This window comes from Bdellovibrio bacteriovorus HD100 (genome assembly GCF_000196175.1).
In the GTDB taxonomy this organism is placed as follows: Bacteria; Bdellovibrionota; Bdellovibrionia; order Bdellovibrionales; family Bdellovibrionaceae; genus Bdellovibrio; species Bdellovibrio bacteriovorus.
The window spans coordinates 398716-627528 of sequence record NC_005363.1; the positions used below are offsets into that span (position 1 = coordinate 398716).

Consider the following 228813-nt stretch of genomic DNA (forward strand, 5'->3'; position numbering starts at 1 on the left):
GTCTTTGGCGCGACCGCGTTTGGCTTCGGTGGGAAGATGTCCGGTGCCGCCATGTTTATCAAACCAGGAGCGACGGATGGACAGAGAGTTGGATACAAAAACGTGAGGGAAGTGTTCCAGTTCCTTCTTGTTGGCGCGACCGTATTCGAATGTGGAAAGAACATTGAACTTCTTAGAGGATTCAATGTGCTCCAGTTTCTGGAAGCCCAGCTCCATCAGATATTTGAATTTCTGGCGGCCCGGTTGTTTGGAGGTGAAGATCAGATCCAGATTTCCGGACAGGAAATTGGCTTCCAGTTCATTCAGGTCAAAGATATCCAGGGTGATCTTTTTAACGCCGACCTCTTCAAAACAAAGACGGGACGTGTTCAGGGCAAAATCGGAAAGCCCTTCCAGGGTGCCGATGTGCAGTTCACCCACCATCTGGTTGTTGCTGATACCCTGAAGTTCGGTTTCAAGACGACGGATGGATTTTTCAAAGATTTCGGAAAGCTGGAAGGCCACGGCGGTCCATCCGGACTTTCTTTTCGCCGAGCGATCCAGCAGGACGATTTTCAGTTCGTCCTCGATCTTGGCGATGATACGGGAAAGCTGGGGCTGGCTCAGTCCCACGTGCAGGGCGGCAGCAGAAAGATTCTTAAAGTTGACTGCTTTGGCCAGGACACTGAGTTCATAGTACAACTGTTGCATCTTATCTCCGTATCAGGGTTTTCTAATGTAATTGAGAAACGCAAACATGCCCAGGAAGCCTGCGATGATATAGCCGATAAAGCTGATCGTCGGCATTCCGGCAATGTGGCTGACCGTTTCGTGAACGTATACGAAAGACGCGCTCATAATCAAAGCGGCGATAATCACACCCAGGAAAAGCAAATTGGAAGAGCTTTCCACCGAGCGTTTCAGTTCCTTGATTTCCGTGACATTCAATTTAAAAGCATGGTCCGGACTATTCACCTTGCGCAGGAAGAAGTTCAGCTGGCGAGGCAGGGCGTTCAGGAAGGTTTTTGATTCCCGCGCCATTTGCGACATGTCGTTCAGGATTCTTTCAGGCCCGAAGTGAGTCTTGGCCAGATCGCCGGCAAACTCCAAAGAGTACTGCAGAAAATCAAAGTCCTTGTGGATCTTGCGGCCCATGCCTTCGATGGAAACAATCGATTTAAAGAACAGCATCAGATCCGTCGGCACCTGAATATGGTGGCGGGCGGCGATACCGGAAGAGCGCATCAGCACTTTTCCCAGGTTCACATTTTTCAGTGTCAGCCCAAAATACGGTGCAATCAGTTCGCGCAGGTCCTTGGCGAAAATATCAATATTCACCCGGTCCGTGAACGGCGCCAGATCGACGTATTCATAGGCCAGGCGTTCATAGTCTTCACGTGACAGCGCCAAAAGCATATTGGCAATCGAGGCTTGCGTGCGTGTGTTCAGGCGTCCCACAACACCAAAATCAATCAAACCGATTCTGTTTTCAGGAAGGACAAAGAAGTTTCCGGCATGCAGGTCCCCGTGAAAAAGACCGTCTTGAAAGACCATCTTCAGATAGGCTTTGAGCCCCCTGCGAATGACCTCCTCGGGATCGATGCCCGGTTGCTGTAAAGAAGCTTCCTGGCTCAGCGGAACGCCCGGCAGGGCTTCCATAACCAGAACCCTTTCTGTCGTCAGATCCAGATAGACTTTGGGGATTTTGACATTCTCATCTTCTGAGAAGTTTTCCTGGAAGCGGCGGATATTGTTGGCTTCAACAACAAAGTTTGTTTCAAGTTCCAGGGTGCGGAAGTACTCATCCACGATGCCCACGGGATTATAGGTGCGGGTTTCGGGGATATAAGTGACCAGCAGTTCAGCCAGCAGATAAAGCACATTCAGGTCATCATTGATGGTCTGAATGATTCCCGGCCGCTGAACCTTGATGACGACGCTTTCGCCGGTACTGAGGCGCGCGCGGTGAACCTGGGCAATGCTGGCAGAGCCCAGGGGTTCTTGTTCAATGGATTCAAATTTTTGGTAAAGGGAGTTCCCGAACTCCTCGCGCAGAACGGTTTCAACCGTTTCGAAGGACAGGGGCTGCACACGGTCATGCAGCTTTTCAAATTCAGTGACATATTCATCCGGAACCAGATCCGGACGGGTGGCAAGCAGTTGTCCCAGTTTTACGAACGTGGGACCCAGTTCCTCAAAGCTCATTCTCATCCGCTCTGGCGTCGAAAGTTGTTCGACGTCAGAGCTCGCGTTCAAACGCTGGATGATGAATTTACCGAGCTTTACCTTTTCCGCGACCTGGTGAAACCCGTGCTTTGCGAACACCCCCACGATCGTTCTCAGTCTTGCCGCGTTTTTTAGAGTCTTTCCGATCTGGCGTCCGGTGTTTAAGGCTGTCACTATTCTTCTCCGAATTGTCGTCATTATCCCGGAGTTTAGACTGTTCGGCAAACATCAATTTTTTACTGAGCTTTGGTTTGTCTGCAGCGTCTCCGTTGACTTGCTCACGGTATCTCTCTGGACCAAGGATCATTTCGAGCAGGGACTTGTCTGGACCCCGCTTTTCCTCGTTGTCCAGCTGGCGTGGCTTCAGATTGTACTGCTTTTCCACCTTGCGCAGCTTCTCTGAGCTGCCTTCCGGGGCATCTTTGCGAACGTCGCCAAAGAACTTGGACTTTCCAGGCTTCTGCTTGAAACGATCCGGGCCTTCCTCGCGGAAGTTCTTTTTCCCGAACTCTTTCTTTTTGCCGAAGTCCTTGTTGCCAGCTTTTTTGTCAGCACGCTTTTCGCCGCGTTCAAACTCACGGTCCTGATGTTTTTTCTTGCCGTGACTGATGTGATCTTTAGGTCGCTTATCACCATGCAGACGTTTTAGAACCGCGGATGCGGATCTTTCTGCCGGGGTTCTGGCGTCGTCGTGTTCTTCTTTTTCAAGGCCTGCCAGAGCAAAGTTGATCTGCCCCTGCTCCGGATCGGCAGCCACGACTTGAATTCGGATGCTGTCCCCGATGGAATAGGCAAAACCGGAACGTTTCGCCACCAGGCGCAGGTTTTCTTCGTCAAATTCAAAGCGGTCCCCACCCAGATCATCCAGGCGTACCAGACCGTCAATGTCGTATTCACGAAGCAGCACAAACACGCCGAATTTCGCCACTGAACTGATCATTCCATCGAATTCCTGGCCAATGAATTTCTGCATGAAGCGGGCTTTTTTGATGGACTGAACCTGGCGTTCCGCCTTGGTGGAGCGTTGTTCTGCGGCGGAAAGAATGGTTCCAGCTGTGGCCAGATCATCTTCGCTCATCAGGCGATAGCGGGAATTGGGCATCACTTGAGTCTTAAGCAGGCGATGCACGATCAGATCAGGATAACGGCGGATCGGGGATGTGAAGTGAGTGTAAAACTCAAAACCCAAACCAAAATGGCCGACGTTATTCATGTTGTATTTCGCCTGACTCATGGATCGCAACGTCAGGATATTCAGGATCTGGGCTTCCGGGCGACCTTCAAATTCTTCCAGCGCCTTGGTCAGGCGCTTTTGCAGTTTGCCGCTGCCCAGTTTGGTTTTACCACCGAAATTTGCCAGGTATTTTTCCAAAGTACGAATCGCCATTTCATTCGGCGGTTCGTGAATGCGGTACAAGGCTGGAATTTCGCGGCTGGACAGGAACTTGGCTACGGCGACGTTCGCCGCCAGCATCATTTCCTCAATCAGGCGGTGGGCAAACAGGCGCTCAGAGCGCTGAATGTCCACAGGAACTCCGGCGCCGTCGATAACCAGTTCGGTTTCGGGGATTTCCAGATCCAGAGATCCTTCTTTGAAGCGTTTCGCCATAAGGATCTTCGCAAGGTCGGAAAGACGCAGGATGTGGTCTTTGACGTGTTTGTGTTTTTCAACTTCGTTCCCGTCAATGATTTCCTGGGCTTCACCATAGGTGACGCGCGCTTTGCTTTCCATCACGGCTTCATAGAAGTCGGATTTGACCAGCTCACCGGTGAAATCAAACAGCATCTCAGCCACCAGGCACAGGCGTGGCACGTGTGGATTCAGGGAGCAAAGGCCGTTACTCAGAACTTCAGGCAGCATCGGCACCACAAAGTTCGGCATGTACACCGAGGTTCCGCGTTCATAGGCGTCTTTGTCGATGGCGGTGCCGATTTTGACGTAGTGGCTGACATCGGCGATGGCCACATAAAGCAGGAAGCCCTCATTCAGGGTTTCCACATAGACGGCATCGTCAAAGTCTTTGGCAGTGGCGCCGTCAATGGTGATCAGGGCTTTGTCGCGCAGATCGCGGCGGCCTTTGAAGTCTTTTTCATCAGGGACTTCGCTGAAGTGTTCGGCCTCTTCCAAGGTGGCTTTTGAAAACTCCAGAGGGATATGATTGGCGCGAATCACACGTTTCAGGTCAGTCAGGGGATCCATGGCGTCACCGATGATTTCGATGACTTTGCCGGTGAACGGTTTGCCGTCGTCGGGATAGCTGGTGATCTCGGCAGCAACCAGTTCCTTGTCCTTGGCTTGCATGGAGTCTTCGATCTTGATTTTCAGATCCTGACCCCAGCCTTTGCCTTCGTCGCGGATAAGACCGGTGCGTTCGTTCATTTTGAAGAAGCGACCGACGACGGTTTTGGTTCCACGACTTAGAACATGATCAAGTTCGCCACGGAATCTTTCGCCCCCTTTTTCGGGGGTGACTTCCACGGCGACCTTATCATTGGTCATGATGCCTTCCATGGAGTGGCGGGGGATATAGACGTCGGGGTGTTCTTTGTCGTCAGGGATGAAAAATCCAAATCCGTCGGGATGTCTTTTGATGGTGCCAGTGAGGATTTTTTTCTTTTGCATTACAGGCTGTATTTCCTTTTATTTGAGATTAGCACAAGTTGCGCAGGCTTAAAGTAGAATCTTTTTTGCTGACTTGTGATCGAACAGTGAATGGAACTTAGAGATTGGATCAAGATTCTCAGAGGAATCTTTTCTAAGAGATGTGGCTTTAAGATAGCGGAATTGCCGGGAAAATGCAACTGCGGACTATTGTGAGTGCTTTCGGTAGCTTAGATTAAGACGGGGAGCTGAAGTCCCCGTCGAAAAGTGCGGATACTAGAAGTGCGCCAGTGCGCCCAGGGTCACAACGCTGGCCTTGTCGGTGGCGGCGCCATCACCATCCACGAAGGCATCTTCGTTGGACATGTCCTGACGGTACTCCACATACAGATTGAAGTTGTCATTCAGGACGAATTTGTCTGACACACTGATAGAGTTCACAGTGTCAGCCGCTCCGTAGCCGATCTCATTGGCGCCACGGACCATTTCATAGCGCAGACCCAGGTTGTTGCGACCTAGACCATAAGTCAGTAGAACCGTTGTGGCGTCAGACCAGTGCAAACGGTCGCCATCTGGTTTCGTCGTCAATGAATCATAGATCAAGGCTGCCAGGAAGTTTTCAGTGATCTGATAAGAGGCCCACACACTGGAAGAGGATCTTTCAGTCTTTACGCCTGCAGGATCATCGGTGCCCAGATAGTAACCCGCAAACCAGGTCAGACCTGCGCCCTTTCCTGTTGCAGACAGTTCTGTTGTTTTGGTTGGAGCATAGTCTTCACCGAAGGCGCCGTAGGCGGCTTGGTTATAAGTGGACAAAGTGGCTGTCAGCCAGTCGCCGGCAACGTACTTTGCACGCAGACCTTCACCGTAGCCAGGCACGATGCTTTGGTAAGCGATCGTTGTGCTGTAGAAAGCGTTTTCATACTTCATCAATGATTCATATCCCATGGTGGTCAGGAAGCGACCGAAACCAATATAAAGATTGGGCATGGCTTTGTAGAAGATTTCTGCCTGGTCCAGCATACCAAAGTTCGCTGTTTTATTGTCTGTAAGTGAAGATTGATAAGCCGTCGGCGCATAGTTCAGGCGGGTCACGAAATACACCTGTTCGGTTTCCTTACTGATCAGCACCTGTGCGTTGCGCAGGCGGTACGCCTCATTTGTAACGCCATCTGTATTTTGCATGGCTGTGTCTTTAGTGGATAGGAAGCTGTAATCGAAAGCGACCTCTCCGGTCACTGTCAGGCCAGAGATTTCTGCGGCGTGTGCGTTGAAACTGCCAAGCACCAGCAAAGTGGAAAGTAGCATTGGGATTTTCACATGAACTCCTTATATATAAGTTCAAAATTTGGTTAGGTTTGCGAAAAATCTTATGACCGAGGTCTGGTTGTGTAACGTAAAATATTTGTAAACCTAGACCTTCATCCAGCGTTTGACACCCAAATGGAGCTTTTGCGTCAATTGTCGTTTTCATTTTTTATTTTGGACCAATAAACAGCAGACAATTCACAACTATGCATCTTTCGCGAGGAAAAATTCGCAGTTTTACTTTTTGAGCGAAAGCCGCTACTGGCGCGAGTTTCACTGGAATAAAAACTTTATAAAACAGGATTTTTAGGCACTGGGGTTCGGTAACAAAGTCCTGTGGAGTTGAAGTCACAGTCCTGATGCGTCTTTCGACTTTTTAGGTGGGTTGAAAACGTATCGAAAATTTTTGTTGTTGATCTTGGACCTGGTCCTCATTAGCATTTTTTGTGTAAACGATTAAAGCTTTTAATGGATTTAAAAGTTCATAAGATTGCAACGAAACGAAAGGATGCAACAATGAAAAAGATTTTGGTAGTAGCAGCTTTGACTATGGCAGCAGCTCCAGCAGCAATGGCTTCTAAAGCACGTGTAGAGGCTTTGGCTAACTCACGTCACGTTTTGGATTTCCAAACTGCGTTCGACAGACCTTACCAATTCATGGCGCTTTCTGAACAAGCGACTATCGAATGGGGTAACACTGGTGATGCAAATCCACACGCTGAAGGTGGTTTCGTAAAACGTCACGGTGACGACTCTGCATTCGGTGCTTACTTCGGTCGTCGTTCTGCTGACTTCTCTGAAGCAGTTCAGACTGTTCGTGATGCCAATCCAGCTTTCGCTGATCTTATGTTCGAACAAAACGGTTTGAACTTGTTCTACGCTTCCAAAATGGGCGAATGGACTTGGGGTGTGACTGCGAAATACTCTAACGGTAAAAACGAAGATCCAACTGTAGGAACTAAAGCTACTTCTGCTGGTGTTGCAGTTGCGGCTTCCAACGGAACTTGGGACTTCGAATTGGTTCAAGGTTTCACAGGTAAATCTGAATTGGACAACGGTACTGTTACAGCTGAAGTTGAGTCTAAAGGTTTGACTAACGTAACTGTTGGTTACCACATGTCTCCAGAAATGGAAGTTTACGGTAACGTAAAAATGTCTAAAGTTGAAGCAGACCTAAACGGTACTCCAATTGAAGTTGAAACTACTTCTTACAAAGTGGGTATGGTTAATACTCTTGCTAAGTCTGAAGAAGGCAACTTCTTCTACGGTGTAGAAGTAGCTTCTACTAAAGTAAAAGACGACTCTGAGTCCCTGTTGCTTCCAGTTTACATGGGCGTAGAGCACAATGCGGCTTCTTGGTTGGTTCTTCGTGCATCCGTTGCTCAAAACGTGATCTTGAACGAAACTAAAGACGATGCAACTGGCAACAAAACTGACGAAGATTCCACTAGAATGGCTGCTGGCGCGGGTATCAAATTCGGTAAATCCGTTATTGATGCTTCCTTCGCGGGTTCCACTACTGGTGTTATCAACGCCAACAACTTGTTCTCTCAAGTTGCTTACACTTACACTTTCTAAGACCTAGTCTTAAAGTTTAAGAACTCAAAGCCCAGGTAACCCCTGGGCTTTTTGTTTTTGGGGAATCGAAGTTTCCGTCTTTTTCGCTCCCATAGCCCGTTCGGCCGATATCTTTCTGTTCTGTATTCTGAAAAACTCAAGAAAAACTCAAATAGATGAGTGATGTAAACTCTTATAATGTCTGCTGACTAAGTTGATGTTAGTTTACTTTTTGACATAGCTTTAACATTAAAGCGTAGAACAGATTTCTTTAGTGGTAATATTGAACGTTGGAAGGAGCCATGGAGAAAAAGATACTTCTTGTTGATGACAACAAGGATTTCGCCCTGCTTTTTCAGGCTAAATTCAGTCATTTGGGAAAGATTGAGTGTGCTTCCACCTTTGCGGAAGCGATGAGATTGATTCATGATCAGTCGTGGGATCTGTTTTTCCTGGATCACACTTTGGATGAACACACTTGTTTTGAATTGATTCCCGCGATTCGCGAGCGCAGTCCGCGCGCCTTTATCATGATTGTTTCGGGAAATGCCGACAAAGAGATGGCCATTCGTGCAGTGAACAGTGGTGTCAGTGGTTTTCTTGAAAAGCCGATCAATGAATCAGACCTTCAAAATCGTCTTGCTGCCATTGGTTGGTATGAAGCTCACATTTCGTTGGACGACAAGAACCGCAGTATCTATGTGTCTGGCAACAGTCATTCCCTCACCAAAGTGGAATACATGATCCTCAGAATTCTGATGGATAAAAAGAATCAATTGGTCACGCGTATCGAGCTTGAAGAAAACATCTGGGGCGGGCGTCACATTGTGAAGAACTCTCTGGACACTCATCTGTACAATTTAAAGCGCAAGGTGCCCGAACTGAAAGGGCGACTGTCCTCGATTCACGGGACCGGATATTTGCTGAAAATCTAATAAGAGCCCCACTCCGAAAAGAGTGGGTTTTTTGTTTTTAAGGGGCCCAAAAAAGGGAAAACCCAAGCCCTGGGGGGAAGGCTTGGGTTTGGGGGAACTTAAATTAAATCAGCTAATTACTGGATGCCAGAGTTTGTAGCAGTCTTAACAACTTTCACAGTCGGAGAAAATTTAGACTGGGAAGCGGTGTGAGCGTGGCGGCCCATGTTTGCTTTGTCTGTACATTTGGTAGCACCGAAAGAAGCTGTCGCTGACATTGTGATGATTGCTGCTGTGATGATTTTAGTGAATGTCATTTTGAACTCCTTTGTAACAAGCGGTATACATACACCTATTGCTATGATCGTGCCATGGTGGGTGTTTAAAGATGAGAATCCTTCGACCTGCTGTCAGGCACTTAGCACGTGCGATTCTCAGTGTGAGACCGGCCTGACACTTTCGGCCCAAGAGCGCGCGCGCCTGTTAGAAAAGTGACGGAGAGTACCCGAGTGCAACCGCTGTATAAATCCATCTATCTCATTTTGATCGCCATGCTTTCCATTCAGTTTGGCGCCTCGGTTGCTAAAGGTCTTTTCCCGGTGGCGGGCCCGGCGGGCACAACGGCCCTGAGGGTGTTCATTTCCGCGCTGATATTGGTTCTGGTGATGCGCCCGTGGCGGGAAAAATTCACAGCCTCCGGTCTTCGGCGAATTGCCGCCTATGGTATTTCGCTGGGGCTGATGAATCTGCTGTTCTATTTCGCTCTTGAGCGCATTCCCCTGGGAATCGCGGTGGCCTTGGAGTTCACCGGGCCTTTAACCGTGGCGTTGCTTTCCTCCAAACGAGTTTTGGATCTGGTGTGGGCGGTGCTTGCCGGGTTGGGAATATACCTGATTCTGCCTTTGTCTGAAGTCAGTCAGGCATTGGATATGGTCGGCGTATTGTTGGCATTGGGCGCGGGCTTCTTTTGGGCACTTTACATCGTGTTTGGCAAGGCGACGGGGAAAGAAAACTCCTCTTCAGCCACTTCTGCCGTCGGAATGTGTTTTGCTGCGGCTGTGGCTTTCCCGGTGGGCCTCTACACGAACTTTGAACAAGTGGTGGATCCTTCGCTTTGGATGATGGGTTTTTTGATTGCGATTCTTTCAAGCGCACTGCCGTACTCACTTGAAATGAAAGCCATGCAAAACATGCCGGCAAAGACTTTTGGAATTCTGATGAGCTTAGAACCCGCTTTTGCAACGTTGATCGGCATCTTGTTCTTAAGTGAATCCCTGATGCCATCCCAGTGGGTGGCCATCGGCTGCATTATGGCGGCCTCGGCAGGAAGCACGATCACCGCCCGCTAAAAAAAAAGCCCCGGGGTTTTTCCGGGGCTTCTGTGCATTAAATGATTCTTTTGTTTCGCTATTAGTATCTTAGCTCGGGGTGAACACGCAGACCCTGAATCTGGTTTCTTTCATCCATTTCGTTCAAAGAATGCCATCTTTCATCCAGATCGCCGGAAAGTTTCTGCAACATTCTGGAGTTGTGTTTGTTCATGTCGCGCAGCTTTTTGGCTTCGGTGACTGTTTTCTGCACTTCTTTGTTCAGTTGTGACTGACTTGCATCTTTCAATCTTTCGATTTTGGAGATCTTTACGGTGACTTCGCTGATGAGCTGTCGTTCTTTGATGTCTTCTTCTGCCGCGTAGGTTTTAGTGAGCTGATTCAGATTGTCGAATTCCACGGCATCAAGCTTTCCATCAGTATTCAGAGCGCATTCTTCGCAGCCGTTGGCAGCTTCTGTTGCGTCAATTTTTCCCAACTGGATTTCGCGGTAGATTTCATCCTGTTCGTATTCTTCCGCCATCGCTTTAACAGAACCCAGAACCATAATGATAGCCATCGCCAATACAATCTTCTTTTTCATGCTCTCTCTCCTTAATAAAAGTTTTTCTCCAACTTTGAAGAGTGCGAGCTTTATGCCCCGGTCAAAAAGAGCCTGGAAGAACTGGGCGTCTAAGGATATGACAGGGGCCTTGTAACGGCATACAGGCCCCGAGGTCAGTTTCAGAATGAGACAATAAGAAAAGCCCGCTTTTGGCGGGCTTTTCGGGGAGCTTAGTTCTGGTAGTTTCTTTGAATATCAAAGTCTCTTTCATCATACTGACGGACATCCTTATTCGGATCGCCAAAGACTTTTCGCATGCTGTATTCAGCCGCTTTGTAAGCCACCGTTCCAGCGACGGCAGTTCCCACTGCAGCCGGTGTCAGGGCTACGGGACCGATATCGCGTCCGCCCACTTTGGGTGGATCGGCGGGCAGCACGGGCACCGTGCCGGGACGAATATCAAAGTATTCTTCCTGAATATAACGGTCTTTCGGGCCGTTACCAACATAGCGATCCCAAACATACTCGACAACGGAAGCGGCGGCGCCTGCTGCGGCGGCTGCCACAAAGGCATTGGCGTTAATTCCTTTCGGATCCATCTCAGAATACTTGTCCAGTGAAACTAGGACAGGTCTTCCCAAAATCTCTTCCAGCTTGCGGTCGCCCAGTTCCTGCCGGAGTTCTTTCAGACGCTCTTTCACGACGATGGGTGGAACAAAGCCGCCAGCGGGGCGGGTGACCGGACTGCACAGTTGCGCGTGCGCTGTTGAAGAGACAAGGACCAAGCCCGCCAGTGCCCCTGTGATAAACTTTTTCATTTTTTCCTCCTTAGTAAAGGTATTGTTCAAATGCTTCGGCCCTGTCGGACCAGTGTTTTATAAATTTATAGTTGTCAGTCAGAATCACGATCTTCAGGTCCGATTCCGGTATCACTGCGACCAGCGAGTAAAATCCCGGAGTCGCCCCATTGTGCCAGTAAGCCTGATAAGACTGGTTTTCCGAGCGCACCCATCCCAGTGAATAGTGCTTGTCCTTGTTCAACTTCGGCAGTGTTTGCCGCTGCTGCCCTAGCCACCGCATAAGATCCAGAGCTGACGACTTGATGCCTCCGGCACCCGCGGATTTATACAGAGTACTTTCCTTGTTCAGCTCCCATTGAATTGAACTTCCCGGGACCAGTGCATATGCCGGAAGTCTGTCCCCTTTTTGAATCGCTGCAGTTGTGGAGTCAGGGACATGCTCTTGCAGGATTTGGGAAAAGTTTTTCTGCTCAATGACTTCCAGAACCCGGGACAAAACCAGATACCCAAAGTTGGAATATACGAACTTTTCTCCGGGTGCCGATTTCAGGTCTTCGTCGTCCAGAACCAGTGTGTCGATGTCCTGCAAGTTCCAGTCAGCACTCATGGAGCGTTTTAAAAAGCTTATGAGGCTCAGATCCCGGCCAAAGCCGGATTTGTGATCCAATAGCTGCTGCAGAGTGATCTTGCGCAAGTCTCCAGTGCAGAAGTTTTTCAGCCAGTGGCAGACCGGGCTGTCGAGTTTTAAACCCCGCTGCGACTTGTGAAAGTAAATCAAACCCACAAAGGACTTCGAGATGCTGGCGACGGGAAAAACTTTGTTCAGGTCGCCGTCGGCATATAGAACCTCGGAGCCTTTTTGGATCAGAATGCTTCCGTGAATCAGATTGTCTTTCTTGAGCTCCTGCCAAGTGCTCTGCAGGCGGGTGGCTAATTCGTTTTCTTTCACTTTCTGGATGTCGGGGCTGCACGAAAAGAACTGCAGGCCCACCCAGGAATAGATCAGTATGGTGAAAGTATGGCTTAGAACTTTTTTGATTTTCATGCTCGTACCCTTTTCAGCAGGGAACCAAACAGTCCCTTTTCGCCATCTTCATAGAAAAAGAAGTAGCTTACGCACATGGCGAGTCCGAACATAAACAGACCCATCACCAAAGAAATCGAAAGATGCAAGGCCGTCCCCATCAATACGATGTAGGGTCTCCAGGTGCGCTGCCAGATCAGATAAGGCAGCGAGATTTGGAACAGAACAGTTCCCAACGTCATCGCCGCCAGCAGCAGGGGATAGTTGGAAAGGGTGCTAAAGATTCCGTGGTTGCCGTATTCGCTGACCCCCATGGTGTAGTAAAGGGCGACCCCTTTGTTCCACAAAGGTCCCATGACCTTCAAAAGACCTGCGGTGGCGTAGACCAGTGTCACCTGGATTTTGATCATCAGCGCAGCAAGGTTCGTCAGGGTGATTGAAAAGGCGGATTGTGTTTTCTTTGTGTTGATGAAGATCAGATAAAAGGTCACCAGATGCATCAGATTGTTGCCGCCGTCCAAAGTCACATAGGCTTTGTTGTCCAGATTCATCATCAGGAAGTAAACCACTGCCGCCGAGGCACGTGGCGCCTTTTCAAAGAATGCCAGCGACGTCGCGACCAGAGTCAACGCCAGAAAAACGGGATAAGCATCGGCGAACGGTCCCCAGTGCAGAAGGTTCAGGGATTTTTCCAACAGATTCAGACTGTCGAAATCCTTGGCCGGAATGTAAGCACTGCTGGAATAGAAGTAGGCGGCTTTTGTTGCAAGGATGGTGTAGTTGATAAAGGCCCAGGCATACACCAGACGGCGGGCAAAGCGCAGAGCCTGCAGAGATTTCACTTCCAGATGCAGTTTTAGATAGAATTCCTTAAGTTGCTGAATCAGTTCCATGCGAAGGACTCCTGTTTGATGCCGAAGGTGAAGGTTTCAGTGCGGACTTCCATGTTGGTGAAGCGCTTGGAATAGTCTTGAGTGAACACACGCTGAATGCGCACTTCGGCTGCGGCTTGTTCGCCGCACTGGTCTTGCAAATATCTTTGCAGGATGTGCAGTTCATCCATGGCCGCGTCTGTTTTTTTCAGAATCTTGCTGTTAAAAATCTCGCGGGCCAGGTGTTGCAGAACGTAGGTTTGTTTTCCTGTGGCTGTCACCGGCAGGGATTTGTGGGCTTCAAGCATGTCGTTCAAGGGAAACTTCCACGCTTGAAGGCTGTGGCAGCGATAGGATAGCTGCAGACTGGAGGTCGCCGGTTCTGGTGCAAACAAGTGCCAGTTCTGAGTGAAGAAAGTTCCCATGTAATTGTCGACGAAGCTCATATATTGAGGTGTCGCGGGATTGTTGGGCGCCAGATAAAGGGCATGAATTCCCAGGTGAGCAACCAGGGTGCTCACCAGAGTCAGTTTTAATATATGTAGAAGTGGCGTGTTCATTTGTACTCCTGCGGATGCCATAAGTCGGATAGCACCGGACGTGCCGCGGCCATCTGCAATAGGTTCCTGCTGGGGGCGGATTTCGCTGGTGACTATCTTAAAATCGAGATTCGGTCCGAGAACGTGGAAGAAGGCCAGTGGCGTCCGGCAGGGCCGGCGGCAGGCCAGTTTGAGTGGGTTGGTCAACGGTTGTAGAATGGGCGCTAGGAGGTGACTATGGCTACACAACAAACTTCCGCTTCGCCGCAGAAGCCGAATCCTTCGACCGTCTTTGCAAAGGTCAGCGGAACTCTTAAGTCGCTGAATTTTAGTTCTGCCGATGAGGTTCGTGAGTTTCCCAATGGCCGTCTGGAGCTGGTTCGCTTCGGGGAAGCTGTTGTCGGACGGGCGATCTTGCAGCCAGGCTGGCGCTGGTCCAAATCAGTGAAAGAGATCGCGCAAACGGACAGCTGCGAAGCTCCGCATTTTCAATACCATGTTTCAGGAATACTCAGAATCAAGATGGATGATGGAACGGAAATAGACTGTAAACCCGGAGATGTGTCTTTGGTTCCACCAGGACATGATGCCTGGGTGGTGGGTGATGAGCCTGTCGTGATCGTGGACTTCCAGGGAATGGTGGACTACGCGATTCAAGCCCACAAACATTAAAGGAAAATGTCCACCGCCGCAAAAGCAGTGGACATTTTTTTGAATTACTTCTTGGCTTCGGCTTTCGGAACTTCGATATAATCCGGAGCCACGAAATCAACCGTGAACGGGTACTTGTAGGACTTGTAGGCGCCAATCTTTGGTTTGCCGGCAGAAGCATAAGCTTCATCCCACAAAGCGGCCAACAAAACCGCGCCACGAGCCATTTCAGTCACGATCATCGGCTTCATTTTCTTAAACGCCACAGACGCGGGTTGACGTTCCGCTGCAGTTTTAAGTTCCATGCCTTTTTCTTTCACCAGAGTGGACTTTTTGATGACTGGATCCATTTTCAGGATCTTTGGAATCTCTTTGTTGGAGATCACGCTCAGCACTTTCATTTTCTCAATGGCGGTTTTCGGTTTTAGGAATTCCGGATTTTTCATTCCGCGTGCGGCTTTTAGCACCAGATAATCTAGGTCGCCATCGAACTGGCCGACAACCTGATCTTCAAAGTAAGCATGGATGCCACCGTGACCGGCGGCATAACCGTCATAGTCCGCCGTGGTGTGGAATGGCTGGCAGTTGTCGCCAACAAAGTGACCCATCAGACCCATGGACACGACCATATCATAGGCCAGCTTGTTATAAGGAAGCTCGTTGTCCTGTTCTTCTTTGAAGCTCGTCGGAGCTTTGGCTTTCGCGAAGTCCTCTTTCAGGCCGGCGATGTGGCGCATGAACTGGTCGGCTCTCCACCAAGAAGATCCGAATTCCTGGGGGATGGACTTGATCGTGGAACCGTCATTTTTGAATTTGTTTGGTTTGCCGGTGAAGTCAGTCATCAGTTGTTTGTAATCAACTGTGATATCTTTTACATCCAGGCCAATAACTTCGATGTCGATGAAGTGGGTGGAGTTACCCAGCTTTGCAGCGTCGCCACCCAGGCTTTTCCAGTAAAAGTCCGGCATGTTGCACAGGTGTCCCATCATCTGGGGTTTGTGTTGCATGTATTCTTTCAGGCCCGGTTCTTTCACCAGGAAGGTGGCAACACGGCAGATGGTGTCGTGACCACGGCCACCCCAGGCAAATGCCTGAGAAGATCCAAGAAGAAGCAATGCCAACAGAATATTTCTCATAGAGACCTCTTAAATTATTGGTGACCCAGTGCCTTTGGAGCCCGGCTTTTGCCGATAAAGCCCGCAAGAGCAATGACAGTCACGATGTAAGGTAAAATCTGAACAAACTGAACTGGAATTTCCACGCCGCCGATTTGCACACCCTGCAGACGGATCTGCACGGCATCAGCAAAGGCGAACAACAAGCAGGCCGCAAAGGCCGGAACCGGCTTCCATTTACCGAAGATCAGTGCCGCCAGGGCCATGAAGCCACGGCCGCCCGTCATCATCGGGGAATAAGACGAAGCCAGGAACAACGAAAGGCTTGCGCCACCCATGGCGGCGAAGGCTCCACTCAAAGTCACCGCCGACCAGCGGACTTTACGAACACTGACACCACTGGCAGTCAGTGCTTCCGGATTTTCACCAGCAAACAAAACCCACAGACCAGAACGGGTGCGGAACATCCACAAGCTGATCGCGACGACCAGCAGACCGGCCATTAATAAAGGCTCAAAGGTAAAGCGGTCTTCCACCAGTAGCGCCGGGGTCGATCCGGTGGAGCTGTAAAGAATCTTCGTCACAAACGGAATAAAGCCCATCACAAAAAGATTCACGGCCATGCCCGTGATGATCTGATCAGCTTTGAGTTCAATCACAAACAACGCATACACAGCACCGATAGCAAAACCTGCCAATAAGGCAAAGCCCCAGCCCATCCAGGCCGACGCAAAATACTGACCGGCAATCGCACCCGCGAAGGCACCGATCAGCATGAAACCCTCCAGCGCCACGTTGACGACACCCGAGCGTTCACTCATCAATCCACCCATGGAGGCAAACACCAGCGGAGTCGCCAAGCGCAGGGTGGCCAAAGTCAAAGCCAGAATCCAGGTCATTGTTTCCATCTAACCTTTCCTCCTTTTGATTTTTATCCATTCCCAATAGCCTTGTGCCACCACACCCAAAATCACCAGTGCCTGGATGATGCGGGAGAAGTCACGGGTGATCGTGGTCGTTTCAAGATCCAGATCGGAAGCGCCTTTGTGAAGCGCGCCCATCAGGAAGGCTGCCACGATAATTCCCAAAGGGTTGTTGCTAGCCAGCAAAGCTACCGCGATACCGATAAAGCCATAGTCCGGAGAAAACCCAATACGATACTGTCCGGCGCTGCCCAGAACTTCAGACAACGCGACAAAGCCTGCCATCACTCCGGCCAAGGTCATCGCCAGAATGCGCACTTTCTTTTCTGAAATTCCCGCACGGTGAGCGGCTTCGGGATTAGAGCCCACCGCCCGCAATTCAAAGCCCCATGTGGTTTTCCAGAGGAATATCCACATCAAAACAGCCAGCACAATCGCAAAGCCCAAAGAGGCATTGGCCGGGGTGTCCGGGAACAGGCGGGCAATCAGATCATAGTCCTTAAACATGTACTGAGGTGCCACCAGGGCCGTTTCAGGATTCTGGGATTCTGGATTGGGAATGATCTTCAGGGTGAACCAGCTTGCAAGGCCTGCGGCGATAAAGTTCATCATGATGGTGATGATGACTTCATGACTGCCACGCACGGCGCGCAGCCAGCCCGCAATCCAGCCCCACAGCCCGGCGGCCACAAGACCCGCGAACAGGGCAATGACTGGAGCCAGCGGGAAAGGGATCTGCGGGAACAGCACGCCAATGGCAGCAGTGGTCACCACCGCCATGGTCAGCTGACCTTCAGCGCCGATATTAAAAAGCCCGGCATGAAAGCCGATGGCCACGGAAAGACCACAGAAAATCAAAGGCGTGGTGTATGAAAGAGTCAGGCCCAGATCGTACATGGAACCAAAAGCACTGCGCACCAGAATCATAAAGACATTCCACGGGTTTTCACCCGCGAACAAAGTCAGCAGCAAAGCCAGCGTCAATCCCAGGAAGAAACCAAAGACCCGTTTCAATGTCCACCTCCCATGGCTTTCCCAAGGGAAATTTCATTGAAGGCGGAGCGGGTGAATTCGGCCACCAGATGACCTTTGTAAAGAACAACAATGCGATCAGAAAGGGCCATCAGTTCATCCAGCTCGGAAGAGATCAAAAGCACACCCGCACCTTCATCGCGGCAGCGGCGCAGTTCATTGTGAATAAATTCAATAGCCCCGATATCCACGCCACGGGTGGGTTGAGCGGCAATAATCACATCCGGCTTTTGAGTCAGGGCGCGGGCCACGACCAGTTTTTGCTGGTTTCCGCCGGACAGCTTTTCAAAAGGCAGATGTTCATCGTGAGGACGGACATCGTATTCCTTCATGATCTCGCGCGTGCGCTCAATCAAAGCGCGGGTTTTTAGCAGCAGGCCGGAATTGAACAGGCCAGAGCGCTGTTGGCCCAGCAGGAAGTTTTCGTAAACGGGACGGGAGGGCAGAACACCAAAGCGCAGACGGTCTTCGGGGAAGGCCTGAAGCTTTCCTTCGCAAAGGACCTGACCTTCCAGGGAATGCTTGTTCAGAGATTTTTGATCCAGTAAAGCGCGGATCAGAATGTCCTGGCCGTTGCCTTCAACGCCGGCCACGCCGACGACTTCGCGGGCGTGAACTTTCAAAGAGATGTTTTCAATGCGATGATTGCCCATGGCGGCCGAGAGGTTTTCAAAATTCAGCAGCACATGGTTTGGGTCCACTGAACTGGTGCGCTCTTTCGGGTTTTGCAGGCAGCGACCCACCATCAGTTCCGCCAGTTCTTCCACGGAAGTTTCGCGGGTCGCTTTGTGGGCGACCATGCGACCCGCACGGAAGATGGTCACCGCATCAGACAGTGCCATCACTTCCTTAAGCTTGTGAGTGATGATCAGAATGGTTTTTCCTTCGGCTTTCAGTTTGCGAAGGTTGGCGAAGAGCTCCTGCACTTCCTGCGGAGTCAGAACCGCAGTGGGTTCATCCAGAATCAGAATCTTGGAATCCTGGGACAGGATCTTCAAGATTTCAATGCGTTGCTGTTCGCCGACGGACAGATCCTCTACCTTGGCGTCAAGATCGACATGGAAACCATACCGAGAGGCAATGTCATTCAGACGCTGTCGTTGTTCCGTGCGCGGAAGCAGGGAAAAGGCAGAGCCTTTTTGTTGCAGCAGAATATTGTCCAAAGCCGTGAAGGGTTCTGCCAGCATGAAGTGCTGGTGAACCATGCCGATACCGGCGGCCATGGCATCAATCGGAGTTTCGAATGTGACAGGGTTTCCGTGAATCAGAATTTCACCGCCATCAGGCTGGTACATTCCGAACAGGATTTTCATGGCGGTGGACTTGCCGGCTCCGTTTTCACCTACGATGGCATGAATGGAGCCGGAGGGGATTGCAAAAGAGATGTCGGAGTTGGCGCGAACGGCGCCAAAGTATTTGCTGATCCCTTTGAATTCAACCGCCGTGGACATGTTAACAGGCACCTATTTCTTTTTGTAGTAATCAGGAACCTGGATCTGGCCAGCGATGATCTTCTTTTTGATCTCTTCGACCTTTTTCTTCATGTCCGCCGTGATCAGTTTTTCATTGTGCTTGTCCAGAGTGTAGTTCACGCCCTGATTCTTCAGGCCGTAACGAATCTCACCTGCCGTGAATTTGCCGGCTTGGGTTTCTTTGATGGTGTCATATACCGCCACATCGACGGCTTTCATCATGCTGGTCAGGATCACACCAGGCTTGATCCAGTTCTGGTTGGAATCCACACCGATGGCGAATTTCTTTTTTTCTTCTGCGGCATCAAAGACGCCGGTGTTGGAAGCGCCTGCTGCCACGAAGATCACGTCGCTGCCTTTGGCAATTTGTGCCAGGGCAAGTTCTTTGGCTTTGGCCGGATTGTTCCAGGCTTCACCTGTGACGCCCACGTAGTTTTCAGTGATATTGATTTTCGGGTTCACATATTTGGCACCTGCCACATAACCCATCGAGAATCTGCGGATTAACGGGATGTCCATGCCGCCGACAAAGCCGACTGAGTTGGACTTGGAAGCCATCGCAGCCAGGGCACCGACAAGGAAAGAACCTTCATGTTCTTCGAATAACAAAGAGCGCACATTCGGTGCTTTGACATCACTGTCGATGACAGCAAACTTAATTTTCGGGAATTGAGCTGCTACTTTTTTAACCGCTTCCTGCTGGGCAAAGCCCACACCGATGATCAGGTCAAAATTTTTGCGAGCAAAAGCACGGTGCAGATTTTCAATGGCGTTGGTGTCTGTGGCTTCAACGTATTTCAGTTCGATCTTCAAATCCTGCTCGGCTTTTTTAGCACCTTGATAAGCAGCGGAGTTGAAAGACTTGTCGTCTTTGCCGCCTTTATCGAGAACCAAGCCAACTTTAAGGGAATTTGCGTGGGAAAATGTGCCGACTGACAAGAATAACAGCATCGTAAGGAAGCTTTTTGCCATTTTAGTACTCCACTTAAACCACTCTTGCAGCGCCGTCATATGCTGAGTAAGAGCATGAAATTACGAAAAAATTCCATTTTTGGATGGGGCTGAAAGTAGGGGAGGGGCCACTGTGAGTCAAGTCATAAGTAGGTTTGTGCGTAAACAGGAGGCCGTTACAAGAGTGTTATGTCGAAATTTCAATTAGGAGGCTGTATAATACCAGTTTAGGATGACTCCAACAATTAACCCAACGAAGAAAGCTCGGAGGTAAAAGAGTATGGAATCTCAGACAATACTCAACGGCGGAGTAAACTCCCTTGGTTTTATGGGTGGTCAAAACCTAAGTATTCCAAATACTTCAAACGTTCCCTATGAAGTCATTCATCTTAAAGAAGAGGAGATGATCTTCAAAGAAGGGGAGCCGGCGAAGGGTCTATATTACGTTCAGTCGGGATGTGTTAAAGTTGTTGTAAATCGATCCCACGCGCGCGGCCGCACCACGACTAACGAATACGTGACGAAGCTTGTATCACCAGGAGAATACTTTGGCTACAAGGCACTTGTGAAAGGTGCTGTAACACAAAGTCATGCCAAAGCTGTGAAATCCACGGTTCTTTGGTTGTATCCACGCGAACTTATTCAAGTGGCGATGGCACAATCCAGCCCGCTGATTAAGTTGCTTTTGAATCAGGCCGTTAACGACCTGGAATCTTTCGAAACCATCAGTCAGCTTCACTACCTGGCATCTGTTCAGGAACGTATTGCTTATCAACTGGTGCTTTTGGCAGACAGATTCGGGGTTCAAACACCGAACGGTATTTCTTTGAATTTGAAACTGACAAGAAATGAGTTCGCTCAGCTTGCCAGCACGATCAATGAGTCCTTGTCTCGTCATTTGACAGAGTTTAAAAACGAAGGCCTTATCGACCTCAATGGTAAAGAAATCATCATTAAGAACAAAGACGGTCTGATGAGAAGATCAGGCAATTTCTAGTCGCAACGCTATCTGCAGACGAAATTGTGAAGACCCCGGGTTGAAAACTCGGGGTTTTTTTATGCCCTAATCTATGCGACCATGAGTTTTAGCAAATGGGAGGCTTTGATGTCCTGGGGTGAATACTATGAAAAGATGAAGGGCATGCCTCCGCGCCCGTTGCTAACTCGAGCTCTGGAGCTGATGCCTGAAGACCAAGTCAAAATCGCGCTGGATCTGGGATGTGGAATCGGAACAGATTCTATGCATCTGTTGCAAAAGGGGTGGCGGGTGACGGCAGTGGAAAAAGAGCCTGAAGGCGTTTCACTTCTTAAATCCCAACTCGATGTGACTGTGTCATCCAACCTGCGAATCATTCAGTCTTCTTTTGAAGCTCTGGATTCTTTGCCAGTTGTCAATTTTGTGTATGCAAGTCTAAGTCTGCCTTTTTGCCAGCAGGGAAGCTTTCCTGGATTCTGGAAAATCGTAGAGAGCTCTTTTTCTGATAATTGCTTTTTTGCCGCAAACTTTTTTGGTCCCGAAGATGACTGGGTTCGCCCTCGCGGCTGTACGGGGCACAGTGAAGCTGAAATCCGCGAGTTGCTTCACGATTTTGAAATTCTGTATCTGCACGAACGAAAAGAACTCGGACCAACAGCCACCAGTGGTGACAAGTTCTGGCACCTGTATTCGGTGATTGCCCAAAGAAAGTAGTTTACAACCAGGATTCGGGAATGAAAATCGCGCTGAGGCTGGCTTTAAATCTCTTCCACCAGCTGGTTTCCGGATCTTTGCTAAAGACATGTTCCAGCCCGCAGTCATCGGTGGTTTTCCAGATCAGATTGTTTTTTTCATTCAGCAAAACCTGATAGCTGTCCCTACGAAGATGGGCGATTAGATTCGTGCTGATCATTTCAGCCAGCTCGGGGCTGTCCACGACGACCCCCATTTCACTGTTTAAAGTGGCCGAGCGGGGATCCAGATTCATGGATCCGACAAAAACCTTTTTTCGGTCGAAAACAAAGATCTTTCCGTGCAGACCGGCGCTGGAAAAACTTGAACCGACACGATTCTTTTTGGGTGTGGTCGTGGGGCTGTTGGGTTTTAGTTCATACAGGCTGACACCTTGATCCAGCAAGTCTTTGCGATAGCCCTTGTACCCGGAAAACACCGTGGCGACATCGCTGGAGGCCAGTGAATTGGTCAGAACCAGCGATTGAACGCCTCGGTCGTTTAAATGTTTGAAGAACTTCACACCCTTCTTGCCGGGAACGAAGTATGGCGAAACCAGAATCAGCTCTTTTTCAGTCTTTTCTATCAGGGGATAAAGTTGTCGTGCGAGATTGTCGACCTGGTCTTTGGAGTCCTGGTGGAATTTCTCGGGGGGATCCATCACCACGTCGGCTTTTCCCCAGTAAAGTTTCATTGGCTCGTGGGTGAACTTTTTCACTATCGGGGTTTCTTTGAGGGCGTCGGCATACTGGGTCTTTTCGGCTTCAGTGATGGCGGCAGCGGCGTCGTCTTTCAGTTTTTGCAGGTCTTCAAGGGTGGGTTTGAATCCCTTAACTAGAACAGATATGGGATAAGCGATTTCGCTGTTCCAGTATGTATCAAAATGTCGCGACAGTTCCTGCACCACCGGGCCGATGGCCCACAGGTCGAAGTCACCAAAATTCATCTCTTCACTGGCACCGAAGTATTCATCCCCGATATTGCGCCCGCCGACAATCGCGGTCTGGTTGTCGACGACAAAGACTTTGTTGTGCATGCGTCGATTGACAGTGGAAAAGCGCATGGCATCTAGAATTTTCCAAGTGCGACCGGCGAAAGGGTTGGCCATGCGCACTTCGACGTTCGGGTGATAATCCAGAATCGCAAGGCCCTTTTCGTAGCGGCTCTGATTTAAGTCATCGAGCAGGACACGCACCCGCACACCGCGGTCGGCGGCCCGCAAGACCTCATGCAACAGCATTCGTCCGGTCAGATCATTTTCCCAGATATAGTACTGCAGATCGATGCTGCGATCAGAAACGACGACAGCCGCCATGCGCGCCACCAGGGCCTCCAGACCCGATGCCAGAGGATAGAAGCCGGACTGACCAGGATGACCTTTGATCTGAGTTTCTGTGGCTTGAGCCAACGGGGTCTTGGGATCGGGAGGCAGGGCTTCAGAGTAGGGCCGGTTTGTATTCGCAGGAAGTGAGGCACACCCTGCAGAAAGTCCAAGCAAAATGGGAATGGGCAGTATTTTTATCACAAAGAAAAACCCCGTCCCGAGCAGGATACGGGGTTTTGCGTGAAGGCTCAAACTGTAAGGACACAGCTACAGACGGAAGTTCTTGCCGTTGACCGGAGTCGGACGGCAAAGACCTGCCTCCAGTGGACGCTGGAAGACTTCGACCGCACCCGGAGGAATCATCGCGCGGCGATTGAAGATGCCGTATCCGCCCTGAGGCAAAGCCACGATCATGTCATTCAAAAGCTGACGGTTCAGACCCGGAACCAGCAAGATGGGATCAAATGCCACCATCACACGAATGGCTGCCGTGGTTTGCACGGGTACACCCCCACGAGCAACGACATCACGGATTTGTTCCGGGATTGGATTGAAGGCCACATCAACAAAACAGTTGGGACCTGTCGGACCAAAGCCCAACAAGTTCAAAGACAATCCACGCTGTTCCCAGTTGTGTTTGGAGCTGACAGCATCCAGTAAATCTTTGCGAGTCATGCGTGGTTCGCGGGATTTCAAAATTCCCAAACCTGCAGCCACAATCGCCGCGGAATTGGAACTTCCACGATATTCAGTGCCATCAGACAGCTTGATGGAAGAAGGCGCCAGAAGATCGGGTTTGTCTTTAAAGAACGAAGTCGAAGAACGGTCCGAATCACTTGCACCCACCGTGATCACCGTCGGGTTGTCAGCAGGATTCAAGATACTTTCACCACGGGAATGGGAAGGCATTACCAAACCATCACCATCAGCCGTGATACGCAATTGATCCCGGTTGGTGAAATTGTTGGATCTGTTTTTCACACGCAGGAAATAAAGCCCCGGAGAAAGTTCGGCAGAAATGATTTCACGCGGGTACTTGGAAAAGCCCGGACGACCTTCATTGCGGTTGTCCGATTGTTTCAAGGCGCTGTTCTGAATCACATTCAGCATGTCATCAGTCAGAGCTAAATCCAGATCCTTGGTGGTGCCTTCTTCAACATCATCTTTGAAGTCATTCCAGGAAAGAACAATCTTCGCCGAACATTTTTTCCCAGCCGCCGCCTGACAGCGCAAAGCCAGAGCATTGTTCTGATCCGGCAACAAAACCCAATTATCCTGAACAGTCGTCAGCGGCCCATTGTAAGTGGTCAAAGCAAAGTTACCAGCCGCATTCACCCAAATGACACCCGCACGAGTGGCACGGTTGACCTCAGCATTGATAAAGCCACCACCATCCCCATTGCCACCGTATTCCCAAACCTCAGAATAAAGAACCAGGTCATATTGACGAGCAATCACATCATCAATAGCCGCTTTGAAATTGGAATACCCAAAAGCATTATACAAAGTCAGCTCGGGCATCCACTGAGAAGCACGCAGATCATTCGTCATCATGGCCGTCAGAATCTGCGCCATCTTCAACCCATGCACGACCTTCAAATTCTCAGGATTCGCCACCGGCCCGGCAACATACCGAGTCCCCGCCGGCAAAGTACGCCCAATCTCTTTCTCATACCCAAAGAAACCTTTATCAAGAACCGCAACCTTCAACTTGCGCCCTGGATTCTGCGAAGAATAATACGGCGTAAACCCCAATGAATTTTTCAATGAATCCGTATTAGTGAATGGAGACGCAAAGGCAGAGGTCAGACCAAAAGTTAAAGCGAGAAAAACGAATGCTTTCATACATCACTCCTCAAAATACAAAAGGTATTCAACACGAGTTTGGTTGAGCCCTTAGGAGGAGATTTAAGCTGGAGTCGACCTCCGGTCAGCGGATGCGTTGGCCGCGAAGCGGACAGACCGGCGAGGGCAGGAGCCCGAGTCGACGCAAGCTTAAATCTCCTCCTAAGGGCGGCTAGCAAGAGCCGCCGTCCGGAAACTACCAGTAGTAGTTCGAGTAGTAATAGTAAGAATAGTACCCGTAGTTATACGTGTAGCATGGTGTGTACCAGTTGCCGTACCAGTAGACGTAGCTGTAGTAGTTGTAACCGCTGTAGAAGTACCAGCTGGAAGCCCCACCATCCTGATCAAGTTCGTTGCGAACGTTTGCAGATTGGTCGAAGGATCCTGTTTGTGCCAGAACCTGCGCCTGAGCGTCGCTGGTCACAGCTTGTTCAGTTGCCAGTACCGCTGTTTGGTTGTTGCGGTTATCAACACGGATCACCACAGTGCCGTTCATGGACTGATTGGTTACCGAAGACTCGTTATCAAGTTCGCCCGCAAATGCAGAGCCTGAGCCCAACACAAGAGCTGCTACCAAAATAAGGTGTTTCATCAATGCCTCCTAAATGGCTCTTAATTTGCCTCCGTTTTATGCTTTCAGGGGCTCATGTCATCTGAAAAAGCCTTGTTATTCGAAAGTCCTTGACGCAGGAAGACCGCGAGCGGTACGGGCTAGCGTATGGAACCTATTGGCTACTTGGAGTCTTGCTTTAAAGATAAATTTGGAACACCGCGACAGCCTGGACTTGTTAAGCGGGCTGAAGCACGTCTGAAAATCCGCGCGGATCTTCAGCCGGAGGAATCTTTGCAAGGGCTTGAGGGCTTCAGTCATGTATGGCTGATTTGGGTCTTCCATCAAAACAAAGTGGCGCGCTTCCATGCGAAAGTGCATCCGCCGCGTTTGGGTGGGGAAAGCATGGGGTTGTTTGCGACCCGCACTCCGCATCGTCCGAATCCGATCGGGCTGTCTTTGGTGGAACTGGTGCGCGTGGAAAAAGACGGCATCGTGGTCGCCGGAGCGGACCTGGTGGATGGCACTCCGATTTTGGATATCAAACCTTATCTGCCTGAGGTCGAAGCCATTCCCACGGCCCGCACAGGCTGGCCGGCCGAGATCGCCAAGAACCCGATCACAGTGACATTCGACGACAAGGCCGAGCAACTTTTACAAGAGTGGCAGGTAAGAAACCCTGACAAGGCTTTGCGTGAGGTGATTGAAGAAACCCTGAAGCAGGATCCGCGTCCTGTCGTTTATCGTGGTTTTGAAGAGGGAGATTCCCCTTATAGAAGCTCGCACGCAGTCCGTTTGTACGACGTGGATGTTCATTTCAAATTTGAAAGCCCCACCCAGGTGCGCGTCTTCGATATTCTTTTTATGCATAATTAGTTGCAGTTGCCTTTTAATTGCGCAGCAGGCTACTCTCCGGATGAACCAATACAAGGGAGGATTCGTGAGAACACTGGAAACTGCTTCTCATTCTGAAAACAGCACTCTTCGTAAAGTGCCAACATTGAGCCTTGCAAGTTACACCAAAGGGACTGCCGGCGAACGCTCAGAGTTCATCGGCAAACTTTTCACTGGTCTGAAAGAATATGGTTTCATCATTCTGAAAGATCACAACGTCCAAGCCGCAGATCTGCACAAAGCTTACGACATCCTTAAAAACTTCTACGCACTTCCGACAGAAGTTAAAAAATCCTATATCTCTCCAAAAGCCGGCTTCCAGCGCGGTTACACTCCATTCGGTCAGGAACATGCCAAAGATTCCCCGGTGATGGACTTGAAAGAGTTCTGGCACGTGGGCCGTGAGCTTTCTGAAGGCAACCCCTTGAAGGCTGTTTACCCTGCAAACGTATGGCCGTCTGAATTGCCGGAATTCCAGTCCCATTTCTCCAAGTTGTATGCAGCTTTGGAAGAAGCGGGCGATGTGATGCTGGAAGCGTTGACCATGCCTTTGGAAGTTGAAAAAGATTTCTTTGCCAAGATGACCAAAGATGGAAACTCCATCCTGAGACTTTTGCACTACCCACCAATTCCTGAGGGTGTGGATCCTCGTTGTGTTCGCGCGGCGGCTCACGAAGACATCAACTTCATTACAATTCTTCCAGCTGCAACCGCTTCCGGTCTGCAATTGAAAGATCGTGATGGCACTTGGTTGGATATCGACTCTGAGCCAGACACTTTGATCGTGGACGTGGGCGACATGCTGGCTCGTCTGACGAATGACGTTTTGCCAAGCACTACCCACCGTGTGATCAATCCACAGGATGGTACAAATCAAAGCCGTTATTCCATGCCGTTCTTCATGCACCCGCATCCGGAGGCAATGCTAAGCTGCTTGCCATCTTGTAAAGGGACAGGTGCGAAGTACGCTGATATTACTGGACAGGATTTCTTGATGCAGCGACTGCGCGAGATTGGTCTGTTAAAGTAAGCCCAAACTTGTCACCACAGTTGAAATGACTTCAAGAAAGGGATCCACACGGATCCCTTTCTTGCGTTTTGGGCCCTGGGGCCACTAGAACAAAGTCACCTGCGAATTTCACATGAGGGGGAATCATGCGATATTTGATGTTAGTGGTGATGGTCCTGACAGTTCTGTGGTCGGCGTATGGCCAGGCAATGCAGACGATGGAAGCCAGTCGTATGAGCTTCCGCATTCAGCCCTTGGGCGGCAAAGGCTATGACTATTCGGCGATCTGGAATCCGATTAGTGAAACAGCGATGTTGCGCATTGGACTGGTGCTGAATTCTGCGGATGCATTTTTGGTGAACAAATCCATTTCATTTGCCACGGCCAGTGCCGTTGATTTTGAAACCAGTGAGGGAATTTCTCGCCGGGGACATTGTGAAGTGGACCAGTGGTATTTGGAGTACGAGCCGGGTCTTCCCAACTATTTGATGTATGTGGGAATGAAGGGGCCGGGCTGTGCGGATATTGCAAAGGAATTTGATATTTTGCAGGTTCGCTTTAACTTTAAAGGAATTTCCCTGCCGCAGTTTGTACCCATTGACGTCGCTGTTGATATCAGTCGATAAATAAGGGATGAGCAAGAAATCAGCTTTGATTCTATCCCTTGTTGCCGCCGTATTATTGATTTTTACCTTCTGCCATTTTTATGGCGACTCACCTGATGAGGCCGCTGAAGAAACGCTTCGTGTTCAGGACGCCACTGGTGTACCTGCCGAAGCTGTTGCTCCACCAGTGAAGGCGGAGCCCCCTCCGGTGGATGTCAGCGCGGCTCCTCCTTCCACCGGTTTTCTTCCGACAGAAATGGAAGAGCCAGGAAAGTTCGCAGCCTACCAGCAAAAGTTAAAAGAGATGGCTGTATGTCTGAACATGCAGATGAATGCGCTGGATCCCAACGTCGAAATCAATTTTGAAACTTTCAATCAGGTCATCAATCCGGACCTCGGTGAAGTTGTCACGCAGTCGGAAGAATGGACAGCGACGGACATTCGCACTAAAAATGGCGAGCTTCGCCGTATTTACATCGAAAACGGGCCGAGTATCGAGGCAGAGTCCTCGCGCACCTTGAAGTATGAGGCTTTTTCTCAGGATGGCACTTCCAAGTCCCTGCCTCTTTCCAAAGAGCAGACGTCCAACCCATCCGACGCTCTGGTGGCGAGCCTGGAGGCGGATGGCGAAGTCGTCAGTCGTTCCGTCTCCCGCCGTATTTTTTATTCAAATGGGGATGATCTTTTGCTGGTTGAAAAGAACGGAAAGATTTTTTCTTTTGAACTGACCCATGACGGGGCGACGTTCCGCTGCAGTGGAGCTGACAAGTCCTCGACATTCCAGTGTCAGTGTCGCAACAATCCTTAGGGGGAATCATGGAAACAAATGAACTGCATCGAGGGCGTCTGATTGATCACTTGCAGCTGGTGGTGAAGGATTTGGATAAAACGAAAAGGTTTTATTCTGCGGTTTTTGAGACTCTGGGCATTCCGATGGGTGGTGAAGGCCCTGGATTTTTCTGGTGTGATGAGTTGTTTATTTCCTCTGCCGACAGTCCGGCCAGCGCAGGCAAGCTGACTGGCAGAACGCATCTGGCGTTTCAGGCCAAGGATCGCGACATGGTGAAAAAGTTCTACGAAGTGGCGCTGCAATCCGGCGGCCAGGATAACGGTGCGCCGGGCGAGCGTCCTTACCACCCGGGTTATTATGCGGCCTTTGTGCTGGATCCAGACGGAAACAACATCGAAGCGGTCTTCCATGGTCCGGCGAAAAAGTCGGCGGAGTCGGTGAAGATCACCTTCTAAATGACAGGCGCATGTTGAGATGCATGAAGGGCTCTTTGCTTTGGCAAAGGGCCTTTTGCTTTCTTGAGGGTGACAATGCTGGATTCTAAGATGAGTTGTCACACCCAAGGAGGTTTTCATGGAAAGAAACCGCTGGAGACAGGATGACTCCCGCCGTCGCGATCGTGACAGGGAGCCGGACTACAGTGAATTCATTGACGAGTACGAACAGCGTTTTCAAGCGCCCCCCGTGCCCGAGGAACGGCAGCGCTACCGCCGTGAAAGCCGGCCACCTGACGACTATGTCGACTATCGGGAGCGCAGTCCGCGCCCACATCCGGACTATGATGAGCGTCCGCGCCGACTGCGACGCAGAGACAATGAGGATAATCTGGATTTCGAAATGAATCGGGATTATGAGCGCGGCACCGAGATGGACTATCGCGATTATGAACCTCATCGAGAAAGATATCCCGATGAACGGGCTTATGGTCAGTCAGATTGGACGCCGCGGGATTCCTACGAAGCCGAACGCATCCGCAACGGCTATCGCAATTCCTATGAGGCGCGCCATCCTGAGCTGGATCGCCATTATGACCGGCACTTTGACTATCGCTATGGCAGTGATGATATTGATTTCGACAGCCGGGAAGAGCGGCCTTTGCGGCGCCCTCGCCGTCGCCCACGGCATCGCTCGGGTTACTGATTTTGAAATAAAAAAAGCCTCCGTGATTTGCACCACGGAGGCTTTTGATTCTTCATCTTACTGGAAGCGGGTCAAAGCATCACGCAATGAATCCAGCTGAACCTTGGACTGTGCCAGCAGGGCACGGTCCGCGGCGACAACTTCTTCATCCGCATTGGCGACAAACTTTTCATTGGAAAGCTTGCCGGAAAGCATGCCGATATCGCGAGTCAGTTTTTCAATCGACTTGTTGATACGTTTTACTTCCTCGTCGAAGTCCACCAGACCTTCCAGCGGGATGATCACTTTCACGCTGGCGTCTTTCACCACCACCGGAGCCACGGCACACTTCATCATGTCGCCTTCAGGTCCGATTTCCATGTTTTCCAGACGACCCATGGTCATCAAGGCCGTGCGGTTGTTGCCAAGGATCTTTTGCGTCTGATCGTTCGTCACACCCAGGCGCACGTTCAGTTTGACGGCCGGGCTGATGCGGTTTTCACCACGGATATTGCGGATCGCCGTGATCACTTCCTTGACGATGTCGATTTCCAAAGCGGCTTGGGCAGAACCCAGGCTTAGGAACTCTTTGTCGTTACGGGCGTTCGGGTACTGATCCACGATACACGCGGTGCCTTTGATCGGAAGCTTCTGGTAAATCTCTTCAGAGATAAACGGAGCAAACGGGTGCAGCAGGCGCATGATACGGTTCAGAACCTGAGCAATCACCAGCTGGGTGGCGGCTTTTTCTTCCGCGTTGTTGCCGTTCAGGATTGGTTTCGTGAACTCGATGTACCAGTCACAGAACTGATTCCAGATGAACTGGTACAGAGCTGTGGAGGCATCAGAGAATCTTTCCTGTTCCATGGCTTCTTCAACAGTTTTGGTCACTTCCTCAAGTTTGGTGATGATCCACTGGTCAAAGACGCTGATGTGGACTTTGTTAGGCAAAGCCTTCACGCCTTCAGTCGGAGCCTTGAAGTCAGACAGGTTGGAAAGCGCGAAACGAGCCGCGTTCCAGACTTTATTCATGAAGTTACGGTAGCCCTCAAGACGCTGTTCGCTGAACTTGAAGTCTTTCCCCGAGTACAAGTGCGCCGCAAAGGTGAAGCGCAAGGCATCGGCACCGTGTTTTTCAATCATTTCAACCGGGTCAATGGAGTTGCCCAAAGACTTGGACATCTTGCGACCTTGAGAGTCGCGCACCAGGCCGTGGATGTAAACCGTGCGGAATGGAACGTCTCTTTGGAACTCAAGACCCATCATGATCATACGAGCCACCCAGAAGAAGATGATATCGTGACCAGTCACCAGATAACTGGTTGGGTAGAATGTTTTCAGGGTTTCCGTTTCATTTGGCCAGCCCATTGTGGAGAACGGCCACAAAGCGGAACTGAACCATGTGTCCAGAACGTCGTCGTCCTGGTGAAGTTTTGTGCTGCCGCACTTTTCACAGGCTGTGACATCTGTTTCAGCCACTGTTTGATGGTTGCAGTCTTCACAGTACCAAACCGGAATGCGGTGACCCCACCACAATTGGCGGGAAATACACCAGTCTTCGATGTTGTTCAGCCAATGCAGGTAAACTTTTGTCCAAGATTCCGGTTCAAAGCGGATCGTGCCGTTTTCAGCAACACGTTTTGCCGGAACGGCCAAAGCTTCCATTTTCACAAACCACTGTTCAGAAAGGTAAGGCTCCACCACCGCACCCGAGCGCGAGCAGTGACCAACAGAGTGAACGTGGGGTTCTTCTTTTTCCAGAAGGTCCTGGGCTTTCAGGTCTTCCAGGATGCGCTTGCGCGCCTCTTGAACTTTCAAGCCGGCATAAACGCCGCCGTTTTCGTTGATCTCGGCTTTTTTCGTCAGGATGTTGATGAACTCAAGATTGTGGGTTTTCCCGATCTTGTAGTCATTGAAGTCGTGCGCCGGAGTGATCTTCACCACGCCAGAACCGAATTCTTTGTCCACGTAAGTGTCAGCAATGATCTTGATCTTTCTGTTGGTCAGAGGCAGCAGAACGTTTTTGCCGATCAGGTGCTTGTAGCGTTCATCTTCTGGATGCACGCACACAGCCGAGTCACCCAGCATGGTTTCTGGACGAGTCGTCGCCACAACCAGGAAGCCGGAACCGTCTTCCAGAGGGTACTTCACGTGATACAAAGAGCCTTTGATCTGCTTGTGTTCAACTTCCAGGTCGGAGATCGCTGTTTCCAGAGGACCGGACCAGTTCACCAGGCGCTGACCACGATAGATCAGGCCTTTTTTGTGAAGGGATACGAACACTTTCCGAACGGCTTTGGAAACACCTTCGTCCAAAGTGAACACCGCGCGATCCCAGTCACAGGAATCACCAAGGCGGCGCATTTGTCCATAGATGCGGTTTCCGTACTGGTGTTTCCAGTCCCAAACTTTCTCCACGAATTTTTCGCGACCCAGATCATGACGGGTGACACCGTCTTTTTTCAATTCACGCTCGACCACGGATTGAGTGGCGATACCGGCGTGATCTGTACCCGGCAACCACATGGTGTTGTAGCCGTTCATTCTTTTCCAGCGGATCATCATGTCCTGAATCGTGTGATCCAAAGCGTGACCCATGTGCAGGAATCCCGTGACGTTCGGAGGCGGAAGGATGATGGAGAATGGAGGTTTTGTGGATTGATCCTGGGCTTTGAAGTACCCGTTCTTTTCCCACCATTCATACGTGCGCGATTCAACATCTGCGGGATTATAACGATCTGATAACTGTTCTGACATTTTCAACGACCTCTAAAGGTTTTAAGGATATGAAATTCTTAAGTTTTTAACCCCTAGAGGCTAACAAATTCAAGCACTTTGGGATAGGCCAAATCGGCAGAAGTTCAGGTGAAAATAGACGAGGGAAGGTGTGGGGATGGGGAGCGGTGCGAAATAAAAAAGGGAGGCTTTGGGCCTCCCTTGATCTAAGTCTGTATGAACAGTGCTTATTTTCCTTATTTTAGGAAGTCCGCCATCAAGCGGGCACCCAAAACTACTTCCTGGCTTGTGATGTCGTCGCCAGCTTCTGGTTCTTCCTTCACGTTTGCGTAAGCAAGGTGGTAGCGGAAGTTGGTGTCAGTGTATGGTTTGTACTCAAGAACCGCACCGTAACCGATGAATTTGTTGGTTTCTTCGCCGCCGATTTCCAGTTTCTCTTCAGAAGTCTGGAACTCAAGACGTGGAGTCCACTGTTCCCAACCAGTGTAAGCGAATTTCGCCACGATGGAAGTCACAGTGTCTTTCTCGCCAGCATCCAATTTTGCTTCAGACATCAGGTAGTCTACCGAAACCATCGCTGGTTTTGCATTCCACATCACACCTGCAGTCATGAACTGGTGTTTGTCGCCATCCGCAGGACCGTTCAGGGTGTGGTAAGAAAGGTTTGTCATCAAGGCTTTGTCTTCTGTCCAAGCGCCTCTCCAAACTGCACCCATCATCATAGTGTTTTGAGTTGCAGTTGGGCCCGCCAAAGTCTCGGATTCGTTTGTTGCCATGACGTAGACGTTGTGGCCACCGAAAGTGAAAGTCCCTTTGGCACCAGTCATATATAGAAGATCAGAAGTGCCCAGATTCGCACCACCAAGAGCTCCATCCGGTCCACGGCCTGTGTAGAACTGGGAAGTCAGGTACAAGTCTGCGCCGCTGGTTGCGCCTTCGAAGCCACCGAATTCAGTGTTGAAGCGACCTACGGACAAAGCAAACACGTCGGACATTTTGTGTGTCAGGAACGCGTATTCGACAGCGGTTTGGGCGCTATCTACAAGCTGGGTTGCTGATTTATTGAAGGCCAAGCGAACACGGAAAGAAAGATCTTCCGTCGCTTTACCCATATAATCCAAGCGGCCCGTCTTGAAATAGAACTTGGAGACGTCCGGTTGGGAAGACTCGTCGTAGGTGGTTGAGTTGTAGTCTGCACGCAGGTCCAAATTCAAAGTTCCGGCCTGAGCTGCAGAAGTCATCGTTGTTGTAGCAAGAGCTGCAATCAAAAACTTTTTCATGTTACTTCCTTGTTTAAAGTTCTAAGTTTTGATGTAGCTAGTATGGTATAAAGTCGTGCCTTCAACAACAACGCTTTAAAAAATTATGTTGGTTCTATGTCAAATTATTGTTGGCGTTCAATCAAGAGGCCCTCAAGGCCACCTTTAACATAGAAACTGTTGATGAATCCGGCTTGTTCTAACATGGCCGCAACCTTCGGGGCGGTGTTTTCGTCGCGATCCAAAACAACGACGGCAAAGTGGGGAGGAAGGTTCTTTCCCTTCACCGCCTCCAACGCCCCCTCGGGGGTGGATGGCAGACTGATGTTATCCAAGTGCATTTTGGTCACGCTCTTGTACCAGTCATTCAGATCCACGTTGTCCAAAATCAACAGAAGAAAAGGAGTGCGGGTTTGAATCAGATTGTCGAACTGGAAATAGCCGATTGAATTAAAGTCCATGATCTATCCTACGCGCCCGTGTTCCGGGATGAATTTGTAAATGATGATAACAATGGCAAGACCCAGGAAGGCCATCAGGCCCGATGCCCAGAACGGAGCGGTGATCGCCACAGTTCCGTAAAGGGCCCCGCCCAATGCAGGTCCCAGAATGCGACCCAATGAAGCCATACTTTGAGTGACTCCCATGGCGGCACCTTGTTCGTTGGCATCAGACAGCAAGCTGATGCTTCCCAACGTTGAAGGATTGGCCAGGCCATTGCCCAATGACAGTAAAGTCATCGTGATCGCCATGCCGGTGATGGAATCCGCGATAGCAATGCCAGTCAGGCCCAGAGCCAGAAGCAAAACCCCCAGACGCAGAACCTTGCGCTCGCCCCACTTTGGCAGCAGACGTCGCACCAAAAAACCTTGAGTGAAGATGATGATGACTCCGATATAGGCAAAACCGAAGCTGACCTGTTTGACGTCCCACTGGTATTTTTCACCCATGAACAGGATCAGGGTGGCCTCCATGGAAGACATTGCCAAAGATGACAGCAGGAACACTGTCATCAGAGGGCCCACGGTTTTTTTGTTCAGATACTGCCACATGATCGAGAAACGTTTTCTTTTTGCGGCAGACTCGCTTTTCTCGCTTAAGGATTCCTTCAGGAACTTCACACCAAACAAGAAGTTCGCAAAGCACAAAGCCGCCACCCAGTAGGAGGCAAACGAAGTGTCAAAGTGCGGGGCGGGATTGATGTGCTGACCCCAAACCGCCAGGCCACCACCCAAGGCCGGTCCGACAACAAAGCCCAAACCAAACGCCGCCCCAATCAGGGCCATGCCTTTGGAGCGTTCGTGTTTTGGGGTGATATCCGAAATATAAGCCGAAGCAGTGGAAAGGCTGGCGCCGAAGAAACCCGCCAGGATGCGTGCGACAAAGAGCCACTCCAAAGACCTCGCCCAGGCAAACATGATGTAAGAAAGAGTTTCACCCACCAGGCAGAACAACAGAATCGGACGACGACCCATCCGATCGCTCAGGCGGCCCCAGAATGGTGCAAATAGAAATTGCATCAGGGAATAAACCGACAGCAGCAAGCCTGTTTCAAGCGCCGTGGCGCCAAAGTTGCGACTTAGGATGGGGAGGATTGGAATAACCACACCAAAGCCCACTAAATACAGGAAAACAGTGAAAAAGATGATGGCCAGCTGTGATTTGTTTGATGTCGCAGTCATAGGGTTGTTAATATTAGGAAGTTATGAAAATGGCAAATAATCTTCCGCGTTGGGCGTGTGTCGCTCTGTCTATTTTTTCGATTTCATTGCCAGCTCTGGCTGTGGATAACTACAAGGAATTTCGCCGGGATCACTGGGATTTTGAGGTGAATGCCAACTATTTCTATTCTGAGGCCAATTATCCGGCTTCAGGGGGCGGCAGTCAGAGCCTGGTCAGTGGTAACAGCTACTCGTTAATCGACACTTCTTTTGGGACTCGCTATGTTCCGAAAAGAAACTGGTCGATTCTGGGCTGGGGAACGATCAGCAATGCGGAAAGCAAGGACTCGGTCGCCACTCGTTCCAACAGTTCGATCAGTGAAGCGGCTGTGGGCTTTGATTTCCTGATGTATTCCGACGCATTTCAGCTGATTCCGGAAGTCATCGCGGTCATGCCCTTTGAAGAGGTCAACCCTGCTTCGGATACCGTACTGAATTCAGAAGGTGTTTTTGAGGTTCGCTCCCGTTTGATTGCACAAAAAGACTTCGGAACTCTGCGCGGCTATGGCTGGCTGGGTTTCAATTATCGCGGCAGTGGCCGCTCATTCCTGATGCCTTGGGGGGTGGGGGCGCAGATGAAGCTGCAGCGACTGCGTTTGGGAGCCGAGCTTTTCGGTTATCAAAGTGTTTCTGATGACACCACGGACGTGACTGAAGCTTTGCGAACTTCTTACATCAACAGCGTCAATGCGGGTTCAATGAAATTCTATTCTGTGAAACCGAATTTGATGGACAGTCAGCTGTATGCAACCTGGCTGATCAGTCCGAAGTTGAGTGTGCAGGCCAATGGGGGCATGACGCTGACGGGCTCTAATTCGGCGGCGGGCTTCCATGTCGGTGGTTTCATCCGCTACAGCTTTGATATGAGCGAGGGTTATTCAGAGCCGGACTATGTTCCTCCGGTTGAAAACCCGGTGCCGAACTACCGCTCCAATATGTATGAAGAAAGCGATTTGAGCTCCGAAAAGAAAGTCCGCCGCTTTAAAGAGCAGACAAGCGACGGTGTGGATCAGAACCTGTTCAAGCCCCGTCCGACTGCGCCGAAAAAGCGTCCGCGGGTGGATGATGAATTGCAACAGCAGCTGGATGATACGGAATTCCAGATCGAGCTGAAATCCAACAAAAAGAAACGTCGTTAGTTTTAGGGAAGCCTCAGTGCTTCCCTTGTTTTTTCCACATCAAGACCTGCCAGCTCCACCACCTTGTGGCGTCCGGTTTCGCCTTTGATCAAATGCACATCGCGCTTGGGAATATCAAACAGATCCGAAAGAAATTCGATCAGGCATTCATTGGCTTTTCCGTCGACAGGCGGGGCGGTCAGTTTGATTTTGATTTCGCCGTTGTGAGGACCCACAACTTCGTTTTTGGAGGACTTGGGCTGAATAAAAAGGTGGAGTCGAACTCCACCTTTTGTTGCTTCAATCATGAGTGTCTTCGTGCTGATTATTCAGCAGAAAGAGGGGACACGTTTGGAGAGCGGCCGGCGCCATTTCCATTCACGATATTGTGATTTGGAAGCTGAGCTTGTGGCATGTACTTTTCACCTTGCTCCAGCAGGGACAGATGCGCTTGCGCCAGAGCTTTCAGGTTGGCTTCAAACTGCATGCGCACGCGCTTCAGTTCGGTCACTTCCTGGTACATTTTCTTCAAAGAGTCGCGGGAATCACGAGTGATGATCTCGGCCTTTTGCTGGGCATCGGCGATGATCAATTTCGCTTCACGGTCGGCATCCTGACGAAGGCGGTCTGCCATCTGAGTTGCAGTGGCGATAGTCTCTTTCAAAACCTGATCGCGCTCTTTGTATTCCATCAAAGAAAGTTCTTTTTCGCGAATGGCTTCTTTCAGGGTGTTTCTTTCCTGAATCAAGGACTCCATCTGGGCAGCGATCTGCTGAAGAAAATCCATAACTTCGTCAGCATCAAGACCCATCATCTTTTTACCAAAAGATTTGTGAGCGATATCGATAGGAGTAATTCTCATTTTGTTCCTCCTTGAACAATATGATTAAGGATAAAGGCCGAGTCTGTGCCTGGGCAAGGTTATTTGATTTCCCGGGCCATTTCTTTGTTTCTCATCGCCGCTTTCTCGAAGCTGATGCGAAGAGCGCGTTCAATCTCAAGCTCTCTCATGGACTGAAGTCCAGCCGCAGTGACGCCTTTCTTTGATGTGACACGGGCTTGCAGGTCTTCCACGCCTTCGCGGGCTTGTGCTGCCAGCAGCGAGGCGCCGACAAAAGTTTCAATGGTCATCATGCGGGCTTCTTCGACAGAAAAGCCATGCTCTTCGATCCAGTCCTGCCAGTACATCATCATCTCAAAGACAAATCCGGTTCCGCTGGAGCAGGAAACCATCAGGGCTTCAAACTGATCCTCGTCGTGAACCTGAATCACACGACCCAGAGGCTGGAAAAGGTCTTCCACGGTGCTGTCCAGGCCGCTGTCGTCATCGTCATTCAAAAGATAACCGATAACTCCACGACCGATCAGAGATGGGGTGTTGGGCATCACGCGCGCAAGGCGCGCACCTTGAACGTAACGCTCCAGCTTTTCCATGCGGATGCCGGCGGCAACACTGATGACGATCTTGTGTTCGTCAAAACTGCGGGTCACTGGCTCCAGTGCCTGCAGCAGATCCTGAGGTTTGATCGCCAGGATGATGATATCGCACGTGTCGACCAGTTCATCATTGCTGAAGACCGGATTTATTTTGAATGTTTCAGCAAGTTTGTGAAGCTTTCCTTCAGAGCGGTTGGAAGCGAAAATATTTTTGGCAGGAAAGCCTCCTTCGATGAGACCTTTGATCATGGCTTGCGCCATATTCCCTGCACCCAGAAAGCCGATTTTTTGCGATTTCAACAAGGGATTCATATTGTGATCCTACCCTTTGGCGGGACGTTCGCCAAATAAAATAGTCCCAAGGCGCACGATTGTGGCGCCTTCCTCAACCGCGACCGGATAGTCGTGACTCGTGCCCATTGACAGCTCATTCAGCGGATGAACTGTCGTGTCCGTGGTCGTTTTCAGGCGGTCGCGCAGTTGGCGCAGCTCTGCAAAGTAAGGACGTACTTCGGCCCCGGTTTCGGTTAATGGTGGCATGGTCATCAGGCCATAAATGTGAAGATGGGGCAGTTTCGTCAGTTCGGCCCACTGGTTTTCAAGTGTTTCCGCGGAAAAGCCCTCTTTGCTGGCTTCGCCTGCCAGATTCACCTGGATCAGGATGTTTTGACTGACGCCTTTTTGTTCGCACTGGCGGCTGATCACCTGAGCCAGTTCCAGAGAGTCCACCGAATGAATCAGGTGAAACTTTCCGACCACCAATTTGGCTTTGTTCTTTTGAAGGTGGCCAATCAGATGCCACTGAATATCAGAAAGGTCAGAAAGCACGCTTTGTTTTTCAAGGGCTTCCTGAACGTAATTTTCACCAAACAGGCGCTGACCCTCGACGTGCAGGGCGCGCACCTTTTCCGCCGGCTGAAGTTTAGAAACGGCCAGGATCTTCGCGGGTTTTGCTTTTTCTGTGATCTCTTTTAATGCCATGACGTGAAACCTATCATTCCGTTCGCAAAAATGTCCAATAAAAATACCATCGCTACTTTTTTTGTTGACGACCCCGGAAATGGTGGTAGAACATGGTTCATGAGACGCTCCTCCCGAAGAGCCACAGCCCGTATAGATAACCCCCGTCTGCAACTTACGAAGCAGTTCGGGGGTGCGCTTTTGAAGAGCAGTCACGCCAAAACGGCGCGGCCGCTTTCTTTGAAAAAAGCCATGCATGTTGTGTTGTCGTCAGAATCCGCCCAGGGCGAATGGGCCTTTGAAAAATCGAAGAACAAAAGAATCATCGAAACAGTTTTAAAGAGTCAGGCGCGAAAATACGGAATTTCCCTCAGGGAAATCGTCTGTTCCGGCGAAAGCCTGCATGTGTTGATTCGTCTGCGCAAACGGCGCAGCTTTGCGCCCTTTATTCGCGCGGTCAGCGGCATGCTGGCCCTGATGATCACCGGGGCTGGTAAAACACGAAAACTGAAAAAGAAGTTCTGGGATCAGCGCCCATGGACACGGGTCTTGGAAGAAGTTCGCGGCTATTCCGTCATCGCCGACCGCGAAATACTCGAACATCTAAAAAAAATAGGACTGCAATCACAGCCCTATCCTCTAAGAATCTAAAAGGTACCTGCTTACTTTTTCCGAAGCGCCGCGTTTTGTGCAGGGCTTCTGCAAAAGTAAGCAGGTACCTTTTGGGGTTAGCGGCGGTTTAGTTTGGGGAAGATGTTGCGGTCGGTGAGGGATACGAAACGGTAGCCGTCTTGTTCCAGCATCGTCATCAGACGGTCCAGGCTGTGTGCGGTGTTTTTGTGGATGTCGTGCATCAGCAGGACACCGCCTTGAGTTTGTGCCACGACGTTAGCTACGTAGCCGGCGTAATCACGGCGCAGATGCTGCGGGGCCTGGCAGGTTGCGTTTTCTTTGTCGCTGACTTGGCCGTCAGCAAAAGCCCAGTCGCAAGTGTCGATATCCCAGCCTACATTTACATAACCCAAAGAACTGACCAGTTCGTTGCTGGAGCAGGTGGAGTTTCCGTAAGGATAACGGAAGAAGCGGGGAGTTCCCACGGTGCGAAGCAGGCGGTCGGTGGTCTTGATTTCCGAGTTCATGCGCGATGAGCTCAGTTCGTGGAAGTTCGGATGGCTGTAAGAGTGATTCGCCAGCTGATGACCTTCGGCCACCATACGGCGCAGGATCGCTTCGTTACCTTTGATTTTGCTTCCCAAAATAAAGAACGTGCCCTTGGCATTGTGTGCTTTCAGGACATCCAGAATCAAAGGTGTTGTATCCGGGTTCGGCCCGTCATCGAAGGTCAGCGCAATCGTACCACGAGTGACCGAGTCAGGAACTTGAATCGCATACTTGCAGCGATTCGGTTTGAATTTGTCGAAAATGCCCCATTCGCTTTCGATGTTCAGGATTTTTTCCATCGCCCGTTTCATTCCCTGGGTCGTCTGGAGCTCAATCAGTTTTTCGTTGGAAGGAGCCTGTGGCAGAGCTTCCTCCTGGGCGTGAGCCAGGGAAGCAGTCAAAGTCAGCGCGGACAGTGCCAAAGAAATAGGGCGTTTCATCAATTAAGACCTCCGGTAGAGAGCTGAAAGGCGCACCATAACAGAGGATGCGCCGAAGGCCCCAGAGATCTTTCACTGTTCAGAATTTGGACAGTAGATTTTTCACCAGGTCGATGGGAAGTCCCACCACATTGTAGAAGGGGCCGTCGAAGCGTTCGATGAATTTTCCACCCTGTCCCTGAATGCCGTAAGCACCGGCTTTGTCCATGGGTTCGCCGGTGTCTATGTAGGTCCAGATTTCATCATCAGTCAGCTGCCGGAAGTAAATTTTTGTAGTCTCAGTCTGAGACACTTCCTTGCCCGTGCTGGACTCGACCAGGCAGACCGCCGTGATGACCTCATGATATTTACCAGACAAAAGTTTAAGAATGCGATAGGCATCCTGACGATCGGCGGGCTTACCCAGGGGGGCCCCATTGAAAATCACCTCGGTGTCGGCGCAAAGCACGATAAACGCGTCTTGCCGGCTGGACTTTAGCAGGGGCAAAGCAGCACTCGCTTTTCGTCTGGCGATATCTAAAATCTGATCGTTTACATTCAGGTTTTTGTTAGGAATTTCCGATACTTTAACTGGAACCACGTCGAATGAAAAACCCGCTTCACTAAGAAGCTGTTTTCGGCGCGGTGACTCTGAGGCCAAGATCAATGCTGGTTTCATGAGGATACTTGAACACGAAGAGGCGAAAATGGGAAGTGCAGAGTTAATGCTGATTCTGGGATTGCTGCTCGCAGGAGTTGCGGTCTTCCTTTTTGTCAGTTCCATCTTTGCAAGTAACACGGACAAGCAGCAGCTTTCATGGGCGAACAATGATGAGCCGGTGAAATCCAAAAATCCGGTGATCAATTTCTCGCGACCACTGGTGCACCAGTTCACCTTGCAGCATGCGATGAAGATTCGCAGCGAGTCCTACCGCAAAAAAGTTCGTAAATACATCAAAACCTCGGGCCTGTCTTCAGAGCTGAACGAGGATGAATTCATCGGGTTGCAGTTCCTGTGGGGGATCATGTTCCCGATCTTCCTGCTGATCATGAACTTCTCATTGCAGTTGGGTTTGTCCCCGATGGTTGTTGTGGGTATGGGTCTGATTGGTTTCTATCTGCCGCAGATTCATGCGCGCGGGGAAAAGAAGCGCCGGGAGCTTTCCGTGCGCGCGGACCTGCCGTTCTTCATCGATCTGCTGGCGCTGTCGGTGGAAGCGGGTCTGGACTTTTTCTCGGCGATTCAGAAGATCGTGGACAAAGCCAATGGCACGGACAGTGTGCTGGCAGAAGAGTTTTCAATTGTTTTGAAAGATATCAAAATCGGTTCCTCCAAAGCGCAGGCTTTGAAGGAAATGGCTGAGCGTTTGGACATGAACGAGATCACAAGTTTTGTGGCGGTTCTGGTGGATGCCGAGTCCACGGGGGCCAGTATTTCCCAGGTCCTGAAAGACCAGTCAGTGCAGATGCGTCTGGAAAGATTCGTTCGTGCTGAGAAAGCCGGTGCGCAGGCCTCCCAGACCATGTTGATCCCGCTGATGCTGTTCATTCTGCCAGCGGTATTCATCATCGTCTTCGGTCCGGTAGCGGTTTCATTCATGTATGGTGGAAAGTAAAGTGATGGCTAAGTTGATGAACACAACCAACAACAAAACTTTGATTGCGGATCTGGAAGTGGCCTCCACTTTCCTGAGTCGTGGCAAAGGTCTTTTGGGCCGCGAAAGTCTGCCGGCTGAAAAGGCGTTGTGGATTCATCACTGCAACAGCATCCACACCTTCTTTATGAAGTTTTCTATTGATTGTGTGTTCGTGGATAAAAATCTTAAGGTGCGCGCGATCCGCAGGGATGTGCGTCCCTGGAGACTGGTGCTCCCGGTGTGGGGAGCCGCTTCGGTGATAGAGATGGCATCAGGTACAGTCAGCAACGGGAATGTCAGCGTGGGAGATCAACTTTATGTGGGCGCTTAGAATCTTGTCCGGCCCGCAGGCGGGTTCAGTGCTGGAGCTGAAGATGGGGAAAAACCTCATCGGTCGGGCTCCTCAGTGTGACATAAAACTTATCAGTTCCGGTGTTTCCAAGGAACACACCGAGATTGCTGTATTCAAAGATAAAATTGTTGTGACGGATCTTCGTTCCAGCAACGGCACTTATTTGAACGGTGTCCGTGTGCAGAGTGGTGTGATGCGTTTGGGTGACAAACTGGGCATTCACGATGTGATTGCCGATGTGATCCCGGCGCAGGAATCCCGAGCACAGCGTCCGCAAGGGCAGCCAAGTCCGCAGGCGCCAATGCCTTACTATGGCGGCGGAGCCGCTCCACAAATGCCGCAACCTATGCACATGGGTATGCCACAGCAAAATATGGGTATGCCTCAGGGGATGCCGCAGCCAATGGCGGGCATGGGGATGCCGGGCGCAGGCCCAGCACCCGCACCAGCTCCGGCATTCCAGCAGGGCGGTTTCAAAGGCCTGGTGGATAAATTCAACGAATATATGGACCGCGTGGCTTTGCCCGGGGTTTACAAGCTTCCACAGTTTGTGGAAATGAAAATGGTTCTGCTGGGCTTTGTGGTGTTGTTTATCTTCTCCACAACGCTGCTTTCAATGATTCCGATGGTGCAGATCACCCGCGCCAGTATCATCAATGAAAGTAAACGCCGGGCGGCTTCCATTGCCCGTACGGTGGCGACACTGAATCAGGCAGCTCTTTTGCAAAACAGTTATTCATCCTTAAGCACCAACGCGGCGGAATCCGAAGACGGTGTGAAGCAGGTTCTGATTGTGCAGCAGTCTGATGGTATGATCCTGGCGCCGGCTTCGCGCGCGGGGACCACGCCGGATCTGCCGTTTGTTCACTCGGCCCGTCGGGAAATGCGCCCGCAGTCGGTGGAAGTGGACTCCTCCACTATCGGTGCGAGCTTCCCAATTGGTCTGTTTGACCCGAACACGGGCGAGCAGTCGGTGAAGGCGCATGCGATTGTGCTTTATGATATCGGCAGTCTGGCCTTTGATGACGGCCGGGCGATCAGTCTGTTTATGCAGACGCTGGTGATTGCCTCATTGATTGGTTTGTTGCTGTTCTACTTCATGTATAAGCTGATTGAATATCCGCTGGTGACGTTGAATGCACAACTGGACGCCGCCATGCGCGAAAAAACTGACAATACGGTGGTGGATTTCCAGTTCCCGCCATTGCAGGCTTTGATTGGTAATGTCAACAGTCTGTTGACCAGATATATCAACGGTGACACCGACAAGGGCGGTGGTGCCGCAGGATTTGTGAACAAGGACGGCGAGGCTGAAAATCTGATGCAGATGATCGGTTATCCATGTGTGGCGATTTCGAAGGAAGGCCGGATTATTTCCTGCAACCCTTCATTCCTGCAGGTGGCTCGTGCTGAAATGGCGCAGATTCAGGGGCAGATGTACAAAGCAATCCCGGATGTGGCTTTGCAGCAGAATATCGAAGGTCTGGTGGCGCGTTCCCGGGAAAATCCACGCGGCATCCACACGGATCAGCTGGAGTTCAGCGGGCACCTTTGTATTCTGAGCTGTCAGGCATTCTGCACAGGCCAGGAAGTGGATTATTATGTGATCACTGTGTCACCAACTGAAGGAGGCTCGTGATGAGCGCAGCCCCTCAGGTGAAGGATTCCATGAAGTTTGATATCGAGATCATCAAAGGACCGCATATTGGTCAGAAGCTTTCTTTTGAAAAGGCTTCTGTATCCATGGGCCGTGGTCCCGAGAATGACATTGTCCTTTCCCAGGATCCGCGCGTCAGCCGTCAGCACGCGGAAATCAAACAGCGTGGCAATGAATTTGTGCTCGTCAATCTGAGTCAGAAAAACTTTGTGATGGTCAATGGCCAGAGCATTCAATCCGAAGTTCTTACGAACGATTCGGTGATTCAGATTGGTGAGACAGAAATTCTGTTCAAAGTCGACATGCCCGTGGTGCAGGCGCCTCCGCCAACACCGGCAGCGACACCGTCTCCGCTATTGACGCCAAATCCGTTCCCGGCGCCGACTCCACCGCGTCCGCAGCAGATGCCGGTCAGCAATCCGTTCCCGCAGGCTCAGACGCCGGCTTATCAGCAGCCTCGTCCGATGCCGGCGATGCCGAATCCTTCGATGCCTCCGGCACAGCCGATGGCTTATGGTGGGTACACTCCACCTCCGAATCACGGCATGCCCAACATGGGGGCGCCGATGGGTGGACCTTCTGGTGGTGGCGGACTGCTTTCCAATCCGAAGGCCAGATTCTATGGAATCATCGCCATTGTGGGTTTGGCAGCGTGGTTCTTCCTGTCGGATTCCGGCAATAAGAACAAAAAAGACCCGAATGCATTCAGAACTTCAGCTCTGTCCATGGCGGACGTGGCCGAGGCCGAGAAACGTTCGCAGGAGCTTTTGACAATTAAAAAAGAAAAATACGACTCGGTTCAATACCGCCGGGCTCAGGAAAACTTCATCAAGGGCTTCCGCGACTTCCAGCAGGGCCAGTATGCTCGTGCGCGCGAGGCGTTCCAGGTTGTTTTGAATCTGGATCCGGACAACGAGCTGGCAAAACGGTATTTCCATCTTTCGAAGATCAAGTTTGACGAGCTGGTGAAATTCAACATGATTCAAGGCAACCGATACCGCGAAAAAAAGAACTGGAGAATGTGCCAGTCGAATTATTCCAACGTGATGACCATGCTTCAGCACCGCAAGGACGATCCTTCATTCAAGGAAGCCAAGCAGTTCTATGAAGAGTGCACGCTGAATCTGGAGGGCAGGTTCTAATGGCTCTTCTGCGTGTGCGCCTGCGTGGCAAAACAGTCTGTGAAGTGAATCTGACGGAGGACCGCTCTTATGTGGCCGGCCGTAAAGAGGACTGTGATATCGTATTGCAGCCGGAAAAAGGCATTTCCCGCGAGCATTTCAAAGTTTCTTTCAACGGCAGCTGGAATGTCGAAGTTGTCTCCCGTTATGGTGAAGTGATCCATAATGGGGAACAGGTTCAGCAGTTCCAGCTGGAGCACGGGGCGATGTTCACTGTGCCTCCATATGAATTTGACTTCCTGAACACAGTGGCGGAAGCCCCGGTGTACCAGGAAGCCCCTGCCATGAGCAGTGGCGAAAACCTGCCGGCAGTCATGGGTTCCGCTCCGGAGTCATTTGATGGCAGTGATGAAAAAACCATGATCGGGGTGGCGCCCACAGCGGCCTTCATCAAGATTGTGGATGCGCAGAATGAAACCAAAGAGATGATCCGTCTTGATGCAGGCGATGCCTGGATTGCAGGACGGGATTCCACCTGTCATATCCAGATTCGCGATCAGCGGGTCAGCCGTCGTCAGTTTGAAATCCGCCGGGCCGGATCCCAGTTTGTGATTCTGGATCTGGGCAGTGTGAACGGCACGCTCTTAAATGGAAACCCTATATCCTCCACGGACATGACTCCGATCAAGTCCGGGGATGCGATCAGTGTGCTGGAAAATTATTTGTACTTTGAGTTGCACGATGCCAGCTTCCAGAGCCGTCTGGAAATGGTGAATGTGGCGCCGCCCAGTCCGTTGGTGCCAACCAGCTATGACAACGTGCCTATGGAATACCAGCATCAGTCCCACGAAATGATGCCGTATCAGGGGGCGATGCCGCCGATGCCGTATCAACAGCCGATGCAGTATCCAGGCATGGGGGCACCGATGCCTGGGCCAATGCCGCAGGCTTCGGGCAAATTTGACTTCCAGAAGCACCGTCCGAAACTGATTGTGGGTGCGGTGGTGCTTTTGGCCGTGGCCTATCTGTTCAGCGGTGGTGACAAGACGGCTCCGCCGGCGCAGCCGGGTCAGGTGATGGCTCCGGGTTCGCCGCAGGAGTTGTTCTCGAAGCTGAAGCCTGAGCAACAGGCCTTGGTTCGTCAGCGCTATAAAGACGCGAAGAATCTGTACATGCAGGGTAAGTATCAGCTGGCCCAGGATGAGATCATAAAGATTCAGGAGATCATCCCGGACTACGAGGATATCCGCGAGATCGAGCGTCTTTCGAAAGAGGCGATCTTCATTCAGGAACAGCAGCGTCGTCAGGAAGAAATTGAAAAGGCCAAAGCCGAAGCTGAGGAGAAAATCCAGAAGCAGGTTGTGGAATGCCAGAAGAAAATAAATCCAACCATCACGGCGGCCGAGATGGAAGACTGTCTGAGTCCCGTGCTGCAGTTCAATCCAGAGCATCCGCGCATTCTTGACCTGAAATCCCAGGTCGATATGCTCAATGCCCAGCGCGAGGCCAAAGAGGCTGAAAAGGCCGCTTACCAGTCCCTGGTGGCAAAGATGCGTGGCCTGTATGGCTGGGCTGAAGGGGTGCATAAAAAAGGCAAACCTCTGGATGCCATTGCAGCTTACGAAAAAGTACTGGAGTCAAAGCTTCCGGATCCAAGCGGTTATAAAGGTCAGGCCAAACGCAACATCGCTTCGATTCGTCAGATGATGAATTCCAAAACGGCGAGTTTGCAAGCCGAGGCGGAAAAGAACTATCAGGCCCAGAATCTGAAAGGGGCGATTCAGGCCTTGCGTAAAGCGCGCAGTCTGGATCCAACCAATGATGAGCTTCCGGATCGTATCGAGCGTTACACCAGCGAGCTGCGCAAGCAGATGATGACGCTTTATCAGGAAGGCATCCTGGAGGAAAGTTTTGGTAACGTCGATGGGGGCGAATCCAAAGCCGGCGCCAAGGACAAGTGGAAGAAGATCCTGGAGCTGGATATCCCGGACGGTGAGTACTACAAGAAGGCCTACATCAAGTTGAAAAAATACGGAGCATTGTAAAGTGAAACTGCAGGAGCGCTCGTACAGCACCAAGATTCTTCGTCCCAAGCCGCTGATTCATCGCGAGGATGACGGCAGTCTGATCGTTGTTGCCACGTCTTGGGGGCAGCCTGAGCATGCCCAGCGGGCACTGGATGAAGTGGTGAAGTATGTCAGCGCTGCCAAGGCGGACGTGGAAGTGACGTCACCTTTTGAGTTTCTGACGTGTCTTTCGGATGAAGTGAACTATGTGCGCACCGGCATTCTGATTGCCAATGACCTGCTTTACCGCGGTGAAAACCGCGCAGAGTATTTTTCCGGCGTGGAGCTGATGGCGATCTTCAAACGCGGCCCCCAAGTGGCGTGGGCGCACGTGGGTTGTCCCAGTTTGTTTATTCAAAGAAGAAATCAAAGGCTGCAGCCGTTGTCCATCGGACAGGATCTGTCCAGTGAGCTGCCAAGACCGCAGGCTTTGCCTCCATTACCATCCCAGCTTTTGGGGTTGGATCCGACCTGCTATATTCAGTGCGGGCACACCTACGTGAGCGAAGGTGATCGCCTGGTGCTGCTGGCCAGTTCCAGTGTGGCAACCACACTGTGGACCCGCGAAGGGGATTCGCTGGATCTGGGCACGGTCACCACAGGGATGATTCAGGAAGATCCGGATTCCCCGTTCTGGCTGGGTCTGATCGACGTTTCCGGCGAATAGTCCAAAAAAACTCAAAGTTCTTCGATAGTCAGGGATTTATAAACCTGATGGCGCAGCTTGGAAAATTCCGGCAATGCCAGTGCCAGCTCGACACGGGAAGGGGCAAAGATATTGTCCCGGGATGTGTCCCAGATCAAACCCGCAGCGATATTATTGCGTTGAATCAGCTGATCCAGCATATAGTTGCGGAAAGAGCGTTCAAAGCGCTTGCGCTGGGCTTCCCTTGAAAGCCCGCGGGCATCGGCGCGAATCCAGTCGATCCATTCCAAAAACAGTCCGTCGTTGCAGTTTTTCAGGTTGTCAGTGCCGATGGTTTTGACTGTCACCAGATCAAAGCAGGCATCACTGACCTTGGCGGTTTTAACATTCAGATTTTTTTCGGCCACAAACTGCCAGGTCGAAATTTTATTTTTCTGCCCCAGTTGCTTCAGGGTGTCCCAGTCCTTACGGTTGAGTGCGATCTGCGCCGTCCAGTTCAGAAGATCCAGGCTCCGGGGCTGCTGGGCCTGCAGTCGCTTCAGATCCTTTAATAGCAGGTCTTCCTGATCTGCGCGCATCCAGCGGGAATACGGCAGGCTCAGTTTCGTTGTCCACTCAGAATTTAAAGCCGGGAAGGACACAAACTGATTTCGATAAAGCAGGTTTTGCAGCTTTTGTGTGGTCGGTAAAATACTTTCCTGCAACAGCGGCAAGGGGTTTGTTTCAAAGCGGTCGACCAATGTGTTGTACAGGCGGGGCTTTTCTTCATTGATGTAAAGAACATGATTGGAGATTGCCGCAGTCTTCAGCGGACCGGCTTTACGCCACAGGGCCCAGCCGGACTCCAGCAGCAGGGGGCGGTCCTCTGGCCAGGTGGCTGTGGCACTTTTCATCACTTCGGTCAAAGACTGAGCCGGAAATGATTGGGGCGCCTGATCCACGATGCTTTCGCCCAAAAGATGGAAAAGCGTGCGGCCCACATCGACCAGGCTGACGTTCTGGTCAATTTTCCAGTGAATAGCTTCGTCACGTTTTTTCTTTTGTGAGGGTTTGATGAACAACGCCACCTGGGTATTTTCCCCATGCAGATTCATGGAGCTGAGTTCTTTCGGACGGTCATTGCCGGTGTGACCATTCAGCCCCACCAAAAAGATGGTGGTGCTGTCCCAGTGGCCACTGGATTTCAGATCCTGGAAAAGCTCAAAAAGGCTTTCATCAAGTTCTTCACGCTGGCTTTCGAAGCTTAAGTTTCGGGCCTCGCCCAGATCCGTCAGGGTTTCGGTGTTCGTGAACAGCAGATCCGGAACATAGATCACACTGAAGAAAGACATACCGCCGACATCCTGGTGAACCCATTGTCGAAAAGCATCGGCATTCTGTTTAAATGGACGAATCAGGCTGCGGAAGGTTGGAACTATATTGTCATCGAAAAGTTCAAAGCCTTGATTCAACCCGCTCCGACGAAAGACGGGGGCGCCACCGGAAAAGAAGCTGGTGCGATAGTCCTGATCCAGGGCCACCTCGGAAGCCAGCTCGACTTCCGCAGTCAGTCCGGGGCCGCCATTGTGGCGAACCTTGTGCTGATAAGGATAAAGACCCGTCAATAGGGACGCCAAAGCCGGAACGGACATCGGAGACGGTGAAAAGGCATGGGTGAAACGCACGGACTCACTGCAAAGCAATTGAAAACCAGACCTCTCGGAGGAATCCTGACTGCAATTGACGTCGCTGATGGTCAATTCGTCCACCGCGATGATCAATATAGAGTTCCTGTCTTTTGTTTGGCAGGAGAGCTGGACCAAACTCAGAAGGATGAGTGTGAGAGTTAAAATGATTTTCCGCATACCTTGACCGTATGTAATGGTTTTAGTGATAATGGATCAATTAGATAGCGCAGTCAAAGATTTGGAGGAATCACCCATGCTCACGGAAAAGATATTTACTATTGCTCACTTGGCGGATCAGGTCGTTTTGTGGATCTTGCTTGTTCTCAGCGTATTGAGCATCGGCATGATTCTGGAACGTTATTTTGCCCTGAAGAAAATTTCCGCAGAGTCGCAAAGAGTGCGTGCTCGCATCAAGCTGGCACTTCAGAGCAACAGCCTTGAGGATGTGGAGGATCTGGCGAAAGATCCTAACTCTATTGAAGGCCGTGCCGCAGGTTACGCGTTGAAACACATGAGAGACGCGGGCAGCAAAGGTCTTTCTGAAATCTTCAACACCTTTGCTTTGACTGAGCGTCCAGAGCTGGAAAAGTTTCTGGGTTTCCTGGCAACCGTGGGTTCCAATGCTCCGTATATCGGTTTGTTCGGTACGGTTTTGGGTATCATGAAAGCCTTTAATGATCTGGCGACAGCTCCTGAAGCGGGTCAACAGACGGTGATGGCGGGTATCTCTATGGCCCTTGTGGCAACGGCAGCGGGTCTGTTCGTGGCGATCCCGGCGGTGGCGGCGTACAACTATTACAGCAAACAGGTTCGTGGCGTGTTCCAGAATCTGGAAAGCGTGAAAGAGTTGTGCCTGGCTTACGCTAAGAAAAAAGGTGTTTAAAAATGGCATTTAATAACAGCGACAATAATGAAGCCATAGCGGACATTAACGTCGTTCCGCTCGTGGACATCATTCTTGTGGTTCTGATCATCTTTATGGTGACAGCACCCATGTTTATGAAGCCCACGATCAACGTGAATCTGCCCAAGGCAGCCAGCGGTGATCAGACAGCTCCGAGCAAGCTGAACATTGCTTTGACTGCTGACGGACGCATCAATCTGAATGGAACCTTCGTATCTGAAGAGGACGTTCGCGCCAAAGCCACTGAAGAAGTGGGCAAGAATGCGGATGTGCAGGCCATCATTTCGGCGGACAAAGATGTGCCGCACGGAAAAGTGGTGGGGCTTCTGGATATCGTCAAAGGATCCGGGGTTAAAAAGTTCGCGATCAGTATCGACAAAAAATAGGAATGAAAAAGGGCTCTGTAAAGAGCCCTTTTTTTATCGGCGCACCCATTTGCAGGTGTTAGAGATCAGTTTCAGCTTTTTGTTCCGGCATTCAAAGGCGATATTGCCGTCATACTTCCACTCGGAAGAGTCCGCATAGCGGTCACTGTAATACTCATAGTTCGGATTCACCGCAGGTGTGTGAATGCGCGGGATCGTGGAACGGCAGCTGATCCAGGTCTTGTCCAAATAATTCAAATTCGAAGGCACGTTGAAATAAGTCAGCTGACTGTAGCTTGGATACGGGAACAGCATGTTGTAAATGTCATAGCTTTGATGCAGCAGAAATTTTCCGCGCGGACCATCAAAGAATTCGGTGAAATAGTTATAGCCCTGATCATAGGTGGCGTTGGTGTAAGTGAAATACTTGCCCGCGGTGCAACCCACGGTTGGTTCCAGAATCGTCACGCGCGCCATGGTGCTTTGCAGACTCTGGCCTTTGCCGTCCTTGATAACGACGTAGTAAGTCCCTTCGTTTTTCCAGCTGTCAGCACTTCCTGAATAGAATGCATAGTTGCCGAAGCCTCCAGAGATGGCCTTGCTGTTGGCATACCATTGATAGGTGTAGGGCTGAGTGCCGCCAGTCACGGCCACATCCAGTTGGAAGTCGCCGTTTTCCTGAACACTGACGCTGGCCGGTTGAGTGGTGATACGGAAAGTGCCGTCGGAAGAACCGCCACCACCAGAAGAGCTGCCTCCACCCGTGCTGATGCCACCGGAAGAGCCACCACCGCCGCCAATAGTGACAGCCCCGCCGCCACCAGAGGACGAGCCGGAGCCGGAACCTGAAGAGTTGGAACCTCCGCCCATATTCACGCCGCCCGTGCCACCAGGACGGGAGCCCCAGATGTCAGTGCGGCCGCCCGCGCTGCTGCCACTGCCTTTGGATGCTTCAGTGGTGGAGCCCTCTTCCGCGCATTCGCCGCTGCAGAATGAATTTTGGGGAGCACAGTTTTGAAAGCTGACAATAGTAAGGGAAGCGATGATCAACGCCGAAAGGACGCGAAAATTCCGAATTTTCCGAAGAATACGGCCATTCATAGTTACTTTCCCCCAAGTACCTGGACTTTAATACGGAAGAAATGTGGAAAAACTAAAGCAAAATGGCTGTTTTTTGATCGCCTTATCTCAAAATGACACAGCTAAAGTCCTGCGCTGGTATTCCGATGATAAAAGGTATGTTTAAAGCACAACCTTCAGACACTCAGTTCATTATAGTCACTTTCGTGTTGGTTCTCCTTTTGGGAATTCCGACGTTTATGAATTTGACTGAAGACTCGGCTGTCGTGGCTGAAGAAGAAGTGTTTGAGGCGGCCCAAACTCCGGCCCTTGCTGGCGGACGTGAGCCTGCCAGTATTCCCAGTGCCAAAGTGGCGGCGGTCAGCCGTCTGACGCAGTTTGATCTAAGCTGTGCGAAAAAGGCTCTGAATCCTTTGAGTGTGGACGGTGGATATGTCCAATTTGAGGGCAAAAACTGTCTGCGTGGCTTCAAAGAAGGCGACGTCGAGATCATTAATAAGAGCAACGGCTACACGGCTTCTATTTTCCTGCGTGGCACTGACAAATATCAAACGGATCTGATCCAGCTTAAAAAGGGCGATAATGAAATCACGATTCGCTATCGTGAACGCTCCGGAAAGGCTGTTGAGGAAGTCCTTCTGGTTCACTCCAGTCAAATTTAGTCTTTTAATATCAACATCTTAATGCATCCAGCTAGAGTAAGATCAATTAAATTGATCTTCAGTTACTCTGCCTTTAAGTTAGCCCCCGTCCCTGCGTTGAAGCGCGGACAATAAGTGGATTTATACTGATGCTAATTGAAGGATTGACCCAACCTGTGGATCTAAAAAAACGTTCGGACATTCATTATGCTCGAAAGATCTGGCATATGTCTGGAGTCTTCGCGATGTTCCTGGCTTATGTGTACATGCCACCGGCTGTTTCCATGACCGTGTTGATCGTTGCGTGGAGTCTGTTTGTTCCTTTTGATTTTCTTCGTTTGAAATACCCTGCTTTGAATGACTGGGCGATGCACGCATTTAAGCCCATCATGCGTCAAAGCGAAGTGAAAAAACTGGCGGGAACGACCTTCCTGCTTAGCGGTGTTTTGATTGTTAATATCCTGTTCCCTCGTCCGATCGTGGCGTTGACGCTGTTGTTCCTGGCTTTTGCCGATCCAATCGCGAGCTACTTCGGGATTCTTTACGGTAAAGACAAGATCTTTGGTCACAAATCGATTCAAGGTTTTATGGCGGCGTTCTTTGTTTGCGCCGCTGTCACGTTCATTTATCTGATCTATCATAATTATCTGATGGATCGTCTGATTGTGGTCAGCTTGTTCGCCGGTTTGGTGGGCGCTTTTGCAGAATTGATTCCTATTGCCAAGCTTGACGACAATCTGACTTTGCCTCTGATGAGCGCTGTCGGATTGACTATCCTGTTTTATTTCTTTGGATTTTTCGCAGCCGTAAGCTAATGTCGTTGAGGTTGGAGACGGGTCTTTTCCGCCACTCCAACCGCATACATTTTCTAGCTTAGGTGGACGAAAAATGGCTACTGATACTCATCTTGATAAAATCGAATCTGACGATGCCAAAGCTCAGCGCTTGGCGATGTACATTTATATCCTTCCAAATTTGATGACCACGGGGAATCTGTTCTGCGGTTTCTTTGCTGTCATCCAATCCATCAAAGGTAATTATCTTTTTGCTGCATACGCGATCGTGGTTGCTGCTGTCTTTGACCAGTTGGATGGCCGTCTGGCGCGTTTGACCCGCTCAACGAGTAAGTTCGGTGCTGAATACGATTCTTTGTGTGACTTGGTCAGCTTCGGTATGGCTCCGGCTACGATGCTGTTCCTGTGGGCCTTGCAGCCATTCGGTCGTCTGGGCTGGGTTGCGACCTTCCTGTTCGTAGCGTGTGGTGCGCTTCGTTTGGCGCGTTTCAACGTTCAGGCGAACGTGGTTGAAAAGAACTACTTCCAGGGTCTGCCGATTCCAATGGCGGCAGGTATCGTGGCTTCTTCTGTTCTGGCCTTCCAGGATCTGGAATTGGAACCGCTGGGCAACTACGGTTTGCTGGTGATGACTATTTTGCTGGCGTTGGTGATGGTTTCCAACTTCCGCTTCCGCAGCTTTAAAGATCTGGATCTGAAAGAGCGTCTGCCGTTCCGTTACCTGATTCTGGGTGTCGGTGTTCTGGTTGTCGTGGCACTTCGTCCGGAAGTGATGCTGTTTGTTCTCTTCATGGCTTACGCAGTTTTGGGCGCTGTTTTCGGTGTCTTCAAACTTGGAAAAAACATCCGTAAGATCAAGCCAAGCGTGTACGCTCCTGCATCTGTGCATGAAAGCGATCTGGTCCTCGAAGACGAGGAAGAAGAGGCGAAGAAAGATGAAAAGAAAACTTAAAGTCGGTGTGGTGGGCGCGACCGGAATGGTCGGCCAAACCTTCATGAACATCCTGTCAGAGCGCAGTTTCCCAATTGAAGAACTGCGCCCCTTTGCTTCTGAAAACTCTCTGGGTAAGAAAATTGAACTGCAAGGTCAGCAATGGCCTTGTCAGGTATTGAAGGACGGCTGCTTTGACGGGCTGGATCTGGTTTTCTTCTCGTCCGGAGACGACATCTCGGCTGAATGGGCCCCAAAGGCCGTGGCGGCAGGGGCTTTTGCCGTAGACAACTCGGCAGCCTTCCGTATGGATCCCAACACCGTGTTGATCGTTCCTGAAGTGAACGGGGACCTGGTGAACAAGGATTCCAAACCTCAGATCATCGCCAATCCAAATTGTTCCACCATTCAGTTGGTGGTGGCGTTGAAACCTCTGCTTGAAAAATTCGGCCTGGAAGAAGTGCGTGTCAGCACCTACCAGGCGGTGAGTGGAGCCGGTCAGGGCGGTCATGACGAATTGATCGAACAGACCACGAATCATCCAAAACCAACAGACCCAAAAACTTTCCCGCACACCATTTTGTTCAACTGCATTCCTCAGATTGGTTCTTTCAACGATGAAGGTTACTGCAGCGAAGAAGTGAAGATCATGAAAGAGACCCGCAAGATTTTGGGTCAAAAAGATCTTAAGGTGTCCGCATTCACCGTGCGTATCCCGGCTTTGAACGCTCACAGCGAATCGGTATGGGTGACTTTAAACAAGTCCGTCAGTCGTGACGAAGTCATGGCGGCTTTGTCCGGGCAAGAAGGCATCGTAGTTCAGGATGAACCCAAGAAAAGCGTTTATCCTTTGGCCCGCGATGTTTCTGGCAAGGACCCGGTCTATGTGGGCCGTGTTCACCGTGACCCGGAAAATCCAAAGATGTGGCTGATGTGGGTTGTTTCAGACAACATCCGCAAAGGGGCTGCCCTGAACGGCATCCAGATCGCGGAAAAGATCTTCTTTAACTAAGTGTGGAAAGGGCTGTCTCAGGACGGCCCTTTTTATTTCGACCTTGGTCGGGGCGGGGGGCATTTTTTGACTTCCGGACCTTAGCATGGTTCGATGAAAGGATGAGACTTCCATGGACGGGATTTCAGCATCATCTTAGAACTTATGCACTTTCCACCTTAGTGGGGGGAATGCTGCTTTCTGCTCCGGCTCTGGCCACGATCACACTTGTTTCTGTGGACGGAGCTTCTCGCATTGATCTGGCGACGACGGAAACCAAGACCACGCTGTATGCGGGTTTTGCCGGGACTTGCACCGCAGATGCAAACTCTGCCGCCACCTGTGACAGCTGCAGTGGTGAAACGGTTTCCAGTTCAAAGCTTTGGCCGTGCAATAAGAAAAACGCCTATAACAATCTTCGTATCACCATCCGTGTTCAATCCAGCAACACGTCGGCGGTTTTGGCCGATGCCATCATTAAAGTGGGCGAAGACACGCTGACCCCTTCGATCAATCCGACATTGGCTGATGGTATTTTGAATGTGCAGGTCACTTGGGGTGAGCTGTGCCAGAAGCTGGGGCAAAGCAGTGGTTGTACCGCGGATTTCAGCGGTGAGCTGTCTGTGGGTTTTAAAACCACCACCGATTCCACGACCACCAACGATTTGATGACATTCAAGGTGATGGGGCGTGTGGCAAAAACCGACGGTTCCGACTGGGTCTATACCAACTGTCCGACCGATGACATCACAATTCCTGCGGGCTCGGGCTATTGTTATTTCAGTGCCTATCGCGGGGATGAAAAGATCTATGCCGATCAGCTGGCGCGAGCGGATGATTACCCTGCCAGCACGGCACCGGGCATTGAATACGCTGGTCCCGTGTTTTTCTATGAAAAGCAACTGGATGGCGAGGACGACAACACCACCATTGCGCGCATTTCAAATGCCTCCAGTTATATCCAGTTGGTGGATCCTGAAAGAGACAACCGCATTGACGGTCTGGAAAATGACGTCCGTTATTGCATGGTCATGGCCAATCAGGACAAGACCGGAATTGTCTCTTATTACTCACCACTGCCAGGGACCTCGGGTGGTGTCGATGCCATCAGTCTGTGTGCAACCCCTTCCAAGGTTGTCGGCCTTTTGGATGACAAGAGCTGCTTTATCGCCACCGCAGCCTTTGGCAGTGACATGGCCCCGGAGGTTCAAAGCTTCCGTGATTTCCGCAACAAATACCTTTTGAGTAATAGTGTTGGTACCAGGATTGTGAAGCTTTATTACAAGCACAGTCCGTTCTATGCAAACTTGATCGCTAAAAATGAATTCGCGAAATCCGCAGTCCGCACGATTTTGTGGCCGCTGCTGTTTTTCGCCCGCATGAGCGTCACTTTTGGTCTGTGGGTGACACTGCTGTTGGCCGTTCTGACAGGCGTGTCCACTTATGAGATGTACCGTCGCTTTGTCGTCGGTCGCAAAACACGGGGTGAAGCGTGAATGCCTGGCACAAATATTTTGTAGTTCTGCTGGCTGTTGTGTCTTTCCAGGCCGCCAAGGCGCAGGAACAAGGCCCGCCACAAGAACCGCCGTTCATTCAGGAAGAAACCGAATTTGAAGGCGAAGACCTGCAGATTGAGGATGAAATCCAAAGTGCCGCTCCGACCAAAGAGTCCGGCACAGTGAACTTGAACGAACAAACTCCAAGTGAATCCAATATCGAAGAAGACCTTATGCTGGAGGAAGAAGCCCCGGCCGTGGTTGAGGAAGCCGCTCCGGTGGTGATTCCCGAAGAGCCCCCACAGCAGGTGGCGCCGGTGCGCAAGACCCCGCAGGTCGAAGTGGTTCGTCGTTCCAAAAGCGGTGGGGTGGAATACATCCAGCATCCGCAGGCGGCCAAGGGGCTGATGACCATTACCAAAGATGGCGCCTACATTTATCGTGTAAAGTCGCCGTCCGCCTCGAAAGAGTCCGGCAGCTTCCGGGTCGGGATGATGGATCCTCCAAAGATTGATTCTGCCGACGGCGTGACCAACTACGATTCCATGTATGGGGGTTCCTCCCAGGCGATGTTCATGTTTGATTATGAGTGGAAGCCCTTCAATGGCTATGGCAGTCTGGGCATTCAAGCAGGTCTTGGCTTGCTGTATGCTACCGGGCAGGGGCGATTCATCACTCCGGATCCGCAATTCCCGGATCAGGAAGCCAAGGAAGAATATTCCTTCCTGGCGATTCCGATCAACGTCGGGGGCGTGTATCGTCTGGAGTGGAGTGACCGGCAATGGATTGCGCCGTATGTTTCCGCCGGTGGCACCTATATCGGTGTTGCAGAAATTCGTGACGATGGGAAGTCCCCGTCACTGGTGGGAACACCGGGCGTGTATGGGGCCGGTGGATTGCTGTTCAATATCGCTGCGATGAGCGACGATACAGCTTTCACGCTGAGTTCAGAATACGGCATCAATAACCTGTGGCTGTCTTTGGAATACCGTCAACTGCAGACGTTCAGCGAAGACGTCGACTTCTCGGGTGGTATTGTTGGTGCCGGAGTGACGGTCGACTACTAGGCTGGTGAAAAGGGCCCACCTCCGCGTGGGCTTCGCCTCAAAATGCCAGAGGCATTTTGTGCATCTGGAACCTTTTGATCAGCCTTGGCTCTCGGTTTGTGAAATAAAAAAGGTGCCTCCTTCGGAGAGCACCTTTTTTTTGTCTTCAATTTTGAAGAATCAGAACTATTTGTCAGAGCAAGCTGCAAAGTAAAGAGTTCTGTTGTGGCGATGAGTGACTGTCTGGCGGCAAGTTTGGCCGTACTCAGAGCAGTTGAATTTTACATAAGTTTGGCCTTGGCTGTCCTGGCCCATGACGTTGTTGGAATCGCACCAGCTGATGAAGTCGATGTAAAGTTCGTCTTGTGGACGGGAATAGTTAACTTCAGAAGCGAAAGCGGAACCGGATACAAGCATCAATACTGCGAAAACTGTTTTCATGGATGAACTCCTTATTTTTTAGATTTAAAAAAGTGGGACAGGAAATACGCCTTTCGCCGGTGGCGGTCAATTCCCCGTGAATCTTGTGAAAAAATGGTAATTACCAAGTTTGGGCATTTCGTCCGGGAAGCTGGCGGAACATTCAAGCCTCAGTCTTTCTTTGATTTCCAACAAGTAATTAGGGGATTTCAAAACTCTTTTGTATTTACTCTCTATAAATCTAGGAGCTGTTTTGACCCGTCTGTATTGGATTCTGCCAATCCTGCTGGTTTGCGTGTGTGCGCAGGCCAAAAGCTATCGTGTTCTTGCCGAGGACAACTGGCCGCCTTTTTCCTATGTGGAAAACGGACGCCTGCAGGGAGTCTCCGTGGATCTGGTGCGAGCGGCTCTTGAGATTGAGTCCTCGGAGGTGGAGCTTTTGCAGGTGCCTTATCTGCGCTGCCTGGCTTTGACGGCCATCGGGAAAGAGCCGGGCTGTTTTAACTCTGCAAAAAATCAGGAGCTGATTGAAAAGTACGTCTTCCCTGAAGAGCACCTTTTCCGCAGCCGGGGGCTGATCGTTACCAACCGCCATGTAAAAAAGACCAAACCCATAAGGTCACTCCGCGAGTTGGAAGGCGAAACTGTGGCTCATCCCAGTGGCTTTCCCTTTGGGAAGGACTTTGACGATAACAAAAAGATTCTGAAACAATTCACGGCCAATGACATGACCTCGTTAAAGCTGGTGGTGACCGGGCGGATAAACTACGCTGCCATCGACGAAATGGTTCTGTACTATTATCTGGAAAGAAACCCCCAGTTCCGCGGCAAAGTGGCCACGGTTCTGGAGCTGACCAATGAGCCCATCTATGTTCACCTTTCCCGCTCGCATCCGCAAAGCCGCGAGCTCAAAGAAAAGCTGGATCGGGGTTTGAGAAAGCTGAAAGCCTCGAATGACTACGCCCGCATCATGCAGCGCTGGCTGGGAAAAGACATCCCTTTGGACAACTTCCGATAAGCGCTGAAGGTGCCTCTTTTTGGGTTTCCTGTCACAGGGCTGACTGGGGTTCCGCGTCCTTTTGTGCCTTATAAGCAATTTAGCAGAGATAATAGCTTTTTTAGGGCCTTTCTCTTGTTTGCCGGCTGGTATGCTCGTTGCTCCTTTTTGGGAAACAGGAGTTCCCATGGCCATTCGTATCCTTTTCAAAAGCCTGCTTTTGCTCGCAGCCGTTTCTTTGACCGGGGCCCAGGCCTATGCCGAAGACGATGCCAATCTCCTGCTTTTTGAATCCGCCCCCAGCCAAGCCGAAGCCGCAAAAGCCCCGCGCACCGACATGCCTGACGAAGCGGTGATAAAACTGGATTTGTCTGAAGTGGTGGAAGGCGAGAAAGACTTTAATCGCAAGGCCTTTGTTGAAAGAGCCCGTGCTGCGATGACGGCTGATATTCCCAACGACAAGCTTTTTGAGTTTGAAGGTCCGCGCACGGAGGCCGAACTGGAAAAAGTGCTGGAGCTTTCTGATGCCGAGATCGCCAAGTTCCTGGCCAAAAAATCAGCCTTCCTTGGAAAGTTCGCCCGTGTGCTTTCTTTCTTCCGCGTGAAACCAGGCAAGATCAACAAGGCTTTGAACGAACTGAACAACCGCTTTTATGAAAGTTCCCATGTCGTTTCCCGCAGCAATGTGAAGGGCGGGACGATGATGGTTTCCATTGGGGCGGGCCTGGCGCTGCCGCAGAAGGTGATGGAAGCTCTTCGTGGCAGAAGCATTGGTCGTTTCATCCCTGAATCCGGTGGTTTCTTTTACATGCTGGGACTGGGGGCGGGGGTTTCACGCCAGGTGGGATCCGACGGCAAATCAAAAATGGTCTTTGAGATTTTCATGGATGTCGAACGCCTGAAGAAAACCCTGACCGGTGTGGCAGAGGTTTCTGCGGCCGGCACGTATGGGCTTGTGTTTGAAAAACGTGATGGCACTTTCGCCAGTCAGAAAAACACCACCATGTACGGTGGCGCGACAGGTGTCTTCCGCCAGGGGCCGAATCAGTTTGGCTGGGCGGCTTCCACGGGGATGTCGATGCCTCCGGGGATTGGTATTTTCCTCGTGTATCAGGATCATGCGACCCGATACTATCTTTTCCGTCTGGAGGGTTTAAGGGCGTCGATTCCGGCTCTGCGAGGATTCAAAGACAATATCATCTCGGCCTTGAGAAACTATGCGCACTTCGGCGGCAAGGTCGTCACCTGCCAGGGAGCTTTGTTCTAGGCTGTTAAAAGTTCCCTCCATCTTGCGGCCCTTCGGGGAAACTGGTAGGTTGCCGCGCATGACTACTAAAGTGCGCTTTACCGTTGCTTATGACGGAACAGGATTCTGCGGCTGGCAGAAACAAAAACCCGAGGACCAGATTTCGGTCGCTCAGGTGATCGAAGAGGCCCTGTCCAAGGTCTTCAATGAAAAAATCACCCTGTTTGCTTCCGGGCGCACAGACGCCGGGGTTCATGCCCTGAACCAGGTCTGCCACTTTTCTACGCATCGCAAGATTGATCCGAACAAGAAATGGGACCTGTGCTGGGCTTTGAATTCCCACCTGCCCCCAAGTATTGTGGCCAAAAAAGCCTGGATTGCTCCGGATGATTTCCATGCGACCTTGTCGGCGACTCATAAGACCTATCGGTATCTTATAGTGAACAAGCCCCGTCCCAGCGCCCATTTAAACCGCTATGCGGACTGGGTGCGTCTGCCCATCGATATCGAACATTTGCAGGAAAGTTCAAAATATCTCTTGGGAAATCAAGACTTTAAGAGCTTTCAATCGGTCGGAACCCCGGTTCCTGATACGGTTCGTGAGATCTATAAAGCAGACTGGGAGTGGCGCAAACCGGGTGTGATGCAGTTCACGATCACCGGCAGCGGCTTTTTAAAGCAGATGGTTCGAAATATTGTGGGGACCTCATTGTTTTTGGAGCGCAAGGGCCTGGATCCATCTAAAATGCAGGAGATCATTGCGGCTCAGGACCGCATGAAAGCCGGACCGCCGGCCCCCGCACAGGGCCTGTATTTGATGAAGGTTTATTATCCTCAGGACCTTGACAATAGGTGCCTAGAACTTTAAAACATCCCTTCCCGCAAAATAGTGTAAGAGCCCGTTGTTAAACTCAAACATATTTTTGCCGAGCAGACGGACGGTAAAACCGGCTGTTCAAAATGAAACTGGAGACTCTAAATGAAGACTTTCAATGCAAAAGCAGAAGAAGTTGAAAGAAAATGGTGGATCGTCGATGCTGCTGGCCAAAAAGTTGGTCGTGTAGCAACTCATGTAGCGACTATCCTTCGTGGTAAAAACAAAGCTATCTACACTCCTAACGTTGATACTGGCGACTTCGTTGTTGTTATCAATACGGACAAGATGGAACTTTCTGGAACTAAGTGGCAGGACAAGAAGTACTACTCTCACACTCGCTTCTTCGGTTCTTTGAAAGAGATGACAGCAGCTCAAGCGAAAGAGAAAGATTCTACTTTCATCATTCACGAAGCTGTTCGCGGTATGCTTCCAACAAACAAGCTATCCCGTCACGTTATCATGAAAATGAAGGCTTACACTGGTGCTGAGCATCCTCATGCTGCTCAAAAACCGGCTCTTTTCACCCTTCCATCTAAGAAATAATCGGAGATAGAAAATGGCAGCAGCTGATAAATTCTATTATGCAACTGGAAGAAGAAAAACAAGCGCAGCGCGTGTTTTCTTGAAGCCTGGTAAAGGCACTATCACAATCAACGGTAAAAAATCTGAAGATTATTTGACTCGTATGCAATCCCGCATGGTGATCGTACAGCCTCTTGATCTTTTGAACCAAATCGGTAAGTTCGACGCTAAAATCACTGTTGCAGGTGGTGGTGAGTCTGGACAAGCTGGTGCGATCCGTTTGGGTATCACTCGTGCATTGATCGCTTTCAATCCTGAATTCAAAGGGATCTTGAAGAAAGCTGGCTTCGTTACACGTGATCCTCGTATGGTTGAGCGTAAAAAATACGGTAAAGCGGGTGCGCGCCGTAGATTCCAATACTCCAAGCGTTAATTTGCTCGGACGCATTCTTTCGAGAATTGCGAATGGAAGAAAAAAGGGAGCTTTCGAGCTCCCTTTTTTTTATCCAAAATCTGATACCGGGTTCATCCAGCATTCGTTCTAAACATCAATTTTTGTTTATATTCCCTTTCTAATTGTAATTTTACTCCCATTGCAACGCTGTCATGTGGATGCTAGTCCTCTAGGCGGGGGAGGGGCTGCATGAAAAGTGCTGTCTTTGGCGTGTTGTTTTTCATGGGGGTTTTGGCGCAGGCTGAACAAGGGCCCGCCTACGTTGTTACTCCCAAAAGTGTTGAAGAGCGCTTGGCTGAATTGGAAGCCAATCAACATCTGCGCTATTTGAGTTTTTCTGGATTTTTGATCAACACCTACGATCATATTTCGGTCTCTGAAAGTTATCCCGACAGCTTGGACCATTCTGATTTGCAGTATCTGCGCCTGCGGTTTTCATTGAATGCAGATGCCGAGATCAGTCCCCAGGTTCGTGTGTATACTCGCCTGACCACAACCAAGTTCGTGAATAACTGGCGCACCCAAGGTGGATCACCCTCTTATATTCAGGACATTGAAGGTATTTACTCCAATTCCGGTTCCTGGATTTTTCTGGAAAAAGCTTACGTCGATTTGTCCTGTCCCGAATCGGTATGGACATTGTCGGTGGGACGCTTGCCGACTGTGAACGGCAGTCCTGAGCACATGTGGGATCTGCTGCCAAGGCAGGGCACGTATCCACTTTTGACTTTTGATGCTCCTTTGGGTGGGGCGGCGCTGACCTACCGGGCGGACAGGCTGCTGCCGCAGGATCATGAGTTGGCGGTGCGGTTGTTGTATACGCCGTTTGTGGACGTCTTCTGGGGGGGGAATCTTAAGTACCTCAAACCGCCACAGGATGACACCAACGGAAGCACTCCTGTCGGAAATGAAACGGACACCTTGATCAATATGGGTTCTGTGCAGCTGGACTATTCGATTCAGAACCCCCAGGGGGCGGAGCAGGCCGGGTTTATTCTTCAGTACTATAAAAGTGGACGTCTGCCATTTTCATCAGGTGCCGGCACTTCGGATTTGAATGTTCAGGTGGATGGTGTCACCGGTTTGCTGGATGTGATTGGGATTGCCCAGACCGGATGGGATGTTTCAATAAGTCATTCTTATACGAATGCGATCAGTGACGGTTTGTTGGCGCCGGGATTGGGATTTGGAACGGATCAGGAGCATGGCAGTAACTATGGCAGTCTGACTTTGTTGTCCACTCGCTATCGCTGGAGCAGCTGGGCGGCGGGTGCGGAATGGCTGTCCTCGTCTGATGCGCCCTTTTATTTTTCGGCAGCACCCGAGAACCTGACGCGTTTTTATTCAACTCCGGGTCACAGCGGGCATTTGTACCTCACTAAAAAGTGGTTAAGTCTGGTTACGATCAGAGCAGGCTATCGCCAGCAAAACTACAGCTCTTTGCCATTGGGATTCGGTCCGGTGCAGAGCACGGATCGTATTCTGAAAACCTATTACCTCAGCCTAAGAACGGATTTCTGATGAGTGGGGTTGGGTTTTTCTTTTCGATAGTCGTGATGACATTCATGGTTCTGGGGCCGACGTCGGCTTATGCCGGCAAGGTCGAGTCCATTCAGGAAGTCATAGAAAAAAAATGCAGGAAAAAGATCAGCTATGAAGAGGCGCTGTCTTTGATTCGTCCTTTGTATCTGACCTGTGTGCCGGGAACGAAAGTGACTGTATACGACAGCTGTCAGGTCAAGTGCCTGAAGCCCAATTCGGGTGCTGTCATCGGACGATAAAAAAAACGCCTCTTTCGAGGCGTTTTTCGTTTCATCTTGAAAGCTCTGTTAACAACAGATTACTTCGTGCAAGACAATGGGTAGATGTTACCGTTAGCAGCCAGGAAGCCGCCGAAAGTGCCATCAGATTCAAGGCTCAGGCCCAGGAAGCCAGTGTTAGTGATAACACCGTCAACTTGAGAGGACTTTTCAGTCAAAGCCAACAGGTTCAGGAAACCGTTCTGAAGTTGTTGAGCGATAGTGCCTTTGTCCATCTGAGAGAAGAACACAGCAGATTTAGAGCGCTCATTCAGGTTAACCATCACGAAGTCAGCGGACTGATCATCAGCCAAATCAACTGCCAAAGTAACAGCGTTAGTTTCGGAAGGAACAACACAAGTCATGATTCTTGTGTCTGCCATTGCGGAAGAACCCATAAGAATCATCGCAGCCATAACAAGCTTTTTCATTAAAACCTCCTATAAGGTGAACGGGGGGAGGCTATTTCAGTGTGCTGGACCATGCAATGCAAATGCATCGCACTATTTACCTATACGCGCACGCAACGTTCCACATTGGACGCAAACCTAGCCCTAGCACTAAGTCTTAAGTGCTCTGATTTAAAGGACTTATTCATGTTTATTAGATTATTCTTAGTGTTAACGAAATTTTGCATAAGGAACATCTGTGAACAGCTTGATTTCATCTTTGGTCGTCATCTTATTTTTCCAAACTGCTATTGCACAAGAGGCAGCACAGCCCACCCCTCCGGCGGCGGCTCCAGTCGCGGCTTCTGCGGAGACTCCTGAAAAAGCCGAGAAAAAAGAAACAGAGTTTTCAAGACCTCTGTTTTTTTCTGTGATGGATCAAGAGCTTAAAATCAAGAATCCCGTGGTCGAATACGATTTGAAAAAATCCAAGGGCAAGCAGCTTGAAATGGGCGGTCTGGTTTTCGACAACCAGTCGCTGTCTGCCAAAGTAGAAAACAACACACTGAATCTGACCTGGAATCATGAACTGGTTCCTGGCGGAGACGTGTCTGTGATCAATCAGCAGGGGAAAGAGTTGTGGAAGCAGCCCGTGAAGGGAACTGGCAGCTGGTCTTACTCCGGGATCCAGGAAAGCAAAGGCCCGCAGTGGAAGGACGGCGAACGATTCCGTTTCTGTCTTCGTGCGGAAGCCGGCAGGGGTTATTCGAGCATCTGTTCCCAGTGGTACGGGGTTGAGATCAAAGAAGGCAGCGTCCAAATCGGTGTGACCAAATCAGAAGCCAGCCCTCGTGTGATTTTCCAGAATGAAGAAAAGAAACTGCAGGGGGCCGAGGAAGTGGCGGTGGGAACTCCGGTTCAGTTCCTGGCGACGCTGGATTCTGATGCGACCTATGAATTCGTTTCTGAGCCAGTGGCGCCTGTGATTCGTGACATGATCGAATCTGAAAAGAAATCCGGTGATGTGACCCTGACCGGGGATCTGCCGAAGCCATTGAAGCTGGAATCCGAAAGTATTGCCGGCGAAGACTATGGTGCTGTGACTAAAATACTGGGCTTTGAAAGCACGATCGGGGCCCGCGCCGACATGTGGAAAGCGGATGTGCCTCAGAAAAACGCCCGCCTGACATTGCCGGGAAAATCCGGTGGGGTGTTTGTCTATAATCTGGAGATCACCGAACCACCTCGTCAGAAGGACCGCCGATTTATTTCCACGCGTGCACTGAAGGGCACTTATCTTTCCAAGGATCAGATGCCGGTACGTGATATGGAAGACAACGTGACGGTCTGGAACTTTGAAACTCCTCAGAAGTTTGCGATGAACACGGTGACACTGGATGTGCCGGGTGAAAAGTCCACGCACAAATCTTATCTGGAAATCTATCGTGCCGGTGCTGGTGAGGCCAGTTTGCGCCTGACCGGAGTTGTGACCAGTGAATCTGACTATGTGATTCTGGGGGAAGGCCACGTTTCCTGGTGGTTTAACGATCTGTTTGGCTGGCAGAACTATTGGTTGTCGAAACAGCGCTGGGGTGTGAGTGCCAAGTACTTCACGTCCCTGACGAATCTTCCAGCCTCCACCGCAGGCGGGAATTCAGAAGATGTGAAGCTGGCGGTGATGGATGCGGATTTGCGTTATCGTTTTACCCCGGGCCTGTGGGAAAAAGATGAAACCGTGGGGCTGATTGTGGCTTATGAGGCGATGACTTTGGGGGACAGCAATGTTCCGAAGATCGGTGCGGGTCTGTTCTGGGCGCGCTCCATGCCGCGGGCGATTGACTATTGGTTCTCTAAAATTCCATTCATGAACTATCCAAAATGGGTGGACATGGAATTCATCAAGTATTTCTCTTCCACTGACAGCGATATCACCTTGGGTGATGACTATGTGCTGAACTTCCACGGCAAGGTGTTGTGGACTCCGCGTTTCTTTGGTGAAGCCGGGTTTGGCTTGAAGAACTATTATTATGAAAAGAACTCTGACGGCTCGGGTGCGAAACTGACCACCTTCTATGGCACTGTCGGGTTGGGTGTGAACTTCTAACCCACGGGTAGAATGAAAAAGAAGCTGACCTTTGTCCATTTATTCCTGCTGAATCAGCTGGTGACAACCCTGGTGCTTTTGACAGTGCTGGGGGTGTATGGCACGCATCTTTTCATTCAAGAGCAGCGTGCGATCCGCGAGCGTATGGAACCGGCCTCGGCCCGTGAAGTGGACCGGATCAACAATGACTTTGCCACGCTGGAAGCCAACGTTCAGCGCCTTAAGAGCATGGTGGAACTTTTTGATGTGATGCCCAAGGGCACGCGGGTGGAAAAGTTCCGTCAGTTTGCCTCGGCCACCATTGCGGGCCACAGCACACAATTCAACGCCTGGGTTGCTTTGGGGCCCCGCCTTGCCAAGGAATACTTGGGACGGGAATCCTATGTGTATGTTGTGCACCGGGATTATTCCCTGTTTGCCAGTCCCAAATACAATGATCCAACCACTTTCGTTGCAGAAGTGTTTACTGAGCCCGGTTACGACAAGGATCCGGATGTTCAATGGTGGTGGATGAATGAAAAGAGCTCCGGAGTAAACTATTCGGATTTCTATTTCGACAAGGGCTATATGGAAAAGGTGATGTTCAGCACCACCACCGGCATTTTCAGCAATGCCGGAAAGCTCGAAGCGGTGGTGGGGATCGACACGTTGGCCGGGGATATTGCGCATCGACTGGGGATCTTCAAGCTGGGGGATACCGGGGGGGCTCTGGTCGTGGATGAGCACGGTCGCCCGGTCCTGCCGTTGATCGCCAAAGACACACCCGTGCTGGGTTTTAAATATCTGCGGGCCCTGAATCAGGATGAGTTCAGGGCGATGCCCAAGCTTTCGCAGAAGGTGTTTAACATTCAAAACCAGCGTCAGCTTCAGGAATTTCCCGGAGCCGACGGCAAAACTTATCTGACTTATTCCCGTCCCATCAAAGGCAAGCCCTGGCATCTGGTGATTTATCAGGAAAAGGGCGAGGCGTATTCCGGATTGTACTTCCGTTTGTTCTTCTTTGGTTTTGTGGCCCTGGTGGCTTATGTGGTGTTCACCCTGATGGTGTGGATGACCGGAAAGTACGTGATCGCGCAGGACAAAGAGGCCCTGGCCCGCCTGCAGGATTCCCGCGACCGTGCTGAAGCGGCGACGCGGGCCAAGTCATTGTTTCTTTCAACCATGAGCCACGAGATCCGCACGCCACTGAATGCGATGCTGGGATCGGCTGAGCTGCTGAATGAAACGCATTTGAATTTTGAACAGAAAGAACTTCTGATATCTCTGCAAAGTGCCGGGGATACGCTGCTTAGCATGCTGAATAACATCCTGGATTTCTCCAAGTTCGAGTCAGGCCGCATGCAGCTGGAAAGCCGTGAGTTTCTGTTGAGCGATCTTGTGCGTGAGGTGCAGGCATTGATCAGCACGTCGGTCTTGCGCAAGAATTTGCAGTTCACCTTCCATCCTCCGGAGCATGACCGCTGGATTGTCGGGGACTCTCTGCGGCTGAAGCAGGTGTTGATGAACCTGCTGGGGAATGCCGTGAAGTTCACGGACCGCGGGGCGATCGAGTTGACGGTGCAGCCTTATCCCGGAAGTGAGCCGGGAAAAGAGACTATCTTTTTTGAGGTCAAGGACACCGGCATCGGGATTGCCAAAGAAAACCTGAAAAAAGTCTTTGATGAATTCGGGCAGGAGGACTCTTCGGTCACGCGTCGCTTCGGGGGCACGGGCCTGGGCCTGAGCATTTCGCAGAAGATCGTGCAATTGATGGGCGGGGAGCTTTACTGTGAAAGCCGCCAGTTTGTGGGGTCGCGTTTCCATTTCTCTGTTCAGATGACTTCCCGCCGGGCGGAACTGTGGAGTGCGCGCTTTAATCTGGAGCTGACGCCGCCGCCGCAGCTGGTGCGACCTAGTTCTGAAGCGGGTCGCAAGAGCATCCTGATCGTGGATGACATGGAAGAAAACCACACGCTGCTCAAAGCCTATATCAAGCGTCTGGAATATGTGACCACCGATTCGGCCTACAACGGCTATGAATGTCTGGAGATGTGGGAACGGGGTCATTACGACATGATCTTTATGGATGTGCAGATGCCGAAGATGTCGGGGCTGGACACCATCAGGAAGCTGCGTGAAATAGAGCGGGCCCGGGGTCTGCACCGAACCCCGGTGGTGGTGATTTCCGCCAACAGCTTTACGGAAGACATTGAAAAAAGCCTTATGGCCGGAGCGGATCAGCACTGTGGCAAGCCGGTGCGCAAACAGACCGTTCTGGAAATCGTTCAAAAATACTGTTCAGAAGACATCGAAACAGCCCCTGCAAACTCTTAAGACAGCGTTAAGTTTCTAACAGCTTATCCCGATATTACGAAGGTCCGACCGCGGAACGGATCTTGCCTCTATTCATTATGAAACGGGCAAACAGGGGGAATTCATGACTAAACGTTTGGCACTGCTGACCGGGACCGTGTGTCTCATTCTGGGATTCCAGAACTGCAGTCAGAACTCGCTTCAGACATCTGAAATGGCATCATTGAATGATGTTTCTGTGGCTCTTCCACCATCCGGTGGTGGTGAATCTGCCAGCACGCCGGCGAAAGTCACCTATGTTGAAATTCCCAATGTATCAGACTCTGTCGTTGAAGGGCTTGCTGCCAAAGCCAGCGAGCTGGGTCAGTATCGACTGGTGATTGCGACCGACTCGGGCCGCATTCAGCTGGTGGATGAAGTGAATACTGTTATTCAGGAACGCTGTCTGCCTGCGGGCAGCTTGTCAGAACTGAAAACGATCCTGAGCGGTTCTTCCGTGTGCGCGGCCCCGGTGAAAGAAGCAGACATGTGCGCGATGAGATACAAACCGGCCTATGCGTCTTTGTACGCCAATGAAACTCGGGTGAATCTGGGTGAAGAAAAGGATTCCTGCGGGACAGGTCTGAAGGATCTGTGTGGAGGCCTGGCAGATGTGTTCCAGGCCTATGTTTCCCACGTTCGTAACAACTGGACAGCGATGAACTGCGAATAAGCAGATAAAAAAAGGGCCCTGAGGCCCTTTTTTTTGGTCTTAAAGACCCAGCATGGATTTCACTTTACTGAACGCTTCATTCAGCTGCGCACGGTTCGGAGCAGCCCCTTGAGCGAAGTCCGGACGACCGCCACCTTTACCGCCCATAACACCCGCAACCTCTTTCAGAAGATCACCGGCTTTGGTTTCGCCGGAAATTTCTTTCGATACGCTGACGATGATCGGATGACTGCCGTCACCCTGTCCGACAACAACCACGATGCCGGACTGAATTTTGTTTTTCAGATGATCGGTGACTTCCGCCAGAACCTGACGGTCATCCAATGGAACATCGGCCAGAACCAGTTTCGCTGAAGCGCCTGCTTTGGTTTTGAAGGTCAGTGCATTTGCTGCCAGGTCATCCACGTTCACCTGACCGCCCTGAAGCTTCTTCATTTCTTTTTCAAGCTGTTTCACCTGGTCTTTCAGAGACTCCACGCGATTTGCCAAAGTGGCCGTTTCACCGGTGGTTTCCAGATGCTTGATGTAGTGCGGGCTTTTTTGGAAGCCGGCAGCAGCCAAAGCATCATCCAGATGAGTCACAGCACTCATCATGTACTGAAGGGCATTGTCAGCGGTGATGGCCTCGATACGGCGAACACCGGAGCTGACTCCTGCTTCTGAAACGATTTTGAACAGGCGGATCTCAGACGTGTTCTTCACGTGCGTACCACCGCAAAGCTCGCAAGAGAAATCACCCATGGTCAGAACACGCACGTCACTGGCGTATTTTTCACCGAACAAAGCCATCGCACCTTTTTCAAGGGCCGCTTTGTGGGACATCATCTCGGTTTGCACCGGATTGCAGCGGGCGATCTGTTCGTTCACCAGATCTTCGATCTTTTTGATTTCTTCAGAAGAAACCGGTTTGTTGTGAGTGAAGTCAAAACGGGTTTTCTGGGAATCAACCAAAGAACCGGCCTGAGTCACATGAGTGCCCAGAACTTTGCGCAAAGCCGCGTGCAACAAGTGGGTTGCCGAATGGTTCGCAGCAGTGTTGCGTCTTTCAACCGGATCCACCCCTGTGACAACGGCTGTTCCCACTTTGAAGGAGCCGTGTTCGATTTCTACATGGTGAAGAACGATGTCGTCGATTTTCGTGGTGTTGATCACGCGGGCACGGTTGGTGTCGTGCATGATGTAACCCACGTCGCCGGACTGACCGCCGCCTTCGCCATAGAAGGTGGTCGCATTCAGAATCATCAGACCGGTGTCACCGGTTTTCAGTTCCTGAACTTCCGCCTGACCATTGGAAAGACCCATGACTTTACCGTCACCGATCGTGCCTTCATAACCCAGGAAGGTCACAGATTTGCCGGACTGAAGATAGTCTTTGGCAAACTTGATCATGTGCGCTTCATCAGCGCCCATGGATTTGCCTTTCCAGCTGGCTTTGGATTTTGCGCGGTTGTCTTCCATTTCCTTTTCAAACGCGGCTTCGTTCACTTCGATGCCTTGCTCGTTGGCGATCACGCGGGTCAAATCCGCAGGGAAGCCATAAGTGTCATACATGCGGAAGACCACTTCGCCGGAAAGTTCCTTGATGCCTTTGGATTTGGCTTTTTTCAGCTCGTCTTCCAGGATCGCGGTGCCTTTGTCCAACGTGGCGATGAAGCGGTCTTCTTCGTCACGGATGGTGTTCAGGATGTGATCGCGGCGGGTTTTAAGTTCCGGATAAACAGAGCCCATGCTTTCGATCAAGGCTTCCGCCATGCCCGGCAGGAAGGATTTGTCGGCAGAAAGCTTGCGACCGTAACGGATCGCACGTCTCATGATACGGCGAAGAACGTAACCACGGCCTTCGTTGGATGGCAAAGCGCCGTCAGCAATCAGGAAGGAGGTGGAGCGGCAGTGATCGGCCAGAACACGCAAAGCCGAAGTGACTTCAGCTGCGGCCGGATTTTTCGCCAGCACTTCTTTGTCAGAGATGTATTCGATGTTCCCGATCTTGCACGCCAGCTGAATCATCGGCTGGAACAGGTCGGTGTCGTAGTTGTTAAACACGCCCTGCATGGCTGCAGACATACGCTCCAGACCACCACCAGTATCAACTGACGGCTTCGGCAGCGGAGTCAGTGTGCCCGGAGGATTTTCGAAGTACTGCATGAACACCAGATTCCAGATTTCCACGAAACGGTCTTCGCCGGCTTCGATGCCTTTGAATGGATCAGAAATAGTGCCGGCTTTCGGACCGTGATCATAGAAGATCTCAGTACAAGGGCCGCAAGGACCGGTGTCGCCCATTTTCCAGAAGTTGTCTTTGTCAAAGCGGAAGATGCGCTCGCGGGGCACGCCTTCCTGGTTGTGCCAGATGTCGGCCGCTTCATCGTCAGAGATGTGCACGGTCACATAAAGCTTTTCTTTTGGAATCGCCAGTTCCTTGGTCAGGAACTCCCACGCAAAGTGGATCGCGTCTTTTTTGAAATAGTCACCAAAAGAGAAATTCCCGACCATTTCAAAGAAAGTGTGGTGACGGGCGGTGAAGCCCACGTTTTCAAGGTCATTGTGCTTACCACCGGCGCGCACGCACTTTTGTGCTGTCACCGCGCGGGAGTAGTCACGCTTTTCAAGACCCAGGAAGGTGTTTTTGAACTGATTCATGCCGGCGTTGGCGAAAAGCAACGTCGGATCATTTTCAGGAATCAGGGAAGAGGACGGAACCACTTTGTGTCCGTTCTTTTCGAAGTATTTGATAAAGGCGTTTCTGATCTCAGAGCTTTTCATAAATAACCTTTCTTACGGTCTCAGAATCGAATCCACGGGAAGCCAACAGCCGGCCCACTCGGGCTTTTTCCTCTCGGGAAAATTTGTGGTCTTCGTCGTACTTATTTTTGACAATCGCCAGCGCCTTTTCAAGCTCCAAAGCACGATCTGTCTCAACAGCGGGAAGACCTTTTTCCTTCAGGTAGTTGTTGATGTAATAGATGCCCTTGTTGCGGCGATGAAGCATGTCAGCCAAACGATGGGCCAGGTCCACGGGGTCGCCCAACCAGCGGTTGTCTTTGGCAAACTCGATGGCTTCATCGATGATATCCCCCACGTCCTCTTCGTCCGAGAACTTCTCTTTCAATTTGGTGCGAAGTTCTTTTTCGGAATGGTCCCGGCGCGCGATCATGTCCATGACCTTTTTCTTGGCGTACTGACGGGTTTTGAGGGGATCTTTCTCTCGGGACATAGGGGAAATTAATACCCCGTTTTTTAACCCTTGCGAAGGATAATTTCAGTCAGTTCGCAATAAGTTCCCAGGCGCAGTTGCGGCCCCCAGTATCCGGTTCCCTGATTGACATAGAGCTGCATAGCTCCCACCTGGTAAAGGCCTTTGGCATAGCGTTCAAAGAACACGATCAGCCAGTTCCATGGGAAGAACTGTCCGCCATGGGTGTGGCCGGAAAGCTGTAGATCCACCCCGAGCTTTTCCACCTGCGGGGCCAGGGACGGCTGATGGGACAGAAGTACTTTGAAGGCGCCGGGGCGCAGTTGGCTGGCGACCTTATCCAGCTCGGGTCCTTCTTGGCGGAAGTGCAGGGCGGCGGGATCGGGAATGCCGGCCACCTGTAGTTCAGCCTTACCAAATGTCAGCGTGGCGGCCTGGTTGATCAGAACATGGAAACCCACAGACCGGAATGCCTGAAGTCCCTTCGGGGCGTCCCAATAGTACTCGTGGTTCCCGGGAACATAAAAGATCCCATGGGTGGCCCGCATCTGTTTCAGGATTTCAAACTCCTGCTGATGCTTTTCAACGAAGCTGTCCAGAATATCACCGGTAAAGACAACCAGGTCCGGCTTCATCGCATTGACCTGATCGACCAGCTTTTGCACCAGACGCAGGGGCAGGCTGGGGCTGATGTGCAAATCCGTGATGTGAACAATGCGCAAGCCCTCGAGTTCGGAAGGCAGATTGGCAAAGGAAACCGGCATGATTTTGGCCCGGGCCCCGCGGCGGACAACAGCATTTCCAAGAGCGATCATTGCCACCGGCAGCCCCATCAGGGTGGCCGTGGCTTGAGAGCTGTACAGCACTTCCAATGAAATCCAGGTGCCGGTCACGTTGTCAGCAAAAGCCAGCAGATCCCGCAGAATCACCAGCGTGATCAGAAAATTAATATAGGCCATGACAGTCAAAGAGCCGTTCAAAAGACGATCCCGCCATGGATTCACGTCCAGCTTTTTTTCCTTCCAGAAGAACAGAAACGTCCCGATCACCAAAGCAAAAAGGAATGCGAGAAAGCTCACAATCAAAGTTGTTCCCTGCCACGAAAAATCCGTGAAGCGGGTCAGTTGGTGAGAGACATAGACGAAGATCGTAAGAATCAGAGTGCTGGCAACTGTACGAAAAATTCCCATGGGTTTTTTTATCATGATTGGCTTGTGCTTGCACAGTCCAATGTAGAAACACAGATCGGCGAGTCGATGAACAAATGCTAATCTTGGAAAGTCGCGGGAGGTTTGTATGAGTTTTCGTAATGAATTTGAGCAGGCGAGGGATTTTCTGATTCTGCACCGTTCAGACTATAAACATGCTTACAGCCAATTCCGCTGGCCCCGTTTTGATGATTTCAACTGGGCTCTGGATTATTTCGACCCCATGGCCGAAGGCAATACCAAGATCGGTCTGTGGCTGGTGGATGAGCTGGGACATGAAAAGAAGTTCAGCTTCAGCGAAATCTCCAAACGTTCCAATCAGGCGGCGAACTTTATGCGCGCCCGGGGATTGCAAAAAGGCGACTCTGTCTTTCTGCTGATCGAAGATGACGTGGCCCTTTGGGAAATCATGCTGGCGGCCATGAAGCTCGGTGCGGTGATCGTTCCGAACAATCCTTTGTTGTCCCAGCAGGAGCTGAAAGACCGCTTGAACCGCGAGCAGATCAAGATGATCGCCACAACCAAAGCACACACAGAAAAATTTGATGTGACCTCTTCGGGGGTTATCCCTGTGGTGGTGGATGCCGAAGTCGAGGGCTGGATTTTTTATCCGGAAGCGTACAAGGAAAGTGCAGAGTTCGAAGCCACTGAGCGGACCAAGGCCACGGATCCCCTGTTCCGGTACTTTACTTCTTCCAGCGGGGTGAAACCAAAACTTGTCGAGCACAGTCATGCCGGATTTACGGTCGGGCATCTTTCCACCATGTACTGGATGGGACTGCATCCCGGGGACGTGCATCTGGGAATCAACTCTGCCGGCTGGGCCATGCATGACTGGAACTCTTTTGTCGCACCTTGGAATGCCGAGGCGACGGTTTTTGTTTTCAAGGAAAAGCGTTTCAACGCCAGTTTGATTTTGGATGTTCTGGATGAATATCCCATCACCACCTTCTGTGCGCCGCCGACGGTGTGGCGTTTGTTGTGCCAGGAAGATCTTAGATCCTATGACGTCCATCTGCGCGAAGCCTTAAGCACCGGAGAGCCACTGACGGCAGATCTGATTTCGAAAGTTCATCATGCCTGGGGCCTTTTCATCCGCGATGGATATGGCCAGACCGAGTCTGCAACTCTGATCGGGGTGCCGCCAGAAGAAAAAGACAGTTTCGGGACATCCGGAAAAGCCATGCCAGGCTTCAAAATCGCGCTGCTGGATGCTCAGGGTGAAGAGACCGACAGCGGGGAAATCTGTGTGGATATCTCGGAGAGCCCCTGGGGGCTGATGTCGGGACTGGATACTTCGAACAAATACTTTCATACCGGAGACACGGCATATCTGGACAGTATGGGGAACTTTACCTATTGCGACCGCATCGATGGACTGTTCAAGTCCTCGGACTATCGCATCAGTCCTTTTGAGATTGAATTTGTGTTGAAAGAGTTTCCATCCATTCGTGAGGCGGTGGTGATTCCGAGTCCTGATCCCATTCGTGAAAATGTGCCGAAAGCCCTGGTCATGCTGAGCAAAGGTGTTGAGCCCAGCAAGGAGCTGGCTTTGGATATTATGAATTTTGCACGCATGCGCCTGTCTCCTTTCAAGCGTATTCGCCGCGTGGAGTTTATGGAAATTCCCAAAAATACGTCTGGAGAAGTGCTCCGCTCGGATTTGGTCAATCTGGAGCGCGAGAAAAGAAAGCGCGGAGAAAAAGCCCCTTATGAATTCTGGGAAGAAGACGCCAAGATCGTCATCCCTGACACATGGGCGCAAGAACTGCCTTGAGTTTAGTCTTGTTACAAGACTGAAAGAGTGGGGTCTTCTTGTTCGTTCTTTGTTCATTCGCTGTTATGATTACAGTGTGAAAACACGGTTATTAATTCTTTCATTGATCCTTCTATGTTTTTCTACAGTGGCGTCTGCGAAAGACTGTGGTCGCCGCTATCGCATTATTGTGAACAACTATGCCCCTTTGTTTGACGTGAACAATGAAGGTCATGTTCACGGTCTGACGTTTGATATTATGAACGAACTTTCGCAGCGGTTGGGTTGTGTGGTTTCACAGGCCCCCATGGATGCCCCGCGAATGCAGGATGATTTTAATAACTGGCGTGCGGATATTGTGGGTCTGGTCATCCCTTCAGAAAAGTACCTTGCCACTGGAGAGTATGTTCCGGTGTACAAGACGGTCCGGAAGCTGTTGGTGAACAAGGCGCACTATGATCGCTCACGCACGATAGCAGACTATATTAAAGACAGCCGTATCAAGTTCGGCGATCAAATCGGCACTCGTTTCTTTTTGACGACCGACGAGAAAAAATTGTTATTCGAAGCCGGGCGCATCGTTCAATATCCAAGTCCGGCGACGGGCTTTCGTCAGCTGACTTCGGGGCGGGTGCAGGCGATGTTCACATCACAATCAATTTACAACTATTACCAAAAGACGATTCCCGATTTGAATCAGAGTGTGGTGGCCATTCCCGATCCCAACTATGAGATGGAAGGCGGGATCTATCTTTCTGTGCGCAGAATTTCGAAGACCGAAGCAATGCAGATTAAAAAAGCCATCAGCGACATGAGAAAAGACGGAACGCTTCGCCGGATCGTTGCAAAATATGCCTCTGCGGAGGATTTGACTTTCTATAAAGACCTTTAGGTTGCCCGCCAGGTGGTTCTCGTATTAACTGATGTTAACTGGAGAACCATGATGAACTCTTCCGTATATTCCTCTTTGGACTTAAATGGCAAAACCGCCGTCGTGTGCGGGGCTTCCGGTGGCATTGGCGAAGCGGCAGCCAGTCTGATGGCCCGGCGTGGGGCCCGCATCATTGCCGTGGCCCGCTCGGAAGAAAAACTGAAAAAACTTATGTCATCATTGCCGGGCTCTGATCACCGCTATCTGCTGGCGGATCTGGGTGATACTGAATCTTTGAAAGCCAACGTCCTTGCGCCACTGGCTTCCGAAACTGTGCACATTCTTCTGAACAACACGGGCGGACCCAAAGGGGGGCCGCTGCACAAGGCTTCGATCGAAGAATTTGATCAACCCCTGCGGGCGCATCTGAAGGCGGCTCATCTGCTGGTGCAGGCGGTTTTGCCTTCGATGCAAAAGAATCACTATGGGCGGATCATCAACGTGATTTCGACGTCTGTAAAAACGCCGATTCCGAATCTGGGTGTTTCCAATACGGTGCGTGGGGCGATGGCGAACTGGTCAAAAACCCTGGCCGGGGAGCTGGCGGGTTATGGGATTACCGTGAACAACGTGCTGCCGGGATACATCCGCACCGACCGCTTCAAAAGTCTGGTGGAAACTTCAGCGCAAAATACAAATTCCAGTGTGGATGAAGTGGAAGAAGCCTGGAAGAAAACAATTCCCGCGGGCCGGGTTGGAGAACCTGAGGAGATGGCCGAGGCGATTGCTTTTTTGGCCAGTCCCGCCGCCGCTTACATCACCGGAATCAATCTTCCTGTGGATGGCGGCAGAACTCCGTCACTTTAAGGGTGGGGGTTAAAGCCCCACTCCCATGATCGCTTTCATTTCTTTCAAGGTCTGGCGGGTTTTTTCCTGAGCTTTCAGGGAGCCCTCTTTGCAGATTTTCAAAACCGCTTGTGGGTCCTGAGCATACTGCGCACGACGTTCGCGCATGGGCGCGATGATCGTATTCAGAACTTCGGTCAGGCGCACTTTCAAAGTGCCATCACCCAAACCGCCGCGCTGATAGTGTTCTTTCAGGGCCGCGACTTCTTCTTTTCTTGGATCGAAAACATCCAGGAAGCTGAAGACCACGTTGCCTTCGACTTTGCCCGGATCTTCAATGCGGATGTGACCTGGATCGGTGTACATCTTCTGCACTTTCTTTTTGATGGTGTCAGCATCGTCGGAAAGATAGATGGCGTTCCCCAGGGATTTGCTCATCTTCGCTTTGCCGTCGATACCTGGCAGGCGACCCGCCACACCCGGCATGCCTTTGACGGGCTTGAAGAAGTCCGTTTTGTAGATGTGGTTGAAACGCTGGGCGATTTCGTTGGTCTGCTCGATCATCGGGTTTTGGTCTTCACCGGCAGGAACCAGGTTCGCCTTGAAGCCCAGGATGTCCGCCGCCTGGCTGACCGGATAAGTCAGGAAACCTGCAGGCAGGGACTTTTCCAGATTCTTCTGCTGGATTTCGGTTTTCACGGTTGGATTTCTTTCCAGGCGTGCCACGGTCACCAGATTCATGAAGTAAGTGGTCATTTCAAACAGTTCCGGCAGTTCGGACTGAACGAAGATGGTGCTTTTCGCAGGATCAATACCCGCTGCCAGATAATCCAACGTCACTTGTAAGATGTTGTCGCGAACTTTTGTGGTGTCATCATAGTTGTCGGTCAAAGCCTGAACGTCCGCGATGATGATGTACTGATCGTGGGAATCCTGAAGATCCACACGGTTTTTAAGAGATCCAACGTAATGACCAAGATGGAGGGGACCTGTTGGACGGTCGCCCGTAAGAATGATTGGTTTCATATGATTTCTATAGCATTAAGAAAAGGGACTGGGAACATCAGAAAAGAAAGAAAATAGGTCGGCCCCGTAGAGTCTTAGAGGTGAAACCAAACATTTTAGTTTCCGGCGTTTGATCTACAACTGCAGAGCTATCAGGGTGTCTACAAAGTAGACCAAGCTAGCCAGCAGAATCATCCAACGAATCATGGGGCCTCCGTGAGGGCAGTATGCGAAAAGGCCTCCCATAAGTCGAATCGCTAATTTTGATGGCATCCATAAGTTTTTCGCACTGAGACATAGATCCTTGCGTCCAAGCTGAAAACCAAATGGATAGTGGTTTGGTGTTTATTTGGAGCTCAGGAAGTTCCCGGTTTTGACCTTGCCTCAGTTTGGAGGCGGGTGTTTTGGTGAAGGGGTATGAATTCCCAAGGCGCTGAGATCTATAACAGTCAGAACGGGTGCTACTATTCGTTTCGCCCCTTTTCCATCGATCGTGATTTTGATGTTTATTACAAGTGGATGCATCAGAAATATGTTTCGCAGTGGTGGGATCTGGCGAAAACCCGCCAGGAACTTGAGGCCCATCTGATCAGCGAACTTTCTGACAAACACCAGGATCTTTTCATCGGTTTTATTGATGGCCGGCCGGTCAGCTATTGGGAGCGATACTGGCTTCAGCAGGACATTCTTGGCAAGTACGTTGAAACGCTTCCGTTTGATCAGGGTTTGCACTTCCTGATCGGAGAAACCGCTTATCTGGGGCGCACTTACACGCCGTCGCTGATCGCCGCGTTCTTGAAATTCCAGTTTCAGGAAACCCGCACCCAGCGCATCTTTGGCGAGCCGGACATTCGCAACCGCAAGGTCCTTCGTTATGCCGAAGAGACGTGTTTTGAAATGCAGGGGATTGTTGAAATGCCCGAGCGCGCTTCGGCGGTGATGGTCTGCCGTCGTGAAAATTTCTTCGCCAAATACTCGGCCAAACCGGGGAAATTGTGGGCCTCCGCAGTCCGTGAATCCGGGCCGGTTTCCGAACCGGCTTTAATGCTCTGACGCTTCTCATTCTGCATTGCAAGGCCTACGGGTCCGGCGTACCTCATCGGTATGGTGACAAACTTTCTGATACAACTTGCGACTCTGTTTGGTGTGGGCCGTTTCCCGAAAGGGCCGGGCACGATGGGCACCCTGGCGACTATTCCGATTGTCATTCTTTTAAGCAAATTGGGCCCTTTGGTTTACATGGGAGTAGTGGTTTTGCTGCTCCCTGTCGGAATTGCGGCCTGCGAGGCTTACGAGCGTTCCAAGGGTGGTCATGATCACAAAGAGATCGTAATTGATGAGGTTTTGGGTTTTCTGATCACCATGGTTTGGATGCCGATGACATGGCAGGCCATTTTAATCGGTTTTGCCCTGTTCAGAGTGCTGGACATCACAAAGCCTTTATTCATAGGATATTTAGATAAGAAGATCCAAGGAGGACTTGGAGTGATGATCGATGACGTGGCCGCGGGGATAATTGCGAGCCTCATCATGCAAGTGATCTACACTCAAACCAATTGGTTGGGCTCGCAAATTGTGGTGATTAACTAAATGTCACTTAACAACGAAAAGCTTCAAGAACTCATTCGATCCCTTCGCGACCAAAAACTCACAGTGGGTTTTGCGGAAAGTTGTACTGGAGGTGCACTTTCGGCTTTTTTAACAGAGCAACCAGGCGTGTCCGACATATTTCTAGGCTCTGTGGTTTCTTACTCTAACGAGGCGAAGGTGGATCTTCTGGGGGTTCGTCGAGACACTCTCATGCAAGAGGGTGCGGTGAGCGAGACAGTCGCTCGTCAAATGGCGCACGGAGTGCGTCGTCAGCTTAAAACTGATTGGTCTGTGGCAATCACAGGTATCGCTGGTCCGACAGGTGGAACACCGTCAAAGCCAGTGGGCACTGTATGCTTTGCCATCGCTGGACCGGGTTTTGAAGATTCCCGAAAAGAACTCTTTTCAGGCGATCGCAAATCCATCCAGATGACTTCGGTAGACTATGCGGTGGCTTGGCTGAAAGAAGTTCTCGACAAGAAATAGTAAAAGGCCCCCGGCCTGATTTTTAAACATAATTTGTACTCCGACAGAGTCGGAGTGTAAAAAAGCGTCGTGGCGATAGTCACGAGAGAGAGGGAATAACAGATGGCAAACGCTACTGTAGACAACAAAGCGAACTCAGAAAAAATCAAAGCTCTTGAATTGGCTGTTTCGACTATCGAAAAGCAATTCGGTAAAGGCTCCATCATGCGTTTGGGCGCGAACGAATCTTTGGTTAAAGACGTTGAAGCGATCAGCACGGGTGCATTGAGCTTGGATATCGCTTTGGGTATCGGCGGTCTTCCTAAAGGTCGTATCTGTGAAATCTATGGACCAGAGTCCTCTGGTAAAACAACTCTGTGCTTGTCTGTTATCGCTCAAGCTCAGAAAAAGGGCGGCGTTGTCGCTTTCGTTGATGCCGAACACGCTTTGGATATCAACTATGCTCGTAAACTGGGTGTGAACACGGAAGATCTTTTGATCTCTCAGCCAGACACTGGTGAACAAGCTTTGGAAATCACTGAAACACTTGTTCGTTCCGGCGCGATTGACGTATTGGTTGTCGACTCCGTAGCAGCCTTGGTTCCTCGTGCAGAGATCGAAGGTGACATGGGTGATTCCCACGTTGGTTTGCAGGCTCGTTTGATGTCCCAGGCTTTGCGTAAGCTGACTGCGGCGATCAACCGTTCCAACACTCTTGTTATCTTTATTAACCAAATCCGTATGAAAATCGGTGTTATGTTCGGTAACCCTGAAACAACTACGGGTGGTAACGCTTTGAAATTCTACTCTTCTGTTCGTTTGGATGTACGCCGTGTGGGCGCGATCAAAAACGGTGAGGACGTGACTGGTAACCGTACTGCGGTGAAAGTTGTTAAGAATAAAATGGCGCCTCCGTTCACCAAAGTTGAATTCGACTTGATGTACGGTGAAGGTATCTCTGAAGAGGGTGACCTTCTGGATCTGGCAGTGACTGCGAACATGGTTGAAAAATCCGGTGCGTGGTTCTCTATCAATGGTGAGCGCATGGGCCAAGGCCGTGATGCTGCGAAGAACTTCCTGAAAGAGCACCCAGAATACATGGTTGAACTTCGTAAGAAAATCCTTGCAGCAAACGGTATCGGCAAACTTTTGGTTGATACCAACGGCAACAACGGTGAAGACCACGAAGGTACAGAGCCAGTTGAAATCGAAGCAGAAGATGCTGCTCCGAAAAAAGGCAAAAAAGGCAAACACTAGTCTGGCGTTCAACTGATTTGAAAAAAGACCGGTCAGAGATTTCTGTCCGGTCTTTTTGAGCGAAGAGAGCTACTTTATTAGAGGAACTAAAATACTCCAAATGTAATTTCCTACTAGACTGAGCAGGATGGTGCTAATTATACCCAGAAGTAGTTTGATTTTACTATTTCTGTAGTAGTCTTGTGCCTCTTCTATCATGCGTTTGTCTTTTTCTGTAATTTCTACAAATGATAGCTCTGCCCAATCGTCAATTGAATTTTCAATTGATCTTCCTAAAACAAGTCCTCCTATTCCAAATAGGGCGATAAATGAGAATGCCACAATTAAGAATTTAGCAAGATCCACAGGCGTGGAGGTTGTTGATAGGGCACTTGGTACTGCTGCCACTGTGAATAGTACGGCCATCGTTGAGAGTAGGACACGAGTAATTAGGGGGGCGTTTTCGCTTTTGCTTGAGATGAATTTATATGTTTTACTTGAACGTGCTTTCTTTGTGCTATCGAACCAGCCATCAAAAACATTCTGGATATATTTTGCAACCGAGTAGTCAATATATTTAATGCTAAAAATTGCAGTTGATCCGGCAAACATTAAGTATTTCGCGGGGAATGGAAAATCCTGACTCTTCAGCTTGTTGTGTGATCCAACCCTAGAAATTAGGCGAATACTCAGATTGTATGTTTGCAGTTTGTTGTGTTTGGGAAGAATTATTCCAAAGTTATAAGTAATCAATAAGGACTCTAGGCTTGAGTCACTTGCTCGACCTTGTTCGATGAGCTTGTCAAGGCTATCAAATGTCACCTGGTTATCATCTACAAAGAAGAGTTTGAAAGATGAGTTCTCCAGTCGAACATGATACTGATCGAATGACTGTTGAATTTTGAAGTGAAGCGTTTGAATATCCTTTATAGAAATCTGAATGGGCGCGTTATGTATTTTAGTGATCTCCTGAGTCTTTCCTGTGATCTCGTGGTACAAGCCTTGTAGAGTTTGGAAGTCGATTTTTTTATCAGTAGGTAGGCTGTCTACAATGATCGAGTCGTCGGCGTTGTTTCGGGGTCACTACTTCAGCATCTTTTGTATTGGTTGTATTGGTGAGTTTCTTCTTTTTGTCATCGAAGGCCATCTAAAATCTCCTCTTGTTTGTAAATCGGTTTTTGTGTTTTAAAACATTAGGGCATTATTTGGTGTCTTGAGTTGATACAAACGTAGGTGGGTGTATCGTGCCAATTAAGATTAAGCGAGTTTATGAAAAGCCTAGTCGGGATGATGGTTATCGTGTTTTGGTCGATCGTCTGTGGCCCCGGGGAATTAAGAAGGAAGAGCTGAAATTCAGTGAGTGGCCCAAGGTGATTTGTCCCAGCACAGAGCTGCGTAAAGAATTCGGACACAAGCCCGAAAAGTTCGGGATGTTTCGCACGGAATATAAAAAGGAACTTAAATCCGCCGAAGCCCACGACAAGCTGGCGGAGCTAGCCGAGCGGGCTCAGGATGGGAATGTGACTTTGCTGTATGCCGCCCGGGACGAAGAAATCAACCATGCGATCGTTCTAAAGGAAGTTTTGGATAAGCTTTAAGGTGCTGATTTGATTTTGATTTTTGGTTCTAGTTCCGGAGGCTCAAGATTTGCTCTTTCGGAAATCTCTGATTTCGATTATATTGGGTTCAAGGCCTCGCGAAAAAGCCTGCACCCGCAAAAGAGAATCTCATTTCGTGATGCGATCTAAATCGTGTCTTCAAAAAATCAAAATTAATTCTTTTGGTTGCCATGGGCGGGGACGGCGACAAGACCAAAGGATGTTCTATGTCTGTATCACGCCTTGAATCGTATCGAATCAAAGCCAAACTTTTGCAAAAAGCCAAACAGAAAGCCGGTCAGGATTTTCAGTTAAAGGATGCTTTTGCCCTGCTTGCAAAGACTGCGGGTTTTTCCTCGTGGAATGATTTGAAAGCCACGCTGGAAAGCCAGGTGGACTTTTGCAAGAAGGGTCACAGCGCTTACTGGAAGGTCTGGTATGCGTCTTATGACGAAGCCCGGGCTCATCTGGATTCTGACGGGGGCTATTTGCTGCCTTATCAGAAAGACTTTTTCATCTGCGATGAAAACTTCATTCAGTGGCTGGGGCTGGAAGTTGAGGACGAGGACCTTTTGAAGGTCGGTCGCGACTGGGCGAAGCCTCTGGATGCCGTTGCTTATTCACGTCTGCTGAAAAAAATGAAGTAAGTTGCTTCCGCTTTCGCGGCTTCCGCCGCTCCAGCTCTGCCAGCGAGGCAGAACTCAGCCGTTATCGCCAGCTAGACGAAGTGAGGGATAATTACTCACTTCGTGATTTGATTCCTCCGTTTGGATAAATTTCTAAACGGAGGTCGTTTGTGAAAAACCTGTCTTTCGTTTTCGCCGCTGTTGCTGTTCTGGGACTTAGCTCCTGCAAGTCAAAACCTGTCATTGAAGTTCCGCGTTCGGACGCCCTGTGGAATCTCATCAGCACGCAGTGCCTGCCGTTGCATAAAATCGGTGAAGAAAAAAATCCGTGCATCGAAGTGAACATCGCTCAAGGCGAGGAAAAAGGTTATGTCGTCTTTAAAGACCGTGTGGGGGATTTGCAGTATCTGCTGATGCCGACTGAAAAAATCACCGGCATGGAAAGCCCCGAAATCCGCGCAGCCGATGCGACTAACTATTTTGACCTGGCCTGGAAGGCAAGAAGCTATATGGAAAAAAAGCACGGCTCAGCCATTCCTGTGGAGGCGGTGTCGTTGGCGATCAACTCGCAGTTCGGGCGCAGTCAGAATCAGCTGCATATTCATGTGTCTTGTGTGAAACCTTTGGTGCAGCAGCACTTGCAGGAACAGTCCGCGAAATTGAAAAACGGCTGGAGTCTGTTGCCACAGCCTTTGCTGGGTCATAAGTATTATGCCCGCAAGGTCAGTGAAAAAGAGCTGGAAAAAGGCAACGCCTTCCAAATGCTGGCCGATGGTGTTCCAGGTGCCAAAGATCACAGCGGTGAGTTTGGATTGGGTCTGGTGGCAGTGAAAGACAAAAAAAAGGGCCATAGTTTGATTTTGCTCACAAGTCGTTTTGAGCGTGGCACAAACAATTACGGCTCAGTCGAAGAAATTCAAGATCACTCTTGCCCTCAATTGGCCCATTGATTATGGAAATTTAAGTGTTGCAGCGCTTCGGAAAAAGGTACCTGGTACCTTTTGTCGCACTGGTTTATGTCTTTTACCCGAAAAGAACAGCTGGCCCTTTGAGTTTGTTAGTATGGGGCCATGTTGAAAGTGTTACTGACTTTAGTTCTGGCCATTTCTTTGCGGGCTCGCGCCGATGACTATTCGGAAGTCCCGATGCCTCCGCCGTTGCCGGAGCCGCAAGAGCCTCTGTATCTGAATCCAACCATCTATTATAAACCGATCATCAAGTTTGATGTGGACAAGTGTCAGGATGAGGTCCGGGTTGAAATGCTTTCTCCGGATGATAAAGTGTTGACCCGTCTTTGTTCCGCGGACTTCAACAACTGTGTCATGCAAGGGGCCTGTTATGTTCACGATGAGGACGGTCGTTTCCGTTCCTTTAATTACTATGCTCGCGGAGCCGACAACATCCCTCGCTTTAAAGAAGTCGACATGCGCAAGTGCCCTTATGGCTATGGCGTACGCAATGTGTGCCTTGACCCGTACTATACGGTCGCGGCGGATTTAAGTATTTATAAAATTGGCGATGTGATTTATGTGCCCAGGCTGGATGGGGCCGTGATGCCAAATGGTGTGACCCACGATGGGTTCTTTGTTGTGCGCGATGCCGGTGGAGCCATCAAAGGCCCCACCCGTTTTGATTTTTATACCGGCTTCACCAAACCCTATGCCAAAGAAAACACATTCAACCGCATGGGCTTTGCCAATATCAAAAACAGCTTCCCTTTCCGCATGGCGACGCCGGAGGAAGCTCAAGCCGCCCGAGGACGCACGGGTTATCCGGGTCTTCGCAGCATTATAATCATTCCTCCGCGCAGATAACTAGGGGCCGATGTCCTCTTCCAGATTGGCGCAGGAGATTTCGGTGTCTGTTTTCCAACCCATCAGTTTTTTCACCTGACCGATGACCGAGATGGACGTCAGGCTGCCGTCTTTGTTCAAACCCAGTTCAGCGGCACCCCGAGTTGTCAGCCCGCCGTTCTGGTTCTTGGCACATTCCATTTTCAAGCCCTTGGCAGTTTCGGTGACCTGCACATCATCACAGAAAGCGGCGATATCGCCAGTGGATCTGTCATGCAAGATGCCGACAAAGGCGCGTTGTCCGGCAACTTCAATATCATAAGTGGTGCCGTTGGTGCGGGACTCTTCAATCACCGTGCAACCATCCGCATTTGTGTAGACACGCATTTCCGTGTCTGCCTGAGCTTGAGCGCCAGCCATCAACAGTGCAACCATCAAAATCTTTTTCATAAATACCTCTCTTTTTAAAAATTCCAATTTCCAATTTCTAATTTCTAATTTCTAATTTCTAAATTCCAGTGAATCCAAGCGGGACTCAAAATAGTCGATGACCATCTGAGTGCTGCCGTGGGACTTCAGCCCCTGGATCCTGTCTGCGATCTCCTGCAGGGAAAAATCCGCGTTTGTCGGCTTCCCATTCAGGAAGCGTTCTTCCAACTCTTTTTCTGCTCTATCCAATGCCGTTTGAATTTCCTGTTCCCAGACACTCAAGCCCCCATGGGCTTTCATGTAGGACTCCAAGGTCTGACAACGATAAGCCATTTCCACCAGACGGCAATCCTGGGGCTCGATCCCCAGCTTTTTGCATTCACGTCCGTTGGAAGAGCGATACTTATTGAAGATATGCTCGGTGTTTTGCACTTCGTAAGGGGCTTGCGGCATCACACCGTTTTTGGTGAAGCCCATACCCGAACCCAATTGAGTGTAACCATGCACTTCAGAGGCGAAAGCCGCTGGCAGCACCCGGCCATTGCGGTTCACGCGGCGAAGGGCGATGATGTCACCCGTTTGCGCTTCAGCGCGGGAAACCGGGGTGCATAGCGGGGATTCAAGCACATTGGCAAATTCGCTGGCGACGGTGTGGTGAATGCCTCGGGAAATCCCAGCCAGGTAGGTGGCTGAATTCCAGCAGTTCGGTCCTTCCAGCTGCGCCGAACGCCCTTCCAGCTTCTGCATTTTTCCTTTAAGCAAAGCTGCTTTCAAATCGGCATAGCCGCCGGACTTGATCGGTGCCGGTGTTTTGGTCTTTTGCGCGGTTTCAATAAAGAGCTGACGGACTTCCGCGGCTTTAAGATGCGGAAGTTCAGTCCAAAGCTGAACAATCAGATTCACCATGTATGGTGTCGCCATGGAAGTGCCGGAGTGTTCAATCAGTCCGCCTCCCAAAGACGCGGCGTTGACTTTCACTCCTGGAGCCAGAATGTCGACATTGTCCAATCCGAAATTGCTGAAGTCGGCCATCGTCGCATTTTCAGCAGTGACCTCTTCGATGGTGGCTGCGTTCAGAGCGCCCACTTTCAACACGTTGGGATGAGTGAAACTTGCCGGGTACTGGCGGTTCTTGCTGAGATCCAGATCCTGACCGGCGTTGCCCGAGGCGACCACGAACAGAGTTTCCGGATTTTCTTCGATCATTGTTTTATAGGCACGAATCCCATCACGCAGACCCAGCATGTCTTTGTTGTCTGCGGGGAAGCCCAGACTCATGTTCACCAGACGGATTTTGTGCTGTTTGATAAAGGCGGACATTTTTTTGATATAGTCCGCGCGGGTGTAGTCCCCCGCAAAACCCACCAGACCCACATTGTTCAGTCCTTTGGTGGCGATGTGAGCGACATGTGTTCCATGGGAAAGGGGACGGTGGTCCTTTTGCAGTCCGCTGGTGGATTCCGTAGGCAGACCAATATCACGAACCTGATCCCATCCAAAATTATCGTCCACCCAGCCGTTGCCGTCGTTATCAATTCCATCGACAGGGTCCGCCGGATTGTTCCACCATTTCGTCACCAGTTCGCTGTGATTATAGTCAAAGCCGGAATCAATGATGGCGATGACGAACTTGTCAGGATTTTCGCGCTGGGCTTTGAGAATCTTGATTTCCTCCGGGGACTTGCCGGATTCCTTCAGCGATTTTATCAGGTCATACTTTTCATACAGGCTGAATTCGGCCACGGTTTTTCCGGAAGTGTCCTTTTCGATAAAGGCATAGGGCTTTTCTTCTGTGCCTTTATAATAAAGGTACACGGAAGAGATCAGCTGTTCGTTTTTGTCCAGATAGTCTTTCTGAATTTCACGGAAGGGTTCTGTTTGTTCATTCCAGCCCACGTACTCCAGCTTGAAGGGCGCATCTTTGGTGAAGTGCCACTTGCGAATCAGCCGGGATTTTTCATTCTGGGTGTTATTGGAATCCAGACCTGTCCATTCCTCGCGGGTTTGTACAAGGCCATAACTTTCTTTTTCAACCGAAAGGTCGGTGACGATGACACGACCAGGTGCGGGATAGGTAAAGCGGGTCCAGCCGGTGAAAACACCATCGATGTCGAAATAGCGGCGCTCCACCAGTCGGGTGTCCTGATAGTATGATTCGCGGGAAACAACCCCGTTGTCGAACTTTTCCTTTTCCACTTTCATTGCTGCAAAAGCAGTCGAATGTCCCAGAATGAGACAAAACAGCAAAGCTTTCAGCAGCGGGCGGAAAATCATCATGGATCCCTTCCTTGTATATATGGAAGGGATAGCAACGAGGGTGCCAGCAGGTGGCGGGAAAAGTGGGGGATCTGACTGCTGCGGCTGTGTTTAAGCCACAGACAGTCTGGTGACGATTATTTGTATGTGCCGGGGCGAGACCGTTAGGCCAGAGCTTTTTTGATATCGTCGGCGATGTCCTTGGGCTCATCCTTTGGAGCAAAACGTTTTAATACGGCTCCGTCTTTGCCCACCAGGAACTTGGTGAAATTCCATTTGATCATCTCTGTTCCCAGCAGGCCCGGAGCTTCCTCTTTCAGCCACTGGTAAAGGGGATCCGCGTTGCCGCCGTTCACATCGACTTTGCCCATCACCGGGAAGGACACTCCGTAATTCAATTCACAGAACTGCTGGATTTCTTCATTGGAGCCCGGCTCTTGGGCGCCAAACTGGTTGCAGGGGAATCCAAGAATGACCAGACCGTTGTCTTTGTTCTGCTGATACAGTTCTTCAAGGCCCTTGTATTGAGGCGTGTAGCCACATTTGCTCGCGACGTTCACAACCAACACAACTTTGTCCCGGTATTGATCCAGGGACACCGGCTGGCCATTGGCGGCTTTGACGGTGAAATCATAAAGATGCTTTTTCATTGGGAACCTCCTCAAAGGGGCTGCGTGTGTATGACTGCTGATCTCATTCTGAGACAGAAGGGGGCATCTAATCAAGATTATGGTTTGTTAAATTAATTTGAGAACTGGGAACATTAAAACATGAGAATATATTGTGAGGTACTATAGGAACAATGTGGAGGGGCCGAAAAGAATACCATGGGGAACCGGTACTTTGGGTTAATATCCCTCTTTTTTTCGGCATTTATGTTCAGCGCGCCGGCGACTGCGGATACGTTTTTAGGCTGTGCGGAATGGTGCCGGTCCATGTACCTGCCCAAGTCCGGGCAGGCGGATCAATCCCAAATCAGACGCTATGACATGTGCGTGGTGCAGACTCAGAACGAAGGCCGCTGCGGTGGCACACCTCGTTCTTCCGGTACGACGACCCGGCCGACCCAGCGTCAGCAGGAACCTGCTCAATCTTCCAACTATAATCCTGAACCGGGAACAGTTCCGTGCGGTGGCCGGTGTCCTTTCAGCGAATGCGTCGATGTGAATGGCAGCGGTCGCGACTATCAATGCCGTATGGATATCATCAATGGAACAACCCAGACCGGTGGAAATGACTGTACGTCGCAGTACACGGAATTGCTGAATGAATGTTCCAACGCTGTTCAAGAGACATCCCACACTTGTGATGAAAAAAATGACTCCGGCATGTCTGGCGTTGCCAACACGGCTTCGCAGCTGGGGCTGATGCTGGGGCAGCAGACCTCCGGAAGCATTCAGTCCGCGTGTTCGCAGATGGCCAGTTTCTCTGCGGCAGCCAATGCGGCGGTGGCAGCCTATCGTTTGAATTGTAATAGTGCTTTGGGAACCTGCCGTTCCACTTGCAGCAGGCTGGTTGAGTTCGTTCAGAACAACCCGACCTGCACCATTCAGGGGTTCCAGGGAACTGCCGGACAAAATGCGATGTTATTGCAAAATGCTGAATCCAAGGCCGAACGCTGCGACCAGTTTGAAAGCAAGGTGCAAGAGGCGACTCAAGCCATCAACAACGTGGCAGGCACCATGCGAAATGCAGCCAGTTGCGCGGCAGCCACGTCCGGCGACAGTGCCCCACTTCCAGAAATCTGTAAAACCAATCCGAACCTTCCGGGATGTGTTGCCACGGGCCCGATGGATTGCACCAAGCCTGAACTTGCGGGCACCAAAGTCTGCGTGTGTTCGAAGAATCCAACCGATCCCATTTGTATGTCTGAAAACAGCAGTGGTGGATCCACGTTCCTGAGCAGCACCAACCCAGGGGCGCGCTTGAATACTTCCGGCGTTGATTTGCCGGGTGGTGATTTGCCATCTTTGCCGGGCATTGAGCATGGCAAACGAGGCGCTGGTGGTGCCGGTGAAGCTGTCGACGGAAAAATGGGTGGCGGTGCAGGCATTTCCAGTTTAGGTGGCGGCGGAGGCGGTGGTGCTGCCGGGGCCGGCGAAGGTGGCGGAGCCGAGGGCGAAGACGGTGGTCACGCGGTGAATGCCGGATTCTATGGCGGCGGTGGATCCTTTGGTGGATACGGTGGCGGCAGCGGTGAAGGCCGGGTCGGACAAGGTCAGGCAAATCAAGGCGGAGTCGCCGGCAAAAATGGTTCGCCGGATCTGCGCCAGTTCCTGCCTGGTGGAAAGTACGATCCAAAAGCCCGCGGCGTTGCGGGCACCGGAGGACCTGACGGTATTACGGGGCCCCATTCAAATATCTGGAAGAAAATTCAGAATCGTTATCAGGTTCTGGCTCCGACGTTGATTCCATAATCTCACTCTGAGACTTCGTTATACTTTGGTAAAGTTCCCATTTGGAATTACCGAACAGTTTATTTATGGGAATGAGATCTTTTCTATCAATCAGCATGTTGTTCGCGCTTTCGATAAGTCTCTTCTCTGTGGAGGCCGAGGCTCGCCGGTGCAGGGCTCAGTGTGCCCAGGGCTACACCTGTTTTATGCCGGATCCGACGGATCCCAATGGTCGCAACGACATGTGTGTGGCCTCCAACCAGGTCAGCAACACAGATTGTGTTTCGCAGTACAACCAGCTTGCTGAGCAGTGCCGTGCGCAGGTTACTGACACCACTTATACTTGTGATGAAAAGAATGACTCGGGCATGAGTGGTATTGCCAATTCAGCCTCCCAGCTTAGTTTGATGTTCGGTCAGCAGACCGCGGGAAGCATTCAGGCAGCGTGTTCAAAAATGGCTTCCTTCAGTTCGGCGGCGAATGCAGCAGTGGCGGCATACCGTTTGACCTGTCAATCCTCGATCACCAGCTGCCATTCGGCCTGTGATCAGGTTGTCGAATATGTCAGCAGCAATTCAGCTTGTTTGGATGCGGCAGGTGGCGCCGGGTCTTCGGCTCAGATGAGATCCTCTGCAGAAAGTGCGGCCGGGCGCTGCAATGACTTCGATGCGAAGGTGGCGGAAGCCAATCAGGCGATCAATAATTTCGCGGGCACCATGCAGAACGCGGCCCAGTGTGCATCTTTGACTTCCGGTGACAGCACGGCTTTGCCAGAGCTGTGCAAAGCCAATCCTTCTTTGCCAGGCTGTGAAGGCGTGGCGGCGGTGGATTGTACAAATCCCGCGATGTCGGGAAATAAAGTCTGTGTGTGTGCGAAGAATCCTTCCGATCCTGTTTGTATGAGTGAAAAAAGCTCTGCGGGTTCCACTTTTATCAGCAGCACCAATCCGGGTTCTCGCCTTTCAACTAATGGCGCGGACCTTTCCGGTGGCGATCTGCCAAGTCTTCCTTCCATTCTTCCGGGCAAACCAGGTTCTGGTGGTGCCGGTGAAGCTGTCGACGGAAAACAAGGCGGCGGCGCAGGCATTTCCAGCATGGGTGGCGGCGGCGGAGGCGGGGCTTCCGGTGGCGCTGCAGGCGAAGAGGGCCTTGAAGACGGTGTTCAGGTGAATGCCGGATTCTATGGTGGTGGCGGATCCTTTGGGGGTTCCGGCATGGGCAGTGGTGGTGGTGAGCGCGGAGCTGCCGGCATGGCTGGTGCGGCGGGCGCAGCCAAAGGCAAGGGGGCGCCGGATCTGCGCCAGTTCCTGCCTGGTGGTAAGTTCGATCCCAAATCCCGCGGTCTTGCTGGCAACGGCGGACCGGATGGAATTACGGGGCCTCATTCCAATATCTGGCTGAAAATTCAGAACAGATACCAGGTATTGAGTCCGACTTTGATGCCTTAGTCTTAAATTGAGACGATTCTCTACCTTGGTAAAGTTCTCATGTTGAAATGCCGATCAGGCTTCCATGAGATTCAGTGCATTGCTCGCGATAAAATCTTTATTCATATTTCCATTTTTCTTATTCGCGAATGACGCGAAAGCGGCGGCGACGTGCACGCCCGCCTGCCCCGGTGGATCCAGCTGCTTCATTAATGAATCGGGACAGGCTCAGTGCACGCCCAATGACAGCTTCATGGGACCGCCAGCGCCCGCAAGAAATGGCATGGTCACGTGCAGCTCCCAACTGGGGCTAATCATGGAACAGTGCCGGGAGCAGATTTCAGAAACATCTTATTCCTGCGACGAAAAAAATGACTCCGGCATGAGTGGCATTGCCAACACGGCCTCTCAGCTCAGTTTGATGTTCGGTCAGCAGACGGCGGGAAGCATTCAGGCCGCTTGTTCCAAGATGGCCTCTTTCAGTTCGGCCGCCAATGCGGCGGTCGCCGCCTATCGTTTGAATTGTCAGTCTGCCATTACCAGTTGTCGATCAGCCTGTGATCAGGCGGTTGAGTTTGCCCAGCAAAATGCGGCCTGTCTGGATGCCGCCGCCGGAGGCACAGGTATCAGCCGTCAAGCTGTGGCTTCGGCTGAAAATTCAGCGAAACGCTGCAATGACTTTGACTCTAAAGTTCAAGAAGCCAATCAGGCGATCAACAACTTCGCGGGCACTATGCAGAACGCGGCTCAGTGTGCATCTTTGACTTCCGGTGACAGCACGGCTTTGCCTGAGCTGTGCAAAGCCAATCCTTCTTTGCCAGGCTGTGAAGGCGTGGCGGCGGTGGATTGTACAAATCCCGCGATGTCGGGAAATAAAGTCTGTGTGTGCGCAAAGAATCCCTCAGACCCTGTGTGTATGAGTGAAAAAAATTCTGCGGGTTCTACGTTCGTCAGCAGCACCAATCCGGGTTCTCGCCTTTCAACTAATGGCGCGGACCTTTCCGGTGGCGACTTGCCAAGTCTTCCTTCCATTCTTCCGGGCAAACCAGGTTCTGGTGGTGCCGGTGAAGCTGTCGACGGAAAACAAGGCGGCGGCGCAGGCATTTCCAGCATGGGTGGCGGCGGCGGAGGCGGGGCTTCCGGTGGCGCTGCAGGCGAAGAGGGCCTTGAAGACGGTGTTCAGGTGAATGCCGGATTCTATGGCGGTGGTGGCTCCTTTGGGGGTTCCGGCTATGGTGGTGGCAGTGGTGAGCGCAATGCCGCAGGCATGGCGGGCGCAGCTGGTGCTGCCAAAGGCAAAGGTGGACCTGATTTAAGCAAGTTCCTTCCCGGTGGACAGTATGATCCGAAGTTGCGTGGCTTGGCAGGCAGCGGAGGCCCGGATGGAATCACCGGACCGCATTCCAACATCTGGCAGAAGATTCAAAACCGCTATCGCGTGATGAGTCCGACTCTTCTGCCTTAAATCAAAAATCAAATCAAAGGATGAAGGCACTCGATGACCTGCTTGCGCAGGGGGGCTTCGACAAGAACGGTCAGGCTCATGGCGCTGATCAGGATCTTTTGGGTTTCCAGATTTTTTCCCGTCAAAGTATTCAAAACCTTTTGAGTCATTTCCGGTGACGTCGCGCCCGTGCATGTCAGGGTGACAGTGGAATAGTCGGTTGGCAGCAAGGTGAAGTCCGGATGTTTTTCCAGCTCTTTTTTCACGGCAAACATGATCTCTTGCGGGCCGGTCAAAAAGATTTCGGTTTTATCCAGGCTGGTTTCACAGCTAAGCAGCTGCGGGAAGGCAATCTGGTTCTTGTCCAAAAGATTCTGCAACCCCTGAAGGGCCTTGGCCGGATTTTTTTCGCGGCAGTGAATGCCCAACACCAGTTCGTGAGAGTTCAAAGAAAGAGCTTTGCAGGATTCAAACATATTCAATCCTTTTTTTACGATGGTTCCGTCAGAGGTTTTGCTGGAGGCCGGGCCGATATAAAGGGTCACATCACGCATCTTCGCAAGTTCCACCGAGCGATAGTGCAGAACTTTGGCGCCCCAGAAAGTCATCTCCATCAATTGATCGTAATTCAGTTCACTTAAAGGGCGCGCGGATTTCACGATGTTCGGGTCGGCGGTAAAGACCGCGGGAACATCTTTCAGAATTTCGCAGCGCTCGGCATTGAAGGCCGCCGCCATCGCAACAGCCGAAGTGTCCGAACCGCCACGTCCCAGAGTGGTGATTTCCTTGGTGACCGGGGACACGCCCTGGAAACCGGCCAGAATCACCACGCGGTTGTTTTTCAAGGCCTCATCAAGGCGCATGGGTTTGACGTCTTTGATAAACGCATTGACGTGGGAATCATCAGTGAAAATCCCGGCCTGACTGCCGGTGAAGCTGATCGCAGGACAGCCCAGGTCGTTCAAGGCCATACTGACCAGGGACATGCTGATGCGCTCACCTACGGTCAGCAGCATGTCCATTTCGCGGCGTTGAGGATGACTGGAAACCTGGTTGGCAAGGTCGATCAGGGAATTGGTGGTTTTACCCATGGCACTGACCACCACAATCAGAGAATTTTCTTTCGACTGGGCGGCAATGCGCGACGAAACAGATTTGATCTTTTCAGGATCTGCTAAAGTGGCGCCGCCGTATTTCTGAACAATCAGGGGTTTCATTCCAAAGCAACTTTCCGAGAGTGCTGATAGACGTAAGTGGAAACCATTCTTCCAGCCCCTTTCGGAACGCGAATGAAGTGTTTCTCAATCTGACGAGGAATGTATCCCAAGTACAGCTCGGCGTTCAAATCTTTTAATGCTTTTCTGGTGACTCCCAAATGATCCGCCAAAGGTTCCAGGTCGGTGCCACCAGGCACAAGTACGACGTCGTATTCCAATGGGTCCATTTTTTCCAGATCGCGGAAGCCATAAAGGTTCGGCGCTTTGGCAATCAACATGGCCGCGAGGATCTTGGGAACGTAATCTTGGGTTTCTTGAGGAAGAGCATCCAATTTGATGAGTGCCCAGTAATCTTTGGTACCATATTTTTTGATGCGACGGCGCAGACCATTTTCACCCATGTTGTAGCTTGCGGCCACCAGGTACCAAGAGCCGAATTCGGAATGCAGATCCTTCAGGTAACGAATGGCCGCCAAAGTGGACTTCTTCAAATCCCGGCGCTCATCCAGCCACCAGCTTTTGCTCAGGCCGTAACGAGTCCCTGTGGATTCGATAAACTGCCAAGGGCCCACGGCATCAGCCGTACTGATGGCGTTCGGTGCAAAACCACTTTCGATCATCACCATATAAGCAAGATCCGATGGCAGACCCGCACGTTTCAGTTCTTCCTGAATGAAAGGCATGTACTTGTACGAGCGTTGCATCCAGGTGCGGAACCACTTGTTGCCGCTTCCCTGGAAGTAGGCGATCCACTGACTGACTTTTTTATTGTAGGTGACGGGCAGATCAAAGATCAGATTGTCGGATTGAACGTGGGTGGACTTGGCTGTGAGGGCTTTTAATTTTTCTTTCAGGCTGAGCGCCTGATTCACTGGAGCAGGGGATGCCGTGGTCGCTGCGGTAGCCGGGGTTGCTGATGCCACAGAAGCCGCGCCAGCTCCAGTGCTCAGTTGAATGATGCCAATAAAAAGAAGTGCAACCCACGTACTCATAGAATCAATTATGAAGCCGATTCTTTGACACTGTCGACAAAGATCTGACAATTCCCTGGCACCATCGACGAAGGTCAATGCAGCGGCCAAATCGAAAAAAACTTGAGCCCAGATTTTTTTTCCTGAACAAAGGTCTGGCTTGGAACCTTTTTCCCAGACCAAGATCCGTCCTGTCAAAAGATGGCACACGCCTTGCTGCTCAACAATGTGGAGGGGTTTTCATGGCGATAAAAGGGGTCTACACAGCACTCAGTGGGGCGATGGCTCAAAGTACAAAGCTGGATACGATCGCCAATAATTTGGCGAACGTGAACACACCTGCGTTCAAACGTGACCAGCAGCTCTTCCAGGAATATCTGACGGCCAACGAAAAGATGCCAGAGACCACGCAGATCCCGCGCGATGTGGCGGCGATTGAAAGCTTCTATAACATGCAAGGCGGCGACAAGTCGTATGTCGACACCAAAGGTACTTTCACTGACTTTTCTCAAGGTGGTTTGAAACCGACAGGCAACAGTCTGGATGTGGCTATTGATGGCAAAGGTTTCTTTGAAATCGCCACTCCGGGCGGCGTGAAGCTGACTCGTTCCGGTAATTTTACATTGGATGGCAGCGGACAGCTGGTTACCAAAGAAGGTTATCCTGTTCTTCGTCAGGGTGAAGCCGGTTCCGATCCTGCCGGCCGGGTGATTCGTTTTACGGGCAATGGTGCTGTGGCTATCGCCGATAATGGCGATGTGTACGAAGGCACTGAAAATCTGGGCAAACTGTCATTGGTGAACGTAAACAATCCCGATTCACTGCAAAAGACCGGCAGCTCTCTTTATACATTCAAACCCAATATCGCTCCAGACATGCAGAATATTGCAAACCCAAGTTTGAAACAGGGGTTCCTGGAAACTTCGAACGTCAACATCGTTCAGGAGATGACAGACATGATTTCCACCAATCGTGTCTTTGAAAGCACACAAAAGGCCATCAGTGCTTACGATCAGATGGCCGACAAAATGATCAATGTGGTGGGAAAAACAAATTAGCCTTCGCTTGGGCTACGGCTTAACGGGCTAGTTAATTAAATTAGAAGCTAACGGAAGGATTCGTGAATGCTTAAGAGTTTGAACACAGCAGCTACAGGGATGGCGGCACAACAGACCAACATGGATGTTATCGCCAATAATATCGCTAACGTTTCAACGGCTGGCTTTAAAAGATCCCGCGCTGAGTTTGAAGACCTCATGTACCAGACCCAAAAGGAGCCAGGGACGGCTTCGGGTCTGAATGCTTATTCTCCAAATGGAGTGCAGGTCGGTTTGGGTGTGCGTACAGCAGGCGTGCAAAAGGATTTTGCCGGCGGCCAGGCGCAGATCACCAAGAATCCTCTGGATCTGCAAATTGAAGGTTCCGGTTTCTTCCAGGTGCTGACGGCGGATGGTGAAACAGCGTATACCCGTGACGGCGCCTTCAAAAAAGATCCTAACGGACGTCTGGTCGACAAAAACGGAAATACCCTGCAGCCGGAAATCACCGTGCCGGCCAACGTTTCCGGTATCGAGGTGGCACCCACAGGCGAAGTGCGTGTGATCACGGGTCTGAATGATGTACCTCAGACGATTGGTCAAATTGATGTGGTGAACTTTGTGAATCCGGCGGGCTTGAAAGCCATGGGTAAGAATCTGTTCACGCAGACTCCGTCCAGCGGTCAGGCGATTGCCTCCCGTCCGGGTCTGAATGGCACAGGCTATCTGGCACAAGGGCAGCTGGAATCCAGCAACGTGAACATTGTGGATGAGATGGTCAATATGATCACTGCCCAGCGTGCGATGGAAACCAACTCCAAAGTGATGCAGGCGTCCGATCAGATGCTTCAAGCCATTAACAATCTGAGATAATTGATGAAGAAGATTTTCTTGCTCGCATTTCTGGTAAGTCTTCAGGCCTTCGCTAGGCCTGAGATCTCTATTCCTTCCAGTGTGGAGATTTCCCAGCGTGAGCTTTTGCGTCTGGGTGACATTGCGACCGTCACGGGCGGCACCGAAGAGCTGGTGAATGCTCTGGATGCTGTGGTTCTGCGCGAGGACTGCCGGGAATTGTTGTTAAGCCAGCATTTGAATTCCAGCGAAATTCTGGTGAAGATGCGTGCGGCATTGAACAGTCAGGAAAATCTGCGTCGTCTGAATCCTCAATTCAAGGTGCCTTCCCAGGTGCAGGTGACTTTTGCTGCCACGCCGGTGTCGCGCCAGGAAGTTGAGAGAAAAGTTCATAATATTCTAAAAGCGCGCTGCAATGAGTGTGAATATCAGATCAGCATCCAAAGCACGCCACGTCCGGCGTCAAAGCTGTGGGATCTTGATTTCACTCAGCTTTCCGCCAAGGGCGGCTTTTTGCTGCCACTTCGCGATGGCGATCAGCGCCAGATCAAATGGATTTCCGGCACAATTCGCGTTTCAAAATTAACCCCTGTAACGACCCGTTTGATCTTACAAGGAGAGAGAGTTCAAGCAGATGACCTGCGCATGTCCATGACGGACGTGACTTTTGCCAAGGATGGCAGTTTGCGCATGGAGGATATCCAGGGTCAGATGGCAGCTCGCTCACTTCCCGTTGGAAGCACCGTATGGGCTTCTGATCTCAAACGTGAACCGGCAGCTAAGAAGGGACAGATCGTTAAAGCTTTGCTTGGCGATGACAGTTTCGAGATCTCCGTCAACATGATGGCGGAGGACAGTGGCTTTGTTGGGGATCTTATCAAGGTAAAAAATCTGGAAACCCAAAAAGTTCTGTCCGGTCTGGTCACTGAAAAAGGTGTGGTGAAGTTGCAATGATGAAGATGATTTCTTCTTTCTCAGTTTTGGTTTTGATGGTGTTCACTGCAGGTTGCGCAACCATGCAGGATTTCATGGCGTCTTTGGACGGCCCGAAAGAGGCACCGGCGCTGAAGGATATCAACACGGCGCCAAGATATTCTGACAACCAGAACATGGGTGTGCCGACGGATCGTCAGTACAAACGCATGACGAAAAACCGCATGGAAGAAGAATCCGACCTGGGCGCCAACGCCGGATCCATGTGGGTGATGGAAGGCCAGGGGGCTTACCTGTTTGCGCAAAACAAAATGCGCAAAGAAGGGGACCTGTTGAATGTGACCTTGGATGGTCCGGCCAAAAAACAGGTCGACACCAAAGTGTCAGTGATCAAAAAACTTTTGAAGCAGCTGGAAGAGCAGCAGCAACAGCAGTTGAACAACTCTTTGGTGCAAAATGGGGATGAGGCCTCCCGTGCCCCGGCTTCGGCCGAAGCGGCAAAAAAACCGGAACCTGCCAAAGTGGAGGAAAAGGATGACGGCGCCGCTGATGTGGCGAACATCCCAACCCGTATCGTTGAAAAAATGGCCGATGGCAACTATCGCATCAAAGGTCAGCAGCCGTTCATGATCGGCAAGCGTGAATACAAAGTCATCGTGACGGGGTTGATCCGTCCGGAGGACTTCAATGATGCGGGCATCAACTCGGATAAACTTCTGGATCCACAGTACGATGTGGTTTCTTTAAGAAAGACAAAGAGCAATGAATAAAATCACAAACTTTCTGATTCTTTCCGCTGTCTTGTTTTTCTCTTTGATCGAATCGGCCAACGCCGCCCGCTTGAAGGACATCGCCAGCATTCGTGGCGTGCGTGAAAATCAGCTGATTGGCTACGGCATCGTCGTGGGCCTTAAAGGCACCGGCGATGGCAAGAATGAATTTATGAGCAAGAGCATGGTGCGTATGCTCGACAAGCTGGGAATGAAACTTGATAACGTCGATTTTGCCAGCAAAAACGTGGCGGCGGTGATCGTGACGGCGACCATGCCGGCATTCGGTAAAGCCGGAAATCCGATTGACATCAATGTCAGTGCAATCGGTGAAGCGTCTTCCTTGCAGGGGGGGACTCTGCTGCAGACCCCTTTGCGCGCTGCCAATGAGCAGGTGTTTGCCGTGGCTCAGGGAAGTATCGTGATTGGTGGTGATGGCAAAGATTCACACACCACTGCGGGCCGTATCCCGAATGGAGCGACGATTGAACGTGATATGACAGCGGATTTTTCTTCAAGAAAGATGTACCGCCTGACTTTGATCAATCCGGATTTCACGACGGCAGCGCGCTCTGTGCTGACCATCAATAAAGAGCTGGGGGGTCACTATGCTTCAGCAAAGGATTCCGGCACGATTGATATCATCACACCGTTTGCATATGAGAATCGCGGTGTGGAGCTTTTGGCGACGATTGAATCTATTGAGATCAATCCCGACATGAAAGCGCGTGTTGTGGTGAATGAAAAAACAGGAACGATTGTTATCGGTGACAAAGTGAAGATCTCACGCGTTGCTATCTCACACGGAGCACTGTCGGTGAAAGTGGGCGATGGCAAAAAAGGTGCGGAAGAAAAAGTGGCGGTTCTCGACAGTGGTGTCAGCGTCGGTGAACTGGTCCAGGCACTTAACAAGCTGGGAGTCTCGCCGAAGGACCTGATTACAATACTTCAGTCCATAAAATCAGCTGGAGCTTTGCACGGGGAACTCGAAGTTTTATGAGATTTCTGTTTCAGAATGACACAGCATTTAATACAATCAAAGTTATAGTTTCAGACACATGGACGTGTTTGAAACGCGGGGAGGGTGAGAAAGAGATCGCGAACCATGGAAGGTCAAGAGTCAAAAGTTTCTCGCAGGAAACAGGAGCAATAGGTCAGCAGAGATCACGGAGTGATCAACACGAGCCGAAGCTACACTCTCAGAATCGAGTGCAGGATGCACATGATTCTCCGACTCTAACTCCCCTTTTTTTCTCTTTCAAAAAAGGTACATCCGTACCTTTTTCTTTTTTGATCTAGGAGTCTCGCAATGAGCGATGTGGGATCCGGCGGTTTTAAACCCCTTGGCAATCGTATGATGGGGCGGCCTGAACAAAAGGCGCCCGAGCAGAAGCTGCGCGAAGTTTCTGATATGTACGAAAAACATTTCCTGCGGGAGATGATGAAAGCCATGCGTTCCACCGTCAAAGAAGGCGGCTTCATTCAGTCCAATCAGGCTGAAAAAATTTTCCGTGAACAGCTTGATGACCAGTATGTAGAAAAGTGGGGCGAGCGCGGCGGTATCGGTTTGTCCAACATGATCTATGATCAGCTGATGAACAAGTTCGGTGTGGCCATGGGTGTGCGTGCACCTGTCACAAAGCCTGTTGGACCTTTGGCCATGGATGAAAAAAGCAACCTGGCTTTGAAGCCGTTCCAGCACCCGGGAAAGAAGCAGGCCCTGTCTTACCGATTCGACACTGAATCGGCCCCAGGAGCGGCTTCCGAGGTGAAGGCTCCCTGGGATGGCGTGCTTCTTGGCAAGCGCAGTTTGGCCGATGACCAGACCCTGGTCGAGATCGGTCACGACAATGGTCTAAAGAGTCAGATGGTTTTCAAAGGCGGACTGTCAAAAGTTTCGACAGGGGAAAAACTGCAAGCTGGCGACACCCTTGGGTTTTTGAGTCCAGAGGCGAAATCACTGTACTGGACGATTGAACCCCAGAGTGAACCTAGACCAGAAACTGTCTCAGAATGATTTGGTGTAATTGTCCCATTGTGATACTATGAACAGAATAGAAGAGTGTGTTTTTACACTCTTGACGGAGGAGGATCTCGATGAAGATCACGCACAATAAAGTCGGTCAAAATTTGAATCTTACTGATTCTTCCAGAGCTGACAACGCCGCTGGTATCAAAGGCAAAGCGGACAATATCGGCGCGGCGAAAGCTGATGTTCTGACTTCCTCCAATCTTGGCGAATCTTCTCGCGTGGAACTTTCTCCTCGTGCACAAGAAGCAAAACGCATCAAGGAACTTGCATTGGCAACTCCGGATGTTGATGAAGCTAAAGTTGCAAAATTCCGTGCCTTGATTGACGAAGGCAAATACAAAGTTGACGCCAAAGCCATCGCCGACAAAATGGTCGACGAACATTTGGAATTTTAGTCGCCGCCTCAGCGGGCAGAGCTGAAGCGCGCACAGCGCGCGTAAGCTGAAGCAGCTCAACTCCAGCGAAGCCGGAGTTTAAAAAAAGCTGCCTCGAACATAAATCTTAACCGCCCACGGCGGCATCAAGGATGATGAAGATGATGGATGCAACAGTCGAAAGAGCGTTTCACAAGTTAGAATCTAATCTCGAAGAACTTACCAAAATCTACCGTTCACTGCTGGATATCGTTCGCAAAGAAAAAGAAATTCTTTTGAAGGCGGATCGTGAAGCATTGGATGAAAGCAACAAACTGAAAGAAGAGTTGCTGTTCAAACTGCGCGCTCAGGATTCCCTGCGTTCCCGTTATGCGATGGAACTGGCGACTTTGATTGGTGCGGATGTTGAAAATCCACGTTTGCTGGAGCTTGCACAGAAACTTGCAGGCACTCCAGCCGCAGACCGTTTGCGCACGCAGCCCGCGGCGCTGGACATTTTGATCAAACGCATCCCTGAAATTAACAAAGATAACGAAGAATACACAAAGTCCGCTCTGTTGACATTGAACGGCGCTTTGAACAATATCAAAGAGCACGCTTTCCGGCAAGAAAACTTACGGAGGCAAAGGCCAGGTAAAACAAGGCCCACAAGTCGCAGGCAACTTCGTATCTAAGGAAGCTTAAGGGGCGCGAGCCCGCAGAGTCCCGGCTTGACCGGGCAGAGCACCCGCGGAAGCGGGCAGAGCCGAAGGGGCGGAGCCCCGCAGGCTGAAGCAGTAAACGGAACCCACCGGAGATGAGGATAGGATGTCTAAAATCTCGGCTATGATGGATACGGGCAAGCGCTCTCTGATGAACTCTCAGACAGCGTTGCAAACGGTCGGTCATAACATCGCCAACAAATCGACTGAAGGTTTCTCTCGCCAGAGAGTGGAGCTTCAGACGAACACGCCTATCACTGAAGGAAATCTTCAGATCGGTATGGGTGCCCGGGCAGGGGTCGTTACCCGTGTTAACAATCCATGGCTTGAAAAACAAATCCAGCGCGAAGGCATGAGCATGGGTTTCCAGGATTCCCGTGCGGATGCTCTGAGCCGTGTAGAGCAGATTTACAATGAACAAAACAACAAGGGTTTGAATCAGTACATGACTGATTTCTTCAACTCTTTCCGTGAACTTTCCAACAACCCTGAAAGTCTGGCTTCCCGTACGATGGTGCGTGAATCCTCTGTGGCGCTGACCAAAGATTTCGGTCGCGTGGTGGGTCAGTTGAAGGCGGTTCAGGAGGACCTTGACGGTCAGATCAAAACGACCGTCGAAGAGGTCAATCAGTTGTCCAAAGAGATCGCCTCCCTGAATGAAAAGGTTCAGATGGTTGAGGTGCAGGGCACCCCTGCCAATGACGAGCGGGACCGCCGTGATCTTTTGCTGAAAAAACTGGGCGAAAAAATCGACATTTCCTGGGCCGAAGGCAGAGACGGCATGGTGACGGTGACTGCGGGTCGTACAGCGATTCTGGTTTCCGGTATCGGCTCTTCTGAATTGAAAGCCCGTCAGACGGATGCTCGGGACCGTGTGGAAGTTTTCTTTGAGGGCAGTGGCTCTACTTCCGCGAATATCACAGAGCAAATCACCGGGGGCCGCATTGGTGGTGCTCTGGATGTGCGTGACAAGGTGATTGAGGATCTTTTGGGTCATGTTGATAACATGGCCTACACTTTGGCTAAAGAGGTCAATACCGCTCACATCGAGGGTTTTGATAAAAGCGGCCGTAATGGTGTTTTGTTCTTTGATATGCCAGATCAGGTCAAAGGGGCCGCATCGGTTATCGGTCTGAATAAGACCGTCTTTAACGATGTGGGAAGAATCGCGACGGGAGCCCAGCCGGGTGCTGCCGGTGATAACACCGTGGCCAACGTGATCTCGGCTTTGCAATATCGCCAGGTGATGGATGGTGGCACCTCCACATTGGATGATTACTATAGCACGCAGGTGGGTCAGATCGGTGCGGTGACCCAGCGGGCGGTGAAGGCCCAGGAGTCACAAAAGAATGTGATCTCCCAGCTGACCAATATTCGTGAAAGCATCAGCGGCGTCAGCCTTGATGAAGAAACCACGAAGATGATTGAATTCCAGAAGACTTACGATGCGTCAGCGCGTTTGATCAAAACCGCCGACGAAATGTTTGATACAGTACTGAATCTAAAACGGATGTAGCCGCCCTAGCGGGCAGAGCTGAAGCGGCGGCAGCCGCGTAAGCTGAAGCAGATAAGGAATAGATGAGAATCGCGGATAAGATGTCTTTCAATCAGGTGAACCAGAATCTGACCAAGAACCGGTCGGATATGGCTGATTTGCAGAATCAGGCTGCGACTCAAAAGCGTATCAACAAGCCGTCAGATGATCCTTTGGCTTCCGCGCGTGTTCTGACGGCAAGAACCGAAGAGCGCGGCAACACTCAGTTCATTAAAAACATCAATAACGCCCGAAGCTTCCTGGAGTTTTCGGATCAGTCCCTGAGCGAGCTGACCGAGATCCTGGTGCGTGCGAAAGAACTGGCCGTCAGTCAGTCGAATGATGCCAGCGGTAACGAAGAAAGCCGTATGGTCACGGCCAGTGAGATCGAGCAGATCTACAATCAGTCCATCCAGATCGGGAACCGCAAACTGGGTGAAAGATATATTTTCGGGGGTCAGAAGACCCAGACAACGCCATTCAACCAGTCCGGCGAGTACTTTGGTAACGATTCGGACATGAAGATTCAGACCCAGAAGGACTCTTTCGTGGCGATGAACCTTCCGGGCAGCAAAGTGTTCCTGGGCCGTGGTTTGGGTGGGGACGGGATTGTCCGTGCCCAATACGAAACTCCGACCGATGTTCAGTCCCTGAAGGACTTCCAGAATCAGGAAGTTGAGCGTCAACAGGTCAACGAGGAAGTGGACTCCAACTTCCTGACAACGCGTGGTCCTGCGTCAGAGTCGGGCCGCCAAAGCCGCGCGGACAGGCAAGATCCGGTCACGGGCTCTGTGGGCGTGAATTTGTTCTCGACGCTTAAGAATTTGGAAATTTCCCTGAAAACCAATGATAAAGCGGGGGTTCAGGAGTCCTTGGATACCCTGGATCAGGCTATTTCCCAGGTGGTTTTGGCTCGCTCCGAGGTTGGGTCCAGAATTATGGCCGTCAATAACACCAACGATTCCCTGCAAAAGGCCGTGGTGGACAATAAAGTAACGGCTTCCCAGCTGGAAGATGCCGATGCTTTCCAGGTTATTTCCGACATCAACAAGACCGATAGCACCCTGAAAGCGACCCTCGAAACGTCCGGTAAGCTTATTCAGCCAAGCCTTCTTGACTTTCTAAGATAAAAATAATACCTACAGTTCCGCTTAAAACTACCGATAACGACTGCAGCAAAAGGAGTTGTCATGCTGGTTCTCACACGGAAGTTGGGTGAAAGCATCGCTATCGATGACCACATCAAAATCAGAGTAGTTCAAATTAAAGGTAAACAGGTCCGCCTAGGTATCGAAGCGCCCAAAGACACTAAAATCCACCGTGAAGAAGTGTACGTTGCGATCCAGGATCAAAATCAGCAGTCTGCTACCACAGATGCCGATAAGACACGTAATATCGCTAAGTTGTTGAAACCATAGTAGGTTTTAAATACTTGTGAGCAAAAAGGCCTAGGGCAGAGATGCCGGGCCTTTTTTCGTTTCTAAAGACGGGGGCGTTTTGCCAACGTTAGGGACGTCTTTCTCTTTGTAGTGGCCGCTGTCAGCCTGAAGCGCCCAGTCAATTCTACTAGATTTTAATTGAGTCTCCCTAGATTTAGGTCCAGATTTATACATGTATTCACCATCATAGCGCCTTGGTGTGTCTAAAATAAGGGTGAATCCTGAGTACCTTTTGGGAGGATGAATGATCATTTCAACATCGCGATTCGGCCAAGTTGAGCTGAAACAGGAAGATGTTCTGACTTTCACCGAAGGCCTGTTGGGCTTCGCTGATTTGCGCAAGTTCGTTCTTCTTGACGATCCGAATGATGAAATCTTCGCTTGGTTGCAGAGCTGCGAAGCGCCTGCAATTGCCTTCCCGGTTCTTGAGCCTGAATTGTTCGCTCCTCAGTACAAAGCAACCCTGACCAAAGGGGACATGGAAGCTTTGAAACTGACGGCTCAGGACAAAGCCCGCTACTTCTCTATCGTGACTATCCCGGATGATCCTACTTTGATGACTGCGAACCTGAAAGCTCCAGTCGTTGTGAACATTGAAGCCCGTACGGCTCGTCAGTGTGTTCTTCAGGATAACAACCTGGCTATCCGCGAGCCTATCTTCACCAAGCTGCAACAGCGTGTGGTGCAGAACCCGGCTGTCGCTATCAAAAATCAATCCACCGGCATCGATGTGGCAACCAAGCTGCATGTTGTTCGCGACGCTGAACTTTAATTTTTAAAGATTCAGAAAAAGAAAAAGGAGCCCCCGAGGCTCCTTTTTTTATTTGTGCCTGCAGGGTTATTCCAAAGCTGTCAGTTCGGCGTTTTTTTCGATCAATGAAGATTCCAGCCGGCGGACTTCCTGCTGCTGGCGATCGAGGGTCCTTTGCGCCTGCTGCACCTGACGGCGCAGAGAAAATTCGTTGGTGGTGGATTCATAGATATTTTCCTGCAGGGATTGGATCTGCGAACGCATGATGGCGATTTCTTCCTGCAGGTCGTTGCGGTTGTCGTTCAGATCCGACAGGGCTTGCTCGCGGGCCTGTTGCACTTCCTGAGGGCCTTGCAGGGCCTGGGAAGACAAGAGCACTTTTTCATTTTGCATCAGCTCCAGCTGTTGCTGTTGCTGCGAGAGCAGGTTGCCCAGCTCCTCCAGGCGGGTCTGGCGCGCGGTCAGATCGTTGGTGTTTTCCTGCCAGTTGATAAGTTCACTCTGGGTCTGTCGTATCAGGTTTTCCTGAATGCGGATGTTTTCATCAATTTGCGCGCGGGCCACCTGTGCCTGACTGCTTTGCAGGCGCAAGGCCTCATCCGCGCGGCGATTAATGTCTTCAGCCAGCCTGTCATAAGAATTTAATTCGCTCATGAAACTTTGCAGCTCCATGCTGCTGTTTTGCAACTCCAGCGAAAAGGTGTCGGCGGAGGGAGCCTGGCTTTCCTCTTGTTGTCGCGCCCGCAGGCTTTCCAGGGCCTGGCGGGACTGCTCCAGGGTGGTGTTGGCTTCCAATAGCTTTTGTTGCAGGGTCAGCGCTTCCTGGCGCAGACGGGCTTTGGTGGCGGCGACGGCACGGTTTTCTTGCGGAGGTGCCATCACGACAGGGATCGAGGCGGGGCGACGGACGCGGGTCCGCTCGGCTTGTTCAACCAAAGCGTCTTGTGTGGTTTTGATTCCGTGATAGGAAAAGTAGAGCCAGATGGATGCGCCGATAATCACGGCCAGACCCAGCAGGAAAAAGTTCTTTCGTGTCATGAGGCCCCTTGAACAGGCTAAGTTTCAAGGCGGGAAGGCTCAATCAATTGCCGCGGAATTTGCGGCGGAACAAGTCGGAACTTTGCGCGGGCACAGGGCCCGCGGTCTTTAGGCCTGCTCCAGCTGTGGCAGGGACTTTTCGGTCTTGGCCCCCAGACGTTTCAAGTCTTCGACCTGATCGATCAGGTTGCCACGGCCTTCGGAGACTTTTTTGATCACGTCTTCGTGGGCTTTTTGGGCGGCACCCAGTTTTTCACCCAGATGCTGAAGGTCTTTCAAAAGACCTGCGAACTTTTCGTAAAGCAGTCCACCGCGTTTGGCAATTTCCAAGGCGTTCTTTTCCTGGCGATCCTGTTTCCACAAAGCCGCCACAGTTCTGAGTGTCGCCAGCAAAGTGGTCGGGCTGACGATCGCAACATTTCTTTCCCAAGCGTACTGGAAGATTTCCGGCTTCAGCTTGAAGGCCAGTGCAAACGCAGGTTCCAAAGGCATGAACAGGATCACAAAGTCCGGAGAAATCAGCTTGTCAGCCGCGTGGTACTTCTTTTCAGAAAGACCGTCGATGTGTTTTTTCAGGGAATCAATGTGCAGTTTGCCCAGACGTTCCTGCTCTTCAGCGGTTTCTGCGGAAGAATACTGCTCGTAGGCAATCAACGTCATTTTGGAATCGACGATCAGATGCTTTTCATCCGGCAGGTTCACGATCACATCCGGGCGCAGGATCTGACCGTCTTCGCCGCGCAGATCCATGTCGGTGCCCTGGATCACGTACTCTTCACCTTTGCGCAGGCCGGATCTTTCCAGAATGTTTTCCAGAATCAGCTCGCCCCAGTTGCCTTGGGTTTTGACTTCGCCTTTCAGCGCTTTGGTCAGGTTTTGGGTTTCAGCGGACATCACTTTGTTCAGTTCCATCAGCTTGGTCAGTTCACCACGCAAAACACCGCGCTCGGAACGTTCGGTGGAATAGGTTTCTTCCACTTTTTTCTCGAAGTCCTTGATGCGTTCTTTCAGGGGCTCCAGAACAGAGGCGATGTTTTTGTGATTCTGGTCGGTGAATTTGGCGGACTTTTCCTCGAAGATTTTTTGTGCCATCACCTCAAACTGGGTGTTCATGCGCTGGGAAAGCTCTTCCTGCTGTTTGCGGGCGTCCACCATCAGGGTTTTTTGTTCCGACAGGCTTTGTGAAAGAAGATCATTTTTCATCTGGGCCGTGGACAGATCGGCTTCCAACTGGGATTTTTCAGAGGCAAACTGCGCTTTCAGCTTGAAATACACCAGCAGTCCGGAAATCACCGCACCGGCAGCAAAAGCCATCAAAGTCATGCCATTCATAAAAACCCCCTTCATTCGGAAAACCTCCTTCTTTTGCCCTTAGAAATTCTTTTGGTCACGCGAAAAGAATCTGATACAAAGAGGTTGGATTTTAACCCTTAACAATGCGATGCAAAATGACCTCTGCGACCCAGATTAAAAGTATTCTTCTCGCTTTTCGCCCCAAAACTTTGACTGCTGCCCTGGTGCCCTGTGTGGCGGGGACGGCTCTGGTAAAGGCTATCGGTCTTTCCTGGGATGGCTGGGTTTTGTTTTACGCATTGATGGCCTCCTTCCTGATTCAGATCGGGACCAATCTGGTGAATGATGCCGTGGACTTTAAAAAGGGTGCGGATACGGAAAAACGCATCGGTCCTCAGCGTATCACCCAAGCCGGCATTTTGACGGCCAATCAGGTGATGCTGCTGGGTTCGCTTTGTTTCGCCTTGGCTGTGATGTGCGGGATCCCGCTGGTGCTGAAAGGCGGCTGGGTGATTGTGGCCATTGGTGTGGCTTCGGTTCTGATGGGGTATTCCTACACCGCCGGTCCGTTCCCGTTGGCTTACCTGGGATTGGGCGATCTGTTTGTCATTATCTTTTTTGGTTTGTTGGCCGTGACGGGGATTGTGTTCCTGAACACCGGTGAGTGGCTGTCCGAGGCGTTTGTATTGGGCCTGCAGATCGGTTTGCACGCGACAGTGCTGATTGCGATCAACAACTTGCGCGATCATGCCGGTGATCGTCTGGTGAACAAAAAAACCCTGGCGGTGCGTTTTGGTGTGAAATTCTCTCGCTGGGAAATTGCGGCCTTGGCATTCCTGCCGTTTGTTCTCAATCTGTACTGGTGGTTTGAAGGTTACAAGATCGCGGCGATTGTCTCGATGTTTGCTTTGCCTTTGGCAGTGAAGATCACAAAAAATGTTTTCGCCACGGAGCCAAGTCCGGCATACAATAAATTCCTGGGGCAGGCAGCGGGATTGCATCTGCTCTTTGGACTTCTTATTGCGATTGGATTTGCTTTTTGATCAAGATCAGCTACAGCCCCTACACTCTGAAACCTGTCCAGTCCCTGAATGCCGCTACAGCGGCCACCGCGCGTGAAGGGGTCTTGCTGAAGGTTGAGTGGAATGACGGGCTGTATGGCTTTGCGGATCTTCATCCGTGGCCTGAGCTGGGAGATCTGTCCCTGGAAGAACAGCTTTCTGATCTGCGTATGGGGCGCATGACCACACAGATTGAGCAAAGCATCTGGCTGGCCCGTCGGGACGCGCTTCTTCGCAAAGAAAAGAAACACGTCTTTGATGGCGGCGAAAAAATCAAAAACAACTATCTGCTTTCGCACTTTCAGGACCTGAAGCCCGGGTTTTTGGATGGACTGAAAAACGAAGGCTACAACACGGTCAAAGTCAAAATGGGCCGTGATCTGCAAAAAGAAGCCGACATGTTAACCCATATCGCCGCTTCGGGCATGCGCATGCGCCTGGATTTCAATGCGTTGGGAAGCTGGCAGACTTTTGAAAAGTTCATGGTGAACCTGCCGCTGACGGTGCGTCCGCTGATTGAATACGTTGAAGATCCCTTTCCGTTTGATTTTCACGCCTGGGGCGAAGCCCGCAAGCTGGCCAAAATCGCGTTGGACAATCAGTACGACAAAGTGCCGTGGGGTAAGATTGCTTCAGCGCCTTTTGATGTGATCGTGATTAAGCCCGCAAAGACCGACGTCGACAAGGCGGTCGCCCAATGCCAGAAGTGGAACCTGAAACTGGCGGTGACCAGCTATATGGATCATCCGGTGGGTGTTGTGCATGCCGTGGGTGTGGCGATGGAATTAAAAGACAAGTATGGGGACATGATTCTTGAATCCGGCTGTCTGACTCATCGCCTGTACCAGATGGATTCTTTTGCCGCCGAGCTTTCCACGCAAGGACCGTATCTTTTGAAGAACAAAGGCACGGGAGTGGGCTTTGATAAACTGCTGGAGGCCCTGACGTGGTATCAGCTCAAAGTCCGATAGATCTTCATTCTGAATCTAACGAAATCCTGCTGAACCCGCGCTGGCCTGAAATCGACTATCAGGCTTTGTACCGTCTTGCGGAAGAAAGTCAGATTGAAAAAAACCTGAAAGGCCATGTGTGGATCGCAACATCCGGTTCCACCGCGAATTCGATTTCGGCGACCAAGCTTGTGGCTTTATCGAAGCAGGCGCTGCTGGCATCGGCTCGGGCGGTGAATCTTCATCTGCAAAGTTCTGCTAAAGATGTGTGGACTCAGGTGCTGCCGCATTTTCATGTTGGGGGCCTGGGTATAGAAATCCGCGCGCATCTTAGCGGAGCCAAGGTTGTGAAGGCCCTGAAAGACGGGCGCTGGGACGTTCAGTATTTTTATGACGTGCTTGTTTCTGAAGGTTGTACTTTGTCGGCCCTGGTGCCCACGCAAGTGTATGATCTGGTGTCGCACGGCTTAAGGGCGCCAGCGACTTTGCGTGCGGTCGTGGTTGGTGGCGGAGCCTTTGAGGTGGATCTTTACAAAAAAGCCCGCGCACTCGGATGGCCAGTTCTTCCCAGTTATGGGATGAGCGAAACGGCCTCGCAGATTGCCACGGCGTCTTTGGACAGTCTGAATCAGGATGAATTTCCGCCCGTGGGGCTTTTGACTCACGCCAAAGCCCGGCAGAATGCTGGTGGCTATTTGGAAGTATGGGCAGATTCTTTATTTACTTGTTATGCCCAGAACACGGAATCCGGTTCCCGTATCTGGAATCCCAAAACGGCCGACGGATGGTTTACGACGGAAGACAAAGGTTCGGTCGTGAATGGCAGTCTGCTGATTGAAGGCCGCAGCAAAGACTATGTCAAGATTGGTGGCGAAGCGACCAATGTGGCAAGACTTCGTTCTGTTCTTGAATCCTGCGCTTTGCATTTGAATCCGCACTGGCCGACTCAGGTGACGTTGTTGGATGTGCCTTCTGACAGACTGGGGGCTGAGATTCATCTGGTCAGTCTTTTGTCGGAAGCTGACACAGACAAAGTCCTGAAGTTGTATTCAGAAAAAGTGCTTCCCTTTGAAAAAGCACGTAAAATTTATTATATGAACGAGATCCCACGCAGTGATTTGGGAAAAATTCTGTGGGCGGAGCTGAGGAGAAAACTATGAAGCACGAAGAAAACCCCTGGTCCAAAGGCATCGTTCTGATCTGCACGAAATGCCATAAATCCATCAGCCCCAAACTGCTGGAAGAAGAAGGCAACAGTGCCGACAATCTGAAAATGTTCCTGAAAAAGTCTTTCAAGGAAAGTGGAGACGGCTCCAAGATCCGTGTGGTGACGACAAGCTGTCTGGATGTTTGTATCGACGACACTCAGGCGGTGACATTTGCCTCTACTGAAGGTGAAACAGAAACGTTCGCGATCCATCCAGAGAAGGACCGCGAAAAGCTTCTGAAACATCTGTATCAAAAGATCAAATAGCTATTATTGGAAGGTTCCGTTGAAGGCGGAGCCTGACACTCCAGCGACTGCGGAAACAGTGAGGTCCAGCATCTTGCCGTTCAAGCCGGCGGTTTGTATGTACAGAACTGCCGCGCCCATTCCAGATCCCACCGTGATATAGCTTGGCGAAGCCGGCACGCTGCAGCTCGGATCAGCAAAGATCACATTGCTGCCTGGTGTGGGTGTGATGGAAATTGAAATCGGTGCATTGTAAGTCTGGTCGGCGATACGGAAGATCCCGGCCCCGTCGGCAACTCCAATAGAAACCGCCTTGCAGGCACCAGCAATCATATCTATCGGTGCAATTTTAAATTGTGTGATCGGAGTTCTGATGTTCACGATTGGCGTGTGGTTCGTCAATCCCGGCGCATTCACATTAAAGTGATAGGACCCGGCGTTGGCCGCTGCCGCACGGAAATAAACTTTTTTAAGTGCGGTGTCTTTGCTTACGACGGCAGTACTGATCGGTGTTGCGCAGGTTTCATCGGCAAAGAACTGCCCCAGATTGCTTTCCTGGGTTGCCAGGTTTACGGTCAAATTACTGGTGGTCGGCAATAAGGTGCCGTTGGCATTCATTGTCGCGACACTATAGGCATTGCAATAGCCGTTGGCGATATCACGAGGACCCCAGATATCCAGTTTGGCAGGGCTGGACTTGCTGCTCAGATCCACACGGAAATTCAGAGGGACTGCATCGTAGTAATAGTTGTTGCCAACCGCCCCGGTAATGGTGAGGTTTACAGAGGCCATGGTGTCCGTTGATGAGGCTTCTGAGAACTTCACATAGCCGACAATCAGGGAATTATAGCTGCTGAAAGTGTAACTGGAGGTGACAGTGCCGCAGGAAGCATCGGTATAGAACTTCATGCGCGCATCACTGGCGACCAGATCCAGTGTGCCGCCGAATTGATCGTAGGCCGGACTGTTGTTGAAATTATTGGATCTTAGGCGGATCGGATAACAAGTATTCTTGTAGATCTGGAACATGTGCTCTTCCAGCGACAACCAACGATATGTGGAAGAGGCTTCGGAGTTTCGCAGAGTCACTGCCGCCGCCGTTGTGCTTGCACGCAGGGCTGAGGTGTTGATGATCTTGAAATTCAAAACAGCATCCAGCGGGGTGGATGGGAAGCGATAAATGATTTCTGTATAATCAGAGCCGGCCGGAATGGTGAAGGTGTCAGTGATATTGGAATCACTGTGGCAGTCACTCCAGTTCTTATAGGCAGTGATTCCCGAATAGGTGGAACCTGCCACTGTTTTGCTGAGCTTAAAGCTGACATCCGCCGTGTGAGTGGCCCGCTGGCCGTTTTCGGTATTAAGGAAAGCCATGAAGGAGCCGCATTGGTCCGAACCCGCAAAGCCGCGTGGCCAGTTCTTTTCAAGAACCACCAGTGCTGCCACCCCCGAGTTGGGGCCGGTTCCCGGGCTGTTGACGTCGCCATCCACCAGGGTCAGTGTTTCTGTGTCCCCAATGATCGAGGATCCTTTGATATAGATATAGTCCACGCCTGATCCGGTGGTTCCGGAAGAGCCAGTGGTGATGCCCCAGATATTCTGCAGGTCGTTCTTGGTCAGGTAGATGTCAAAGCTGCCATCAGAGCAGTCAGAGTCATTAGTAATGCCGGCGGACAGGGCGGTGTCGGTCAAGTCAGGTGAAGACGGGGGCTGGTGCCAGATGTTTTTATCAAAGCTGACCAGGATCGTGCCCACGCGGGAATCACAGCTTCCCTGCACACGCGCATAGTTCTGGCTGTCGAAGTCCTGCTCAAACGGACTGCTGCCTTTAAGGGAAGGAGCCGGAAGCTTCTTGCCCAGGGTTGAAAGCTGCATCTCGGGTTCTTTGCACCCAGTCAGCGCAAACACTGTCAGGATAAAAACTATGAGATTCTTGCCACTTACGTTCATCATGACATTACTCATCGACAGGTCCAGTGGTCCCCTAAAGATTCAAACTGAGATTCTTGACCAACTTTTGTCGGATGTAAGATTGCCGCATCAAACTGAGCTATAAGAGCTTGAGTCCCCTCATATTCAGGGGGATAGTTGGGGGCGAGGTCTCGCTATGAAACAGATTTTTCTTTTCGCACTGATGTTGGTTTCCGTTCCGGCCCATTCAATCCCCGTTCCGGATCCGATCCCGGGGCTGCAGGCGGCGCTGCAGTTCTGTCTGATGATTGAGGATGAAAATGAAATCCCACAATGCGTGCGCCTGGAAAGCGGCGCCAACTGGGTCACCAAAGAGGCTCTGCCAATCTGTCGCAACCAGAATTTCGATTCCGACCGTGTGAACTGTCTGGCGGGCATTGTGAACCGGGATATCCGCCCGGAGGAAGTGGACGTCTGTGAGTCTCTGACTTTCGACGATGAAAAGGCCCGCTGTCTGGCCGGGATTCAAAGACCCTTCCCCTATCGCACGCGTCTGAAAGTGGATCCTCGCCCGGGTTTGCAGGCCGCCTCCCGTTTGTGTCAGTCCTTCTTTCATGATGAAGACAAACGTCGTTGTCTGAACGAAATGTCCGCCGCGGAATTATTTACTGTGGAGGCGGTGGGCTTCTGTGCGGATCGTTTTAGTGATGACGAAAAGATTCAGTGTTTGGGAAGACTGCGCAACAAGTTTATTGTGCGCGAGGAAGTGCTGATGTGTGACCGGGTCTTTGATGAGGGCGGGAAGCTGGCGTGCCTTGAAGGCGTGCAGCGCAAGTATCAGTTACGCCGCCCTTAATATTTCAATTCTTATTTGGTTGGGCTGATTTTGCAGACTTCAACCAGGGTTCTTTCTTTCACTAGTGCGTAGATCTCTTCGATTTCTTTGTTGGTCACGGCGATGCAGCCCAGTGTCCAGTCATACGGGTGAATCTTGCTGATGCGCTCGTATTTCTGTGGGTTGGAAGGCAAGCCGTGAATCATGATGTCGCCACCCGGGGAGCGGCCCTGGGATTTTGCATAGGCGATGTCGGCTTTGTTCGGGTAGTCCACATGCAAAGACTTGGTGAACTGGCTTTTTGGATTTTTGTAATCGATGGAATAGATGCCTTCCGGAGTTTTGCCGTCACCTTCGAATTGTTTGTGACCGATAAAGTTCCAGCCGAAAGCCACCGTGTAAGTTCTTAGCAAAGTGTCGCCGGAAACCAGATACAACTGGCGTTTGTCTTTGGAAACGACGATGCGTTCGATATTCAAACCTTCGCGCTGGATACGTTCTACAGATTCGCGGCTGCGATCCAGCAACTTGTCGATTTGGGTCATGTCATCGCAGTACTTGTAGGAACGGTCCGTGGCTTTAGAACCGGCAAAAGACTGCAGGGAAACGAGCGTCAAAGCAATAAGGGGGAAGATGAGTTTTTTCATGAGGTCCTTTGTAACACAAGGGACCTCACTTTCCAGAATTGCAATCATGGAATTTGCTGGATAACGGTAAGAAATGCCTGACTGTCTAAAGCTTGGACAGCCTCGGCGGCAGCCGGTAGAGCTGCAGCCCCGGCAGGGGCGGAAACTGAAGCAGCTTACTTGCCCCAGCCCTGTTCGCTTTTGATTTGTTCGCGAATCTGTTGCTCGATACGCTCAGCCGGGATCACAGGGCCTTTGCCTACGCCGGGGCAGAAGGCTTTGACGTCCTTGGCCCAGGATTTGGCGTTCATAACCTCCGGCCAGAACGGCCAGGTTCGGCATTGGGTCGGGCGGGCCTCATAGACACTGCAGCCCTTGCCTTTCAGGAACATACAATCCGGGTTTTTCGGGTCTTCTTTCAGGTGCCAGATACCGCCGGTCATATCACAATATTTGCGGGTGAAATCGCCGGTGCGCATTTTCAGGTGTTTGGCGAAACGCTGTCGGTCCTCCAGGCTCAGGTATACAAAGCCGTACTCTCCGTGGGAGGTGCAGCATTTGCCGGAACCCGTGCATTCAAAACGAACGCCTTCGCGCCACCATTCTTTTCCTGTGAATTTAAACTCTTCCATGCGCGCTCCTCTAGCAGCCTTGACCGGTGGATTCCAGATAAGGCTCCAGACGGGATTTCATCAGCGACGGCAGGGTCGCCTTTTGTTTTGTCTTTCCATCAATCACGGAGTGAACCATGGTGACGATGGCGTGGGTTTTGTCTTTTTGGGTGAAGACGTACTTCATTTTAAAGGAAGTCTCACCAAAACTTGCGACGGATACATTCACGTCATAGGTTTCGCCGGGGATGAATGGCGCCAGAAAGTTGGATTCTGTGTGGCGCAGGGGGATCATCAGGTCGCGGGTGGAAAACCACTCGTTCCAAGTGTAGCCGGCGTCGACGATGAACTCTTCAAAAGCATCGTGGGCGAAACCAAAAATATTTCCGAAAAACATGATTCCCGCAGGGTCGGCATCCCTGAAGGTGATGGTCTTTTTCGTGCGAAAGACTTTATTCATAATGTCTCGGACTTTACGGCCTTGAAGCCCTTGACAGCAAGCAGATAAATCGCGAAGTTAGCGGGACTATTCGACCTCTTCAGGAGTTAAAATTGCAACGCAGCGTCATTGATCTTAAAGTCTATGATCCAAAGGATTTTCCGGCGTACCTGCCAAAGCTGAACAAGCTTTACGAGGACCTGTTTTCCGGCGGCAAAGGCTTCCGCGCAAAATTGATCCGCATGATGTCGGCTCACCTGGGCATTGAACCTAAAACTGAGCTGCTCTTGTCCCAGACAATCGAATTCATTCATAACGCCTCTTTGCTTCATGATGATCTGATCGACCGCTCTCATCTTCGCCGTGGCAAGACAGCTGCGTGGCTGAAATACACGCCGGAGTACGCGGTTCTGGCGGGTGACTATCTGCTGGCGCGTGTGATGGTGAACCTTTCCGGTCACGGCAACATCAAGCTGGTTCAGTACACGGCGGAAGTGATTTCTGATCTTTTGGAAGGTGAATGGTTGCAGGACTCTGTGGTGGGCGATTTCTTCGTCACCATGGAACAACTGGATCGCATTCACAATCTGAAGACCGCAAGTCTGTTTAAGTGGTGCATCCGTGCGCCGTTCATCGCGCAAGAACGCTACGACGAGGAACTGCACAATATTCTTTCTGAAATGGGCACGCTGCTGGGTCAGTTGTTCCAGCGCAGTGATGACCTTCTGGATTACGACATCCGTAACGACGAAGGCAAAGCGATCCTGGGTGACTTGAAATCCGGTTATCTGAATTCCTTCGGGGCGTTCATGTGTGCCGGGGCCACTCGCCATGAAATCGACCATATCGTGAAATCCAAAACTCTGGAGCAGTACTACGAAAACGTCGGCGGCAAAGCGCGCTTTGACCAGAAACTGGCGGAATTCGACGAGATCAACCGCGGCCTGATCAAAATGTATGATCATCATCTGGAGCGCCTGAAGTCCCTGTTGAAGCCGGGCGAAGAAAAGCTGATTGATCAACTGCGCCCGCTGACCGAGATTTTGTACTGGAGAAGGAAGCCTTCGTGAGTGAACTGATCACGCTTTCCAAAAAAGACGCCCAGTTTGAATCCTATTTGCTGGGGACGTTCTCCAAAACACACCGGGCTCTGCCGCAGCAGACCCTGAACGTCAATTCCGCGTCGGAGCTGGTGACGTTTCGTGTGCTGCCGTTAAACGAGATCACCAAACCTTCTTTCTGGGCCAAGATGTCCCAGATTTACAAGGTGCGCACCTTCCTTCTGATCTTTCTGCCGCTGTTTCTGATTCTGACCAAGAATATCGACGATCAAACCATGCAAGATCCGGTGACCACGGCGATTGCCACCATCGGTGTTTTGCTGGCGTTTATCTCCATTAACTTGCGCAACGACTATATGGACCATATGAAGGGTGTTGATCGAGTGCTGGAACGTTCCGGCAGCCGTGCCATCCAAAATGGCTGGATCACGGCTGCTCAGGTGAAACATCTTTCCTCTTTCTTCCTTTTCATGGCGCTGGTGTGTGCGGTGCCACTGCTGTTTGCTTTCCCGCAACTGGCGGGGATCTTTGCGGTCAGTCTGGTTGTCGGCTTGTGGGCTCAGTTTAAAAAACAGAATTCCTTCAAGTACCGCATCGGGGGTGAATTCGCTCTGTTTGTGATGCTGGGGCCTTTGTTGACTGTGGGCTTTCAGATCGCGATGGGGGTTCCGGGGGATGTGGAAGCGTTCTGGCTGGGCTGTGTGTGGGGTTGGCTGGTGCTCTTTGTTGTGCACCTTAGAAACTTCATGAATATCTTCCCCAGCAGTCAGGCGGGATTCACGAACACCGTGAACTGGCTGGGTTTTGATAAGGCCCGTCGTCTGATTGCCGGCTGGTGGATTCTGTTCCTGGTTTTCAATCTGACCTATCATCTGACATACGCTGGTTTTTACTGGGGTGTCTATCTGACGGTGGTTCTGGCTTTTGCCTCTGTGGGTTTCATCTATAAGTTGAAAAATATCTCAAGCCCCGTGGGCAGTGAGATGCGCAAGGTGTTCCGCTCTGGTTTTTATCTGTTCCTGATCGCCATTGGCATGTGGGTCTTTGAGTGTCTTTGGTATCTGCTTCGCTAGACGGCGGCCTCCGCATTTGTGTTCGGGCTTCCGCCCCGGAAGTCCACGACAAGGCTGTCGCCTGGGCGTCTTTTCTGAAGGCGCCACTGAACCCTGAAAACCCCGAACAATACTTCTTTCATTTTTTCGTTGAACCTGAGGGCGTGTATGTGCGCGATCAGGAAAAGCGCCTGCTAGAAATTGATTTCGATAAAAATCATCTGGACTACGAGCGCAAAGGCCATCGCGGCAAAAATGAACTGATTGCCAAAGCCCTGGGCGTGGCCAAAGGCGCGCGCCGAATTCTGGATCTGTCTGTCGGTATGGGTATCGACAGTGTGTTTTTGACTCAGCTGGGATTTTCGGTGATCGGGGTGGAGCGTTCTCCGGTGCTGTACGCTCTTTTGAAAGAAGCCTTTGCCCGAACTAAAAAGGACTCTCTGAAATCCTATGAACTGCACTTTGCCGACAGCCTGCAGTTTCTAAAACAGAACAAGGGTCTGCTTGAAGTGGACGCCATTTATTTTGATCCGATGTATCCGCACAAAAAGAAATCCGCACTTCCCAAGCAGGAGATGGTGGTCTTCCGTGATTTGGTTGGTCACGACGATGACGCCAGTCTGGTTCTGCAAGAGGCCCTGACCTGGCCGGTGAAGCGCGTGGTGGTGAAGCGTCCGATGCAGGCTGAAGAGCTGCTGCCGGGCGTTCGTCATTCTTACGAGGGAAAGGTGGTTCGCTATGATACTTATGTGGTTGGGTAGTTTTGTCATGATGATGCTGGGGCTTTATCTGTCACAAAAGTACGTGGCGGTGGTTTTCTCTGGCCTGCAAAAAAGTTTTTTGGACAAGGGGCTGGAAACAACCCTGGGGAAGATGTTCATCCGCGCTTTGGATGTGGTGGTGCTGGAGGCGTCCCCGCAAAAATCTTTGTATTCCGGGATGGCACTTTTGAATCTGCGGGTTCTGGGGACTCGTCCCAGTGCTTTGTTGATGTGTCTGAGCACTTTGGGGGCCTGGTGGGTGCTGATTCTGGGTTTGCTCTTCATGAGTTTCAACGGCTACTTCCTGCTGGGGCTGGCGGGTGTGGGTCTGCTGACTGTTTTTATGTCCGTGCAGATTAAAAATATTCTGGGCTGGGTTTTGGGCACCGGATTGTTCCTGGTGGGTGGCGAAACCATGCTTCGCAATGCCAGTGTTCTGATGACGACCCTGGGGCAGAGTGATTTGGCCTATTTCCTGGCCGATGGCCGTTTCCCGACCGTGGTTGCTTTCTTCTGTCTGGCCGCTTTGATCAGTTTGATTGTGCAGCTGGAATTCTGGTCCCTGGCTTTGGCTTTGGGGTTGTTATTGACCAACACCATCTCTTTCAACGCGGCCCTGGGGCTGGTTGCCGGTGAACGTGTGGGTCGCATGATCTTCTTCTGGTGGCAAAGCCGTTCGTTGAATCAGGAATGCCGTCGTATTGGATCGCAGTTTGCGATGGTGTCAGCCAGCGGGGCGTTTCTGGGAATGATGATGGCCGGGGAAGTTCGCACTTTGCTGAATCTGGGCTTCACCAGTGGCACGACGGCGGCTCAGGACAAGACCCTGCAGTTTGTCCTGCTGTTTGCTTTGATCTTGGCTGTGCAGTGGGTGGCACAGATGATCTGGGGACACTTTGGCGGCAACGCGAAAGTCGATGAAGTGCAGGCCTCCCGCTATTTCGGTCCGACCTGGAAACGCTGGGAGCTTTTGTCTGTCACCGCGATGACCTGGGCCCGCGAAAAAGTCCACAAACGACACAGCGAGATCCGCTATCACCTTCAGGGGTTGGGAAGTTTGAAAGAAGGGCAGGTGCCCGAACACATTCAAGCCCGACTAAAGGCCGAAGAAGAACAACTGAATCTGTTCCTTCACGACTGGGCGTAAAAAAGAATTTATTATAAGCCGTCATGGCAAAAGAACAAGACGAACTCAAAGAGCGAATTTCAGAACTGGAACACGAACTGGCGGTGAAAGAGGCGGAACTTCACCGCTATCGCCTTGAGCTGTCCAAAGCCAACGGCGCTCTGGAAAAAATGATTGCGCAGATCAGCCAGGAGCTGAAGCTGGCGCAGGTCATGCAAAAGTTTCTTTCGCCCACCGAGCTTCCCAATGTCCAGGGCTTTGAGTTCAGCACCAAATTCCTTCCCGGCACGCGGTCGGGGGGGGACTACTTCGATATCTTTGAACACGAAGACAAACTCAAATTCGGCATTCTGATTTCCAGTGCCAGCGGTTATTCGCTGTCTTCGGTGCTGCTTTCCGTGATCATCAAAATCTCTTCGCAGATCGAGGCCCGCCGGGGCTTGGAGGCTCACAAGGTGCTGGCGTTGCTGGCCAAGGAAGTGGTGCCGTCCATTCAGAATGAAGACAAGGCCAGCGTGTTTTACGGGATCGTGGATCGCCGCAGCTTCGAAATGCAGTACTGCTCTGTCGGAAACATCGACGGCTTCATGCAGGTCTATGGTCAGGACAGTTTGGTGGAGCTTCTGCCGACCGGTCCTAGCCTTGGTAAGGACTTTAACACGGAGCCACAAAGCCGGGTGATCCAGCTCAATCCGCGGGATCGCCTGATACTGGCGACCGAAGGTTTGAAGCTGTCCCAAAACTCCCTGGGTGTGAACTGGGGTGGACACGGGATTTCCGAGGCGATTTCTCGGGCCCCGAAGCAGGGTGTGCACGAGCTGCGCAACGAGATTCTGCTCTCGAATGAGCGGTACTCAGGCAAACAGGATCCCGTCCGGGATCAGACTTTGATCGTCACGGAAGTGAAGGATCGGGTCATTAAACTGGCGTCCCGCTAATCTGATTTTTACTATGTTTTCAGTGGCCTGGTTTGTAAGACCTAGGATCGGGAACCGCGTGACAACTTGTGAAAACTCCTGTTAAGTCTACAATGTTTAAAAAAAGAAGTATTTGATAAGTCAGAAAGGAAACTACGATGGCTGAAGTAAATATCTATGAAGGCGCCTTGGACAAGGGTTTGGAAGGCGTTGTTGCATGTACGACGAAAGTGTCTTTTATCGTCGGTGATTCTCTAAATTTCCGTGGTTACACGATCGATGATCTTGCTGCGAATTCCACTTTTGAGGAAGTAACTTATCTTCTTTGGAACGACAAACTTCCAAATGCTCAAGAGCTGGCGGCATTCTCCACTCAACTTCGCAATGAAATGGCTTTGAGCCCTGATTTCATCAAAGTTTTGAAAGCAATCCCTACCAACGTTCACCCAATGGGTTGGTTGCGTACGGCTGTTTCTTTGATGGCTCACTGGGATTCTGATGCCAACGACAACGGCGCTGAAGCAAACTTGCGCAAGTCTGTTCGTTTGACTGCGAAAATGGGAACTCTTCTTTGTGCATTCGATGCCATCCGCAAAGGCAAAGAGCCTGTAGCTCCTAAAGCTGACAAATCCATGGCTTGGAACATGATGTACATGCTGGGCGGCGGAGCTGAGCCAAAAGCTGAGCACGTAAAAGTGATGGACACGTGCTTGATCCTTCACGCTGACCACGAGCTGAACTGCTCTGCGTTCGCAACTCGCGTAACCGCTTCTTCTTTGTCTGACCTTCACTCTGCAATCGTTTCTGCTATTGGCGCGTTGAAAGGTCCTTTGCACGGTGGTGCGAACGAACAAGTGATCCTGATGCTGCAAAAAATCGGCACGATGGAAAAAGCTCAGCAGTTCGTTAAAGACGCTTTGGCTGCAAAAGAAAAAGTTATGGGTATCGGTCACCGCGTTTACAAAAACGGCGACCCTCGCGCTCGTATCCTGCGTGGCATGTCCGACAAGCTGACTAAAGATGCTGGCATCCACCACATGTATGAAATGTCCACTTTGATCGACGACACCATGTTCAACGAAAAAGGCTTGATGCCGAACGTGGACTTCTACTCTGCAACTGTTTACTTCTCTATGGGCATCCCGACAGATCTGTTCACGCCGATCTTCGCGGCTTCCCGTATTTCCGGCTGGTGCGCACACGCCTTCGAGCAGTACGCAAACAACCGTATCTACCGTCCTCGTGGCAAATGGGCAGGCAAAGAGGGTCTGAAATGGACTCCAGCCAACCAACGCTAAGAATTTCGGTTTAAGATCGAATGAAAAAGGGAGCTGCAAAGCTCCCTTTTTTATTTCAGAGGCTCGTCTGAAATAAGGGCCACGTTTTTCTGAATCCAGGCCATTTGATGGGCGATATTGACATAGGCCGCCCGATTGTAACACTCGTTGGAATTGACCGGGTCCCCCTTGTACCGGAAGGTCGCGTGGGTGATGCCAATGATGGCCGGTTCGCCCTTTTCGTCCGCCTTAAGCAGCGGTCCGCCAGAATCTCCCTGGCAAATCCCGATTCCGTTTCTTTGATTTCCAATCAGGTGGGTGTCATTGATATCGGTGATGATCGTCGGGGTGGAATGCAGTATTCCACGCTCGTTGATCTTGGGGCCGGCCGCGGTGTTGCCATAGCCGATGGCTAAAAATGTCGTGGGCTGCTCCAGCGGTGGTTCCACTTGCAGACCCAGCACCTTCAAGCGGGCCGGTTTGGTGCCGCGGATCTTGATCAGAGCAATGTCGTTGGGATTGAGGGACTCTGTGGATGGTGCATAGTCTTCGTGCACCAGCACTTTGTCGATTTTGATCACCTTGCGCTTTTCCTCCAGGGGGCTTAAGCCATAGGCAACCTCATAAGTGGCACCTTTTTCGGTCACGCAGTGAGCCGCAGTCAGTACGATGTCCTCTGTGATAAAGGCACCGGTACAGATGCCGGATCCTTTGAATAAAAAGAATCCTTTGGTCCCGCGGACCATCACCACCCAGTTTGCACGGGGATCATTCGCTCGTACGCGACGGCCACCGACAATAGCAGAATCCAGATCTTCCTGAAGCAAATGCTCGGTCACCGGCTCTTGCAAAGCCGGCGCACAGGCACTTAATAAGAACAGAAAAATCAGAAAACACTTTTTCACAAATTACATCTCGCAGGAATTAAGGGCTTTGGAGTTTTGCGCAGTCACCAGTTTTTTGCAAGTGTCCGGGATTAATTCTTTGCGAACCTGCGCAATTTGCAGCGCGCGGTACAGACCCGAGGAGTGCACGGCTTGAGCCCCGTCAACTTTTAAAGACGGCTCCTTTTCCTCGGAAGCAAAGAAGCAACCATAGTTCGATTGTTTTTTAGGCAGAACGTTTTGCAGCTGTAGCACAACTTTGGCTGCCAGCACGTCCGAGAAGTCCTCATTCAGGAACTGCTGTGAGCCCTGCTTGTCAGCCAGACAGGCTTTTGCGGATTCAAACTGTTTTGCATGGGCAAATACGTGGTGGGCAAACTCATGCGCCAGAATGGAGATGCCATATGTCGGAAGCTTCACGGACATCCAGCTGACTTTGATACCGGTCAGGCCCGGGCTTGCGAAGTCAGAAATATTCAGGTTTACCAGGTCTTCGCAAAGCAGGTCGTTTTCACCCAAAGTCTGTGAAAGCAGGGATCCCAGCAGCAGGGTGGTGGACGCATCCATCTTTAAAAGCTTTTCCACCTGCAGCCTGTCGGTGCGGGCTCTGTCGTTCAGGGATTGGACCAGTGATTTAGAAAGGTCGTTGATGGACTCAGGCATATAGACGGCAATCTTTTTTACGATCTCAAATGCGGGATCCTGCGAGTTCAGGTTTTTCAAAACCTGTTCGCGCACCACTTCGACCTTTTCCTGGAAGGCAGTCACATCTTTGACTTCCGGATACAGATTAAGACCTTGATATATGCGCACTTCGCAGGCTGATTTCAGACTCGGAGCCTCTGCCAGGCGCTTTTGCAGGCGGGCCTTCAGGTCGGATTTGGCCAGATGGGTGCGAATGGTCTCTGACTTCAGTGGCAGGGCGTCGGCAATAGCCGTGTCCTTCAAGGTCAGGATGTGCACCAGACGCACGCTATAGGAGCTTTGAATCAGATCTTTCAGTTCAGAGGCGTCTGCGGCGCCACCAGCTTTCAAGCGGGCGATCGCTCCGTGTTCCATATCGATGAACTTAAAGCCGATAGCCGTGTTCAGTGCTTCCTGCAATTCCAGAATGTGACTGATTTCGGCGCGGGCGGCATCCATCACAGTTTTGTCCGGGTGCATGGACAACAGATAAGCTTGGGGTCCTTGCAGTTTTGCCCGGGCTTCGGCCTTGGCAAAGTCATAGGTGGAAATTTTGGCAAAAATGGCTTTTTGGTCGGATTCGGAAATCTCTTTTCCGTTCAGGATATAGATGACTTTGATCAAGCGCATCTGCGCTTCGTTCAGTTCGGCATTGGCAAATTCGGATTCTTTCGCCTGCAACTGATTCAGGGTTGTGGTGTGCAGTTGCACCTTGGCATCGATCGCTTCTTTCAGGCGTGCTTCCAAATGTTGCTGGTAATAGTCCTTTTGATCTTTGCTGGGCTGAGCTGCTTTTGTCATCAGAGTTTCGTAAGAGATCTCTGTCGACTGAGAAGCGCACAGATCCTGATAGCACAGTTGTGCTGAGGTCATTGCGGCTCTTTCTGCTTTTTGCTTTTCAGTCAGGGGAGCCGAGGCTTTTGAGATCTTGGCAGTGCGCACGGGATTGTTGGACTGCTTTTTACATGCAGCCAAATTTACGCAACCCGCGATCAAGCCCAGGGTGAGAATCGATTTCGACCATCTCATTTTGAGACCTCCCAAAAAAGTTCAACAGCTGTAGATCTTTTATGCGATGAACTCGCATTGAACTGCAGCCGGCGAACGATATTGTTACCTGAACTGATAAGGAGCAAAGTCAGAGCCAGTTTTCTGTGGCAAAACATCCAGTTTGTTTTGTTTTGGAAATCTTCAAGTCCGTCGACCAGACCCAGCCTAACAATGCCGCAAGAACGGAGACAAAATTAATTTAAAAGAAGACATGAGGAGGGGTTATGGAGCTGGTGCGTCTCATGGGTTTCTTGACTGTTCTGAGCCTTGCTTTGAGTGCGAACGCGCAGAATTCAAAGGACTACTTGGTCGTTGTGGACAGAATTCCGGTAAGTGAACTGCGCTGGGTGATGACACAGTCAGGGGATCATGGAGTCAATGCGAAGAGCTACTGGTCGGATTCAATGGAGCAAACTTTTTTGGTTGATCCACTCAATCCCACTCTGCGAAATCAGGCGAGCGTTAACTATCTGCGCCTGCTGCAGAATGTTTCCACTGGAATTGTCGATCCGGCCCTGGTGGGTGTGGATGTGAAACTGACCAAGAAAAAATTCCCGACAGCCCTGGAGCTCGAGACTGCGTTGGCTGCCGCCGGACAAAATCCCAATGTGCTGCTGGAATCAATGTCCCCGCAGTCTCCTCAATATCTGGCGTTGCGCGACAGTCTTCGCAAATTGAACAATGCCTGTGTAAACAACCTGTGGCCAGCCTTGCCCAAAGTCAAAAAGACTTTGAAGCTGGGGAGTAAAGACGCCATTTTGATTCCTTTAAAAACACGCATGACTCAACTGGGATATCCCATGACCAGTCTGGACAATGTCTTTGATGACAAAGTGGTGGCGGCGGTGAATGACATTCAGTGGAACCTGCGTTTTAAACCGGACAGCAAAATTTCCCCAGGCGGCAAAACTTGGAAGTACCTGAATGTGTCCTGTCAGGATCGTATGCGCCAGATCCGTCTGGATATGGAAAAGCTGCGCTGGTTCCCTCAGCACTTTGAAGACCGCTATATCTTTATCAATCTGGCGATGTCCTATTTTAGCCTGGTCGACAAGAGTGGAGGGGGCTTTTATTCAATGAGTTTCCGCACGATCAACGGTCGACCAGAAAGAAAGTCTCCGACGATGAAAGACAAGATCGTCTACATCGTGATCAATCCATTCTGGGTGGTGCCTCCGACGATCTTCCGCGAAGACAAGGTCGAAGAGATCAAGAATTTATGGCCTTGGGAGATCCGCGAATACTTTGATACCCGTCATTATCAGGTTTGGAACAAGTCCTTCACTCAAAGGTTCGATCCGGCCAGTATTGACTGGTACAACATGGATCCAAATCAGGATGCCAATATTTATATTCGTCAAAGCCCGCATCGCATGAATGCCCTGGGCTCATTGAAGTTTATGATGACCAATTCCTATGCGATCTATCTGCATGATACGAATCAGCGGGAATTGTTCGCCGAGCCTCATCGACTGCTTAGTTCCGGTTGTGTGCGGGTGGAAAAGCCCGTGGATCTTGCCGAATACCTGCTGAAGGGGACTGAATGGGACCGCGCTGCGATCGAGCGTTATATGGCAAAACCCGGGGAAGTGCTGGATAAAGACACCAAGGTTCAACTGAAACAGCAGATGCCGGTCTATATGGTGTTCCTGACGTCGCAGCTGAGTTCTGATGGAATTCTGCGCTTTGCCGAGGACTCTTACAGACAAGGCACCCGTTTGTTAAGACTGGGTGCCTGGTAGGTTCTTGAATATTAACGTCCGGCTGGAATCGTTGTGGTGGTTGTAGAATTGATGATCGGTACCGGTGCCAGGGAACTGGTGCCGGTGGAGTAGATCGGTGTTGGTCCCGACGACGTGCTGGAGCTGAGTGTTCCACCCAGATAGCTTGTGCCACCGTACTGCACCTGCTGAATTCGATACATCAGGTTGTACATCTCTTGCTGCAGGGAAGACACAGTTTGGTATTTCTGCACCATCTGTTGCTGGTATTGCTGCTGATACTGCATCGCTGTTTGATACTGTTGCATCTGCATTTGCATCATCTGTTGTTGCAGTGCCATCGAAGAAGAATCATATCCGGTCATGGATCCCATCATCGAACCGTAGCCCATCATGCTTCCACTGTAGGTGCCCATCATAGAACCCATCATACTGCCAGTCATGGAACCCATCATTGAACCATAGTTACCCATCATGGACCCCATCATTCCACCATAGCCGGCAAGTCCGCCGACCATGCTGCTCATCATGGATCCGCCCATCATACTTCCCATCATGGAGCCATAGCCCATCATGTTGCCCATCATTCCACCCATCATGGCGCCGCCGTACATACCAAGGCCCCCCATGCCGCCCATGTTCATTCCGTTCATGCCCCACGGGCCCATGCCGGAGGCATACATTCCGCCACCCATGGTGTTACCCATCATGCCTGCGGGATACCCGAAGGCTCCGCCCATGCCGGCATTTCCGTACATGCCACCCATACCATAGGCGCCTGTCATGCCCATGGCGCCATTCATGTTGCCCGTGCCGTTCATACCACTGCCACAGCCGAAGCTGCCCTGACCGGTGCCTCCGCTGACCGCGCCATAAAGACCCGCCATCAGATAGGGGTATCCATAGCTCAAAGCCGGGTAGGACTGTGTCGGCCAGCCGGCGTTGGAGTTGTATTCAGCAACCATCTGATTTTGTTTGTAACCCACATACGACGCGAACAATCCTGTGCCCACGTTAGCGATCACATTGGCCCAATCTGTTTTCGGAGCGGAGGCCTGAGATCCATTTCCTTGAGCAATACACTCGACGCAAACGCCACCTTCAGTGTCAGAAGAGGCAAGGCCGTTGCGGCGGTCCTCCAAAGCGTCGGCTTTGGCGTCTTTCAGATCTTCTTTCAGGTTGGTGATCTGGTTTTCCATGCGTTCGATTTCACGTTGCAGTTTTTCTGACTGGGAATACTGCTTGCGATAGTCTGACAGACCTTTTTTACAAGTGGTGGCATCGCTGCCCCGGCCGCCATCAGTTTCACGGTATTTGGAATTGGAGCAAACTGATCCGCTGACAGAACCCGCTTTGCCGCGGTCGCAGTACTGGTACCATTCCGCGGTGGAAAAACCATACACCGGAATCATGTCGGCGTTGGGGGCTGCGGCTTCGCCACCTTCTTCGCCTTGAGCGATAAATTCCCCGGACTGCTCCTGCAGGCCCTTGTACTCTTCACAGCGGCGGGAATTTTCCATGTGTTCAAAGATAAAGTCGGCATAGTCGCTGGAGATGGATTTTTCCACATCAGTGCGGGTTCGTTGCAGGGTGCGGTCGATCTTTTTCTTTTCGGCCTTTTTGGTTTTTAGCTGCTGCTGGGCCTCTTGCAGTTCGGCCTGAATTTCTTTGGTGCCGTCATCGACGCTGGTGGCGCCGTTGCCCGCACGCATTCCGGTGGAACAGCTTTGCATCCCGCCGTACATTCCAGTGCCCCACATCGAAGTTTGTGCCGTGGCCAGCGCCGGTGTGATCAGAAAAATTGTCAGAAGAATTTTTTGTAACATGGTCCCGCCTTATTTACACATTCAGGATAGCGGGCAAGTATTGAGCGATTATGGAGTTAGGACCTCACGGTTTAAAGTGAGATCCTGTGGAGGGACGGGGATTAAACGGCTTTTTCCAGGCGATAGCCCTGGCCATAGACGGAATTGATTTTCACCATGGTGACACCGTTTTTGGTCAGCTTGGAACGGATATGGCTGATGTGGGAATCTACGGTGCGATCAAATATTTCCTCGCCCGAAGCCAGGCGTTCTATCAGCTGTTCGCGGGTCACAATTGTTTCCGGGTGTTCAAAGAACGTCGTCAGGATTTCAAATTCCCGGCGGTTCAGATTGATCAGAGCTTCGCCATTCTTAAGCACCTGCTGATTTTTGATCAGGGTCAGGCCGGCAAATCGAACCAGTTCCAGTGTTGCCTTGTTGTCAGCCAGCTGGTTGCGGATGCGGGCAATCAGTTCGCGCTGACTGAAGGGTTTGCGAACATAGTCATTGGCGCCCTGGTCAAAGCCTTGCACAACACTTTCTTCATCAGTGCGTGCGGTCAGGAAGATCACGGGATTTTTCTGGTCTTGGGCGCGCAACCAGTTGCAGAAATCCATCCCGCTGCCATCGGGAAGGTTGATGTCCAAAAGATAAAGATCTGCTTTGCATTCTGCGCTTTGGCGTTTGGCATCAGCAAGGGTTTGCACCCACTCTACTTTATAGTTTTCGAGTTCCAACTGCAGTTGGACGGCTTTGCCAATTACTGGGTCATCTTCAAGCAGAAAAATAGTGCTCATATAGTCTCCAGCCTACCATAGGCTTCGTGGTTGTCTCAGGTCTTATTCTTACCGGGGAGTATTGAGCAATTGTGGAAGCTGGGCCAATGTCCCGGTTTGAAACGGGGACCCGGGGTGTTGAAGCTGGTCAAAGCCCTTGGGATCAGGCATGATTTCCCAGAGTTTTTAGCAAATGTAAGGAGACCTCATGGCTTCAGTTTTCACCAAAATTATTAACGGCGAATTTCCCTGCTATAAAATTTATGAAGACGACAGCATCCTGTCCTTCCTGGCGCTGGATCAGGTCAATTTGGGACATACGCTGGTGATCAGCAAAGAAGAAATCAATCATTGGACAGAAGTGCCGTCTGAAACCTACGCTCATCTTCACAAAGTTTCCCAGAAGATCGGAAAAGCCATTTTGAAGGCGTCAGGTTCCCCGCGTGTGGGACAGATTGTCGCAGGCTTTGAGGTTCCGCACTATCATCTGCACCTGATCCCGGCATGGTCCATTCCTGATCTGGATTTCAAACGCGCCCAGCGCCGTTCCGATGCCGAGATGAAACAGATCCAGTCTGAAATCATCAAACACCTGGAAGCGATGAAATAACTTAATACGGAGGCCCTATGAATCCCTGGCATGATTTGAGTCCCGGAGAAAAAGCTCCGGAAGTGGTGACCGCGCTGATTGAAATTCCCGCAGGATCCAAAACCAAGTTCGAGCTGGACAAGGTTTCAGGCCTTCTGAAAGTGGACCGGGTGCTTTACAGCTCGGTTCACTATCCTGCCAACTATGGTTTTATTCCGCGCACTTATTGTGGTGATCATGACCCGCTGGACATTCTGGTGTTGGGTCAGGCCCAAGTGTATCCGCTCAGTATTATGCGGGCCCGTCCGGTGGGTTGCATGCGCATGCTCGATCAGGGCGAGATGGACGACAAGGTCATTGCGGTTCATGAAGATGATCCCGAGATGGCGCACATCCATTCCATCAAGGATCTGGCGCCGCACCAGTTGAAAGAAATCCGCAACTTCTTTGAAATCTACAAGGGTCTTGAAAACAAAAAGGTCGAAGTCGAAGGCTTCCACGATCTGCCGGAAACCCTGAAGATCATCAAAGAGGCCTTTGATCTGTACAAACAGGAACGAACGACGCTGTTGAAGCAGTCTGAAAGCGGCCATGATTAAAGAAACAGCCCACGACATCGTTGCTGGCGGTATCTATCAGCATTATTCCGGCAAACAATACCGTGTGATCGGCGTCGGCCGGCACAGTGAAAGCCTGGATGAGATGGTGTTTTACGAATCCCTTTACAACAACTCGGTTGGCCGTCTGTGGTGCCGACCCTTGCCGATGTGGAATGAAATTGTTGAAGTTGAAGGGCAGAAAGTTCCGCGTTTCAAATTCCTGTTCAAGTAACGAGGTCAATTGTGCCTGAAGCCCACTGGAAGCTGACAGAGGTCCCCGTAATCCAAGGCCCCATGGCGGGAGGCTACACCACAGCCGAGCTGGTTTCTGCTGTCAGTAACAGCGGGGGGCTGGGCTCGATCGGTGCTGGATACATGTCACCGGATTCCTTGCGCTTGCTCATTCAAAAAGTAAAAAATTTGACCACAAGACCTTTTGCGGTGAATCTGTTCATTCCAACGTCCCCGGCGGTGGATCTGCTGCAGGTCGAAAGAATGAAGAAACTTCTGCTGCCATTCTATCGGGAACTGGGGATGGATTCCGTTCCTGAGCTTTCCTATGACCCTGATCTTTTCCAAAAACAATTTGCCGTTGTGCTGGAAGAAAAAGTCCCTGCTTTCAGTTTCACCTTCGGGTGCCTGAAGCCGTCAGAGATGGCGGCGCTGAAATCTCTGAACGTGTTTGTCATGGGGACTGCCACCAGTTTGGAAGAGGCAGAGTATTTGCAAAAGCAGGGTTGTGATGCGGTGGTGGCGCAGGGCCTGGAGGCCGGAGGTCATCGCGGGTCTTTTTTGGATGGAAAGTTTCCGCTGTTGCCTGCGAAAAATCTGGTTCAGGAGATATCGGAAAGGTTTCAGATCCCGGTGATCGCCGCTGGTGGAATTGTGAGCAAAGCAGACATGCAAACGATGCTTTCTGCCGGTGCGGTTGCGGTTCAAATCGGCACGGCTTTCCTGGTCTGTCACGAAAGCGGAGCTTCACAGGAATACCGGGACCTTTTGCTCAAAGGAAAACCCAAAGATACAGAACTAATTAAAGTCTTCAGTGGTCGCTGGTCTCGAGGATTGAGCAATCGGTTTTCCCGGGAAATGAAAATTCACGAAACTGATACTCCGGACTATCCAATTCAACACTGGCTGACGACTCCGTTGCGAAAAAAAGCGCAGGAAAGCGGTCGTCCTGAGTTTCAGTCACTGTGGTCAGGACAAGGTTTGGGCTCTCTGAGGGCGTGTTCTGTGGCTGAGTATATGGCCACATTAAGTCGGTAGAATTTTCAGATTATTCAGGAGTTTCCGCCACCTAGGGTGGGGTTATCAGTAAGCTTTCAGTTGGCGTTCAAGGCCTTCTCATTTATCGCTAAATAAGGTGCGGGGTCTTTACAGTTTCCGGGGGCGGGCCTACAAACGGGCCTCACTGGAGAACTCGATAAATGAAATGGGCCCTTGCACTTATTTTTGCCATGTCTTCTGCTGCCCAGGCACAGGAGAAAACAACGACCACCACCACGGCGGTGCTTCAAGGCACGTCGACCACCGAAAGCACACCAAAGATTGAAAACGAGGCGGAAGAAGCTCCGGTGCTGAGCCAAGTGGCGACTGTCACTGAAGTCAAAAAAGAATACCCGCAATTTGAGTTCACATCGTATGGTTACATCTCCTTTTCCCAAGGCGAGACGTTTAAAACCGTTCAGAACCTTGAACCGATCGTTCGTCGTTCCATGGATCTGGCAGAGTTTGCCTTTGAGGGTGAATACAAACTGACTGACAGCTCTAAAATCGAGTTCGAAGTTGAAATTGAACACGGTGGCGTCGGTACGACCATTGAATTCGATCCCTTCGAAGAGTTCGGGGAATTTGAACAGGAGATCGAAAAGGGCGGGGAAGTTGTCCTTCACGAAATCTACTATAAAAAGGATTTCAAAAAGACCGACACGTCCGTGCGTTTTGGTAAATTTCCTCTGTTCATCTCTTTGGGCTCTGTGCTAACGAAACCACACAAGTACCCAACCATTCTGGCCTCTGATCTTGAAGGCCGCATGATTCCACTGGGCTGGGCTGAAACCGGCGCAGGTGTTGAACAGAAATACAAAGGCTTCACCGGTCGTGTGTCTTTGGTGAATGGATTGAACTCGGAGTTCTTCCGTACCTACTCGTGGGTGGGCGGTGGTTATCAGCGCCACTTTGAAAGCATGAATGCCGACAATCTGGCGACGTTGTTCAGTCTTGAATTCGGCTCCGTCTCCAAAGGCACGGGCATTGCGGTTTCCCAGTACTCTGGTGACACCACGGACAACCGCTACAAAGTCGACAAACTGAAAGTTCCTGCTGTGGTCCGCATCACATCCGTGATGGGCAACTACAAATGGAAAGGTCTTGGTATCGCAGCGGAGTACATTGAAGGTTCTTTGGACAATTCAGACAAAGTATCCGCAGCCAACGCCACTTTGGGTGGTCTGGCGAAACCAAAGGCGTTTGCGCCACTGGGTCACAAAGCCCGTCTGGAATCCGTGCAGCTTTCCTATGACTGGGAAACTCCGGGTCTGGTGTTCTTCCTGAAAGCCGAACACGTGAACACCTTTGCAGATGTTCAGGGCAGCATCGTTAAAAATCCGCGTTACGATGTCAGCCGCCGTTCGGGTGGTTTCATGTGGATGTGGGATACGGCGGCCTTCATGAAGGTGCAGTATGCCCGCGACAAAACCGAACTGGAAGGTTTGCCTGAAACCTACCAGGCCAACGTGGCCTTCGGTTTCGATCTGTCCGCTTTTGAAAAGTAATTTAAATTTTTTATTAACAACCAAGGAGACTTAAAATGAAAGCTCTTAAAATGATGTTGGCAGCAGTGGCGTTCGCCGGTGCGACGGCCCAAGCTGCAACCAACAAAGAAATCATCAATCATGTTTCTTACAACGTGATTCTTGCGACTTACAACGACCTGGCGACTAAAACTGCGGAATTGTCTGCAGCAGTTGACGCTTTGGCAGCCAGCACCAATCAGGAAAACCTGGATAAAGCTCAGGCCGCTTGGCGCGCAGCTCGTATTCCTTGGGAAAGCTCTGAATCCTTCCTGTTCGGTCCGGTGGATTCTTTGGGTATCGATCCTTTGTTAGACACTTGGCCTTTGAATAAGTTGGATTTGGACTCTGTTATGTCCTCCAACCGCAAGATCACTGTGGATCTGGTGCGTGCACTGGGGACCAACCTGCAGGGTTTCCACACTTTGGAATATCTGCTGTTCGGTGACGGCAAAGTTTCCAACACAAAACCAGCAGCTTCTTTGACTGCAAAACAACTTGAGTACTTGAAAGCAAGTGCACAGCTTTTGGCTGAACACACGGCGGAACTGGCTCACGCCTGGACGACGAACTATGATCCGGAAAACCCGGCGGCTCCAGGTTACGTAAAAGTGATCAGCACTCCGGGCTTGAACAATGAATTCTACTCTTCTGAAAGAGCCGTCATGGAAGAATTCGTTCAAGGCATGATGGGTATCGTTGACGAAGTTGCCAACGGTAAAATGTCTGACCCAATGGGCGCGGACATCGGCTCTGCGAACATGGCGTTGGTTGAATCTCCATTTGCCTGGAATTCTTTGAAAGACTTCCAGCACAACATCCGTTCCGTTTACAGCATCTACACTGGCCACTACAAAAACAACAAAGGCCCGGGCGTAAAAGCCTTGGTTGAAAAAGTGGATGCGTCCTTGGCAGCTCGTGTTGAAGCTGACATCCTGAATTGCATCGCTTTGATCGAAGCGATCCGTCCAGCAGGTGGTGGTGACTTCGGTCAGGCGATCTTCACTAAAGACGGCCGTGCCCGCACTCAGGCGGCAATTGAAGCTCTGAACGCACTTCACGCAACACTGGAGTCTGAAGTTCTTCCGACTCTGGACATGTAATCGGGAAATATATGAAGGCTTGGATTGTACTGACTGTTTTGAATTTGATGGCAGGGGCGGCGACAGCTGCTCCTCAAATTGACATGGACTATGTTCACGCGGAGAAATCCGGTGGCGAGACCACAGTGTTTTTCAAAGGCCAGTCCATCTGGGCCTTCCGCAACCCGGCTGCAAATTTGTCTGAAGAAGAGATCGCTCGTCACCTGACGGGCGACGCTCTTTTTGAGAGAAATTTCTCTGATGATCCGAATCGTTTTGAATATGGTTTGGGTCCGGTCCATAACAACACCAGCTGCAATGCCTGTCACGCCAAAGACGGCCGTGGGGCTTTGCCGGTGGTTCCTTTCAATAAAGAATGGGTGCCTTTGCGCCAGAATGAAGCGGTCTTCCTGCGTATCAGCATTGAAGACGGTGTGAAAAAGCCAAAGACAAAAGAAAACAAATTCGGCGCTCCAGTGCCGGTTCCGGGTTTCTCGGATCAATTGTTCCACCTGGGTTCGTTGGGGGTTCGTGAGGATCTTCCGGGGACAGGGCAGGCCCAGGTCTGGATGAAATATGAAAAGTCCCAGTTCACCTATCCTGATGGGGACGTGGTTGAATTGCGCAAGCCCGTGTTCAAAGTCACGGGTGCGTATGACGAATACTTCGACTCTGTGAGTGGCGAAATGAAAAGCCGTCTTTATGAAAAAGACGTTCGCATGGGCGCGCGTATCGGAACACCGATGATCGGTTTGGGTTTGCTTGAGGCGATCAAAGAATCCGACATTTTGGCATTGGCCCAGCGTGATCTTTCTGCGGAAGGTGTTTCCGGAAAAGCCAACTGGGTGTTTGATATCGAAAAAAGCATGGCGGGAGATCCGTACCCGGTTTCCCTGGGTCGTTTCGGTTTGAAGAACAACACTCCATCCGTATTGCACCAGTCTTTGGGGGCTTTGCGCGGTGATATCGGTGTGACGAACTATGCCTTCCCTGATGAAAGCATCGCGGGAACTCCGCTGTATGAAGCATACAGAAGCGGACGTGAACCTCACGCCGGTGTGGAAGCGACTGATCAGGTGGCCAACGACATCGTTTTCTATTCTCAGACACTGGCCGTGCCGGCGCGTCGCGGAGCGACCGAAGCCGAAGTGATTCGCGGTGCAGGGATCTTCCATCAGGTCAGCTGCACAACGTGCCACCAGCCAAGCTTCACCACTGGCGATCATCCGATCAAAGCTTTCGCGAATCAAAAAATCTATCCTTACACCGACCTGCTTTTGCACGACATGGGAGAAGGCCTGGCAGACGGTCGCCAGGATTTCGATGCTGACGGACGCGAATGGAAGACCCGTCCTTTGTGGGGGATGGGACACACTCAAACCATCAATCCTCGTGCGGGCTTTCTGCATGACGGTCGTGCGCGCACTCTGGAAGAGGCGATCTTGTGGCATGGTGGTGAGGCTGAGTATTCCAAAAACAAATTCGCACGACTTCCCAAAGCGGATCGTTCCGCTTTGATTCAGTTCATCAAGTCGTTGTAATGACTTGATTCAGTCTGAACTGAGTGCGTGAAAACTGGACCTCAGATTTGTGGCAAAACACAGTTCGACCATAGTATCATCTAATCTAAGCTTCTATTGGGGCTGGTAAGGAGGTGATGCTTATGGTTAAAAACGTAGACATAACCAAGGCGGAGGTGACGTCCTCTTAGGACGCCTAGACCTTCGCCGAGGGTTCGAAAGAATCATAAACCTAAGAGCGACCGTAAGGTCGCTCTTCTTATTTGGGGCACTTGTAATTCAAATCTGGCCTAAATAAACCACCGTCCGTTCTAACTTAAATCCCTGAAATACCGATAAATTCCCTAATATGTCGGACGAAAACAAACCCCAGGACAGCCAAGAGGTGGATCTTTCTGCCTTTATCGACTTTGAACAGGTCGAAGAGGTGTCCCGTGCGTTCTTCGAAGAGTCCAAAGAGATTCTGGAAGATCTCGACAACCTGATTCTCAAGCTGGAAAACAATCCGGAAGATCAGGATCAGGTGAATGTGCTTTTCCGGAAAATTCACACCATCAAAGGCAGCGTCGGCGCCGTTCCCGGCGGTCAGTTGTTGGGCTCTTTGTCACATGAATTTGAAGCCCTGCTCACCCGGATCAAACGGGAATCCCGTCCGGTCACCAAAAACTGCATTGATCTGTTCCTGAAAAGCTCCCGCATACTGAAGGTTCTTGCGCAAAGCCTCCGCGACAAGCGCGAAGTCTATCCGGAAGAACTCAGTGAAGCCATTGAGATTATCTCTGCCTATGGAGTCTTTGAATTCGGCGATGAATCCTCGCCGCGGGCGAATCGACCTGCAGCCAGTCGGGCGGTGTCTTCGTCAGACGACGAAGGCGTGTGGTTGAGTGTAAAACAGATGAACGAGCTTTTACGGTTGTCCGGCGAACTGCTGGTGCTTAAAAACTTTTTCCAGATGATGAATCAGACGGTGAACTTCCGGGTTCAGCCCGAGGTCTTTGAACGCCGTCAAAGCGATTTTGCCCAGAATCTGGGGAAGATCAGTGACCAGTTCCAAAGCCAGGTGCAGAGTGTGCGCAAGGAAAAAGCCGGAGACAGTCTTTCCGGTTTGCCGCTGCTGGTGCGTCAGGCTTCCACCGAATTGAACAAAAGTGTTCATCTGGAATTCACGGGATCGGATCTTCTGATCGACAAGGGACTTGGGAAAGACCTCTATGAATGTCTTGTGCATCTGGTGCGAAACTCCATCGATCACGGGATCGAGGATCAGTTTGAGCGCGCCGTGCAGGGAAAACCCACGATTGGTTTGCTGAATCTGGAAGTGCTGGAAAAGAACGGCGCTGTGCATGTGATCTTTAAAGATGACGGCAAAGGTCTGGATCGCGAGCGCATTCTTCAACGCGCCATTAAAAATGCCCTGGTGACGGAAGAAGCCGCAAAGAGTCTTGCGGATGAGCAGATTTACAAATTTATCTTCCACGCCGGCTTCTCGACCAAAGAGAAAGTCACGACCATTTCCGGTCGTGGAGTCGGTATGGATATTGTTCTGTCCACGGTGGAAAGATACAAAGGGCGCATTCAGATTGACAACAATCCGGGAGCCGGTGCGACTTTCCATCTGGAAATTCCGATCCCCCAGCATATTATGGTCGAAAGTGCGTTGCTCTGTGCGTGGAGTCACTTCCAGCTGGCAGTGCCATTGACGTCGGTGGCGCACATCACTTCCTGTGATGAACTGCAGGTCACCACGGTGGATCATCTGCGCTATTGCCAGTTCAGCGGCATGACGGTGCCGCTTCTGAACTATAGTGAGATTCTGAATCTGCGCACTTCGGTCTCCGACGAGGTTGTTCGCAACTCATCGGCAGTCTTTATTCGTATGAAAGAGGCGGTCTTTGCCCTGCTGGTGGATCGTATCGATGCGCAGACCGACCTGGTCGTAAAGTCCTTTGGCACTATGATCGGCGAGCAAAAAGGTTTCAAGGGCATTTCCATCCTGGCAGATGAAAAAGTGACTTATATTGTGGATCCGGAAAAAATGATGGCTTTGATGATGTTTGACCAGCAGAAGCACGAGGAGGCCGCATGAGTGATTTCTTCGGTGATGACTTCACAGCGGAACTCAAAGCCTATTTCCTGGACAGCGTGACCAAGGAGATAGACAAGTTCATTGATCTGACCGATGAAAAATTATGGCGCCGGATTCTGTCCGAGGTTTCCGAGCAAACCCGCGCCTGGGCTGTGGATGCCAAAACAAATGAGTTCCTGCATCTGGCCGCGTGGCTGGAAGGTTTTGATGAAAAGAGCCGCAACCTGGAAGGGGCTGCGGAGTTGATCAAAGCCTTGAAGACTCTTAAGGGCTATGTAGAAGCTCTGGGTGTTGAAAAGGCCGATTCAGCGGATCTGGCCACCCGTTTTGCGCTCAATGCGCAGAACCTGCGGGAGATTCTGCTTCTGCACTGCCGCTTTGGCAGCCAGGAGTTCGCCGTTCCGATCTTAAGTGTGATCGAAATCAGCGGCAGGCTGCCGCTCTACGATCTGCCAGAGAAAAAAGAGGGCCTTCTGGGAGTCATTCCGTTCCGCGGTGAAGCGGTGCCGGTGGTGAATCTTCAGGATCATGGCTTTGCCCGGATGGATGCTGACAATTTCTTCTATGTGATTTGTGAAGAGCAGGGGGTTCGATTCTCTCTGCAGGTCACTCACACCGATGACATGATCAGCCTGAAAGAAGCCGATTTGCAAAATTTTGAAAACCAATCCTCCATGATGTCTGCGAACTTTGTTCACCAGTTTTTCATCAAAGACCGCCGCAGTATCATGGTTCTGGATCTTGAAAAACTGGTGGCTTGATGAACACTCATTATCTTTTTCCCGGTAAGCTGGCGGCCTTCAAAGAAGAGACCGTGATTTCCACTTTGCTGGGCTCTTGCGTGGCGGTGGCTTTGCATGACCCCACAACCCGCATCGGCGGCTTGAATCACTATCTGCTTGCCGATGGCATGCCGGACGAACGCGAGAACACGCGCTATGGGGCGCATGCCATTCCGTTGCTGATTGAAGAGTGTGTTCATCTGGGAGCCAATCGCGGCCGCCTGCAGGCCAAGATTTACGGCGGCGGGAATGTGATCAGTGTTTCCCAGATTGGGGAAGGCATTGGCAAGCGCAACATCGAGTTCGCGGAAAAGATCCTGCGTGATCACGGCATTCCGATCCTGGAAAGAAATGTCGCCGGTGAATCGGCGCGCACAATTAAAATGAACACGGCCACTTTTGAAGTGCTGCACAACTCCTCGCAAGGGGGCAGTGTTGATAAACCTGTGGATGTCTCGGGCTTCAGACCCTTGGCTGTGGCCAAAAGCGTGAAGGTTCTGGTCGTCGATGACTCGGCAACCGTGCGAACTCTGTTCACGAATATCTTCACCAAAAGCGGACTGGAAGTTGTCGGTTCTGCGGCGGACGCCTATCAGGCGCGTGAAATGATTTTGAGCAAGAAACCCGACGTTCTGACTCTGGACATCGAGATGCCGAAGATGTCGGGTGTGATGTTCCTGGAAAAGCTGATGAAGCATCACCCGATCCCGGTGGTGATGGTTTCCTCTTTGGCCAGTACCGGTGAAGCGGCGATGAAATCCCTGGAGCTGGGTGCTGTGGAGTTCGTGCACAAGCCTTCGCAGTTTGACCCGGCGGTTTTAAAGGACCTGGCGGGAATGCTGGTGGACAAAGTCCGCGCGGCGGCTTCGGTGAATATTTTGAAGAAACTTAAAGAGACTCCGGCCCCTCAGGAAATCAAGACCACCACCTTTGCGACTCCGACCCGTCGTCGTGCGGCTGAGTTGAAAGTGGTGGTGCTGGGCGGAAATGCCGGCAGTGCGGAAGCGCTGGAAAAGTTTGTCAAAGGCCTTGCGGCGGACACGCCTCCGGTGGTGGTGGCCTGCAGTACGGTGGCGAACTTTGTGACGGCTTTCATCAGCAAGCTGAAGGTGGGATCCAAAGTCACGCCGGTGGTGGGTAAAGACGGTGATTTCCTCAGAATGGGGCATGTTTATTTTGTGCCAGCCGAACACCATGGGAAAATCGTCACCGGTCCTCAGGGACCCGTGCTGAATCTTTCCAAAGGAGCTCCGGTTTCCTCACAATTGCCTTCGGCGAACGTGCTTTTCAACTCGGCGGCGCAGTCTTATGGGCAGGGTGTTTATGCCCTGCTGTTGGGTGGGTTTGGCACCGACGGAGTCGATGGACTGGTGGAAGTGCAAAAACGCGGTGGCGCCAGCGTGGTGCAGCACCCGGAAGAAGCTCAATTTCCCTATGCTCCTCAAAAAGCGATTGAACTGGGAGTGGCGGATGAGATACTTAAAGCCGACATGTTGGCGCATCACCTGATGCAGTATCGAAACCAAAACTTATACTAGGATCTTCGTTGGAACTGCAAAATTTTATCGGAGGGGCCTTTGTCCCTTCCGACAGTCAGAAAACCTTCGCAAAAATTTCTCCTTTTGATGGCACGGAACTGGCGCGCGTGACGGCGTCAGATGCCATGGATGTGATTAAAGCCATCCAGTCGGCAAAAAAAGCGGCCCCTGTGATGAAGGATATGCCTTTGTCTGACCGTGCCTCTTTGCTGTTGAAGCTGGCCTCTGCTCTGGAGGAAAAATCCGACGACTGTGCTTATCAGGAAGCCCTTCATCAGGGCTTGCCTCAAAGTTTTGTTCTGGAGCACAGTCTGCGTCCGGCCATCAGAATTTTGAAAGAAGTCGCGGGAAGTCTGAATCAGCCCCTGTCAGCCCAGGTGCTGCCGCAGCCCGTGGGGCTTGTGGGTATTATCGCTTCGTGGAACTTGTCTTTGCTATTGGTGATCGAGCGCTTGGCCCCGGCTTTGGCAGCGGGGAATGCGTGTGTGGTGAAGATCTCTGAGCTGTCGCCGATCACGGCGCAGATTCTGGGTGAGGCTTTGCAAAAAGCGGAAGTCCCGGCAGGAGCCGTGTCTTTGCTTCAAGGGGATGCCGAAGTCGGCAAGGTCGTGGCTGGTCATCCCAGCATTCACGCGGTGACGGCTGTGGGGAAGACCTCCACGATGGAACAAATTGCCAAGGCGGGTCTTTCACAGTTTAAGAAACTGCAACTGGCTGGCAGCGTGAAGAACTCTTCCGTGGTGCTCTCCGGGACTGACTTTCAGGCGCAGATGGCAGAGATTCTGAAATCCTTCCTGGTGGGTCAGGGGCAGCTTTGCTGGAACAGCTCCCGTTTGTTCCTTTTGGAATCCATGTCCGCTGATTTTATTGAGGCGATGAAGACATATCTTGATAAGCTGGAGCCTTTGATGGACCCGAAGGGCACTTCTCCGTGGACGCCGCTGATCACGTCCGCCCGTCGCGAAGAACTGCAGAAGAAAGTTCAGGAAGGCAAAGTCGAACATGGGAAAGTATTGTCGGGTGGTGACAGCGGTCCGGGCCCGGGCTTTCACATGAAGCCGGTGATGATGCTGGATCTGCCGAACTGTTCGGTTCTGCAGCAGGATGAATTGCAGGGCCCTTTGTTTCTGATGACTCCGGTCAAATATCAGCATGAAATTCTGAAGTGGGCGAACACGTCTTATCTGGCTCAGTCCGCGGTGGTCTGGGGGCCTCAGGAAAAACTGGGTAAGGTGGCTTCGCAGTTGGATTGCGCGCAAGTGTGGCTGAATCAGTGGCAGCCCAATTCCCTCAACAATGTCTTTGGATTCAAACAATCCAGCTTCGGAAATCCAGATCAAGCCTGGTCAGGCACCTTTTATTCGGATGTTAAGATCTTGACGGGGACATTGTAACGTCAAAGAGGTGACGAAATCCCCGTCGAAAAGTTGACCGGACCCTAGTTCAGAACGTGGGTGCGGTTGCGGGTTTTGACTTCGCAATGAGGGCAGAACGCCTCTTCTTTCACTTCAGAAACTTCACGGTCGGCAATGTGTTTTAGCTCCAGTACGGTGCCGCAAAGTATGCAATTGTTTTGGGAAATGATGAACTCACGGTGTTGTGGAGAGTCCGCTTTTTCGAAGTAGTTGATCTTGTTGTAATCCATGCGCCTCAAATCCTTGGCATTTCATCGTCATCCTGACGAAGTCTCTTCCCAGAGCATCTCTGTGCCAATGCAAGATCTGTTCACAGGCCAAGGTCCGGCATTCGGCCGCGACAACCCACCATGCCCGAACGGGCCCGGGCCGGAATTTGTAAAACCCCTTTGCGATCTGCAAACTTTGAAAGGGTTCGATATGAAGTACGGATTGATGGGAATGTTGGTGGTGATTTTGGTTTCAACAGCGGGATGTGTGGAGGTCCGGGATAAAGAAGACGCCGCCCCGGTAAAACCCATGGTTCAGGTCCACACAGTCAGCCGCATGGTGGTGGATGGTGAGATGTACCTGTTTAACGGCGCTTTCCTGACCCGCCCCGAGTTGGAACTGGAACTGCGCAGAGCCCCGAAAATCTGGCCGGTGGAGGAACTGGAATTTCACTATAAAGAAGTCATTCTGAAAAAGAATGCCGTCCTGTTCACCATGGGCCACCGCGTGCGCCTGCATATCGACCGCCTTGAATCCGATGGAGCAAGAATCCAAACCCTGTCCCCAGAGTTCAAAGCCGGTGTCGGACAACCCGGGCGTCATGGTGGGCACATCAATCTCGACGTGGGAACGGCCAAAGGCTCTTTGCGAATTCAAATGCTGGGACAGGATGGTGGGGCCGGGAAGGCCGGCGCGGCGCCTGATGAATCCATGCGTGGATTAAAAGGGGAAGATGGAAAGAGCGGCCTGTGCGCAGATTCCGGCGCAAATCTCGAACAAGCCAGCGGTAAGGATGGCGGCAAAGGCCAGCAGGGAAATCGCGGCAGCAACGGTTCGCCCGGCGGTGACAGCGGCACATTGGAAGTGACGATTCAATCCGGAAAGGACTTTCAATTGGATCACTTCCGCAGTCCTGGACAAGGCGGTGCTGGTGGAGCCGGGGGTAAAGGTGGACCGGGCGGTTACGGCGGCAAGGCAGTCAGAATGAAGATGGGGTACGATGGGATACTCCGTCCCTGCGCGTTCAAATCTCGGGAGGGAACTCAAGGGCCGGAAGGTGGCTCAGGTTTCAATGGTCTGCCAGGCAACCCCGGGGCTATGCAGTCCATCTGCATCACCCGCGCACAAGTCATCACTTGTATCTAAGTGGTTTCCATCGAATAGTTCAAAATAGTCTGAATCAATGACTCCACCTGTACGGGCTTCGTCAGATAGTCTGTGCAGCCCGCTTCAAGGCAACGTTCGCGGTCATCTTTCATCGCATGCGCCGTCAGGGCGATGATCGGCTTGCTATAGCCGGCCTGGCGCAGTTTTCGAGTGGCTGTGTAGCCATCCATCACCGGCATCTGAATATCCATCAGGATGATATCAAATTCTTTTTCAAGTGCTTTGGTCAGGCCTTCCTGTCCGTTGGTGGCCAAGGTCAGGTTCGCACCCCGTTTGGCCAGCATCCTTTGAATCAACAAGCGGTTGTCTTCAACATCATCCACCAAAAGGATCGATGTCGAGGAAAGCTGTGCCGCCAAGTGAACTTCCTTGGCCTTGATGGGGACGATTTTTTGCGTGTGGATCTTGGGAATGTCCAAAGAGATTTTTACGATGAACGTGCAGCCTTTGCCGGGCTCACTGTCCTCCAAGTGGACATCTCCGCCCATCATCTGTGCCAGACGACGAGAAAGCACCAGCCCCAGTCCTGTGCCTTCATATTTGCGCGAAACCGAGTTGTCGATTTGCGAGAATGCCTGGAACAAATTGGATCTTTGCGCGGATGAAATTCCCACACCAGTGTCTTTGACGGTGAAAAGCAGATTGCTGCCCGAGATTTCATAGGTCATGCGCACATAACCCTGATCAGTGAACTTGATGGCGTTGCCGATGATATTGGTCAGGATCTGGCGCAGACGCAAAGGATCGGTGCGAATCATGTCCGGCACGATGCCACGGCGATTGAACTCGACATGCACGGGCTTGTCACCCACGCGTGCCACCATCAGGATGTGCAGATCCTCCAGCAGCGAGTTCAGATTCACCGGGTGACTTTGCATTTCCAGATGGCCAGCCTCCACTTTCGAAAGATCCAGAATGTCGTTGATGATGCGGGTCAGGTGTTCGCCGGTGCGGTGAATGATGTTCACGTACTGCAGGCGTTCGCTTTCATCCAGGTTTGATTCTTTCAGCAAATCTGAAAAACCAATGATTGCCGCCAGGGGCGTGCGGATCTCGTGGGACATATTTGCCAGGAACAAACTTTTCAGCTGACTGGCTTGTTCGGCTTGCTGTCTTTCTCCGATGCTGCTGCTCAGGTGGTGAGCCATCAGATTGATGGACTCGGCCAGTTGCCCCAGTTCATCACCGGAACGAACCGGCACCTGAACATCAAAGCGGCCTTCGCCGACTTCGTGCGCGGCGCTGTTCAGTTCGGAAAGGCCCTTGGAAAGATTGCGACTGAAACTGATGGTCAGAAACAGGCCGGTGCCTTCGACGATCAGCACGGCAAAGATCAGTGTGATCATCAGCATGTTTTCCAGCCAGCGGGATCCTTCACCCAGAGTGTACGAAAACGACGCTTCCAGAACGGTCAGGCGGTCATTCAGATCATCCACACTGTTCAAGGCCTTGAAGATCTCAGACTCCGGAGCGTTTTTTTGAATCAGCATGTGCAGGTTTTCACCCATGACAATCAGCTCTTGAGTCATCTGGTCACCCTCGCGCCAGATCTCGATGGCTTTTTTCACGTGTTTGAAGTCATGAAATCGCAGCACCAAAGAGATAACCCCCGGGATATCATCCGGATGGACCTTTCCTTGCAGCAGACCTTCTTTGGCCTTTGCGGTGTCGGGCGGAACCTGTTCAAGAGCGTTGCGGGCTTTGCTGTCGCCCAAGGGCACACGCACGTTTTCCTGGAAGGTGATGTAAAACTGCGGGTCCCGGGTGCGGGCGTATTTGTGCAAAGTGATGACGGCGTCTTTCTGCCCCTTCGACCACATGCTTTCTCCGGCAACAAAGGCGCGCACAGAAGAAAGTGAATTCATGGCGAAATAAAGCGTGAAAAGCTCCAGGGCAATAAGGAGTGCCATGACGCCGATAACGATATACAGCTTGTTTGCGACTGAGAGATATTTCCAGAAACGTCTGATGCCCATGTCCCTAGTGTATCGGCTAAATGGACGACTAAATAAACAAAAATAATTTTTGACGGCGCTTCAGGACATAGGATGGAAGACCCTGAAAACTTTCAGGGTCTTTAACACTAGCATTGCAGAAAGTTAATCCAAGTAGCTGGTTTTGAGGCTTTGCTCGCCTTCGAACTTTTCAAAGCCCAATTGAATCAGCTGAGAGATCAAATCTTTGTAGCTCAGACCAGAGGCTTCCCACATTTTGGGATACATCGAAATCTTGGTAAAACCAGGAATGGTGTTGATTTCGTTGATGTACAGCTCCCCATTCGGGCGAATGAAGAAGTCGACACGGGTCAAACCATCGCAGCCCATGGCCTGATAGGTTTGTTCAGCCATCTTTTGCACGGCTTTGGTGGTCTCTGGTGACAGCTCTGCCGGAATTTTCAGAAGGGCGCCGTTGTCGTCGATGTACTTGGCTTCATAGGAATAGAATTCGTGCTGCGGGATCACCTCGCCCGGCAAAGAGGCTTTGGGAGCGTGGTTATGGCCCATCACGGAACATTCCACTTCGCGGCCCTGGATGAATTCCTCGGCCAGAACTTTGGTGTCAAATTGGAAGGCGTCTTTCAGTTTCACGACAAAGTCTTCGGCAGTTTTGATTTTATGAACGCCGACAGAAGACCCGGCATTGGCCGGTTTGATAAAGAACGGGGAGCCCAGCTCTTTGACGATTTCGTTGTAGTCGTTTTTCTGATGCGGAGTCAGCAGCAGATAACGGGCGTTCGGGATTTTCGCCACGGCCAAAAGACGTTTCATGATCTCTTTGTCCATGCCCGCCGCAGAGGACCAAACTCCGCAACCCACAAACGGAAGCTGAACCATCTTAAACAGCCCCTGAATCGTTCCGTCTTCACCCATAGTTCCATGCAAAATAGGGAAGGCCACGTCGACCGCGGTCTTGGAATGATCTTTCAAGGAATAAAGGACCGGTTTCCCCTGCAAAGACATCAAAGCCACCGGCTCTGCTTTGGAGGGAAGGGCGCTATCAACAATCTTGGTCGCCTCAGTAAAGACACCCATATCCGGGAAACGATACCAGCTGCCTTCTTTACTGATCCCAATCAAAACGGGCGTAAACTTGTCTTTATCCAAAGCATCCGCCACATTCTTAGCCGAACGCAAAGAAACTTCATGCTCCGCAGACTTGCCACCAAAAATCAAAGCCACAATTTTCTTCATACTCAAAATCCTCTAACGTCCTACGTCCAATTTCCTACGCCAATTTTCAATTTTCCAATGTCCAATTTCTATCAAGCCCATTCCACGATTTCGTGGGCCAAACCAAAGATGCCGGCAAAGACTTCATTCGGTTTTGCATCTCCGTACATATAGGCCGGAGTTGTGACCACTTTGCTTTCGCGGTCGGTGATATAGTCATTCACCGGGCACTCTTCGTGAATGGCTCCGGTTTTTTCAATTTCCGCCGCCGTGGCCGCATCATCACCAATGGTCACCGTGACTTTCTTGTCGCCCAGAACTTTTGCCACCAGAACCGGAGCAATACAAAGGGCTCCGATAGGTTTGCTGGCCGAGTGGAATTCAAGGATCACACGTTTTACATCCGGATTCACTTCACACTGGGCCCCTTTTTCTGCCCAGTTGCTCAGGTTCTTGGCGGCGCCATAACCGCCGGGGAAAACAACAGCATCAAAATCTTTGGCGTGAAGTTTATCCAGGCTTTGAATATGACCACGGGCGATGCGGGCAGCCTCAGTCAGCAGACTGCGCTTTTCGCCTTGAGCTTCGCCATTGATATGATTGGTGATGGGAATTTGAATGTCAGGAGCGAAGCAGTGAACTTCGGCCCCTGCCTGGTGAAGGCCGATCAACAAACTGACGGATTCAGTGATTTCGCTTCCGTCGCGATGACCACAACCAGAGAGTACAACGGCAATTTTTTTCATAAAACCTCCACAGGAGGTTTTAGCCTACAAGATTCACCAGGTGTTGGCAACGAATCGCAAGGCGCGGACTAGGTGCCGCCCGCTTTATAATTTTTCATTCGTGTGCACACTGTCACGAGTGCTTTTTGCGATCCAGCCTGTGCCAGTGCACGATAGCAGTAATCCGTCACGCGGGAAAAGAACGGCAGATCCGGAGTGATGGAGATGCTGTAATTGACCTTCTGCTTCTCGGTGGTTTCACCTTTTTTGTAGTAGGCCGCCCAGTCAAATGAAACGGTTTTTACTTTCATGGTGCAGTTGGCAAGCCCACCGCAGTTTGTCTGAGCTTTCATCAGATCCGGAGCCGGGCGCATTTCTTCAGAAACCTGCAGATTGAAGCATTTCACTTCACAGCTGTCGTAACCTAGATTTTCAGTGCAGATTTTCTTTTGTTCATCTGTCAGCTGGCAGGCATACGCCAGGCCAATCAGACGCTCAAAACCCAAAGACATTTGCAGATCATCGGCCATTGGCGAAATTTCGCCTTTCAACTTTTGACCACGGGTGAAGACTTCCATGGCGGGCTCGGCCTTTGTGACAGTGCGATGGTCTTCCCGGGTGGACTGTTGGGTGTTGCCGTCAGAGGTCAGGGTTTCTGTCTGATAAAGATAAGTGTACAGCCAGTCATTGGTGCGCTCTTCTTTTTTGGAAATGGTGATGCCTTCCTGCAAAAGCATGCGATCTTCACCGGTTTCAATTTTGCGGTAAGTCTGCTGCAGCAGGAAATCATTCGGACTCATCGTCAACGGATCGGCGCTGCCCCAGGCTTCGGACAAAGAGTCCTGAACCTGTGCTATGGTGGAGGGGCTTTCTTCCTCTTCCAGCTCCGGAGTTTTAATGCATGACACGGCCGTCGCGGCCAGAAGCAGCGGCAACAGGGGTTTTAAAAATCGGTTCATATAGAGTCCCATCCCCAGATCCACAGATTCAGTGGCAGTATTTTTTCAAGTTTGATCGCGGTTTCTTCTTTAAAGATTCCCAAGCCGCGGAAGTCCACCGGGCCAAACAGCAGGCGCACCATGTCTGTTTCGTTGTTGATGGTGTAAAGATCCTGACCGACTCCGAAGACGAAGTGGTTGGGATGTTTTTCCAGCACGATGTCGGCGATGCCTTCGGCGCGGAACGCACGTTTGATCTTGGCTGCCAGCTGGTCAAAGTTCACCAGCTTGATCATGCCCAGATAACCATGGTTCATCGTCACATCCTTGGTTTGCAAAGCCTGAATCAGGTTCGTTGCATGGCGTGGGCAGATGATGGTGTAGGGCTGATCTTTTTGTGCGCGGATGAAGGCAAACAGCGCCATCAGTTTTGAAACCGAGCCGCCCCATTCATGGATATAGCCACCCAGATCCGCACCTTTTCCTTCAATCGCATACGCTGCCAATTGGCCGTTCGGTTCCCAGGCGGTGTACACTTTTGTTTGTGGGATTGAGAGGAACTTTCTGGTTTCTTCAATCGTGCGCACAGAATTGACGGAATGAGCCGCATAAAGGCGGTAAATTGCATCCGGCGACACTTTGTTGTCGGTGGAGAAACGCAGATTGATCGGCGGAACATCAAAGTTTTCCTCGATCACAAAGCTGACTTCCGATCCCGCCAGTTCAAAGCCCATGCGGCGGTAGAAATCAAACAGGTCGGTCCACAGAATCGCGATATCGCAGGACTGTTCGGTTGCGGATTTCAGGCAGTCTTTGATGATCTGCGTGCTGTAACCCTGACCCTGGTGCTGATCGTCGGTGACGACAGAGCCGATCGCGCCCACTTTAAAGATCACATGGGGGCTTTTAATGATAAGAGGTTTCATAACCGCATGGGATAATACGGATCCCTCATCGGCGATGATACGCATATTGTGCAAGTTGTTAGAGGAAAAGGCTGTTGGATATTCCGCAGCAATGGACCAAGAGGCATCAGTGCGCAGCTTTTTATTGAGGAAATCCAGAACCTGAGGAAGCTCAGCTTCCAGGGGGGAACGAGGTCCTTCCATGAACTCTCCTTATATCTATATACGACGCCCTAGGCGCCTTGGAAGACTGCCACTTCAGACAGTCCTCGCGGCGGCGATCCCTTTGGGATCTGCCGGCTGCGGAACTCGTGACATTCTTCCAAGGCGCCTAGGGCTCATATATAGATACTATACGAGGGACGGGGTGGGGACCCAGTGAGTAACATAGGACGGCCTGAAAAATGCGACCCAAGTCGGGAAGGGGGTTTGACATCAAGGGCAAAAGCCTTATATTAAGGCGGCTTGGCCCCCCTAAGGAGTTTGTGATGGCAGAGAAAAGTCAGTCTTGGAAAGAAAATAAGCCCGGCAAGATGTTCGTGGATCAGTCTTGCATTGCTTGTGATGCCTGCGTTCTGACGGCGCCTAAGAATTTCTCCATGCATGAGGAAGACGGCCACGCGTTCGTATCCCGCCAGCCGGAAACTCCGGAAGAAGAAGCTCTGTGCAAAGAGGCCATGGAAGGTTGCCCGGTTGAGGCAATCGGAAACGATGGCGAGTAAGCAGTCTCCTGCCAAAAAGCCCTCTGCCAAGCAGGCGGGCATTCTTGCAACTATTGAACTTCTCAAGAGATATTACCCTGACGCTTATTGCGCCCTGAATTACACCAATCCTTTTGAGCTTCTGGTGGCCACCATTCTTTCAGCCCAGTGCACGGATGAAAGAGTCAACATGGTGACCCCGGCGCTGTTCAAAAAATACCCAACCCCGAAGGCCATGGCAAAAGCTCCGGTAGAGTCCCTTGAGGAACTCATCCGTTCTACGGGGTTCTATAAAAACAAAGCAAAAAATCTGAAAGCCTGTGCAACCACTCTGGTGGAAAAGCACCATGGCGAAGTCCCGCAAAGTCTCGAGGCTTTGGTCGAGCTGGGAGGCGTGGGTCGCAAGACCGCCAATGTGGTGCTGGGAAATGCCTTCAATATTCCAAGCGGGATCGTTGTGGACACCCATGTGACCCGATTGGCCAACCGCTTAGGGTGGGTGAAAACCGACAATGCGGTGATGATTGAGCGTCAATTGTCAAAGCTCGTCCCAGTTGAAGATTGGATCATGCTGCCGCACTGGCTGATTTCTCATGGTCGAGCTGTCTGTAAGGCGAGAAAACCTGCGTGCAGTCATTGCTTTCTCGAGGAGACTTGCCCTAAGAAGGGTGTCTAGTTCACAATGGCTTCATGTTAGTTTCATTCTTTGAGAGCGTTAAATACGTAGGTCATCTTCTTCCGATCTCTTTTTTAAGAATCTTCCTGGGTTATTATTATCTGGAACAAGCCCTGATGAAATATCGTGGCGACTACCTGACCCGTCCGCGCATCGCGGATCAAATGGCCGAATGGCTTCCGGCCAGTCATGCGCCGAACTGGTTTAAGATTTTTGCCAGTGCCACGATGATTCCCAACTGGCAGACGGTGGCCTTTATTGTTCTGGGCCTTGAATTTGCGATCGCGATTTCCTATGTCATCGGTTATGTGGTTCGCCCTGTGGCTTTGCTGGGGGTGTTGCTGTGTGTGACCATGCTCTTTATTTCCGGCCCGGCAATGGAGGATTTGTACAAGACCTTCCTGGCCATTCACCTGATCCTGGCTTGGGTCGGTGCGGGACGCTGTCTGGGCTTTGACTATTATTTCTTCAAACGCCGTCGCGGACTTTGGTGGTAGAGCGTGAAGCACTTTGTTCTTTTCCTGACTGTAGTATTTTTGGGTCTGTTCTTGGCGGTGCTGAACCGCACGGATACGGCCGCGCCAAACAGCTCTCTTCCCACCGTGCGTGTTTTTGGTTATGCGTCCTTCACCGGTCGCTGGGGACCGGGGCCTGCGTTGAAGGATCTGTTTGAAAAAAGCTGCAAGTGCAAAGTGGAGTTTATCGAAGGCAGTGATTCCGGCATTCTATTGCAACGTCTGAAAATCGAAGGTGAAAGCCTGGGCGCGGATGTTGTGGTGGGTTTGGATCAGTTTGATCTTTCCAAAGCCGTGTCCGAACAAAGCTGGAGAAAACTAAGTCTGGGGCAGCTGGATGTCTATGATGCTGTGAAACCGGCACTGGCCAACAGCTTCTTTGTTCCCTATGACTGGGGGGCTTTGACTTTCGTGGCCCGCAAAAACGAGCTGATGCGCATGCCGGCCTCTTTGGATGATCTGCTGGCGCCGGAACTTGCCAAGAAAATCGCGCTGCAGGATCCCCGCACCAGTTCCCCGGGAATGCAGTTCCTGTACTGGGTGATTCGCTCCAAGGGCGAGGATGAAGGCTTCCGCTATCTGCAAAAGCTGATGAGCCAGGTGCACAGTTTTTCCCCGACATGGTCCACGTCTTATGGTCTTTTCACCAACAAGCAGACCAAGCTGGTTTACTCTTATGTGACTTCGCCGTTGTATCACGAGGTCGAGGAAAAAAAGAAAGACTATGTGGCGCTGCCGTTCAACGAAGACCTGCCAGTGCAGTTTGAATTTGTCGGCATTCCAGAGTTCTGCCGCCACTGTGATTTGGCCGAGCAGTTTGTGAATCTGATGCTTTCCAACGAAGGCCAGAAGATCATCATGGAAAAGAACTATATGTTCCCGGTGATGAAGGGTGTGATGGAAAACACTTCCTTTGCTCCACTTATGAATGTCAAAACCATGCAACAGGTTGAGATTCTTTCTTCCACCGAAGTGGACCGCCTGCTTCGCCGTTGGACAGAGATCCGCCGGGGCGATCTCAATTGAACCTGCGCCAGTGCCTCAGAATTGGCCTGGTGCTGTTTCTGATTTTTCCATTCCTGTTTTTGCTGACCCAGTTTGGCTTTTCCGGCTGGCCCGATATGGGCGAGCTGGTTTGGGCGTTTAAAAACAGTTTCCTGCAGGCATTCTTTTCTTCCGTCTTTTCATTGATCATGGGTTTTTGGGTGGCGCTGGGTTTGTTGACTCTGCACTCGGCCCGCGGTCGCAAAATTCGCTGGGGGCTTGAGATTCTGTGCCTGCTGCCGAACTTTATGCCGCCGATCTTTATTCTGCTTTCCACTTTGAATGTGATTGATCCGTTTCCGATGGGAATCCCCGGGATTGTGATCGTGCACACATTAATGAATTTCGGTCTGGTGGCGGTTTTGTTGGCGTCGACCATTGAAAACAAACTGGGCGGCATGATCGAACTTGCTTATGTGGAAGGGGCGGGTCGGTGGCAGTTCCTGCTGCGCGGGCTTTTCCCGATGTTGAAAAAAGACTTCTGGCTGCTGGGTTTATTTATTTTTGTGATCTGTTTTGGCAGCTTCGCGGTGCCGTTGATCGTGGGCGGCGGGCGTGGCACCACCGTGGAAGTTTTGATCTATGAAAAGATCCGGCTTTCCAGCAACTGGGGGGACGCCGTTTTACTGGCCTTCCTGCAATCGGTGTTTATCTTTGCCTTGTCCTTTGTTGCCAGCCGTGGAAAAGGAATGCACAGCACCCGCACGGCGAACTTGAGCCTGCTGAAAACACCGAGCGGAATTTTTGTTATTGCCGGTTTGTCTTTATTGTACCTGTTTGGGTATGTGCAGGGCTTCTTGTCAGGACTTTCGCAGATTTCTACTTTCTATGAGTTGCAGTCCGCTTTGATCTGGAACTTTATCGGCAGTCTGACCTTGGGAATGAGCGTGGGAATTCTGTCTTATGCCGGTTTGCTGCTGATTGCTTACTGTTGGCCAAAGGCTTGGTTTGAAAGATTCCTGAACGGGTATGTGGCGCCGTCGACTTCATTGGCGTGTTTTTGTCTTTTGATCCTGGGCCCCAATGAGGGTTTTTATCCGTTCATCAAAATTCCGGTGGCGTTGACCCTGCTCAGTCTGAACAGTTTGTTCCGCATGGGCTGGGACAGTGAACTGCACGCTTTGCAGAATCAGATGACGGTCGCTTATTCCATGGGGGCTTCAAAAGCCCAGATCTTTAAAGAGATCCTGTTCCCGCAGCTTTCAGGGCGTGCGGGTTTGCTGGCGGGGATTGCGTCGATCTGGGCTGCCGGTGACTTTGCGGTGTCGCGTATTCTGGCGCACCGGGATCTGAGCATCGCCATGATGACGGAAACTTTGATGTCAGGTTATCGCCTGAATCAGGCCATTGTTCTTAGCAGTTTGATTATTGTCGCCGGTTTGATTTGTTTTGCATTGTGTGTGGGAGGCAGCCGTGTCCTTGGTCGAAAATTTGCACCGTGATTACGGAGACTTCAAGTTAGACATCGATTCCTGGGAAATCCTGGATGAAGGTGTCACTGTGCTATGGGGGCCGTCAGGCTCCGGGAAAACCTCGGTGTTTCGCATTTTGCTGGGGCTGGAAAGCTGCCCGGGATTTAAATGGACGTATCAGGGAACGGATCTGGCCAAGTTGAAAACTCCGGATCGTCATCTGGGTGTGGTGTTTCAGACTTTGGATCTATTTCCGCACTTGAGTGCTGAAGAAAACTTGATGTTTGCGGCCCGCGCCCGCAAAGTGGATCCAGCCAAAGCCAACGCGCGTTTGAAAGAACTGTCATCGATCCTTAAAATGGAATCCTTCCTACAAAGACCGGCCGCGGTGTTGTCGGGCGGGGAAAAACAGCGGGTCGCCATTGCGCGGGCGTTGATGGGCGAACCGCGGTTGCTTTTGTTGGATGAACCGTTTTCCGCCTTGGATCAGGAGTTGCGGGATGAAAGCCGCAAGCTGGTGAAAAGTGTGATTGAGACTGAGAAAATTCCGACGTTGTTAGTGACCCATGACCAGCGGGACGTGGAGATCCTGGGCAACAAGGTCACCACCATTCGCAACGGCCGCCTCGCTTAGCCGGCTGGTGAAAAAGGGCCATCCGACTGCGTTGTCGGGCGGCCTTCTCGCTCCGACGTGCTTGGAGCACGCCTGCGCTGCGAGGGCCTACTCCGCCTTGCGGCTGACCCTTTTTGACCAGCCTTTAATTTTTGGAAGATTAGCCCAGATATCTATGAATCATTTCCAGCAGGGCTGATTTTTTGATGGGCTTGGTGACGTGTTCTGAACAGCCGACATCCAGAGATTTTTGCATGTCTTCAGCCATGGCATTGGCGCTCACTGCGATGATCGGAATCGGTTTTAAGCCCTGGTCTTTTTCCCACTGACGGATCTTGCGGGTGGCCGCATAGCCGTCCATCACCGGCATCTGGATGTCCATCAAAATCAGATCAAACGGTTCAGCCAGAACTTTTTCGACGGCCTCTTTGCCGTTTTCCGCCTGAACGACTTCAAACGGCAGCTTTTTCAGATACGTGAGAAGCAGGAAGCGATTGTCTTCGGTGTCATCCACCACCAGAATGCGCGCGGAACGGGTTACGGTCAGTTCATTCATAGTCGGTCGTGGTGTGGTTTCGGCAGCCTGGGTCTTCTCCGGAGCAGCCAGTTCCCGTGGAGCTTCCGTCGGCACATAAGGCACGGTGAAATAGAAGGAGCTTCCCGAGCCCTCTTCACTCTGGAACCAAATGCGTCCACCCATCAGCTCCACCAGATTTTTCGAGATCGTCAGTCCCAGGCCACTGCCGCCAAATTTGCGGGTTATGGAACTGTCGGCCTGAACAAAGCTCTGGAACAGCAGATGTTGTTTGTCTTTCGGAATCCCGGTACCAGTGTCGCGGATCGTGAAGCGCACGAATTTCTGTGAACTGCTGTCAAAGTCCAGCAACACGGCAATCTCGCCTTCTTGGGTGAACTTGATGGCGTTACCGATCAGGTTGAACAGAATCTGGCGCAGACGAGTCGGATCCCCGATGACCAGCGGAGCGCGGTTCTTCGGCAGATTCACAGTCAAAGAAAACTTCAGATCTTTTTCCGTCGCTTTTTGTTTCAGGATGTCGCAGATGTTGGTGGTTGTGGATTCCAGGTCAAACGCGATTTTTTCCAGGCGCACTTCGCGCGCCTCAATTTTCGAAATATCCAGAATGTCGTTGATCAGCGCCAGCAGGTTTTCCCCGGCATTGGCGCAGACACGCACCAGCTGGGACTGTTCCGGTTTCAGATCGGATTCCGCCAGAATGTCGGTGATACCGATGATGGCATTGAGTGGGGTGCGGATCTCGTGACTCATGCGGGCCAGGAACTCGGATTTAGCCTGGGACGCTTTCACGGCCTGCTCTCGCGCCTCGATCAGGGCCTGCTCGGCCGTGATGCGGTCGGTGATGTCAGTGCAGACGAATACGAAGGTCAGGTCTTTACTGGTGCGGTTTGGAAGGGCGGCCCAGTTCATCAGAATCGGCAGGCGACGGCCGTCCTGAGCCGTGATCTCGGCCTCGATACTGAGACGGGTTTGCAGCAGCCAGGTGTAGTTATTGAATTCTTCCTGCGTGTTGATCAACTGCTTCAGATCCACATGGGAAATCTGGTTCAGAGAGTAGCCCAGGAACTTTAACGCCGATTCATTGGCTTGCGAGATCATGTACGACGCCTGTCTCCAGTCGTCGTGATGGCTCACTTTGACGATGAACAGGAAGGCTTTGATGGATTGAATGACACTGTCCAGGAATTCTTTGGAAACGGTGGTGGTTTCTAAACGGTCGGCCAGCTGATTGTACTTGCTTACCAGCAAACCGATTTCGTCTTTGGAATTGTAGTTGATCTTCTGGGTCAGGTTGCTTGTTCCCAGTTTTTCCAGACGGTCGGTCAGGAGCTGGATCGGTTCCACGACTTTTCCGGTGGCGGCAAAGGTCGCAAAGAAGAACAGGATAAAGATCAGCACAGCCGCGGCGCTGGAGGCAATCGCGATACGGTCCAAAACGGCAAAGGCTTCGCTTTCGTCAATCTTGGTCTGGATGTACCAAAGCTCTCCGTTGGGCAGATAGATCTTTCCAATGGAGCGGATGACTTTCTGCCCGCGATAGTCGGTGCCCAGTTCGCGCACCTCGCTGAGATTTTCAATTTTCTTGATATCTTCATCGCCCCGATTGGAAGATAGCACCTCGGCTTCCAGGCTGCCCTGGGCGCTCTGGTTGGCTTCCACGCGGAATCGGCCGGTGTTGCGCAGACTCCAGTCCTCGCCGTAAATCAGGGTCTCGCCCGTTTGGCCCATGCCGTGGGTCGGCCAGGCGAAGTTGTCACTGGTGATGCGATCAATTTCTGAGATGGAAATTTTCAGAACCAGAACGCCGACCGGACGCAGATTGCGATAGATCGGGGAAGCCACAAATCCTGTGGCCGAGTTGGGATTCAGGGTGTCCTTGTCAAAGTCCAGGAACAGGGTTGAGCCCTCTTGGGCTTTCACGCCCCAGGTGTAGATGTCCTTGAGCTTGGATCCTTGCGGCAGATCCGTGGTGACTGAGGCGCCATCCTCGATGTCTTTGCGGGTGGTGTAAACCACGACGCCCTGATTGTTGATCAGAGCCATGTCGTAAATGTTGAAGTCCAGGACATAGTTGTCCAGCAGGCGACGGAACTCAGGCAGGCTGTCGACTTTCCTTTCGCGCAGCAGATCATCGGTCAGTTCGTGGGAAGAGATCAGGTTGATGGCAGTTTGCAGATCACGGAAATAGTTTTCGATGGAGCTGGTCTTGCTGATACGGATTTGAGTCAGACGTTCATAGGTGCTGTCGATAACCGTGGATTCGACAATCTTGAGGCCAATAAGCGCAACAACAAACGTCGCAAGAAAGACGGAGATTAAATTGAATAAGAAAATTCTTAAACGTAATGTCATGCTTATTGATTAGCCTATGCATTTTTAGTGATATCGTATACGTCTTCCTAGTTCAATCAGCGAGTGACATACAAGCAGGAAACTAGGCTTGGGAGTAGAGGTTAAATGAATGTAATCAAGGCGTTCTTTCTAGCGGCAGTGCTGCTGCTCACAAGCTCCCGGTCCCATGCGGAACGCTGGGTGGTGATGACGTTGGAATGGCCACCTTTCACCTGCTCTCGCTGCCCCGAAAACGGAGCGGCGGCCAAGGCCTTGAAAGACACTCTCAACAAGGCCGGTGTGAGTGTCGAGTTTGTATTCTATCCTTGGACTCAGACACAGAAGAAAGCCGAACAGCCCGATGTGATTGGCTATTTTCCCTCTTGGAAAGATGTACTGCCGGGCTTTACGCGTTCCGAGCCCCTGTTTAAATCTCCGTTGGGTTTTATCCAGCAAAGAAGCAAGCCTCTGGTCTGGTCAAAATTGCCCGATCTCAAGGGGAAAAAGCTGGGGATCACCGAAGGGTACAGCAACACCACAGAGTTCAATCGTCTGGTGAAGGAAAAAGTACTGACTGTCGAACCTGTGCAAAGTGACGACACCAACGTGCGACGTGTGGCTCTGGGCCAGATTGATGGCGCCTTGATGGATATTAACAATGCCCGGTATCTGATTTCGAAAGCGCATTCCCAATATGCGGGCAGGGTGTCCGTCAATCAGAGGATTCTGGAAGACAAAGAGCTGTATTTTGCATTCAACAGCCACAATCGTGATAAGGCAGCTAAGCTAAAGAAGGCTCTGGAGAACGTCAATTATCAGCGTATGGTGGATGACTACTTGCTGAAGTACCTATTGCGCAATGATTAAACTTTTGCCATCAGTGTAAGCCTTACACGCGCTTACTGTATTTTTCCGGCGAGGCCGGAAATCCCCTCCGGAATTTGCTATAAATAGCGGGAACAAAGGAGGGCCCAAACATGAAAATTTTCAGTCAGATTTTGGCTCTTCTTGGGGCCGTTTTGTTGCTCAATGCCTGCGCGGCTTCGAAATCCAGCGAAGGTTCCGGTTTGACGCCGACCATTTACTACAAACCCACGATTCAGCTGGATAAAAACAAATGCTCTTCGGCTTCGTTGCGTGATCTGCTTTCTCCGGAGGGGCGCGTCCTGACGACTCTTTGTGATTCTGACTATGCCCAGTGCCTGCTTCAGGGATCGTGCCTGATTGATGACCAGGGCCTGTTGACATCCTACAACTATCACTCCACCAAAGATGGACTGGCTCGGTTTATCGTGACCGACACCAAGGCCTGTCCCTTCGGCTATGGCGTAAGCAATGCGTGTCTGGATCCTTACTTCTCGGCGGCTGCGGATTTGAAAATCTATAAGCTGGGTGATGTGATTTACATTCCCCGTTTGGTCGGCGCGAAGATGCCCAATGGTGAGGTTCATGATGGCTACATCGTCATTCGCGACGCTGGCGGCGGAGTCAAAGGGGCTGGCCGCTTTGACTTCTTCACCGGCTACCTGGATCATCGCAATAAGAAAAATACCATGGCGCGCCTTGGTTTTGGGGACCCCAAGAACCGCATCGAATATCGTGTGGTCCGCGGTGAAGAAGCGGCCCGTGCGCGCGAGCGCCGAGGTTTCCCAGGACTTAAAAAGTCCATTCTGGAAGAGCAGCAAGAATAGCATAAAAGCTCTATTTTTTAGCTGTTGCCAAGGCCCAGAGCCTTTGTTACTTCCAGCTGCATGAAAAAAATCGCTCTGTTCATTTCAGTTCTTCTGGTATCACTGACAGCCGCGGCAAAGGTTCAGCATCTTCGTTTGGGAACCGGCAAGGTGATTGCCTATGAGCACATCCAAACCAACAAAGCCTCTTCGACATTGATTTTACTTCCTGGGGTCAATCGCTCCCTCAGCGCCGACGATCGCTCCGTGCAACTGCTGGCAGAGCAGGGCTGGAATTTGTTGTTGCCGTCACTTCCTGCGCATCCGCTTTCCATTGAGGGGCTTTCCGCGGGTGAAACGCCGTACTTCTTGTATGACTCTTCACTTCGCGCAGTGGATTTCGCCTCGGACATTGAAAAGCTTGTCGCGGCTTTGAAAATCAAACAGGCCATTCCGGTGACGTTGTCTTACACGTCAACTGTGGGTGCTTACTTGAATCCAAAACTTTTTCCGCATGTGATTGAAACAGTGCCGTTGGGCATCCCCACGGAAACAAATCCTGAAGCCGCCCGCAATGCCCAGCTGTGGGAAAACTGGCTGCGTATGAATCCGGTGATGGCTCCCTTTTGGATTCGTCAGTCCCGCGACCAGGCATACAGCAAACACTGGGGGGCGGTGGTGGATGCGAACCTTGCCAGGGATCCGGACTATTACGGGGCAAATCCGCGCATCGCGGATATCAAGTCGGGATATGTGACGATTGCCCGGGCCGCCGAGGACTTTGATCTGACGAAGGTGGATTATAAGGCGAACGCTGTGACTCGGGACTTTGTTCTGGCGGGTCAGGAAAATTCAGAACGTCTAAAAAATCAGATTGTGGCTTTGAAGAACTATCTGCGCTCGGGAAAACCCGCGCGTGTGATGGTGGTGGCGAATGCGGGGCATGTGCTGCCGTCGGAGTCTCCGTCAGTGTATGCGGCGGCGATCGGGGTGCTGGCGCAGCAGCCTGTGTCTGCGGGAGTGTCGTTCATGGTTGTGCGCAAGGCTGCGGATGTGCACAAAGCCCAGTGGCAGGGGGCTTCGGAATTGGAAGCCTGGATGGATGGGATCGTGAAATAGCGGCTTTAAATGTCGCTGTGTCAAAGTGATACACAGTTTATTCTGCTGAAATCGTTTATATTGCATTTTGACTAGCATCGAAATTGCTGAATGAAGACCTATTAGGTGAGGTCTTTATGCGTTTTCTTTGGTCGGCTACAATGCTTTCAGTTTCCTTGATGCTGTTTGCGCCGGCTATTTTTGCTACGCAATCGCACAAAGATCAGGCTTATTTGTATCTTCAAAATATTTATTCTCGCGACAATGTAAGCAAATTGCATGTCCTGAGTTTACAGCAAAGGTTAGAGTACTTCTCCCGCATTTTCCTAGGAAAACCTTACCTTGGGGGAGCCCTCGGTGAGGGGGCAAATTCCGCATATGATAATGATCCTCTATACAGATTTGATGCGTTTGATTGTACTACTTATGTGGAAACAGTTGCCGCCCTGACCTTGTCTTATGGTGAAGCAGAATTTCAAAAGAATATGAATGTGATCCGGTACCAAGATGGAGTGGTGAGTCTTATTACTCGTAATCACTTTACCAGCGTAGATTGGAATCCTAATGTTGAAAAATTGGGAATTCTTAGAGACGTGACTGCTGAAATTGGTTTGGCTGATGTCTCCACTTTGCAGACCCTGATTGACAAGAAGGAATGGTATAAAAAGCAAGCTTCGGCAATGGTAAAAGTTAAGGACAATGAGGCAAAAAAGGTTGGTGGCATCATCGCTCGAACTCAGGCAATTCGTCCCCAGATCTCAGCACTTAACTTTCTAAGCAAGGAGATTCTAACTGCAAAGCCCGACCTTCTCCTTCGATTTCCCAAGGCTGGGATAGTTAATATTGTCAGAAAAAACTGGAATGTTAGAGATGCTATAGGTACGAACTTGGACGTTTCCCACCAAGGTATTATTTTTGAGAGAGATGGAGAAATTATTTTCCGTCACGCTAGTTATAAAAAGAGCTCTCAATATGTTGTTGAAGTTCCGCTACTCGAATATGTGAAAAAGAACTTTGGTGATCAAACATTCGCAGGGCTGAATGTTCTTTCATTTGTGGGCGGCCTTTGATGGAATTTTCTGCGCGCTTAATCACTACCACTTTTCTCTCTCTGGCAATATTTGGCTGCGGATTTAAGAAGGATGTTCCTGGCTTAGTTGAGAAAAATGTTAGAGAAACCTCGCTTTTGAATCAACGTCTCGGGAGTGAAGACGCGTTAAAGCGTGCCGTCGCAGATGGGGATCTGGTCGATATAAGAAGAATTATCGAGCAGAATCCAAGTATTCAGCTAAACCAAGAGATTAGCGAAGAGACGGTTCTATCAGTAGCTTTACGGCGAGGGGATTTCGAAGTTGTAGCGTTACTTATGAGTTATGGTGCATCTCCTTTTGTTGTTCTTAAGCGGGGTGAAAAAAGTGCATATGATGGCATTGATCGCTATCCAGCTCGCATCAAATCTATTATTTCTTACCAGGCTCAACTTGCCTTAAATCACTTCGTAACATTGGCTGAAAGTGGCAATCTAGAGTATGCCCTTGAGTTTTATACCTCAAAATTTATTCCCTGCGCTTTAGGATTTGAGAGGCTGCGAAGTGCATCTGGAAAGAATGCTGCTGCGGTTAGTAACGCAAGCGTAGCATTGTTGAGTCATTCATCTTGTAAAAAGCTCGATAGCCTCCAATTTGAGAGAATGCTCGGCAAAGAGCTTTTACGCGTCCTTCGCGCATATGATCGAGATTTAAGTGTATTGTATGCTTTAGGTAAGCAGATACCATATGGCGTTTCGACGATTGAAATCGCAAAAGATAATGTGATGGCAAAAATCAATCCAGTATTTTTGATCAACTTTAGATCTGTATGTGATGCTTCTTTTACAAAGCGACCTGAAGTTGCAGAGTGGCGAGAAAAAATTATTTCAGCTTTTGATAATCTTAGTGGATTGGCCTATGAAATAGAAGTTACCAAGAAGGATAGTATTGGCATAAGTTCCGGTCGCGCATTGATTTCAGACTTCGTCGGAATGGATGACTCCGATGAGAGGCGCGATACTATTGCCACTTTGACTGAGATTCCTGATTTCTTTATTTGCCAGGGAGCAGAGTAAATGGAACGACTTCTGGTAAGTTTACTTCTGATGTTTTGCGTTGGTTGCAGCTTTGCAAAGGATGATTCCGCAACTTATCATCAGGAAAATTTGAATACAAATGTTGAGTATCTTTCACTCAAACAACTTGTAAAAGTGGGAACAGTTCTTGATCTTGTCAATTTTCTGAATACAACTCAGTTCAGAATGAACGAGGAACAAGAGAAAGAGCTTTTTGAGGCTTCTGTAAATCGTGGGAGTGCTGAGATATTTGCGAATCTTATGAGGAGAGGATCTTTCAAGTCTGTATTTTCTAACGGTTCATTTGTTCTTTCTCAGAAGAAGATGAACCTCGATATCCGGGCGGTTCTTACTTCGCATTTATTTTCAGAGCTTTTGAACACTGGAGAAAGAAAATCAATGACTTGTTCTGAGGTACTTACACAAGTCTTTTTTTTAAGATGGGCAAATGTTGGAACCGCATCGCAACTTCAGAAATTAGGTTTGGAAAAGACTGCTGAATCTGATTGCGCACAGATTGATCCAAAGCTCGTAGGATATTTGTATAGAAATGAACTAGCATTCTTGTATCTTAACTCGCAATCCACACCCGAATTATTTGCAAAGCTGGTTCATATCAAAAAAGTAGACCGCAGGAGTTATCTTGTCGGCAACTTTAGTTGGGGACAGCTTTTGATATCTCCAATAATGGTGCTCAACAGTCTTCCTGGTAGAATAGACGACGAACTACTTAAGTCGCTTTCTAAAGACCTTGAAAGCTCTTTGGAAGAGTCCGCAGATGTTGCGTATTACGTTTTAGCCAGGTCAGGGGCTTATAGAGTTGGAAGGCTATCAAACAAGCTGGAGCTGGTTTCTTTGGAAGAAAATTTGATTTCAGAGCTAATACAGCAGAATGCAGAGTTTGTTTTCGATCGCCATGTGCCAGTAGATCAAGATATAAAGCTTCCGTAGCTATGTAACATAAGTCTTCGATAAAACATCGTTTTTTAGCCCTTGGTCTGGCCCGTACTGGACCTTGGTCAAAAATTTTTGAGTCCTTAATTTCCAGTAAAATCAAATACTAGCAAGACCGCCAAAAAAAATTCTGGACCTTGGGCTAAAGTTTTCTGGACCTAGGTCCGAAGAGTTTGTTGTACACGTTGGGCAAGCTAAAAAGGATCTCCAGATCAAATCAGGATACCTCCTCTCGAAGCTCAAGCTCCTCTCAAGAAACGTCCAATCACCGTTTCTTAAGAGGGGCGGCTCCAACCTTAAATAAATTTTTTAAAAGTTTTAAGAGTTACTAAAAACAAAATCAGATCACGGGACGTAGGCGGATTTCGGGTGTTCGAAGGGTAAGTGGTGCTACCTTAGATCATTTTAGATTCCACACAAAGCCAGCGGCTCGGGTCTCTCATCCCAAGGGGGGTTCTATGGGCTTAAGAATCGCAACAAACACCGCATCTATCGCAGCACAACGCGTGCTATCCAAACAACAGAAACGCGCAGAGCATGCCGCACAGGCACTGGCTTCTGGTAGCCGTATCGTAAATGCGGCCGACGACGCCGCGGGCTTGGCGATTTCTGAGAACTTCAAAGGACAATTGAAAGGTATCGGTCAGGCGCGAAACAACGCCAACAATGCCATCTCATTTGTTCAGGTCAGTGAGGGGGGCTTGAATGAGGTCTCCAACATTCTGGTGCGTCTGCGAGAGCTGGGCGTACAGGCCGCTTCCGATACTGTGAGTGACACAGAGAGGGAGTTCCTAAATAAAGAAACCCAACAACTTATCCAAGAGGCCGATCGTATTGCCAAGACCACGGTCTTCGGTACGAAGAAAATGCTCGATGGTACTGCCGGAGCGATGGAGTTCCAGGTGGGTGCTTACTCGGATGAGAACAACGTTATTAAATTTGAATTTGATGCCGACTCGACGGCGGCGGCACTGGGGATCGACTCGATTGCCATGGCGGACAGGGGGGATGCGCGGGCATCTCTGGAGCAGGTCGACCAGGCAATTGAAAAGGTCTCGGGTATGCGAGCGAACTTCGGTGCGATGCAATCGCGAATGGAGTCCGCAGTGAGCAACCTTGACGTGTCCTATGAAAACTTGTCAGCGGCGAACTCTCGTATCCGCGACACCGACGTGGCGAAAGAAACGGCCGAAATGACATCTGCAAGTATTCTGCAAAATACAGCGGTGTCGGTTCTGGCTCAAGCCAACCAGTTGCCACAAGTGGCAATGAAGTTGGTCTAATAATATCAGCGTAAAATATTTAAGATTCACATTCGCGATTACGGAATGTCGGGAGAAGCCTGTTCTGGGATAAGGCTTCTCTCGGGAAGAGGGGTCGCCCACATATACTCCTCGTCTTAAGCCCACCCTGGGGGCATCCGCCCCCAGGGATTTTCAGAAGGTGCCTGGTGATTTTTTACACCTACAGCGCGTCAACTTCTAAATGGGATGGACGACTTTTATAGGGGCTGATTTTAAAAACACTTCTTCTCAGACCTTTCTGAATCTTTTCCCAATCTTCGTGTCCGGTATCCGTATTCAGCCACTCCAGGGTGGCAAACCGTGAGCCCCAGGTTTCCCAGTGAGTGTCATCACATATGGGAACTTCCATCTTTTCCAATCCAAGAAGACTTCTTAATGTCGAATATCGATAGTCTTCGACTCTTTCGCAAAGCCCTGCCATGACCGGATTTCTATATAAGTATTTGTAGGCATGTTGATAGTAGAGCTGGTTCGACAGCAGACTTCGGTGAAACCTTGATCCGTAAGTGACATTGATTCGGTTGCTGAATGTCCGAAGGTCTCTTCCGGATTCCGACATGAAGAAGCGCATTGCTTCACTTAAATTTCCATTGGGTGCTGAGGCTATCAGATGGAAGTGGTTGCTCATCAATACAAATGCATGAATTCGAATTTCAAACGCCAGATGTATGAAGTGCAGATGCGTGGTCATCACTCTCCAAACATTCTCTGGCTCTACAGAAAACCAGTCGCGATTAATACATCTGGCAGTGATGTGATATGGCAGTTCCGTATGACAAATGAATCTGTTTCTTCCCATACATAAGTAGTCATTCAAATGAAATTCCTAGATCAAAGCCTTTCAGACCTTCGTTTTGGATCCGGATTCTGACTTTTTGATGCGGTGTAGGTGTAAAAAGTCACCAGGCACCTTTCTTTTGGTCGGGGTGGACGTTGGGTGGGACTGGACCTTGGTATTGAAAAGTGCAGGGTTTTGGTCTGTTTTTCAGGATCTTGGTCCAGCTTTTACTGGATGATGGTCCAGAAGTGCTGGACGCGACTAAAGCCTTTCAAGACCTCGCCGAAAGGTATGTCAGAAGCAACGACGCAAACCAAGTCGAAGCTCTCGAGGAACCCGCAAGGAGTGATTGCCTTACGAAGATTCGCTTGAGAGAGCCAGACAAAAGTTTGGGTCAACAACGTGTACAAACTGGCTAGCCTAAGTAGGTATAAGGCGGCCGATTTAATGGAGGTCCCAAATGGGAATGAGAATTTCTACGAACGTATCCGCTATCAACGCACAGAGAACAATGGTGAACTCTCAGCGTGAAATCGGTAAATCAATGTCACAACTAGCATCCGGCTCCCGCATTAATAAAGCGGCGGACGATGCGGCAGGGTTGGCGATCAGTGAAAACTTGAAATCACAGATCAGATCCCTGGGCCAAGCTTCCCGAAATGCGAACGATGGTATCTCCATGGTTCAGACGGCAGAGGGTGGTTTGTCCGAAATTTCCAACATCCTGACTCGTATGAGAGAATTGGGTGTACAGGCTTCCTCTGACACTATCGGTGATACAGAGCGCGGCTTCCTGGATAAAGAGGTTCAGCAACTTAAATCTGAGGCTCAGCGTATCACTCAGACTACTAGATTCGGTACAACAAAACTTCTGGATGGTTCCGGCGACTCGTTCGACTTCCAGGTAGGTATCAACAATGACCCTGAAGCAGATAGAATCTCCTTCAACGCCGGTGAAACAAATGCATCCACGTCCTCTTTGGGAATTGACGGTTTCGACTTCTCTTCCAAAACAGGCGCGCAAGACGCTCTTGCAGCGATCGACACGGCTCAGTCTCAAGTGAACGGTTACCGCGCAAATCTCGGTGCCCTTCAGAACAGATTGCAGTCCACAGTTGATAACTTGGGTGTGCAACACGAGAACATCTCCGCAGCTAACTCTCGTATCCGTGATACAGACGTAGCAGCAGCAACTGCAGAGACGACTCGTAACCAGGTACTTTTGCAGGCGAATACATCAGTGTTGTCTCAAGCCAACGCGATGCCAAACTCTGCACTAAGACTGATTGGTTAATATTAGAATTGTTTTATAAGGATTTGACCTGAGAGGATACCTCCGTTTCCTCTCGGTACCAACCTACCCAGGAAGACATGGGTCTTCCTGGGGTACTTTACAGGGTTGGGACTCCTCGCAACATAATTAGGATCTTACGGTTGCCTCGGTTCACGGGGTTTTTTGCGTTTCTCCTGTGATCGGGTTGCACCGGATGTCGATCGACCTCGATCACCAAAATGTCGATAGACCTCGATCGCCAGTATAAAGTGGAGCAGTTCTTGCTTTGCTGTAATTCCTGAAAGTTTAGGCCTGTTGAGTTGGATATGGTGTCCGGCTCAGACCCAATTTTGGGTTCGCTGTCTCTTTTTTAGACGGCGGCAAGTGGTTTAAATCGATTTGGGAGTACGTATGCTGTCCTGGAGCCGTTCTACATTTGCCATGCTTCTTTGCTCATCCATGCTTGTGGCCTGTACGAAAGAGACTGAAAAAGTCATCGTGAAAGAAGCCCTGCCTCCCGCAAAGATCGAAGCTTCGGCTAAGGTCAGTAAGAACCTTGTGACCTTTGAAAAGTCGTCTTTGGGCAAACTCTTCATGCTGGTTCCCACGGCCATCGATTCCTCCCGGTCCGCCGCTCCCAGTTTCTTTCGCCCCCAGTTGATTTCCTTTGAAAGACAAGGCGATCGCATCGCGGTCTTCAATCAGACGGTCAAAGACGTCGTCGAGACGGTCACGGCCGATCAGCTTATTCAGAGTTTTGCGGTCGTTGATGAAACCACCGAGCAGATCGTTTTTGACCTGGGTCAGGGATTCCTGTCCATGAATCTTCAGGACGCCATGGATATCGTTTTGCCATACACGTATTCTGATGTGATTGAAAAAGGGGAGCGTAAACTGGAATCCCATCTGGATATCAAGGATTCCTATGTTAGTTCTCTTTCCCTGCGTAACAATTCCATTCTGATCAAGCAGGTGATCCGCATCGTGGAAAAAGCGCGTCCTTCTGGTGGAGGGAACAAAGAGGCCGAAGAAAAGTTGAAACAGATCGGCATGCAAAAGCCTGAGAAGTTCGAGACCAGCAAGACTCTGTTCTTTGAAATCAAGCCTTACGTGCAAAACGAATATTTCAAGTCCAAGCCCATGGACGCCCAGAACCGCTTTGGCTTCTTCGTTAACAACACCTTCAAAAAAGGTGAAGACAATATGAAAACCCAGATCGCACGCTGGAGCATCGACGAAAAAGACGGCGATATCCGTGTGTTGATTGATGCCAACGTTCCTCAGAAAATGGAAGCTGCCGTCAGGGAAGGCGTGACCTATTGGAACCGCGTTCTAGGCCGTGACATTCTGAAAGTTGAGACCGGTTACAAGGATTCAGACCCACAAACGGACCGCTCGATCGTGATCCGCTGGATTCACTGGGATCACGGGTTTGGAGCCTATGCCAATGCCCAGATGGATCCTCTGACGGGAGAAGCCTTCCGTGGTTTTGTCTATATGACATCGTCCTTCACGAAAAAAGACGACATGAAGCCTGATAACGGCGGCGGAGTTTTTTCTTTCAAGCACGGTGATCTGTGTGGGATGAGAATGGACATGGACCCGTCAGACCAGGAAGACTCTGTGCGCGCGGTGATAGCTCACGAGATGGGGCACGTTCTGGGGCTTCGTCACAACTTTGCCGGCAGTTCCTCGACCGAACATACGGATGCTGAAATCAAAGAGGCAATCAATCAGCGCAAAAATGGAAATCTGGTCGCAGAAAAGTCCGTAGTGACGACCGTGATGGACTATACTGACGACGTGGCTTCTTTGGTTTCGGGTGCCTTCATCAAGGACAATGTCATGCCCTATGACAAGAAGGCCATTGATTGGGCTTATAAGGATGTCGATTCCGCAAAGATCAAAGGCATGTACTGCTCAGATGAGCACATTTTGGATGCGGGAGCCGGCGGACGAAATATTATTGGATGTGAACGTCAGGACCTGTACCGCAATGTCTTCTTTGCAGAGAGAGAAAGAATCCTGGCGACTGCAAAAGACACTTTGAACAGCACGATCACCTCTCTGGAATACATGAAAAAAGCCGGATACAAAATTGAGCACAAAGCCTATGTGCAGATGACTTTCAGTCCGACCCTGGAGATTGCCGAATCCCTGTATAAGAGCGACAAGAAGAATCCGTTGCTGACAATTGCTGATGTGGTCGAGGACTTCCTGTCTCCATACATGCGTTGGGGCTACAACGCCAAGGACTATGGGAATGGATCCATGAACGGAGATGCCGAGGTCAATGAACAGCTGAAAGAAATGGGCGGATTGACGGCTTACCTGAGGACGCTGAGCCCGACTTCTGACGATCCGGAGTACTTCCAGAAGCTGGCCAAAGAAGCTCTGGCCGCTGGAAAGTTTGACAACATAGGTCTGACCCCTGAAGAGCTTCAGGTGGTCAAAGAAGGTCTTCTGGAAAACTCTGCAAAGCTTGATGCAGAGGCTGCAGACCTTGCTTTGAAAGCCGTGGACGTCAGCAGGCTTCGCGACACCATCACTAGCCGGTAGTCAGCATCCCGCTGGCGATCCCCGTGACGGTTTCCCTGAGCAGCTTGATGTCCGTGGTTTCCAGGGCCACCAGCTGCAAGACGTTCAGCGGGTGAATCAGCGGTGAGCGCAAGCCGATGCTGGTTTCAAGCCAAGGGCGATACCACAGCAGACTTTTTTCCCGGGTGATTTCTCGGATGCATTTAACTGTTTGCGCAAACTCCTGGCGGAAACTGTTTTCGTATTTGGTGATGGTTTCTTTGTTTAATCGGGAAGAACGCAGATACATAAAGAACACGTCCATCTCGATTTTCTCCAGGGTGAAACCCACGGCCTTAATATAGCTGCGGAACATCGCAGATTCTTTAAAGGCTTTGCGGTACTGGCTCTTCTCTGAAGCCGTAAGATTTTTCCAATGACTTCCCAAGCCCCACCACGTCGGGAACAGGGCGCGGGTTTGGGTCCAGCACAAAACCCAGGGAATGGCGCGCAAGCTCTTTAGTTGTACGGGTCCTTGACGTTTGGAAGGGCGTGAACCCATGCGCAGGTCTTTCATGAAGGAATAGGGCGTCGCCTTTTCAATCAACTCCAGAAAATCCGGCTGTTGCAAAATCTGCTGATAGCTTTGCTGAACTGAGTCCGACAGCTTCTGCAAGGCCTTGCGGTTGATGGCCGAGGTGTGTGTTGCCGGCGCCTGTTTGCGCGCATCGCGGTTTTGAACCAGCAAGTTCAGTTGTCGCTGCAAAATGGCCGGAGAATTGTAACTGCGATAGATCATTTCCCCTTGAACCGTCATCTTCACATTCTTCAGGGCCGAGAGCGGCCACCACTCGGTCTGCTCTTGAATCGAACCACCACCGCGTTCGATGCTGCCGCCGGAGCCGTGGAAGAAGATCGGCACCAGGCCCTGCTTTTCAATGGTGGCCTCAAGTCCCTGCATCGCGGATTGGATCAGGAAGCGAGATGGAAAGGATCCATTTTCTTTGGCCGAGTCGGAATACCCCAACATCACTTCCAGCTGAGCTGACCAGTGCTTTTTGATCAGGGACTTGTTTTTCTTTACTCCCAGGAATGTGCGGATGATTTCCGTGCTGTTTTTCAACGAGTGCGAGCTTTCAAACAGCGGCACCACCGGCAGGCGCGGTCCGTTTAAGATCTTTGAACTGAGGCGGATTCCGGCCTCGATGTCCTTGGCGGATTCGCACTGACTTAAGATAAAGCCACGCACATAGTTGCGCGGGCTGTGGTCGGGACTCAGGCGTGCCAGGGTTTTTAACATGCGGCTGATGTTCATGCGGAATCTTGAATCATCCAAAGCCTCATGCACCAGGCTGCTGTCTTCGCGAATTTCAAGCGGCACCACCAGGCTCGGGAAGATTTTTAGCAGATAGCGGATGCGGTTCAGGGTGGGGGATTCGGCTCCAAAAAGGCGATGTTGCTCTGTTGCGAGATCATGCACGGATTTATTTAAGGCGTGAACCCGATTGGCGTCGCCGGTGGAAATGCGGCGGGTTTTTGTCAGGTTTCTTTTGACAGCGACAGCGTGCCTTTGCAGCTTTCGAATGTCGTTCTTCTGCCGCAGTCCGGATCGGGACAGCGGAGCCAGGTCCGCAAGATAAGCGGCAAACTGTGTTTTGACCCAGCTGTGCAGGCGGGCCCGGGACATGCTAAGGCTTCCCAGCATGGTTTTTTCATTCACGCCCGGATGTCCGTCCTTGTCGCCGCCCACCCAAGTGCGGATGTAAAACGGAATCTGGGCATGGCGTTGTTGCAGATAGATTTCGATGATGTCGTCCTGAAGCACCAGTGAATAGATGTACTCGGCCTCATCCATGACCGAAGGTTTTCGCTGTTTGGACATGGGAAGCTGCCAGGCCATCCGAAGCAGGGCATGCAGCTCTGCCGTCTGATTATGTCTTTCCGCGGTCAGACGCTGCAACAGCAGCTGATGAACTTTGCGGAAGTAAAAAATGATGTCGCTGTTGCGGGATTCTGTCGGGTGGGCTGTCAGCACATGAATGATGCGCCCATAGGCGTGGGTTTCTTCACTGAGTGGCGCGGTTTTTTCCTCCAGCAGGCGGTGAGTGCGATACGCAGATTCGCAGGCATTGATCAGCTCCAGCATCAGAGCAAAGGAGTGCGCAATTTCAAAGCGCTGTGCGGGCGAAAGAACTTCCATGTCGCCCTTCAGTTTCAGCAAACCCTTAAGCTGTCCGCCATCTTTGGACTTCACAAAGCGGCGGATGTTTTCAATTCGTTGAAACTGCTTACCACCCAGTTCGGCTTCGATGACGTGTCCGAGTTCCGTCACGGCCCAGTTCACAAGTGAGGTTAATTCCTTTGCCAGGGCTTTTTGCATGGTTGCTCCTATCCGTAGGGTTAGTTTAGGACCCTTTCCTTCGTCGAGGGAAGTCGTATATTGGGACGACTTCTGTCTGGTTATGATGCGGTGTAGGTGTAAAAAGTCACCAGGCACCTTTTGGGGAGGGGGGAATGTGCCGATATGTTAGGCATGAATATTAAGGGACTGATTTCCAACATTTTACCGAACAACGAAGTTCGTCATGTTGATTCGATCGGAAAGACGATTCAGTCCGACTCTACACACGATCGTGATGCCAACGGGCAAGAGCAATACCAAAACCCGCAGCAACAGCGCGAGCCGATGACGGAAGAGCAGCTTGAAAAAGCCATGGAGCATCTTCGAAATTTGCCTGCGATGAAAGAACACAAGTGGACTGTGGAGCTTGAAGACGAAGGCGACGGCCGCTTTGTTGTTGTGAAAGACAACCTGGGATCGATCATCCGCCGGATTCCAGAGTTGGAACTTTGGACTTTGCCATCTGATAACTCTCCTCGAGGACAGTTACTGAAGCGTTCGGCTTAAGTTTTAATTTCAAAAGAGCATAAGATTCCCGGCAGGAGGTCCAGCAAATCAGGACCCTGTCAAAATCCCTGTGGGTTTATTTTCATTAGAGCCCTGAAAGCCTCTCCACTGGCCTTTCCTAGAGACATTTAATTGACTCACGGTCACTGAATCATTTTGACACAATGGATTCATGGCAGGATTCCGAATTACAGGCATGGCCTCTGGGCTACCACCAAATATCGTTGAGCAGCTGATGGAAGCTGAACGTATTCCTGTGAAACAGATGGAAGTCGGCCGCGCCAAGCAGGAGGACAAACTCAAGCTGGTGCAGGATTTGGAAACCAAGGTGAATGACATCACCAAGAATCTGGGTGAGCTGACTTCCACCAGTGGTTTTGTCGACAAAAAGTTCCTGAGTGGCGATCCCAATATTGTGGATGGTCAGGTCGACCCCGGAAGTGCCATTCCCGGAGACTATGCCATTGAAGTGGTGCAGCTGGCGCAAAAGCCGGCGGCCATGTCCAACGGTTTCCCGGACAAGGATCAGACTCAGATCGGTGTTGGTTATATCAAGTTCGAAACACCGGAAGGAACAAAAGAGGTTTACATCAACGGATCCAATTCGACTTTGGATGGCGTGATGAAACAGATCAACGCCGCCAACGTGGGTTTGAAGGCCCAGGTGGTGGAGGATCGCAAGGATCAGGAAAACCCGTTCAAGCTTCTTGTGTCGGGTCTTTCCACCGGTAACGACAGTCAGGTGACCTTCCCGAAGATTTATCTTCTGGACGGGGATCAGGACATGTACTTCGAAGAGTCGCGCAAGGCGCAGAACGCGAAGGTCAAGGTCGACGGCTTTGAGATCGAACTTCCCGACAACAAATCCACGGATTTGGTGCCGGGTGTGACATTGGATTTTAAATCAGCGGCGCCGGGGCGCGAGATTCGCCTTTCTGTGAAAGAGAATCTTGAGGTCATCAGCGGCAAGATTAAAAGCTTTGTGGATTCATACAATGCGGCTTTGGAGTTCATCCAGAAGCAGAACAAGCTGCAGGCCGGTAACGGCAAGAACCCGGCACTGGGTCCTCTGGGCGGTGACGGCATGCTGCGCTCGATTGAGAACAGTCTGCGCCGTGTGATTCTGAATCCACAGATGGGTGTGGAGTCACCCATCCGCCGAGTGGGCGAGCTGGGGATTGAGTTCAACAGAAACGGTACCTTGAACTTCTCGCAAGACAAGTTCAACAAAGTGCTGCAGGCCAACCCAAAGGCGGTGGCGGCGTTCCTGCGCGGTGACGGTTTTAACACAGGCTTTGTGTCCACCGTGAAGCGTGAGATCGGAAATCTGGTGAACGGGCAGTTCGGTACCATCTCCAACCGTAAGCGCGGTCTGGAGGATCGTATCAAGCAGGTGAACAACCGTATTGAAACGAAAGAACGCCAGTTGGAAAGAAAAGAAGACAGCCTGCGACGTAAGTTTGCAGATCTGGAACAGAAGATGTCTGCGTTGAACGCTCAGCAGGCTAAGTTTGCGGCGATGTCGCAGCCACAGGGTTAAGAACGTTGAAAATGGATAAGGGAAGAAGTGAGGGGTCATGAATAAAAATGCATATCAGAAGTACAAAACGACTTCGGTACAAAGCGCCAGCCGCGAAAAAATTCTGCTGATGCTTTACGAGGGTGCCATTAAATTCACGAAGCTGGCTATCAAGGCCGCTGAGGAAAAGAAGATCGCGGATCGCGGTATGAATATCGGGCGCGCCTTCGATATCATTATGGAACTCAACAACACTCTGGACCACAAAGTCGGCGGCGACGTCGCGAACCAGCTTGAACAGCTTTATATGTTCATGATGGAGCAATACACCAAAGCCAATATCACAGGCAGTCCTGAGCCATTGAAGGAAAACTTGAAACTTCTGAACACGCTGTATGACGGCTGGGTTCAGGCAGTGGAAAAGTTGAAGCAGGAAACCAACAATTCACCAGATAAAAAAGCAGGCTAAGAATGAGTCACTGTGGAGGGGACATGACCAGAATTATCACCTTGTTGAACGAAAAGAATCATTACCTGGAAAAGTTCTATGCACTGAATGAAGTGGAGCTTGCAAACTTCGCCCAAGGGCAGTTTGACAATCTGGAGCACTTCTATCAGACCCGTGACCGCATTCTGGATGTGCTTAAGTATGTGGACGCCCAGATTGAAAAGGCGCACTCCGAGATCGGTGCCGAAAGCGTCATCGCTGAAAACGAACGCCGCGAGGTGAAATCTGCTTTGTCCATCAAGGATGAATATGTTGCCCGCATTATCGAGCAGGATATTCAAGTGTTGGCATGCATTGAAATGGCCAAGAACTCGATTATCCGTGAACTGCAGGAGGTTCGCCGCAACCGCAAGGCTGTGGGTGGTTACAAGACCAAGACCTTCAATCAGCGTCTGGATGAAGAGGTCTAGGAAAAAATTTCCTGACAAAAACATGACGGCGAGTTTGGCCAAAGAGTCAAACAACTGGCTGAACTTGCCTCAGATTCAATTAAATCACAAACGACCCATTGGCATCTGTGTTGCTCCATCAAGTCTTCGCGAGGAGAGCACAACAGATGTTGGAAAATCAGATCGTTCAAAAGTCCAGTGAAATTTCCGGTGACCATTCAGGTCCTGAGTTTGTTCAGGAATCCACTAAAATTTATTTTGATCCGCAACAGGCCATTGCCGATTTCGATGCGGAACTGCCGGAAGTCAAAGAAGAAAGAATCACGGACCCTCGTGTTGCCAACTTCATTCGTCACGCTCAAGTATTGATGAAACATCGCGAATACCCTCTGGCGATGAATCTGTTGCGTGAAGCCAGCAACAAAGATTCCAAAAATCCTGCGACCTTGAACATGCTGGCAAACTGCCTGGACAAGATGTCCCGCAATTCCGAAGCTTTGATCGTCAGAAAGACCCTGGCACAAGTGGATTATGGCTTTGAAAGCCTGCATGGCTACGCCACGTCCCTTTATAAATCCGGTCGTGATCAGGAAGCTTTGGACAAATACTTTGAAGCTTTGGCGGTTCTGACTGATGAAACTGACACGCTTTTTGAGACCTATAAAAACATGGGCAATATTTTCGTGCGTCAGGGCGACTTTGACGGTGCGGAAGAATACTATAATAAAGCCTACACAATGAACCCGCAGTCCGATGTGCTGCTGGTGAATTTCGGCACTTTGGAAGTTCAGCGTGGCGACTATGACAAGTCCCTGTACTGCTTCCGTAAAGCCGTTGAAATCAATCCGGAAAATGACAAAGCCTGGGTTGGCCTTGCCATGGTACACAGCCAATTCGGTGATATGGAACTGGCTTGGGCCAATATTGAAACGGCCATTGATATCAATCCACAAAACCGTACAGCCGTTCATCTGGCTGCGAACTGGGGCCTTCGTGATGGTAAGTTACAAAAAGCCATCGAAGCTCTTCAGGGTTATCTTGCAAGTGTGGAAGAAGATGAAGACATGTCTCTGGTTCTGATCAATCTGCTGTGCAGCGCGGGTCAAGTGGACCAGGCGATGCTCGAGATCGAGCGTGTCCTTCTTTGGAATCCAGATCACAAAGAAGTCAGAAATCTGAAAAAGAAAATCATCGCATCACAGAAGGTTACTTAAAATGCCTATGATCACATTCTCTGAAAATCACGAATCATCCTTGGTTGCTTTTGAAGAGGGTCAAGCCCTGGCTTCCCTGCGCGATCCGCGCGGTGAAGGTTTGAAGTGGGCTTATTCTTTGGGGGTTTTACCGGCAGAACATGTTGTGGTTGTGGGCCTTGGTGCCGGCTTCCATGTGGCGGCTTTGGCGGACGTGGATCCAGATGTGCGTATCACGGTGATTGAATCCCGCGAATCCCTGATTCCGGTGTTCCGTTCCCAGTTCCCGGATCTTGAAGACCGTGTAGAAATTCGTGTGGTGCAAACCGCTCAGGATCTTTTCAAGTCTGAACTTTTCCAGGAAGTGCTGAATCACCGCTCTTTTGTTCTTTCCTTCCAGGAATGTTGGGGGGCGCAGGCTCAGTTCTTTACTGAGTGTTTTGCGCACCTGACCGGTCGTTCAGTGGAATCCGTTCGCTACCATTTCGAAGAATTCGGTATCAATATGAAGGCCCTTTACCTGCAGCCAAATCAGTTGTTGTCCATCAACGATGTGATTCCGGTGATAGAGGCTTCTGCGATGCCTGAAACTAATAAACAGATTTTCCGCGTGCTCGGTGAATTGGTGAAATAAATGAAGATTCTGGTTGTCTCTCTTCTGAGGCTTGGTGACATCATCCAGCAGGAACCTCTGCTGCGCGGACTGCGGGAAAAACATCCCACTGCCGAGATTCATCTGCTGATGAACCGTCAATTTGCAAATGTCGAACGCATCCTTCACGGCGTGGTGGATAAGTACATCCATTTTGACCGGGAAACTTTGCAACGGGGCTTGGGCGAGAGCGGCTTTAATATTCTGTATTCCTATTCTGTGCTGGAAGAACTTGTGCAATCGTTGAATGGCGAGAAGTACGATCTGGCTTATAATTTTACGCACAATAGGCTGAGTGCCTATTTGCTGGGGGCTTTGGAAATCCCGGAAAAGCGCGGTCTTCATCAAGAAGACGGCCGCTTCCGTGGTATGGACAACCGCTGGCTTAAGTACTTTAACGACCGTTTTTCAGGAAGCCAAAAGTCTCTGTTCCATTATGTGGAGCTTTTGGGCAATTCCTTCAACCTTCCGGTTCGCCCTCAGGCGGCCGGGGTTCGCAAGAAAAGCAAATCCATTTTGTTCCAGTGTCTGACCAGTCAGACTGCGAAAAACTGGGGCCTGGATAATTTCGTTCAGCTGAAAAGAACCATTGAAATGGCCCTCGTGGATTACAAGGTTCAGATTCTTGGGGCACCGTTTGAACGGGAGACTTTGTTAACTGCATTTTCTGAAAAAGATCTTTTGATCTGCGATCTATCTGAAGCCCGCAAACATCTGCAAGACTGTGCTTTGCTGGTCACCGGCGACACCAGTATCAAACATCTGGCGGCGCAAATGGGCGTTCCTTTGGTGGAACTGGTTCTGGGCACCAGCGATGCCGTGAAGACCGGTGCATTTTCTGAAAACGCAAGAATCCTGACTGAAGACATCACCGTCGAGCGCGTGTTTGGTGAAGTCTGGGATGAACTCAGTGGTGAATCCAAAAACATTGAAAACACCGCAGGCTCTTTGGAGCGAGTGACTTGGAAGCTCTATTTGGATAAAGGCTCCCGAGATGCAGAGCCGGCGTATGTCGCGGCTTTGCAACAGCTCTTGGATTCTCATCCGGAAAAGAACCTGTTGCAGGCTTTGTCCGGCTATCAGGAAAAGACGCAAGTTTATCTTTCCTGGCAAAAACGCATCATCGCGGCGCTACCGTCGCGGGAAGTGCTGGCCAGCCGCAAGGCGGTTTCGGCAAACGATGTGGCTGAACTGATTTTGGTGGCTCAGGATATAATTAAAAGTAAAAAAGATGACGCGGGTTATTTCCAGGGGTTCGTAGAGTCCCTGTTGGCCCGGTATTCACAGGCGACCCAGATTCTGGATCGCGTGCAGGCGGACCTGGAAGATCAAGCCGAGCTTCTGGCAATTCGTGAAACATTGACTCGTCATTTGCAATCTCTCTCCATGGAAGGAGCGTACTATGCAAAAGGAATTGGACAACTATCTATCAGTGGCTTTGAAGAGACTGGAAAAAGCCTACAGCGAGATCTTGAAGACGCAAAGTTATAGTAAGGAAGCTGAAAAAGTTCAGTTGTTGAAAGAACTCGTCAAGGAACAGATTAAAAATGAAAATACTCATCCTGCAACTCGCTAGGCTCGGGGATATCTATATGACCTGGCCTGTTTTGCAGGGCCTGCGTCGTACTTATCCCACGGCAGAGATTCATATTCTGACTCGTCCGCGCTTTGAAAGCGCCCTTGAAGGGTTGCAGGCGGTGGATCGTCATTGGTCACTGCCTTCAAGTCATATTCTGACGCCGCTGATTCAGGCCGAGCCTGATCTGGAAGCGTCTTTGAGTCATATGGATGAATTCGTGACGACTTTGAAGTCCGAACAATTCGACCGCATTATTAATTTCACATTCTCTCCCTTCTCAAGCTATCTGACTCACGCGTTGTCTGGCGCGAACACCGTGGTGAACGGGTACACCCGCAACGCCGACGGCAGTTTGTGTTTTGCTGATGACGTCAGTGCTTATTTCTATGCCCAGGTGGGGCTAGATAAGCCCAACCGCGTTCACGTCGCTGACATTCTGGCGTCGATGGTGGATGTGCAGTACACGGAAGAAGACTGGGGCATTTCCACTTATCAGGAAGCTTCAGTGACTTTGCCAGAACGCTACATGGTTTTGCATGTCGGTGCCAGTGATCCACAGAAAGCTTTAAGCCCCGATGCGTGGGTGCGCGCCTTGAAGGTGACTTCGCAAAGATACGCGCATCTGCCGGTGGTGCTGATTGGTTCCGCCGCGGAAGCCCCATTGGCGCTGCAGATTGAATCCCAGGTGCCGGATATGACGTTTGTGAATCTGGCGGGCCGCACGCAAGTGTCCGAACTGCCAGCAATCATCAAAAAAGCCGAAGTGCTGGTGGGGTGCGACAGTGCGCCAATTCATATCGCCTCTTTGACGGACACACCGACTTTGAACGTCAGTGTGGGGCCGGTGAATTTCTGGGAGACCGGCCCGAAAGCAAGTCTGTCCTTTATCTATCGCCGTGAAAGTGAAGCCGAAGTGGTGGCCGAGGATCTGGGCGCCGTGCTGGGGGATCTTTTGGATGGTCAGGTCCGCGAAGGACTGATCGTCAGAACGGGCGGCCTTGTGAGCTATGCTCGCGAAGAGGCGCCTGCTGAAAGCTTCCAGTGGCAACTGGTGGAGGCTCTTTATATGGGCGGCAGTTTCCCGATCGCCGACCGCATGGAGATCCTGCAGGGGGCGATGAAGCTGAATGATATCAATACTTTTGCTATGGAGCAGCTGGCGTTGATTCCCGAGCTGGGGGTGGCCAAGGTCGCTCCTTTCCTGGACAGCGCCGAAGAAGTTATCAACAACATTAGCCGAATGGTTCCGGAATTGAGTCCTCTAGTAAGCTGGTATCACGCGGAAAGAATCCGCATTGCTCCCGGCTCGCTCGAGGAAATCCGTACCGCAACATTGAATGTGCATGAGCGATTCAAACGCTACCTTCATGTATACATTCCGCATGAGGCACTCAAGGAAGAGGCAGGCAATGGAGCGGTTTAAAGTCAGCGGAGACGATCTTCGCAATTTCTATAATGAAAATATTCCCTTAGCGCGTGTGTTCAGTGATATCGAATCAGACCTGCGCCATACCAATCAGGTTGTTTGCCGTTACATCGTCAACGGCCTGGAAGTGGCTGAAGCCGATGAGGCGCGTTTTTCAACAGTGACTTTGGAGCAGATTGAAACTCTGGAGTACCTGACTGAAAACAGCCGCGATCTGACGGGCATTGTTTTGCGCGGCTGGATTGAGGCGATGCCGGAACTGATTCAACAGACCGAAAACCTGGCCAAGCGCATGCGTGCTCAGGGCCTGAGCGGTCTTTTAAAATCCATTCACGATCTGGTTCACAATTGTGAGTTCCTGATCGACAGTGCCATGACGATCAAAGAAACCATGGGGGATCAGTTCTTTGGCGCCACGCCTCTGGACTGGGGCAAAACCGAAGCTGAGAGCAAAAGAACAGTTCTTGAGGCTTTGCGCGCTCTGGAAAATAAGGATTTTGTTCTTTTAGCGGATGTCCTGGAGTATGATTTAAACAATGTTCTTCAGATGTGGCTGGACCACCTGAAGGTGTTGGAGAAATCACTTAATGGCGAATACACAGGAAATCAGTTCGATTCCGAACAAGCTCGATCCCATTCTATGGGTCGGAAACGTATCGCCAATTAGACTTCCGCACTTTTTCCCGTTTCAAAAGCGGGAAGTGGAGATCATTTTCAGGGCCTCTATTACTGAGGCCCTTTTGCTTTTGCAGAATCAGCGCTTTTCCTCGATCTTAGTCCAGGAAGTCGGCAACTCCGATGCGTTGGAGTTCCTGTACCAAGCCCGCCTGTTGCAGCCGATGGCTCCGCGTATTTTGATCGCAGAAGAGCTTAACGAACAGGAAGTCCGTGAGGGCATCAACAAAGCCCAGGTGTATCGTTTCATGCGCTGGCCTTTGACGGAGCATGAGATCTGGGAACAGCTTGAAAACGCTTTGCAAAAGCACGCGATGTTTCTGTCGCGCTCTTTGCTGCTGAAAGAATCCTCGCACCAGAACAAACAGCTGGAAGCTCTGACCCATTCCCTGGAGGGCATGGTTGAAGAGCGCACCCAGTACATTGAAATGTCCCACCACGAGGAAAGCGAAAAGCTGACCCGGGAGCGCCAGCTGATTCGTTTCATCAAGGATCTGGCGACGCAGACGTCGTTTGAAGACATCCTGGCGATCCTGCGTAAGGAGCTTCGCAAGTTCCACAAGATGGGGGATCCGATCTTGGCCTTCCGCTTGGGTGGATCTAAAACCTTCTTCTTAAGTTTTCAGTCCGGGCATTTTACGCAAACGGAATCTTCGAGTTATTTTGAATTCCCCAAGACCGCTCAGGTGCCCAGCGCCGAGCTGATTCGCTCGTTTGCCAATCACTTTGGCCGTCCGTTTGTTAAAGCCTATGTCGTGCCTTTTGAATTGCGTATGACCAGTCACCTGACCAGCGGTGAAGGTGAAGCGATCCTGTGTATTGAAAATTCTTTGAACGACAAAGAAATGGGTCCCTTCATGGATTTCATGAATGACCGGGTTCGTCCGCTAAGTATGGCTTTGGATCGTGTTCTTTTGGAAAACCAGCTTTCCAGTTTCTCGTATCGTTGGGAAAAGACCTTCGATGGCATGCGCGACCCTATCGCGATTGTGGACATCGATTACAACGTGGTTCGTGCCAATCGCAAATTCAGTGATCGTTTCATGCATCACAAATGTTATGAAAGCTTTGCTCACCGCAAGGCCGCTTGTGAAGGCTGCCCGGTGCCTCAGGCTTTGAAAGAAGGCGCGCCGGCCGCAGGCCAGATCCAGGTGGATGGGCGCATCTATCAGGTGCACAGTTATCCGGTGCTTTTGGATCAGGGCAGTCGTCCCACGAATATTGTGAACCAGTATGTGGATATCACCCAGTCCCGCGAACTTTACCTGCGCATGCTGCAAAGTGAAAAAATGGGAGCCATTGGTTTGCTGGCTGGAAACATCGCCCATGAGCTGAACAATCCTTTAACGGGTCTTCGCTCGTTGTCGCAGGTGCTGCTGCAGGAAGCCGAAGAGGGCAGCAATCTGCATTCTGATCTGGTCGAGATTGAAAAAGCCACCGCACGATCCCAGCGCATTATTAAAAACCTGCTCGATTTCTCGAAAGGGGAAGACCAGCCGTCTGAATATATCAGTGTGGACGAGGTTGTCGAGCGCACTTTGCCGATGTTGAAGTCAGCGTTGCGCACCCACCGCCTGGAGGTGGATTTACAAACTTTGGGCTCCACGGTTTATGTGGAGCCGCATTTGCTGCAACAGGTGGTGTTTAATCTGATTAACAATGCCTGTCAGGCCATGAAAGATCCGGGCCGCTTGAGCTTGCGCACCAGTTTGGTCAATGGCTCGGTGGTGCTGGAGATTGAAGACACCGGGCCGGGCATTCCGGAAGACATCCGCCGCCGCATCTTTGAACCCTTCTTTACGACAAAAAAAGAGGGACTTGGTACCGGTCTTGGGTTAAGTATGTCTAAGTCAGTCATTGAAAAATTCGGAGGCACCATCGAGTTCCGAAACGTGGATCCCCACGGGACCTGTTTCACGATCGTGCTTCCGCAAAGGAATGCGCCTTGAAGATTTTAATTGTTGATGATGAAGCTCTGGTCCGCCGCTCTTTGAGCCGTGCCTTGAAAGGCAAGGGTCATGAAGTGCTGGAGGCCGGTGATGGCAATGAAGGCCTGCAACTGTGGCAGACTTCAAATCCGGATCTGGTGTTTTTGGACGTGCTGATGCCGGGTCGTACCGGTCCTGAAGTTTTGAAGGAAATGCGCGATCAATCCAAGGCCAAGGTGATTCTGATGTCGGCTTTCGCCGGTGAACACAACATGGAAACCGCTCAGCAGATGGGCGCGAATCTTTTTGTGCCGAAGCCTTTTGAAGATATTTTTGCCGTTGTGAAAATGGCAGAGGATTTGTAGTCATGAGAATTATTGCGGGGAAATATCGTGGACATCAGCTGGTGGCATTTGATGCCGACCACATCCGCCCCACAACGGACCGGGTGAAAGAAACCCTGTTCAATAAATTGCAATTTGATATCGACGGCGCCCGTGTGGTGGACCTGTTCTGCGGCACCGGCAATCTGGGCATTGAAGCTTTGTCCCGCGGGGCGGAGTTCTGCACCTTCGTTGAAAAGAACCCCAAGTCTTTGGTCATCACGCGCAAGAATTTTGAAAAGCTGCGTGTGCCGGCTTCGGATTACAAGATCGTCAATATGGACGTGATCGCTTATTTGAAATCCTACGAGGGCGAACCGTTTAATATTATCTTTGCCGATCCTCCGTTTACTGAAAAGATGGCCCACTTCGTAATGGAAGCCGCCAGTACCAGTGCAGCGTTTGGGAAAACGACCCTGCTGGCGATTGAGTCCCAGGCCAAAGAACGCATGGAAGACCGTTACGGCTCTGTGGTTCGTTACAGCAAAAAAGAATATGGCGATAAAATCCTAAGTCTGTTCTGCCACGAAAGTGCCTTGGAGCAGGATGAAGAACCGGCAGCCGAAGAGGAACATCATGAGTAAAATTGCCGTTTACCCAGGAAGCTTTGACCCCATCACAATGGGGCATGTGGATATCATCAACCGTATTTCCCCTTTGTATGACGAAGTCATCGTGTTGGTTGCACAATCTTCACAGAAGCAAAGCATGTTTTCTGTTGAAGAACGAAAGACTTTGATCGAAAAAGCCTTGTCCCATCTGAAAAACGTCAAAGTCGATATCTTTGGCGGCCTGACGGTGGAGTACATGAAAAAAGCCAAAGCCCAGGTGATCGTACGGGGCTTGCGTGCGGTTTCGGATTTCGAGTACGAGATGACCATGGCGAACATGAATCGCAAGTTGGCGCCGGACTTTGAAACCCTTTTGGTCTTTGCCAGCCCCGAGTTCTATTATATTTCTTCGCGCGGGGTGAAAGAGGTCGCCATCAACGGTGGCGCCTTGAAAGGCCTGGTGCCGGACGTGGTGGTCGAAGCCATGGAGAATAAAATCAGAAAGTAAGGAGCGAATTTTGATTCAGCTTTCCAAACGAGCGCAAAATCTGAAGCCTTCTCCAACTCTGTTTCTGGTGGCAAAGGCCAAAGAGCTGGCTGCCCAGGGGCACGATGTGATTTCCCTGACTGTTGGAGAGCCCGATTGGCCCACTTTCAAGGGGGCTTCCGACGCAGGCATTGAAGCCATCCAAAAAGGCATCACCAAGTACACCCCGGCCAACGGCACGGTGGAGCTTAGAAAATCCATTTCTGAAAAATTGAAATCTGAACTGGGGTTTGAATATTCCCCGAAAGAAATCACGGTGGCTTCGGGTGCGAAGTACATTATCTTTTCGGCGCTGCAGATGATCTGCTCGCCAGGGGATGAGGTGGTGATTGCGACGCCTTACTGGGTCAGTTATCCCGCGATGGTGGAGCTGGCGGATGGTGTGCCTCACATCGTGGAATGCGGTGAAATGGAAAACTTCAAGATCACGCCTGAAAAACTGGAAGCGGCGATCAACGCCAAAACCAAAGGCTTCTTGTTCTGTTCTCCAAGCAACCCGACGGGTTTGCAGTATTCGGCGGACGAACTAAAAGCCTTGGCTGAAGTTCTGCGCAAGCACCCACAAGTGGTGATTATTTCTGACGACATCTACAACCGCCTGGTCTTTGACGGTACCAAGGTGGCTCCACACATTTTGACGGTGGCACCGGATCTGAAGGATCGCACGGTGTTGGTCAATGGGGGCTCTAAGGCCTATTCCATGACCGGCTGGCGCATTGGCTGGGCTTCGGGTCCTGAGCGCCTGATCACGGCGATGGCGGACTATCAAAGCCAAAGCACGGGTTCGCCTTCCAGTATTTCCCAGCATGCTTTGCTGGCGGCGATTAAGACTTCGGAAGCGGACATCAAAGGTGTCGTGGATAAACTGGTGGCCCGCAAGAATTCAGGTTTGAAAGAGCTTGAAACAGTGCCGGGCTTTAAAACCGCAGAACCGCAAGGGGCTTTCTATTTCTGGGTCGACATCCGCGCGCACCTGGGTAAGTCCTATCAAGACCGCGTGATCCGAACTTCAAAAGACTTCTGTGATGTGCTGCTGGAAAAATTTTTTGTGGCGACCGTACCCGGGGCAGAATGTGGAACCGAAGGGTTCATGCGTTTAAGCTTTGCGGTTTCAGAAGAGACCATGAAGCGGGGAGTGGCCCGCATGAAAGATCTGGTCAGCCAGCTTGTTTAAGACCAAAAAGAAAAGGCCTTGATCACTCAAGGCCTTTTTTATTTTCATTTATTATCGCGGATTAGAACAAGTTACGGAAGAAGCTCAGCATTCGGCTTAAGAAGCCTTCTTCTTTCAGCGGGGTCACTTTGCCGCCTACAGAGCTTGGGCTGCGGCTGTCATCGGCACACTTATAAGTGATGTCGATGGTGCGGCCTGCAGGAACCGCCGTGCTAAAGACGATGCTTTGACCTTCCACGCGGGATTCAACAGTCCCGATACTTGGTGTGATGGTCACATTCACAGTACCCACCGGAGTGCACTCCAAAGGCACAGAGCTTAAAGAGTCTTTGATCTTATCAATGAACAGATTCAAGTTCGTGGAATAGTCACTGTCACAGATACTGCCGATCCCACCACCAGTCAGCTGGGACAGTTCCGCGTACTTAAAGCCGTAATGGCTTTTCGCGCCGCCAGCGTCCTGGGACGCCTTACAGGAAGAATCACCCGGCTTTACGATGATGGAATTCACCGTGAAACGCTGAGTAGCCCCGAAAGTGGAGCGAACATAGTCGACAAACACTTGTGGCTTGTCTTCATTTTCAAGAGCTTTCAATTCACCCGCGTAAACCTGCTGGGAAGCATCGCCACCGATACTGCGCTCGTCTTCGTCAGAGATAATGATATAAGCGATACCGGCATCCGCACGATAGCAGCCGTTGTTTGGATTGTAGTGATAGTCACCGTTATAAACATGGTGATAAGCGGCTTTGATCGCGCGCTCATCGTCAGAGTTCTTATAACCGGCACCAATGTATTCAATAGTGTGGGCGAATACGGTGTTCAAATCCACGTTGCTGGATTTTTTAAGCACCATGCCCAGGGAAGTGGAAGCAGTGGCGTTTTTCTGCCAGTAAATGGAAGCACCCCACGCATTTGTCGTGTCAGTCACCGGAAGAGCACGGGTGACAGTGGCACACATCTGCCAATCGATATTGGAGTTTTGCAGTTTGGTGATAAAAGCGGAAAGATTCGCCGCCAGTTTGCGGTTGTCCGGAAGCATGGAGTTGGAATCGTCGATCACCAGAATGATATCCAGCTTATTGTCAGAGGCTTGAACCGTGCTGTTATAGTGAACGTCACGAAGAGTGGCGCCCGGAGTTGGAACCGGATCGGGAGTTTTTCCATCTGTACCGACATCATCTTTGGAAGGGGCAGAAAATTTTACAGGTCCACAGGCACTCAAAGCCAACACCAGCAACACAGAGGCCCAACGCACCCCTTGCCATTTTTTCAACGACATAATCCACACTCCCCTTTGTTGCATAATAACACACGGGTTTTTGTGTCCCAAAGCGAGTTAGGGTCTAGGTCCTGCTTTGATACATTTAGGACCTTGGTCTCATTGTGAGACGGACCTTCGCCAGTCTAAAATAAATAACAGAATAGCCGGGGAGGCCATGGGTGAGCTTTTGGGTCTTGCTTCAAGTACTTGTGAATTTGATTTTGTTGGCGGGCGTTGTGGGTATGTGGGTGCGCTTGAACCGACCTCCTAAAGACGATCCAAGACTGAGCAAAGGTTTGCAGTTGCTGCAATCCAAGATCGCCGTTTTGGAAGACCTTTCCGATCGCACCGAAACTCAGGTCAACCAGCTGACCGCGCTGCTTGAACAAAAAGTAAAAGACATCCAGGCCAAGATTCAGGCTGCCGACAAACAAATCGGCAAGATCGACCAGAACATGCAAAAGAGCATGGAAGTAGCCAAGATCTTCCAGGATCGTATTCCCCACACGGAAATCATTGAACGCCAGAATACCGTAAAATATGTGAAGGCTGCGCGCATGGCCCATCAGGGTTCCAGCGTGGATGAGATCGCCCGTGAAGTGGATCTGTCCCGCGGTGAAATTGAATTCATCGCCAAAGTGAATCGCGATCAGCTGATGTTCTGCGAAGACAGCCTGCCAGAATGGGCGAACGAAGAAATGGAAGAATCCGCTCAATCCGACTTGAGCGACGTGGACAACATCAGCTTCATGACCCCGCTGCAAAGAGAAATCCCGATTGAAATCAGCACCGCTTTTGAGGTTCCAAAAACTGATCAGGAAGCTTTGAAAAAATTGGGTGATGCCTTTAAAGCTGCCTGCAATGAAGTGAAAGCTGAAGAAGCCGCCGCTCAGCAGACCGCGAACAACGTTTCGGCTTTGTTCAACGTGACCCAGAATATCGCGCAAACTTTCCTGAGCGAAAAGCCAACTCCGGCAGCGCCGACCGCAGCCCCGGTTGAAAAGAAAAGACCGGTCCTGCACATCGGTGAACCAGAGATCCGTCCGGTTCAGTTCCGTCGTATTGATCTGGCGAAGGACTTGGACTAAATGGCATCCCGGGCCTTTCTTAAATCTTTGGAGAAAGGCCAGATCCTGCGCGCCCAGGTGGAAGAGGTCACATCACCCACCGAAGTTCTGTGTAACTTTCAAGGGGAGCTGCTTCTTATCTTTAATCACACGGTCAGCAAATTTAAAAAGAACGACCCTATTTCCTTGCAGGTCCTCAGTATCAATCCCTTGAGATTTCAGGTGTTTTCCCCCTCCAGCCCCAAGTTTCAGCGGGTTGTGTAATTAGGTAAATCGGCCCTTTCAGACAAAAAACCCACAAAAGTGTCAACCAATACGCTGGAGTATCCAGGCCCTGTGTAATAAACCTCCGCCCATACAAACGGAGGCTTTATGAACAAAGCATTACTATTGGTTTCTTCCCTTTTCCTGATGGCTGCTTGTGCGCCACAGAACTCCCCGAATCTGACCGTAGCTGATAACGCAGCTATCGTAGGTGGTGACAAGGTTGAAGCTGCCAGCAACATCGGTCGCAGCACCGTGGGCATCTATGAATCCAAAATCGGTTACATCTGTTCTGGAACTTTGATTGCAAAAAATCTGGTTCTGACCGCGGCTCACTGTGTGGATCCCAACGCGAAAGACCTGGCGATCTACTTTACTGCTGAAATGAAGAAAGCCAGCAAAGAACAAATCCGCCGCGTGACTGGTCAGGTTGTGCATGATGGTTACACGGGTGCGGTTCAAACCAAAGACACCAACGACATCGCGGTTCTGCGCTTTGAAGGCGAAGCTCCAGCGGGTTACACTGTGGCGCCAATCTTGTTTGAACAAGGTCACCTGAACAACGACGTAAAAACGATCGTTGCCGGTTATGGCTTGAACTGGACAATTGTGATGAGCAAGGGTGCGGGCACTCTGCGCACGACAAGACTTTCCATCGACGATATCAATTTTTCCAGAACCGAAGTGATGCTGGGTCAGTCCCTGCGTAAAGGGATCTGCAGCGGTGACTCCGGTGGTCCGGCGTACCTTGAAATCAACGGCCGTCTGCATGTGTGGGGTGTGGCAAGTCGCGGAGACTCTTTGCCGGGTCTATTGACTCCGAAGTGCATGCTGTTCTCGGTATTCACTCGTGTGGATGCTCATCAGACATTCATTCAAGATGCTGTAGCGGAACTGTCCCGCTAGAGAATACAAAGAAGATCGACGAAGGCTAAAGATGAATTGTCTTTAGCCTTTGAGTATCCAGGCGCTCAAGTTCGCCTGCATTGCCTTCTCGAAGGACATGTTTAAATTTTGAACTTTGTCTTTATGTACAAATACTGTGAATCCCCCGCCGACCATGTAGGCCAGAGGGATATAAACGGCCACCAGTTCGTCCATCGAGTCCGCCGTCGGCAGGGTGTTCAGATCTGTTCTTGTCAGGAATCCCGCAATTCTAAATTCCGGATTTTCAAACCTCACAATGACCGCTTGTCCGTGGGGACTGCCTTCGGCTTTTCGAAAGAAGTCCGTTAGGTCGCTGATAGAAACAAAGATGGATCCCAACACGGGGATTCTCTTGATTGTTCGTGTAAGCCATTCCTTGATAAATTTGGCGACAAAAAGATCCGAGGTTCTTCCCAGCACATAGATCAAAATGAGTCCCCCGACAATGCCAGAACCGAAAGGCAGGGTGATTCCAAGTGGGACAAGTATTCCGGAAAAAACTTTGTCAAAAAAATCTGCCATCCAGTAAAGAAAATAGAAGCTCAGGATAAACGGAAGAAGGACAATAGCCCCTTTGAGCATATTGTCAGAAAGGTTTTGTCTGAGTCCGTTGGTTTTCATAGGCTGCCATTCCTTTCCTGCTTCGACAAAGTTCGCTTGATCGCACACAACAGTCCTACCCTTGCCGGGACGACAAAGGAACTAGGACCTTGATTACATTTTTATTAGTCGCGGCTCAGGAGATAATTGCGTTCGCTCTTCCTTTGATTGGATGGCTCTGCAAAAATGAAAAAGGCCCCTTCCGGGGCCTTTCTTATTTGGAGCTCTCTTTGATGAAGAGAGTCAGATAATGGCGAACCATGTATTCCAGCTTTGCCGGCTGGTTCTGGTATGTCCAGATGACTTCGCCGAAGGCACCCCATTTGGCTTCGATGATGTGTTCGTCCATCACGTTGGTCGCCGCCTGAGCCGCTTCCGCGCCCGGAGTAGGGATGTAGTTGGTTCCGATAAAGTTAAAACGAATGCTGATCTGGCCCGGAGCTTTCAAAGAGAAGATCATCTTGAAGCCGTTACGGAAAAGCATGAAGTCAGCGTGGGTCTTCGCGATACCGTAGATTTTGATGCGACCCAGAGCCGAAGGTTTTAGTTCGTTGAAGGATGTGGATGCATCCACGAACTCAGTTTTCATAGCTAGAAGGAACTGAATCGTCTCGTTGATCAGAATCTTTTCGGCATCAAAGCCGAAACTCATGTCCACAAGACCGGACTCTTCCATCTGTTGTTCAGCCTTCACAAGTTCTTTAATCCAGCTGATTTTTTCCATGAATCCCCCCAAAATGACAGCGCAGCATCCTCGCCGCTAGTTGTCGATATTCTCAATAATTTCGAGGGGCTGTGTCTTTGTCAAGATGGAGCGGTTTGGCTCACCGCAATAACAGGGTCTAGAACCCCGTTATTTGCAATGCCGTCGCCAGAACACCCTCGGGTCCCTTCGGAGCTTGGAAGGCGACATAGTAACCAAGGACCACATTCACTGGGATCACGTAACCCAAAGTGGTTTCCAGTTTGGCTTCGACTCCGGCGCTGTAATACGGCTTGTTCATGCTGGTGACTTCATAAACCAGATCCACGTCGTTCACGAAGCGGCCCTCGGCAGCAGCGGCATCACCCACCACGGCGGCAGATAGGCGGCGCAAGAACAGGGCATCCGTGCCCGAGCCGCGGTAAAGATCCTTCAGTGGCAGGCGGTACTCGGCATTGACGGTTACCAGATTTCGGCCAAACAACTGCCCGCGTTTGTAGCCACGCAAAATATACTGAGGCAGGGGACTGTTCGGGATAAAGACCATGGATTCAGTGGAAACCCCGTAAATCGGCGACACCTTTTCCGGAGTGTACACGCCGTTCAGTCTTAGCATGATCGCATGATGCTTCGGCAAGAAGCGGGAAAGATAGATTTCCCCACCCGCCAAAAACTGCGAGTGGTTCAGATAACCTTCCTGCGCGATATAGTTGTAGGCCCCCAAGTACGCTCCGCCTCCGGATTCAGGAGAAATTTGCGCGCCGGACTGGGAATAGTTCGCGTAACTTAAATAAGCAAAAGGCCCCGTGCGTTTCACCTCGGTCGTCAGGGTGGATCTTTCCAGATACTGCCAGCCCACTTGCAGGTTGGAATAAATCGACGCCCAGTGGGTGTCAGGAAGCACGGACAGTTGTGCGCCGAAGTCTTCAATCTCGTTCGACACCGTTCCCAGATAATAGCTGCGTTTATAACTTAAAACCGCAAACGGCCACGGGGTTGTCTGGTTGATGTAGCTTCCTAGGATGCTTCCTTTGTTGATACCCGTGTCCCAAGAGGCGGCAATTTCATACATGTGCTTTTTGAGCGGATCAAAGCCCGAGGTTTGCGCTTCCAGCACCAATCCGGTTTCGCTGGAAGAACCCGAGATGAACGGCATCCAATACCGTGGCAGCAGATAGCCATAAGGAGAATAGTCATCAAGCTCGGAAGCTTTCACGGCATTCTTGGCTTCTTCTTCGGCCTGTGGGTTGCGTTCAGCTTTGCTGTAGCGATCCCCCATCAAAGAGCTGACCTGAGGCAGAGTGTTCGGTGTTTTCTGCCATTCATCGGGTTTGATTGCCGAAACACGCAAGCCTTGGGAGGTCATCTCGGTGACAAAGATCTCTTTGTTCAAAGGATCCATGTCGGCGGTGAAAAGGGCGGTCAGGGTGTGGGAAATCGGGCGGACGTTTTTAAATTCTAAATCTGACAAATAAAGATTCGGCACGCCGTTTTTGGCCGAGGCAAAGATCACACCATCGGCCGTCTTTCGTGCAAAGCGGGCGTTGGGGTAATCCGTCAGCACCGCTTCGGAAGTTTTGGTTGAAATGGAATAACGGTGCAGATTTTCACGGCCATCTTCGGTGCGCAGGGAAAACACGATCGTGTCTTCGTCCAGGAACGTCGGATAGGATACACGCTGCTGCATCGGCGGGGAGAAAAGCAATTCTGATGACGGATTCTTTTCGCCAGTCAGGCGAAGCAACCCCAAGTGAGTGCGATTGCCATCCAGTTTAACGAACACCACCTGGTTGCCTGACGGGGACACGGCAGGTTCACGTCCACGAAGTCCCTTGGTCAGGGCCTTGGCTTTTCTTTCCCCCAGCTCATACACGAACAGGTCGGAATATCTTTGGATGCGGTTGGTGTAGTCGATCTTGTCGTAAATCAAACGCTTGGAATCCGGGAACCAGCTGATGCGCTGAATGCTTCCCGTTGGTGGGCCGTCTTTTTGGGTGGCCGGGATGAAGCTTTCACTAAACCGTTCAATGGTGTCGGTCATGCGCGAATCCAGGAAGCTTTGACCTTCCTTTTCTTTGGTCAGGATTTTCACCGCGCGGGAATTGCCGTCATCTTCGGTGATCAGGGCCAGATGTTTTCCGTCAGGTGAAATCGCCGGTGCACTGACCGATTGGAAGTTGTTTTGCGGGGTGATCGTGGCAGTCGGTGAAACTTCGCGCAGGGTTTTTAGCTGCTCCAGGGCGCGCAGTTCGGTTTCTTTCATCATGCTGTCGTATTCAGAGCTGTAGCTGGCCCCCAAATAGTCCCGAGCCGGGGTTTCAATAAAGTACGGAACCCGGCCGCCCTGGCGTTCGTGCAGTTCGCCGACAACTTTGGTGCCTTTGTCTGCGATCATCTGACTCCACATCAAAGAGCCAAACAGATAAGGCCGTGCCCCTTGGGGCCAGGTGTAGATGTTTTCGTTGGCTTCGGCGATATCAAATTCATGCAGGGTTTTGGCGTCGACCATCGCCCGCAAGGTGGCATCCTGATAGTGCGAACGCAGACGGCCGTGATCAGACAGGCGGGTTTCCATTTCTACGGCCACACCCTCTTTCCACCACTGGGGCATCAGGATGTTCGGCGCGATGATGGTTCCAAAAACCGCACGCAGGGGTTTCATGATCCCGTTGGCGGGTTCGAACGTCAGGATGTGGGTGTATTCATGGGCCAGAAGCTCAAACGCCCAGTCGCCTGTATCAGAAAGACTTTCTTCGGGGCCGGGCAGAACCGGATAGACCATGATGTGTGGATAGGGGATTCGGGTGGCGTATCCATTTGTGACATCGGTTTTGTCGTTGATAATGACGATTGTTTTGTCAGGGCGGGAATGAAAGTAAGAGCGAAGTTCTGAATAGGCTTTCTCTAATTTTTCCGCATACAGGTACCCGAGGTCCTGCTGCTCGGCATTAAAGATCACCTCGAAGTGAGGAGTTCTGAGGGTTTTCCATTTTAACTGCGGAGGCACTTCAAGTTGTGCCTTGGCTTGGGACATTGAAAGTAGAATTGTCAGAAATAGAGACGCCAAGCTGTAAACTGCGGAGTATTTTTGCATAAATCTCTGTTCGTGGTCCGGCTGTACAGCAACGCAACATCAATTTTGGAAATCTAAGGTTTGACAATGAGCTGCTATAAATTAAAGTTTTTAATGTTATAATAACGACTCTAAGTTCATAGGAGGACATCATGGTTCGTAAATTGGCTCTTGGTCTTGTTGCCATCGCATTTGTAGCAGGTTGTAAAGGAAAACAAACTCAGTCTGATCAGTCTATCGAGACTTTGCCTACGGGCGGTCAGTCCACAGCGATTGACTCCACTCCGCTGAATTTTGATCCAATGGGTTCTGATTCCGGCAAGATTTCTGGTTTGGTAACTGTTCACTTCGGTTACGACAAATCCAGCCTGGATGCTTCTTCCAAAAAAGATATCGCGACTAACGTCGAGTGGATGAAGGCAAATCCTTCTGTTCGCGTTCAAATCGAAGGTCACTGCGATTCTCGTGGTACTATCGAATACAACGTGGCTTTGGGTGAAAGACGTGCCAACGCGGTGAAAGCTTACATGGTATCTTTGGGTATCGCGGCTGACCGTTTGAGCACTATCAGCTACGGTAAAGAAAAACCACTTGAGACTGGTGACACTGAAGCTGCATGGGCGAAAAACCGCCGTGCGAACTTCGTACCTGCTCAGTAACATCTAAGCAGAAAGGCGCAGAGTGAACCTACAGAGACTTTTCATCGGAGTTTTGCTTTTCACGGTGATCGTCAGCTGTCAAACTGCGCCTGTTCCCCTGGATGACTATTCCTTAGCTCGAGCCGCACTGGATGCGGCTCGTTCTGTTCAAGCGGCCCGCCATTCCCCCGGATACTGGCATCAGGCGGAAGAAGCCTATCGTAAAGGCCGCATCTATTTCGAAGACCGTGATTACGGCAAAGCCAAAGAACAATTCATCCGTGCCCGCATGGCAGCTGAAAAAGCTGAGAATTCGGCTCGTTTGATTCGTCAAAAAACTGGAGATGTCTTATGAAGTTGATCATTCTTGTTGTCGCCGCCGCGACTTTGCTGACGGGCTGTTTGAAAACCCGCACCGATGTTCGTGAAAATGAGCAACGTCAGGTGATGCAGCAACAGGTTGTGACATTGCAAAAGACCAATGCGGATGCTTCCGGCCGTGTGGCCGACCTTGAAGAGCAAATGCGTGAGCTGAACGGCCGTGTGGATGTGGTTGAAAACAAGCTGGGTTCCAGCCATTCAGGTGTGGAAAACGCCCTGAGAAACTCTCAGCAGCAGAATCAGGATCTGAACGGCAAAGTGGCCATAATGCAAGAAGCCCTCACAACCATGGAAAAACAAATCTATGCGTTGAATGCCGAAGTAAATGCCCTGCGCGCTGAAAAAGCCGCGGTTCAGGCTGAAAAGTCCGCGAAACAGGCTAAAAGGGACGCTTTTGAAGCGGCTCAGGAGTTCTTTGGTAAAAAAGACTGGAAACAGTCCATCCTGAACTTCCAAAAGTACCGTGATGAAAACCCGAAAGGTCCTAAGTTTGCCGATGCGACCTATAAAATCGGGGTGTCCTTCCAGGAATTGGGTATGAAAGACGAGGCAAAAACCTTCTATGACGAGGTGGTCAGCAAGTTTCCGAAGTCAGAAGAGGCTCGTCGTGCTAAGATCCGTTTGAAGGGTTTAAAAAAGTAATACTGTGATTGAAAGAGTTCTCGCCATTGAAACCAGCTGTGATGACACCTCTGTCGCGATCGTTGATCGTACCGGCTGGGTTCACTCTGTGGTGGCGGCCTCTCAGGATCTGGATCACGAAATCTATGGCGGCATCGTCCCTGAAATTGCCGCCCGCAACCATTCCATCGCTTTAATTCCATTAATCGAAGAAGCCTTTAAGAAAGCCAACATGAATTGGTCTGACGTGCAGGGTATTGCCGTCACCAATCGTCCGGGTTTGATCGGCGCTTTGATTGTGGGGCTGGTGACTGCGAAGTCCTTGTCTCAGGCAAAACATTTGCCTTTCTTGGGTGTGAACCACCTGGAAGGGCATTTGCTGGCGCCGTTTTTGCGCGATGATAAATATGCTCCACCGGAAGATTTTGGTTACCCATATGTGGGTTTGGCGATCAGCGGGGGGCACACAAGTTTGTATCAAATTAAAGGACTGGGCGATTATCGTATCTTGGGTGCTACCAAGGATGATGCGGCCGGGGAGTGTTTCGATAAATTTGCAAAGATGGCAGGCCTGGGGTTCCCGGGTGGAGTGCGCGTCGATCAAATGGCCAAGGCGGGGAATCCGCAGGCTTTCGAATTCCCCCGCAGCATGATCCATGATGACACTTTCGACATGAGCTTCTCGGGATTAAAATCTTCCGGCCAGCGCATGCTTGAACAACTGGGACCAGAACTTGTGCAGGAGCGTCTGCCGGATCTGTGCGCCTCGTTCCAGGAAGCCATCGTGGATGTCCTGATCGCGAAGCTGGATCGGGCGGCGAAAGTCTTCCGCTCCAAGCGTGTGATTCTGACCGGCGGGGTCAGCGCGAATTCGCGTCTTCGTCAGCGGGCTCAGGAATGGGCCGACAAAAAAGGTTATACTTTGGTGATCCCACCTCTGCGTTACTGTACTGATAACGCCGCGATGATCGGTTACGTCGGTGCTTTGCGCATGGCTCGCGGTGAAGTGTCGGCTTTGGATCTGGGACCGTCCCCTCAAGCTCTTGCATCGGATTTTAAATGAGTTATTCACGCGAACGTCTGCAGCGCGCGCAAGAAGCCATGGGCATTGCCGCGAAAAAATCTTTGGGCCAGAACTTTCTGGTCAGCGACACGGTCATCAATCGTATCATCGATCAGGTGAAGGCCTTTGCGCCGGAAGAACTGGTCGAAGTGGGCCCCGGCCCGGGGGCATTGACGGATCTGTTGTTAGAGCTGAATCTGCCGCTGCAGCTGATTGAGCTGGACTCTGCCATTGCGGCTTACTGGCGCGAAAAAGGTTTGACAGTGATTGAGCAAGACGCCCTTCGCTTGGACTGGAAGCAGTTCTATACCGGCAAGCGTGTGGTCTTTGTCAGCAATCTGCCGTATCAGATTTCATCCAGCATCGTGATTGAGCGTTCGTTGGAAAATGAAGGTGTGGCAGCGATGGTGCTGATGTTCCAAAAGGAAGTCGCCCAGAAAATCCGCGGCACTGTGGACAGTGATCTGTACGGTCTTTTAAGTGTCTATGCACAAGCTTTCTGGAAGATTGAAACCGTGACGGATGCCGGTCCAAGGGATTTCCAGCCGCCTCCAAAGGTGGCCAGCCGGGTGCTTTCTTTCGAACGTATTGAGTCTGAGGTCAAAAACCGCAAGGCTTTCCTGACATTTGTAAAGTGCGCCTTCGCGCAAAGACGCAAGCTTTTGAAGAAAAATTTGTCTGGTCTTTTAAGTCAAAAGAAGCTAACTGAAGAGCAAATGGTCGGCTGGTTGGCCGAGCTGGGCTTTAAAGAAACGGCCCGTGCTGAGGAGCTTTCTCCGAAGCAGTTTGTGGCCCTGTATAAGCATTTTGGATTTGAGTAAATGAGCGAAAACATCCTGATTGTTCATGAGAACAAAAAAGCACGCTTTGACTACACGATCGTGGAAACCTACGAGGCGGGTCTGCAGCTTATGGGCAGCGAGGTGAAATCCCTGCGCAATAAGGATGTTCAGTTGAAGGATTCCTACATCTCTTTCAAAGGGGATGAGGCGTACCTGCAAAACGCGCACATCGCGGAATACAAAGCTTCCAGTTACAACAATCACGTTCCGGAAAGACATCGCAAGCTTCTGATGCACAGAAATGAGCTGGACGAAATCTTCGAGGCTTTGCGTGAAAAAGGCTATTCCTGCGTGCCGCTGAAGATCTACTTCAAAAACGGCCGCGCCAAACTTCAGATTGCATTGGTTAAGGGTAAAAAGACCCACGACAAGCGCGAGGCGATCAAGAAACGCGACGTTTCTGATCAAATTCGTTCATCTCTGCGACGTTCAAGATAGCGTCCGGAATGTCCGAAATCCAATAAATCGGACTGTAAAAAACTCAAAAAATGGATTTATCGCCCTCATTCCCTGTTTAAATGGATTTGAGGCCTGCTTTTCCTAGCACCGTCTCTGCATTAGTACCGATGCAAAGGAGACTGTTTATGAAAAGCCATTGCCTAAAAATTGTGTTCGCCATTTTTACACTTCCTGTATTCGCTAAAGCAGACGTAGTTGCGAATCCTGAGGTGTACAGCGCGATCGAAAGCCTCTCGAAGTACGTTCAGCAAAAGGACGACTCTTTCAATGCTGGTGTTATGTATAGAAAGATTCTGGAAAATACAGAAGAAAAGGGTGTCGTCGAAGGCTTGGCTATTCCAATTGGGAAGTTCTATTTGATGGAGAAAGACCCCGCTGCCCGTCGGAATTTGAAGGCCGTTTTGTCGGGAATTAATATTGAGGTCGAAGAAGACTCCACCGCAGAAGATCAATCAAATAGACATCACCGCAACAATCAAAATCTTGTTATTGATAGAGACAAATGTGTCGCCACCTGTATTGATGACGTTATCGATGGGGCCCGCGATGGTGCTGCTATTGGAACTGCAATTGGCATCGGAGGAGGGCCTCAAGTTGGGGCTGCAGGAGCGGCGGGTGGGGCCGTGATTGGCGGGGCGCTGGGGGGAGTGAAGTGCTCTAGGAAGCCTGAGTGCAATGACGACAAATCGAAAGATGTTGTTTCTCCAAATGCCCAAGATCGCGCTCGTGTTTACTTTACGGTGGAGGGCAATATGCAAACGAAGATGAGAATTGTTGTGAACAATGGTCATCGAATTCCAGGAGGATTCTAGTATGAATTCCAATGTTCGAGCTTGGTTGCTTCAAAACGTTCAGGTTCCGATTTGGGTTGTACTAGTTGGTGTGCTAATGGGAGTGGTTCTGCCTTCGTATGCCAGCAGGTATGGGCATTCGTTGATCTTCCTTGTAATCACTTGCCAGTTTTTGCGAACGGAAGGTGTCAGTCCATCACTTGCTAAAGTGAATTGGGCGCTGCGGTTGATTCTGGGTGGCCTATGGGCATTCGGACTTGCCTGGAGTCTTTACATCGGAAAGTAAAATGAAAAAGCCCTCTCCGGAGGGCTTTTTTTTATGAAACGCGACGTTTCTGATCAAATTCGTTCATCTCTACGACGTTCTCGTTAAGGATAAACTCTTCTTTGATGCCCAAGCGGGCCCGTTTTTCAGACAAAAGGTGTTTCCAGGCGGCATAGGCCTCGCGGTTTTGTGGATCGATGCTGAGCTTTTCCAGTAGCTTCAGTTCGGTCTCGGTGTTGGCTTTCAAAGCACGATAGAAATAGTCATAAGTCATGGACAGGTCGCGGAAGTCGTCTTCTTCCGGCAGGTGATAATCCGGAATATGCCACTGCCCCAGCATCAGCTGGTGCATGTGCTTTTCCATCGCCACCAGCGGGGACAGCAGGTTTTTCGTCATGCGGATCACCAGGAACAATGTGACCCCGGTCAGGAGTACAAAGCTTGCCGCCAGGAAGATCTGCAGCCAAGTGATCTCGCGCTCCAGATGCTGAACCAGCGTGGGGTGCGTGTCGTAAGCAAGACTTTTGAACAGTTCGTAGTTCTGATTGATGAAGTAATAAGCCGGAAGCAGGAACAAAATAGCGCCCCCCGCAACGGCCGTGATCATGTACCAGCAATACTTGTACTGGAAGGCTTTGTTCAATATGAAGCGGCGGGGACCCTGTCCCTGAGGCACGCGTTGAGGTTCGATCACTCTTCTTCCATACAACATATGTCCCACTTATCGGCGGGTTGTGTTTTGTGTAGAGTCCAATTATTCTCAAAAAGAAGCAAATTCACGGAGGACAGCATGAGTTTATCACCGGCTTTCGCAACTGCGGGGTCCAAGCCGCAAGATACATTGAGACTAAGGTCTCATGAAAATCAGAGACTAAGGTCTTTGATTTACGTTCTTTTTCTTACCTTGGTCGTCCTGCTGTCAGCGATTGAGTCCCGCGCTCAGAACGAAGGTCCTGAATCGACCACTCTGGTCGATGAAAGTTACTCTTTGAAAGCCGACCGCGAGGCTTTTGAAGAGCTTCGTAAAAACATCCCGGTCAATGTAAAAAAAGACAACGATGAAAAGGCCTTCATGGATGGTCTGGTTTCGGATTTGTCCCGCACACCTTCCGAGGTGCGCGGCAAGTTCAGCTCTATCGTGAACAAGAAGCGTGATCTGTTTAATAAGGACATGACCAAGGCGCGCGAACAGTTCGGCAAGATTCAGAAAAAAGAGCGTGATGAATTCACCAAGGACTTGGCGGAAAAACGCAAGGCCTTCGCCAAAACCAAGTCGACATCCGATGAGCGCAAAGAGTTCTATGACGAACACGAATCCAAGCGCAAAGACTTTTACGAAAGCCAGAAAGAAAAGCGCGACCAGTTTGAAGCCGACATGCGCGACAAACGCAAGAATTTCGACGACTACATCCGCTCAAAGACCGACGAATTCAATCAGCTTCACCGCGATTACACCAAGCGCTTTGAAGAAAATAAAAAAGCCCTGGCTGATCAGAAAAAACAAGCCGAGTTAAAAAAGAAACAACAGCAGCAGGATCTGGAAAAAGAATACGAAGCGATCCGCAAACAGGATCCGACGATTCTCGGACCCACCGGCGAATAACGCGCTGTAGGTGTAAAAAGTCACCAGGCACCTTTTAGCGGCGGAAGACTTCTTTGTGGATTTCTAGGGTGATGGCGAAGAGTTTGTTTTCCAGGATTGTTGGCAGGGGGGTGAACTCGATGCCGAAGGTTTGGATGACCTTGTTGCCGTCGTCGACTTTGATGTGGCGGACTTCGCCTTGAACTTCGATCGGGCTTCTTTTGCCGATCAGGAGGTGACCTGTGACTTTGTCGCCGGTTTTCATCAGCGGAGCATCCAAACGGTAAACCACACGGCAGCCCTGACTGCTCAGATCGGCCAACTGGCCGGTGATTTTCTGGGGTTTATCATTCACCAGAATAATGTTGTAGAAAGCCTGATATCCATCCGGGATGCGCACGCGATAGTTTTGGCGGCGTTGCAGATGATACAGCTCCTGTGGAACTGGAATCAGAACCTTGCCGTTGACAACTTGGGCTTTGGATTGGAAGTAATATTTTTCACCACCTAAGAAAAAGTGACCCAGGTATTCTTCCTGATCCTTCATTTGGGTTGGCGATTCAAAAGTGCACTCCAAAGCCTGGTGTTTGGAATTGAACAACACCACACGCAACTTACAGATAGAGTCTTCCGTGCCCTTGCACAGAAACTCGCCGCGGGCTTTGGCCATATCATCCCAAAGTTTCGCTCTTTCGTCAGCGCGCGCTATGAGCTTGAAGGTGCTTTGATCCATACCGTGACCTCGTGCTTATTGTGGTGCAAGTGCTGTATACGTACATTCTCGAGCGCCAGAAACTTTTTCAAAGTCTCGTAGTCGGTCTTACCTTGGAATTTTATCGTGCAAACGAAGTTTGAGCAAAGTCCTGAAGCTTGCCAATTTTGAACCAACTCGAGCAATTTCTCGGGATAGCAGATGATGTCCGAGAAGAACCAATCAATGGCCCCAATGTCCTCGGGCTTCACGTTAAAGGCATTGGTCTTCATGAACTTCACGCCAGGCAAAGCGGCGATGTGCGGCTCCAGCGGGGCGCGGTCGATACTGACGACCTCACAACCCACGGTTTGCAGCACCCATGTCCAGCCCCCCGGGCAGCTGCCAAAGTCCACAACCCTCTGGCCTTTTTTGGGTTTGATACCATAAACGGTGAAAAGTTCCCACAGTTTCAGGTACGCCCGAGATGGAGGATTCTTTTTGTCTTCATTGAACTGAACGTCCCCTAATGGAAACGGCGAGTTCGTGGTTGGCGATGCCAAAAGCGTGTTTTTATCCAGCAGCATCCAGGCACCCAGATTGTTGTCCGGAAGTGGATCCAGAAAGTTGATCACGCGCGGGCGCAGTTTCGGGAGCTGGTCCTGAATCAGTTGGGCACGACGGTGATTTTCAATGGTGTAGGGGGCCCACAGTTTGCCTAGGGCCTTTAATGCCTTGGCGGCCTGGGTGATGGATTCAAAAGGAATGATTTGGGCATCAAGCCAAATATTTTGGGCCCATACAGGATTCTGCAGGGGCCCATCAGTAAGTACCAGATTTCCGTGAACTGATTTTACGTATTTAAGTTCTTCCAGAAGATCAGGCAGAAATTTTTCCGGGGCAAGATATGCGATCATGCCGCCTTAGTTGCCACAGCCGGAGTCAGAAGTCCACGGTTATCCCAAACAACCATGCAGTCTGCCCAGAACTTCTCTTTTAGTTTTACATCCGCAGGACCCATTTTCACTTTGGGGAAATCCTGTTTTTCAAAGTGTTCAGTGAACTGGGATTCGTTGCACGCGCGAACCACTTTCATCATCAGATTAAAGTGCGCTTCAGTGAACGGCTTGTTGTCCACGAGCATTTTTCTGAGACCGCCCTCTGGAGTGTGCAGAAGGAAATTAAAGAGGTTCGGTACATCATATTTTTGACTCATATTGAGACTCCCTTTTTGTTGTTTACCTACCCCTTTATTATCGGTGGTCCATTGACAGTTCTTAAACCCAAAGTACGGTCCTAGGTCCAGAGCGTGTCTGTTAATTAATTTTTCAGTTTTTCCAGACTTTACCAAGATCCTGAAAACTGGACCTAAAAATGGTCCAGAACGCCTTTAGTCGCGCGACCTATCTCCGATCTAGGAGGTATGAAAACACAAAAAAGCACAACCAACATCCTGATGGCTCTTCTAGTAACTACAACTGTTTCCTCCACGACCTTCGCCATGGCGAAGAAGCCGGTGAACTCCGGCGGTGGCAGCAACGCAGGCACAACTCCTCCAGCAACGACGCCTCCGACAACAACTCCACCGAGCACGACTCCGCCAACGACGACCCCGCCGGTTCGTGAACCAGCAGCGGTGACAGATTCCATCACTCCGGAAGGTTTCAATGTCTTTTCGGAAGTTGCTTATCCGGTGGGTGGTGTGGTGGACACAAGATACAGCAACTACAGAGAGCTGCTGCCGGTGCGTAATGCCCAGGAGGCTCATGCCACAGATAAATGTGACACGAACCTGGACACTAATGATCGCTTCGCTGATCGTATTGCCTACGCGGTTGAGCTGAAGATGCAGCCGAGCAAAGCGCAACTGGGTTATGTGGCTTCTTATTTCAATCTGAATAAAGACGTAAATACGTATCTGCCAAACAGTTTGATTTCACATCCTCTGTGCAACGTGACGTCTTCCACTTTGAACACGACCTTTGCGGGTAAAAACATTCCAAGTGCGGCAACGATCAAAAAAATCAATGACTTCACAAACCTGATGAATGGTTATCGTCGAGAAGCTTTGTCCGGCAACCGCGAAGGTTACGTGAAGGCTTCCAAATTGTGGTCGAAGTTCATGATGTGTTTGTCTTATATGGAATCTTTGACGACGGCCGACACGGCAAAAGCCCAAAGGGTCGCTGACAAGTACGGTCCTTCCGGTTATCGCCGTCCGGCAGGTGTGAACTTCTATGAAGATCCAAACCAGCCAGCGGAATCCCGCTTGAACATTGGTCTGTTCCAGTTCACTCCGGACGCAGGCGGTAACATCCAGGCTTGTATCCGTGAATGGAATCAACTGTATCCTAAGTGCGGTATCAAAACGAATGCCTCCCAGTCAGAGTTGATCCGTGTGTTGGGAAGTTCTTTGCAGACCTTCAATGCCTTCTGTGCGGCAGCGAAAGTCACGGGCAGCTTCGCGGTTCAGGTGAATGCGACAAGTTCCAAGAACACACACCCGTACAACGTGAAATCCAACGGCTCTTTGAAAGCACCGGCAGAGCGTTGCGTGAGCCCGCACATGTCCGTGGGCAGATCCTACAACCACTTCGGTCCGTTCCAGAACACGTCGGGTTTCACTCTGGACAATATCATCAGCTGTACAATGGCTGGCGAGTAGTCACTGGAAATTAGATATTGGAAATTGGAATTGTGAAAACGAAAAAGCCCGCTGTTTTAAGCGGGCTTTTTTGTTTTATTCGGCGGTGGGTTTTTGGCCGATTTCTTTCATTTGTTTGATCAGTCTTTCGAAATAGCCGTTGATCTGGGTTTTTTCTTCTGAAGGGAATTCGCTCCAGAATTTATTGATGCGGGTTTGGTATTCTGGAAGAATCTCGCCGGTCATCTTTTTGCCTTTTTCAGTCAGCTTGATCACGTAAGAGCGGCCGTCTTTTTCGTGCGTGGTTCTTTGCACAACTTCAACTTTTTCCAGGCTATTGATCAGTCCTGAAATTGTGGCCTGTGTGACACCAACCATTTGCGCGAGTTCAGAAGGCATCAGGCCATCCACATATTTGTTCAGCAGAATCATCAATGTGAAACGGCCGGAAGACAAATTGTACTGGGAAAAGAATTTATCCAGATTGATTTCAAACTCCGTGGTGACCTTACGCAACAGTATGTGTGAATACCAAGACTCGGGATTCACCTGCGGAAACATAGTGCGTGCCTCTTCTTGGATGGTTTCGCGGGGAGGAATTTCAGTAAGGAACAACTTTGCCATGGGATCTCCTAGAACTGTCAGCAAGCATACTAAAGCTTCCTTATCATTTTAATTAGGGGGCTAAGATGAGGCAAGCAAAAGGACGCAAAAAAAGCAAAAGGTCTCTCGCCTTTTCCGGTGAGATCGCACTCAGTCGAGTTGAACAAGAGCAAAAAAAAAGGAAGAAGTGTTGAATCACTTCTTCCTGCAAACGAAATGAGAATCGTGTTGAGCCTCTACTCCAAAGTGTAGACGATCACTTTGATGAAGTCTTTGTGGCTCAGAGATCTTTCCAGACACGCACGGGAAGTTTCAAAAGAAGACGGGGATTTGGTGCCAGCGAAAGTGATCAGCACAGCTCCGTTCATCGCCTCACCCACAACCTGGCAACGGTCGTCCATCAGTTTCAGTACGCGACCTTTGGTCACTGGCAGTTCACCATCAGTGGTGAATTTGAATGCGCAAGAAAAGAAGCTCTGAGGTTTGTCCGTCGCGCCGGATACGTTTTTCAAGCAGGTGTTGTACAGGTCAGAGATTTCTCTTTCAACAGCGATGATATTTCCGACTTTACGGTCAGAAGCTTGAGCAGAGAAAGCCACTAGCAAAGAAGCGATAGCAAAAAACAGTTTCATACAGTCCTCCGATTATTTTGGAACGTCATCAGCCTTTCACCTTTTTCCCCCGGCTCAAAGCCTTTCGGCAGTGTGTCGCGGAATCTTGTGTTTCAATTTCCTAGTCGATCCTTGATTTTGTCGATTCCAGCTTGAGCGCACTGGTCGTCCAAAGGACCGCCTGGAGCACCACCCACGCCAATAGCACCAATGACGATACTGCCAGCTCGAATGGGAAGGCCCCCGCCGAGCAATAGGAATCCGTCAATGGCGCCAAGATTCTGGGCGGCAGGATTGCTTTGAGATGTTGCAAGCATTGCAGAGGTTCCGTTCTTTGCAGAAGCGGAAGTGTAGGCTTTTCGACGGCTGGCATCGACGGTATGAGGGCCCGCGCCATCGGCGCGAAACATCGCTTTAACGTCGCCTGCCTTATCGACGACGGTAGCGGCCACTTGATAGCCCTTGGTTGCGCAGTTGGCGACAGCTTCTTTGGCGGCCTCTTCAGCCAAAGTCAGAGTGATGTTGGATTCTATTTTGAATCCTGCGGAAGGGGATGCGGCTTGTGCGATGGGGGTGGCCATCAAAGCCACGGTCAGAGCGGCGATGCGTTTGTTCATAAGGTCTCCTAAGGGTGAGGAGAAAATCTTAGAACTTTTAAAAGGCTCTCTGCAAAGAAAGCCCTCGTGTATTTAAACAGAATCAGGAATGGTCACGATCAGGGCGCGGTCCTTTAGAACCACCATCGTGTGTTCAAACTGGGCGGTGCGATGTTCTTTGCCGGCCACCAGTGTCCAGTTGTCGGGTTCTTCATCGACGAATCTTGCGCCGGTGGAGACAAATGGCTCGATGGTGATGACATGGCCGTCTTTCAGTTTGCGTTTGTCCGTCTTGTCGTAATAACCCGCGATGAATTTTGGTTCTTCGTGCAGGCCGCGGCCCACACCATGACTGCCCAGGTTTTCAATAACGGTGTAACCGTGGGACTTTGCGACTTTTTCGATGTTGTAGCCGATCACATTGATCAGCTCGCCGGCTTTCACAGCCTTGATCGCTGTGTCGAGCGCCAGACGGGTGACCTTCAAAAGTTCTTCGTCCGATTTCTTTCCCGGAGGCACGATGAAAGAGCCGCCGTTGTCAGCGAAGTAGCCTCCAAATTCGGCCGATACGTCGATGTTGATCAGGTCACCGGCTTTGATGATCTTCTTGTCAGAGGGCACGCCGTGGGCGACTTCGTGATTCAGGCTGATGCAGTTGTAGCCAGGGAAGTTGTACGTTGCCATGGGGCCGGATTTGGCTCCATGCAATTCCAAATAAGTGCCGCCCAGCTGATCCAGCTCTTTGGTGCTCATTCCGGGTTCCATTTTGCGGGCCATGTACTGCAGGCAGTTGGCGACGATTTTCCCGATTTTTTTAAGACCTTCCAGGTCGGCTTCTGTCTTTACGATCATGGATTTGGTTTATACACTAAGGTTTATGGAAAAAGCCAATGATCCCGTTCGCATCCTGAAGAAATCAACCGCGCGGAAACTTTTACCTGCCGTCAGCGCCCATGATAATAAAGCCACAAGGGGCCGCAGTCTTTTGCTGGCGGGAAGTGCCCAGTACCCCGGGGCCGGGATTTTGGCCGCCCGTGGGGCTTTGCGCATGGGCAGTGGCTATGTGATGCTGGCCCCGCAAGGGGTGACGGTTTCATCTTTGGAAAATCCGGATTTTTTGGTTTTGGATCTTAAGAAAGACTCTTGGCAGCAGCAAAAATTCGATGCGCTTTTGTGTGGTCCGGGTTTTGGAGTCACTCCGTTCACTGCTGAGGTGATTCGCGAATTGAAGGCCCGCAAGGTCGAACGGGTGGTGCTGGATGCCGATGCTCTGACGGTCTGTGCGGAACAGGATCTGTTTCCGCTGCCCGCAACCTGGATTGTCACGCCCCACACCGGGGAACTGGCGCGCTGCCTGGGGGTGGAGGCCGAAGAAATCGCCGCCAACCGCTACGGATTTGTGCGTGTTGCGCAGGAGATGATGGGCTGTGTGGTTTTGCTCAAAGGCCCGCAGACTTTGGTGGCCGGCCCCAACCGGGTTTATGGGATCTCCACCGGAAACGCCGCTTTGGCGAAATCCGGAACCGGGGATGTGCTGGCGGGGATTATAACGGCTTTGAGGGCACAAAAGGTGCCTGCTTTAAGGGCAGCGCTGTTGGGGGCCTATGTCCATGGAGCCACCGCGAACCTGTGGAAGTCGCGTAAAAGGGATCTGTTAAGCATGACGGCGTCCGATGTGGTCGAATCTCTGCCCCAGGTGCTCTATAACTTACGTGAGGGATTTTAGAAAAAACTACCCGCCCCGTTCCATAACAAAAGCATGACTTTCCTTTTCCCCCTTGGGCAGGTACAACCTGCCGAAACTTTGGGGGATTTAATGACTAAAGGGCTTTTGTTCGCAGCTGTGCTGGGTCTTTCGTTGGCAGCCAACGCTCAGACTTCTTCTACCACTCTTTCCACTCCATCTGTGGAATCCGGAACTCAGAAAACAACCACTTCTGTGGGTGATGTTCTGAAAAACAAAAAATTCGAAGACGACAAAGACATCACTGATTCCAAGTTGAAAGCGGAATCCGGTTCCTTGTCCCGTTATTCTTTGAAATTCTCTTTGTCTTACTTCGGTCCTCCAATTGGCGACCTTGACAGCAAACTTCAGCCAAATCCAGATGGTTCCATCGGTGTGAATCAGGTTTCCCTGAGCGGTTCCATCAGCGGTCGTTACCGTTTGGATTCCAAAGCAGCGATCAGCGCGGGGACGGGCATCAACGTTCTGACTCCATTCCAGGGTGCTGAGCGCACGGATGTTAAAACTCCATTCATCAGCTATGACCGCAACGCGCGTTTGGGTGATGTTCAGGTTCGTAACTCTTACGGTGCTTCCCTGACCACGGTTCCAAACTTCCGTGAAGTGGGTCAGTACTCTTCTCTTTCTTACGACAACTCTCTGGTTTACAACATCGGGTCTTCCGGTGTGGCCGTGGGTCTGGATACGGGCCTGAGTGTGTTCCTGTATGAGCGCGGTTATGAGCCCAAAGACGGCAAAGCTTCCCGTTACCACCTGGGTTTCTACCCACAGGTGAAATACAACTTCTCTGACAAGCTGAACGTTTACACTTCTGTGGCGATGAACTTCTGGAATCCACGTTACCGTGACGGCGAGATGGATTTGCTGAACAAAACCCTGAGCGGCCGTGTGGGCATGGGTTATGCGTTCTCTCGTGACATCTACTTTGCACCTTACCTGAATTACTACCCTAAGGATGCTCGTACAGAGTCCACGACTCTGAGCTTCTCCACGATCTTCTCGATCCTGTAGTTTCAGACGGCATTTAAAAAACAAAAAAACCAGGGCGCCTTATTCGCTCTGGTTTTTTTATTTAATCACCAATCAAAAATCTGATCTTGTCACTTAAGGTGGACCCGTCTCTGTCAGGAGAGCCAATTCACGAATCTCCCGGTTCCAGATATATTCCTTACGTACGACATGCTTTTTAGCCATTCAAGGCTCCTTTCGCAGAACCTAACCCGAGGTTCATAAAACTTATCGGCCAGACCTTTGGATAGTTGAGCGACTTTTTTTAAATTCTGGAAAAAAATGAACGTCGTCCAATCGTGAGACGTGAAAAGCGCCGCTGTGCGAGCGAAAAAAGGGGTGTCGTTCTTTTTGACGATCAGTGGTGAGACAATTTGATGGTTATTTGTTCGCGGCTGCCAGAACTTCGAGCAGATTCAGGGTCATCATGTACGACAATCCCCACAGTGGCGGCTCACGATCCAGATACACGGCAGGAAGTTCAAGGCCGATATTTTCCCGCTGCAGGCGATAGGTGGTCACTCTTTGCGGATTTTGAATTTCTTTGAGCGGAACCCAGAAAAAGTCCGCCACTTCGGTTTTATCCAGCACAATATTAAAATTTCGTTCGGTGAAAAACACAAACGGGCGGATGTAAAAATCCAGCATGGTTCCGGCTTTGCGGGCCTGAATATCATTCAGGCGACCCAGCAGCTCCGGGTTGGTCAGATCAATGCCGACTTCTTCCAGCGTTTCACGAAGGGCCGCATCCAGATCCGTTTTGTCGCTGTCTTCACGCTTGCCCCCGGGAAAAGCCAGTTGACCTGACCAGCGGTCGGAATCACTGAAAGCCCGCTGGATATAACCCAGTTCCAGATTTTCCAAAGAATTCCCGCGCAGGATCAGAGCCACGCAGGCATGGCGGCCCAGTTGCGTGGAAAGATCCAGGGGCATGGTCACATTGATGGCGGAATAAAGAGATTCTTTGAGGGAGCTCATGACTCCCTCAAGATAACCGGAAAAAAGAACTAGCGGCAAGATCTGCGCGACACGGTCTCGTTCTTTTCATTGCAGGACGTGATGCGGCAGTTGCTGTAGCGGTAGTGGCAGCGGTCAATGGCCTCGCGTTCAGCAGCGTACTGAGTGTTGCCACGGCTTTCGATCGTCATGCGATAACCGCGATAGTCGACACCTTCGGCAGTACAGGCATAATATTTGGCAGAACAAGTTTCGATACAGTTGCCGTGTTTTTTCAAACACTCCCGACAATCACGGTGTCCGCTCCAATGTTCCTCCCAGCCATCATCGCTGGCCGAACAACTGACTTGCGGGCGTCCATAGCCAGGGCGGTCTCCTGGACGGTCGGGCTTCACCCAGTCAAAGATACTGGCGGCAAACACGTTCATCGAGAACAGACAGATCATTGCGAAAGTCATTAGTGGTTTCATTTTTCCTCCGTTATTGGTTCACGCAGGAAAATATTTCAAAGACAGTGCCAGCCCGTTCAGGGTCAATGTGACACTTAAATCAGATAGAAGAGAATGCAGAAGTACTGACACGCACTTCCACCCAGAACGAACAGATGCCAAATACCATGGAAGTGTTTGACCTTTTCATCATACAAAAAGAATCCGATGCCGCCAGTGTACAGCAGTCCACCCAACGCCAACCAGAAAATCCCGGCTGATGGCAATGCCGCCGTCAGTGGTTTCATCGCGACCACGACCAGCCATCCCATCAGAACATAAATAATCATCGAAGGCACACGCGTGCGATGTGACAACGTCAGTTCGTAGGTGATTCCCACAAGTGCCAGCGTCCAGTTGATACCAAACAGCCACCAACCCCACGGACCACGCAAAGTGATCAGAGTGAAGGGAGTGTAAGTGCCGGCGATCAAAAGATAGATGGCGATGTGATCCAGTTTTTGAAAGATCTGTTTCGAGCGTCCCTGAAAGCTGTGATACAGGGTCGAGATGGTGTAGAGCAAAACCAGCATGCCGCCATAAACGCTGGTGGCGACGATCTTCCAGATGTCTCCGGTGACCGTGGCCAGGGTGATCAGCACGGAAGTGCCAGCCACCGAAAGCGCGGCGCCAACCAAGTGAGTGATGCTGTTAAAGCGTTCGCCGTGGTAGATATCGACCTCCCGATTTACTGAGCATAGCATGGATGCCACAGAAACGAGAGGTTAAGATTTGATGAAAGCGGATCGAGAAAGTTAGCAAATCTCTGGTTAGGCTTTGCGGCGGTACATGATGGCCCATGATACAAAGCAAATCAGCGCACCGAAGTAATACGGTGCCCCCGGGAGGTAGAGAGTTCCCGGATTACCTGAAGAGAAATGTGCGAACAGTTTGGTTGTTACCAGCGGTGTGATGATTGCGGCCAGGCTGGACAGACTGACCAACGAACCCTGCAGTTCGCCTTGCTCCTGCGGCGGCGTTTTGTGACTGATCAGTGATTGCAGCGCCGGAGGTGAAGTCCAGAACACCGCTGACAGAATCAGAATCGCATACATCATCCAGCCTTCGGTGGCCATACCGTAGAAGATAAAGGAAACGGCATAACCAAAGGCCCCGATCACCACGGTGCGATGTTCACCAAATTTTGGAATCACCAGTCGAGTCAGCCAGCCCTGGGCTAGGGCCGACAGCAGTCCGACCACCGCCAAAGACAAACCAACCTGCGCTGTGGTCCATCCGTAGCGTGTTTCCGTGTAAAGTGTCCAGATGGATGGGTGCGTTTGACCTGCCAGCTGGAAGAAGAAGTAAACCAGCAAAAGAGCCAGCAGATGTTTAGAACGCAAAACCCCCAGCAGGGAATAAAGCGGGTTCGTGCGGCGCAAGTCGATTTTACGTCGCAGGTTTTTCGGCAGCGATTCCGGCAGAATGAACAATCCAAAGAAGAAATTAAGCAGGTTCAGGGCTGCTGCCACCAGGAACGGATATTCTGGTCCCAAGTGCCCCAGCAGTCCCCCGATAGCCGGTCCAATGATAAAGCCCAGGCCGAAGGCGGCACCGACCATGCCGAAGTTGGCAGAGCGGTTTTCATCGTTGCTGACGTCGGCAATATAGGCCATCGCCACGGTGATGTTGGCTCCGGTCAAACCGGCGATGATTCGTCCGGCAAAAAGAATTTCAAGAGTGGGGGCATAGGCCATCAGGATATAGTCAAAGCCCGCCACCAATAGTGAAATCAAAAGGACCGAACGGCGACCAAAGCGGTCTGACAGGGCCCCCAAAAGCGGTGACGCCAAAAATTGCATCAGCGCATAGATTGAAATGAAATAGCCGAAGTATTCAGTGACCGAGGTTTCACTGGAAACAAAACGACGCATGATATCCGGAAGCGACGGGATCACCAAGCCCAGTCCGATCATGTCCAAAGTCACGGTGATAAAAATAAACCAAATGCCTGCAGTTTTCTTTGTCATAGGCCTCAGACTAAAAGATCGTTCCCGGCTTGTCACAGGATTCTTGCCGGGATCAAAACCGCTTGGTACCTTCGTTAGCATGATTTTACATGAGCAACTGTTGCAGATTCTCGCGTTCCTGGGTTTTTCCGTCGTTCTGGTTTCATTGTTTCAAAAGCTGGGCTTGGGAACTATTCTGGGTTACCTGGCTGCCGGTATTTTGATTGGGCCTCTGGGCTGGGGATTGATTTCAGACTTTCATTTTGTGCAAACCATTGCCGAATTTGGCGTGGTCTTTCTGCTCTTTATTATTGGTCTTGAGCTGCAACCCAAAAAGCTGTGGGGCTTGCGAAAAACTCTGTTGGGTTTTGGCGGCTTGCAGATCCTGGTTTGTACCGTGGTTTTCACTTTAGCGGGACATCAGCTGGGAATTTCCTGGGCCAGTGCTGCGGTGGTGGGGTTTGCTCTTTCACTGTCTTCAACCGCGTTTGCTCTGCAAAGTCTGTCTGAAAGAAAAGTTCTGAACACGGAATTTGGCCGGGCCTCTTTTGCGATCCTTTTAATGCAGGACGTGGTGGCCATCCCGGCGTTGGCGGTGATTCCAAGTCTGGGGCTGGTGACAGCCAGCACCCGCGAAGTGAACTGGGGCGGGGCTTTGGCGATCTTTATCGGACTGGCTTTGGGCAGCCGTCTGCTGATGGGAAGATTTCTGCAGGTGGTGGCTGAGACCCGCAGCCGTGAGCTTTTCACGGGTGTCACTTTACTGACCGTGATCGGGGTGGCTTTCCTGATGGAAAGTGTGGGCTTGTCTATGGCGCTTGGGGCGTTCCTGGCTGGGGTGCTGCTTTCAGAATCAGAATACCGTCATGAGCTGGAAGCCGACCTTGAACCTTTCAAGGGTTTACTGATGGGTCTGTTCTTTGTCTCCGTCGGTATGTCCGTCAAGCTGTCTTTACTGGTTGAAAATCCCGGCCTGATTCTGGGGATCACCGTGGGTTACATGGTTCTGAAAGGGTTCCTGATTTACGGCGTCGGCCGTGTGATGAAGCTGCACCGTCCGGCCTCCAATAATCTGGCTGTGTATCTGGTGCAGGGCGGGGAGTTCGCTTTCGTGATCTTTGGCGTGGGGCAAAGTGCGCAAGTGCTTTCACCGGAATGGACTCAAAGATTCACTTTGGTGGTGACGCTTTCCATGATCGCAAGCCCCATCATCATCGTCCTAAATGAAAAGATTCAGGCCATGATCGCCTGCAAACGTCCTGGCGCAGGACCGCAGTATGATCAGATCGACGAAGCTGACAACGGGAACGCGGTGATCATTGCCGGCTTCGGCCGGGTCGGTCAGATCTTTGGCCGTATTCTGCGCACCCAAGATGTAAAATTCACCGCGATTGAACATGACACTGAACAGATCGACCTGCTTCGTCGTTTTGGCAATAAGGTCTATTATGGCGATGCCTCACGACCGGAAATTCTTGAGGCGGCGGGCATCAAAAATGCCAAGTACTTTGTGCTGGCCGTGGATGATGTCGAGACCTCCAACAATATCGCCCGGATTCTGCACGAAGATTATCCGCATGTGAAGGTCTTTGCCCGTTCCCGAAACCGTCAGCACACGTTTGACCTGATGGCGGCCGGGGTCACCCAGGTCCGCCGTGAAACGATAGATTCCAGTATTGCCCTTTCCGAGCAGCTGCTGGTAGAGATGGGCACACCGGCCAAACGCGCCCATGAGATCATTGAACGCTTCCGTCTGCATGATGAACTGATGCTGCAGGAGCAGTTCAAAGTCCGTCACGATCAAAAGACCTTTATCGACGTTTCCCGCCAGGCCGCCCAGCAGCTGGCACAGGTCCTTAAAGAGGACGCCGAAAAGACTTATATTGATCCCCAGCACCCGCCAGAGGCTTCTAAATAATAATTTAACCGACCGAAGCCCTGCTTGTTTCCTATAAATAGGAACAGGAGGGCACGGATGCGCTTCTTAATAATTTCACTGATTTTAATGTCTGCTTCGTTATCCCAAGCCGAGGTTCAGGGATTCAACGAAATGATCAAGGAAGCCTCGATCAGCGAAAAGATTCTGCGCAAAAGGCTGCTCAGAATTCTGAACAGCTCAGAAGTGGCGATTGCCGCCAACGACAAGGCCCAGGAACAACTTCAAAACAGCCCCTCCCAGGAAAACTTTGAAGTCCGGTTGGTAAGAGTAAATCAATAGTTTCATCCCCCGAAAGACCGCCTTCCCCCGGCGGTCTTTCTTTTTTAGTAGATGTCTTTGTAAAAGACCCGTTCCGGGTTGTTTGATTCAAGCTTAATTACTTTGAAATAGATGCGTCCGATTTCGCGGCCGTCGGTGGTTTCCACGCTGATTCGCCAGTCTCCGGCAGAATAGTTTTGCTTTGAGGCGAAACCGCGATAGCCGTTCTTGCGGCCTCCGGTGATGCTCATCGGGATCTTGTCGGTGGTTTGCCAGCCCCGGACCGGGTCCTTGAAGTACCAGTGCAGAATCACGGAATCACTGAATCTTGCCGGGGAAAAGATCTCGGCAAAGAAATAAACAGTGTCGCCGGGTTCCGCATAGAACTCCTGATCCCCGCGGCGCCAGAATTGCCACGAAGCCTGTTCGTGGGACAAGATGTATTTGCCCTCGGATTTTTCCACGCTGTGATAGATACCCATGTTTTGGATCGACAGGGGCACCGGCGGAATCCAGCCAACAAGATAGAATGCCAGAAACAGAACCAGGATCGTGGCTCCGGGAAGCAGCAGGGACTTTTGCAGGGTGCGCTGATCCTGAATTTTTCTTTTCAGCAGCAGGAAGGCCCCATAGATCGCCACACCGGTAAAGGCAATCGACAGCAGGAACGGGAACAGGCCGACAAAGCCCAGGATCACCGGAATGGTCATGGAAAAGAACGAAAATACGCAGATCACATACAGGCCGATTTTGATGTTGATCTCGCTGCGCTGAACCCTTTTCAATTCGTTAGCCACCATCAAGCCCATCAGAAGGGCGACAAAGATCACCGAAGAAAACAGCGACGCACTTTTTAGGAAGAACAGCGAATACACGCTGAGCAGGCTTCCCAGCAGGAAGTGCACGATCAGCTGCCGGTAATTCCAGATTTTTTCCAGGCGACGGGACGGCTGGAAAAGGCCGTGAGTGAACAGAAAGTCATAATATAGCACCGAGCCCAAAATCAGCAGATAGATGATCTGTTGGGAAATACCCCAGAGGTCATCAATGGCCGAAAGGGTCAGAATATCAAAGAAGAAGCCGCCCAGAAAAAAGGCGATATCGACTTTGATTTCGTTTTCTTCATAGTATTTTAGCAAACGCTCTTTAAGTTGGGTCATGAAGCGAAGCTACCACATGACAGTCCGTTAATGAAGGCATGTTAATTTGTCTCAAGAAAAGTTCTGCACTATCCCTTGTGTCTCACAACAAGGAGTTCTTTTAATGAAAGCATGGATTGCACTGTCCATTTTGGGTTCTTTTGTCTTTTCTTCCGCCGTTTTTGCCGCAGAAAGCCGCCAGTTTACAAAAGTAGATACGGAAAGGGCTGTGGTCAAAATCGTCACCGATGAAGGGCAAGGAGTTCAGGCCGCCATGTTTGTCGATGGGGAAGAAAACGAAAAGTTCATGAAAATGCTTTTAGAGGACCCAAATACACGTTTGGCAAGTCTGCGAGATGAACTTGAAAAAGAAAACTGTGATCCCTCCGCCCAACGCTATGACAGCTGGATTGAGGATTGTGGCTCTGTGGAGTTCACGGATCCTGTACAAACCTCGTTTGCACGTGGCGGCTGGATGAGCGCCGGGGCTCAGTACACTTACTTTGTGGGCTTCCGTCACGCGGGGACAGGTCATATCTTTGAAGCGACTTATATGGTTGTGATTCAAGAGGAAGTGAACGCTGAAATGAATCAGCAAAACGGCACCCCGAGTGTGCTGAAAAAGGACCTGTCTTTGGTGCGCATCGTGCGTATGCCGGGCCAGATCCGCATTCTTCCCATCCGCTAGAATTCGCATGGGATCCAACTTTCGTTCGCTGTCATTTGTCTATGCTCTGGGGAACGGTTCAACTTGAGATGAACCAGATGTGAGTTAATTCAGAGAACTGTCCCAACTTTACAATTTCGTCCAAGTCCTTCAGGTGGTCCTGTTTTCCTCCGAAAGAAGAGAGAATCTTATAAATCAACTCTTTCAGAGGTTTCAAAAAAATTATGGCAATCAGTTCTTGGTTCAAAGGAATTAAAGGCAAGCTCTTTGTGTGCGCTCTGATCCCGATGGCGGGCTTTGCAGCTCTTGGTTGGGTGGCCTATAAAGATATTAATATCATGGGTTCGATGTTGAACGACGCCTATGTCAATATCATTCCGAACATGAAAGCGATGGGCGAGGTTGAAGGCAGCCGTGCGCGCATTGGTCAGTATCTGTGGGGTGCTTTGGCCAATAAAGATGTGCCGAAGCATCGCGAAAGTTATGTCAGCAAAGCCAAAACGGCCATCAAGGAATATAAAGACGCCATTGCAGTCTATGAGGCGGCCTCCTTCCAGCCAGGTGAAGCCGAAATGTATGAGCCGGCAAGAAAGTTGAATGCCGACTATGCGCAGGAAGTGGAGCGCCTGATCTCGGCACTGGAAAAGCCGGACGCGGACTTTGATAAGTTGCGCGAACAGATGACCGAAGGCACTTATCTGAAGCATTCCACTGTGATCAAAAAAGTCGCGGGCGAGGTTGTGGCAATGTATGAGAAGCTTGCCGGAACCAACAATATTCTGCAAAAAGCCGAGACTCAAAAGGGCTTGATCATGCTGGCGGTCATTGGTGGCGTGTCAGCGTTTTTGGTGTTTGGTCTTTTGATGTTTATCGGTATGGCTTTGAGCCGCACGGTGAGCAACACGGTTTCCCGTTTGTCCGGTGCCGGTCATCAGGTGAATGAAGCCATCACACAATTGACATTGGCGGGCCAGGGGTTGTCCCAGTCCTCCACGTCTGCAGCGGCTTCCTTGGAAGAAACAGTGGCTTCGTTGGAAGAAATGACTTCCATGGTGAAGATGAACTCTGACAACGCCAAACAAGCGGCGTCACTTTCCCAATCCTCCCGCGCGGCGGCCGAGGACGGTGAGCGCGAGATCAAAAATCTTGTGGAGTCCATGCACGATATTTCCCAGTCCTCCAAAAAGATCGAAGAGATCATCAACGTCATTGACGATATCGCCTTCCAGACGAACTTGCTGGCGCTGAATGCGGCCGTCGAGGCGGCACGTGCTGGCGAGCAGGGGAAAGGCTTTGCGGTTGTCGCGGAGGCGGTTCGTTCATTGGCACAAAGATCCGCGTCGGCGGCCAAGGATATCACTTCCTTGATCAAGGACTCGGTGGAAAAAATCGAAAATGGAACCCATATTGCCGACAAGTCCGGCGATGTTTTAAATAACATCGTGAACTCGATCAAAAAGGTGGCGGATCTGAATAACGAGATTTCCGCAGCCAGCGCCGAGCAGACAACGGGCATTCAGCAGATCAATAAGGCCATGAACCAGCTGGATCAAAGTTCTCAGTCCAATGCGGCTTCTTCTGAAGAGATCGCGGCGACGTCTGAAGAGATTTCCTCTCAGTCCGAGCAAATGCAGATCATGGTTCGTGAATTGAGCAACTTTGTGACCGGATCAACAGAGGTTGAGGCGAAGGCCGAAGCACCGGCGCGTATGCCATCTGCCAAGCCTGCAAAAAAACCTGAGGTAAAATCGGCGAAGGTGATGAAGTTCACACCGCCGCCGAAGAAGGCAGCGCCCGCACCGGCCGCAGCAGTCATTCCATTTGACACAGATGAAGATCCGCGCGCCAAAGTGGGCACCACCGACGGCTTCTAAGCGGTTGAAACACAAATGGACCCAGTATAGTCGCCCTTATATTGTGAAGGGATGGGAAAAAAGACTCTGCTGGTCCTGGTTGTCCTGGTTGCTGTGCTGGCTGGAGCCAGCTGGATCACCATGCAAATAACACCATGGCCGAAGGCCATGGTGATTCGCTGGCTCTTTGATGAAGGCGCCGAAGAGGCCTCTGCGGTGCTGGCCAAGCATCTTCCCACCAATATAAGTCAAAGACTTGATGTCTCTTATGATCCCTTCGACAAAGACGCCTTTGTGGATTTCTATTTTCCGACTGAAGCAGAAGCCCAGGGATCATTGCTGCCTTTGATCGTCTGGGTTCATGGGGGCGCCTGGATTTCGGGGGACAAGGCGGATGTTGGCAACTATGCCCGGATCCTGGCCTCGCGCGGATTTGTGGTGGCCTCTGTCGGATATTCAATAGCACCCGAGTTTCAATATCCCACACCTCTTCGCCAGATTCTACTGGCGCTTTCTTTTATTGACGAAAATGCCTCTGACTATCATGCCGACTCCACCCGGGTCTTTTTGGCCGGAGATTCTGCCGGCGCCCAATTGGTCGCACAAACGGCCAACATTCTGACATCTCCGACGTACGCCGAGCAAATGGAAATGCTGCCGACTTTGGCAAAAGAAAAACTGAAAGGTCTGCTGCTGTACTGTGGTGCCTATGATCCCACGCTGGTCAACTTTGAAGGTTCCTTTGGTGGATTTTTGAATACTGTGTTTTGGTCCTACTTCGGGACCAAGGACTTTCTCAAGGATGAACGGATGAAAGAGTTCTCGGTCCTGCAGAATATGACCCGGGATTTTCCGGCGATGTTTGTCTCTGCCGGAAATGCAGACCCGCTGCTGGGGCAATCCAGAGCCCTGGCTGAAACCGCCACCCGTTTGGGAGTTCCGGTGCAGACACTGTTCTTTGCGCAGGATCATGCCCCGGGTTTAGGTCATGAATATCAGTTCAATCTGGATACGGCGGCCGGTCAGGAAGCCTTGCAACGATCTGTTGAATTTATGCAAAACCAATTAAAAAAGGAGACGTCTTTATGAAGGTGTTATCCGTTTTTTTAAGTCTGCTCTTGGCAGTTCCCGCCTATCCGTGCACCCGCATTTTGTGGGACGGGAAAAACCAGGATGTTATTGTGGGTCGTAATATGGATTGGTCCGAGGACACTGGCTCGAACATGTGGTTGTTCCCGCGGGGGATGGAGCGTGATGGGATGGCCTCCAAGAATTCTGCTAAGTGGACGTCCAAGTATGGCAGTGTGATTCTGTCGATGTACGATGTGGGGACTGCGGATGGGGTGAATGAAAAGGGACTGACGGCAAATTTGTTGTATCTGTCGGAAAGCCATTTCGGGACGCGGGATGAAAAGGTGCCGGGGATGTCAGTCAGTATGTGGGCGCAGTATTTTCTGGATAACTTTGCCACAGTGTCTGAAGCGGTTTCTTCAATGGAAAAGTCTCCCATCCAGGTTTTGATGGCCAGCGTGCCCACGGCCCACGGAGTGCGGCAGGGGACCGTGCATCTGGCCTTGTCAGACAAAACCGGGGACTCGGTCGTGATGGAGTATATCGATGGCAAAGCCAAATTCTATCACGGCAAAGAGTATCGTTTTATGACGAACTCGCCTCCCTTCGACCAGCAGCTGAAATCCATGAAGCAGTATCAGGGATTTGGCGGCAGTAAAAAACTTCCAGGGACCACCGAGGCGGCCGACCGATTTGTGCGTGCGGCTTACTACACCCAGCACCTGCCGGACCCCAAGGACTATCGGGAGGCGGTGGCGGGCGTCCTGAGTGTGTTGCGAAATGTATCGCAGCCTTTTGGCACACCCGATCCGGCTCGCCCTTATATTTCGACCACCCGCTGGCGGACCGTGGCGGATCTGACCCGGGGACTTTATTTTTATGAAAGTACTTTGAGTCCCTATCTTGTCTGGGTTGAGCTGCCAAAGCTTGACTTCAAAAAGGGCACAGCGGTGAAGAAGATCAATCTGGTCAAAAACTATGAGCTGATTGGCGACGTCACGGGCAAGTTCAAAACCACACCGGTTTTCCAATTCCTGAAGCCTGACGATCAGGGATTGTTGAAGGCGCAGAATTAAGTCCGTTTTGACTTTGCACGGCCCCACTTGCTAGGCTCTAGGCAGCCTGTGGGGCTGAGGTTTCAATGAATCTATTGTTTCGACTTTTGCATGTCCTGCTTTTTTCCCGCTTCCGTTCCCGAGTTGGAATCATGGATGAATGTGCGACGCCTTTTCGTGTATGGCCGACGGATCTGGATGTACTTCGTCACATGAACAATGGAATTTACCTTTCCCTGCAGGATCTGGCGCGTACAGACTATATGATCCGGGCCCAGGCCGCTGGGGCGATTGCCTCGGAAGGCTGGTATCCGGTGGTCGCTTCAGAAACCATCCGCTTTCGCAGATCACTGAAGGTCTTTCAGAAGTTCCATCTGCACACACGGCTGATCACCTGGGATGACAAATACCTTTACCTTGAGCACAAGTTCACCAGTCGCGGGGATTTGATTGCCATCGGCATGATTCGCGCGCGGTTTCTAAGCAAAAAAGGCGGAACGGTGACTCCGGCGGAGCTGATGAAGGCGGTGGGGGAAAACCTGACGGCGCCCGCTATGCCGGAATATCTGCAGTCCTGGATCAATGCGGATCAGGGACAATCCAAGGCCGCGGGAGTTTAGCTCTTTCAGAATTTGTATCCCAGAACGACGTAGTGCCCGAAGCCGGTGGTTTCTCCGGCGATGCCACCGTCAGCAAACTGGGCATAGTCCTTGTAGTACTTCAAACCGTAGCCCAATGAATAGTCCGGCTGATGCCAGTAAAAGCCGTTGTACCAGGCCACGGAGCTGTCGGTGCGACCTGGTTCCTGACCGATTTCATCAGCCGCAAAAACGAAATCCAGATAACCTTGATAAGACAGGAAGCTGTCATTGGCGAAGTGATAGAACGGGGCCAGCCAGTTCACCGCCAAAAAATAGCCATCCCAAGAGTGTTCGTTGACCGCCCCATAATTTTCCCGGACATAGCGGGCCATCAGATTTGCACCGAGTTTTCCGGTCCATGGGGTTTTGAAATCCACCCCGAGGCCGATGCATTGCTCGAACAAGGCGCGGTCCCCCACAATCAGCAGGGTCGCAAGATACCACTCCTGAACCGGACCCCAGGAAAGATCTTTTTGGGTGATGTGATTCAGGGAAAAGCGCGGGAAGGTTTTTAAAAACAGATTGTCGCCGTTGTGAAAGTCGCTGTCTTGCGAGTCAAAAATATCAAACACATCAAAGAATCCGTAAAAGTCCAAAAAACCCGAGCGTCCCCCGAACTCCATTTCAATGTACGTGTCGTCCTGCTGATCAAAAGGATTTTTATTTTCAAAGCCCTTGTATAGATTGAATTGCAGCCACTGAAAGTTCCGGGATTTTGCTTCACCCTGGGCATCGGCAGGAATTGGCAGCAGCAGCGCCGCTACCAGCATCAGTGGCATGAAAGCCTTGATCATAAGTCCTCCTGTCAGTGTCGATAAGAAGGGGCAAATATTTTTTGCATGCGGCCTGTTTTCACCAGATCCTGAATCGCAAGGTTGATCTCTTCAATTTTCAGGGTGGACTTCTTTGAAACGGCGCACTTCACATCCACCGGGTCAATTTCCAGCGGGGCTTTCTGCAGTCGGGAATCCTTGCTTTTGTAATAGCTGTATTCCAGGCTGTTTAAAAGAATCAGTGGCACACGTTTCACGCTCAGCTTTTCCACGTTGGCGGCGCCCGAGCCGGCGTCTTCGCGCTCCAGACTCTTATCCTCGAAATAAGGTGTCAGGGCCGGATAGACAAAATTCAAGACCGCCCCGATGCGTTTTCCCTTCAAATCCTCGAGCGTGCGGATCTTGGCGACTTTGGGATCCGCCTGATGTCCCACGATGAAATCGCTTTGTCGGAAAATCGGGGTACTCCAGTGGTATTGCTGGGCGTATTGCCCAGCCCAGGCCTCGGTGTCATAGCAGACCAGCTCTATCTGCCCGGACGCCAGACGCGCATCCAGGCGTCCCCGCGGAAGCAGCACGAAGTTGATGGGGCGCTGAATTCTTTTTCCGATCTCCAGGGCGATGTCAAAAAAGACTCCGCCGCGCACGGTCCCATCGACCTCGGAGGTTTTGTCAAAATGAATGAATGGCGGAGAGTCGTTGCTGTTCAGGCCGTAAGAAACCGGTTTGGGAGTGGTCTCCGGATCAGAGTAACGCTTGACGATTTTGCTGAAAACCTGCTTTTCATGCAGGCGATCGATTGCGCGATTCAGACGACTTAAAGTCAGGCGGGACTTTTTTGAAAGAGAACACTGGATGTCAGTTTTATCCAGCGCGAAGGTGCTTCTTTGCAGGCTGGGATAGAGGCTTTTGAAATAGGTGTATTCAATGTCACTCAGAAGGATGTAGGGCACCCTTCCGGTCAGCAGTTTTTTTATGCTGACTTCGATCGTGGGGCTGTCACTTCTTTGCAGCTCCTTGGATTTAAAGCGGTCTTCGAGGTCCGCGTACACATAATTTTCCACGGTGCCGATGGTGCCCTTTATTTGATCGGGTGAGACGAAGGGAACAGTTGTCAGGCCCACCAGGACATTGGTGTGCGTGAACAGGGGTTTGCTCCACAAGGCACCGTCAGCAAAGGGATGGCGCCAGCGCACACTGTTGTGGCAGATCAGATCGATCTTGTTGTTGATGATGTTCGTGGCGATGCGCTTGCGGGGGATGCGGACGATGGAATAGTCGCCCCCCAGTTCTTCGCCAATGGCGACGGAGACTTCGTAAATCAAGCCGCCGGTGGGAATAGGTGTGTTCTGATTTTCAAACTGAAAAAGTAATGGCGGAGCATTGCTCGAGTTGAAGCCAAACTTAATGCCGCCCGCGGCCTCAGTGGAGTGACCCTGACAAACAACAAGAAATACAAGAATCAGGAAGAAGCGGCGAGAATCCATACTCACTAGATAGTGAGTATGGAAGGGTGTTGTCAAAATTTTTTCATGGACTCTGTCACTCGTTGACGATCTATTTGCAGATCAAAGTGCCCTTGTCGATATTGAAGCCGGGAACATGGCTTTCTTGTGCAATGTGGGCTTTACCCAGACCCAATGCGAACTGCACAACGTACTTGTTGCCGCCAGGAATGATTTCCACACACTCATAAACCGGGATGTCAGCGGCATAACCCTGGCAGCTCAGGTCGATGACAAACTCACGATAGTCAAAAGCCAAAGTGGCGTTGCCAGCGGCCGGCATTTCAAATTCGGCATAAGTGCCGGAATTCAGAGTGCCTTCACATTTGAGAGTGTCAGCGAATGCCGGGCCAGAGATCAAAAGAGCGAAAAGGGTGATCAGGTGTTTCATAAAAAATCCTCTTTGGGTTAAAGTGTGTTTTGCACAGATCTTGTAACCTGAAAGAGGACATTTGAGTGTTTGGATCCCGTTAAGACCCCCGGTTTTGTTCCAGGATCTTACGCTTAAAAAAACTTTTATTGACAGGCTTCTTATTCTTCAAAGTCTTCGATGGCGTTTTCGTCACGCAGGTGGAATTTGAAGTCCGGACTGACATAGATCCCGCTGGAGATATAGCCGGCAACGCAGTTTTCTTTCATGTATTCCTGAATTGTGGCGTCGTCCTCTTCATAAGGAATGTCGCAGCTGCCGGTGTCGTAAGCTTCGTGCTGAATCTGACCTTTGTAGGCCACGAATTCACCTGCTGCAGAATAGATTTTAGTCAAAGAGCCGAACTCAACACTCGCGCCGTCTTTTAGCTGATAGTCACCCTCAAGAATCGTGTCATACCAGATGTTGGATTCATATTCGGCGGCCTTTAAAAGAGCGGCCTGATCCGGAGCGCTCAGGCTGTCGAAGTCGATTTCCTGAGTCACTTCGCTGCCAGCTTCAATCACAGAGTAAAGTTTTTTAAGGAAGGTTTGTTCCGCCTTGGAGGAAGCAAAAGCATTTACAGAGAAAACAGAAAGCATCAGTGCCAGTAGGATTTTCATGGGGACTCCAGTTCGTTTGATGCGGTTGTTTTAGTGCCGCCACATGCAGAAGTAAATTGCATAGACTGAAAGAATATATGCTTTGAAAGAATAATAAGGCTCCAGACGGGTCTGGGGAGGCTGTTTTTGTGCTGCAAATTGAAACGGACATTTGCCCAAATGTATCCAGAGAAACTTGGTAATGCCTTGAAATTAGCCGCTTTTTCTTAAGTTCCAGCAAGCAAAGGACGAAGAAGTGTCGAAGCTGCAAACAAGCGGCGCTTTGAGGACTTATGAACGTCAATTGTCAGCCAAAAAGCCACGGTTACAAAGTAAACTTATCTTATGGATAAAAAGACAGCTTCCAGGCTTTGTGCCTTCTTTGTTGTTACTTTGCCATTGATGCTGGGGTTTCAGAACTGCAGCGCCCTTTATATGGGCGAGCCGCAAGGGCGCTCGGAATCTGTTCCCCTCACTGAAGATCTGCAACTGGGACAGAAACTGTACACTCAAAACTGCGCCAACTGTCATGGCTCGGTGAAGTCCTCGGCGAAACGTTCGCGAACGGCAGAGCAGATATCCATCGCCATCAAAACTGAATCGCAAATGAGAATGATCAGTTTGACGCAGAAAGAACTTGATCTGATTGCGCAGGCTTTGTCGCCGGAGGCCTACAATCCGCCACCAGTGGTGAATGAAGACAACCGGCAGGTGTTTGCGTGCACGCCCGGGCAGATGCAGAAAACCCCGATGGTCCGGTTGACGAATCGCGAATACAGAGGTGCTCTGTTTGGCCTGCTGGATGACTTTGCCACCACTTTGAAAACTGATGCCACACTGCTGGAAAAGATTGAAGCCATACCTACGGACATCGCCACCGAAAATCGCGACACGCTGAAAGAACAGTCCCTGTTGATGACGGCGCCGATTTCCAATGCCTTGTTTGAATCCGCGTTCCGTGCCTCAGAGCTTGTGGCGGGGGCCACGACGGGTTTAAGGAATTATCCCAACACCGGTCAGTGTCTGAACGCCGCGACAATCACGCAATCCTGCCATCAACAGTTTGTGCGTGAACTGGGCAGTCGGGCCTTTCGTCGCCCTTTGAGCGTGACGGAAGCCAACGAGGTTGCGGCCCGTTTTTGGGATGCTGGTCTGGCCAAGTCAGATCTTTTGAAGGTCACCTTCACAGGACTGGTGACGATGCCGGATTCTCTTTACAAGGTTTATGATCGCGGCAGTGCGGTTGTGGGAAGTTCCACAGTGCTCAGTCTTTCGGCCCATGAACTGGCGACCAAGATGGCATTCTTCTTAACCGGAGCGCCCCCGGACAGCGCTTTGAAGGCTTTGGCGGATAACGGCCAGATTCTGGATGAAACAGTGCTGGATCAGCAAGCAGATCGACTGTTGTCCTTGCCGGGGGCCCAGGACATGGTTCGTCGGTTGTTCCGTGAATCTTACGGGTATGATGTCTATGATCGCCTTCAGTATGATTCTGCCTATATCGGCGGGGTCAGTACCGCAGGCCTGGACGATGTCATGACGGCAGAGCTTGACAGTTACTTTGTCGAAGTCGTTTTGAATCGCAAGGGCAGCTTTCTGGATATCATGACCTCCCGTTATACCAATGCGACCGACGGTCGAATGGGAGTGATCTATAACGTCAATGCAGTGACCTCCACTTTGCCGGAAGAGCGTTCCGGTTTCTTGAGTCGGGCGGCCATGCTGACGAAACGCTCGGGCTACACGGCTTCACCGATCAAACGGGGCTTGAGCATTATTGAACACGTGCTTTGCCAGGATATTGGCTTGCCGCCACCCAGTGCGCCGACGTCACTCCCGGTCCTGACCGAAGACCTTATCACCACCAGGTACAGAACCGTGCATTCTACGGAAGCGTCCGGGACGACCTGCATGGGATGCCATTCCCGATTCAATAATCTGGGGTATGCCTTTGAAAGTTTCGACAGCTTCGGGCGCTATCGAACTTCGGAAACAGTTTATAAGAACTCTCAGGCGATCGGATCTCTTCCGGTGGACACTTCGTTCACAACTTCTGAAATCACCGGGAAGTCAGTTTCAGGAAATGGTGCCCGTCAAATGTCAGAACAACTGGGTATGAGTGACCGGGCTTTGATGTGTTTTACAAAACATCTGAAGCGGTTTGAAGCCCGCATCCCTGCAGATGCAAACGCCAATTGTCAGATGAATCGAAGCTTGGCGTCGATGTACGGGGATAACACGACTCAGGGTTCTGTTGTGGGTGCCATCAAAGCTTTGGTTCTTTCACCTGAATTCAGACGCTGGAAATACTAAGGGGACGTTATGTCGATGTACTATTGCAAAAAAACCCGTCGTCAGTTTTTGGTCGGATCCGGGAAAACTCTTCTGGCTCTGCCGCTTTTGCCAAGTCTGATGCCAGTGGAAGCTTTCGCCCAGGCCGCGACACCCCCAAAGCGTCTGATGATGTTCTGGTTTGATCATGGAAATTTAAATGCCATGTGGCCGGCACGAAGTCTTGCGACCACCGCGGTGGGTTCCAGCGGGTCTAAAGAGGTTTTATTGCGCAGTTTGGGGTCGACATCTTCGTTCAGCTCGGTTTTGAACAATCCTTTGTATGATACGCTGAAGAACAGCGACCAACTGACGATCGTGCGCGGTTTGGATGCTTCGGTTCGGTGGGGTTCAGCCCATGGGAACTTTCCGGTGGCATCAGCGCAGGATCGAAATTCCGAGGGCGGATTCCCTTCTATTGAATCCGTGCTGGAATCTTCCAAGACGCTTTATCCGGATTCAACACCGGCCTATGTGCGGAAAGCCATCCGGGTGGGCCTTCTGGGAGCCGGATTGTTTTATCAAAAGGTGGGCAGTGGAGTTCAGGTGATTCCACATTACGAAGACTGGACGATTCGAAACTTCTATAACGAAGTCTTTGGCAGTCTGACGGCGGGCACAACGGCACCGGCAGATAACACCAATGAACTGAAATCCAATATCTTGAATCGTGTTTTTGGTGCTTACACAGGCTTTAAAAACAGCCGTAAAATTTCTGCTGAAGACAAAGCCCGCCTTGAACAGCACATGGGTTACATCTCTGACTTGCAAAAGTCCCTGGGCCAAGTGGCGCCAACACCGACGTGTTCCAAGCCTGCGGACCCGGGCAGTGTTTCTGATCCGGCTTTGTGCAACCGAATTTATCTGGATCTATTGGCCGTGGCCTTTAAATGCGGCCTTACTAAAGTGGGAGTCATGGCCTTTGAGGGACAAGATCCCCAGTGGATTCCGGGCTTGAGCGGCCTGGGCACCAATGTTCACGATGCCATGCACGGCAGTGCGGGAAATGCCATTCAGAAAACGGCCTATGAGGTTTGGTGGAGGTACTTTACAAATCTTATTGCGGACCGGTTCCTGGCACCTTTGAATGTTGAAGAGGGTGTCACGGGCCGTACCTATCTGGAAAACATGGTGACGGCGATGTTGTGTGCCGGTGGTATGCAGGATTTGGGCGGGGATAATGGCCATAGCGGTTATGATTCCCAGCAGGTTCTGATTGGAAACATGGGCGGGGCCCTGCGGTCGGGTCGTTATGTGACGATGCCGTCGGCGGGTCTGCCTTACAACTGTTTCCTGATCACACTGTTGCAGCTGATGGGGGTGCCACCTTCTGATTACGCCTTTGCGACGCCGAACGGGCAGGGGTTTGGGTATTACGGGGAGTTCCCGGCCAATCACGTGCTGAAGGGCAGATTCTATCAGCCGATCAGCGAGATTCTGACCTAGGCTTGAAAAGCGTGTGAACCAGAAAATAAAAAAGCCGACTTTGCAGTCGGCTTTTTGTTTTTGGAATGTATCAACAACTAAGAATTAGAAGTTGAAACGACCTGCTACAGACAGAACGATAACATTGTATTTATCAGCTTCGCTGTTAGAGAAGTCGTAGTCCAAACGAGGGATCAGCGCGAACGTGCCCATTGGCATTACAGAGTAAGCAGACAGGCCCAAAGTGTTGTAAGAGTCAGTAGCTGTGCTGCCATCTTCGTTTTCAGATTCTGCGAAGCTTACGTAGTTCAAAGCACCACCGAAAGTGATGTCAGTGACTTTTGTTTCGTAGAAAGCAGACAGGCCCATTGCGTTCCCGCCTTTTACTTTTGCATCCCCGATGCCTACAACTTCAATAGTACGCTCCATGTTGATCGTGTAGTTCAAGCGACCACCGATAACGCCGCCAGCTGCTTCAGTGTCCATACCTACATACGGATTGAAAGAGAAGCCACCAGATGCCGGGGAAGCCTCATTACCATCGATTTTACCTTTTTGTAGAGCCAATTCAACGCCCAAGCCGTAACGAAGAGTGGAAGCTCCCATTGCGGAATTGCCTTTCAAAGTGACTGTGGGATCTTGAAGACCGTTGATTTTGCTTTTTGGAGAAGAATCGCTTTCGATGGAAGTGAAAGCCAATGCGCCTTCGATAGAGAACTGATCGTTGATACCGTACTCGTAAGAAGCACCTGTGTTAATAAGACCAGAGAACTTGGAGTCTTCGGTATCATCTTTGTCTTTAGTGTTTGTGGAAAGAAGACCCAAACGTGCAGTCACGTCAGACTGACCCGCTTTGGATTGGAAGAAGAATTCATTGTCTGCTGCGTTTGCAGATACGGAAGCCAATACGATGGCGGCTGCGATAACTTTTGAAAACATTTGTAGCTCCTTAAGCTGTTAATACTCAGTTGAGTCCAAATATTCCAAGCCTGTTTAACCAAATAGTCAACAATCGACGTTCTTTTGAAGCTGCCAAATTACCTAAAATACCGAGTATTTTCGCAAATGGGACACTTCCGCTTAAGCGGGGAACCTTGGGGTGAGGCTCCTGTCGAAGCCTAAGCCATTGGAAGGCAGTTTTTTCATGGTGCGGTTGTCAGTTCGAATAGGATGGCACCGGGGGCCGTTTTTGGCTGGCACAGGATTTGGAGTAAAGGGCACAAAACAAGGAAACACTATGAAAAATATGTTTGGAAAAATTCTGGCTTCGACTCTTCTTTTGTCTTCCATTTCCGCTTCTGCTGGTGGCAATGACTTTGTGAGCCGCCTCAAGGCACTTGATGGCCGTGAAGGTAAAATCGTGTCTTCTTATGATGACGAAAATACCGGCCGTTGCCGTCTTGAGCTGCAAAAATATGAACTTGAAGATGGCAGCCAGGGCCTAGCAGTTTATCTGCAAGACACCGGTATGTACTTCACTCCAAGTGCAGGTCTTGATAAAGAAACAAAACTGAAAGATGCCAACACAGCTGTTGTTAGCACCAGCTCCGAGCGTCCGGGTGGCGATGCGTGCGGTGATTTCGGTGGTGCGCTTGGTTACAAAAAAGTTCTTGTCCTGAAAGACAATCAAGTGACCATTCGTGAGACCTTCCGTTGTGTGATGGATGGCTTTAAGAAATACGATCTTTCCACGACTTGCCAGTTCTAATCTGAACTGAACAAGATAGTGAAAACTGAACCCACACTGAAAAGGTGTGGGTTTTTTATTTTCAGAGGGCGAAGTCTCAATCTGAGACAACAATCTTCACAAAAGTCCGGTCAGTTTACGGCTGCAGATCACCGATAAGTTCGGAATGCACGTCCCTGCTTTTGTGATGCTATTTCTGCTTGTCCTGTGTTCGCCGATTCTGGCGACGGCTGAATCCAATTTGGAATTGCTGTACACAAAGCAGATTGCCTGGACAGCAGCAAACCTGGAAGACCCCAAGGTTGTCAGTGCTTTCCGCACTTCATTTCAGGATCTGGTCGCTGATAAATCCAAAATCGCCCAGCTACAGACATCCGAGGGCAAAAAGATTCTGCAACAGGGACAAAGCCTGCTGTCAGTCATTCAGCTGAAAGAGAACCTGCAAAAGTGTCTGCTGTCCCACGCGGCCGCCAAGGGTGTTTCCGAGGCCTTGGCCAAGGCTTTGGATTCCCAAGTCTTAAATGGCGCTGTGTGTGCCGAGGTTGTGGCAGAAGAAAAGAAGATGCAGGCCTTTGGCAAAGACATGGAAAAGGCATTCAAAGAAGATGCTCGTAATAAGATCCTGAATACGGCAAAAAAGCAGCTGAATGTCACTCGAGCCTACTGGAAAGAAGCCGCCAAACAAGACGCCCTGGATATCGCGGTGGAGCTGACGGATCGCGAACGTGAAATGAAGGTCAAGCCTCCGCAATCCGGAACTGAACTCCTGCTTTATACCAAAGCCATTCGCGAACGAAGAAACAAAAACGTGATCGTTCAAAACGATGTGAAGAAAGCCTTCGCCGAAGTTCAGACCGAGCTAAAAAATCACGAGGACTATTTAAACGAAGCGGCCAAGGGCAGTGTTGACGAGACTTTGCAAAGTCTGCTGGTAACGAACCCAGCGGCCAGTGCGCAGTTCCTGATGGAAAATCCGGGGGCTTCAGATCTGATCTGTAAGATCCTGCAGGGTTACGACAAGAAAGCCCAGAAAAACGAAATCCTGGATAAAGCCATGTTCTGGGGTGGACTTGTTGTTGGCGGTGTTTTGCTGGCGACAGGTATTGGAGCCGGGGTCGGCGCGATGGTTCTTTCCGGAACTGCCGCCGCGGGAACCTTGACCACAGTTGCGGCCGGGGCTGCCTTGGCGGGCACTATCGCTGCGGGTGGGGAAACAGTCTATGCCTCTTCAAAAGCCCATGAATCCTTTATCGAGGCCCGAAATCTGAGGGCCTCGGCATTTGCTGAAGGGTCTTCCAAAGAATCCTTCAGCAAGGCAGACGCGGCAAAAGATCAGGCTTATTCTGATCTGGCAGAGGCGGGCTTTT

The 228813-nt window shown here is 50.8% G+C and carries 226 protein-coding genes (2 of these 226 cut by a window edge); 142 read left to right on the plus strand and 84 right to left on the minus strand.

Annotation, left to right across the window (positions count from 1 at the left end; genetic code table 11):
* The 4 genes from BD_RS01945 to BD_RS01960 all read right to left on the minus strand — a co-directional run.
* Positions 1-690: the 5' portion of a LysR family transcriptional regulator gene (locus tag BD_RS01945; RefSeq protein WP_011163010.1), read on the minus strand. Its footprint begins 81 nt before the window's first position; only the first 690 of its 771 coding nucleotides appear in the window; it begins with the start codon at positions 688-690; its stop codon lies off the left edge, out of view.
* Positions 691-702: 12 nt separating this feature from the next.
* Positions 703-2304 (minus strand): ABC1 kinase family protein, encoded by a 1602-nt coding sequence (locus BD_RS01950; protein ID WP_231839251.1) that lies wholly within the window; start codon positions 2302-2304, stop codon positions 703-705.
* Positions 2252-4828: a ribonuclease R gene (rnr, locus tag BD_RS01955; RefSeq protein ID WP_011163012.1), complete on the minus strand. Its 2577-nt coding sequence runs from the start codon at positions 4826-4828 to the stop codon at positions 2252-2254. Before rnr ends, BD_RS01950 begins: the two co-directional genes overlap by 53 nt.
* Positions 4829-5083: 255 nt before the next feature.
* The gene (locus BD_RS01960; RefSeq protein WP_011163013.1) at positions 5084-6127 is read right to left on the minus strand and encodes an outer membrane beta-barrel protein; all 1044 of its coding nucleotides are present in this window, start codon (positions 6125-6127) and stop codon (positions 5084-5086) included.
* Positions 6128-6664: 537 nt separating this feature from the next.
* On the opposite strand from BD_RS01960, the gene BD_RS01965 reads away from it, so the two are divergent.
* Positions 6665-7693, plus strand: a complete 1029-nt coding sequence (locus tag BD_RS01965; RefSeq protein WP_231839252.1) for a hypothetical protein — start codon at positions 6665-6667, stop codon at positions 7691-7693.
* 281 nt (positions 7694-7974) lie between these two features.
* Entirely contained in the window at positions 7975-8607 is a 633-nt protein-coding gene (locus tag BD_RS01970; protein ID WP_011163017.1) for a response regulator transcription factor, read from the plus strand.
* A gap of 116 nt (positions 8608-8723) precedes the next feature.
* On the opposite strand, the gene BD_RS01975 is transcribed toward BD_RS01970, so the two are convergent.
* On the minus strand, positions 8724-8903 hold the full coding sequence (locus BD_RS01975) for a hypothetical protein (protein ID WP_038450752.1): 180 nt from the start codon (positions 8901-8903) through the stop codon (positions 8724-8726).
* 234 nt (positions 8904-9137) lie between these two features.
* Here BD_RS01975 and BD_RS01980 point away from each other — a divergent pair, with 234 nt between their 5' ends.
* Complete coding sequence (locus BD_RS01980) at positions 9138-9935, plus strand: EamA family transporter (RefSeq protein WP_374028380.1); 798 nt, start codon at positions 9138-9140, stop codon at positions 9933-9935.
* 61 nt (positions 9936-9996) lie between these two features.
* Here the strand turns inward: BD_RS01980 and BD_RS01985 are convergent, their stop codons facing one another.
* The 5 genes from BD_RS01985 to BD_RS02005 all read right to left on the minus strand — a co-directional run bounded on the left by BD_RS01985 (position 9997) and on the right by BD_RS02005 (position 13714).
* A complete protein-coding gene (locus tag BD_RS01985; RefSeq protein ID WP_011163019.1) occupies positions 9997-10497 on the minus strand; it encodes a hypothetical protein in 501 nt (166 codons plus the stop codon).
* A 191-nt stretch (positions 10498-10688) separates the two neighbouring features.
* A complete protein-coding gene (locus tag BD_RS01990) occupies positions 10689-11276 on the minus strand; it encodes a hypothetical protein (RefSeq protein WP_011163020.1) in 588 nt (195 codons plus the stop codon).
* A 10-nt stretch (positions 11277-11286) separates the two neighbouring features.
* Positions 11287-12303 carry a serine hydrolase domain-containing protein gene (locus tag BD_RS01995; protein ID WP_011163021.1) on the minus strand — a complete coding sequence of 339 codons (1017 nt, stop codon included), beginning with the start codon at positions 12301-12303 and terminating at the stop codon, positions 11287-11289.
* Positions 12300-13175: an HTTM domain-containing protein gene (locus BD_RS02000; RefSeq protein WP_011163022.1), complete on the minus strand. Its 876-nt coding sequence runs from the start codon at positions 13173-13175 to the stop codon at positions 12300-12302. The genes BD_RS01995 and BD_RS02000 overlap by 4 nt, the downstream gene beginning before the upstream one ends.
* A complete protein-coding gene (locus BD_RS02005) occupies positions 13166-13714 on the minus strand; it encodes a DUF5819 family protein (protein ID WP_041583435.1) in 549 nt (182 codons plus the stop codon). The genes BD_RS02000 and BD_RS02005 overlap by 10 nt, the downstream gene beginning before the upstream one ends.
* 216 nt (positions 13715-13930) lie before the next feature.
* Between BD_RS02005 and BD_RS02015 the strand changes: the two genes are divergently transcribed.
* Positions 13931-14365 (plus strand): cupin domain-containing protein, encoded by a 435-nt coding sequence (locus tag BD_RS02015; protein WP_011163024.1) that lies wholly within the window; start codon positions 13931-13933, stop codon positions 14363-14365.
* 44 nt (positions 14366-14409) lie between these two features.
* On the opposite strand, the gene BD_RS02020 is transcribed toward BD_RS02015, so the two are convergent.
* Genes BD_RS02020 through BD_RS02040 form a run of 5 tightly spaced genes read right to left on the minus strand, consistent with a single transcriptional unit; the run spans position 14410 to position 19858 of the window.
* Positions 14410-15480, minus strand: coding sequence for a phospholipase C/P1 nuclease family protein (locus tag BD_RS02020; protein ID WP_011163025.1), 1071 nt, complete (start codon positions 15478-15480; stop codon positions 14410-14412).
* A gap of 14 nt (positions 15481-15494) precedes the next feature.
* On the minus strand, positions 15495-16367 hold the full coding sequence (locus BD_RS02025) for an ABC transporter permease (RefSeq protein WP_011163026.1): 873 nt from the start codon (positions 16365-16367) through the stop codon (positions 15495-15497).
* Entirely contained in the window at positions 16368-17396 is a 1029-nt protein-coding gene (locus BD_RS02030) for an ABC transporter permease (protein ID WP_011163027.1), read from the minus strand.
* Positions 17393-18877: an ABC transporter ATP-binding protein gene (locus BD_RS02035; RefSeq protein ID WP_011163028.1), complete on the minus strand. Its 1485-nt coding sequence runs from the start codon at positions 18875-18877 to the stop codon at positions 17393-17395. The genes BD_RS02030 and BD_RS02035 overlap by 4 nt, the downstream gene beginning before the upstream one ends.
* Entirely contained in the window at positions 18878-19858 is a 981-nt protein-coding gene (locus BD_RS02040; RefSeq protein WP_038450777.1) for a BMP family lipoprotein, read from the minus strand.
* A gap of 259 nt (positions 19859-20117) precedes the next feature.
* On the opposite strand from BD_RS02040, the gene BD_RS02045 reads away from it, so the two are divergent.
* Together BD_RS02045 and BD_RS02050 are read left to right on the plus strand one after the other, a co-directional pair.
* The gene (locus BD_RS02045) at positions 20118-20834 is read left to right on the plus strand and encodes a Crp/Fnr family transcriptional regulator (RefSeq protein WP_011163030.1); all 717 of its coding nucleotides are present in this window, start codon (positions 20118-20120) and stop codon (positions 20832-20834) included.
* A gap of 81 nt (positions 20835-20915) precedes the next feature.
* Positions 20916-21527 carry a methyltransferase domain-containing protein gene (locus BD_RS02050; protein WP_157865631.1) on the plus strand — a complete coding sequence of 204 codons (612 nt, stop codon included), beginning with the start codon at positions 20916-20918 and terminating at the stop codon, positions 21525-21527.
* Between the two features lies 1 nt (position 21528).
* Here the strand turns inward: BD_RS02050 and BD_RS02055 are convergent, their stop codons facing one another.
* The 3 genes from BD_RS02055 to BD_RS02065 form a co-directional block, all read right to left on the minus strand.
* Positions 21529-23043, minus strand: coding sequence for a phospholipase D family protein (locus BD_RS02055; protein WP_231839253.1), 1515 nt, complete (start codon positions 23041-23043; stop codon positions 21529-21531).
* Between the two features lie 93 nt (positions 23044-23136).
* Positions 23137-24714: a S8 family serine peptidase gene (locus BD_RS02060; RefSeq protein ID WP_011163033.1), complete on the minus strand. Its 1578-nt coding sequence runs from the start codon at positions 24712-24714 to the stop codon at positions 23137-23139.
* A gap of 196 nt (positions 24715-24910) precedes the next feature.
* On the minus strand, positions 24911-25306 hold the full coding sequence (locus tag BD_RS02065) for a hypothetical protein (protein ID WP_038450791.1): 396 nt from the start codon (positions 25304-25306) through the stop codon (positions 24911-24913).
* Positions 25307-25432: 126 nt separating this feature from the next.
* Between BD_RS02065 and tsaA the strand changes: the two genes are divergently transcribed.
* The 6 genes from tsaA to BD_RS02095 all read left to right on the plus strand — a co-directional run bounded on the left by tsaA (position 25433) and on the right by BD_RS02095 (position 29702).
* Positions 25433-26140, plus strand: coding sequence for a tRNA (N6-threonylcarbamoyladenosine(37)-N6)-methyltransferase TrmO (gene tsaA / locus BD_RS02070; RefSeq protein WP_011163035.1), 708 nt, complete (start codon positions 25433-25435; stop codon positions 26138-26140).
* A 64-nt stretch (positions 26141-26204) separates the two neighbouring features.
* Positions 26205-27188, plus strand: a complete 984-nt coding sequence (locus tag BD_RS02075; protein WP_011163036.1) for an isopenicillin N synthase family dioxygenase — start codon at positions 26205-26207, stop codon at positions 27186-27188.
* A 125-nt stretch (positions 27189-27313) separates the two neighbouring features.
* Positions 27314-27793 (plus strand): hypothetical protein, encoded by a 480-nt coding sequence (locus tag BD_RS02080; protein WP_011163037.1) that lies wholly within the window; start codon positions 27314-27316, stop codon positions 27791-27793.
* A 7-nt stretch (positions 27794-27800) separates the two neighbouring features.
* On the plus strand, positions 27801-28580 hold the full coding sequence (locus BD_RS02085; RefSeq protein ID WP_011163038.1) for a hypothetical protein: 780 nt from the start codon (positions 27801-27803) through the stop codon (positions 28578-28580).
* 8 nt (positions 28581-28588) lie between these two features.
* On the plus strand, positions 28589-29017 hold the full coding sequence (locus BD_RS02090; protein WP_011163039.1) for a VOC family protein: 429 nt from the start codon (positions 28589-28591) through the stop codon (positions 29015-29017).
* 229 nt (positions 29018-29246) lie between these two features.
* A complete protein-coding gene (locus BD_RS02095; RefSeq protein ID WP_231839254.1) occupies positions 29247-29702 on the plus strand; it encodes a hypothetical protein in 456 nt (151 codons plus the stop codon).
* Positions 29703-29759: 57 nt separating this feature from the next.
* Here the strand turns inward: BD_RS02095 and BD_RS02100 are convergent, their stop codons facing one another.
* The 4 genes from BD_RS02100 to BD_RS02115 form a co-directional block, all read right to left on the minus strand.
* A complete protein-coding gene (locus tag BD_RS02100; RefSeq protein ID WP_041583439.1) occupies positions 29760-32438 on the minus strand; it encodes a valine--tRNA ligase in 2679 nt (892 codons plus the stop codon).
* 215 nt (positions 32439-32653) lie between these two features.
* Positions 32654-33697 (minus strand): porin, encoded by a 1044-nt coding sequence (locus BD_RS02105; RefSeq protein ID WP_011163042.1) that lies wholly within the window; start codon positions 33695-33697, stop codon positions 32654-32656.
* Positions 33698-33801: 104 nt separating this feature from the next.
* Complete coding sequence (locus BD_RS02110; protein WP_011163043.1) at positions 33802-34137, minus strand: rhodanese-like domain-containing protein; 336 nt, start codon at positions 34135-34137, stop codon at positions 33802-33804.
* Positions 34138-34140: 3 nt separating this feature from the next.
* On the minus strand, positions 34141-35358 hold the full coding sequence (locus BD_RS02115) for a tetracycline resistance MFS efflux pump (protein WP_011163044.1): 1218 nt from the start codon (positions 35356-35358) through the stop codon (positions 34141-34143).
* Between the two features lie 29 nt (positions 35359-35387).
* Between BD_RS02115 and BD_RS02120 the strand changes: the two genes are divergently transcribed.
* Complete coding sequence (locus tag BD_RS02120) at positions 35388-36536, plus strand: hypothetical protein (protein ID WP_011163045.1); 1149 nt, start codon at positions 35388-35390, stop codon at positions 36534-36536.
* Positions 36537-36538: 2 nt separating this feature from the next.
* On the opposite strand, the gene BD_RS02125 is transcribed toward BD_RS02120, so the two are convergent.
* The 4 genes from BD_RS02125 to BD_RS02140 are packed head-to-tail and all read right to left on the minus strand — an operon-like array spanning position 36539 to position 38933.
* Entirely contained in the window at positions 36539-36823 is a 285-nt protein-coding gene (locus BD_RS02125) for a DUF167 domain-containing protein (protein ID WP_011163046.1), read from the minus strand.
* Positions 36824-36840: 17 nt separating this feature from the next.
* Positions 36841-37377, minus strand: coding sequence for a DivIVA domain-containing protein (locus BD_RS02130; RefSeq protein WP_011163047.1), 537 nt, complete (start codon positions 37375-37377; stop codon positions 36841-36843).
* 59 nt (positions 37378-37436) lie between these two features.
* On the minus strand, positions 37437-38264 hold the full coding sequence (locus BD_RS02135) for a pyrroline-5-carboxylate reductase family protein (RefSeq protein ID WP_011163048.1): 828 nt from the start codon (positions 38262-38264) through the stop codon (positions 37437-37439).
* 9 nt (positions 38265-38273) lie between these two features.
* Complete coding sequence (locus tag BD_RS02140; protein ID WP_011163049.1) at positions 38274-38933, minus strand: YggS family pyridoxal phosphate-dependent enzyme; 660 nt, start codon at positions 38931-38933, stop codon at positions 38274-38276.
* A gap of 99 nt (positions 38934-39032) precedes the next feature.
* Here BD_RS02140 and BD_RS02145 point away from each other — a divergent pair, with 99 nt between their 5' ends.
* Positions 39033-39563: a hypothetical protein gene (locus tag BD_RS02145; RefSeq protein ID WP_162145201.1), complete on the plus strand. Its 531-nt coding sequence runs from the start codon at positions 39033-39035 to the stop codon at positions 39561-39563.
* A 77-nt stretch (positions 39564-39640) separates the two neighbouring features.
* Here BD_RS02145 and BD_RS02150 read toward each other — a convergent pair whose 3' ends face one another.
* Both BD_RS02150 and BD_RS02155 read right to left on the minus strand, forming a co-directional pair.
* Positions 39641-40513 (minus strand): polysaccharide deacetylase family protein, encoded by an 873-nt coding sequence (locus BD_RS02150; protein WP_041583441.1) that lies wholly within the window; start codon positions 40511-40513, stop codon positions 39641-39643.
* A gap of 79 nt (positions 40514-40592) precedes the next feature.
* Positions 40593-41171, minus strand: a complete 579-nt coding sequence (locus tag BD_RS02155; protein WP_011163052.1) for a Maf family protein — start codon at positions 41169-41171, stop codon at positions 40593-40595.
* A 28-nt stretch (positions 41172-41199) separates the two neighbouring features.
* Between BD_RS02155 and BD_RS02160 the strand changes: the two genes are divergently transcribed.
* The 6 genes from BD_RS02160 to BD_RS02185 are packed head-to-tail and all read left to right on the plus strand — an operon-like array spanning position 41200 to position 47992.
* The gene (locus BD_RS02160) at positions 41200-42108 is read left to right on the plus strand and encodes a type II secretion system F family protein (protein WP_231839255.1); all 909 of its coding nucleotides are present in this window, start codon (positions 41200-41202) and stop codon (positions 42106-42108) included.
* 4 nt (positions 42109-42112) lie between these two features.
* Complete coding sequence (locus BD_RS02165; protein WP_011163054.1) at positions 42113-42460, plus strand: DUF192 domain-containing protein; 348 nt, start codon at positions 42113-42115, stop codon at positions 42458-42460.
* On the plus strand, positions 42447-44120 hold the full coding sequence (locus BD_RS02170) for an FHA domain-containing protein (protein WP_011163055.1): 1674 nt from the start codon (positions 42447-42449) through the stop codon (positions 44118-44120). Before BD_RS02165 ends, BD_RS02170 begins: the two co-directional genes overlap by 14 nt.
* Entirely contained in the window at positions 44120-45280 is a 1161-nt protein-coding gene (locus BD_RS02175) for an FHA domain-containing protein (protein WP_011163056.1), read from the plus strand. Before BD_RS02170 ends, BD_RS02175 begins: the two co-directional genes overlap by 1 nt.
* Positions 45280-47304: an FHA domain-containing protein gene (locus BD_RS02180; protein WP_011163057.1), complete on the plus strand. Its 2025-nt coding sequence runs from the start codon at positions 45280-45282 to the stop codon at positions 47302-47304. Before BD_RS02175 ends, BD_RS02180 begins: the two co-directional genes overlap by 1 nt.
* Before the next feature lies 1 nt (position 47305).
* Positions 47306-47992 carry a hypothetical protein gene (locus BD_RS02185; RefSeq protein WP_011163058.1) on the plus strand — a complete coding sequence of 229 codons (687 nt, stop codon included), beginning with the start codon at positions 47306-47308 and terminating at the stop codon, positions 47990-47992.
* Between the two features lie 11 nt (positions 47993-48003).
* Here BD_RS02185 and BD_RS02190 read toward each other — a convergent pair whose 3' ends face one another.
* Entirely contained in the window at positions 48004-49731 is a 1728-nt protein-coding gene (locus BD_RS02190; protein WP_231839256.1) for a sulfatase-like hydrolase/transferase, read from the minus strand.
* A 160-nt stretch (positions 49732-49891) separates the two neighbouring features.
* On the opposite strand from BD_RS02190, the gene BD_RS02195 reads away from it, so the two are divergent.
* Positions 49892-50521: a MotA/TolQ/ExbB proton channel family protein gene (locus BD_RS02195; protein ID WP_011163060.1), complete on the plus strand. Its 630-nt coding sequence runs from the start codon at positions 49892-49894 to the stop codon at positions 50519-50521.
* 2 nt (positions 50522-50523) lie between these two features.
* The gene (locus BD_RS02200) at positions 50524-50928 is read left to right on the plus strand and encodes an ExbD/TolR family protein (RefSeq protein ID WP_011163061.1); all 405 of its coding nucleotides are present in this window, start codon (positions 50524-50526) and stop codon (positions 50926-50928) included.
* A 33-nt stretch (positions 50929-50961) separates the two neighbouring features.
* On the opposite strand, the gene BD_RS02205 is transcribed toward BD_RS02200, so the two are convergent.
* The gene (locus tag BD_RS02205) at positions 50962-51957 is read right to left on the minus strand and encodes a SprB repeat-containing protein (protein WP_041583685.1); all 996 of its coding nucleotides are present in this window, start codon (positions 51955-51957) and stop codon (positions 50962-50964) included.
* 188 nt (positions 51958-52145) lie between these two features.
* Between BD_RS02205 and BD_RS02210 the strand changes: the two genes are divergently transcribed.
* From BD_RS02210 to BD_RS02235, 6 genes are all read left to right on the plus strand, one after another.
* On the plus strand, positions 52146-52649 hold the full coding sequence (locus BD_RS02210) for a hypothetical protein (RefSeq protein ID WP_011163064.1): 504 nt from the start codon (positions 52146-52148) through the stop codon (positions 52647-52649).
* Positions 52650-52855: 206 nt separating this feature from the next.
* Positions 52856-53443, plus strand: a complete 588-nt coding sequence (locus tag BD_RS02215; protein WP_226987909.1) for a diacylglycerol/polyprenol kinase family protein — start codon at positions 52856-52858, stop codon at positions 53441-53443.
* Between the two features lie 73 nt (positions 53444-53516).
* Entirely contained in the window at positions 53517-54374 is an 858-nt protein-coding gene (gene pssA / locus BD_RS02220; protein WP_011163066.1) for a CDP-diacylglycerol--serine O-phosphatidyltransferase, read from the plus strand.
* A complete protein-coding gene (locus BD_RS02225) occupies positions 54358-55365 on the plus strand; it encodes an aspartate-semialdehyde dehydrogenase (RefSeq protein ID WP_038450821.1) in 1008 nt (335 codons plus the stop codon). The genes pssA and BD_RS02225 overlap by 17 nt, the downstream gene beginning before the upstream one ends.
* A gap of 101 nt (positions 55366-55466) precedes the next feature.
* Positions 55467-56840 (plus strand): CFI-box-CTERM domain-containing protein, encoded by a 1374-nt coding sequence (locus BD_RS02230; RefSeq protein ID WP_231839257.1) that lies wholly within the window; start codon positions 55467-55469, stop codon positions 56838-56840.
* Positions 56837-57907 carry a porin family protein gene (locus BD_RS02235; RefSeq protein ID WP_011163069.1) on the plus strand — a complete coding sequence of 357 codons (1071 nt, stop codon included), beginning with the start codon at positions 56837-56839 and terminating at the stop codon, positions 57905-57907. The genes BD_RS02230 and BD_RS02235 overlap by 4 nt, the downstream gene beginning before the upstream one ends.
* A 165-nt stretch (positions 57908-58072) precedes the next feature.
* On the opposite strand, the gene BD_RS02240 is transcribed toward BD_RS02235, so the two are convergent.
* Positions 58073-58327, minus strand: a complete 255-nt coding sequence (locus tag BD_RS02240; protein ID WP_011163070.1) for a hypothetical protein — start codon at positions 58325-58327, stop codon at positions 58073-58075.
* A 232-nt stretch (positions 58328-58559) separates the two neighbouring features.
* Between BD_RS02240 and BD_RS02245 the strand changes: the two genes are divergently transcribed.
* From BD_RS02245 to BD_RS02275, 7 genes are all read left to right on the plus strand, one after another.
* Entirely contained in the window at positions 58560-59324 is a 765-nt protein-coding gene (locus BD_RS02245; RefSeq protein ID WP_011163071.1) for a substrate-binding periplasmic protein, read from the plus strand.
* A 166-nt stretch (positions 59325-59490) separates the two neighbouring features.
* Positions 59491-60570 (plus strand): hypothetical protein, encoded by a 1080-nt coding sequence (locus BD_RS02250; RefSeq protein WP_011163072.1) that lies wholly within the window; start codon positions 59491-59493, stop codon positions 60568-60570.
* Between the two features lie 58 nt (positions 60571-60628).
* The gene (gene truA, locus BD_RS02255) at positions 60629-61417 is read left to right on the plus strand and encodes a tRNA pseudouridine(38-40) synthase TruA (protein ID WP_011163073.1); all 789 of its coding nucleotides are present in this window, start codon (positions 60629-60631) and stop codon (positions 61415-61417) included.
* Between the two features lie 111 nt (positions 61418-61528).
* Positions 61529-61969 carry a 50S ribosomal protein L13 gene (gene rplM / locus BD_RS02260; RefSeq protein WP_011163074.1) on the plus strand — a complete coding sequence of 147 codons (441 nt, stop codon included), beginning with the start codon at positions 61529-61531 and terminating at the stop codon, positions 61967-61969.
* 13 nt (positions 61970-61982) lie between these two features.
* Positions 61983-62381: a 30S ribosomal protein S9 gene (gene rpsI / locus BD_RS02265; RefSeq protein WP_011163075.1), complete on the plus strand. Its 399-nt coding sequence runs from the start codon at positions 61983-61985 to the stop codon at positions 62379-62381.
* Positions 62382-62591: 210 nt separating this feature from the next.
* Positions 62592-63923 carry a DUF3373 family protein gene (locus BD_RS02270; protein ID WP_011163076.1) on the plus strand — a complete coding sequence of 444 codons (1332 nt, stop codon included), beginning with the start codon at positions 62592-62594 and terminating at the stop codon, positions 63921-63923.
* 35 nt (positions 63924-63958) lie between these two features.
* Complete coding sequence (locus tag BD_RS02275) at positions 63959-64183, plus strand: hypothetical protein (RefSeq protein ID WP_226987911.1); 225 nt, start codon at positions 63959-63961, stop codon at positions 64181-64183.
* Between the two features lie 59 nt (positions 64184-64242).
* Here the strand turns inward: BD_RS02275 and BD_RS02280 are convergent, their stop codons facing one another.
* Complete coding sequence (locus tag BD_RS02280; protein WP_011163078.1) at positions 64243-64632, minus strand: hypothetical protein; 390 nt, start codon at positions 64630-64632, stop codon at positions 64243-64245.
* 217 nt (positions 64633-64849) lie between these two features.
* On the opposite strand from BD_RS02280, the gene BD_RS02285 reads away from it, so the two are divergent.
* From BD_RS02285 to BD_RS02295, 3 genes are all read left to right on the plus strand, one after another.
* Positions 64850-66694 carry a hypothetical protein gene (locus tag BD_RS02285; RefSeq protein WP_011163079.1) on the plus strand — a complete coding sequence of 615 codons (1845 nt, stop codon included), beginning with the start codon at positions 64850-64852 and terminating at the stop codon, positions 66692-66694.
* Between the two features lie 12 nt (positions 66695-66706).
* Entirely contained in the window at positions 66707-69007 is a 2301-nt protein-coding gene (locus tag BD_RS02290) for a hybrid sensor histidine kinase/response regulator (protein WP_011163080.1), read from the plus strand.
* 103 nt (positions 69008-69110) lie between these two features.
* Positions 69111-69698, plus strand: a complete 588-nt coding sequence (locus BD_RS02295) for a hypothetical protein (protein WP_011163081.1) — start codon at positions 69111-69113, stop codon at positions 69696-69698.
* Between the two features lie 39 nt (positions 69699-69737).
* On the opposite strand, the gene alaS is transcribed toward BD_RS02295, so the two are convergent.
* Genes alaS through BD_RS02310 form a run of 3 tightly spaced genes read right to left on the minus strand, consistent with a single transcriptional unit; the run spans position 69738 to position 74081 of the window.
* On the minus strand, positions 69738-72461 hold the full coding sequence (gene alaS / locus BD_RS02300; protein ID WP_011163082.1) for an alanine--tRNA ligase: 2724 nt from the start codon (positions 72459-72461) through the stop codon (positions 69738-69740).
* Positions 72448-72912, minus strand: coding sequence for a regulatory protein RecX (locus BD_RS02305; RefSeq protein WP_038450846.1), 465 nt, complete (start codon positions 72910-72912; stop codon positions 72448-72450). Before BD_RS02305 ends, alaS begins: the two co-directional genes overlap by 14 nt.
* 23 nt (positions 72913-72935) lie before the next feature.
* On the minus strand, positions 72936-74081 hold the full coding sequence (locus BD_RS02310) for a metallophosphoesterase (protein WP_157865633.1): 1146 nt from the start codon (positions 74079-74081) through the stop codon (positions 72936-72938).
* 106 nt (positions 74082-74187) lie between these two features.
* Here BD_RS02310 and BD_RS02315 point away from each other — a divergent pair, with 106 nt between their 5' ends.
* From BD_RS02315 to BD_RS02325, 3 genes are all read left to right on the plus strand, one after another.
* On the plus strand, positions 74188-75876 hold the full coding sequence (locus BD_RS02315; RefSeq protein WP_011163085.1) for an AMP-binding protein: 1689 nt from the start codon (positions 74188-74190) through the stop codon (positions 75874-75876).
* Positions 75877-75952: 76 nt separating this feature from the next.
* Positions 75953-76747 (plus strand): substrate-binding periplasmic protein, encoded by a 795-nt coding sequence (locus BD_RS02320; RefSeq protein ID WP_231839258.1) that lies wholly within the window; start codon positions 75953-75955, stop codon positions 76745-76747.
* 51 nt (positions 76748-76798) lie between these two features.
* On the plus strand, positions 76799-77593 hold the full coding sequence (locus tag BD_RS02325; protein ID WP_041583442.1) for an SDR family oxidoreductase: 795 nt from the start codon (positions 76799-76801) through the stop codon (positions 77591-77593).
* A 9-nt stretch (positions 77594-77602) separates the two neighbouring features.
* On the opposite strand, the gene trpS is transcribed toward BD_RS02325, so the two are convergent.
* Entirely contained in the window at positions 77603-78598 is a 996-nt protein-coding gene (trpS, locus tag BD_RS02330; protein ID WP_011163088.1) for a tryptophan--tRNA ligase, read from the minus strand.
* Positions 78599-78994: 396 nt separating this feature from the next.
* Between trpS and BD_RS02335 the strand changes: the two genes are divergently transcribed.
* From BD_RS02335 to recA, 4 genes are all read left to right on the plus strand, one after another.
* Positions 78995-79630 (plus strand): GNAT family N-acetyltransferase, encoded by a 636-nt coding sequence (locus tag BD_RS02335; protein ID WP_011163089.1) that lies wholly within the window; start codon positions 78995-78997, stop codon positions 79628-79630.
* A gap of 51 nt (positions 79631-79681) precedes the next feature.
* Positions 79682-80167: a phosphatidylglycerophosphatase A family protein gene (locus tag BD_RS02340; protein ID WP_011163090.1), complete on the plus strand. Its 486-nt coding sequence runs from the start codon at positions 79682-79684 to the stop codon at positions 80165-80167.
* Positions 80168-80653 carry a CinA family protein gene (locus BD_RS02345; RefSeq protein WP_011163091.1) on the plus strand — a complete coding sequence of 162 codons (486 nt, stop codon included), beginning with the start codon at positions 80168-80170 and terminating at the stop codon, positions 80651-80653. It begins immediately after the preceding gene.
* Between the two features lie 102 nt (positions 80654-80755).
* Complete coding sequence (gene recA, locus BD_RS02350) at positions 80756-81889, plus strand: recombinase RecA (RefSeq protein ID WP_011163092.1); 1134 nt, start codon at positions 80756-80758, stop codon at positions 81887-81889.
* A 69-nt stretch (positions 81890-81958) separates the two neighbouring features.
* On the opposite strand, the gene BD_RS02355 is transcribed toward recA, so the two are convergent.
* Complete coding sequence (locus BD_RS02355) at positions 81959-82867, minus strand: hypothetical protein (RefSeq protein ID WP_011163093.1); 909 nt, start codon at positions 82865-82867, stop codon at positions 81959-81961.
* Between the two features lie 245 nt (positions 82868-83112).
* Between BD_RS02355 and BD_RS02360 the strand changes: the two genes are divergently transcribed.
* The 4 genes from BD_RS02360 (at position 83113) to BD_RS02375 (ending at position 85906) form a co-directional block, all read left to right on the plus strand.
* Positions 83113-83466 (plus strand): DUF488 domain-containing protein, encoded by a 354-nt coding sequence (locus BD_RS02360; protein WP_011163094.1) that lies wholly within the window; start codon positions 83113-83115, stop codon positions 83464-83466.
* Between the two features lie 227 nt (positions 83467-83693).
* Entirely contained in the window at positions 83694-84113 is a 420-nt protein-coding gene (locus tag BD_RS02365; RefSeq protein WP_011163096.1) for a hypothetical protein, read from the plus strand.
* Between the two features lie 149 nt (positions 84114-84262).
* The gene (locus tag BD_RS02370; RefSeq protein WP_011163097.1) at positions 84263-85042 is read left to right on the plus strand and encodes a CDP-diacylglycerol diphosphatase; all 780 of its coding nucleotides are present in this window, start codon (positions 84263-84265) and stop codon (positions 85040-85042) included.
* Positions 85043-85162: 120 nt separating this feature from the next.
* Positions 85163-85906: a 3D domain-containing protein gene (locus BD_RS02375; protein ID WP_011163098.1), complete on the plus strand. Its 744-nt coding sequence runs from the start codon at positions 85163-85165 to the stop codon at positions 85904-85906.
* Here the strand turns inward: BD_RS02375 and BD_RS02380 are convergent, their stop codons facing one another.
* From BD_RS02380 to BD_RS02390, 3 genes are all read right to left on the minus strand, one after another.
* Positions 85907-86335 (minus strand): hypothetical protein, encoded by a 429-nt coding sequence (locus BD_RS02380; RefSeq protein ID WP_038450859.1) that lies wholly within the window; start codon positions 86333-86335, stop codon positions 85907-85909.
* Between the two features lie 51 nt (positions 86336-86386).
* Positions 86387-88591: a S8 family serine peptidase gene (locus BD_RS02385; protein ID WP_011163100.1), complete on the minus strand. Its 2205-nt coding sequence runs from the start codon at positions 88589-88591 to the stop codon at positions 86387-86389.
* Between the two features lie 143 nt (positions 88592-88734).
* Positions 88735-89220, minus strand: a complete 486-nt coding sequence (locus tag BD_RS02390) for a glutathione peroxidase (RefSeq protein WP_038450861.1) — start codon at positions 89218-89220, stop codon at positions 88735-88737.
* Between the two features lie 225 nt (positions 89221-89445).
* Between BD_RS02390 and BD_RS02395 the strand changes: the two genes are divergently transcribed.
* Both BD_RS02395 and BD_RS02400 read left to right on the plus strand, forming a co-directional pair.
* On the plus strand, positions 89446-90987 hold the full coding sequence (locus BD_RS02395) for a hypothetical protein (protein ID WP_041583444.1): 1542 nt from the start codon (positions 89446-89448) through the stop codon (positions 90985-90987).
* Between the two features lie 185 nt (positions 90988-91172).
* Positions 91173-92414: a hypothetical protein gene (locus tag BD_RS02400; RefSeq protein ID WP_231839345.1), complete on the plus strand. Its 1242-nt coding sequence runs from the start codon at positions 91173-91175 to the stop codon at positions 92412-92414.
* 54 nt (positions 92415-92468) lie between these two features.
* Here BD_RS02400 and BD_RS18390 read toward each other — a convergent pair whose 3' ends face one another.
* On the minus strand, positions 92469-92603 hold the full coding sequence (locus tag BD_RS18390) for a hypothetical protein (protein ID WP_011163104.1): 135 nt from the start codon (positions 92601-92603) through the stop codon (positions 92469-92471).
* A gap of 106 nt (positions 92604-92709) precedes the next feature.
* Between BD_RS18390 and BD_RS02405 the strand changes: the two genes are divergently transcribed.
* A complete protein-coding gene (locus tag BD_RS02405; RefSeq protein WP_231839261.1) occupies positions 92710-93858 on the plus strand; it encodes a hypothetical protein in 1149 nt (382 codons plus the stop codon).
* A gap of 8 nt (positions 93859-93866) precedes the next feature.
* Here the strand turns inward: BD_RS02405 and BD_RS02410 are convergent, their stop codons facing one another.
* Entirely contained in the window at positions 93867-95054 is a 1188-nt protein-coding gene (locus tag BD_RS02410; protein ID WP_011163106.1) for an aspartate kinase, read from the minus strand.
* Positions 95051-96046 carry a lytic transglycosylase domain-containing protein gene (locus BD_RS02415; RefSeq protein WP_157865635.1) on the minus strand — a complete coding sequence of 332 codons (996 nt, stop codon included), beginning with the start codon at positions 96044-96046 and terminating at the stop codon, positions 95051-95053. Before BD_RS02415 ends, BD_RS02410 begins: the two co-directional genes overlap by 4 nt.
* A 221-nt stretch (positions 96047-96267) precedes the next feature.
* On the opposite strand from BD_RS02415, the gene flgF reads away from it, so the two are divergent.
* The 12 genes from flgF (at position 96268) to fliW (ending at position 106469) form a co-directional block, all read left to right on the plus strand.
* Complete coding sequence (gene flgF, locus BD_RS02420; protein WP_011163108.1) at positions 96268-97083, plus strand: flagellar basal-body rod protein FlgF; 816 nt, start codon at positions 96268-96270, stop codon at positions 97081-97083.
* Between the two features lie 66 nt (positions 97084-97149).
* Positions 97150-97935: a flagellar basal-body rod protein FlgG gene (gene flgG, locus BD_RS02425; protein ID WP_011163109.1), complete on the plus strand. Its 786-nt coding sequence runs from the start codon at positions 97150-97152 to the stop codon at positions 97933-97935.
* A 3-nt stretch (positions 97936-97938) separates the two neighbouring features.
* On the plus strand, positions 97939-98868 hold the full coding sequence (gene flgA / locus BD_RS02430) for a flagellar basal body P-ring formation chaperone FlgA (protein WP_015089704.1): 930 nt from the start codon (positions 97939-97941) through the stop codon (positions 98866-98868).
* Entirely contained in the window at positions 98865-99617 is a 753-nt protein-coding gene (locus BD_RS02435; protein WP_011163111.1) for a flagellar basal body L-ring protein FlgH, read from the plus strand. The genes flgA and BD_RS02435 overlap by 4 nt, the downstream gene beginning before the upstream one ends.
* Positions 99610-100617, plus strand: a complete 1008-nt coding sequence (locus BD_RS02440) for a flagellar basal body P-ring protein FlgI (RefSeq protein WP_011163112.1) — start codon at positions 99610-99612, stop codon at positions 100615-100617. Before BD_RS02435 ends, BD_RS02440 begins: the two co-directional genes overlap by 8 nt.
* Before the next feature lie 309 nt (positions 100618-100926).
* Positions 100927-101634 carry a rod-binding protein gene (locus tag BD_RS02450; protein ID WP_011163113.1) on the plus strand — a complete coding sequence of 236 codons (708 nt, stop codon included), beginning with the start codon at positions 100927-100929 and terminating at the stop codon, positions 101632-101634.
* Between the two features lie 80 nt (positions 101635-101714).
* Positions 101715-102044: a flagellar biosynthesis anti-sigma factor FlgM gene (gene flgM / locus BD_RS02455; protein ID WP_011163114.1), complete on the plus strand. Its 330-nt coding sequence runs from the start codon at positions 101715-101717 to the stop codon at positions 102042-102044.
* Positions 102045-102184: 140 nt separating this feature from the next.
* Entirely contained in the window at positions 102185-102697 is a 513-nt protein-coding gene (locus BD_RS02460) for a flagellar protein FlgN (protein WP_157865636.1), read from the plus strand.
* Positions 102698-102830: 133 nt separating this feature from the next.
* Positions 102831-104240, plus strand: a complete 1410-nt coding sequence (gene flgK / locus BD_RS02465; RefSeq protein WP_011163116.1) for a flagellar hook-associated protein FlgK — start codon at positions 102831-102833, stop codon at positions 104238-104240.
* A 62-nt stretch (positions 104241-104302) separates the two neighbouring features.
* Positions 104303-105388, plus strand: a complete 1086-nt coding sequence (gene flgL, locus BD_RS02470; protein ID WP_011163117.1) for a flagellar hook-associated protein FlgL — start codon at positions 104303-104305, stop codon at positions 105386-105388.
* Between the two features lie 60 nt (positions 105389-105448).
* Positions 105449-105676, plus strand: a complete 228-nt coding sequence (gene csrA, locus BD_RS02475; RefSeq protein WP_038451346.1) for a carbon storage regulator CsrA — start codon at positions 105449-105451, stop codon at positions 105674-105676.
* Between the two features lie 265 nt (positions 105677-105941).
* A complete protein-coding gene (gene fliW / locus BD_RS02480; RefSeq protein ID WP_011163118.1) occupies positions 105942-106469 on the plus strand; it encodes a flagellar assembly protein FliW in 528 nt (175 codons plus the stop codon).
* Positions 106470-106535: 66 nt separating this feature from the next.
* Here fliW and BD_RS02485 read toward each other — a convergent pair whose 3' ends face one another.
* On the minus strand, positions 106536-107486 hold the full coding sequence (locus tag BD_RS02485) for a coiled-coil domain-containing protein (protein WP_011163119.1): 951 nt from the start codon (positions 107484-107486) through the stop codon (positions 106536-106538).
* 108 nt (positions 107487-107594) lie between these two features.
* Complete coding sequence (locus BD_RS02490) at positions 107595-108833, minus strand: DNA recombination protein RmuC (protein ID WP_011163120.1); 1239 nt, start codon at positions 108831-108833, stop codon at positions 107595-107597.
* Between the two features lie 89 nt (positions 108834-108922).
* On the opposite strand from BD_RS02490, the gene menA reads away from it, so the two are divergent.
* From menA to BD_RS02510, 4 genes are read left to right on the plus strand one after another with little or no spacing between them, the layout of a single operon-like run.
* Positions 108923-109822, plus strand: coding sequence for a 1,4-dihydroxy-2-naphthoate octaprenyltransferase (gene menA, locus BD_RS02495; RefSeq protein ID WP_011163121.1), 900 nt, complete (start codon positions 108923-108925; stop codon positions 109820-109822).
* Positions 109819-110811, plus strand: a complete 993-nt coding sequence (menC, locus tag BD_RS02500; RefSeq protein ID WP_011163122.1) for an o-succinylbenzoate synthase MenC — start codon at positions 109819-109821, stop codon at positions 110809-110811. The genes menA and menC overlap by 4 nt, the downstream gene beginning before the upstream one ends.
* Positions 110787-111950: an AMP-binding protein gene (locus tag BD_RS02505; protein WP_080558974.1), complete on the plus strand. Its 1164-nt coding sequence runs from the start codon at positions 110787-110789 to the stop codon at positions 111948-111950. The genes menC and BD_RS02505 overlap by 25 nt, the downstream gene beginning before the upstream one ends.
* Positions 111947-112264 carry a (2Fe-2S) ferredoxin domain-containing protein gene (locus BD_RS02510; RefSeq protein WP_011163124.1) on the plus strand — a complete coding sequence of 106 codons (318 nt, stop codon included), beginning with the start codon at positions 111947-111949 and terminating at the stop codon, positions 112262-112264. Before BD_RS02505 ends, BD_RS02510 begins: the two co-directional genes overlap by 4 nt.
* 3 nt (positions 112265-112267) lie before the next feature.
* On the opposite strand, the gene BD_RS02515 is transcribed toward BD_RS02510, so the two are convergent.
* The gene (locus BD_RS02515) at positions 112268-114196 is read right to left on the minus strand and encodes a hypothetical protein (protein ID WP_226987974.1); all 1929 of its coding nucleotides are present in this window, start codon (positions 114194-114196) and stop codon (positions 112268-112270) included.
* Between the two features lie 154 nt (positions 114197-114350).
* Between BD_RS02515 and BD_RS02520 the strand changes: the two genes are divergently transcribed.
* Positions 114351-115010 (plus strand): hypothetical protein, encoded by a 660-nt coding sequence (locus BD_RS02520; protein WP_011163126.1) that lies wholly within the window; start codon positions 114351-114353, stop codon positions 115008-115010.
* Between the two features lie 11 nt (positions 115011-115021).
* Here BD_RS02520 and BD_RS02525 read toward each other — a convergent pair whose 3' ends face one another.
* From BD_RS02525 to BD_RS02535, 3 genes are all read right to left on the minus strand, one after another.
* A complete protein-coding gene (locus tag BD_RS02525; RefSeq protein ID WP_038451351.1) occupies positions 115022-115636 on the minus strand; it encodes a L,D-transpeptidase family protein in 615 nt (204 codons plus the stop codon).
* 155 nt (positions 115637-115791) lie between these two features.
* The gene (locus BD_RS02530) at positions 115792-116247 is read right to left on the minus strand and encodes a YkgJ family cysteine cluster protein (protein WP_011163128.1); all 456 of its coding nucleotides are present in this window, start codon (positions 116245-116247) and stop codon (positions 115792-115794) included.
* 10 nt (positions 116248-116257) lie between these two features.
* Complete coding sequence (locus BD_RS02535; RefSeq protein WP_011163129.1) at positions 116258-116686, minus strand: acyl-CoA thioesterase; 429 nt, start codon at positions 116684-116686, stop codon at positions 116258-116260.
* 92 nt (positions 116687-116778) lie between these two features.
* Between BD_RS02535 and BD_RS02540 the strand changes: the two genes are divergently transcribed.
* The 6 genes from BD_RS02540 to BD_RS02565 all read left to right on the plus strand — a co-directional run bounded on the left by BD_RS02540 (position 116779) and on the right by BD_RS02565 (position 122880).
* Entirely contained in the window at positions 116779-117735 is a 957-nt protein-coding gene (locus BD_RS02540; RefSeq protein WP_011163130.1) for a polyprenyl synthetase family protein, read from the plus strand.
* Positions 117732-118799, plus strand: a complete 1068-nt coding sequence (locus BD_RS02545; RefSeq protein WP_011163131.1) for a prenyltransferase — start codon at positions 117732-117734, stop codon at positions 118797-118799. The genes BD_RS02540 and BD_RS02545 overlap by 4 nt, the downstream gene beginning before the upstream one ends.
* Positions 118775-119539, plus strand: a complete 765-nt coding sequence (locus tag BD_RS02550) for a class I SAM-dependent methyltransferase (protein ID WP_226987975.1) — start codon at positions 118775-118777, stop codon at positions 119537-119539. Before BD_RS02545 ends, BD_RS02550 begins: the two co-directional genes overlap by 25 nt.
* Positions 119517-120686: a hypothetical protein gene (locus BD_RS02555; RefSeq protein WP_226987976.1), complete on the plus strand. Its 1170-nt coding sequence runs from the start codon at positions 119517-119519 to the stop codon at positions 120684-120686. Before BD_RS02550 ends, BD_RS02555 begins: the two co-directional genes overlap by 23 nt.
* A 23-nt stretch (positions 120687-120709) precedes the next feature.
* Entirely contained in the window at positions 120710-121603 is an 894-nt protein-coding gene (locus tag BD_RS02560) for a PP2C family protein-serine/threonine phosphatase (protein ID WP_011163134.1), read from the plus strand.
* A 137-nt stretch (positions 121604-121740) separates the two neighbouring features.
* On the plus strand, positions 121741-122880 hold the full coding sequence (locus BD_RS02565) for a citrate synthase (protein ID WP_011163135.1): 1140 nt from the start codon (positions 121741-121743) through the stop codon (positions 122878-122880).
* 50 nt (positions 122881-122930) lie between these two features.
* Here the strand turns inward: BD_RS02565 and BD_RS02570 are convergent, their stop codons facing one another.
* Positions 122931-123764, minus strand: coding sequence for a S1 family peptidase (locus BD_RS02570; RefSeq protein ID WP_011163136.1), 834 nt, complete (start codon positions 123762-123764; stop codon positions 122931-122933).
* A gap of 3 nt (positions 123765-123767) precedes the next feature.
* Positions 123768-125456: a hypothetical protein gene (locus BD_RS02575; protein ID WP_041583446.1), complete on the minus strand. Its 1689-nt coding sequence runs from the start codon at positions 125454-125456 to the stop codon at positions 123768-123770.
* Between the two features lie 245 nt (positions 125457-125701).
* Here BD_RS02575 and BD_RS02580 point away from each other — a divergent pair, with 245 nt between their 5' ends.
* Positions 125702-127219 (plus strand): L,D-transpeptidase family protein, encoded by a 1518-nt coding sequence (locus BD_RS02580; RefSeq protein ID WP_011163138.1) that lies wholly within the window; start codon positions 125702-125704, stop codon positions 127217-127219.
* An 11-nt stretch (positions 127220-127230) separates the two neighbouring features.
* Here the strand turns inward: BD_RS02580 and BD_RS02585 are convergent, their stop codons facing one another.
* Both BD_RS02585 and BD_RS02590 read right to left on the minus strand, forming a co-directional pair.
* On the minus strand, positions 127231-129024 hold the full coding sequence (locus BD_RS02585; RefSeq protein ID WP_011163139.1) for a hypothetical protein: 1794 nt from the start codon (positions 129022-129024) through the stop codon (positions 127231-127233).
* A gap of 101 nt (positions 129025-129125) precedes the next feature.
* Entirely contained in the window at positions 129126-129800 is a 675-nt protein-coding gene (locus tag BD_RS02590; RefSeq protein ID WP_011163140.1) for a response regulator transcription factor, read from the minus strand.
* A 187-nt stretch (positions 129801-129987) separates the two neighbouring features.
* Here BD_RS02590 and BD_RS02595 point away from each other — a divergent pair, with 187 nt between their 5' ends.
* The 11 genes from BD_RS02595 to BD_RS02645 all read left to right on the plus strand — a co-directional run bounded on the left by BD_RS02595 (position 129988) and on the right by BD_RS02645 (position 142164).
* Positions 129988-130389 (plus strand): HIT family protein, encoded by a 402-nt coding sequence (locus BD_RS02595; protein WP_011163141.1) that lies wholly within the window; start codon positions 129988-129990, stop codon positions 130387-130389.
* A gap of 17 nt (positions 130390-130406) precedes the next feature.
* Positions 130407-130967, plus strand: coding sequence for an inorganic diphosphatase (locus BD_RS02600; RefSeq protein ID WP_011163142.1), 561 nt, complete (start codon positions 130407-130409; stop codon positions 130965-130967).
* Positions 130960-131199 (plus strand): DUF1653 domain-containing protein, encoded by a 240-nt coding sequence (locus tag BD_RS02605; RefSeq protein ID WP_011163143.1) that lies wholly within the window; start codon positions 130960-130962, stop codon positions 131197-131199. The genes BD_RS02600 and BD_RS02605 overlap by 8 nt, the downstream gene beginning before the upstream one ends.
* A gap of 11 nt (positions 131200-131210) precedes the next feature.
* Positions 131211-132236, plus strand: coding sequence for an NAD(P)H-dependent flavin oxidoreductase (locus BD_RS02610; RefSeq protein WP_011163144.1), 1026 nt, complete (start codon positions 131211-131213; stop codon positions 132234-132236).
* Between the two features lie 161 nt (positions 132237-132397).
* Complete coding sequence (locus tag BD_RS02615) at positions 132398-133744, plus strand: hypothetical protein (RefSeq protein WP_011163145.1); 1347 nt, start codon at positions 132398-132400, stop codon at positions 133742-133744.
* A gap of 35 nt (positions 133745-133779) precedes the next feature.
* The gene (locus tag BD_RS02620) at positions 133780-134865 is read left to right on the plus strand and encodes an imelysin family protein (protein WP_011163146.1); all 1086 of its coding nucleotides are present in this window, start codon (positions 133780-133782) and stop codon (positions 134863-134865) included.
* An 11-nt stretch (positions 134866-134876) separates the two neighbouring features.
* On the plus strand, positions 134877-136385 hold the full coding sequence (locus BD_RS02625; RefSeq protein ID WP_011163147.1) for a di-heme oxidoredictase family protein: 1509 nt from the start codon (positions 134877-134879) through the stop codon (positions 136383-136385).
* A 328-nt stretch (positions 136386-136713) separates the two neighbouring features.
* Complete coding sequence (locus BD_RS02630; protein ID WP_011163148.1) at positions 136714-138450, plus strand: chemotaxis protein CheA; 1737 nt, start codon at positions 136714-136716, stop codon at positions 138448-138450.
* Positions 138447-139211, plus strand: coding sequence for a chemotaxis protein CheW (locus BD_RS02635; RefSeq protein ID WP_011163149.1), 765 nt, complete (start codon positions 138447-138449; stop codon positions 139209-139211). The genes BD_RS02630 and BD_RS02635 overlap by 4 nt, the downstream gene beginning before the upstream one ends.
* Positions 139211-140770, plus strand: coding sequence for a chemotaxis protein CheB (locus BD_RS02640; RefSeq protein ID WP_041583447.1), 1560 nt, complete (start codon positions 139211-139213; stop codon positions 140768-140770). The genes BD_RS02635 and BD_RS02640 overlap by 1 nt, the downstream gene beginning before the upstream one ends.
* Positions 140771-140778: 8 nt before the next feature.
* Positions 140779-142164, plus strand: coding sequence for an aldehyde dehydrogenase family protein (locus BD_RS02645; RefSeq protein ID WP_011163151.1), 1386 nt, complete (start codon positions 140779-140781; stop codon positions 142162-142164).
* Positions 142165-142208: 44 nt separating this feature from the next.
* Here BD_RS02645 and BD_RS02650 read toward each other — a convergent pair whose 3' ends face one another.
* Positions 142209-142415, minus strand: a complete 207-nt coding sequence (locus BD_RS02650) for a hypothetical protein (protein WP_038451376.1) — start codon at positions 142413-142415, stop codon at positions 142209-142211.
* A 13-nt stretch (positions 142416-142428) separates the two neighbouring features.
* On the opposite strand from BD_RS02650, the gene BD_RS02655 reads away from it, so the two are divergent.
* Positions 142429-143541: a hypothetical protein gene (locus BD_RS02655; RefSeq protein ID WP_011163153.1), complete on the plus strand. Its 1113-nt coding sequence runs from the start codon at positions 142429-142431 to the stop codon at positions 143539-143541.
* Here the strand turns inward: BD_RS02655 and BD_RS02660 are convergent.
* The 5 genes from BD_RS02660 to BD_RS02680 form a co-directional block, all read right to left on the minus strand.
* Positions 143538-145472, minus strand: a complete 1935-nt coding sequence (locus BD_RS02660; protein WP_226987978.1) for a response regulator — start codon at positions 145470-145472, stop codon at positions 143538-143540. The genes BD_RS02655 and BD_RS02660 overlap by 4 nt on opposite strands.
* 189 nt (positions 145473-145661) lie before the next feature.
* Complete coding sequence (locus tag BD_RS02665) at positions 145662-146753, minus strand: D-alanine--D-alanine ligase family protein (RefSeq protein WP_038451377.1); 1092 nt, start codon at positions 146751-146753, stop codon at positions 145662-145664.
* Positions 146754-146824: 71 nt separating this feature from the next.
* Complete coding sequence (gene elbB, locus BD_RS02670) at positions 146825-147478, minus strand: isoprenoid biosynthesis glyoxalase ElbB (protein ID WP_011163156.1); 654 nt, start codon at positions 147476-147478, stop codon at positions 146825-146827.
* Positions 147479-147546: 68 nt separating this feature from the next.
* Positions 147547-148416: a hypothetical protein gene (locus tag BD_RS02675; protein ID WP_011163157.1), complete on the minus strand. Its 870-nt coding sequence runs from the start codon at positions 148414-148416 to the stop codon at positions 147547-147549.
* On the minus strand, positions 148413-149504 hold the full coding sequence (locus BD_RS02680) for a GNAT family N-acetyltransferase (RefSeq protein ID WP_011163158.1): 1092 nt from the start codon (positions 149502-149504) through the stop codon (positions 148413-148415). Before BD_RS02680 ends, BD_RS02675 begins: the two co-directional genes overlap by 4 nt.
* A gap of 284 nt (positions 149505-149788) precedes the next feature.
* Between BD_RS02680 and BD_RS02685 the strand changes: the two genes are divergently transcribed.
* From BD_RS02685 to BD_RS02710, 6 genes are read left to right on the plus strand one after another with little or no spacing between them, the layout of a single operon-like run.
* Entirely contained in the window at positions 149789-150022 is a 234-nt protein-coding gene (locus tag BD_RS02685) for a ferredoxin (protein ID WP_011163159.1), read from the plus strand.
* On the plus strand, positions 150012-150677 hold the full coding sequence (gene nth / locus BD_RS02690; protein ID WP_011163160.1) for an endonuclease III: 666 nt from the start codon (positions 150012-150014) through the stop codon (positions 150675-150677). Before BD_RS02685 ends, nth begins: the two co-directional genes overlap by 11 nt.
* 14 nt (positions 150678-150691) lie before the next feature.
* Positions 150692-151174: a DoxX family membrane protein gene (locus tag BD_RS02695; RefSeq protein WP_011163161.1), complete on the plus strand. Its 483-nt coding sequence runs from the start codon at positions 150692-150694 to the stop codon at positions 151172-151174.
* 3 nt (positions 151175-151177) lie between these two features.
* Positions 151178-152218 carry a thiamine ABC transporter substrate-binding protein gene (locus BD_RS02700; RefSeq protein WP_011163162.1) on the plus strand — a complete coding sequence of 347 codons (1041 nt, stop codon included), beginning with the start codon at positions 151178-151180 and terminating at the stop codon, positions 152216-152218.
* A gap of 29 nt (positions 152219-152247) precedes the next feature.
* Positions 152248-153678, plus strand: a complete 1431-nt coding sequence (locus BD_RS02705; RefSeq protein ID WP_231839262.1) for an ABC transporter permease — start codon at positions 152248-152250, stop codon at positions 153676-153678.
* Positions 153650-154282 (plus strand): ATP-binding cassette domain-containing protein, encoded by a 633-nt coding sequence (locus BD_RS02710; protein ID WP_231839263.1) that lies wholly within the window; start codon positions 153650-153652, stop codon positions 154280-154282. Before BD_RS02705 ends, BD_RS02710 begins: the two co-directional genes overlap by 29 nt.
* A gap of 139 nt (positions 154283-154421) precedes the next feature.
* On the opposite strand, the gene BD_RS02715 is transcribed toward BD_RS02710, so the two are convergent.
* A complete protein-coding gene (locus BD_RS02715; protein ID WP_011163165.1) occupies positions 154422-157151 on the minus strand; it encodes an ATP-binding protein in 2730 nt (909 codons plus the stop codon).
* Between the two features lie 105 nt (positions 157152-157256).
* Between BD_RS02715 and BD_RS02720 the strand changes: the two genes are divergently transcribed.
* The 7 genes from BD_RS02720 (at position 157257) to BD_RS02750 (ending at position 164239) form a co-directional block, all read left to right on the plus strand.
* A complete protein-coding gene (locus BD_RS02720) occupies positions 157257-157997 on the plus strand; it encodes a substrate-binding periplasmic protein (protein ID WP_011163166.1) in 741 nt (246 codons plus the stop codon).
* Between the two features lie 110 nt (positions 157998-158107).
* Positions 158108-158821 (plus strand): 3D domain-containing protein, encoded by a 714-nt coding sequence (locus BD_RS02725; protein ID WP_011163167.1) that lies wholly within the window; start codon positions 158108-158110, stop codon positions 158819-158821.
* Positions 158822-158881: 60 nt separating this feature from the next.
* Positions 158882-159919: an alpha/beta fold hydrolase gene (locus BD_RS02730; RefSeq protein ID WP_050792889.1), complete on the plus strand. Its 1038-nt coding sequence runs from the start codon at positions 158882-158884 to the stop codon at positions 159917-159919.
* 116 nt (positions 159920-160035) lie between these two features.
* Positions 160036-160968, plus strand: a complete 933-nt coding sequence (locus BD_RS02735) for an N-acetylmuramoyl-L-alanine amidase-like domain-containing protein (protein WP_011163169.1) — start codon at positions 160036-160038, stop codon at positions 160966-160968.
* Entirely contained in the window at positions 160968-162002 is a 1035-nt protein-coding gene (locus tag BD_RS02740) for a hypothetical protein (protein ID WP_041583448.1), read from the plus strand. The genes BD_RS02735 and BD_RS02740 overlap by 1 nt, the downstream gene beginning before the upstream one ends.
* Positions 162003-162953 (plus strand): hypothetical protein, encoded by a 951-nt coding sequence (locus BD_RS02745; protein WP_011163171.1) that lies wholly within the window; start codon positions 162003-162005, stop codon positions 162951-162953.
* 461 nt (positions 162954-163414) lie between these two features.
* On the plus strand, positions 163415-164239 hold the full coding sequence (locus BD_RS02750; RefSeq protein ID WP_011163172.1) for a flagellin N-terminal helical domain-containing protein: 825 nt from the start codon (positions 163415-163417) through the stop codon (positions 164237-164239).
* A gap of 181 nt (positions 164240-164420) precedes the next feature.
* Here BD_RS02750 and BD_RS02755 read toward each other — a convergent pair whose 3' ends face one another.
* Positions 164421-165059, minus strand: a complete 639-nt coding sequence (locus BD_RS02755; protein ID WP_080558975.1) for a transposase — start codon at positions 165057-165059, stop codon at positions 164421-164423.
* 439 nt (positions 165060-165498) lie between these two features.
* Here BD_RS02755 and BD_RS02765 point away from each other — a divergent pair, with 439 nt between their 5' ends.
* On the plus strand, positions 165499-166332 hold the full coding sequence (locus BD_RS02765; RefSeq protein WP_011163174.1) for a flagellin N-terminal helical domain-containing protein: 834 nt from the start codon (positions 165499-165501) through the stop codon (positions 166330-166332).
* 390 nt (positions 166333-166722) lie between these two features.
* Positions 166723-168870: a zinc-dependent metalloprotease gene (locus BD_RS02770; RefSeq protein WP_011163175.1), complete on the plus strand. Its 2148-nt coding sequence runs from the start codon at positions 166723-166725 to the stop codon at positions 168868-168870.
* Here BD_RS02770 and BD_RS02775 read toward each other — a convergent pair.
* Positions 168860-171208 (minus strand): phosphoenolpyruvate carboxylase, encoded by a 2349-nt coding sequence (locus BD_RS02775; protein WP_157865638.1) that lies wholly within the window; start codon positions 171206-171208, stop codon positions 168860-168862. The two genes, BD_RS02770 and BD_RS02775, sit on opposite strands and share 11 nt — an antisense overlap.
* 153 nt (positions 171209-171361) lie before the next feature.
* Between BD_RS02775 and BD_RS02780 the strand changes: the two genes are divergently transcribed.
* The 14 genes from BD_RS02780 (at position 171362) to BD_RS02845 (ending at position 184260) form a co-directional block, all read left to right on the plus strand.
* Positions 171362-171736, plus strand: coding sequence for a flagellar protein FlaG (locus BD_RS02780; RefSeq protein WP_231839264.1), 375 nt, complete (start codon positions 171362-171364; stop codon positions 171734-171736).
* 172 nt (positions 171737-171908) lie between these two features.
* Entirely contained in the window at positions 171909-173276 is a 1368-nt protein-coding gene (gene fliD / locus BD_RS02785) for a flagellar filament capping protein FliD (RefSeq protein WP_011163178.1), read from the plus strand.
* A 37-nt stretch (positions 173277-173313) separates the two neighbouring features.
* On the plus strand, positions 173314-173724 hold the full coding sequence (gene fliS, locus BD_RS02790; protein ID WP_011163179.1) for a flagellar export chaperone FliS: 411 nt from the start codon (positions 173314-173316) through the stop codon (positions 173722-173724).
* A gap of 23 nt (positions 173725-173747) precedes the next feature.
* On the plus strand, positions 173748-174173 hold the full coding sequence (locus BD_RS02795; RefSeq protein WP_011163180.1) for a hypothetical protein: 426 nt from the start codon (positions 173748-173750) through the stop codon (positions 174171-174173).
* Between the two features lie 146 nt (positions 174174-174319).
* A complete protein-coding gene (locus tag BD_RS02800; RefSeq protein ID WP_011163181.1) occupies positions 174320-175366 on the plus strand; it encodes a tetratricopeptide repeat protein in 1047 nt (348 codons plus the stop codon).
* 1 nt (position 175367) lies between these two features.
* Positions 175368-175979, plus strand: coding sequence for a polyamine aminopropyltransferase (locus BD_RS02805; protein ID WP_011163182.1), 612 nt, complete (start codon positions 175368-175370; stop codon positions 175977-175979).
* The gene (locus BD_RS02810; protein ID WP_011163183.1) at positions 175980-177488 is read left to right on the plus strand and encodes a glycosyltransferase family 9 protein; all 1509 of its coding nucleotides are present in this window, start codon (positions 175980-175982) and stop codon (positions 177486-177488) included.
* A gap of 56 nt (positions 177489-177544) precedes the next feature.
* The gene (locus BD_RS02815; protein WP_011163184.1) at positions 177545-178999 is read left to right on the plus strand and encodes a glycosyltransferase family 9 protein; all 1455 of its coding nucleotides are present in this window, start codon (positions 177545-177547) and stop codon (positions 178997-178999) included.
* On the plus strand, positions 178986-179669 hold the full coding sequence (locus BD_RS02820) for a hypothetical protein (RefSeq protein WP_011163185.1): 684 nt from the start codon (positions 178986-178988) through the stop codon (positions 179667-179669). Before BD_RS02815 ends, BD_RS02820 begins: the two co-directional genes overlap by 14 nt.
* Before the next feature lie 34 nt (positions 179670-179703).
* Positions 179704-181626 (plus strand): ATP-binding protein, encoded by a 1923-nt coding sequence (locus BD_RS02825; protein WP_011163186.1) that lies wholly within the window; start codon positions 179704-179706, stop codon positions 181624-181626.
* Complete coding sequence (locus BD_RS02830) at positions 181623-181970, plus strand: response regulator (protein WP_011163187.1); 348 nt, start codon at positions 181623-181625, stop codon at positions 181968-181970. Before BD_RS02825 ends, BD_RS02830 begins: the two co-directional genes overlap by 4 nt.
* Before the next feature lie 2 nt (positions 181971-181972).
* On the plus strand, positions 181973-182572 hold the full coding sequence (rsmD, locus tag BD_RS02835; protein WP_011163188.1) for a 16S rRNA (guanine(966)-N(2))-methyltransferase RsmD: 600 nt from the start codon (positions 181973-181975) through the stop codon (positions 182570-182572).
* Positions 182565-183047, plus strand: coding sequence for a pantetheine-phosphate adenylyltransferase (gene coaD, locus BD_RS02840; RefSeq protein WP_011163189.1), 483 nt, complete (start codon positions 182565-182567; stop codon positions 183045-183047). The genes rsmD and coaD overlap by 8 nt, the downstream gene beginning before the upstream one ends.
* Positions 183048-183057: 10 nt before the next feature.
* Entirely contained in the window at positions 183058-184260 is a 1203-nt protein-coding gene (locus BD_RS02845; protein ID WP_011163190.1) for a pyridoxal phosphate-dependent aminotransferase, read from the plus strand.
* Between the two features lie 61 nt (positions 184261-184321).
* Here the strand turns inward: BD_RS02845 and BD_RS02850 are convergent, their stop codons facing one another.
* Positions 184322-185542: a hypothetical protein gene (locus tag BD_RS02850; RefSeq protein ID WP_050792891.1), complete on the minus strand. Its 1221-nt coding sequence runs from the start codon at positions 185540-185542 to the stop codon at positions 184322-184324.
* A gap of 161 nt (positions 185543-185703) precedes the next feature.
* Between BD_RS02850 and BD_RS02855 the strand changes: the two genes are divergently transcribed.
* From BD_RS02855 to BD_RS02865, 3 genes are all read left to right on the plus strand, one after another.
* Positions 185704-186612, plus strand: coding sequence for a DUF2802 domain-containing protein (locus BD_RS02855; protein ID WP_011163192.1), 909 nt, complete (start codon positions 185704-185706; stop codon positions 186610-186612).
* Entirely contained in the window at positions 186613-186855 is a 243-nt protein-coding gene (locus tag BD_RS02860) for a hypothetical protein (protein ID WP_011163193.1), read from the plus strand. It abuts the gene before it with no gap.
* 108 nt (positions 186856-186963) lie between these two features.
* Positions 186964-187761: a S1 family peptidase gene (locus BD_RS02865; RefSeq protein ID WP_011163194.1), complete on the plus strand. Its 798-nt coding sequence runs from the start codon at positions 186964-186966 to the stop codon at positions 187759-187761.
* 42 nt (positions 187762-187803) lie between these two features.
* On the opposite strand, the gene BD_RS02870 is transcribed toward BD_RS02865, so the two are convergent.
* The 3 genes from BD_RS02870 to BD_RS02880 all read right to left on the minus strand — a co-directional run bounded on the left by BD_RS02870 (position 187804) and on the right by BD_RS02880 (position 192119).
* The gene (locus BD_RS02870; protein WP_041583450.1) at positions 187804-188403 is read right to left on the minus strand and encodes a DUF502 domain-containing protein; all 600 of its coding nucleotides are present in this window, start codon (positions 188401-188403) and stop codon (positions 187804-187806) included.
* Positions 188404-188596: 193 nt separating this feature from the next.
* The gene (locus tag BD_RS02875; RefSeq protein ID WP_038451415.1) at positions 188597-189106 is read right to left on the minus strand and encodes a hypothetical protein; all 510 of its coding nucleotides are present in this window, start codon (positions 189104-189106) and stop codon (positions 188597-188599) included.
* A 118-nt stretch (positions 189107-189224) separates the two neighbouring features.
* Positions 189225-192119, minus strand: coding sequence for a TolB family protein (locus tag BD_RS02880; RefSeq protein WP_231839265.1), 2895 nt, complete (start codon positions 192117-192119; stop codon positions 189225-189227).
* A gap of 191 nt (positions 192120-192310) precedes the next feature.
* Here BD_RS02880 and pal point away from each other — a divergent pair, with 191 nt between their 5' ends.
* The 7 genes from pal (at position 192311) to BD_RS02915 (ending at position 196974) form a co-directional block, all read left to right on the plus strand.
* A complete protein-coding gene (pal, locus tag BD_RS02885) occupies positions 192311-192817 on the plus strand; it encodes a peptidoglycan-associated lipoprotein Pal (RefSeq protein WP_011163198.1) in 507 nt (168 codons plus the stop codon).
* 22 nt (positions 192818-192839) lie between these two features.
* The gene (locus BD_RS02890; RefSeq protein WP_011163199.1) at positions 192840-193151 is read left to right on the plus strand and encodes a DUF4398 domain-containing protein; all 312 of its coding nucleotides are present in this window, start codon (positions 192840-192842) and stop codon (positions 193149-193151) included.
* Positions 193148-193819: a tetratricopeptide repeat protein gene (locus BD_RS02895; RefSeq protein ID WP_011163200.1), complete on the plus strand. Its 672-nt coding sequence runs from the start codon at positions 193148-193150 to the stop codon at positions 193817-193819. The genes BD_RS02890 and BD_RS02895 overlap by 4 nt, the downstream gene beginning before the upstream one ends.
* 4 nt (positions 193820-193823) lie before the next feature.
* Entirely contained in the window at positions 193824-194861 is a 1038-nt protein-coding gene (gene tsaD / locus BD_RS02900) for a tRNA (adenosine(37)-N6)-threonylcarbamoyltransferase complex transferase subunit TsaD (RefSeq protein WP_011163201.1), read from the plus strand.
* On the plus strand, positions 194858-195682 hold the full coding sequence (rsmA, locus tag BD_RS02905) for a 16S rRNA (adenine(1518)-N(6)/adenine(1519)-N(6))-dimethyltransferase RsmA (protein WP_011163202.1): 825 nt from the start codon (positions 194858-194860) through the stop codon (positions 195680-195682). The genes tsaD and rsmA overlap by 4 nt, the downstream gene beginning before the upstream one ends.
* Positions 195683-196141 (plus strand): SsrA-binding protein SmpB, encoded by a 459-nt coding sequence (gene smpB, locus BD_RS02910; RefSeq protein WP_011163203.1) that lies wholly within the window; start codon positions 195683-195685, stop codon positions 196139-196141.
* A gap of 146 nt (positions 196142-196287) precedes the next feature.
* Positions 196288-196974 (plus strand): hypothetical protein, encoded by a 687-nt coding sequence (locus tag BD_RS02915; protein ID WP_011163204.1) that lies wholly within the window; start codon positions 196288-196290, stop codon positions 196972-196974.
* Positions 196975-197270: 296 nt separating this feature from the next.
* Here BD_RS02915 and BD_RS02925 read toward each other — a convergent pair whose 3' ends face one another.
* Positions 197271-197912, minus strand: coding sequence for a hypothetical protein (locus tag BD_RS02925; RefSeq protein ID WP_038451422.1), 642 nt, complete (start codon positions 197910-197912; stop codon positions 197271-197273).
* A 186-nt stretch (positions 197913-198098) separates the two neighbouring features.
* On the opposite strand from BD_RS02925, the gene BD_RS02930 reads away from it, so the two are divergent.
* Entirely contained in the window at positions 198099-198821 is a 723-nt protein-coding gene (locus tag BD_RS02930) for a hypothetical protein (RefSeq protein ID WP_231839266.1), read from the plus strand.
* Between the two features lie 34 nt (positions 198822-198855).
* Here BD_RS02930 and BD_RS02935 read toward each other — a convergent pair whose 3' ends face one another.
* The 3 genes from BD_RS02935 to BD_RS02945 are packed head-to-tail and all read right to left on the minus strand — an operon-like array spanning position 198856 to position 200707.
* Positions 198856-199533 carry a flagellar brake protein gene (locus BD_RS02935; RefSeq protein WP_011163206.1) on the minus strand — a complete coding sequence of 226 codons (678 nt, stop codon included), beginning with the start codon at positions 199531-199533 and terminating at the stop codon, positions 198856-198858.
* Positions 199506-200408 (minus strand): SAM-dependent methyltransferase, encoded by a 903-nt coding sequence (locus BD_RS02940; RefSeq protein ID WP_011163207.1) that lies wholly within the window; start codon positions 200406-200408, stop codon positions 199506-199508. Before BD_RS02940 ends, BD_RS02935 begins: the two co-directional genes overlap by 28 nt.
* Complete coding sequence (locus tag BD_RS02945) at positions 200405-200707, minus strand: hypothetical protein (RefSeq protein ID WP_038451423.1); 303 nt, start codon at positions 200705-200707, stop codon at positions 200405-200407. The genes BD_RS02940 and BD_RS02945 overlap by 4 nt, the downstream gene beginning before the upstream one ends.
* 207 nt (positions 200708-200914) lie before the next feature.
* On the opposite strand from BD_RS02945, the gene BD_RS02950 reads away from it, so the two are divergent.
* A complete protein-coding gene (locus BD_RS02950) occupies positions 200915-202156 on the plus strand; it encodes a hypothetical protein (RefSeq protein ID WP_011163209.1) in 1242 nt (413 codons plus the stop codon).
* A gap of 75 nt (positions 202157-202231) precedes the next feature.
* Here the strand turns inward: BD_RS02950 and BD_RS02955 are convergent, their stop codons facing one another.
* From BD_RS02955 to map, 4 genes are all read right to left on the minus strand, one after another.
* Complete coding sequence (locus BD_RS02955; RefSeq protein WP_038451427.1) at positions 202232-202759, minus strand: MarR family winged helix-turn-helix transcriptional regulator; 528 nt, start codon at positions 202757-202759, stop codon at positions 202232-202234.
* 215 nt (positions 202760-202974) lie between these two features.
* Positions 202975-203370 carry a hypothetical protein gene (locus tag BD_RS02960; protein ID WP_011163211.1) on the minus strand — a complete coding sequence of 132 codons (396 nt, stop codon included), beginning with the start codon at positions 203368-203370 and terminating at the stop codon, positions 202975-202977.
* A gap of 92 nt (positions 203371-203462) precedes the next feature.
* On the minus strand, positions 203463-203966 hold the full coding sequence (locus tag BD_RS02965) for a GlcG/HbpS family heme-binding protein (RefSeq protein ID WP_011163212.1): 504 nt from the start codon (positions 203964-203966) through the stop codon (positions 203463-203465).
* 72 nt (positions 203967-204038) lie between these two features.
* On the minus strand, positions 204039-204797 hold the full coding sequence (gene map / locus BD_RS02970) for a type I methionyl aminopeptidase (RefSeq protein ID WP_011163213.1): 759 nt from the start codon (positions 204795-204797) through the stop codon (positions 204039-204041).
* 25 nt (positions 204798-204822) lie between these two features.
* Between map and BD_RS02975 the strand changes: the two genes are divergently transcribed.
* Positions 204823-205671 carry an NAD(P)H-hydrate dehydratase gene (locus tag BD_RS02975; RefSeq protein ID WP_011163214.1) on the plus strand — a complete coding sequence of 283 codons (849 nt, stop codon included), beginning with the start codon at positions 204823-204825 and terminating at the stop codon, positions 205669-205671.
* 90 nt (positions 205672-205761) lie between these two features.
* Positions 205762-206700: a hypothetical protein gene (locus BD_RS02980; protein WP_038451435.1), complete on the plus strand. Its 939-nt coding sequence runs from the start codon at positions 205762-205764 to the stop codon at positions 206698-206700.
* 378 nt (positions 206701-207078) lie between these two features.
* Here BD_RS02980 and BD_RS02985 read toward each other — a convergent pair whose 3' ends face one another.
* From BD_RS02985 to BD_RS03000, 4 genes are all read right to left on the minus strand, one after another.
* Positions 207079-207675 (minus strand): NUDIX hydrolase, encoded by a 597-nt coding sequence (locus BD_RS02985; RefSeq protein ID WP_048349695.1) that lies wholly within the window; start codon positions 207673-207675, stop codon positions 207079-207081.
* Positions 207676-207704: 29 nt separating this feature from the next.
* Positions 207705-208124 (minus strand): hypothetical protein, encoded by a 420-nt coding sequence (locus BD_RS02990; RefSeq protein ID WP_011163217.1) that lies wholly within the window; start codon positions 208122-208124, stop codon positions 207705-207707.
* A 74-nt stretch (positions 208125-208198) separates the two neighbouring features.
* Positions 208199-208816, minus strand: coding sequence for a PAQR family membrane homeostasis protein TrhA (gene trhA, locus BD_RS02995; protein WP_427722531.1), 618 nt, complete (start codon positions 208814-208816; stop codon positions 208199-208201).
* 96 nt (positions 208817-208912) lie between these two features.
* The gene (locus tag BD_RS03000) at positions 208913-210112 is read right to left on the minus strand and encodes a TCR/Tet family MFS transporter (RefSeq protein WP_038451443.1); all 1200 of its coding nucleotides are present in this window, start codon (positions 210110-210112) and stop codon (positions 208913-208915) included.
* Between the two features lie 79 nt (positions 210113-210191).
* On the opposite strand from BD_RS03000, the gene BD_RS03005 reads away from it, so the two are divergent.
* Both BD_RS03005 and BD_RS03010 read left to right on the plus strand, forming a co-directional pair.
* Positions 210192-212009 carry a monovalent cation:proton antiporter-2 (CPA2) family protein gene (locus BD_RS03005; protein WP_041583451.1) on the plus strand — a complete coding sequence of 606 codons (1818 nt, stop codon included), beginning with the start codon at positions 210192-210194 and terminating at the stop codon, positions 212007-212009.
* Between the two features lie 57 nt (positions 212010-212066).
* Positions 212067-212309 carry a hypothetical protein gene (locus BD_RS03010; RefSeq protein WP_011163221.1) on the plus strand — a complete coding sequence of 81 codons (243 nt, stop codon included), beginning with the start codon at positions 212067-212069 and terminating at the stop codon, positions 212307-212309.
* Positions 212310-212353: 44 nt separating this feature from the next.
* Here BD_RS03010 and BD_RS03015 read toward each other — a convergent pair whose 3' ends face one another.
* On the minus strand, positions 212354-213448 hold the full coding sequence (locus BD_RS03015) for a DUF2914 domain-containing protein (protein ID WP_011163222.1): 1095 nt from the start codon (positions 213446-213448) through the stop codon (positions 212354-212356).
* A gap of 103 nt (positions 213449-213551) precedes the next feature.
* On the opposite strand from BD_RS03015, the gene BD_RS03020 reads away from it, so the two are divergent.
* From BD_RS03020 to BD_RS03040, 5 genes are all read left to right on the plus strand, one after another.
* Entirely contained in the window at positions 213552-214115 is a 564-nt protein-coding gene (locus tag BD_RS03020) for a hypothetical protein (RefSeq protein ID WP_011163223.1), read from the plus strand.
* A gap of 203 nt (positions 214116-214318) precedes the next feature.
* A complete protein-coding gene (locus BD_RS03025; RefSeq protein WP_011163225.1) occupies positions 214319-215968 on the plus strand; it encodes a methyl-accepting chemotaxis protein in 1650 nt (549 codons plus the stop codon).
* Positions 215969-216019: 51 nt separating this feature from the next.
* Positions 216020-217036, plus strand: coding sequence for an alpha/beta hydrolase (locus tag BD_RS03030; RefSeq protein WP_011163226.1), 1017 nt, complete (start codon positions 216020-216022; stop codon positions 217034-217036).
* A complete protein-coding gene (locus tag BD_RS03035; protein WP_011163227.1) occupies positions 217033-218094 on the plus strand; it encodes a linear amide C-N hydrolase in 1062 nt (353 codons plus the stop codon). The genes BD_RS03030 and BD_RS03035 overlap by 4 nt, the downstream gene beginning before the upstream one ends.
* A gap of 65 nt (positions 218095-218159) precedes the next feature.
* The gene (locus tag BD_RS03040) at positions 218160-218693 is read left to right on the plus strand and encodes an acyl-CoA thioesterase (RefSeq protein ID WP_011163228.1); all 534 of its coding nucleotides are present in this window, start codon (positions 218160-218162) and stop codon (positions 218691-218693) included.
* Positions 218694-218698: 5 nt separating this feature from the next.
* Here the strand turns inward: BD_RS03040 and BD_RS03045 are convergent, their stop codons facing one another.
* The 4 genes from BD_RS03045 to BD_RS03060 form a co-directional block, all read right to left on the minus strand.
* Positions 218699-219508 carry a nucleoside-specific channel-forming Tsx family protein gene (locus tag BD_RS03045; protein WP_011163229.1) on the minus strand — a complete coding sequence of 270 codons (810 nt, stop codon included), beginning with the start codon at positions 219506-219508 and terminating at the stop codon, positions 218699-218701.
* An 11-nt stretch (positions 219509-219519) separates the two neighbouring features.
* Positions 219520-220974, minus strand: coding sequence for a substrate-binding periplasmic protein (locus BD_RS03050; protein ID WP_050792893.1), 1455 nt, complete (start codon positions 220972-220974; stop codon positions 219520-219522).
* A gap of 70 nt (positions 220975-221044) precedes the next feature.
* Positions 221045-221383 carry a hypothetical protein gene (locus BD_RS03055; RefSeq protein ID WP_011163231.1) on the minus strand — a complete coding sequence of 113 codons (339 nt, stop codon included), beginning with the start codon at positions 221381-221383 and terminating at the stop codon, positions 221045-221047.
* A 140-nt stretch (positions 221384-221523) separates the two neighbouring features.
* Positions 221524-222024 carry a hypothetical protein gene (locus BD_RS03060; protein WP_011163232.1) on the minus strand — a complete coding sequence of 167 codons (501 nt, stop codon included), beginning with the start codon at positions 222022-222024 and terminating at the stop codon, positions 221524-221526.
* A gap of 324 nt (positions 222025-222348) precedes the next feature.
* Between BD_RS03060 and BD_RS03065 the strand changes: the two genes are divergently transcribed.
* Together BD_RS03065 and BD_RS03070 are read left to right on the plus strand one after the other, a co-directional pair.
* Complete coding sequence (locus BD_RS03065; protein ID WP_011163234.1) at positions 222349-224316, plus strand: DUF1588 domain-containing protein; 1968 nt, start codon at positions 222349-222351, stop codon at positions 224314-224316.
* A 9-nt stretch (positions 224317-224325) separates the two neighbouring features.
* Entirely contained in the window at positions 224326-225780 is a 1455-nt protein-coding gene (locus BD_RS03070) for a DUF1552 domain-containing protein (RefSeq protein ID WP_011163235.1), read from the plus strand.
* Positions 225781-225864: 84 nt separating this feature from the next.
* Here the strand turns inward: BD_RS03070 and BD_RS03075 are convergent, their stop codons facing one another.
* On the minus strand, positions 225865-226698 hold the full coding sequence (locus BD_RS03075) for a porin family protein (RefSeq protein ID WP_011163236.1): 834 nt from the start codon (positions 226696-226698) through the stop codon (positions 225865-225867).
* Positions 226699-226996: 298 nt separating this feature from the next.
* Here BD_RS03075 and BD_RS03080 point away from each other — a divergent pair, with 298 nt between their 5' ends.
* Both BD_RS03080 and BD_RS03085 read left to right on the plus strand, forming a co-directional pair.
* On the plus strand, positions 226997-227467 hold the full coding sequence (locus tag BD_RS03080; protein ID WP_157865640.1) for a hypothetical protein: 471 nt from the start codon (positions 226997-226999) through the stop codon (positions 227465-227467).
* A gap of 166 nt (positions 227468-227633) precedes the next feature.
* Positions 227634-228813: the 5' portion of a tolA protein gene (locus BD_RS03085; protein ID WP_231839267.1), read on the plus strand. It continues 353 nt past the right edge of the window; 1180 of the gene's 1533 nt are visible here — the first part of the coding sequence; its start codon is at positions 227634-227636; its stop codon lies beyond the right edge, outside the window.

Bases quoted from the DNA above. Each gene is read 5' to 3' on its own strand.
- BD_RS02860 (WP_011163193.1), top strand. From the start codon at position 186,613: ATGGCATCCCGGGCCTTTCTTAAATCTTTGGAGAAAGGCCAGATCCTG.
- BD_RS03075 (WP_011163236.1), bottom strand. From the start codon at position 226,698: ATGTTTTCAAAAGTTATCGCAGCCGCCATCGTATTGGCTTCCGTATCT.
- BD_RS02335 (WP_011163089.1), top strand. From the start codon at position 78,995: ATGAATTCCCAAGGCGCTGAGATCTATAACAGTCAGAACGGGTGCTAC.
- BD_RS02965 (WP_011163212.1), bottom strand. From the start codon at position 203,966: ATGAACAAACGCATCGCCGCTCTGACCGTGGCTTTGATGGCCACCCCC.
- BD_RS03000 (WP_038451443.1), bottom strand. From the start codon at position 210,112: ATGACAAAGAAAACTGCAGGCATTTGGTTTATTTTTATCACCGTGACT.
- BD_RS02620 (WP_011163146.1), top strand. From the start codon at position 133,780: ATGAAAGCTCTTAAAATGATGTTGGCAGCAGTGGCGTTCGCCGGTGCG.
- BD_RS01995 (WP_011163021.1), bottom strand. From the start codon at position 12,303: ATGAAAATCAAAAAAGTTCTAAGCCATACTTTCACCATACTGATCTAT.
- BD_RS02400 (WP_231839345.1), top strand. From the start codon at position 91,173: ATGCCGGATCCGACGGATCCCAATGGTCGCAACGACATGTGTGTGGCC.
- BD_RS03015 (WP_011163222.1), bottom strand. From the start codon at position 213,448: ATGACCCAACTTAAAGAGCGTTTGCTAAAATACTATGAAGAAAACGAA.
- BD_RS01985 (WP_011163019.1), bottom strand. From the start codon at position 10,497: ATGAAAAAGAAGATTGTATTGGCGATGGCTATCATTATGGTTCTGGGT.
- BD_RS01990 (WP_011163020.1), bottom strand. From the start codon at position 11,276: ATGAAAAAGTTTATCACAGGGGCACTGGCGGGCTTGGTCCTTGTCTCT.
- BD_RS02520 (WP_011163126.1), top strand. From the start codon at position 114,351: ATGAAACAGATTTTTCTTTTCGCACTGATGTTGGTTTCCGTTCCGGCC.
- BD_RS02170 (WP_011163055.1), top strand. From the start codon at position 42,447: ATGTGGGCGCTTAGAATCTTGTCCGGCCCGCAGGCGGGTTCAGTGCTG.
- BD_RS01970 (WP_011163017.1), top strand. From the start codon at position 7,975: ATGGAGAAAAAGATACTTCTTGTTGATGACAACAAGGATTTCGCCCTG.
- BD_RS02200 (WP_011163061.1), top strand. From the start codon at position 50,524: ATGGCATTTAATAACAGCGACAATAATGAAGCCATAGCGGACATTAAC.
- BD_RS18390 (WP_011163104.1), bottom strand. From the start codon at position 92,603: ATGAAGCAGCTGGATCCACCGGGGCAGGCGGGCGTGCACGTCGCCGCC.
- rnr (WP_011163012.1), bottom strand. From the start codon at position 4,828: ATGCAAAAGAAAAAAATCCTCACTGGCACCATCAAAAGACATCCCGAC.
- csrA (WP_038451346.1), top strand. From the start codon at position 105,449: ATGCTGGTTCTCACACGGAAGTTGGGTGAAAGCATCGCTATCGATGAC.
- BD_RS02460 (WP_157865636.1), top strand. From the start codon at position 102,185: ATGATGGATGCAACAGTCGAAAGAGCGTTTCACAAGTTAGAATCTAAT.
- BD_RS02130 (WP_011163047.1), bottom strand. From the start codon at position 37,377: ATGAGAATTACTCCTATCGATATCGCTCACAAATCTTTTGGTAAAAAG.
- rsmA (WP_011163202.1), top strand. From the start codon at position 194,858: ATGAGTTATTCACGCGAACGTCTGCAGCGCGCGCAAGAAGCCATGGGC.
- BD_RS02100 (WP_041583439.1), bottom strand. From the start codon at position 32,438: ATGTCAGAACAGTTATCAGATCGTTATAATCCCGCAGATGTTGAATCG.
- BD_RS02210 (WP_011163064.1), top strand. From the start codon at position 52,146: ATGTTTAAAGCACAACCTTCAGACACTCAGTTCATTATAGTCACTTTC.
- BD_RS02955 (WP_038451427.1), bottom strand. From the start codon at position 202,759: ATGGCAAAGTTGTTCCTTACTGAAATTCCTCCCCGCGAAACCATCCAA.
- BD_RS02675 (WP_011163157.1), bottom strand. From the start codon at position 148,416: ATGAACCGATTTTTAAAACCCCTGTTGCCGCTGCTTCTGGCCGCGACG.
- BD_RS02990 (WP_011163217.1), bottom strand. From the start codon at position 208,124: ATGAAACCACTAATGACTTTCGCAATGATCTGTCTGTTCTCGATGAAC.
- BD_RS03070 (WP_011163235.1), top strand. From the start codon at position 224,326: ATGTCGATGTACTATTGCAAAAAAACCCGTCGTCAGTTTTTGGTCGGA.
- BD_RS02715 (WP_011163165.1), bottom strand. From the start codon at position 157,151: ATGACATTACGTTTAAGAATTTTCTTATTCAATTTAATCTCCGTCTTT.
- BD_RS02280 (WP_011163078.1), bottom strand. From the start codon at position 64,632: ATGAAAAAGCTTGTTATGGCTGCGATGATTCTTATGGGTTCTTCCGCA.
- rpsI (WP_011163075.1), top strand. From the start codon at position 61,983: ATGGCAGCAGCTGATAAATTCTATTATGCAACTGGAAGAAGAAAAACA.
- BD_RS02935 (WP_011163206.1), bottom strand. From the start codon at position 199,533: ATGGATCAAAGCACCTTCAAGCTCATAGCGCGCGCTGACGAAAGAGCG.
- BD_RS02375 (WP_011163098.1), top strand. From the start codon at position 85,163: ATGTTGAAAGTGTTACTGACTTTAGTTCTGGCCATTTCTTTGCGGGCT.
- BD_RS03020 (WP_011163223.1), top strand. From the start codon at position 213,552: ATGAAAGCATGGATTGCACTGTCCATTTTGGGTTCTTTTGTCTTTTCT.
- BD_RS02625 (WP_011163147.1), top strand. From the start codon at position 134,877: ATGAAGGCTTGGATTGTACTGACTGTTTTGAATTTGATGGCAGGGGCG.
- BD_RS02310 (WP_157865633.1), bottom strand. From the start codon at position 74,081: ATGGGAATTTTTCGTACAGTTGCCAGCACTCTGATTCTTACGATCTTC.
- BD_RS02295 (WP_011163081.1), top strand. From the start codon at position 69,111: ATGACTAAACGTTTGGCACTGCTGACCGGGACCGTGTGTCTCATTCTG.
- BD_RS02440 (WP_011163112.1), top strand. From the start codon at position 99,610: ATGAATAAAATCACAAACTTTCTGATTCTTTCCGCTGTCTTGTTTTTC.
- BD_RS02770 (WP_011163175.1), top strand. From the start codon at position 166,723: ATGCTGTCCTGGAGCCGTTCTACATTTGCCATGCTTCTTTGCTCATCC.
- BD_RS02815 (WP_011163184.1), top strand. From the start codon at position 177,545: ATGAAAATACTCATCCTGCAACTCGCTAGGCTCGGGGATATCTATATG.
- BD_RS03045 (WP_011163229.1), bottom strand. From the start codon at position 219,508: ATGATCAAGGCTTTCATGCCACTGATGCTGGTAGCGGCGCTGCTGCTG.
- BD_RS02640 (WP_041583447.1), top strand. From the start codon at position 139,211: ATGAACACTCATTATCTTTTTCCCGGTAAGCTGGCGGCCTTCAAAGAA.
- coaD (WP_011163189.1), top strand. From the start codon at position 182,565: ATGAGTAAAATTGCCGTTTACCCAGGAAGCTTTGACCCCATCACAATG.
- BD_RS02015 (WP_011163024.1), top strand. From the start codon at position 13,931: ATGGCTACACAACAAACTTCCGCTTCGCCGCAGAAGCCGAATCCTTCG.
- BD_RS02450 (WP_011163113.1), top strand. From the start codon at position 100,927: ATGAGCGATGTGGGATCCGGCGGTTTTAAACCCCTTGGCAATCGTATG.
- BD_RS02080 (WP_011163037.1), top strand. From the start codon at position 27,314: ATGCGATATTTGATGTTAGTGGTGATGGTCCTGACAGTTCTGTGGTCG.
- BD_RS02585 (WP_011163139.1), bottom strand. From the start codon at position 129,024: ATGTTACAAAAAATTCTTCTGACAATTTTTCTGATCACACCGGCGCTG.
- BD_RS02345 (WP_011163091.1), top strand. From the start codon at position 80,168: ATGTCACTTAACAACGAAAAGCTTCAAGAACTCATTCGATCCCTTCGC.
- BD_RS02110 (WP_011163043.1), bottom strand. From the start codon at position 34,137: ATGGACTTTAATTCAATCGGCTATTTCCAGTTCGACAATCTGATTCAA.
- BD_RS02595 (WP_011163141.1), top strand. From the start codon at position 129,988: ATGGCTTCAGTTTTCACCAAAATTATTAACGGCGAATTTCCCTGCTAT.
- BD_RS02755 (WP_080558975.1), bottom strand. From the start codon at position 165,059: ATGGGAAGAAACAGATTCATTTGTCATACGGAACTGCCATATCACATC.
- BD_RS02020 (WP_011163025.1), bottom strand. From the start codon at position 15,480: ATGAGAAATATTCTGTTGGCATTGCTTCTTCTTGGATCTTCTCAGGCA.
- BD_RS02225 (WP_038450821.1), top strand. From the start codon at position 54,358: ATGAAAAGAAAACTTAAAGTCGGTGTGGTGGGCGCGACCGGAATGGTC.
- rplM (WP_011163074.1), top strand. From the start codon at position 61,529: ATGAAGACTTTCAATGCAAAAGCAGAAGAAGTTGAAAGAAAATGGTGG.
- smpB (WP_011163203.1), top strand. From the start codon at position 195,683: ATGAGCGAAAACATCCTGATTGTTCATGAGAACAAAAAAGCACGCTTT.
- BD_RS01975 (WP_038450752.1), bottom strand. From the start codon at position 8,903: ATGACATTCACTAAAATCATCACAGCAGCAATCATCACAATGTCAGCG.
- BD_RS02745 (WP_011163171.1), top strand. From the start codon at position 162,003: ATGGAACGACTTCTGGTAAGTTTACTTCTGATGTTTTGCGTTGGTTGC.
- BD_RS02165 (WP_011163054.1), top strand. From the start codon at position 42,113: ATGGCTAAGTTGATGAACACAACCAACAACAAAACTTTGATTGCGGAT.
- BD_RS02590 (WP_011163140.1), bottom strand. From the start codon at position 129,800: ATGAGCACTATTTTTCTGCTTGAAGATGACCCAGTAATTGGCAAAGCC.
- BD_RS02750 (WP_011163172.1), top strand. From the start codon at position 163,415: ATGGGCTTAAGAATCGCAACAAACACCGCATCTATCGCAGCACAACGC.
- BD_RS02025 (WP_011163026.1), bottom strand. From the start codon at position 16,367: ATGGAAACAATGACCTGGATTCTGGCTTTGACTTTGGCCACCCTGCGC.
- BD_RS02875 (WP_038451415.1), bottom strand. From the start codon at position 189,106: ATGGAAAAAATCAGCTGGATTAAAGAACTTGTGAAGGCTGAACAACAG.
- BD_RS02160 (WP_231839255.1), top strand. From the start codon at position 41,200: ATGGGAAGTGCAGAGTTAATGCTGATTCTGGGATTGCTGCTCGCAGGA.
- BD_RS02380 (WP_038450859.1), bottom strand. From the start codon at position 86,335: ATGAAAAAGATTTTGATGGTTGCACTGTTGATGGCTGGCGCTCAAGCT.
- BD_RS02725 (WP_011163167.1), top strand. From the start codon at position 158,108: ATGAAAATTTTCAGTCAGATTTTGGCTCTTCTTGGGGCCGTTTTGTTG.
- pal (WP_011163198.1), top strand. From the start codon at position 192,311: ATGGTTCGTAAATTGGCTCTTGGTCTTGTTGCCATCGCATTTGTAGCA.
- BD_RS02410 (WP_011163106.1), bottom strand. From the start codon at position 95,054: ATGAAACCCCTGATTGTTCAGAAATACGGCGGCGCCACTTTAGCAGAT.
- BD_RS02085 (WP_011163038.1), top strand. From the start codon at position 27,801: ATGAGCAAGAAATCAGCTTTGATTCTATCCCTTGTTGCCGCCGTATTA.
- BD_RS02050 (WP_157865631.1), top strand. From the start codon at position 20,916: ATGAGTTTTAGCAAATGGGAGGCTTTGATGTCCTGGGGTGAATACTAT.
- BD_RS02740 (WP_041583448.1), top strand. From the start codon at position 160,968: ATGGAATTTTCTGCGCGCTTAATCACTACCACTTTTCTCTCTCTGGCA.
- BD_RS02630 (WP_011163148.1), top strand. From the start codon at position 136,714: ATGTCGGACGAAAACAAACCCCAGGACAGCCAAGAGGTGGATCTTTCT.
- BD_RS02135 (WP_011163048.1), bottom strand. From the start codon at position 38,264: ATGAATCCCTTGTTGAAATCGCAAAAAATCGGCTTTCTGGGTGCAGGG.
- BD_RS02680 (WP_011163158.1), bottom strand. From the start codon at position 149,504: ATGGAAGGACCTCGTTCCCCCCTGGAAGCTGAGCTTCCTCAGGTTCTG.
- BD_RS02395 (WP_041583444.1), top strand. From the start codon at position 89,446: ATGTTCAGCGCGCCGGCGACTGCGGATACGTTTTTAGGCTGTGCGGAA.
- BD_RS02120 (WP_011163045.1), top strand. From the start codon at position 35,388: ATGGCAAATAATCTTCCGCGTTGGGCGTGTGTCGCTCTGTCTATTTTT.
- pssA (WP_011163066.1), top strand. From the start codon at position 53,517: ATGGCTACTGATACTCATCTTGATAAAATCGAATCTGACGATGCCAAA.
- BD_RS03050 (WP_050792893.1), bottom strand. From the start codon at position 220,974: ATGGATTCTCGCCGCTTCTTCCTGATTCTTGTATTTCTTGTTGTTTGT.
- BD_RS02810 (WP_011163183.1), top strand. From the start codon at position 175,980: ATGAAGATTCTGGTTGTCTCTCTTCTGAGGCTTGGTGACATCATCCAG.
- truA (WP_011163073.1), top strand. From the start codon at position 60,629: ATGACTACTAAAGTGCGCTTTACCGTTGCTTATGACGGAACAGGATTC.
- BD_RS02525 (WP_038451351.1), bottom strand. From the start codon at position 115,636: ATGAAAAAACTCATCTTCCCCCTTATTGCTTTGACGCTCGTTTCCCTG.
- BD_RS02040 (WP_038450777.1), bottom strand. From the start codon at position 19,858: ATGGCAAAAAGCTTCCTTACGATGCTGTTATTCTTGTCAGTCGGCACA.
- flgK (WP_011163116.1), top strand. From the start codon at position 102,831: ATGTCTAAAATCTCGGCTATGATGGATACGGGCAAGCGCTCTCTGATG.
- rsmD (WP_011163188.1), top strand. From the start codon at position 181,973: ATGAGAATTATTGCGGGGAAATATCGTGGACATCAGCTGGTGGCATTT.
- BD_RS02325 (WP_041583442.1), top strand. From the start codon at position 76,799: ATGAACTCTTCCGTATATTCCTCTTTGGACTTAAATGGCAAAACCGCC.
- BD_RS02615 (WP_011163145.1), top strand. From the start codon at position 132,398: ATGAAATGGGCCCTTGCACTTATTTTTGCCATGTCTTCTGCTGCCCAG.
- BD_RS02560 (WP_011163134.1), top strand. From the start codon at position 120,710: ATGGCAAAAGAACAAGACGAACTCAAAGAGCGAATTTCAGAACTGGAA.
- BD_RS01980 (WP_374028380.1), top strand. From the start codon at position 9,138: ATGCTTTCCATTCAGTTTGGCGCCTCGGTTGCTAAAGGTCTTTTCCCG.
- BD_RS02565 (WP_011163135.1), top strand. From the start codon at position 121,741: ATGGCTGAAGTAAATATCTATGAAGGCGCCTTGGACAAGGGTTTGGAA.
- nth (WP_011163160.1), top strand. From the start codon at position 150,012: ATGGCGAGTAAGCAGTCTCCTGCCAAAAAGCCCTCTGCCAAGCAGGCG.
- BD_RS02660 (WP_226987978.1), bottom strand. From the start codon at position 145,472: ATGGCACTCCTTATTGCCCTGGAGCTTTTCACGCTTTATTTCGCCATG.
- BD_RS02105 (WP_011163042.1), bottom strand. From the start codon at position 33,697: ATGAAAAAGTTTTTGATTGCAGCTCTTGCTACAACAACGATGACTTCT.
- BD_RS02155 (WP_011163052.1), bottom strand. From the start codon at position 41,171: ATGAAACCAGCATTGATCTTGGCCTCAGAGTCACCGCGCCGAAAACAG.
- BD_RS02415 (WP_157865635.1), bottom strand. From the start codon at position 96,046: ATGAGTACGTGGGTTGCACTTCTTTTTATTGGCATCATTCAACTGAGC.
- BD_RS02720 (WP_011163166.1), top strand. From the start codon at position 157,257: ATGAATGTAATCAAGGCGTTCTTTCTAGCGGCAGTGCTGCTGCTCACA.
- BD_RS02870 (WP_041583450.1), bottom strand. From the start codon at position 188,403: ATGAAAACCAACGGACTCAGACAAAACCTTTCTGACAATATGCTCAAA.
- BD_RS02530 (WP_011163128.1), bottom strand. From the start codon at position 116,247: ATGGAAGAGTTTAAATTCACAGGAAAAGAATGGTGGCGCGAAGGCGTT.
- trpS (WP_011163088.1), bottom strand. From the start codon at position 78,598: ATGAAACCAATCATTCTTACGGGCGACCGTCCAACAGGTCCCCTCCAT.
- BD_RS02980 (WP_038451435.1), top strand. From the start codon at position 205,762: ATGACTAAAGGGCTTTTGTTCGCAGCTGTGCTGGGTCTTTCGTTGGCA.
- BD_RS02880 (WP_231839265.1), bottom strand. From the start codon at position 192,119: ATGTCCCAAGCCAAGGCACAACTTGAAGTGCCTCCGCAGTTAAAATGG.
- BD_RS02405 (WP_231839261.1), top strand. From the start codon at position 92,710: ATGGAACAGTGCCGGGAGCAGATTTCAGAAACATCTTATTCCTGCGAC.
- BD_RS02575 (WP_041583446.1), bottom strand. From the start codon at position 125,456: ATGAGATGGTCGAAATCGATTCTCACCCTGGGCTTGATCGCGGGTTGC.
- fliW (WP_011163118.1), top strand. From the start codon at position 105,942: ATGATCATTTCAACATCGCGATTCGGCCAAGTTGAGCTGAAACAGGAA.
- BD_RS02140 (WP_011163049.1), bottom strand. From the start codon at position 38,933: ATGGCATTAAAAGAGATCACAGAAAAAGCAAAACCCGCGAAGATCCTG.
- BD_RS03005 (WP_041583451.1), top strand. From the start codon at position 210,192: ATGATTTTACATGAGCAACTGTTGCAGATTCTCGCGTTCCTGGGTTTT.
- flgL (WP_011163117.1), top strand. From the start codon at position 104,303: ATGAGAATCGCGGATAAGATGTCTTTCAATCAGGTGAACCAGAATCTG.
- BD_RS02950 (WP_011163209.1), top strand. From the start codon at position 200,915: ATGAAAACACAAAAAAGCACAACCAACATCCTGATGGCTCTTCTAGTA.
- flgF (WP_011163108.1), top strand. From the start codon at position 96,268: ATGGCGATAAAAGGGGTCTACACAGCACTCAGTGGGGCGATGGCTCAA.
- BD_RS02490 (WP_011163120.1), bottom strand. From the start codon at position 108,833: ATGAAGGGGGTTTTTATGAATGGCATGACTTTGATGGCTTTTGCTGCC.
- tsaA (WP_011163035.1), top strand. From the start codon at position 25,433: ATGGAACCTATTGGCTACTTGGAGTCTTGCTTTAAAGATAAATTTGGA.
- BD_RS02665 (WP_038451377.1), bottom strand. From the start codon at position 146,753: ATGAAGAAAATTGTGGCTTTGATTTTTGGTGGCAAGTCTGCGGAGCAT.
- BD_RS02635 (WP_011163149.1), top strand. From the start codon at position 138,447: ATGAGTGATTTCTTCGGTGATGACTTCACAGCGGAACTCAAAGCCTAT.
- BD_RS03030 (WP_011163226.1), top strand. From the start codon at position 216,020: ATGGGAAAAAAGACTCTGCTGGTCCTGGTTGTCCTGGTTGCTGTGCTG.
- BD_RS03010 (WP_011163221.1), top strand. From the start codon at position 212,067: ATGCGCTTCTTAATAATTTCACTGATTTTAATGTCTGCTTCGTTATCC.
- BD_RS02985 (WP_048349695.1), bottom strand. From the start codon at position 207,675: ATGAGCTCCCTCAAAGAATCTCTTTATTCCGCCATCAATGTGACCATG.
- BD_RS02390 (WP_038450861.1), bottom strand. From the start codon at position 89,220: ATGAAAAAGCATCTTTATGATTTCACCGTCAAAGCCGCCAATGGCCAG.
- BD_RS02365 (WP_011163096.1), top strand. From the start codon at position 83,694: ATGTCTGTATCACGCCTTGAATCGTATCGAATCAAAGCCAAACTTTTG.
- BD_RS02580 (WP_011163138.1), top strand. From the start codon at position 125,702: ATGGAGCTGGTGCGTCTCATGGGTTTCTTGACTGTTCTGAGCCTTGCT.
- BD_RS02945 (WP_038451423.1), bottom strand. From the start codon at position 200,707: ATGAGTCAAAAATATGATGTACCGAACCTCTTTAATTTCCTTCTGCAC.
- flgA (WP_015089704.1), top strand. From the start codon at position 97,939: ATGAAGAAGATTTTCTTGCTCGCATTTCTGGTAAGTCTTCAGGCCTTC.
- flgM (WP_011163114.1), top strand. From the start codon at position 101,715: ATGAAGATCACGCACAATAAAGTCGGTCAAAATTTGAATCTTACTGAT.
- BD_RS03040 (WP_011163228.1), top strand. From the start codon at position 218,160: ATGAATCTATTGTTTCGACTTTTGCATGTCCTGCTTTTTTCCCGCTTC.
- BD_RS02125 (WP_011163046.1), bottom strand. From the start codon at position 36,823: ATGATTGAAGCAACAAAAGGTGGAGTTCGACTCCACCTTTTTATTCAG.
- BD_RS03025 (WP_011163225.1), top strand. From the start codon at position 214,319: ATGGCAATCAGTTCTTGGTTCAAAGGAATTAAAGGCAAGCTCTTTGTG.
- BD_RS01965 (WP_231839252.1), top strand. From the start codon at position 6,665: ATGGCAGCAGCTCCAGCAGCAATGGCTTCTAAAGCACGTGTAGAGGCT.
- BD_RS02115 (WP_011163044.1), bottom strand. From the start codon at position 35,358: ATGACTGCGACATCAAACAAATCACAGCTGGCCATCATCTTTTTCACT.
- BD_RS02605 (WP_011163143.1), top strand. From the start codon at position 130,960: ATGATTAAAGAAACAGCCCACGACATCGTTGCTGGCGGTATCTATCAG.
- BD_RS02915 (WP_011163204.1), top strand. From the start codon at position 196,288: ATGAAAAGCCATTGCCTAAAAATTGTGTTCGCCATTTTTACACTTCCT.
- BD_RS02175 (WP_011163056.1), top strand. From the start codon at position 44,120: ATGAGCGCAGCCCCTCAGGTGAAGGATTCCATGAAGTTTGATATCGAG.
- BD_RS02555 (WP_226987976.1), top strand. From the start codon at position 119,517: ATGATACTTATGTGGTTGGGTAGTTTTGTCATGATGATGCTGGGGCTT.
- BD_RS02145 (WP_162145201.1), top strand. From the start codon at position 39,033: ATGAGACGCTCCTCCCGAAGAGCCACAGCCCGTATAGATAACCCCCGT.
- BD_RS02735 (WP_011163169.1), top strand. From the start codon at position 160,036: ATGCGTTTTCTTTGGTCGGCTACAATGCTTTCAGTTTCCTTGATGCTG.
- BD_RS02250 (WP_011163072.1), top strand. From the start codon at position 59,491: ATGGCCATTCGTATCCTTTTCAAAAGCCTGCTTTTGCTCGCAGCCGTT.
- BD_RS02800 (WP_011163181.1), top strand. From the start codon at position 174,320: ATGTTGGAAAATCAGATCGTTCAAAAGTCCAGTGAAATTTCCGGTGAC.
- BD_RS03080 (WP_157865640.1), top strand. From the start codon at position 226,997: ATGAAAAATATGTTTGGAAAAATTCTGGCTTCGACTCTTCTTTTGTCT.
- BD_RS02305 (WP_038450846.1), bottom strand. From the start codon at position 72,912: ATGTCCCGAGAGAAAGATCCCCTCAAAACCCGTCAGTACGCCAAGAAA.
- BD_RS02385 (WP_011163100.1), bottom strand. From the start codon at position 88,591: ATGATGATTTTCCGCCCGCTGCTGAAAGCTTTGCTGTTTTGTCTCATT.
- BD_RS02065 (WP_038450791.1), bottom strand. From the start codon at position 25,306: ATGAAACACCTTATTTTGGTAGCAGCTCTTGTGTTGGGCTCAGGCTCT.
- BD_RS02685 (WP_011163159.1), top strand. From the start codon at position 149,789: ATGGCAGAGAAAAGTCAGTCTTGGAAAGAAAATAAGCCCGGCAAGATG.
- BD_RS02290 (WP_011163080.1), top strand. From the start codon at position 66,707: ATGAAAAAGAAGCTGACCTTTGTCCATTTATTCCTGCTGAATCAGCTG.
- BD_RS02000 (WP_011163022.1), bottom strand. From the start codon at position 13,175: ATGGAACTGATTCAGCAACTTAAGGAATTCTATCTAAAACTGCATCTG.
- BD_RS02795 (WP_011163180.1), top strand. From the start codon at position 173,748: ATGACCAGAATTATCACCTTGTTGAACGAAAAGAATCATTACCTGGAA.
- BD_RS02765 (WP_011163174.1), top strand. From the start codon at position 165,499: ATGGGAATGAGAATTTCTACGAACGTATCCGCTATCAACGCACAGAGA.
- BD_RS02180 (WP_011163057.1), top strand. From the start codon at position 45,280: ATGGCTCTTCTGCGTGTGCGCCTGCGTGGCAAAACAGTCTGTGAAGTG.
- BD_RS02650 (WP_038451376.1), bottom strand. From the start codon at position 142,415: ATGGATTACAACAAGATCAACTACTTCGAAAAAGCGGACTCTCCACAA.
- elbB (WP_011163156.1), bottom strand. From the start codon at position 147,478: ATGAAAAAAATTGCCGTTGTACTCTCTGGTTGTGGTCATCGCGACGGA.
- BD_RS02195 (WP_011163060.1), top strand. From the start codon at position 49,892: ATGCTCACGGAAAAGATATTTACTATTGCTCACTTGGCGGATCAGGTC.
- map (WP_011163213.1), bottom strand. From the start codon at position 204,797: ATGATCGTAAAGACAGAAGCCGACCTGGAAGGTCTTAAAAAAATCGGG.
- BD_RS02510 (WP_011163124.1), top strand. From the start codon at position 111,947: ATGAAGCACGAAGAAAACCCCTGGTCCAAAGGCATCGTTCTGATCTGC.
- BD_RS02045 (WP_011163030.1), top strand. From the start codon at position 20,118: ATGGAATCTCAGACAATACTCAACGGCGGAGTAAACTCCCTTGGTTTT.
- BD_RS02215 (WP_226987909.1), top strand. From the start codon at position 52,856: ATGTCTGGAGTCTTCGCGATGTTCCTGGCTTATGTGTACATGCCACCG.
- BD_RS02150 (WP_041583441.1), bottom strand. From the start codon at position 40,513: ATGAAACGCCCTATTTCTTTGGCACTGTCCGCGCTGACTTTGACTGCT.
- BD_RS03035 (WP_011163227.1), top strand. From the start codon at position 217,033: ATGAAGGTGTTATCCGTTTTTTTAAGTCTGCTCTTGGCAGTTCCCGCC.
- BD_RS02535 (WP_011163129.1), bottom strand. From the start codon at position 116,686: ATGAATAAAGTCTTTCGCACGAAAAAGACCATCACCTTCAGGGATGCC.
- alaS (WP_011163082.1), bottom strand. From the start codon at position 72,461: ATGAAAAGCTCTGAGATCAGAAACGCCTTTATCAAATACTTCGAAAAG.
- BD_RS02820 (WP_011163185.1), top strand. From the start codon at position 178,986: ATGGAGCGGTTTAAAGTCAGCGGAGACGATCTTCGCAATTTCTATAAT.
- BD_RS02695 (WP_011163161.1), top strand. From the start codon at position 150,692: ATGTTAGTTTCATTCTTTGAGAGCGTTAAATACGTAGGTCATCTTCTT.
- BD_RS02090 (WP_011163039.1), top strand. From the start codon at position 28,589: ATGGAAACAAATGAACTGCATCGAGGGCGTCTGATTGATCACTTGCAG.
- BD_RS02600 (WP_011163142.1), top strand. From the start codon at position 130,407: ATGAATCCCTGGCATGATTTGAGTCCCGGAGAAAAAGCTCCGGAAGTG.
- BD_RS02240 (WP_011163070.1), bottom strand. From the start codon at position 58,327: ATGAAAACAGTTTTCGCAGTATTGATGCTTGTATCCGGTTCCGCTTTC.
- BD_RS02780 (WP_231839264.1), top strand. From the start codon at position 171,362: ATGAATATTAAGGGACTGATTTCCAACATTTTACCGAACAACGAAGTT.
- BD_RS02060 (WP_011163033.1), bottom strand. From the start codon at position 24,714: ATGAAAGCATTCGTTTTTCTCGCTTTAACTTTTGGTCTGACCTCTGCC.
- menA (WP_011163121.1), top strand. From the start codon at position 108,923: ATGCGATGCAAAATGACCTCTGCGACCCAGATTAAAAGTATTCTTCTC.
- BD_RS02230 (WP_231839257.1), top strand. From the start codon at position 55,467: ATGAGACTTCCATGGACGGGATTTCAGCATCATCTTAGAACTTATGCA.
- BD_RS02435 (WP_011163111.1), top strand. From the start codon at position 98,865: ATGATGAAGATGATTTCTTCTTTCTCAGTTTTGGTTTTGATGGTGTTC.
- fliS (WP_011163179.1), top strand. From the start codon at position 173,314: ATGAATAAAAATGCATATCAGAAGTACAAAACGACTTCGGTACAAAGC.
- BD_RS02005 (WP_041583435.1), bottom strand. From the start codon at position 13,714: ATGAACACGCCACTTCTACATATATTAAAACTGACTCTGGTGAGCACC.
- BD_RS02730 (WP_050792889.1), top strand. From the start codon at position 158,882: ATGAAAAAAATCGCTCTGTTCATTTCAGTTCTTCTGGTATCACTGACA.
- BD_RS02865 (WP_011163194.1), top strand. From the start codon at position 186,964: ATGAACAAAGCATTACTATTGGTTTCTTCCCTTTTCCTGATGGCTGCT.
- flgG (WP_011163109.1), top strand. From the start codon at position 97,150: ATGCTTAAGAGTTTGAACACAGCAGCTACAGGGATGGCGGCACAACAG.
- fliD (WP_011163178.1), top strand. From the start codon at position 171,909: ATGGCAGGATTCCGAATTACAGGCATGGCCTCTGGGCTACCACCAAAT.
- BD_RS02270 (WP_011163076.1), top strand. From the start codon at position 62,592: ATGAAAAGTGCTGTCTTTGGCGTGTTGTTTTTCATGGGGGTTTTGGCG.
- BD_RS02975 (WP_011163214.1), top strand. From the start codon at position 204,823: ATGGAAAAAGCCAATGATCCCGTTCGCATCCTGAAGAAATCAACCGCG.
- BD_RS02315 (WP_011163085.1), top strand. From the start codon at position 74,188: ATGAGTTTTCGTAATGAATTTGAGCAGGCGAGGGATTTTCTGATTCTG.
- BD_RS02515 (WP_226987974.1), bottom strand. From the start codon at position 114,196: ATGATGAACGTAAGTGGCAAGAATCTCATAGTTTTTATCCTGACAGTG.
- BD_RS03055 (WP_011163231.1), bottom strand. From the start codon at position 221,383: ATGAAACACCTGATCACCCTTTTCGCTCTTTTGATCTCTGGCCCGGCA.
- BD_RS02960 (WP_011163211.1), bottom strand. From the start codon at position 203,370: ATGAAACTGTTTTTTGCTATCGCTTCTTTGCTAGTGGCTTTCTCTGCT.
- BD_RS02485 (WP_011163119.1), bottom strand. From the start codon at position 107,486: ATGACACGAAAGAACTTTTTCCTGCTGGGTCTGGCCGTGATTATCGGC.
- recA (WP_011163092.1), top strand. From the start codon at position 80,756: ATGGCAAACGCTACTGTAGACAACAAAGCGAACTCAGAAAAAATCAAA.
- BD_RS03060 (WP_011163232.1), bottom strand. From the start codon at position 222,024: ATGAAAATCCTACTGGCACTGATGCTTTCTGTTTTCTCTGTAAATGCT.
- BD_RS02850 (WP_050792891.1), bottom strand. From the start codon at position 185,542: ATGTCGTTGAAAAAATGGCAAGGGGTGCGTTGGGCCTCTGTGTTGCTG.
- BD_RS02940 (WP_011163207.1), bottom strand. From the start codon at position 200,408: ATGATCGCATATCTTGCCCCGGAAAAATTTCTGCCTGATCTTCTGGAA.
- BD_RS02775 (WP_157865638.1), bottom strand. From the start codon at position 171,208: ATGCAAAAAGCCCTGGCAAAGGAATTAACCTCACTTGTGAACTGGGCC.
- BD_RS03065 (WP_011163234.1), top strand. From the start codon at position 222,349: ATGGATAAAAAGACAGCTTCCAGGCTTTGTGCCTTCTTTGTTGTTACT.
- BD_RS02275 (WP_226987911.1), top strand. From the start codon at position 63,959: ATGACATTCATGGTTCTGGGGCCGACGTCGGCTTATGCCGGCAAGGTC.
- BD_RS02805 (WP_011163182.1), top strand. From the start codon at position 175,368: ATGCCTATGATCACATTCTCTGAAAATCACGAATCATCCTTGGTTGCT.
- BD_RS02340 (WP_011163090.1), top strand. From the start codon at position 79,682: ATGGTGACAAACTTTCTGATACAACTTGCGACTCTGTTTGGTGTGGGC.
- BD_RS02895 (WP_011163200.1), top strand. From the start codon at position 193,148: ATGAAGTTGATCATTCTTGTTGTCGCCGCCGCGACTTTGCTGACGGGC.